Below are 230686 nucleotides of genomic sequence, written 5' to 3' on the forward strand. Positions count from 1 at the left end.
GTACAATTTTGGATGTTGCCCCTGACGTGGATTTGTACGCCTATCGCGTACTTGGCCCTTATGGTTCTGGACCCACAGCGGTTGTAATCGCGGGTATTGAAAAAGCGGTTGCTGATGGAGCCGATATAATTAACCTCTCGCTGGGCTCTGATGTCAACCAAAGCTATTCCGCAAGCTCAATTGCGATAGACAACGCCATAAAATCGGGCGTGAATGTTGTTGTTGCCGCCGGTAACGCTGGACCGGATGTAGCAACATTGGGCGAACCTGCTGGATCTCAACTCGCGCTTACTGTAGGCGCTTCTACTACCCCAGTGAATACCCCATTCTTTGATATTGGCGATGTAAAAAAAATTCCAGGGACCTTAGCAACTTACTCCCCAGAATTAGTTGATAATATTGCTGGTAATAAGATCGTTTACGCTGGTCTTGGAGGTACTTCCGATTACACAAATTTGGATGTCAAAGATAAGGTAGTCCTTGTCGATCGTGGTGTGCTGAGTTTCGGAGAGAAATCTTTAAATGCCAAAGCAGCTGGAGCCAAGCTTGTCCTAATTGCCAATAATGCTGCTGGTGAAATCAGTCCCACCCTTGGTGCGCCTGGGAATTACATTCCTACCTACGGAATTACTCAAGCGGATGGCAAGAAGATAAAAGCTCAAATGGCTGCTGCTAAAGATATCATCAGTTACTATATAGGGCTTGAAGTCAATCAGTTAGCAAACTTCAGCTCTATGGGTCCGGGGATGCCGGATTATCTAATCAAACCTGATGTTGTAGCTCCTGGAGTAAATATCAACTCCACAATTCCTAGCTGGAGTGGGGATTACGAACATGCTTATGGCTTAAAAAGTGGCACCAGCATGGCAACCCCACATGTTGTAGGGGCTGTAGCTTTGCTACTGAGTGAAAACTCTGATCTTAAGCCAAATGATATTAAAGCGTTGCTGATGAACAATGCGGATCCTATCTCTAACCGTGATGGAGCTGCTTACTCTTTGTATCAACAAGGTGCCGGATTAATTAATTTGGAGAAATCAGCAAAAGCTGAATCTATCGCTAAAGTTGGGGAGAGCTTAATTAGCGGCCTTCCTGGGACTGTAGAAATCCCTTATTACACAGGTTCCTTGTCCTTTGGCCTGCTCCCAAAAGGAGCTAGCGTAACGAAATCAGTTTATGTGGAAGACTTTAATGAGAATGGATCAACCTATACTCTATCCACCAAATGGCTTACAGAAGCGCCTGGTGACATTAGTATTAATATTGCACCAAACAGCGTTACCTCAGGTGTAGATCAATATGCACAATTTACACTAAAGGTATCTGACACAGCAAAAGAGGGTGCATATGAAGGGATCCTGTTCCTAACCTCTGATATAGAAACTCTTCGTCTTCCCTTTAATGCACTTGTCGGCGATAAATTCAATTTAGAGCCTGTTAATCAGCTTTCTTTTGAAAGTCCACAGATTTCTCCTAATGGGGATGGACGCTCAGACGACACCACCTTTACCTTCTCTGTCAATGAAGAGCTGGATGGCATAAGTTTCGTAACCTCTTCAATAGATGCTCCTGCGACAGTTCTAGGTGAAGTTTATTCTATCGATGAAAAGGTCTATCGTGGCGTGTACGAGATTACAAATTGGGATGGAACGTTAACAGATCTGGAGACCTCCGCCAAGTCCACTTTACCAGATGGTCACTACTACATCACTCCTGTGCTTCCCAACGGACAACTGCTCGAGAAACAAAAGATCGAGTTCACAATTGATACCGAGAAGCCATTAGTTTCCGGCATCACACTTGAGGAGTATGAACGTGAGGCGCCAACCGATCCTGGTGCAGCACAAATTAGTGGTTTCATTGATGATGACCTAATGGCCTATTATATTTCGAATACACAACCTATTGGAAACTGGTTTACCGTGTACGCCGAAGGTAAACATTATGATGGGAATACTTATAAATTTGGCGGTGTGATTGCAAATAACGGTGCTTTTTCCATTGACGTTCCTGTTAACGAGGGGCTTAATGAGTACAAAATCTATGTGGTCGATAAAGTAGGTAATGGCGCAGACGACGATGATTATGCTCAGCGACTGCTTTATAGCACAGGGGATGGTATTTTCAATGTAAATCCGTCTCTATCTGCAGCCACCATTGATGTGGGACAACCGGTAACCGTTGATCTAGGGTATTCCGTGACTGACGAGGTTTATGGCGTCTATGGTGCTTCATTCGCTGTCATCTACGATGATTCTCTTGAAACACCAGCGATCCAGCCAAGCGTACAACTGGCAACGTATCAAGAGGAGAATTTCTCTGGTGTTCCACTTAAAGAATTCACAGAAACCTATGATCTAGGAGACGGCCGCAAACTGACACAGTATAGCGTCAATCTGTCAGGCGGTGCTTATCACGGCTCCGGTTCTCTAGGCAAAATAACCTTCAAACCATCTACAGTGGGAAAATACGACTTTGAGCTGTACGATGTACAGGTCTGGAATGATGCTACAACATCAACAATCCCATCTGGTTTGAGAACGGTAAGCGTAACTGTTAAGACACCTGAAACACCGACGCCAACACCAACACCAACAGAGTCACCAACAGAGTCACCAACAGAGTCACCAACAGCGACACCATCAACATCACCAACACCAACACCAACACCAACACCAACACCAACACCAACATCTGATTCGTATGTACCTACAGCAACCAGTGCTCCCACTCCTGGAATCGCATTGAAATCTGGGAAGCTAGTAGAGACTGCAGATCCAGCAGGTGGCAAGCCTTCTGCGGTGTTCAACATCTTAGACACTGCACTTGCAAATTCGATCCAGAATGCAAAAGATAAAACTTCTGTACTTGATCTTAGCGATGTAAGCTTCAATAAATATAGCCAAGTTGTTATTTCTCTTACCCCGGCCCAAGCCGAGCAGTTAAAGAAATCGGAGAATGCACTCCGCCTAAACGGTAGTGGGTTCAATGTACTTATTCCAGCGGCGACTCTTCCGGATTTTATCAACAGCAACGGCTTGACCCTTACGATTAGCCTGACAGATGCGGGCAACACAGCAGTTTTAGCAGGTAGCTCAGCAGCAATAAATATCGGTTCTTCCATTCTCACTATCAAAAATGGTTGGACAACCGGAAAGCCGATCATCCTTCAGCTTAATCTAAAAGCCGCCAGTCTACATGATGCTCGAAAGACTGCCGCTTATGTAGAATCAAAAGATCGTAAATGGTCCTACCTGCAACCTGGTTCTATCTCTAAAGATGGTATTCTACAGTTTAACGTTACTGGTGATGGTTCTTACAGCGCAGCATCCAGAAATATAAGCTTTAAGGATATTGGCACACACTGGGCTCAAACCGATATCGAGGTCCTTGCTGCCCATGGTATCATTGCTGGCAAAGGAGCCGATGGCAGCTTTAAGCCTGCCGACACCTTAAATCAGGCAGAGCTTCTAACGCTCTTCGACCGTCTACTTGGAAAAGGTGACACTTGGAATACTCGCATCAAAGAAAGCGGATCTCGTGATGTGCTGACCCGCGAGGAAGCAGCTCTTATCATTGCTAAGGCCCTTGGTGCAGATCTTACAGTAGCCAAAACACCTTTAAGCTTTAAGGATGCCGACAGCATCGCTGCGGAAGCACGCAACGCTGTAGCCTATGCTGTAACCAAAGGTTATCTCAAAGGTGTTACTGCAGATAACTTCAATCCACAAGGTACTCTGACTCGTGCACAAGCAGCAACGATTCTGAGCCGTGTGCTCGAAGATTTACGTTCTTCGAGCAACCTCTAGTTTCGCTTTAAAAAAAGCCTCAGCAGCCAAATGGCTGCTGGGGCTTTTTCGACTTTAGGTTACATTTGCGTTTCCGAGGCACCTCTCGGACTCAGATGACCTTAAACGCTGGATTATGCGATATTCGCTATGTTAACGGACCCCATAGTCGCTATTGGCATGAAAAACACCAATTATGAGCGCTTTTTTGGGGGATAGCTGCACTCGTGTCCGAAACTTCGCTTCAAATCCAATATATTGGCAAATAGCGTCTGCTGAGTCCGATAGCATCAGAGAATGATTATACTCGGCACCTCTCGGACTCAGATGACCCTAAACGCCGAATTATGCGATATTTGGTATGTTAACGGACCCCATAGTCGCTATTGGCATGAAAAACACCAATTATGAGCACTTTTTTGGGTATAGCTGCACTGGAGTCCGAAACTTCGCTTCAAAGCCAATATATTGGCAAATAGCGTCAACTGAGTCCGAAAGCATCGAAGAATGATTATACTCGGCACCTCTCGGACTCAGATGACCCTAAACGCCGGATTATGCGATATTTGGCATGCTAACGGACCTCATAGTCGCTATTGGTATGAAAAACACCAATTATAAGCGCTTTTTTGGGGAATAGCTGCACTGGAGTCCCAATCTTCGCTTCAAAGCCAATATATTGGCAAATAGCGTCTGCTGAGTCCGATAGCATCGGAGAATGATTATACTCGGCACCTCTCGGACTCAGTTGACCCTAAACGCTGGATTATGCGATATTTGGCATGCTAACGGACCCCATAGTCGCTAATGGTATGAAAAACACCAATTATGAGCGCTTTTTTTGGGGGATAGCTGCACTCGTGTCCGAAACTTCGCTTCAAATCCAATATATTGGCAAATAGCGTCTGCTGAGTCCGATAGCATCGGAGAATGATTATACTCGGCACCTCTCGGACTCAGATGACCCTAAACGCCGGGTTATGCGATATTTGGTATGTTAACGGACCTCATAGTCGCTATTGGCATGAAAAACACCAATTATGCGCACTTTTTTGGGGGATAGCTGCACTCATGTCCGAAACTTCGCTTCAAAGCCAATAAATTAGCAAATAGCGTCAACTGAGTCCGAAATCCCAAGCAGACGGTTCAAAGCAGTTAATGTGTTTGAAAATCCGGAGACCAGCGGTGATTTCAGGGTTACGGGTTACGGGTTACGGGTTACGGGTTACGGGTTACGGGTTACGGGTTACGGGTTACGGGTTACGGGTTACGGGTTACGGGTTACGGGTTACGGGTTACGGGTTACGGGTTACGGGTTACGGGTTACGGGTTACGGGTTACGGGTTACGGGTTTTACGGGTTTTACGGGTTTTACGGGTTTTACGGGTTTTACGGGGGGGTTCCAGCCCGTAGAGTTTACTGGCTCTAACACATTCTTTAAACCTTATGAGATGGGCTAGCTTGCCCTACTAACAGTCGACATGCGCAAACTACCTTAATCAAAAACGCAGAGCAGCGATCCCCCAGTAACGGGAGGATCGCTGCTCTGCTGTATTATTTATTTACTCAATTAATGAAGTTAGAAATATCAGTCCCCGCGGAACGCACGCTTCACACGATCAAAGAAGGATTGCTCATGCTCATGTGTGTTTTCTCCATTCAGAGAGGCGAACTGTCGCAACAAATCTTTTTGCTCATCATTCAGCTTGCTAGGTGTCACTACAATGACTCTAACATGCTGGTCACCTTGGCCAGATCCACGTAGACGTGGAACACCTTTGCCTTTGAGGCGGAAGAAAGTACCGGTCTGTGTTCCCGCAGGAATCTTCAGCTTCACTTTTTCCGTTAAGGTAGGGATCTCAATCTCATCGCCAAGTGCTGCCTGTGCAAACGTAAGCGGAACCTCGCACATAATATCATCGTTCTCACGCACGAAGAAATCATGCGATTTGACACGGATGACAATATACAAGTCTCCAGCAGGACCACCGCGTAAGCCGCCCTCGCCTTCGCCAGTCATGCGCAGCTGCGCGCCGTCATCGACACCGGCAGGGATGCGTACATGAATCTTGCGCTGCTTCTTAACTTTACCCTGTCCGCTACAAGTCGTACATTTTTCCTTAATAATCTTACCTGTACCACTGCAATGCGAACATGGACGACGATTACGCATCTGTCCAAGTGGTGTATTCTGTACGAATTCCTGTTGCCCGCTACCATGACAAGTGGAACAAGTCTCTGGTTTAGTACCCGGTTTAGCCCCGGAGCCGTAGCAGGTATCGCAAGTTTCCGTACGTGGAATAGTAATATCGGTTTCTTTACCGAATACCGCTTCCTTGAATTCAATGGTCATCGTATACTGCAAATCCCCGCCACGCTGTGGTGCGTTAGGATCACGACGTCCGCCGCCGCCAAAGAACATATCAAAGATATCGCCTAGTCCTCCGAAGTCGCCACCACCGCCGCCTCCGAAGCCGCCCATACCTTGGTTAGGATCAATATGGCCATATTGGTCATATCTAGCTCGTTGTTGTCCGTCGCTAAGAACATCGTAAGCTTCTTTTACTTCTTTAAACTTAGCTTCAGCATCATCTGCTTTATTCACGTCTGGGTGATATTGGCGCGCCAATTTCCGGTACGCTTTCTTCACCTCGTCGTCTGAAGCATCTCTACTGAGGCCAAGCACTTCATAATAATCGCGTTTATCTGCCACTGCTTTCACCTCCGTACGTTACATACTCAAATTCCTAATTACCTGTCAAAGAAACCATTATACGATAAAACCCCAGGATCTGACCATCCAGTTCCAGCAGATGTTTATTCTTACAATATCAGAAGGCGCATTCGCCAAGAGTGTGCAAACTGATATTACAAAAGGAAAGTCAAAACACGGGATGACCCGGTTTTGACCTTCCCTTCTTAACTATATAAGAATTTATCAGTTACGCCCTATACACTTATCGTTTAAGGTTACCCTTGATTCTTATCTTCGTCAACAACCTCATAATCAGCGTCAACTACATTGTCTTTTTTAGGAGCGCCTTCAGCAGCTCCAGCGCCACCTTCAGCACCTTGCTCTGCTTGAGCAGCTTGTTCGTACAGCTTCACGGACAACTGTTGTACAATCTCAGTCAATGCTTCTGTAGCTGCATTGATTTCTTCAAGATTGTCAGTTTCAAGTGCTGCTTTCACTTTATCTTTAGCTTCGTTAGCTTTTTCAACTTCGGAAGCATCAGCTTTATCACCAAGATCTTTGATCACTTTCTCAGTTGAATACACGAGTTGGTCAGCGGTGTTCTTCGCTTCTACCAATTCTTTACGCTTACGGTCTTCCTCAGCGTGAAGCTCGGCATCCTTCATCATTTGTTCTACTTCTGCGTCGCTCAGACCGCTGGAAGAAGTGATAGTGATCTTTTGGCTCTTGTTAGTGCCTTTATCAGTTGCAGACACATTCACGATACCGTTGGCATCAATATCGAAAGAAACTTCGATTTGTGGTACGCCACGTGGTGCTGGTGGAATCTCGTTCAGCATGAAGCGTCCCAATGTTTTGTTGCCATTTGCCATTTGACGCTCACCTTGTAGCACGTGAATCTCTACGCTAGGTTGGTTGTCAGCAAAGGTCGAGAATACTTGAGATTTACTTGTAGGAATCGTAGTGTTACGCTCGATCATCTTCGTGAACACGCCACCTGCAGTTTCGATACCAAGGGAAAGCGGAGTTACGTCGAGCAATACAACGTCCTTAACATCACCAGTCAATACACCCGCTTGAACAGCAGCACCAAGAGCTACAACTTCATCCGGATTCACACCTTTGTGTGGATCTTTACCTGTAAGCTTCTTAATTGCATCTTGTACAGCAGGGATGCGCGTAGAACCACCAACCAGAACGATTCTGGTAAGGTCTGCAGGCGTCATGCCAGCATCAGACAACGCTTGACGAGTTGGTCCCAAAGTACGTTCTACCAGACCAGCAGTAAGCTCATCAAACTTCGCACGAGTCAAGTTGATCTCCAAATGCTGAGGTACTCCATCAACTACAGTGATGAACGGAAGAGAAATAGTAGTTGTCAGTACGCCCGACAATTCTTTCTTCGCTTTTTCAGCTGCATCTTTCAAACGTTGTACAGCAGATTTATCTTTGCTCAGATCAATGCCTTGCTCTTTTTTGAATTCGGATACTAGGTAATCCATAACCACTTGGTCAAAGTCATCGCCACCAAGCTTGTTGTCTCCGCTTGTAGCTTTTACTTCGAAGAAGCCGTCGCCCAGTTCAAGGATGGATACGTCGAAGGTACCGCCACCAAGGTCATATACTAGAATAGTTTGATCTTCGGATTTCTCCAAGCCATATGCCAAGGCTGCAGCTGTTGGCTCGTTCACAATACGCAGAACTTCCAGACCAGCAATTTTACCTGCATCTTTAGTAGCTTGACGTTGGCTGTCATTGAAATAAGCAGGAACTGTGATAACAGCTTGAGTAACCGTTTGGCCAAGATATGCTTCTGCATCGGATTTCAGCTTTTGAAGAATCATTGCTGAAATTTCTTGTGGAGAATAGTCTTTACCATCGATGCTTTCTTTATGGTTAGTACCCATGTGACGTTTAACAGAGCTGATCGTACGATCAGGGTTAGTAATCGCTTGGCGTTTAGCTGTTTCTCCGACGATACGCTCGCCGTCTTTCTTAAAACCTACCACCGAAGGGGTTGTACGTGCGCCCTCTGGGTTTGGAATTACAACGGCTTCGCCGCCTTCCATTACGGCAACGCAAGAGTTCGTGGTTCCTAAGTCAATACCGATAACTTTACTCACAATAATTTGCCTCCTCTAAAGGTATATGGAGCATATGCTCATTTAAATTATAAAAATATCAAAAAAATTCGATTGGTACCGATAATGGACAGATACTGCCCGTCCTATATAGACAGATTACATGCTGACTTTGACCATAGCAGGACGAAGGACTTTATCTTTCAGAAGGTATCCCTTTTGGACCTCTTCCGTTACGATACCCTCTTCGTACTCCTCGCTCTCCACCTGCATAATAGCCTGATGGTATTCAGGATTAAAAGGCTGTCCTACTGTTTCCATAGCCGTAAGTCCCTCGGACTTCAATACCCCATCTAGCTGACGGAAAATCATATTAACACCCTTCACGAAAGCTTCGGATTCAGGGCTGCTAGGAGTAGTGACTAACGCACGCTCAAAATTGTCCAGTACTGGAAGTAATTCAGTCACGAGCTTGGAGGTGGCATATTGAGCCAACTCTTCTTTCTCCTTCTGAGTACGACGACGGAAGTTATCGAAATCAGCCTGCGCACGCAGCGCGCGTCCTTGATATTCATCAGCTAGATCCTGCAGACGTTTTACCTCCGTACCTGTGTCTGAAGCACCTTCACTAACTTCTTCTGTAAATGAGTCGGTTTCTGAAGCTACATCAGCCTCAGGTTCCTCATTTATCAAATCATCTTTGAATTCATTAGCATCTTGAACTTGTTCCTTTTTCAAGTTGTCTTCACCTCCTTAAAATCATTCACGTAATCAATGTTGACTCTGTTCACTTATACCAGTGTGCTAGCATCGCTGTCAAATCTCGGGATAAAATGCCCAAGATCCCCATCACTCTTGCATATTCCATTCGTGTCGGACCAAGGATCCCAATGCTTCCTAGGGCCTGCCCATCAAGAGAATAAGTGGCGGTGATCAGACTGCAGTTAGCGAACGCTTCATGATTGTTCTCCGTCCCTATTCGGACCTGAATACCTGTGCCGCCTGTTGTAGGGGCCAGCATTTTGAGCAATGTAGGCGTCTCTTCTAGCAGATCAAGAATGCTTTTCACCTTGTCAACATCCTTGAACTCAGGCTGTGTAAGCATATTCGTGGCTCCACTAAGATAGATACGCTGCTCTTGATCACTTTCCAGCGCAATGTCCAGCACTTGCATTAATTCTTCATAATGTGAGATGTGACGCTGCATTTCCTCGCCAAGCTCGGAATACAGCCGAGTCTTCAGCTTATAGAGTGGTACATTGACCAGCTTACTATTCAGTAGGTTAACCACTTTCTCCATCTCGGAAACGGAAATCTCCGGTGGAATGTTCACCGTACGGTTCTCAACTTGCCCCGTACTTGTAACGATAATCGCTACAGCGGTTTTATCATCTAGTGGTAACAACTGAAAATGACGCAATGATGTATGAAAAACCTCCGGTCCCAGAAGGATGGAAGTGTAATTCGTCATATTGGAAAGAATCATCGCCGCATGTTGGATTACCTGCTCCATCGCATTCAGCTTCTCGGCAAAAAAAGCGCGGATCGTGCCCATCTCTGCCGTTTCGGCGGAATTCCACGGTACCAAATGATCCACATAATATCGGTATCCTTTATGGGAAGGTATTCTCCCCGCCGATGTATGAGGCTGCTCGAGATAACCCAAATCCTCTAGGTCAGCCATTTCATTTCGAATAGTTGCAGGGCTGTACCCTACATCACCCCGTTTAGAAATGCTGCGAGATCCTACTGGTTCTGCTGATGAAATATAATCATCTACAATTGCATTTAGTATCATTCTCTGGCGATCAGTTAACATGTTATCCCCTCCTATCGGCTGTTGGCTCCGATTCGTTAGCACTCGACTCAGATGAGTGCTAACCACTAATACAAAAATACCAAACTGACATTGACATTGTCAAGTCAGTTCAGCATCTTAAGTACTGCTATTTCATCGCAGGCATGCTGCTTTTTACAATTCACGCAATCTGTCCATACCTTTTCGGGAAAAATCTCTTTCTCGACGACTTCGAATCCGTTTCTAAGAAAGAAATCTACGGCGTAGGTCAGTGCCATGACCTTAGGGATTTTCTGGTTTCTGGCTTCCTCAACCAACTTCTCTAAAATCATAGAGCCCACACCTTTACCCTTACCCTCGTCATTCAGTCCAATCGAGCGAATCTCTACAAGATCATTTCCGAGCCTGAAGAGCGAACCACAGCCAACGAATCTGCCACCAATTTCTGCAACAACGAATTGATCGATCTGGCGTGTCAGCGCCTGCCTGGAACGAGGCAACATGATACCGCGCTGTGCGTATTCTTCTATCATCAGATACAACGGTTCAACATCTTCTACCACTGCATTTCTGCAAGTCACCTGTGCGTCTCCTGCTGGAGACGAATGGCGGATCATTTCCGTCTTGGCAAGCACTTTAATTCACCCCTCTGTTGATAATATGAATAAATATACAACAGAGTGAATTACAATTCAAGGGGTATTTTAAAATTAAACTTCTGTCAGTGCGCCTACAAATTCTGCGAAAACATCGTTCCCAAAAAGGATCCCTTGCTTGCTGAGACGGTAAGTGCCCTCTTCGTGCTCAAGCAGACCTGCATGCAGCATCTTATGCAAGGATTTCGCGAATACATCCTCTATTGAACGCCCAAATTGCGCTTGAAAAGCCTCATTAGAGACGCCTTCATGCATACGCAAGCCAACCATCATAAAGTCCTCCATCGCTTCTGCTTCAGTGATTGGGAATGCATCCAATCGAGGCAGACCTTTACGTGTAGCTTCAATATAAGGATTTACGCCTTTAACATTAATATGCCGCTGGCGCCCCACATATCCATGTGCACCTGCTCCGAGACCATAATAATCTTCATTACGCCAGTAAGTGATATTGTGACGACTCTCCATACCTGGTTTTGCGAAGTTACTAATTTCGTATTGGTTATAGCCCGCTTCCTTCATAGATGACATCAACAAAAGGTACATTTGCAGTTCGTCTTCTTCATTAGGAAGTGGAAGTTTGTTCTTATTAAATAGGGTGTGAAAAAGTGTGTTCTCCTCCACCTTCAAGCTGTAAATAGAATAGTGAGGTAAATCTAGCTCGAGCGCCTTGCGAATACTTTCGCCCAGCATCTCTACAGTTTGGTTCGGTAAACCAAACATAAGGTCAACCGACAGGTTGTTAAGTCCGACTGCACGAGCATTCTCCAAGCTACGGTATACATCGTCAACATTATGAATCCGGCCAATGCCCGTAAGGAGTTCGTTCTGAAACGCCTGAACGCCAAAGCTTACCCGATTCACGCCGCCTTCTTTCATAACCGTCAACTTGTCTAGATCCGTTGTTCCTGGATTTGCTTCCATAGAGAACTCGATATCTTTATCCCAGTTCGGGAAATGTGTTCGAACAGATTTTAGAAAATAAGCCATTTCATCAGGCTTCAGTACTGTTGGGGTACCACCACCGACAAAGATCGTTTTGATGACACCCGGTGGGGTGTTCTTGACAGTTTGCTCCATCTCTCTATCCAAGGCTTCAAGATAATCCATAACCGGCTGATCCTTGAGAACGTAGGAATTGAAATCACAATAAAAGCACTTATTGGTACAAAAAGGAATATGAATGTATACGGCCTCAGGGGGACGGCCATTAGTATTCGTGGTCATTAGCTGTCTCCTTTATATAAAAATATCGTTTGACTAGTGTAATCTAAAAAACAAGAAAAGGGAAGCCTGACGGCTTCCCTCCAAGGGTGATCATTTATAAATGATCTCTATTTTAAAATACAAGAAAGTATAAGTTTTACGTAATCCTATATATTTTGTATTTCTCGCAAAAACGGATACCGTCCCTATAAGGACGGCAAAGCCCTTTCCTCTTAATAAATCCGCATTTCCACAAGTTCTGCACGTTCTCCACCGTTAGTTTCATGAATCACGATTCGAACAGCGTCCGTAAGGACAGACTTCTCTAAGCGATGTACGTTCTTCCGGCGATGGTTGTCTTTGACACGGAACATGACTTGCCACGCACCATCAATGAGCAACTCTACATCGTAAGCCTTTACCAGTTCAGGAATCACTAGAAATGGCGTTTCATGGTGATGTAAGTTGATAAGATCCTCATTAACATCATCGTTAAAGGTAACATGAATTTCAGAGACTGAAGCAGCATCCGGGAGACGCGCCTCTACCCACTCCGTTCTACCAGCAGTCATCGGTTCAGAAACCCAGCTATGTGGTCCTGCAAAAGGTCGAACATACCCATCGGTGACTTTGGATGCAGCATATGCGGAAGTTTCTACTGCAAAGCAGAAATGCCTGCGTACAAGTTGTTTCATGCTCCACTCCATCACCGGCTGATCTGGCTGATGATCCTCCAGCGCTGAATCAACTACAGGTTTAACACCTCGCTCAAATGTAATGACACCTGTAATTGGGGTTTCCGAAATATGCAATTGAAGATGCTCATTAGCTCGAATAATAGCAAAGATATTACATGCACCAATTGAACTCCACTGCTCCTCTTGTACCGGAATATCAATCCATTGCTGTTCTCCAGCTTGTAATGTTATAGCATCAACCTGGCTGCACTCCGCTGGTACGTAATTTTCCGCACGCCCAGTCGTCCATAGTTCCACGTTCAGCTCTGACTGAATACTTGCTGACACAAGCAGCTTCAACCCACTGATATTTCCTTCAACCGGAAACAATATACCTACATCATGAGAAAGCTCATATGATTCAACTGGACGATCCAGCAGTATACCATTCATTGTACTGGACGCATGAATTTCGCTTTTTCTCGCGAGGTCTAGTGGATCTTCGCTACGCAATCCAATAATCGAAGCATCTTGCTTTAACATCAGCTGTTGCAATTCATGCATATGCTGCTCGCGAATTTCACGAGGGGTCACACCTTTGATGACGGATAATGCTGCACCTGTACCAGCCGCTTCACCCATGATCGCACAGGTTGCCATGACGCGCGTTGTTCCAAAAGCCACATGAGATGCGCTGATATTCCGACCCGCGAAGAGTAGGTTTCGCACATTCTTCGAATAGAGCGAACTAAATGGAATATGATAGATCCCGTCCGCATGCAGATGCTTCGAGCCACTCTCTTGAGCGTACATCCCTTGCGGTGGATGCAGATCAATCGACCAACCTCCAAATCCTATCCGATCTTCAAATTCACGCTGCGCGAGAATATCATTTTGCGTTAGAATCGTGTCGCCAACAAACCGTCTGTATTCACGTTTACCTGGAATCGAGCCAACCCACTCAAGCGTCATATTTTCAGCATCAAAATGGCCTGAGTTTTTGATATAATCCCAAATCCCATAAATAACAGAGGATAGCTCGTCGCGAATAAGTTCATTCTCATGCACCGTATCAAGCTCACCGCCCCACTCAATCCACCAGTAGTGACAGCCTGAATCCCCACTCCGAATGACCCGGCGGATCGGGATCGACGTTGTTGTAATATCCTTCGCGAACGATGGTGCAACATAACGTACCGGTTTTCCAGTATCCTGTGTATAGAACAATAATGTACTGCCTAATGTAATGTTATCAGGCACTTCTGGTGCCCATTCCTCATTAAATTCATGGCGGGCCTCACGTCCTAATCGAAAATCCGCTCCTGCTAGGAAGCCAACTAAACCATCACCCGTACAATCGATGAATGCACCGCTCACAAAAGTGATTAACCGCTCAGATCCCATCATCCAGCCGGTCACACTGCGAATCGTACGATTCTCTGCCTCACCTTCCGCTTCCAATTCGCGCACATCGGTATTTAGGAACAAGCTGATATTCGATTCTGCCTTCACGGCTTCGAGTAAGGTTAGATCCCATAAGTATGGATTCCCCTCCGGGTTCCGGTATTGATTCTCGATGAATAACTCACCCATAATGCCTGTCTCACGCGCATATCGATTTACACCATGTCCTGTTGCACCACATACCCATACCCGAACCTCTGAACTCGAGTTACCACCAAGTACAGGACGATTCTGCACTAGTGCTACCTTTAACCCAAGGCGCGCTGCTGCGATCGCCGCGTTCATCCCTGCAAGTCCACCCCCGACCACTGTCACATCGGATTTAATCGTTTCTGTTCTCATGTTAGTATCCCTCCTATAGTTAGCCTTTCACAGCCGAACTCGATATCCCTTGAATAATATATTTCTGACCCACGAAGAAGATAATGATCATTGGAATAATCGCAGCCGATGAAGCAGCCATCATCCCGTTGTAGTCCACATTGTTCTCAAGAATAAAATTCTGCAATCCAAGCGGAATGGTATATAGTTTAGGGCTTTGCAAGAATACAAGCGCATTCTCATAATCATTCCATTGCCAGGAGAAATCGAGAATAGCAAACGTTGCTATTGCCGGCTTCGCTAATGGCAGAATTAAGCGGAAAAATATCTTATAATGCCCCGCTCCATCCAAAAAAGCAGATTCCGTAATTTCCTTAGGAATGCTCATGAAGAACTGCCGAAGCATAAACACGCCAAAGATCGAAAACATAGCTGGTAGGATTAGAGCCCAATGCGTATTGTAAATCCCAACCCAGTTAAACATTATAAATTTTGGAACAAAAAGCACCTGAGGTGGAACCATCATCATGGATAGATATACGACAAATAATCCATCTCGCCCTTTGAACGAAGTACGTGAAAATCCGTAAGCGGCAAGGGCAGATAGAAACACTGCCCCTACAGTTCCAATAACCGAAATCTTAAGTGAATTTAAATAATACGAAACAAAATCATAGTTTCCTGTCCACACCCGAATATGATTGCTCCAGTTGAGAGATGCGGGCAGCCAATTCTTAAACACCTCGGTAGGTGTCTGAAAAGATGTGCTAAGCATCCATAAGAAAGGCACAATCATAAATAGTCCTAGAACAAACATGATGATCGTTACTGGCATTTTGACCATCATGTTTCCTGCTTTATCATTCATACCGCCTGCTCCTTTAATTTATGGTTTCGGGGCCCCCCGCAAAGCTTCACTTTGTGGGATTATTTAGTAATGAACCCAACGCTTTTGGCCGATCCACTGAATGACTGTAATGAAGAGAATGACGGCGAACAAGAACCATGAAATGGCTGAAGCGTATCCCATATCGTAATAACTGAATGCTGTTTTATAAACAAATAGTGATAATACCGTCGTACTTCCGCTAGGTCCTCCAGCCGTAATGGCTTGAATAATGGAGAACGATTTCATCGTCATAATTAATCCGGTAATCATTAATAAGAACGTTGTTGGACTAACAAGAGGCCATACAATTTTCCATGTTGTTTTGAATGTGCTTGCACCATCGATCCGAGCAGCTTCCAGCTGTTCTGTCGAAATTTCCTGTAATGCAGCTAAATATATGATCATATTGTAGCCAAGCATCAGCCAGATCTGTACGATATCAATGGCATACATCGCGGTTTCCGTATCCGCAAACCATCCTGGCGGCGATGTAATGCCAATCCAGCGAAGCATTTCATTGATGGGTCCCTGTGAAGGCTGAAATAGTAGCATCCAGACAAATGCAACGGCTACTCCACTGGAGATATACGGTAGGAAGAACATTCCACGTAATAAGCCTTTAAGATACACACTGCGGTTTAGAAATAGCGCTACAATAAAAGCGAGCACCATCGATACTGGAACCGATATCAGGAATATCACCGTATATTTGATCGAGGCATAGAAATTATCGTCATGGAACAACCGTTTGAGATTATCCAGCCCTGTAAATTGCCAATTCGGATTTGAAAATTGATAATTCGTAAACATGAGGACAAAGGAATAGATTGCAGGAATAATAAAGAATAAGAGAATACCAATCATATTCGGAAGAATAAAGGTCATGCCGATCCAGCCTTGTCTGTCCATCCAGCTTCTCCGCTTCACGGTATCGCCGCCTTTCGTATGCTGAAAAATGGGTACACGAAAGAGAAGAACGAAGACATCTTCCTCCTCCTCTTTTGTGCTAACGATTTCTTTATTTCATTAACTCTTGCGAACGGGTTTGCATATTTTTCATCGTGGTATCAATATCTTGCTTATTTAAGAAGTATTTTTCATACTCTTCTTTACGTGCATCAATGGCTTGCTGAGGTACATTTAGCTGGAAGGATGGGAATTTGCCGAATACAATTTTATTCATTGAATCTGTATCATATTTGTCTTCTACACCTTTCAAGAGAAGACTCATCGCTTCTTTACTGTCTACACTCTTAGAGGCTGGAATACGACCACCACTTGCCATTGGCAGCATACCTCCATCCGCATACCATTTTGCGAACTCCCAAGCTGCATCCAGGTTTTTAGACTTCGCATTAAGAGCAAGTACGTCACCTACACCGCCAGAATATTTATAATCCTTTTGATCTTTATTCACTTTTGGAATAGCGGCGAACGCGATTTTGAAATCATGCGGATAGTCCTTCAAGTTGTTCGCATTTCTGAAAATAAACTCACCTGCTGCCAGCATTCCCGCTTTGCCTTGCAGGAACATGGTGTCAACCGGCATTTTACTGGTCAGTTGTTCCCCATATTCCGGTGTGGATTTATCCACAAACATCATGTTATGCAATATTTCCAGCTGCTGTTTCCAGAGATCATTCCCAAAGTTCGAAGTACCATCCGCCTGCTTCACACCCATCCCAGCAAGTGTACCGTCCATCGTTGATGTGAAGGAGGAATCTGCCTGCAATAGTCCGTACACATCAGACTTCGTTAACTTCTTCGCATACTCCTCCAGATCCGACCAAGTCCAGTCCACCGCAGGAATTGGTAATCCTGCTGCATCCAGCATATCTTTGTTCAACCATACAAACGCCATATTTTTCTTCGTTGGAATCCCATAGTACTTATCATTGATCTTCCACATTGCTGCGTCCTCACCGATCTGGCTGTCGATATCATAATCTGTTTTCGTACTAAGATCCAAAGCAACGCCTGCATCCATACGTTTCTGTAAATGAGCAAGATCGTAGTTCATGAAAAGGTCTATGTTTTGATTGGTCATCAAGGCAGTATCCAGCTTTAAGTTTCCTGCATCGTCATTTACATTACGGATATACTCGACTTGAACGTCTGGATGATCTTTATTCCAGTTATCAATTACAGCTTGAGGCCCGGCTTCTGCAGGAACTGCCCCCCACATCGTAAGCTTTATTTTCTCCTTTGCTGTTTGTCCATTTGCACTGCCCTGCGCATCTTTATTTCCACTACTTCCATTACTTCCACTACTACCACAACCAGCCAGCATCGTACCTGCTAATAAGACAGAAAGCACTGCAGGATACCACTTTTTCTTCATCGATATCTTCCCCCTTGGAAGGATTATGTGTTGTGCTCTACGTCTATAACTTTATCATCAGAGCGGATTCTGGGGGATGAACTACATTTGGGAACTTATAGAACGTTTTTTGGTTCTTTACGGAATTCATTTGGCGTGACACCACACCACTTTTTGAAAATTTTTATAAAATAATTATCGTTCTCAAAGCCCACCTGCTGCCCAATCTCGCTAATTGTCAGCTTCGTCTCTGCAAGCAGCATTTTCCCAGCCTGAATACGCCGCTCTTGAATATAATTCGTCAACGTTTTCCCTGTTTTTTTCTTAAATAAGTCACTGATATAGCTGGCATCCATTCGTATCAGCTCTGACATGGATTTGAGCGAGATGTCCTCAGAATAATGTTCTTCAATATAAGCTATAATTTTGTTCATCTCTACATGATCTGTCGGTCCTGTTTGCTGCTTCTCAGGAAACCATTTATCGGCCTTCTTCATCTTCACCATTCGCTCCAGCTCGGCATGAACCTTACCCATCGTCTGTTTCAAGCCTTGGAGATCTAAAGACAGCTTCAGAATGTAGTCCGAAGCCCCAAATACGAGCGCTTGCCGAGCGTATTCAAATTCACTCAATGCGGTCAACATAACAAATCGACAGTCGAAGCCTTCCTCTCGCGCAACTTGAAGGAGCTTCACCCCATCCATCACTGGCATATTAATATCCGTCACTACCACATCAGGGCGAAGCTCACGAATCATTTGCAAGCCCACTTCTCCATTCTCCGCTTCACCTATAATTTCAAACGGAATTCCAGCCTTTAAGAATAGCTTCCGTATACTTTTAACCGCAGGTTGTTCATCATCCACAATTAACGTTCTCCACATGTGAGCTTACCTCCATCATAAGGTTTTGAAATAAGAAGTGGAAAATGGATAATCACTTCAGTTCCTGTGTCCGAAGATACAATGTCCATACCTGTCCGTTGATTCTTGAACAACAGCTCCAAGCTTTCCCTAATATTCTGAACACCAATTCCTTTTCGTTTCCGTGTGGCCTTGTTCAGCTGTGCTCTTTCTATCCCCATGCCGTTATCTCTAACCTGCAGGTACAACTGCTGACCAGTCACCTTAGCGGAGATATCAATTCTCCCTTGTTTCACAGACTGACCGAAGCCGTGAATCAAGCTATTTTCAATTAAGGGCTGAAGACAGAATTTAGGGATTAATGCGTATTGTAACTCCTCGTTGATATCATATTGAATTTCAATCCCATGTCCGAAACGTTGCCGCTGAATCTCCATGTAAGATTCAATGAGTACGATCTCATCCTTTAACAGGATCAAATCCACTTCAGTATTTAATGTCGTCTCCAATATTTTTCCTAGTGCAACACAAATTCCATAAATTTCATCATCATCTTTATCTAAGGCGATGCTCTTTATCGTATTCAATGTATTAAGTAGAAAATGCGGGTTCATCTGCGAGAGCAACACCTGAAATCGAACAAATTGCTTCTGTTTTTCTTCAAGCTGAAGACGCTGCAATAGCTCATTTAAATCATGGATCATGATATTGAAACTCTGAGTGAGTGCAAGTATCTCTCCGCGCCCATGTTCGGGTAACTTCATTTTAAGATTCGTTTTAGCGGTCATCTCCATCTTCTTCTGTAGCTTCTTAAGCGGCACTGTAATCGTCGATGATATAAAATAGGTTAATAGAACAAATAGCAGTAGTATGACTCCAAATCCAGCAAAAAATCGTCGTTTCTGTTTGTCCACCTCAAGAAATAGCTGTGCTAGCTGTACCTTTTTAACGACATAGCCATTCAACTCTTCGATGTAGCTGTATGTGTATAGGCTTTTCTCCTTCGGGTCGATGATGGATGCAGCACGCTCTGTCCGCCGCTGGTTGGCGCTCTTCACAATACTCTGCGCAATATCAGGAGAAAAGGTCTCATCCTTATCCGGATTAAGCATCACTCTCCCTAAAGCATCGAGCAGAAAAAAAGACCCTTCCTGTTTACTCCCTAACGTTGATTTAGTAAACCACTCTTCATAATCGATACTTAATCTTGCATAGGCATAAATGTTCAAACCATTATCACGCATAACCTCATAGAGACTAAGCATTTTCTTACTTGTTGTACTTTCCCGGACCACATTGTTCTTGTCATTCGGATTCCATATATATCGATTCGCTCCTTCTCGCTTCAATGCTTGAACCCAATCCTCCGATTGGATTTCGTCGTAGCTCAAGGTTTCCTTCGGCATATAGGAAGTGTATGCGTTTCCATGAAGGTCGATTAAAGTATAATATACCGTCGCTCCACTCATGAAGAATGTATTTTCTATCGCTCCAAACTTGTTTTCAACAAGCTTTTTTCTTGTGATTTCATCAGATTGCTCGGGATTCTTCATTATCGATAAAATCGTCGTATCTTGTTCGAGTAATAATCCTGTTTTCATAACGAGACTCATGAGATCAACAAAACCATTCTTAATCCCAATAAGCTGTTCTATGTTCTTCGTTTCCGCATTATCCTGCAGCATTTGTTCTGTCTCTTTGAAGTTATATAGAACGAGTATCGCAATGGGTGTTAATACCAACAGCAAGAAAGCAAACAAAATCCGATTCTTAAAGGTACTTGGCGTAAGTTTCAAATATAATCGCTTCACAGAAGGACTCCCCTTACATTGTATGTGCTTACAATCCTTCCCCTATTGTAATCTTCTCCTGATAAAAAAAATAGAGCCGGGATATTCTCCCGGCCCTACCTGAATTCTACTCGTCGATCTTCAATACTGCCATAAATGCTTCTTGTGGTACTTCGACACTGCCCACTTGCTTCATGCGTTTCTTACCTTCTTTTTGTTTCTCAAGCAGCTTCCGCTTACGCGAAATATCACCGCCGTAACATTTAGCAAGTACGTTTTTGCGCATCGCCTTAACGGTTTCACGCGCAACTACCTTCGTACCCACAGAGGCTTGAATCGGCACTTCGAACATTTGACGAGGGATAATCCCACGTAGTTTCTCACAAATGATACGTCCGCGGTTGTAAGCACGATCACGGTGAACGATAAAGGACAAGGCATCAACCTGCTCATTGTTAAGCAAGATATCCATCTTGACCAGATTCGAACGACGGTACCCGCAAATTTCATAGTCGTAGGATGCGTAACCTTTTGTACCTGATTTCAACTGATCAAAGAAATCATAAACGATTTCAGACAGTGGAATCTCGTAAGTAATCGTTACACGATTAGTATCAAGATACTCCATATTTACGAACTCGCCACGTTTGTTCTGGCACAGCTCCATTACGGTACCTACAAAGTCGTTAGGCACTATGATCGCTGCTTTAACATATGGCTCTTCAATGTAGTCAATCGTTCCGATTTCCGGATAATGTGACGGGTTGTCGATTTGAATCATTTCGCCGTTGGTCAGCATAATTCGGTAAATAACACTCGGTGCAGTTGTAATCAGTGGCAAATTGAACTCACGTTCAATCCGTTCCTGGATAATTTCCATATGCAGGAGACCAAGGAATCCGCAACGGAAGCCAAATCCAAGTGCGCTTGAGCTTTCCGGCTCAAAGCTTAGCGAAGCATCGTTAAGCTGAAGCTTCTCAAGTGCCTCACGAAGATCGTTATAATCGGAGGTTTCAATCGGATACAAACCACAGTATACCATCGGGTTAATCTTACGATAACCTGGAAGCGGCTCAGCAGTAGGATTCTTTGCGTCAGTAACCGTATCACCGACACGAGTATCCCCAACATGCTTGATCCCAGCTACGATAAAGCCAACATCACCAATATTCAGTTCATCTACAATGGTCATACGTGGCATAAATGCGCCAACTTCAATAACCTCGAAGGTCTTCTCGGTTGCCATCATCTTAATCTTCGATCCCGCACGGATCTTACCGTCCATTACGCGCACATAGACGATAACGCCTTTGTAAGGATCGTAATGAGAGTCAAAAATCAACGCTTTAAGCGGATCTTCTGAATTACCGGATGGCGCAGGAACCTGCTTCACCACCTGCTCCAGAATTTCCTTGATCCCGATACCGGCTTTGGCAGATGCCATAACCGCTTCACTGGTATCCAGTCCGATAACATCCTCAATCTCCTGCTTTACCCGGTCAGGGTCAGCGTTTGGCAAATCAATTTTGTTGAGTACAGGAAGGATTTCAAGGTTATTATCCAATGCTAAATACACATTGGCCAGTGTCTGCGCTTCAATCCCTTGAGCCGCATCCACGACCAGCAATGCGCCTTCACATGCTGCAAGACTACGGGAGACTTCATAAGTGAAATCGACGTGTCCCGGTGTATCAATCAAGTTGAGATAATACTCTACACCATCGTCTGCACGATAGGTTAAACGCACGGCTTGCAACTTTATTGTGATACCACGTTCGCGCTCCAGATCCATCTGATCGAGCACCTGTTCCTGCATTTCACGCGTGGTTAGTGCCCCCGTGTATTCCAAAATGCGGTCAGCTAGTGTCGATTTGCCATGGTCTATATGTGCAATAATCGAGAAATTGCGAATTTGTTGTTGTCTTTTCTGAACGTCAGTCATTCCTTACCCCCACAGACAGCCTGATATTAATCCACTTATTATAACAGTACAAGCTTACTCCATCAATCCCGCCCTTACGTAAAACAGAAGAAACAGTTATTCACGTACCCGTGAAATAACTGTTTCTCCTAAAATCATTGTGATTCTTCCGCCGAATCGAACAATGAGACTACCCAGCGTATGCCCTTCTGAGAAGCTTGCTGCAGAAGACCCGCCGTTTTATCCGCTATCACATCGACTGTCGGCTTTTGTTCCTCGGGAATCAGAATCTGCTCCGGAGTTTTCGTATTATACCCGTCTACCACCTGCTGAGGAAGATCTGTAGCTGGCGCAGGATTGCTATTCTGAGGCAAAGGAGAAACAGGTGTGTATGCACCTGTGATAGGGTCGATCACCATCGGAACATACACATAAGTCTGCCCACCTTGTGTAACCCCATTCTTTATCGGCTGTGATTGCATGCCCGTCACTTGACTGGTTGGCGTAGTCGATAGGTCGGTCCAGCCTGGCAGCAGCTTAGAGACGGTTGCCCCTCCGCTGCCACTGAACTGCATACCTAACAGTATACCGACCCCTGCCCAAATACCGACCATAACCAGTTTTTTACCGAAACGAGACATGTAAGCCACTCCTTTTTAAATACTTGGTAATAAATCTGTTACTCTAATTGAATGTCTACAGGTTAGGAAGCTCCGTTCGACTTTTGGGGTGCCGTAGCATTGGTTTGTCCCTTGCTCTCTTGGGTTGTAGGATTCGTCGCCTTGCCAGCTGCGTTTACCTTCTCCGAGTCATGACTGCTCCAGTACACATCCGCAATAGCATCTGCTAAAATATCAGCCGTACGCTTTAATTCTTCCGCTGTATTATCAATACCGCCCACTTCAATCAAAACACTATTAGGTGAGAGGGTTTGGTTGTACTCCCCGTTGTTTCCTTTACCCGCAGCTTTTCCCCATATCCCGCGAGATATTCCTGGGTAACTCTTTTCAATCGTTTGATGAATCTTGTTCGCAAACTCTTCATTCTTCTTCCAATCTTTATTCGCATGTCCAATAATAAAATACACCTGAGCGTAACTTTTCCCATCAATCACTGCAGTTGTTTTGCCATGACGCTGCGAGTCGCGATGAATGTCGATCAGTTCACTCATTTCTTGATTTGTGCTCATCGCAGATTTAACCAACATTCGAGAGTATTTGTAGGAAAAATTCCAGTTATAGTCGGCAATTTTAGTTAGAAAATCTTCTTTGGCATGAACTGTACCAATCCCGCGTTGTTCCAATCTTTTCGTAATATATGATCCTACCAGCATTACATTCTTAGAAGAAACCGCAGAGCTTGGATTTTCGTTCGCTACTCCTAGTAGAGGGTTATACGCCTCCCGAGGATGTGAATGATAGATAAGGATACGTTTAACCGAGGTGTCCTTGGTATTATCTGTCTCGCTTTGCGGATCACTCTTATCCGTACCTCCCGCAGCTCCTGATGGCTCAGGAGACGGAGCTATCGTCGCTTCAGGCTGCTGTTCTGGGGTATCTTCGGGCTTGTCTACTTCGTTTGGAACAGATGGTTCAGCCTCTTCCCCTCCACCTCCAGCCAGTTCATCCGTTCCCGGATGATAATCAACAGGTGCTCCTGTAGAGCCGCCCGAGCCTTTTCGCAAAAGAAATGGATCATCCGCTGCCAAGCCTGGCACTTCACGAGACACTAGACTCTTCGGATCACTTGGATTCACACTGGTCAGCAATTGAAATACAAAAGAAGTTACTTTTTCACCTGAAAAAGCAGAAGGCTCTTTCCCTTGCGGTAAATGAGGTACCTCCATCCCTAACAGTTCCATGAAAAATCCACTCGATAGGGAGGCCGCAAGCCCCTTCATAGATGGAATGGGTGAAGAGTTCAACTTCTGTCCGGCCAATCCACCAGCTCCAAGCAGCATAAAAAATACTAGAGAACCTCCGGCCAACAGCAGCATCGTTCTTCCCAGCGATAAAGCATCCAGCACTCTTCCACGTAAGCGGCCGATGTTCCAAAGCTGAAACCATTTTTTATTCATTATATTTATGTCCTCCTCCAGCCCTCTGTAATCTCTTATACTCCAAATCTATGAGCGAAAGAGAAATAGTAGAACCGTAAATGAGAGAATAGACATAGAGTCCGGCGAGATACTGTACATCAGCATCCCGCCGGACTTGTGCTAGCAATGATTCAATTAGTGGGTATAAGCGCCGACATTCTCAGGATCGACCGCATCATGCAGGGCTGCATTCAGACCACTGGCTACGATATTGGCGATGCCTTCAATAAATTCATCGATTTCCTTAGGTGTAACGATCAAATCATGTCCAAGTGGCTCAAGCACTTCCTTCACTAGTGACAATCGTTCCTGCTCGGAAATATCGTCTAGCATCCCCATAATTTCCTTAGTATGACCAGCCCCTTGCCCAAAGTGATTCTTCATCATCTCCAGTACATTATTTACAATAGTCGAAGCATAGCAAACTGTAGGAACACCGATAGCAATACAAGGAACACCTAGAATTTCCTGCGTCAATCCGCGCCGTTTATTACCAATCCCCGAACCGGGGTGGATGCCGATGTCGGCAATTTGAATTGTCGTATTGATCCGTTCCAGTGAACGGGATGCCAGCGCATCAATGGCAATGATGAGATCTGGCTTTGTACGATCCACGATCCCCTGCACAACCTCACTCGACTCGATACCGGTCAATCCTAATACGCCGGGAGCAATAGCACTCACCTTGCGATAGCCTGGAGAGACTTGATCCGGCACGAGCTCATAAAACTGCCGAGTAATGAGCGCATTCTCCACAACCAGCGGACCCAGTGAATCTGGAGTCACATTCCAGTTACCTAATCCAACGATCAGCACAGATGCATCCTTACCAATCCCAATCCTAGTCAGGAAGTCCTCGAATTCGCGAGCAAAGACTTCAGCTACTTTTTGCTGCAAGCCAGTATCTCCATTGCGCAATGCTGGTACCTCAAGCGTGACATAATTTCCAATCGCGCGACCTATCGCCTGTGATCCGGCAGCGTTAGCCACACCAAGCCGGGTAACTTTTATCCCATCAGACTCTTCCACTTCTTCGTTTACACCAGGGATTGGCGTCTTTTGTGGCCCTTGAGCCATTTCCTTTGCCTCTAATGCCAAGTCCGTGCGTACCGAATATAGCTGCAGATCAGGTTCCATTGTTCCAGCCTCCTAAAAGTTTTGTTAGTATCGCTCCATTGAATTACTTCGGACAAAACTCACATCGGAAGCGATACTTAGTTTTGTAAGCAGACACTTCCTTGAGTTACTTCTAACAAAAACTCAAATTGCAAGCTTCTGCCTATGCTCTTTTGTCGATAGTGTGCGAGAGAAAGCCCTTGTTTATGCAGGTTAAAATGGTTTAATTTGAAAGCTTTAAGTATTGCTTTTTACTACCGGTCATGCTAAACTATTTTAAGTTGTGAATCATTTGATAATGATTTCGAATGTCTTACAGGAGGTGAATGCAATGCCAAATATTAAATCCGCGGTTAAACGCGTAAACACGAACGAAAAACGCCGTGCACTGAACGCTTCCCAAAAATCCGCGCTTCGTACAGCTGTGAAAACTGCTGATGTAGCACTGACAGGTACGGAAGTTGAAACTGCTCAAGCTGCTTTCCAAGCTGCTTCCAAAAAGCTGGACAAGGCCGTATCTAAAGGTCTGGTTCATAAAAATGCGGCTGCCCGCAAAAAATCCCGCTTGGCGAAGAAATTGAACGCTCTTAAGGCTCAAGCCTAGGACGACATTCATAATGAGCAATTGAAGAACCTGACCGCTATGTTTCATACGGTTGGGTTTTTTTGTGTCTACTATTTTATAAATATAGTTAGTTGAATGAAAGAAAACCACCTTAGAAAGGCGGTTTTTTTGAACGATCAGCTTTTCTCTTTTTTCTCTTTTTTCATTTCATAATAGTGACCATCCCATAAAAAAATCATAGTTTGGTCGTCTTTAATAATAAAAATACTACCGGCATTTGTCCAATTATTTATAGATACCGTTTTAACCGATTCTGATTCAATTCCAATGTCACTTAATTCATTTCTGTATTCGTTAAAAAAATCATCCTGTGTTAGGCTCTCTTCCTTATATTCAGGGTTCATAATTTCATCTTTATTAAAGGATGCTTTTTCTTTCGAATAAGTTACTTTCATTCCAATTAGGTTTTCATCCTCAGCTGCCGAGATAGGTGTAGAACCAACTATACTTTGTACACTCCAATCACCAAAATAGGAAGGTGAATCTGAAGAAGTATTCGCAGGCGACCCAGAAGTAGAACCTGACGGTGAATTCGTATCAGTTTTACCACAAGAACTAATCAATAGAACGACCAAAAGCAGTGCCAAATAGTAAAATATATTTTTCATATTTGGATCATCTCCATATACTTTTTCCACTGCTTAGTTCAAGTACCTAGCCGCAACATAAACAGCTCCAGACCAAGCACTTTATCTATGGCTCCTGTCTTCATCTTATAATCCAGATCAGCCAGCGCACTTAAAATTTGCCGCAGACGTTCACTTGAGAACTTGTGGGCCTGCTCCCCTGCAAGCTTAACAGCATAAGGATGAAGTCCGATCTGCGAAGCAATCTGACCTTGCGAATAACTATGTGCTGATAAATCCTTCACCTGCAAAATAATCCGGAACTGCCGCGCAACCAGCGCAGCAATCTTAATGGGTTCTTCTCGCTGCTTCAACAGCTCATACAGTGTATCAAGCGCCTTATCCAGACGCAGATTAGCGATATCCTCTACAAGTGTGAACACATTTTGTTCTGTTCCGCGATGCACCAGACTCTCTACTGCTTCTGCGTTCACGGTTCCGCCCTTACCAGCGAACAAACAAAGCTTGTCCATTTCCGCAGATAAGCCCTGCAAACCTGTCCCTGCATTGGTTATAAGAATCTCCGCTGTGCCAGGTGCCATCGCACAACCTCGCTCACGAATCCCTTTCTCCACCCAGCGCAGCAGTTCTTCTGCCCCTAGCGGGTTGAAGGCTAACACCGTGCCCGCCGATTTAACAGTCTTCACAATTTTCTTACGCTCGTCCAGCTTGTCATTATTCACCATAAAGACGATCACACTGAAATCTACAGGATGCTGCAAATAATCACTTAAAATATCTATACGATGCTCAAGTTTGGCATTTTCTTTTCCCGCTGTAAATAACGATGCGTCCCGCACCAGCAATAATTTACGTTCTACCATAAAGGGTACAGTCTCAGCTTCTTCTACCACAGCCTGCACCGGCGTCTCAGAGAGATCAAAGGGAATTACCGCGAAATCACGATCCTCTTTGGCAATCAGCTGGTCTTCCAGCAATGCCGCGAATTCATTCATTCGAAATTTTTCACTGCCGTACAAAAGGTACAGCGGTGAGATTTTCCCTTGTTTGATTTCTTTTATCGCCGTTTTGGCATCCATTCCGCCACTTCCTTTTCCATTCATCTAGCCCAATTTGCCCAGAGTCCTATTGTAGCAAAAAAAACGACATAAATGCACATGCAAAAACGGAGAAACTCTGGCAGCCATGGCCAAAGCTCCTCCGTTTAAGCGGCGCATCTATATAAACGCCGGAATGAGAAGCCCTAGAAACTTCCCATCCGACGGTCATACCGATGTTCTGCAAATCCTATACTCTCTAGTTCCTGTCCGGTTGCTATAGTATATTCTGAAACTTCGAAAAATGTTCCAGCCTCAATTTAATTTGTTGACGTTGAAGATGGAGTCTTCGATGGTGTCGCCCCAGGTGATGTAGACGGCGTTGAAGAAGCTGCCGCTGTTTCCTGTACAGTGTACACCTTAGTAGTATTCACACCATCTTTTTCTGTCACATAAGTGAACTGCGAGCTATCCGCTGACCATTCTCCAGAAACCCAATTCCCTTCTAATGGATAAGAAGTCACTGCCGACCTAGCTTCCACTGAGCCTTCAGCAGAATTCTTATAAATAACAAGCTGCAGCCCAGCAAACTCAACCGCATAATGCCCATCAGGCGAAGTCCAGGTCTGCACATTAGAATCATTGGAATCACTAGAAATGTTAAAGCCCATAACCTCTCTCCTAAAATCATTCGCACTATCTAATGATTCCTCCGTAGGTGGCGATGGATCAGCTGCGATCCCTTTATCAGTAGAAGCAGGTTGATCCTTCTTATCAACTTTGGACTGACTATTACTGCCAGCACTTGTATCCGGAGTTTGAAATTTCGTTACAGTATCCGGCTTAGGTGTCATAATCCTCTCAGTAGGATTGGGCTTCACATTATTAGTTGGTTCTGGTATCGACCGTCCTTCAGATCCAGCATTATTTTCTGTTGGATCTGTCGGCATCGACGCAGGGTCTACCGGCCCCATCGCTCTATCTAATGCAGCGTTATCCTCACTCACATCAGGTGCAACTGGTAGAGACCCCGAATCCGTTCCGCTATTAGCAGGCGCAGCCTCATATGAATTATCAGAAGTAGGAGCTTGCGATTCAGCTGTCATACCTCCAGCATTATTACTGGTCGCTTTACTACTATCCTGCATCATTTGTTCTACCTCTGCCCCAGGCATTTTATCCGGCATATTAAAAATAGCGATCCCTAATATTACGGCAGCTGCGATAGCTCCAATGCCTGTCCGTGTTGCTATAGAGGTTCCCTTGGAAGGTTTACCGCGGGAGCTTTCACGTGAAAATGGAACTACAACTGGCTCTTCGGTTCTCACAGCGCTTTGTTCACGACTGCTTCGATCCAATTCTGCAAGCTGAGGTAAAATAGAGTCAACCAGACTAAACGGGGGTTTCACGTCTGGCAACTGCTCCAATTCATTGGAGAGAAGTGTCAGCCGCTCAAAGACTTCCGCGCAGGAAGGACAATCATCGATATGACGGAACATTTCCACAATCTCATCTTGGCTCAAATCTTTGTCTAAATAGCGGTGCATCCATTCCATCACCTCCGCGCATTTCATCCCGATACACCACCTTTCTGGTACTCCTGAAGTCTATTCTGCAGCTGCTGTCTGGCCCTAAACAGGTAAGATTTCACTGTATTCAAAGGCAAATCCAGGCAGTCTGCAATCTCGTTGTAAGAAAAATCTTGTAAATAGCGTAAGACGATGACTGTCCTATGATGCTCGGGTAATTGATCAATCGCTTCACGTATATCCTCAGCTAAATAAGAGGATAGAACCTCACGTTCCACATTGTGTTTATCCTGAAACACCATTTCATGCTCATCAATAGAAACTGTAGGTTTAGTTCTTCTGAATTTATCAATGCAAATATTGGTAACGATTCGCTGAACCCACGTTTTGAACTGGGCCTTTTCCTCATATGAACCGATTTTAGTATAAACCCGGATCAAGGCCTCCTGAGATGCATCCAGCGCATCTTGTTCATTATGCAAAATGTAGAAGGCGGTCTTATATACATGCCCTTCAATTTCTCGCAATAGGGTGATTAGAGCGTCGCGATCGCCCGCTTGAGCGGCTCTGATGAGTCCCTGCTCCACCACGAAGGTTCCCCCTCTCTATGCAATCTTACTGACGCGCAAGACTGCGAATTTGTTGCAACCCTGTAATTAATATTTTTAGAATACCAAACTTTTCTTAGAACGTCATGTTAAGCCATTTTTTATAAAGCGCTATCGCACATTTCATATCATTTCACAGCCAATAATTCTTACTAAGCATACAGGGGAAACTTCAATCATTCAAATACTCTTTTGGATAACTTTATAACAAAAATGACACAAGTATAAACGCCTTCAACATCCCAATAAGGACGGCAAGCGTTTATACAAGAAATATCTCCTATTTCCAAAAGAAACGGCTTACTCTCCTGTCGGAAAAGAAGCCGTCAGTAAACAAGAAATAACATTAAAATCGAGCACATAACTCTATTTATATAACACAATCTTGCAGAGCATGAACACTGCGTAGTTGTCCCTAGTTTCATCATCCACAACATACGCCTCTCCATTCTCAAAAATATGAGGGTTATTGTAATTCCGCTCTAATCTATAGATCTGGCCTTCCGTCACCTTACAACCATGGAATGCCGACGCAATTTCTACGTATTCGGCATCCTCTTCATCAGCTGCAAGATACAGCTTTTTATCATGATAAGCAGGCATATACTCACTCCCGGTCCGATAATAAACCATTCCAATTCGTTGACGTCAGTCAAACATCACAACTCTTCTACTTTATAGTTTATTGCCTTTGTCCTCATTCTATACTTTATGAAAACATATAATGTAAGAAAATGTGGTTGTCAGGAAAATAAGTATACAAAAAGGCTGTACGGCTGACATGCGTCAGCTATACAACCTTCAATAAATCTATTCATTCGAAATTAAGAAGCATACCTAATTAATACCTTTTACCTCTTTAAATTTTGCCACATACTGAGCCGCAAGATCGGTAATCTGATCGTATCGGCCTTCCTTAGCTGGTGCAGTCAAATTGCCCCCGATACCTACTGCTATACAGCCGTTGGCAATCCACTTCTCCATATTATTCAGATCCACGCCACCTGTTGGCATAATGTTCACATGCGGCATAGGACCTTTAACCGCTTTCACATAATCCGGACCAAACGCACTGCCAGGGAACAGCTTAAGCACATCCACACCAAACTTCAACGCTTCCTTCATTTCATTTAATGTCATGCAGCCAGGCATGTACGGAATACCATAAAGATTACACATCTTAGCTGTCTCTGCTTCAAAAGAGGGGCTAACCACAAATTCCGAGCCTGCAAGAATGGCTATTCTCGCCGTTAATGGATCAAGTACAGTACCTGCACCAATCACTGCGCGATCTCCGTACTCCGCAACCAATCGTTTAATCGCCACATCCGCATCCGGAGTCGTGAAGGTTACCTCAATATTATTCAGACCGCCTTCGATACAAGCAACGGACATTTTAAAAGCTTCCTCAGCACTATCAGCACGAATAACGGCTACAACTCCAACGGACGCCACATTCTGCAATACTTTCATTTTCTTCATCAGTAGACTCCCTTTCTCTTGGTACGATCATAGATGAATATGAAACACTAATTTAGATAAACTTTTTTATTAAATTTACTAATATAAACGATATAATCTATAATCAGATAGTAATAACAATACGGTTAACAGTCAATACATTTTTCTGGATATAGAGATATTACTTCATCTATAATATCAATAAACCCTTTTATAGTAAGGATTTATTTCTTATTTGTTTTCTTTTGTCCAAAACACCATTCGGATTAAAAATCATTCTTTTATTGTACAAAACCGATTTATGTGATAATTTCAAGTTACACATCATTATACTGGGATAAATTCATTACCCTAGGAGGAACTCAAATGAGTAAACAGCTGGATGCCGTCACTTTCGGGGAGCCGATGGCGATGTTTTATGCGAATGAAACGGGTCCCCTGCATGAAGTATTTTCGTTCAACAAAGCGTTGGCAGGTGCAGAGAGCAATGTAGCTACAGGCTTATCACGCTTAAATCATCCTACAGGTTATGTTACGAAGCTTGGCGAAGATAACTTTGGTCATTTCATTGCTCAAGCAATGAAGAAAGAGAACATTGATACCGACAACATTACTTTTACTAAAGAACATTCAACAGGTATGTTAATCAAATCAAAGGTTATTACTGGCGATCCTAAAGTCGAATACTTCCGCAAAAATTCCGCGGCCTCCAAGCTTAGTCTGGTTGATTTTGACGAGGCATACTTTAATGCTGCAGGACATTTGCATGTAACAAGCATCTCCTCCGCCTTATCCAAGACCTGTCATGAATTCTCTATTCACGCTATGGAATTTATGAAGAGACAAGGAAAGACGGTCTCCCTCGATCCAAACCTGCGCCCTAGCTTATGGCCGGATACGGAAACGATGGTGAACACGATCAATGATCTGGCTACACGCTGTGATTGGTTCCTTCCAGGACTCGGTGAAGGCAAGATTCTTACAGGTCTAAGTACGCCCGCAGAGATTGCGGACTATTATCTGGCGCGTGGCGTCAGCTTAGTCGTCATCAAGCTCGGTCCTGAAGGCGCTTACTATAAATCCGCTGAAGGAGAAGGTTATGTAGACGGATTTAAGGTAGAACAGGTCGTTGATACCGTAGGTGCAGGAGATGGTTTTGCCGTTGGTGTTATCAGTGCGATGCTGGAAAAGCTTCCGATTGCCGAGGCCGTCAAACGTGGCAATGCGATCGGTGCGTTAGCCGTCATGTCGCCTGGCGATATGGATGGACTTCCGACCCGTGAAGAGCTGACGAAGTTTATGCAGCAGGAGGTTTAAAAGGAACGAACAGCGCTGCGTTTCGGAGCACGAGTTGGCCACTTCAGTAGTGTATCTAGTGTAATTAGAGTAATCATCATCTCCTGAGGCATTCGGACCTAGGTGACGTTATTTGCAAATTTTCAGCCTTTACAGCGTAGTTACGGACTCCAGTGAAGTTATTCCTCATTAATAGGTCCATATTTTGTGTTTCTCATGCCAATAGCGACTATGGAGTCCGTTCGCATTCAAAATGTGGGATTTTGCTGCGCATAAGGTCAACTGTGTCCGTTAGCGGCCTCCTATGCCAAAATTCCACCTAAATCAAATAAACAAAAAGGGGATTTCCGATCAGCCATATCAAGCTGATCAGACTATCCCTTTTTTGTACGTATCTATAGCCTGTACTTATTTATAAGACTTCACGGACTGTCCTTGTTGCAAGGTCGGTGGAAAACGATAAGTGATAGGAACAGAAGCGCCTTTATCCTCGATAGAAGAGAGTATAATCTTAGCGGCTTGCATGCCCATTTCGTAAGCAGGCTGACGAATCGTCGTAATGACCGGATTATAAATTTGCGCAAACTCCGCATCATCTATCCCGATGACCGACAATTGTTCCGGAATAGCGATAGCATTTCGATTCGCATATTTCAGGATCTCTGCTAGCGTGATATCATTCGTAGCCAATAACGCTGTCGGAGGATCCGGCAACGCTAAAAGGTGCTTCAGTCCTGTAGCTAATTCTTCTTTTGGCACACTACAGATATACTCCTCACGCAGCGTTAGGCCCGCTTCTTCCATTGCTTTTTTATAACCACTGATCCGCTCTTTACGAGGGGTAATAGCATGTTCCCCTAGCGGCAGGGTGACCAGAGCAATTCGCTCATGTCCTTGCTGTGTCAGCTGTCCCACACCTATCTTGGCCGCCATTTCATTGTCGAGCAGCAAGCTCTGCGTGGTGATTCCATCTACCAGACGATCCATAAACACTAACGGAAAATCCGCCTCAATCAGTCGGCTGTAAGCAGATGGATTGTTCCCCGTTGGAAAAATAATCAAACCGTCCACCTGGCGGGCAACTAAAGTTTCGACGTACTTGCTTTCTTTTTCTGCATTCTCATCGGCATTACATATGATTACTTGAATCCCGTGTTGCTGCAGCTCGTTCTCGATTGCCCGAATACACTGGATAGACAGCGAATAATCGATATTAGCAACGATGATTCCGACCATATGCGTCCGATTCTGCTTCAGACTGCGCGCAAGTCCATTCGGTTGATAATTGAGCTCCTCAATCACAGCCTCAATCCGATTCTTCGTCGCTTCACTCATATATTTAAAACGTTTGTTCAAAAATTGGGAGACCGTACTCTTCGACACTCCCGCTTTTTGAGCCACATCATCAATCGTTAACTTCTTCATCACTTCGGCTCCACTCTTCTCAAAAGAAAATTACTTTATCAAAAAGTATAGCTTTTATTGGGTGAATTATCTACTAGTCAGCAGTTTCACCGTAGAAGTCTTTCGTAAGAAGCTCTATCTGCTGCTCTTCTGATAAAAGTGCCCATTCTTCATCCAGCCATCCAAATCCAATCTTCCCAATAATATCCGCTTTGCGTAGTTCTTTGCCCACTTTATAATTCATGATTAATGTTCTTTCTTTAATCTCTTTAAACCCGATTGCTGCAGCAGGCGTTTGAATGCTCATGGTTTCCAGATCATAAAGCACTGTTTTCTCTTGGAATTTTAAATCCCCTATATATTCTAAGTAACTAAGAACGAGTTGGTCATGCTCCTTATCCAAAGCGATTATCGACTTATAATTTAGTAGTGTATCATCAAAAGAAGTAAGTTCCTTCGGCACCACAGTTTTTCCTACCATTGCTTTTTTAACATTCAATGTCGACATTTTAGCATACTCATATTTGTCTGCACCAAGAGTCCGCTTGTAGGTATATAACAGGACATAATCTCCCGCTCCAAAAACCCCACTCAAATATTGATAAGTACTTGCCCCTCCCGCATAAAGAGGAAAAGTATATATCCTAGTAGCCGAAGAAGCTGACAGCTCCGCTTGATCTTTTGAACTTAAGTAAAGTGTAAAAGGTTCTGTAGGATGTGTGTACCTTGGCTTCTTGTAGTCAACCATCGGGGGGGGGCGGCGACCAAAGGATTCCCGCAGTTGTCTCAACGGCATATGCTTTAGTCTTATCTCTGCTCATCGGCAAAGGCATGTAGTATTTCTTACCGCTAATCTCAAACTCTACTGGGCTTGTCGGAGGCTCTAACGCTTTGTCATTAGTAGCAGGAGTAGAAGAAGGCAGTATCCCTGCGGCTTGTGACTGCACCGATGAAGATTGGATTGTACCTTGGCTCTTCCATACGCCCATAGGCAAGTTTAGTGCACCTATCAACAAAATCATAGCCACACTGGTCAGTAGCACACTTTTGTTTATTCGATAACGTTTGTGGCTTTTATTTTTTAGCACCGCAGCCTGTTCGATCTGCAACATCAGCTCAGGTGTAAAGCCCTCCTCAATGAAAGGTCTTTTGCCTGCTTGCGCATACCAATCAGTCTGTCCGATCATCACTGGATTACTATTATCAGCTTTGCCTTTCATTCTCTCTCCTCCTTCTGAATGGCTTGCTTAACCTTCTCCCTCGCGCGCGAGCCGAGATTTCACAGTCCCCTGAGCTATATTCAGTAAATCAGACATTTCGGCAATCGATAGTCCATGCTGAATATCCAGTACAAGCACCTCTCTGTTCTTATCTGGTAGGGTCATAATAATTTCCCAGATTCGGTTCGCATACTGATTGCCAAGTGCTTCTCTTTCTGCAGACAGAGCAGTTACCGTGGCAGGTTGATCTCCAAAGGGTATAAATTTGCGCCAAAAGCTATTTTTGCTCCAGCTGAAGGCTGTATTTCTAGTAATCGTGAGTAGCCAGGTTTTCATCGACGATTGTCCCCGGTACTTCCCCACATTTTTATATGCCTTCAAAAACACTTCTTGGCTGATATCATTCGCTTGCTCACGGCTTCTAGTTAAGAAAAAGCATAATTCCACACATCTGATCCATACTCCTCCATCATTTCCCGCAAGGTCATTTCGGACGCATATGCTTCTGCATATGGCATATCTTCGCTTAGCATGTTTCGTCTCACCCCTTGCCTAATAAGACTTTCCAAACTTGAAAAAGTTCCCTTTAAAATAAATAATTAGGTTGTTATTTTATTAACAGCATAATCTGTATATCTGTCTATTAAAAAGCACCATCGATGAACGTTTAAACGTCATCGGTGGTGCTCGCGTGTCGGATTGGGCAGAGCTAAATATTAGCTCTAGCTGTCGTTGTAAGTTTATCGCCCGTAATCGGAGTGTAATGGTCCACTCATCTACGCGGACTCGGATATATTTGTAAAAAGCATTCTATTGTATTTCGTGCAATAGAACTTGATTTTTCAACTCCATAAAGAGATTCTGTTGCACTTCATGCAATAGATACTATTAAAATTCAGAGAAACAGCCACTTTTCCTCATTTTGAGTGTACAAAGTACAATAGAATGAAGAACCAGCTACTTTGGCGTGCGTTCTATTGTACAAAGTGCAATAAGAGTAGGGTAGAGTGTTCTGTAGGAGTTTGTGCTACAGGAGGAACTTGGTATGTTGTTTTGTACTTGGTGCAATGAAAGGAGCTTGGGCGTTCTGTTGCATTTTGTACAATAAGAGGTGCAATACACGTCCCCTTCTATCCATCCTATTTTCTAATCTACTCACCCTTCCCTAATCTTCCTTCCCCAACTTATATCGTACTCCAATCCCCTCCGCCCGCACCCGCATCTGTATCTCCCCCTGCTGATCCGTTCGGAATATAGATGCATGGTAATCTTGCAATCGCTCCAACACTTCAGCTTTCGGGTGACCATACAGATTGTTAACACCCGCTGAAATCACCGCTGCTGCAGGCTGCCAGAATTCTAACCAAGCTTCTCCAGTAGATGTTTTGCTCCCATGGTGAGCTACCTTCAGCACATCAATAGCAGGTCCTGCGCTGATGCCCTTTTGCTTAGCCTGCTCTACAATCTCCTCCTCGGCTTCCAAATCCATATCTCCGGTGAATAGAAAGCTCCTACCATTCATCTCTAAGCGAAAAGCTACCGAATCGTGGTTCTGCTCTTCCAGTAGAGGAATGCCATTCTGATAAGGAGTACCCGACGCTTCTCCATCTTTTCCCTCCGGCCACAAAAAGGACAGCTCTGTCGCATCATCCGGGGATAGGGTCATTCCTTGATGCACAGCGTACAGCTGAACATCCCTCTCTAGTGCAGTCCTCATCATCCCCATATAAAACTCGCGATCAACTAACGTTCCATTAAAAAGCAACGCCGAAACCGGAATCTCTTCCAACACGGCTTGGAGTCCTCCGGCATGATCCTGATCTCCGTGTGTCAAAATAATCGCATCCAAACGGTGGATACCACGTTTTTTCAGCAGGGGCATCAGCACTTTAGCGCCAACCTCGAACGGACTTCGACGAACGCGCCATTCTTCTTTTTGACCAAAGTTTAAGGTTCCACCACCGTCCACTAAAATATGTGCTCCGCTCGGTGTAGTGATGAGAATGCTGTCGCCTTGTCCGATATCCAGATAACTAATTGTGCCTCTACCTGCTTGACCATCCGACTGATAACCCCTATACAGCAACATCCCCAGTCCAACCACCAATAGTAGAACAATCGCTCCGCTCCAGCGTCCAACCATAGAAGCACCAACAGCAAACTGTGCATTCCCCACTCTCCCAAACCTACCGTGACTGTTCACAGATAAACCTATCTCCGCTAATGGCCTCGTCTCATCCTCCATATATTGCGGTGCAGAACGAGCTTCCTTTCTTAGCTTGGCAACATACAGCAGACCATACAACAAAACATAATAACCCCCGATCCACAGCAGTGAAGGCGAGCTCCAAATCAGTACTCCACCAGTAAATTCATTGATCCATTCCACAGCGTAAAAAGTAAAGTTATTCAACAGCTCCGTAACATGTGCCAGTATTTTTGTAGCATCTTCCCACAGTCGTCCAAGCAGTAGCGCAAGCGTCCCTAGCGGCAATACTACAAAGGTAATAAAAGGTACAAAGACCAAATTGGCAACAAAGGACAGTAGCGAAAACTGATTAAAATAATAAATCGTGAGCGGGAAAGAAACTAATTGGGCCACTAACGTCACAGAGACCGCACCTTTAAGCCAGCGTGGCAGTACGCTCAAGAGAGGATTCATAAGCGGAACGTAAACCATCAAGCCCAGGGTCACCAGAAAAGACAGCTGGAAGCTGACACTGAGCAGCATATAAGGATTCCAGATCAACATAAACAGTGCCGATGCCGCCAAAATATTCAGTCCATCCTTCAACATTCCAACTCGTGCAGCGAGCAAGGCAATCATACTCATCAGCCCCGCACGCACAATGGACGGACCCGCACCAGATAAGAGGACATATACCGGAACGAGTATGAAGGTGAGCGTTAACGCAGTCTCTTTTGTCAGGCGTAAGCGTCTGAACAGAAATAAAAGAACTCCTACATACACCGCTACATGCATACCAGAGATGGCGAGAATATGCGTCAACCCGAGCTGAGAAAACTGCTTAAAGGTAGCCGGATCGAGATCATCCTGCATCCCAATGATTAAGCCCTTCATATACCCAGAGTGGCGTCCTTGAAAAAGATGGTCCAGCTCCGCCCCAAGGGCCGTCCGCGCGCTGTCATTTAAGCGAAAAATCGTTAACGGATTCCAAGAATCTGGCACGGTTGCCCTCACATTTTCCGCTCCCTGTCCCTTCAAAAGCCAATAAATCTTCTTCGTATGTAAATAAGCACGATAATCGAAGCCACCAAAATTACGCGCTACTGCCGGCTCTTCCAACACACCGTTAAGTAGCACCTCATCCCCTCTTCGCCACTCCGCAGCTACAGCAATTTCTTGCTCGGCCAGAAGTTTGATCTGCACCGCGATTAATTCTCCTTGCATCTTGCTGTCCTGTCCATCCATAGGATCAGCTGCTTTCTCATCACCCTCTGTAAGCAGCTTCATATGTGAGAGCTTCATTATAAAATTAACCCGATCCCCATCCCGTTCCACCACGGAAACGATCGTACCTCTTGCTTCCACCGAACTCTCATTTAGTTCTGCATTCGTACTACCCAACACTTCAGGAATTCCACGAATGTTGCGAGCTTCGTTCCACTCCCAATATCCAGCCGCTAAAGAAATGGACAAACATAACACCGCTATGTATTTCCAGCTCATTGTTCCCCACACCCTCAGACTCACCAGTAAAAGTATTAATCCAGTCCACGCTAACAGCAGCCCGTTCCCTGAGCATAAGCAAGCCGCTGCGCTTCCAGCCACCCAGCATGTTGTAAAGCTTAGCAAAGGTCTCTCCTTCACGTCCCCATCCCCCCTTTTCTCGATACTGGATACAAAAAAGAACCTCTACATACGCCACAAGAGCGCACGAGAGGTTCTTCCTCAAGTCATCTTATTCAATTAGAGTTGTACATTACAGATCAGCTATTCCGACACTTTTATCATCGTTTCACTTGGCGGCTCATAATTCTCCAATTGGCGAAATACGATGCCTTTTGCAGCCATCATCGCTTCTACTTTTTCCATATCCTTGCGGTAAGGGCGGTAATACACGATCTCCACAATACCACTGTTCGCCAGCATATTAGCGCATGTCCAGCAAGGCTCGTCCGTCACATAGACGGTACTGCCTTCCCGATCGATCCGGTCTGTAAATAGCAAAAGATTCTGTTCCGCATGAATCGTGCGAATACAGCGCTGTTTCTTCACCATAGTCTCTACGCCATCCACGATCTCCATCTCATACTGCTCCGAAAGCATACAGCCTGCCTCCGAGCAATCAGGTACGCCCATTGGCGCCCCGTTGTACGCTGTTCCTAGCAACTTCTTGCCTTGTACCAGTACAGCACCCACATGTCGGCGATTACAGCGTGAACGAGTTGAGACCATGCAGGCAATGTCCATGAAGTAAGTATCCCAGTCTTTACGATAAGCAGCAGTCATAATCAATCTCCATATCCTTCTAAATAGTTGTTAACTATTGTAGCACATCCCCACAAGTTTTCACTAGGACAACGGTTGTAGTACATTCAACAGCACTTTCAATCCCATTTTATCTTCAAAATACTACTATCGGCTTTAACTTTTCCAGCATTTTGGGTCCGATCCCCTTGACCTTCCCCAAATCAGATAGGCTACGAAAAGCCCCTTCACGGTTGCGATAATCGATTATAGCCTGAGCCTTCTTCTCTCCGATGCCTGGAAGATCCATCAGCTCCTTAGCACCCGCTGTATTCACATTTATTTTACCTTCCTGTGAAGCAGCTGGCGTGGAAACTTCAAGTGCCCCCGCAGCATTCTCCCCAGCAACCGTCGTCCCCTGTTCATCTACTGGAGTTGGGACAGCATGATCTACTTGTGTATCCACCTTAACCTTCTCAGCAACATCAGGCTTATCACTAGCATCAGTCTTCCCAATAGCTTCAGCTCCCACTGTAACTTTCCCAGCACTTTGCTTATCTACCTTCGTCTGCCGGCCTCCCACGTTGCCCTCTGTGGTCGAAGCTTCATCTGACTCAGCGACTCCAATCGCCTGTTCCATGCTTGCATTCATGATCTCCCATCCGGCAATGCCAGAATCCCCCTTACTCCCAGCGGCCCATAACAGCCCACTACCCAGTAAAGCTACAGCCACTCCGAGCACTATACTCCCTTTATTCAAAATGCGCTCCTCCTCACGAAAATTCGTCTTATACTTTTTTGTGAATCTTCATACATTCCTTTAATTGGAATCCCCTTTAATAATTCATACAAAACCTGTCATTTGTCCAAGGCTATCCTGCATACATATAACGAAGAGAATTCATGTCAGTTAGTAAAAAGCAACGCTAGAAAGGAGGAACCACAGGTGAAAGTAGGATTTATCGGAACAGGCAGCATGGGCAGCCTGCTGATCGACGCCTTTCTTTCTTCCGGAGCGCTAGAACCGTGTGATGTGCTTGCTAGCAACCGCAGCCTGAACAAGCTGCTGGAGCTTGAGAAGCGTCACCCCGGCATTTCCATTTGCGGAAGCAATAAGGAGACAGCGTTAGGAAGTGATATCGTTTTTTTATGCGTAAAGCCACTTGAATTTAAAACATTAACAGATGAGATCGGCTCATGTCTCCGGAGTGAGCAAATCGTCGTATCTATTACAAGTCCAGTTCAATTGCATCATCTGGAATCCGCTTTGCCGTCCAAAATTGCCAAGATCATCCCAAGTATTACGCACTGCGTCAAGAGCGGGACTTCACTGTGCATATTTGGCAGCAGGCTTAATAAAGAAGACAGGCTTGTACTGCTACAGCTGTTGTCTTTCATAGGTGTTCCTTTGGAAATTCAAGAAGCACATACCCGAATCGCTTCTGATTTCTCCAGCTGTGGGCCTGCGTTCTTAAGCTACTTCATTGAGCGCTGGATTGAAGCAGCAGTAGAGGCCACTGGAATTGAAGAGACGTTAATCAGCCGACTTGCTGGTGAAATGCTGCTTGGAACAGGCAAACTGCTGACAGAAGGAGAGTTCACCCCCCAAGAGCTTCAAGATCGGGTTGCTGTTCGCGGCGGCATTACCGCAGAAGCGTTAAACCACTTGCGTACCAGTCTAGAAGGTGTATTTGAACGCCTCATCACGACTACGCATGATAAATATGATGAGGATGTTATTAAGCTTGATGAGCTATTCGGACATGACACCGTTAATCAAGATCCTAAAGAGCGTTAGAACAACAAAGCCCGCAGCACGGATTTCTCCGATGCTGCGGGCAGAATTGCGTTCTTCGCTTAACCCACTACAATATTTACAAGCTTGCCAGAAACCGCAATAATCTTGCGTACGGTTTTACCTTCTACAGCTGCACTCACATTAGGGAGTGACAGCGCGTGAGCTTGCATTTCTTCCTGACCCATATCCAGCGGAATCAATGCGCGTTGTACGATTTTACCATTCACCTGAATAACGATTTCAACCTCAGCATCAACTGTCCATGCTTCATCATAAGTTGGCCAAGCCACGTAGCTGATGCTTCCTTCATGACCGAGCAGTTGCCACAGCTCTTCAGCAATATGCGGCGCCAGTGGCGACAACATTTGTACAAAGTGTTCCGCAGCTTCCTGGGACAACGTTTCTTGCTTGTAGGCATCGTTAATGAAAATCATCAACTGGCTAATCGCCGTATTGAAACGCAGATGCTCGAAATCCTCAGTGACTTTCTTAATCGTTTTGTGCCAAGTACGTTTGAACTCATCCGTGCCGCCATCTGCTGTGATTTTGGAATTGAGCTTACCTTCCTCATTCACGAACAGGCGCCATACGCGGGACAAGAACCGATGAACCCCTTCAACACCTTTTTCATTCCAAGGCTTGGTTGCTTCCAGAGGACCCATAAACATTTCATAGACACGCAGTGTATCCGCACCGAAAGCTTCAACAATCTCATCAGGGTTGATAACATTTCCGCGTGATTTACTCATTTTTTCATTGTTATTTCCAAGAATCATACCTTGGTTAACCAGCTTATGGAAAGGCTCTTTCGTTTCCACTACGCCGATATCATAAAGCACTTTGTGCCAGAAACGAGCATAGAGCAAGTGAAGTACGGCATGCTCGGCTCCGCCAATGTACAGATCCACTGGAAGCCATGCTTTTTGCTTCTCAGGGGAGCATAGCTCTTGATCATTTTTCGGATCAATATAACGCAGGTAATACCAGCAGCTACCCGCCCATTGCGGCATGGTGTTCGTCTCACGACGAGCCTTCATACCAGTTTCAGGATCGATCGTTTCTACCCACTCTGTTACATTCGCAAGTGGAGACTCCCCAGTACCTGAAGGTTTAATCGCATCCACATCAGGCAGCACCAATGGCAGCTGATCAACCGGAACGGTCTTCATTGTACCGTCTTCCAAATGCAGAATTGGAATCGGCTCTCCCCAGTAGCGTTGACGGCTGAACAGCCAATCACGCAGACGATAGGTTACTTTACCTTTACCTACGCCCTTCTCTTCCAGCCAAGCAATCATCTTCGCAATCGCTTCTTCATTCTTAAGTCCATTCAAGAAATCAGAATTGACATGCGGTCCGTCTCCGGAATACGCCTCTTCTTCAACGTTGCCACCTTGCACGACTTCCACGATATTCAGGCCGAATTGTTTAGCAAATTCCCAGTCGCGTGTATCGTGACCTGGAACCGCCATGATCGCACCCGTTCCATATCCAGCAAGTACATAATCTGCAATCCAGATCGGTGCCTTAGCGCCATTCACAGGATTGATTGCATATGCACCCGTGAATACACCACTCTTCTCTTTAGCCAAATCTGTACGTTCAAGATCGCTCTTATGGGAAGCTTTCACACGATATTCTGAAATCGCTGTACGTTGTGCTTCTGTTGTAATGGCATCAACCAGTTCATGCTCTGGTGCCAATACGCAGTAGCTTGCTCCGAACAATGTATCTGGACGTGTTGTAAACACGGTCAGGCTAGCGTCGTGACCTTCAATTTCAAAGTTCACTTCTGCACCTGTGGATTTGCCGATCCAGTTACGCTGCATATCCTTGATGCTCTCAGACCAATCCAGCTCTTCCAGATCTTCAAGCAGACGCTCAGCGTATTCCGTAATTCTCAGAATCCACTGACGCATCGGTTTGCGGACAACCGGATGTCCTCCACGCTCACTTTTACCATCAATAACTTCTTCGTTGGCAAGTACTGTCCCCAGTGCCTCACACCAGTTAACAGGTACTTCTGCTACATAAGCCAAGCCTTTGTTGTACAACTGGATGAAAATCCACTGCGTCCATTTGTAATAATCCGGATCTGTAGTGCTGATCTCACGATCCCAGTCGTAGGAGAAACCCAGCGATTTGATCTGACGACGGAAGTTATCGATGTTCTTATCTGTAAAATCACGTGGATGCTGACCCGTATCCATCGCATATTGCTCTGCAGGAAGTCCAAAAGCATCCCAGCCCATTGGGTGCAGCACGTTAAAACCACGCATCCGTTTGTAGCGGGATACGATATCCGTTGCTGTGTAGCCTTCTGGATGACCTACGTGCAGTCCTGCACCTGAAGGGTACGGGAACATATCGAGTGCATAGAAATTTGGTTTGGTTGGATCTTCACCTGTCTTGAAACTTTTGTTCTCATCCCAGAACTTTTGCCACTTGGGCTCAATAGCCTGCGCCCGGTAACCGCCGGCAGGTATACTGTTTGTTTGATTGTCGCTCATTGTCTGCTCCTCCTTGGAGTATTACTACTTAGATTTCTTAACCAAGCATAAACGCCATCGGCATCCTTATAAGGACGGTAAGCGTTTATGCGAGAAATATAAGACATGAAGTATTTCGGGAAACCTATACCCTCTTATATTTACAAAAAAACCTCCCATCCCTAGCGTATTATCGCTAGGGACGAGAGGTTATAATTCCCGTGGTACCACCCTAGTTAGCGGCTGAATATACTTTATTCTGCCACTCACTTTGCACCCTTTAGCGGGGGTGAGGCGACGGCGGTTCACCTAGGACATCCATTATATCTAGTGGACTATCCTGAAACTTGCGCCGTTACTCCGAGGTGAGTTCACTCCGTTCCGTTAACCGGCTCGCACCTTAGTGCCGGCTCTCTGCAATAACGGTATAGAATTAATACTCCTCATCATCGATCAACTATATATACTGATTGTTCATCAGTAATATTCCCCAACATTATATACAAAACTGCTGACTATAGTCAATGTTTTACCCTATTTATACGGGCTTTCGTTTGATTAAATACGTCATAAAGTGTTGAATAACGACTTTTGCAGCCGCAAAGAACGGTACAGCAAGAATAAGTCCGATCATTCCCGCCAATTCGCCGCCAACCAGAAGCGCAAAAATAATGAGCAACGGATGCAAATGCAGCTTCTTTCCCACCACCTGAGGTGAAATAATGTTACTTTCCACGATTTGGCACACTGTGTTAACCACTGCAACCAGCAGCACTAAACGAAAAGAAACGGTCGAAGCCATCACAATGGCTGGTGCAGCCCCCAAAAAGGGACCCATATACGGAACAATATTGAACACTGCCACCACACTGGCAAACAGTAAAGCATACGGCATTCCGATGATGGCATAACCGATATAAGCAAGCACACCTATAATAATGCAGACGAGAAACTGTCCACGAATGTAGTTGCCGAGTGCATCATCGATATCTTTTAACAAAGTCACAATAGACTTACGCCGTGCGCGGGGCAGACAAGAGACCACCGTCCGTTCAAACACGTCAAAATCCTTCAGAATATAGAACACTAGAAACGGCACGATAAAAGCATTGAACAGCACGTTAATCGTTGTCCCTATATTATCGAGAAAGTTAGAAATCCCTTCTGCGAGGCGACTTTCCAATTGAAAAAACCAATTGTTCATCCCCATCTCGACCCCTGGCGGTATCAGTCTAGAATTCATATGTCGCATCAGCCCTTGGGCTTGCAGCGTCATCTCTGGCAAATGTTCATTCAGCTCTTCAAGCTGCTCGATAAACATCGGGATAAGGTTAATTGCGATCACTGCAATGGCCGTTAAAAACACTGCATATATAAGTAGAACAGCTACACTACGCGGCATCTTCCGCCCGGCCAGCATACTAACGACGGGATTCAGCACGTAGGAAATAATCATAGCTGCCAGAAATGGAGCGAGGATTGCCTTCAAAAATACAAATATCCCCTGCAGCATCGGACGAAGCAACCAAACAAAATATAAAATGATCAGAGAGAGCAGCACTCCGATCATCCAGCGGAACCACTTTCTTTGGGACCATTGCTCCATGAGTGTACCCTCCTGCGACTGTAGCCTGGACTAGCTTCGTAAATAAGTATATGTATGGCCGCAGCAAAATAACCATCAAGCACACAAAATAACCCCACAAAGTGAAGCCTTTGCTTCGATGCTTTGCGGGGAACCCAAAAAAAGCGTCAATAACCCTGCAGCTGATTTCAGCTGAAAGGAGATTGACGCTTTAAGTGCATAGATCATTCTTGCTTACAAAGCAAGATTCATAGTTAAGACGACGCATGAATTTGCGGGAAATCCTGAGTCATATCATCACCGGAGAACAGATCGTCCAGCGAGCTGAGTGTACCGTCTTCTTCAACCTGATACACCGACATTTTCTCGCCGTTTACCGTCAATTCAATGAAACAGCCCCAGCAATAGAACTGGTGGGAACCAATCTTTCCGATATCTTTAGAGTTACAATTTGGACACTTCATATAATACATTCCACCTATCCGTTAACAATATTAATGGCTTTTTGTAGCCGTTCTTCGCTCATCGCAGGAACCATTAAAGCATTCTCACCAATGGACATCTCATCAGAACAAGGCAGCCATTTTCGGCCTTCGATCAAATCAGTCACAAGCCCGTCACTGATTTCCAGCGCTCCTATTGTGTTTCCCAACTTTTGGTCAAAATAAACATCCGATATTCGTCCAAGTATAGTTCCCGTTGTAGTTAGTACTTTCAAATCCTTAAGTTTGTTCTTTCCTAATAGAAAAGTACAAGGTATATGATCGGCATCTGTCTTATCAATCGACTCTTTACTACGAATCATGACAGCATCCTCGCCGTAGGCCACAATATCTTTCCATGCCACAAATTTCACATGGCCACCAAAAAAAGATTTGCTTTCCAGTTCAATACCCGTAATATTCCAGTTTGAATCGAGTAGGATATCGACAATCTTGCCGATTTCATTCCCCTCTTCAACTTCAAATACAGCCAAGCCGATCAGATCTTGTAGTCTCATGGCTGCCTCGGTCCCCTCACTTTGAGTGTACTTACGAGTTCTCAGAAAGCCAAAAGCCCGAATCGCCTCGATACAGATCGAAACCTAGAGTAACTAGTCTCATTTACGTAGGCGATTCAAAATGGTTTCAACTTTTCGAGCAACGTACTCGATTTCTTCAGTAGTATTACCCAAACCGATACTAAATCGAATCGCGGACTCTAAAATATTTTGGGGAAGTCCCATTGCTTTCAGAACATGAGATATTTCCAGTGATCCTGACGTGCAAGCCGAACCACTCGCTGCCGCAATCCCCTCCATATCCAGGTTCATCAGCATAACATCTGTCCCAGCCCCTGGGAAGCTCAAATTCAGAATACTAGATAAAAAATGCTCGGGATTACCGTTAAGCGAATAACTCTCTCGTCCAATCAGAGTATCCAGCTCCTCGAGTAGTCTATTGCGCAGGAGCTTCATATTCTGTTGACGTTCTAAAAGACCCTTAACGGCTATCTCAACGGCTTTGGCAAATCCAGCAGCTCCGGCCAGATTCTCTGTTCCGGCACGTCTGCCACGCTCCTGAAGGCCGCCATGAAGTCTTGGATGCAGCGGCGCTCCGCTTCGGACGTATAGCCCCCCGATCCCTTGAGGCCCATTGATTTTATGAGCGGTAAAGCTCATGTAATCTACTGGAAGCTCCCGTAATGTAATTGGAAGGGCACCAAGAGCTTGTACAGCATCTACATGGAACAGAATTCCCCGTTCTCTTGCGAGCTGACCAATCTCCTGAATGGGCTGAACAGTGCCTACCTCATTGTTGGCATACATTACGCTGATAAGCACCGTGTCTTCCTGCAACGCAGCCTCTACGTCTGTGACGGATACCCTGCCCTTCGAATCCACAGGAAGATAGGTTACTTTGAAACCTTCCTTCTCTAGCTCTTCGCAGGTATGTAACACTGCATGATGCTCGATCTGGGTGGTAATAATATGTTTTCCTTTATGGGAAACTGCAGCTGCTGCTCCATAGAGCGCTAAATTGTCACTTTCTGTGCCGCCTCCAGTGAACACCCACTCTTCAGATGAACAGCCCAAAAAGGCGGCGATGGAATCGCGCGCCCCATTCAATATTCTTTTAGCTGAACGCCCGAACTGATGTACACTCGATGCATTTCCGTATTGTTCTGTCATTATATTCAGCATGACCTTAGCCACCTCGGGATGAACCGGGGTTGATGCGGCGTGGTCCAAATAGATGGATTTCATATTTATTTCTCCGCTTCTACAGTATAGGAAACTAGTTCTTCTAAAAATATAAGAAGGTATAAGTTTCATGTTATACATTATTCTTATATTTCTCGCTTAAACGCTAACCGTCCTTATAAGGACGCCGAAGACGTTTATACTTGCAACTATTAAATTATACCGCGCGAGAAGTGAGTTTTCCACAAGTGAAAGAACACAATATTGTAATCATTTCCCTATGAATGCTAGGATTATAATAGCCAGTTCTCTTCAGAGGTTACCTCAATGCCATTTTTTCTAAGTAAAGCTGTAGTAACGCCATTTCCCGCTATTTTCTTTCCTTTAAATTCCCCATTATAAATCATGCCGCTGCCGCAAGAAGGACTGTTTTCTTTAAGCACTACCATCGTAGCTGAGACCTCTTGAGCTTTTGCAAGCGTGATATAAGCACCCTTTAAATACATATCTGTAACATCTGTACCTGAACGATCCACCACTTTAGCCGTCCCTGCCAGCACATCCTCGCCATTCCCACCAATGATTTCGGCTGGCTCTCTAGGCGTAGAAAATCCTCCCAGTAATTCTGGACACACAGCAATCGCTTGATTCTCATTCAAAAGCTTCTGAATTTTCTCATCCAAACAATCCGTACCATTATATCTCACTTTCATGCCAGCTAGACAAGAGCTTACCAGAATCACCAATGCGCACCTCTTTCTTCATTCATTCCGCTTCGTTTATAATAAGAAATATTTCGAGCATAACATGACTAATTTAAGCTGTAAACTGAGCGAACTACTAATCTACTGACTGGGGAGTGTAAATAATGTGCGGACGTTATACAATAACCGTCACCATGGAAGAGCTGATGGTCAGATATTTTGCGAATGATTCAACCATTGTCCACTATGCCCCAAAATATAACGCTGCGCCCATGCAGCAAATTCCGGCAGTCATTAATACAGGCTCCAGCAATAAGCTTGGTGAACTGCGTTGGGGTCTGGTCCCATCATGGGCCAAGGATGACAAAATCGGCAGTAAAATGATCAATGCCCGGGCAGAATCGCTGCTGGAGAAGCCTTCGTTCAAACGATTAGTAAGCTCACGCCGATGCATTATCCCTTCCGATGGATTCTATGAATGGAAGATGCAAGGCAGCAGCAAACAACCCATGCGGATCGTGATGCGCGATGGGGGGATTTTCTCCATGGCCGGATTATATGATATTTGGATGGACCCTGAGGGGAATAAATTAAGTACCTGCACGATTATAACGACTACTCCGAACGAGCTTATGGCTGAAATCCATAATCGCATGCCGGTTATTTTGAAGCCTGAGGATGAGGCAGAGTGGCTGAGCCGCGGCAATCAGGACACTACCTCTCTAATAAAGCTCCTGAAGCCGTATGATCAACAACAAATGAGAGCTTATCCAGTTTCCACGGCTGTGGGAAATGTTCGGAATGATACGAAGGAATTAATTAAAGAGATATAGATCAGATGATAGGTATAAATCTAATCTTTTTATTGACGCTAATTCTGACCTCGTTGTTAATCCATGAAAAAAATCCTTAACCCTGCGGGTTAGCCGCAGAGTTAAGACCATCGACGCTCAATCTTAGACCGACGTCTCAGCAATTGCTGAGACATCTGTAGAAATCTGTCCGCATACAGCCCGGAGGAAAGATTGTTTCGGATATGCCATTCGCCATTCATCCTAATTCTGTCCCGCAGTGCTGGATCATGCATTAATGATAAAGCAGCATTCACAGCTTCATCCAGCTGCCCTCTCGTGTATATTTTTCCAGTATGATTATTAATGACTAATCTCCGAATGCCATCTGAATCCGTAGTAAGTACAGGACAACGACACAACATCGCCTCAGCTACCGCGTACCCAAATCCTTCAAGAATAGAGGTGGAGCAGAGCAGACCTCCCGAATCACCAATAATGCTCATATAATCTGCCATCTGCTCATGAGGAACATTAGAATGCGAAATCAAACGTGAAGCAATCCCAGTCTCGGCTACAAATTGTTCGAAGCTCTTTTTTTGCTCCGGCTCAAATAACGTATCATCCTGAAAAATCCATAAATAAAGCTCGGGATGGATCGCCAGCAGCCTTTGTCCGATTTGTAGAAATTCTCTCCAGTTCTTATTTGTTTGAATTCGTCCTACCCAGCCTAGGATGGGAAAGCTTTTTGCGGGATAATTGGTATAGCCAAACTGATCGCAATCGATCGGATTGTCAAAGCAATATTGAGGAATGGAGGGGAATCCACCTTTAAAAAGGGTCTGCAAATGGGTGGTTTCTGGATAGAGCAGTGCATCGGTTAGCTTGTGAATCCGCTCATTAAAATTATTAACGACTTGCTCCGCTTCATCTAATGTCCCTAATCCCTGCACCTCAAAAACAAGCGGCCCCTTGTAACCAAACCCTCTGAACCTCTCTGCTAAATAAATATCAGTACACACTACAATCAAATCAAAGGCTTCCCGACTGAGCAATTCCCTGATCTCGTCATCATTATTTGTAATATACGTTTGGATGTTACGGATATTTTGCTGCCCTTTTCCAGGGTGCGTGTACAACAAGTGGCACTCAACACCGCGATCATGTAGCGCTTGGCAGCGCACTCGGTTCAGGGTTTGCATGCCTCCGCTCGGGTTGTAAAAGGTGAACAAAATCTTCATTACGATCACTCATTCGCATATTATTTTAGGAAAAATAGATCTTCAACAAATCATACAAATCTGCGCTTCGAAACAGCTCATTATAGTAGTGAGTTTTGGTCGATGGGACATGTCTGTGCCGAAATCCAATCAAGCTATGATCATCCGTATAATAATTGGAGATCGTGTCCCCACCGGTAGTAATCAAAGCCTCCAGCATGTATTCAATATCGAGTGCTCCTATGAAGATCTTGGGACCTAAAACTATCGTGTAAGGAGTGGACAAGTGCTCTAGCGCTCCACAAATCGCGTGCGACTCCACAACTCCTGGCATCCTAACGAACTCCGTTGCTGGATGAGGGATTGAACCCAGTAGAGCAGAGGGGTGACCCGTTAGTGATAAATCCAGCACCCGACACTCATAATTACTATACGTTTGTTCATACAGATTCTCTATCCTCGCAATTTCATCCGCACAAGCATTCACTACTGGAAATAAAACGGTAATCATAGGACGAATCCCTCTACGGAATCGCGCCTGATGGCGGGTCAAATGATACGTATATCTCCATCTACGATGATTTTCAGTGGAATGTAGCTGTGCAGATACACTAAAAGTAGAATCCACACGATATTTAACCAGCTCCACGGGGATAAAGCGAATATCACAATGTTCAGCCATTCTAAGCCAGTAATCATAATCCTCCACCGGTTCCATTCCATACGCTCCAACAAGCTTCGCAACCTGCGATTTGTACATGAAAGAAACGCCAATAAGCGAGTAATCCAGCAAGCTCTCTTTGGGCTGTGACTGATAATTTCGCTGAGTAGCTAGTTGATGTTCGTTATGAAGTAGGGTTCCCTCGTTATCTATACTTTGAAAAGAACTGTACACGATCCCTAGCTCCTGCGGCCCCTTCACTAGAGCACCTCGAAGAATTTCGAGAAAACGGGGTTCATAAACATTATCGCTGGAGACCCAACTCAAATACTGAATACTGGGATCGCTAAACAAAAGATCAAAGCCCGTATTCAGCGCATGTGCGATACCCCTGTTCTGTACATAAGAGATAATTGTAACCCTCGGATCCTCGGCAATGATAGATCTCACAAGCGGTTCCATTTCTGGCGCACCATCAATCACAATGACCAGTCGAAATTCGGTGAAGGTTTGGCGCAGCACAGACTCCAGAGCTTGCCGGAGAAATTCCGGCTTTTGGGTATACAAAGGCATAACTACCCCTACATCCGCCATGATTTTTACCTCTCTCTACATTGGAGTATACGATTAGTATATTTAAATTCCACCTTTGTGCCTGTGTGAATGCCTCTTAGAGGATTTATTGCGCCTAAAAAAGAAGCAACCACCCTGTTTTTATCGGTGATTGCTTCTTGATTTTCTGATACCCATTGTTAGATCGCAATATTTCCGCAATATATCTGATTCCCTTGTCCAAACACAATGAACCTCAATTCATAATATATAGCAAACTAATAGAAGAGGTGAAGCTCATGGCAAGTACAACAGGTATCATTACGAACACAGGAACTACTCCAGCATCCAACGTGGTCATTAACATCGACAATGACAACCTTAGTTTTTCATCTAACGTAGTCTATCACGTTTACGTATGGAATACCTTTGTTAGTAAGGCTTTAGTCTACTCCAGCTCATTGAATATTAATGCTAACACCAGCCAGATTCTCAGTTTTACTATCGCAGGCAATTCAGCATATGAAGTCCAATTTCTCGTAACTGGAAATGCACCCGCAGACACGATTATTACGGTATTCGGAACGGATTCGTCAGGCAACGTCATCCCTCATCAAAGAGTGCTGCAATCCGAACTTACTTTCATAGCCCAGCTGAATCCGTAAGTACCAAAAACTCTATTGCGAAAGGAGTTTTGCATGGTTAATATTCAAATTTCGCCGAGCACAAGCGCTCAATTCGAGCCAACGATCGCGGTAAATTGGCTTAATCCTTCGGTGATGGTTGCCGTTGCTGTAGACCTTCGGTCAGGCCCTCCCAATATAGGTTTATACAAATCTATTGACGCAGGTGCCACTTGGACAACAACATTATTACCGCTACCTACAGGATTTGCAGGCATCGAAGCACCACATATTGATTATATTTTTCCAACCACGTTCGTAGTATTGGCTCATGCCTTCGATTCAGATGGTCTCAGCGGGTCGATTGTTTCCTATACCTCTGTCGACAACGCCTCTTCATTCGGACCGCCAGTCATCGTGAATCAAGGGTTTGGACAGTTTGTGAATGATGACCAGGTGGTCGTTGTCACCGACAAGGCTGGATCAAGTCCCTATTTTGGAAATGTATATACTGGTTATACGCATGATTACAACACCCAATTCATACCAGGAAATACGATATTCTTCAATCGTTCCCTAGATAGCGGTGATACCTATTTCAGTCCCGCCCTGCTGTCTTCGGTCGAAGAATTTGAAGAATTCCCCGGTATAGCAATCACATTAAATGGGATTGTTGTCGTGGGATGGATCAATCAGCCTCCCGGTAATACTGATCTTAAAATTCGCACATCCCCAGACGGTGGAGTCACTTTTACGCCTGAAACCATGGTCGACACCGTTGTAGTCCCACCAGATCCATTGCCGGGATATTCATTTAGATGTCTGACATATCCTTCACTCGCAGCGGATATTTCTAATGCACCGACAACGCAAGGTAATGTCTATGCTGTATGGCAAGATTTCCGAGAAGGTTATGCCGATATTTTTCTTGCTACTTCCACTGATTTCGGTGTGGATTGGGGCACACCAATATCCATTACGGGTAGTCCAGCGGGCTCCCAAAACTTTTTCCCAGCCATCACCGTGTCCCCTGCGGATGGCGCAATATTCGTTACCTATTACACTAATCGAGTCAATCCCCTCAACCTTGATGTTTATCTAGCTACATCTAGAGATGGCGGTATGACGTTTACAAACACCCGTATAACGACAACTTCCTTTGACGTCACCGGCATTACCCTTATTGGGGACTACATTGGCAATGCCATCGTCCCCCAAACAGGCCGTCTAGTGAGCGTATGGACGGACACGCGGACCGGTACAGAGAACATTTGGTTTGGTGATAATCAATAAGCTATTAATAAACTTCTGATGATTCATAAAAAGGATGCCGAGCGAATATGCGGCATCCTTTTTTTTGCGTAGCGAGACTAACCTGACCATTCTCTCGGTAATCGAGAAGCCAACCTTCATGGATTACTCTGATGTTCTTAAACTAAGTGTTTTGCAGGAAATGTAATTTTTCATGATTTCAATTTCATAAAAAAAAGCTCCCAATAGGGAGCCTAAACGTTAAAACAACAAATTTTGGGGATTTATTCCACGTACAATAACTATATGTAAAACATCTATCTAACTACATCTACAAGGATGTATCAGAAGTTAGTTAAAGCCGCATAGGGATTAGGAATATCACTTTTTATACCGAGTTGTATCTACACTAAAAAACACTCATCTACAAGGCGATCTGTGGGCAAAGTGTGGGTACTTAAAAAGGAGAATCCCTATGAATTTTAGTGAAATTACTATTGGCATACGCGTTCGTATCATAACCGGTTTCCACACCGGCAGGATTGGCATTGTACTAGCGAAAAGAACACAAACTGTCTTACTCGATATTGGAGAACCTTTACTTATCAGTGAACCACCTGAACATCTAGAGCCTGCACCTGAAGATCCACTACCACCAGGCTGGGAAGAAGTCGAGATATAAAAGCAAAAAAAGCCCTGCTACCGTAATGGCAAGCAGGGCTTTTTTTGTGTTAATAAAACTTTAACCATACTACTAAGCATGCTATAGTGTTGACCATATACTCCCAATGAGGTGAAATGTTATGACTAATCACATCGATGTAAATACGACACTAAGTCAATACTTCCCGCTTCCGGCACATCTTTATTGTAAAGACACTTCTTGCATTGTAGCTATGGCTCTTGAAGAAGAACGTGGACAAAATTGAGATTAACTCCTAACTGTCCTTGGTGAAGGGAAAGTATCCGATCTTTTTACAACTCCATAACAACTATCCTCCTATTCTATAATAACTTGGTGTTAAGGTGTATAAAGATTCATCATCTTAGATCCCAATGGAGGTAAATCTGATTGAACAAGAAAAAGCGGTCCGCTACATTAGTTGTTATCCTGTTTTCAGCTGGTGTGCTTGCAGCCAGTGCGCTGCTCGTCCCCAGCCTGATGAATTCCGTAGTTTTCGCCAAGAACAGTTCGTCAATTCAGGGCAGTAATCGGCTGGCTTTGAGTGAAAGCACGATACCCGTGCTGAAGGTGGAGGCGCCGGCGCCGGTATCCACCATACAACAAGACCTGTATCAACAGATGACAGCGGCGCAAATCCAGCAAATCTATGACTTTATAGACAAGGCAGAAGATCCCCATATTTCAGGTCGGGAACAAACCGAATCCGAAATCAACCGCAGACAAGTATTGGAGGATCAGTATGCGTATGACGGCCTCCGCCCCAAGCAGCAGCTGCCGTTAAAGGCCGGACAAGCAGATTTGTATCTAGATTTAGAAACCAATACATACACCTACCCGGAGAGGAGTATGACTGATGAGGAACTGTTACAGCTGATTGACTGGTACTACCGGCTGAATTACTTCGTGTCCAAACGAAATCCGACTGTGCCTCAGCTTCAGCCTCAGAAAATCAGCCAGGCTGAAGCTGAGGCACTGGCCTCTGACAGTGTGCGCAAGCTGTTCGCTGCCGATGTGTCCAAGCTAAAAACATCGAGAATGCTGATTGAGCTGGGACTAAACAAACGTCCAACCTGGACAGTTCATTTTGCTCCTTACAAGAAGCTTACCCTGCTTGGATCAGGCGAGGTATTCTGGGAATATGATGTGTTGATTAATGCAACAACCGGTGCCGTAGAGGATACGACAGCCATTAATTGGGCACTGAAGAGAACTCCCATCGACGACGACGCAGCCGGCACCATCCAGAAGGATGCCAGTTGGATTCATAAAGCCGTGCAGGTCATCACGGACAAGCAGGGAGAAACAAGAACCATTGTCAAAGCTTATCTAACCGATACCGAGTTTAACAACAAACGCGGGATGGTGGATGTTAAACTGTTGCTGGAAGATGGAAGTAGCTATACCGCGGAGTTCCGCTATCCCGATCAGACCCTTCGCTGCCTAATCTATGAAGCTTCTGACAAAGCCAATTAAGCGGAAACGTTACAGAAATAAAGCAGGTCGGGGCACCGCCGCCGTCCACCCGGCCTCACCGTCATGCAGGTTATTCACCATTAGAAATAAAAAAACTACGCCAGCCCAATTAACGAATAAATATGTTTTTCAAACCGGCTTAAATATGGGACAAATACACCAACTGTTGCAAAATTCACATCTGAGATGCCAATGGTTTATGCAAGAATGATTCAAAAAAAGTATAAGTTAAAAACTATGGGTTGGTCTCGTGAAGATCAACTTTTTTTATTATCCTTAAAGGGAATGGTTACAAGTTCCTGTCCTCTGACAAGGATTAACCTTGTCACATTGTACGAAGACACAAGTTACATAAACGACGCTCCGTTGCCTCTATATTACTCAAGGCTGAGGTAATCCGTAAACCACAAAAGCCCTACCGACCATATAGGTTAGTAGGGCTTTTTCATAATCTCAAACGTTTGGGAATTTACTTTGTGATATTAACTGTCTTACTTGCCGCGGTGGGTAAACTGTGGACATCTAGTCCCAAAGAACCTTCCTAATCCCTTTGAAATCACGGAATTTCTGATTCCTGTTAGATATAGAACATATAGTTGTCTGCCAAGCTCTCTTCTTTATAATTAATCAAGTCATGAAGCGTTGTGGAATCCAGTACGTCGGCAATGCTATCGCGAATACGCAGCCATAAATCGCGTTTTGCCGCGTCATCCTCTTCAGTGAAATCCACAGGAGAAATGGGTCCCTCTAGCACACGAATGATGTCACCCGCTGTAATAGCGCTGGCCTCACGTGATAAAATATATCCACCGTATGCACCACGAATACTTTTTACAAGTCCTGCGTTACGCAGAGGAGCGATTAGCTGCTCCAGATAGTGTTCAGAAAGTCCATTTTTCTCAGCGATACTCTTAAGTGAGGTCGGTCCTTCACCAAATTTCAGTGCAAGCTCCATCATAATTGTTAGTCCGTAACGTCCTTTGGTTGATATTTTCAAAGGGGCACCTCTTTCAGTTTAGTTTCTAGTTATTGTATACTATTGATTTGGTAAGTCATGCGTTTGTCATATCAAGGTATTCCGATGATTACTCTTAGTTTATGTTATCATATTCGAAGTCACAAATGAAATGGAAAACGAAACATTTTGCAAGAATGTTCACCCCTGGTGGACATTTTTCTATTCTCAGCCTCTTATTTTAGGGTTTACAGTAGACAGGTATGTTATAATACATTTTGAGCCGGGTGTTCCATGAATGACCGGTATTTTTGGTACAGAAATGGTGATTACGATGACAAAAGCAAAACAAGACACCCGTGTCGTCGTCGGCATGTCCGGAGGGGTCGATTCCTCCGTCACGGCGCTTCTGCTCAAGCAGCAGGGCTATGACGTCATCGGCATCTTCATGAAAAACTGGGACGATACCGACGAGTTCGGAGTATGTACGGCCGAAAGCGATGCAGAGGATGTTCGCCGCGTATGCGAGCAGATTGATATTCCTTACTATACCGTTAATTTCGAGAAGGAATACTTTGATAAAGTATTTTCTTATTTCCTCGATGAATATAAGGCCGGCCGGACGCCAAATCCTGACGTCATGTGCAACCGCGAGATTAAGTTTGGAGAATTTTTGAACAAAGCCCTTCAGCTTGGTGCCGATTATGTTGCTACTGGACATTACGCACGTGTTATAGAAGAAGATGGTGTGTACAAGCTGCTACGCGGTGTAGACAACAACAAAGACCAAACCTATTTCTTGAACGCGCTGGGACAGTATCAACTCTCTAAAGCAATGTTCCCGATTGGTCATCTTCCGAAGCCGGAAGTACGGAGAATTGCCGAGGAAGCTGGTCTCTATACTGCCAAGAAAAAAGACAGCACAGGCGTCTGCTTCATCGGCGAGCGTAACTTCCGTGAATTCCTCAGCCAATATCTCCCTGCACAATCGGGTGATATGGTAGATATAGCAACTGGGGAAATCAAGGGCCGCCACGATGGACTTATGTACTATACATTGGGTCAACGCCAAGGCCTTGGTATCGGTGGGTCCGGTAACGGCGAACCTTGGTTTGTGGCTGAGAAAGACCTTAGCCGTAACATTCTTTATGTTGTACAAGGAGACAAGCACCACAGCCTGTACTCCACTAGTCTGATTGCCTCCGGCGTGAACTGGATTAACGGACAAGAGCTAGGCTCTGAGCCGCTAAAATGCACCGCCAAATTCCGCTATCGCCAGCCAGATCAAGGCGTGACTCTTACTGCGCGGGAAGATGGAACAATAAATGTAGCCTTTGATGTTCCACAAAAAGCAATCACTCCTGGTCAAGCCGTTGTCTTCTATCTCGGCGAGCAATGTCTCGGTGGCGGCACGATCGAATATGCCGAGAAGGTTGTTCCTTCAGCGCAAGTTTAAGTGTATTCTATACATCCGCATCAGCCCTAACATACGAAGTCCTAAGAAATAGCTGTATTTGATACAGCTATTTCTTGTTTTCAAATCCCCTTTTCGATTTAGTTGTATTATGTACAATTAAAAACATCCAATATCCCTTTTTAGCCTATATAACTGGAAAATAGATGTATGAAATGCAGTTATATTACCTTTGCAGCTCTAAAATGAGGTTTTAGTTGTACAAAGTACAATTAGCCGGCTTCAAAGCGGAGAAATAGCCAAGAGAGCTACTCAAAAGGAAAGATAAAAAATGAAAGATAAAAAATGAAACAAGAAACGAAACACCAAACACAATACACACAAAAAAACAGCAGCTCAGGAATCTCTCCCTAAACTGCTGTTCTGTATCCTACCATTTGCTTTAAACTAACTCCCGCTATTCCTACTTACTGAGCTACTGCAGCTTTATCCGCAGATACTGCGATGTCGTTATAGTAGAGACCAGTGCCATCACCAATCGCATAATTCAGGACACGGTTGTTAACCGGAACTACTACTGCACGATAAAGTGTTGGGAATACTGGAATTTCGTTTACCATGAGCTGTTGCCACTCTTTATAGATCTCTTTACGTTTTTCTACATCAAATGCAGCCTCGGAAACACCTTCGGCGAGCAAGCGATCATTCTCTGCACTTGCATAACGAGGGAAGTTATAGATTGCATCTTTACCGTATAGACCTGTTGGGTCGACGTCAATCCCTACACCCCAAGCACCTTGATACACATCAACGGTAGGATCATCCTCACCATTTTGACCAATGCGATCATAGAAGGTATTAAACTCTACCATTTCCAAAGTTACATTCAGACCAATGGCTTTCCATGATTGTACATAATATTGAGCCAGCGGCTCAGCAATGTCTCCACCAGTCATCGAAATGAAATTAATCTTCAGCTCGCTGCCATCTGGATTCGTTCTAAATTCACCATTAAGCTTATAACCTGCATCATCCAAAATTTTCTTGGCTGCTTCTTGATCGTAAGCTACGCCCGGATTAGTAGCATCATGGAATTCCGGATGGGACGGTGGAATTAAAGTTGTTGCATTCCAGCGAAGACCATTATAGAATTTCTTACCCACTGTATCGTTGTCTACAGCAGCCCACATAGCTTTACGCAGGTTTACATCCGCCATTTTAGCTTTAGGATCGGTGGCAACAACTTTTTTCTCTGCATCCCATTTCCCCAGCTTAAATCCAATATACGTATAAGCACGGTCAATCGCACCCAGGAATTCAACGTTTGACATCTTTGCATTATCCGGGAATTGATCAACAGGGAAGGAATCCACTAAGTCAACTCCACCAGATTTCAATTCTTGCACAATCGTTGTAGGGTTGATAACCTTCAGAATTACCTTATCCAGTTTAGGAGCTCCACGCCAGTAATCGTCATTTTTAACGAATACTACAGATTCACCAGGAACGATGCTTTCCACTTTGAAAGCTCCAAAGCCAATCGGCTTTTGACGTAATTCAGGAGAAGAGGAAATTTTAGCAACATCCATACCACCAAAGATATGTTTGGCTAACGGATAAATCCATACCCCACCTGTTAACAGAGAAGGTGTAGATTTCAGGTAAGTAATTTGCAGTTTCTTATCACCCAGTACTTTAATTCCAGAAATGGTCTTGGCCTTACCAGAGTGGTACTCATCCATACCTTCAATATTAGTAAAGTCAGAACCGTAACGCGGTCCATCGTATTTCGGATTACCAATAACCTCATGCGCGAACAGCCAATCTTCTGCTGTCACTGGCTTTCCATCCTGCCAGTTCACATTGTCGCGTATTGTAAAGGTAAAGGTACGTCCATCCTCCGAGACTTCATACGTTGCTGCACCATCATTTGTATATACATAGTCTTTATCCCATGTTAACAAGCCTTCATCAAACCAATTCAACACTTGTGCATCCGGATCTCCAGAATAGAAGTTCCAGTTCAAAGTACCTTCAAATGGACTGTCAGAAACGAGTCCAAAAGTAATCGAGCCTCCATCAATAGCTTCACCTTGATTGGTCTTAATGTTACTGAAATCTTTAATGTTATAAAGTCCGTCTTCTGCTTCAGGCGCTGCCGTCGCTTCTGCGGTTTCCGCAGGGGCACTGGCACTTGGTGCAGCTGTTGACTCAGCCGCTCCGTTGTTGTTCTTGGAGCCGCAGGCTGCAAGGACAAACAACATTACAAACATTAATGAAACTAGTAGTGCCTTAGAACGGATGGGTTTTCTCATTTAATCATTTCCTCCCTTATTATCCTTTTCTTTGTCTTGCGTCGGTCGCACGCTTGAGCGCTTGACCCACATTATTTATACTCAACATCAATACCAGGATCAGCAGTGATGCGGGTAACCAGATCCACCATCTGAACTCAAGCGTTTGCGGATTTCTCGCATAGCTTACTAGAGTACCTAGACTGGGTGTACTTTCTGGAAAACCAAAACCTAGAAAGGATAGGCCTGATTCCAATCCAATATTAGCTGCCAAATTCAAGGTCATCGTTACGATAATGATTGAGCTTAGGTTCGGCAGCACTTGCGAGAACATAATTTTAAGATTGGAGGAGCCTAGGGTCTTAGATGCCTGAACGTAATCCAGTTCCTTCTCTTGCAACGTCTTGGAACGAATTAACCTGGCAATCCCCATCCAAAGAAATGCAGTCATGATAAAGGAGAAGGTCAACGTATTGTATTTAGGCACTGCGCTTACGAATGCTATAACAATCATTAGAAAGGGTAGGATCATGAAAAAATCTACAACACGCATCGAAATATTATCTACCGTTCCCCCAAAGTATCCAGAGAACAAACCTACTAGAATACCGATGATTCCCGTAAAAAAAGTAACCATAATGGCAATAGACATGGAATTTCGTGTGCCTATAATTAATTGACCGAATACATCCCGCCCTCCATAATCGGTCCCCAGCCAGTGTAGAGCCGAAGGCTTCTCATACAGTGCGAACAAATCAACCGTAACAATTTCTTTTTGATCTAAAAATAAGGAAATCCCATAAACGGCGGCAATAATCGTAAATAGGAAAATCAGTGAGACCAAAGCCAGTTTATCCCGCACGATCTCACGCCACACAATTCTGAAGCCTGATGGACTTTTATCTGTTTCCTGCAGCAGAGCTAGCTCTGCGCTTGTCTTTGCCATTTTATTCACCCCAAAGTGTTCATCTTCTTATTTAATCCGGATACGCGGATCTACGATACTTAAGATAATGTCTGATAACAACGCACCGACGATGGCAGCAATCCCATATAGAAGAACGAGCGCCGTTACTACGCTGAAATCCCGAATTGTTATCGAACTGAGGAACAACATCCCCATACCCGGATAGCTAAAGATACTTTCAACGAACACCGTTCCGCCGATCAGTCCAGTAATCTCATACCCGAAAAATGCAGCAATTGGCAGTAAGGAATTTCTCAATATATGTCGATTATAGACGCGCGACTCTGAAGCGCCTTTGGCTCTTGCCGTGAGGATAAAGTCCTTTTGTTTCGTATCAATAATCTCATTACGCAGGTATTGTACTGTCCCCACCGTTGCAATCAGCGCCATAGATAACGCGGGCAGAAGCAGATGGTAGAATTTACTCCAGAAGTGGCTTAGCGTACCCGGAACTTCTCCAGGACTGACACTACCGCTAGTAGGAAACCAATGAAGATGAAACCCGAAGACCCATACCATTAAGAGGGCGAAAATAAACAATGGTGCGGCAAAACCAATATACGTATACCCAGTAATGAGGCGATCCAGCCATGAGTCATTATAACGACCGCTAGTAATACCTAGTGGAATCGCAATAAGGTATGTAAGAATCAGTGTGACAATCGCCAGCCATAGGGTATTCATGAGGCGTTGACCGATAAGCTCTGAAACAGGCATTTTGAAACGGAAGGATTGACCAAAATCCCCTTGTATCGCTTTAGTGATCCAATCCCAGTACTGGATGTACCATGGATCATTTAAGCCTAGCTTTTCTCTCATCGCATCGATGGCTGCAGGATCAATATTTGGATCAAGCATCCCTGATAACGCATCTCCCGGCATCGCCTTCGCCATTAGAAAAACAAGAATACTTAATAGAAATATTTGAGGAATCATAATAAGAATTCTACGAACAATAATCTTCCACATATTCTCAACCTTTCTCAGGCAAGGCTACCAGATGAGTCTCGGAAATGGATTTCAATGGATAAGGCATGCCTTGTTCATCAAAATAATTCCGGTGCGCTTGTTCATATTCCAAACTTACTGATTTTCTAAACTCCGTCTGCTTCTCCCTTTGCTTCGGATCAATATCAGGAATAGCCGCAATAAGCCTTTTAGTATAAATATGGCGAGGATTGTCAAAAATATCTTTAGCAGTTCCTTGCTCCACATGACGCCCTTTATACATAATCCCAATATGATCACACATATGTCTGATAATGCCGAGATCATGACTGATAAATAGAAACGTAAGATTCAGTTCTTTTTGAATATCCTGCATAAAATTGAGCACCTGTGCCTGTACGGAGACATCCAGCGCAGAGACAGGTTCATCCGCAATAATCAACTTCGGTTTGAGCGCAATAGCTCTTGCAATACCGATCCGCTGCCGCTGACCGCCTGAGAATTCATGCGGATATTTAAGAATATTTTCAGGGCTTAATCCAACCTGCAAAAGCAATTCTTGGACGCGACGTTTTTCTTCCCCTGGAGACATTTTTTCGAAATTACGCAAAGGTTCAGCAATAATATCTAGCACACGTTTCTTAGGATTTAAGGAAGAGTACGGATCCTGAAAGATCATCTGGATGTCTTTGCGGATATTTTTTTGCTTACGCGCACCCTTTAAAGCCAAATCCTGCCCTTCAAAAATCACGCTGCCGCTAGTAATTGAATTGAGTCCGATAATTGCACGGCCTGTAGTCGTCTTCCCTGATCCGGATTCACCTACCAGTCCGTAGGTTTGCCCTGCTTCAATAGTAAAACTAACATTATCCACAGCCTTGACCTCGCCAACTTCTTTTCGGAAGATGCCTCCATGGATCGGAAAATGAACCTTTAAATCTTTAACCTCAAGAAGTCCCATTGTGGCTTGCCTCCTCGCTAGTATCAGGGAAATGAAAGTTATTATGGCAGGTGCAGCGAACAAAATGCCCAGGGGCTACTTCATGTAGCTGCGGATTTTCTTCATGCTCCCATTCCGGAATCCAAGGTGTTCGGGCCGAGAAACGACATCCTTTGCGCGGAAGATTCTGTAGTGGTGGGACAATCCCCTGAATCACGTGAAGTCTAGACTTCTCTTCTTTAACGGTGGGTATGGAGTTCAACAAGGATCTTGTATACGGATGCTTCGGATTAGACGTTAACGTAAAAATATCTGCAATTTCTACGATTTGTCCGGCGTACATTACCGCAACCCGGTCAGCCATTTCACTCACAACCCCTAGATCATGGGTAATTAAGATAATGCCTGCTTCCATATCGTTTTTTAATCTTTTTATGAGTTCAAGAATTTGTAATTGGATGGTTACATCTAGTGCCGTAGTCGGCTCATCGGCGATCAAAAGCTTAGGGCCATTGGCAATCGCTATAGCAATCACAACCCTCTGCCTCATTCCACCAGATAATTCGTGGGGGTACTGCTGATATGTATGTTCGGGACGGGAGATTCCAACCTTGGTCAAAAGATCAATGACCTTCTCTTTTCTTTGCTTCTTCGAAAGCTTGGAATCATGTAGGATAAGTACTTCTTCAATCTGTGAACCGATAATCATGAGCGGATTTAAAGCGGATAAAGGATCTTGAAAAATCATAGACATTTCTTGACCGCGCAGCTTGTTGAGTGCAGCAGGAGACATAGTAACGATGTCTTGACCCTTATATTTGATTTGTCCGTCTATTTTGGCTCTGGTATGCAATCCCATGATCGAAAAGGCGAGCGCACTTTTTCCTGAGCCGGACTCTCCAACAATAGCAAGAATCTCATTTTTGCGAACGGATAGGGTAACATCGTCTACTGCAGCATAATAGTCATCTACGATCCTGAACGATGTCGACAAATTTTTGATTTCTAGTAATTCTTCGCTCAAATTAATCCCCCTAACAGCAATAATTTCAAAATTCGCATAATGAAATATTATGTAAATTTTGATATAAACAACATTCTTTTCATGAAACATATCAAAACATAGACTGTTATAATTATTAACACCATTAAGAATAGTACAAGTACTTCCATCGGAATTAAAACTTGTTTCTCCGTAACTTTGTAGTTCATTTTAATTAACTTATGGTAAATTATCAATCTTTTCCTATAAAAAAATTTCATTCATGTGATTAAAAGTAACGCAGACAACAAAAAAACGGCTCTAGGCCGCCTTTTTTTGAAATAAATAATTTTTCATGTTATATTAAATTTATTTGCTTATCAGCATTAAAATGGAAGGAATTACAGTCTCTGGGACCCTATTGTTCTCGTCGAAGTCGTTGGTTGTGGCGGATCTTAATTTCATTTCCTTGCTCGGTCGCTTGATAAAAGACACGCTGAGAAATCTCCTTAGGCAGATACTCCTGTTTCACATAATGCCCCGGAAAATTGTGAGGATATTGATACCCTTCATGTCCTAATGCAGTAGCCCCTTTATAATGGGTGTCTCGCAAATGCAGTGGTACCTCTGCGGATTTGATCTCATCCATACTTGCCATTGCATTCGAAATAGCTGTAACCACAGCATTAGACTTCGGACTCTCCACCGCAAAAAGAATAGCTTGTGCAATGTTTAGCTTCGCTTCTGGCCAACCATTATTTCTATAGGCTTCAAGTGCACTTACCGCTTGGACCATAGCCTGTGGATTAGCTAAGCCAATATCCTCACTGCTGGCTGCAATTAGACGACGAATAAAAGTCATCGGGTCCATCCCAAGCTTCTCTACCGCATATAGAAACCAGAACAACGCGGCGTCACTAGAACCACGAATGCTTTTGTGAAAAGCAGATAGTACATCATACTGCGTTGATTCGTCTGCTTTCACAATGGGGCGGCGTATCGACTCTTCTGCCACCTCCAGCGTGATATGCACACTCCCGTCTACCTCCGGAGCAGTGGTTAACGCAGCTAGTTCCAACGCATTTAAAGCCCTTCTGATATCTCCATTAGCCATAGTAGCGATATGCAATAAGGCCTCTTCATCAACCTGAAGCTCCATGAATCCAAGCCCTCTATCCTTGTCCGCTAAAGCCCTGCGCATCGCGATCAAACTGTGTTCACTCGTTAGCGCCTCCAGCTGAAACAAGGTAGAACGGCTCATAAGTGCTCCGTTAACGTAATGGAATGGATTCTCCGTAGTCGCGCCAATAAACGTAATGGTTCCTTTTTCTACTGCTGGCAATAGCGCGTCCTGACGTGAACTGTTAAACCGATGTACCTCATCCAGAAAAAGAATTGTCTTGGAACCGTACAGTGTTTTATTATTTTGAGCGCGTTCAATGACCTCCCGCACATCCTTCACGGAAGCCTCCACCGCATTCAGGCGTACGAATTCACCTTGCGTGTGATGGGAAATGATATGAGCCAATGTTGTTTTACCACATCCAGGAGGTCCATAGAGCAAAATTGAAGAGACCTGGTCTGCCTCAATCGCTCTCCGCAACAGCTTTCCCCGGCCTATGATATGTTCTTGACCAATATATTCATCCAGATTCTCCGGTCTCATTCGGTCCGCAAGCAGCCGTCCGCCCCCGTTGTCCTCTCCCATAGAAAATAAATCCATAACTCCACTTCCTTGCTATATTCTTATAAAAGCCAATGTATATCTCCCTTTATCATACCATAGACTTATTTTTCTCAAAAAATAAAAAGAGCATGATCTCGTCTTAGAAAGGCGGGAGCCATGCTCTTTTTTCAAAATATAAGAAAGTATAGGTTTCACGCTATACTTTATTCTTATTATTTCTCGCATAACGCTTACCGTCCTTATAGGGACGCCAAAGGCGTTTATGCTTGAATTGTACGCTAGCAATTTATTGCCAGCCGCATTTTTGATATGATTTTTCGAATGCTTTCTTCCGACAGATGATACTTCTTCTGAAGCTCTGCTACGGAATCGCCTTTTCGATGACAACTGAAAATTTCCTCATTGCGGTTTGCTATCTCTTTCCTCGAACCGCTGTTCTCGCCCCATCTAACCCGCTCTTCCGTTTTCTTCGGGATGTAGAGCAGTTCACCTTGGATGTATCCCTGAAGCTCTTTGAGCAAGCCAGGGGGGAGCACATCCTTCCCATTTACATAACTCAACTTGCATTTCCTCCTTCAACAGGTGTGTTCCTATGCGTCCGTCAACTACTGATAAAGTAATTTCCACGTCACCTGCCTCCTTTCTTCTCCTCATATTTGGAAAAATCCGTAATTTCATTATATAAAAACCTCTTGGTAGCGTCTACATTCTAATTCACATTTCGTTATTTAATGGATAATCGGTTCATGGTTTGAAATAAGGAGGCCTTACGGCCTCCTCGCTTTAAGCGGGTTTCCGTCTTAGACGGAAACCACCTCGTATACTGAAATCATCTCAATCAGCCTCCTTCCAGAAGTGTTCTTGCCCGGCCGGACACTTATTATTAAGCCATACCCGTAGGGGAGTTACAAGTTCAAAAACAGTTATAACTGTTCTCCACCAGTCTTAGTTCCCCTCAGCATCGCTTTCAGCCGTCATTTGCACGTAGGAAGGTATTTCCCCATTATGGAGTAACCACAGCTCGTGAAGCGCTCGTGTACAGCCTACATACATCAGCTTCGCATCCCATGCTGTCGCTCCGTAATGGTCTTGATCGGCATCTGCTAAGATGACCGCATCAAATTCCAAACCTTTAGATAAATACACAGGTAGTACCGATAATCCACCCTGATATTGCGTCATACTACCGTCGATCAGATGAATATCCTCAAAATGCTGGGCGAGTTCAGCATACAGCTCTGTGGCTTCACGCAGACTACGTGTTAGCACAGCCACCGTACGATATTCCCTTCCTGACAGAGACTTCAGTGCCGATTGTATAGTGCTCAAACGAGCATTTCCTTCAGCTACCTGCTCTCCGAACCCTTCCTCGTAGGCAATCATCCGAACAGGGTCACCACTACGAAAGACAGGAACGGCTAGCAACGAGCTTTCTACTCCCGATGATAGAATTCCATTAGCGAAGTCTATAATTTCCATGGTTGAACGATAGCTGCGTGTCAGCGCATGATAAGCCGTGTTCTCAGGGGCAAATAAGGTCTGCATCTCTTCCCATGCGTGTACGCCTTTGTAAGCGTGTATACCCTGCGACAGATCACCTAGAATGGTAAAGGAATGTCCACGCACGTATAAATCCAGCACAGCAATTTGGAAAGGGGAGAAATCCTGGGCTTCATCGATCACCACATGGTCAAAACGAGTGCCACCTTCGTTCCCATTCAAAAGATAATAAATATACAACAGAGGTGGTAGATCCTCTTCTCGTATGATCCCTTTTTTCAGCTCTTTTGCCGTTTCCTTCAGCACAGCTGCCGGAATATTCTCTGGTGGATCCACCGGCCAATCTTCAGGGACTTTAGCAGCACGGAAGATTTGCTTGTAGATCGTCAGCGGATCATACTTAGGCCATTTTGCACTGTATGCTTTTTCTCGCGCAGCACCTTTTTTCTTGCGATCCTTCATAGCTGCAGCTGACGGACTCTTCTTCAGCTCCATCTCAATCCAGCGATGTATCCGTGCCATTACACGTTCCTTACGCTTCGCTGGCGGATAAGGCGCGTACTCCTCATTATGCCAACGTAAGATCATCGATCGGCGCAGCACAGCGCCTTCCCACGGGATAAAATCACCCTCAGGTACCGAGCTGCTTTCCAATAGCTTGATGCTGGATTCTATTATTCCCATCAACACCGTAGAACCCTTGAAGCGTCCAGGTGTCTCTTCTGTAATCACAGGCATGCCGCCCGGAGTTTCGAACCAACGGTTCATCGTCTCCGTAGCATCTTGCTCTGGAAGCTCCAGACCTAGTACATTTGCAGCCCAATCCGGGAAGGTGCTCTGGGCAATATTTCCTACACCGAGTTCAGGCAGTACATCCGAAATATAATCCAGAAACATCCGGTTCGGTGCAAAAATAATCATTTTTTCTGCAGAGACCTGATCCTTGTATTGATACAACAGAAAGGCTAACCGGTGCAGTGCAACTGTAGTTTTACCACTTCCCGCCACGCCCTGAATGATCAATGCTGTATTTTTGGCGGCACGGATAATCTTGTCCTGCTCCTCCTGAATAGTCGATACGATATCACGGAGACGATTATCTTTGTTCTCCCCCAAGCGATAGACGAGAAACTCGTCTGACACCGCTGGTGCGTCACTCTCCCGATTGTACGTATCTGCCACCCGCTCCAGAATTTGTTTCCGGATCACTACGTTGCGTTTGAGGTATACCAGCCCCTCTATCAGCCCCTCTGGAGCTTCATAGGAGGCAGGCTCCGTACCACCGGTAAACGAATAAAACAGGCTTGCTACCGGTGCGCGCCAGTCAATGACTAGCGGACGGTCGCTTACCTGCTCGCGATCTACGCCGATTTTGCCTATATAGAGTGCCTTCCGCTGCTTCTCATCATTGCCCTGAAAATCAAGCCGTCCGAAATAAGGCTCCTGCCGAAGCTTGGCAAGATCTTTGCGCTTCTGTTCACGGTTCGCTTCTAACACCTGTTCCGTATAATCGTGTCCCGTGTACACCGGAGTCCGGTTAAGCTTCTCCAGTAAGGTATCAATCTCAGTAAGCGCTTGATTCAGCCTGTCTTCTTCCTCTTGATAGGCACTTTGAAAGTTGTCTTCCAATTTCAGTTACCTCCTAAAAGTTTATCGAGCTTAAATTTTCATTCTCCTCATTCCCTCTTCTCACACAAAAAGGATACTCATTGTAGCACAATCAGCACATAAATACCAAATCTTTCAAGCTAACACATTACTATAGCACAGCTTGCAAAATAAAGTTAGCTACAAATAAGCCCGCAATCCCATATAGCGCAGGGGGTACTTCCTTGCCCTTACCCACCGCAAGTTTCACGATCGGATACGTAATAAATCCAAAAGCCATACCATCTACGATGCTATAAGTAAATGGAATCATAACCATGATAAGAAAAGAAGGGAAGAGCTCTGTCAGATCGCCCAAGTCCATTTCACGCACATTCTGCACCATAAGCCCGCCGATTACAATCAAGATCGGAGCGATAGCACTATCTGGAATGTAGGAGAGCAGAGGGAGGAACAAGAATGTCGCCCCGAACAGAAGCCCTGCCACGAGCGAGGTCAGTCCCGAACGTCCACCTGCAGCAATGCCTGCATTAGATTCTGCAGCGGCTACTACAGGACTGCTTCCGAAGAGACCTGCAGCGATATTGGCAATAGAGAGCGCTCGTAAGCTACTCTTGAAGCGCTCAGGGCGTCCCGCCATCATCGTCTGTGAGGCGACTAATCCGATATTTTCAAATACAACGATTAAGAGCAGTAAGAACACAGCAATCCAGAACACAAGGCTCACTATGCCGCTCCAGTCCATTCCCAGAAATAAGCTTCCATAACCCGTAAATACATGACCTGATGCCTGCTTCTCTGGTGCGTGAGCCGCTCCCAGCAAGTAGGCTAGTCCTGTACCAACCAGCATACTTATAAGCAAGCCACCGTTGGTTCCCCGGATAAACAGCACTAAAGCGAGTAACAAGGTTACACAGGAAGTGATAACTGCTGGATCACTAAAATGTCCTATAGCAACAAAAGTAGTCTGATGTGCTATCACAATCCCGCTTTTTTGCAGGCCTATAAAGGTCAGAAACAGCCCTATCCCGACGGTTATGGCATGTTGCAGGTTTTGAGGAATCGCTTCACTAAGAATGCGATATAGCGAGGTGAAGGCTACGATAGCGAATAACACACCCGTTATAACGACGACAGTAAGCGCCTCTCTCCAACCCAAATTCATGGAATGAACGAGTGTGTATGTGAAAAAAGCGTTGATCCCCATCCCCGGCACCACGATGATCGGCGTCTTCCCGCCGAAGGCCATTAGCAGACAGCCTGTAATGGCAGTCAGTAGCGTAGCCACCATAGCCGGTCTAAGCGGCATACCCGCGTCATGAAGAATGGTCGCGTTGACCATCACAATGTATACCGAAGCAAAATACGAGAGTATCCCTGCAGCCCATTCCCGTTTCCAGTCATTCTCAGGTGCTAGCCCTACGCTATTTCGCCAAAAATTCGATTTCATGTATAAAAACCTCCACTGATATTAAGTTCCGCAGGCAGATATTTAACCGGATTATAAGGCTTATAATCAGCGGCTCATCCCGGTTTAGCTATTATGCCTATTTGTGGCCTACATCTTGCAGACCCGCCTGTTAACCACAACAAAAGGGCGTACGCAACTGGATTTCAGCTGGTCGCCCTTTTGGTCCATTTTACTACTAATATCGCTATAATTGAAACAGCTTCAGCTCAGCGATTCATTTACACGCTGACGCCTCCAGCCTCAAGCAAATCACGCACGGCAACACTGACCATGATCAGGCCTGCTACCGGCGGAACGAAGGCGTTACTAGCTGGTGGTTGTTTCGCTTTACGTCGATCCGGCGCATTCTCCGGAACGATCTTATCTGTAACATCCTGACGTGGCTTCATTGGCGGCTCTGTAGAGAAAACCACCTTCACGCCTTTCTTAATCCCTTCCTTACGCAGCTTCTGACGAATGACACGAGCAATAGGGTCATAAGTTGTCTTGGAAATGTCCGCTACCTGGAATCGTGTAGGATCCATTTTGTTGGCAGCGCCCATACTTGAGATCATTGGAATTCCACGGGACAGACATTCTTTGATTATGTGAACCTTATAAATAATCGTATCCGACGCATCAAGTACATAATCAGGTTTTAATTTGAACAATTCCTCATAGGTTTCTTCCGTATAGAACATATTGAGCGCAATCGCTTCGCATTCCGGATTGATCAGCTTCACACGGTCTACCATCAGTTCAGCCTTCTTCTGCCCAACCGTAGTTGTGAGTGCATGAATCTGGCGGTTTACATTGGTGATGTCTACAGTATCCTTATCTATCAGAATAAGTCTGCCGATGCCGGTACGCGCCAAAGCCTCAACTGCTATACCGCCAACACCGCCGATGCCAAGCACCGCTACCGTGCTGTTCTTCATAATTTCCAGACCTTCCGGTCCGATCGCCAGTTCCGTGCGTGAGAACTGATGTAGCATGAGGTACACCCTCCTTCAAAAGCTTTGGCGAAGCAGAAATCTGCCTCGCCCGCTTTGTTATAGTTTATTCTTTTTCTTTCTTCGGTTTAAGAGCCAGCTTAATGTGCAGCTGCTCCAATTGTGAACCGTCTACTGGTGAAGGTGCATCCATGAGCAGGTCTGTTGCACTTGCTGTTTTCGGGAATGCGATAGTTTCACGCAGATTTGTACGACCGGACAGCAACATTATTAGACGGTCTAAACCGAAAGCAATACCGCCGTGTGGAGGTGTACCATATTCGAACGCATCCATCAGGTAGCCGAACTTCTCGTAAGCAACCTCTTTCGTAAATCCAAGGGCTTCAAACATTTTCTCCTGTACTTCGCGTTTGTAAATCCGCATGGAGCCCCCGCCTACTTCATAACCGTTCAGAACGATGTCATAAGCTTGTGCACGGATCGCACCTGGATCTGTGTCAAATAGATGCAGATCCTCTTCACGTGGACGAGTGAACGGATGGTGTTCTGCTACATAACGTTTCTGATCTTCGTCATAGCCAAGGAGTGGGAAGTCTGTAACCCAAGCGAACTTGAACACATTATCGTCGATTAAACCGAGCTGACGTCCAATTTTAACACGAAGGGCGCCTAGAACGTCTGCTACAACCTTTTTATTATCAGCGGAGAAGAGGAGAAGGTCGCCTTCTTCAGCGCCTGTACGCTCCTTCACAGCCGCAATTTCTTCTTCAGAGAAGAATTTCACAATCGGCCCTTTGAATTCACCGTCTTTCACTTGAATCCATGCCAAGCCTTTCGCGCCATAACGAGCGGCATAAGGTCCGAGATCATCGATTTCTTTACGAGTCCAAGTGCCACAGCCTTTAGCATTTAGACATTTCACTTCGCCGCCTTTTTCGATTACAGAAGCGAATACCTTAACACCGCTAGTAGCAACAATATCGTTCATTTCTACAAGCTCTAATCCAAAACGTAGATCAGGTTTGTCAGAACCGTATTTGCCCATAGCATCAGCATAAGTCAACCGTTGGAACGGAAGCTCGATATCTGCTCCTACAGTTTCCTTGAACAGACGTTGCATCAGCTTCTCCATCATACCAAGCAGTTCATCTTGTGACAGGAATGAAGTCTCGATGTCGACTTGAGTGAATTCAGGCTGACGGTCAGCACGCAAATCTTCATCGCGGAAACAACGAGCAATTTGGTAATAGCGCTCAACGCCGCCCACCATCAACAATTGCTTATAGATTTGTGGAGATTGTGGCAATGCGAAGAATTCGCCTTCATGCACACGGCTTGGTACCAGATAATCACGCGCGCCTTCCGGTGAGCTCTTAGTTAGGATCGGTGTTTCTACGTCGATGAATCCTTCACTGTCAAGGAAATCGCGGAAGATCTTAGAAGCTTTCGAACGAAGCAGCAAGGTTCTTTGCATCTCTGGACGACGAAGATCCAAATAGCGATATTTGAGACGCAGAGACTCGTCTACTTCCACACCATCTTCAATGAAGAACGGAGGTGTCTTAGCTGCGTTCAGCACTTCAATATCCGTAATTTGCACTTCAATTTCACCTGTTGGCAGGTTGCGGTTAATGGTTTCCTCATCACGTTTAACGACTTTACCTTTAACAGCCAGGACGTATTCACTACGAACCTTATCAGCAATTTGCAAGGCTTCGCCAGAGTAGTCTGGGTTAAATACAACTTGCACAATACCGCTTCTGTCACGCAGATCAATAAATAGTACGCCCCCAAGGTCGCGGCGAGTCTGCACCCATCCGTTCAAGGTTACTGTCTGTCCAATATGTTCTGGTGTTAACTGTCCACACTGATGACTTCTTTGCATAATTTATCATTCCCCTTCATGGTTAAAAATACATTTTTAATCTTTCTCTATACAGTCACCATAAGACGTGAGTCAGATGGTCTAAACTAGTGCCTGACCCAGCTCTTCCAGCTTCACGGTGCGCTGCTCCCCAGTATTCATCGACTTCACGGTAATTACACCATTCTTCAACTCATCTTCACCAAGAATCGCAGTATAACGTGCCGACATACGGTCTGCCGATTTCATCTGTGCCTTCATCTTCCGGCCTAGGTAGTCGCGTTCTGCTGAGAAGCCTTGGCTACGCAGAATATATAGCTGCTTAGAGATTTCGATATCAGCTTCTTCACCGAGAGCTACGAAGTACACATCCAGCGGTTTCGCTGTCTCCAGCTCTACCTTCTGATCCTCCAAAATGAGGAGAATTCGTTCCAGCCCAATCCCAAAACCAATACCCGGTTGATCCGGTCCACCAATTTCTTCAACCAAGCCGTTGTACCGGCCTCCGCCGCCCACGGTATCAATCGAACCAATACCTGCTGCTTTATATTCAAACGCTGTATGCGTGTAATAATCTAGTCCTCTTACAAGGCGAGGGTTAATGGTGAATTCCACACCCATGATATCAAGATGCATCTTCACCTTCTCAAAATGAGTCGTGCACTCTTCATCCAGACTATCCAAAATGGAAGGCGCATCTGTAAATTTATCTTGATCTACCTTACAATCCAGCACGCGAAGCGGATTACGCTCAATACGACGCTGACAGTCACTGCAAAGGGTATCCTTCATTGGTCTTAAGAAACCCAATAGTTTCTCCCGGTAAGCTGTACGGCTAGGTGCGTTACCAACAGAATTGATCTCCACTCTTACATCCTTAAGGCCAAGATCCTTATAGAATTGATAGCCTAAGGAGACTACTTCCGCATCAATAGCCGGATCCACAGCTCCAAAAGCCTCAATACCAAATTGATGGAATTGACGATATCTACCTGCCTGTGGACGCTCATAACGGAACATAGGTCCGATATAATACAGCTTACTTACATCAGGTTCACCATATAGCTTGTTCTGAACATAAGCTCTAACGACACCAGCCGTTCCTTCTGGACGCAGCGCCAGATCACGATCGCCTTTATCCTTGAACGTGTACATCTCGCCTTCTACAATATCCGTCGTTTCGCCTACTCCACGCTCGAATAACCCCGTGTGCTCGAACATCGGTGTACGGATTTCACGGTAATTGAAACGACGGCATAAATCTCTAGCCTTCCCCTCAATATACTGCCATTTCTCCACAGCTCCCGGAAGCACATCCTGCGTTCCTGTTGGTTTCTCGAATCTTTCTTTAGCCACAGTCTATCCCTCCTAAAAAATACCCCTCTAAATCTGCTCTCTTCATCACTTCATCATGCTAAACAAAACAAAAAATCCCCCGCCCTGTTTATAAAAAACAGGGACGAGGGATTATCATAACCAATAATACACCCGTGGTACCACCCACATTCCGGATCAGAACCATTCTGAATCCGCTCAAAGCGGTTAACGCCCGCCTACGCATAACGGCTACTAATCGCGGCAATATGCATTGCCCACTTTCGCCGTACGTTCTCGGGGAGGTCATTCATTCGCTCATCAACAGAATCCTTGCAGCCAAGCCGAATCGATAAATCATCCATTCTAATGGATGTCATCTGAATCTACAGGGGATTCCTCTCTGGGGTTGTGGGTCCTCGAATTACTTGTTCCCGTCATCAAAACCATATGTTAAAATCGTATATTTTTAAATTCTACTGAACTACTGCGCTAAAGTCAAGGCAGGAAATGCGAAGCTGAATAAAAAATTCGACAACTTTCAACTTCTTCCCTTTCATTTTAACCGTTACAAAAAAAATGACCTGCAGCCAAATGCTGCAGGTCCATCATCATATATTATTAAAAAGGGGGTCATGCCTTTATTATAAACACGCTATATTAAGGAAACATGTATGTAATATTACGATTATATTACATTCATGAAAGCGGTTTATTTTAATAGATTGTTGTTAATCGAATTGCTCTACAAATGCCCCTTTGCCCCGAAGGGTTTCCACAACCTCATTATAGTTCTCTTCTGCGACGCTTAGGTCCATCACATAACGAAGCTCACTTAAATCACCATCTTCGAGCTCTCCATCTGCTACATCCGCACTAATCTGATCTTCATCCACGCTATAATGGGTCTCAGGTTCATCCCGCGTTTCGGAAGCAGCAACACCAGGGGCCAGCATAGCTCCAGCAGCCGGAGTGCTACCCGTTCCAAGCGTCCCTACTGTGCCTGCCGCTAACGTTGTATTACTAAATGGCGCTATTGGGAACAAAATTCTACGATCTTCCCCAATAGGGTCTGTGAGTGGCCATACCTCCAAGCCATCCACCTTGTAACTAATCAATGCTATTTTAGCACCTTCTGCTTCATTTTCCGTTCTAAAATATGCTTGGATTTTTCTGGTCATTACCATTACCTCCTTAGATTATAAGACTCAGTGTTATAAAATTACTATTTCAGGACCTTCAAAATTTCACGAACGAAGGCAGGCTCATCTTTTGGAGTGCGCGAAGTAATGTAATTACGATCAACTACCACTTCTTCATCTTTAAACTCCGCACCGGCGTTCACAACATCATCTTTCAGCGGAGGATAACAGGTGATGGTACGTCCTTTAAGCAAGTCTGCACTGATCAGAATTTGGGGTCCGTGGCAAATAGAAGCGATAGGCTTACCAGCATCGTTTGCTTCTTTCACAAACTTTAAAATATCTGCATTTTGCCGTAAATTTTCTGGGGAAGAGCCCCCTGGAATAACAATCGCGTCATAATCACCAGCTTGAACGTCGGCTATAGCTTTATCGGCTGCGTAGGAGACCTCCTTCTTTTTGCCCAGTAAGGTCTCACCCTTCTTTAAACCAATAATGTCAGCTTGATGTCCTGCCTTTATAACTTCATCGTAAGGAACCTTCATCTCAGTATCTTCAAAATCATTAGCTAGTAAAAATGCAACATTACTCATGTAATAAGTTCTCCTCTCTGCTTGTGCATATGAATAGGTACTTATTGATCTTTCTTGTCGTCTATTACCCTTATCACAATGATTTCTAACCTCTAATCAGAAAATATTCCCCGTTAACCGCATCAAAAAGCCGCCTCTCCCACCCCTTTCAGGTACGCGGTAAGAGATTACGGCTTCTTCCTTTGATCACTTGAGATTCAATTTCTTCTGTCTTTCTCGCTAATGCATAGGCTTCTACAGGACTCCCAGTCGCTATTGCCGGGATACTTCTCCATACCCATGCCTTCTGTGATTGTCTCATTGCCTAAGCTCCTTGCATCGTGCGGGATAACTGTCTACCTTTAGTTTATCCAGCTCCAAGGGGCTCTATCCGCGCAAGATTCTCACTCACTGCTCATCCACAATAAAAAAGATGTCGAAAGTTAGCTCCGATAGAAGCAATTTTCGACATCTTTTTTTCATTAACTGCGACTATCTAAAATGAGAGTAACCGGGCCCCAATTGGTCAGCGACACATCCATCATCGCTCCAAATACACCCGTCTCCACCTGAAGGCCTCCAGCTCTAAGCTCTTGGTTAAAGTAATCATAAAGTCGCTCGGCCTCCGCAGGAGCTGCTGCTCCCATGAAATTCGGCCGTCTCCCCTTACGACAATCCCCGTATAAAGTAAACTGGGATACTGAAAGAATCGCTCCCTCGGTCTCCGTGACACTGTAGTTCATTTTACCAGCATCATCTTCAAAAATACGCAGTCCTGCTATTTTATCCGCCAAATATTTGGCATCCTTTTCTGTATCCTCATGCGTAACGCCAACTAACAGCATCAAGCCTTTGCCAATCTCACCGGTCACTGTCTCATCCACGGTTACTTTGGCGTCCTTACAACGCTGTACTACAACTCTCATCGTACTACTCCGCTCCTTGCCTTATTGCATGATCCGATTCACTGTATATACATCCTTGACTCGTTTCACTTTATCTACAACGGATTGCAGATGCTCCGTGTTACGGATGAGAATGGTCATGTGAATCATTGCCATTTTATTCTTGTCAGAACGCCCAGTGACTGCAGAAATGTTCGTTTTACTCTCGGAAACCGCCTGCAGCACTTCATTGAGTAGTCCATTACGATCATGACCTGTAATCTCAATATCCACACTGTAGTTTGCTTCCATCGTACCTTCCCATTCCACTTCAATCACCCTTGCTGCTTCTTCTCCGTCGCCTTCACCCGGAATATTAGGACAATCCTGGCGATGTACAGATACACCCCGGCCCCGTGTAACATACCCTACAATGTCGTCACCTGGCACCGGATTACAACATCGTGCAAAACGGACAAGTAAATTTTCAATTCCCTTTACACTAACACCATTGGTCGGTTGATTACGTTTTTCGCCGGAAGACTTGATCTCCTTCATCTCTGAAGTCAGCTCTAAATGATTAGCAGCTTCTTCCTGCTCTTTACGCAGCTTCTCCGTCAGACGGGAAGCAATCTGCGAAGCGGTAATCCCTCCAAATCCAACGGCAGATAACATATCCTCTACATCGTTAAAAGCAAATTTCTTCGCCGCTTCTAATAGTTTGTCATCAGAAATCCACTCAGAAACCTCGACATTCAGACGCTTCAGCTCACGTTCAATCGCTTCGCGACCTTTTTCGACATTTTCCTCACGTTTTTCTTTTTTGAACCATTGCTTAATTTTGCTTCGCGCATGTGAGGATTGAGCAATCTTGAGCCAGTCGCGGCTTGGTCCGTACGAATGCTTCGATGTCAGTATCTCTACAATATCGCCCGTCTTCAGCTTGTGATCCAGCGGTACGATCCGCCCGTTCACCTTAGAACCAATCGTGCGATTACCCACTTCCGTATGAATACGGAAAGCGAAATCAAGCGGCACAGAACCCGCAGGAAGCTCAATAACCTCGCCTTTAGGCGTAAACACGAACACGAGATCCGAGAAAAAATCCATTTTGAGTGATTTTACGAACTCTTCGGCATCCTTGGCCTCATGCTGCAGCTCCAATATTTCGCGAAAAAAAGGCATCCGATTCTCCGGATTCACATTATTGCTGGTTCCTTCTTTGTATGCCCAGTGTGCTGCTATCCCGAATTCAGCCGTGCGATGCATTTCCCAAGTACGAATTTGCACTTCGGTTGGCTCTCCGCCAGGACCTACCACTGTAGTATGCAAAGATTGATACATATTAGCTTTGGGCATAGCTATATAATCTTTGAATCGACCTGGCATTGGCTTCCAAAGGGTATGAATAATTCCGAGGGTTGCATAACAATCCTTGATATTATCCACAATGATACGGATGGCCAGCAGGTCATAGATCTCATTAAACTGTTTGTTTTTCGTACTCATTTTGTTATAGACACTGTAGATATGCTTCGGACGACCGGAAAGGTCACCTTCAATGCCCATTTCATCCAGCTTGGCACGAATACGGCCAATTACGCTGTCGATAAATTGCTCACGTTCTGCCCGCTTCTTATGCACCAGATTAGCAATGCGATAATACTGCTGCGGATTCAAGTAACGAAGCGCAATATCCTCCATCTCCCACTTAATCGCGGAAATCCCCAGACGATCAGCCACAGGACAGAAAATCTCCAACGTTTCGTAAGAAATACGACGCTGGCTTTCTTCAGATTGATACTTTAACGTACGCATATTATGCAGCCGATCCGCTAGTTTAATAACAATGACCCGGATATCCTGCGCCATCGCAATAAACATCTTACGGTAATTTTCGTTCTGCTGCTCTTCCTTTGAGCGAAAACGGATGCGTTCCAGCTTAGTTAAGCCATCGACAAGCATCGCACAGGTATCGCCAAATTTCGCGCGGATTTGTTCCAATGAGACCGTCGTATCTTCCACAACATCATGCAAAAGCGCCGCAACAATAGATATAACATCCATTTGCATATTGACGACAATATCTGCCACCGCCAGCGGATGCAGAATGTATGGCTCCCCCGACTTGCGGATCTGCCCGTGATGAGCCTGATCGGCAAATTCATAAGCTTCCCGGATGCGGAGAAGATCTTTATCTTTTATATAGGCGCCAGCCTTATCAATTAATCGCTCTATGCCCATTCTCGTCGTATCCGTTTCCTTTCTATAATAAAATGAACCCGCAATCATTCTAAAATCTGCAGGTTCCAATCATTTCGCAAGCAACTTACGCTCTTGTTCAAAGTTGTCTATAATTATGACGCTTACGAAGGATTACGTCAACACTTGCCGTCTCATGGTATTCAAGAAGTAAAAGTTATGAAAATCGGACAAATTTATAACACTTGTGAAAATGTTGTTGTAAAAAAGCCCAGTTCTATTTAATCTAGTAAAGGCGGATTTTCGCTGGACAACATCATATCCATTAAGAAAGAGGAGTGAACTCCATTGCAACGCGAGATTCAAGTTAATGAAAAACTTCCTTGGGGCCCCGGTTTTCTATTAAGCCTACAGCATTTGTTCGCCATGTTTGGCAGTACAGTGCTGGTGCCTAACTTGTTCGGGGTTGACCCTGGCATGATTTTGCTGATGAACGGTATCGGCACACTGCTATACATTTGGATTTGCCGTGGTAAAATACCTGCCTACCTTGGCTCCAGCTTTGCATTTATCGCACCCGTATTATCAGTGCTTGCCGATCATAAAGATGATCATATGAAAGGGTACTCGCTTGCTTTGGGCGCTTTCATCATCACTGGTGTTATCTTTGTGCTCGTTGCTTTGATCATCCGTTATGCAGGAACAAAATGGATCGATGTTGTCTTCCCTCCAGCAGTAATGGGAGCTATCGTAGCAACGATCGGACTTGAACTTGTGCCTGTTGCCGCGCGGATGGCAGGACTTATTGCTCCTGAAGGTGTTGCAGTTGCAGACTGGACGCCAGATGGCAAAGCAATCACGCTTTCTATGGTGACACTGGGCGTAACTGTCATTGGAGCTGTACTCTTCCGCGGTTTCCCAAAAATCATTCACATCCTCATCGGTATCGTAACTGGTTATGGTTTAGCTTATATTATGAAAATGGTGGATACGGCTGCAATATCTAATGCGAATTTTTTAGCGCACCCTACCATTGTTACTCCATCCTTCGATTGGAATGTAATCCTGACTATCATCCCAGTATCGCTAGTAGTAATCGTTGAACATATTGGACACTTACTTGTAACCAGCAATATTGTTGGCAGAGATCTGGCTAAAGACCCTGGACTTGACCGCTCCCTGATGGGTAACGGGATATCTACAATTATCTCCGGTTTTATCGGTTCTACTCCAAATACAACCTACGGTGAAAATATCGGGGTTATGGCATTAACTAAAGTTTATTCTGTATATGTGATCGGTGGCGCAGCAGTGATTGCAATTCTGCTATCGTTCTCCGGAACTTTCTCCTCCGTTATCGCTAACATCCCAACACCTGTAATGGGTGGTGTATCACTACTGTTGTTCGGTGTAATTGCCGCATCCGGTCTACGAATCTTCGTTGAGCAAAAAGTTGATTTTTCCAAAGCTACTAACATGATTATGGCTACGTTGGTGCTTGTTGTAGGAATTAGTGGTACAACCCTTACTATGGGTAGCGTAAAACTCAGTGGTATGGCTCTAGCTACGATTGTTGGTATCGTTCTAGCCCTATTCTTCAAACTCATTGAAGTTCTTGGACTGTCTAATGAAGGTGGAGAAAGCGATAAAGCTGCTCACTAATTTATTTATGAATTAATAATTCAAAAAGACTGCTCCAGATCCATTTTATGGATTGAGCAGTCTTTTTTTATATTTCTTTTAACCAAAAAATACAAAACAGCAACCCTCTGCTAGTAATGACAGCGAATTGCTGTTTGCACTTTTCAACATCATTCGATACATAAATCCCCATTTATTTCCCGGGAAAAGACAAGTTTATCGTATTAATCTTCGTAATCAACTAATGTAATAACTTCAATTCCAGAAAGCTTATTACGTCCAGCAAGCTCAACCAATTCAATCAGAAAAGCTGCGCCTACCACTTTACCGCCAAGCTGCTCCACAAGGCTAACCGAAGTAGCTATAGTACCTCCTGTTGCTAACAAATCATCAGCAATCAATACATTTTGTCCAGGCTTAATGGCATCCGTGTGAACAGCAAGTGTGTCTTTACCATATTCAAGATCATATCCAACCTCAATAGTCTCATATGGCAGTTTTCCACTCTTACGAATCGGCACAAAACCTACGCCCAATGCATAAGCAAGAGGTGCGCCAACTACAAAACCACGTGCTTCCGGTCCAGCGATTACGTCGATTTCTAAATGGGATACAAGAGCTTTCAGGGCATCAATCGCCTGACGATATGCATCACCGTCTTTTAGCAAAGTAGTGATATCTTTAAAACTAATACCTTCTTTTGGGAAATCAGGAATCACGCGAATACTATCTTTAAAATCCAAATTTTTCATCTCCTAAAAGTTTTGTTTAGCATAAGCTACTTTGAGTTCGGTTCGACAAAACTCACTTCGTAAGCGTCTGCTTTGTTTTGTTAGCATATGCTACTTTGTGTTCGGTTCGGGCAAAACTTACTTCGTAATTATGATACGCCTAAACGGCGTGATAACATCCAATCCTGTAGCTCAGATAAGCTACCTTCCATGAAGTACTGCTCCATTTCTGCTATCTGCCCAAGTCTAACAAAATGAGTTGATGCTGTCAGGCTTTTAGCTGTAGGCTGCGTAATAAAGGTTACACTTCCCTGACTTCTTTCTATAAACTCAAGCTCCTCAAACACATCTAACATATTATTGAGCATTCGAATACTTAATGAGGATTGTCGACTTAGCCGCAGCAGCACTTCATGTTCAGGCGTTGCAACAGCAGTGATCGAAGCCAGCAGTTTATAAAGTATTTTAAAATGATCCCGTGTCGGAATGATGAGTCGTTCTCGCCCGTCCTTTATAGAATGCAATAGTGCGATATTATCAGCATTAGGAAAAGCCTTTAGTAACGCGTCTAGTTGTTCAGGAGTCTCAGGCATATCCAGTAGACATAAAAGTGAGACATGCCCTGATGCTTGAATTGAGTCATCCTTATTAGCGGCACTGATACCAACTTCTTTATCATATACCCAAAAGGACATTCCTATCAGTTCAGTCTGTGGGGACATACGACCGCTCTGAAACACTGCTGCGGCACGATATGGGCCATCACCGCTGTAAGGAAGCAGCAGCTCTCTAATATGCGCAGCTTGCCGCACAGCGTCAGCAGCGCCACGAAGATCAAATAACTGAGCATCCTGAACAGATAAATCCTGTAGCATCAGCTGTGGTTTCCTAGAGCCATTCCACTCGTTGATCGACAGTTCAGCCAGCACATTGATCGGGGTGCCCACAGGGAGCAGCTTAGCCAAATCCCCTTTACCAAAAGCTAAGGCTTCGATTGTGCTCTTCCCCTGTTGCAATACGATCTTCAAGTGTTTTCCTTCTTGCCCCATCGTGCGCGTCTCTTTCACCGTAGCCCCACGAATAATAAACTTTGGTAATGGATTTGACATCCCGAAAGGTGCAAGCCTTTCCAATTCAAGCGCGGTCTGAAGGGACAAATCGGAAATCGACACTTCTGCATCAGCAGAAGTAACAGGAATGAAATGCTCCGGTGTCAACACAGTAGCAGCGTATTCATTTAATGCCGCAGCGAAGGCTTCTAAGCCGTCCTGATGCAGGCTCATTCCCGCAGCTGCCGGATGACCACCGAAATGATCCATCAAGTTAGAACAAGAGGATAACGCCGCATATATATCAAGTCCAGGAATAGAGCGGGCAGAGCCCTTGCACATGCCGGTCTCCGGATGAATATCCAGAATAATTACAGGTCGATAGTAACGCTCCAGCAGTTTGGAAGCCACTATACCTACCACACCCACGTTCCAGCCTTCTCCAGCAAGGACAATGATATCTGGTATCTCTCCACCCTGAGTCATCTGCTCCAGTTTTGCAGTGGCCTCCACTACAATTCTTTCTACGACCAATTGGCGTTCTTTATTTAGCAGATCAAGCTCCCCAGCCAGTTGCTCCGCCTCATCAGCATGCTCGGTTGTAAGCAAGGCGACCGCCCGTCCAGCATGATCCAGACGACCACTCGCATTAATACGAGGAGCCATTCCAAAAGCGATATTAACCGCACTCACAGTACTCATGGTTACCCCGCTGACACCGAGTAAAGCACGGATACCTGGGAATCGAGAATTTCGCATACTGACCAAACCGTTTCGAACAATCTCGCGATTCTCACCCAGCAGCGGCATTAAATCCGCTACAGTACCGATAGCAGCTATTTCTGCCCATTCTTCGGGAGTTTGCTCTCCTAGCATAGCCTGGGCGAGCTTATAAGCTACACCTACACCTGCCAATCCTTTGAACGGGTAGGGACAGTCGGGCAGCTTCGGATTAATCAACGTATAAGCCTCAGGGAGAAGCTCTGGTGGCTCATGGTGATCCGTAACAATCACATCGATCCCAAGTTCATTAGCGTAAGCAATCTGATGATAGGCGCTAATGCCAGTATCTACAGTAATGATTAAGGATACACCCTGCTGTAAAGCCCAATCCAAAGCATGATTATGCAGCCCGTAGCCCTCATTAGAACGGTGCGGGATATAAATATCAAAGGAAGCGCCCAAGTAACGCAGTAAATGAATCATTAACGCTGTACTGGACACACCATCGGCGTCGTAATCGCCGTAAATAAGGATATGTTCTTCTTCTTTTAAAGCCTTTCTAATTCTGGGAACCGCTTCAGACATTCCTTTTAAAAGGAACGGATCATGCGGAGCTTCCACACCGCCATCCATGAACGACAGAGCCTCATGTGGCGTATTCATTCCTCTAGTCACTAATAGTGAGGATAAGAGCGGAGAAATAGAAAGGCTCCGGGCCATATCCCTTACAATGTCGGGATCGGCTGCCGGAGATTGCCATCTTGTTTTTGAATAAAGCAATAGCGCTCACCTTTCTCTCACCTTGCGAACTACTGAAGCAGCGTCGGAATATCATTATCCACCAATTCATAATTACTTTTGTATGGATAACCGGGATCATAAGGAACTACGTCCATATGTACCTCACCAACATGAACAAACCTGTGCTGTAGCAACTTTCTTGCGCATTCTGAAATATCCTGTGCTTCCATCACCGTAATACGCGGATTTACACTGATCTTCACTTGCAGATTCACATAATTCCCTTGCTCGAGCGCCTTCAAATGTTCTACACGAATAACGCCGTGAACACGTTGTACGGTTTCAATAAAATTAGCTGCCTCCTCAGAAGGTAGCTCCTGCGCATTCTTAACACTAACAGTATTAACAATGAGTAAATAGCCTTTACGAAGAATTAAGCATCCTGTTAAAAGTGCGGCAATAGGGTCCATATAGAGTAGAGGATGCCAATAGGTACCCCCCATTGATAATGAAATCCCAACTAATACTGTGATAGAAGTATACAAACTGAAACGATGACTATTGGCATAAGCAGCATGACTGCCATCACCTATTTTTTTAAAGTACCGATATTGATATTGAAATACAGCTTCTTTAAATACAATAGATAGCAAGACAGTTACAAGTGCAAGTTCTCCGCGAGTGGATGACTGTCCCTCAGTTAAGTCACGGATTGCAGAAAAGGCGATCTGCAGCCCCCCCATAAGGATTAATACCGAAAAAAGTATAGCTAAAAGTGGTTCCTTATTTCCCCGGCGGTTTTCTATCCGTTGCTTACTCTTTCTGTTCTCTTCAGAGCGCCACGGAAGAATATCCGCCAATTTGGCTGCCGCATCTGCTCCAGAATATAAAGCATCGCCCATTAATGCCTTGCTACCTGAAATATAGCCAAAACTCCCCTTAGCTACTGCCAAAGTAACATCGCTGATGATCCCTGTCCAAGCAACCGTCTTGCTTTGCGGTGATCGTTCTTTATTCATACGAGGCCCCCCTTACCACTAGCAAGTAATCTCATGATGATACAATATACATGACATACTACCCCAAAGATTTCGAAAGCCGCGTCGCATTTGACGCGGCTTTCTTAAATTATAAAGTTGATGTTTTTTTCATTCAAGTGTAGCCATGTTATTTCTCTTGAGACATTAACCTTTAGCTGGGCCGCTCTTTACCTTAGGCTTCTCACGCTTCTTAAGCAATAGCCAGATCGGACTTGCAATAAAGATAGAGGAGTACGCTCCGAATAGCAATCCGATAACCATCGCAAGCGAGAACATCTTGATGGACTCGCCTCCAAGAATTAACAGGCAGAACGCCGCAATAAATACGGTAAATGCTGTATACAGAGAACGCATAAGAGTTTGAGCCACACTCTTATTCACAAGCTCTTTTAAATCTTCATAGGTTTTTTGTTTACCAAAACGTAAATTCTCACGGATACGGTCAAAGATAACGATCGTATCATTGATGGAATAACCGATAATCGTAAGCACCGCGATAATAAACGTCAAATCCACTTCCAAACGGAAGATGGAGAAGATGGCAACGACCATAAAGGCATCATGGATCAATGAAACGATAGCTGCCAATGCAAACCGCCATTCAAAACGAATACTTACATAAATGATAATCCCTAGACAAGAAATGAGAACCGCATAGATCGCATTGCGTGCAAGTTCTTTAGACATTTCAGTATCTACGGTGTTAATCTCAAACGACGCCTTATCGTCCAGTTTCAAGATTTCAGACTTTAGTGCTTCATCTTGTTGTTCATCAAGCACTTGATCATAACGAACGTTGACCCGTTCACTTCCTAACGTAATGCTTGGCTCACTTGAAATCCCAGTTTTTTCAATAGCAGAATTAACCTCTTCCAATGTCAAATTCTTAGACAAAGAGATATCAACATTAGATCCCGCTTTGAAATCAACGCTGTAATTCAATCCAAATGTTGCTAGGAAAATCAAACCCGCTACTGTAAGCGCGATGGAAAAAACATAGAAAAATTTACTTAAATGTATGAAATCAAGCTCTTTCTTAAAGCGCACGAATATCACTCTCCTTAACACCGAAGCTCTTCGGTTTGTTCAGCTTACCGGCCTTAACAAGCTGGCTAAGCAACCAGTGGGAGAAATAAAGATTCGTAGCGATACTCAGAACGATTTCCACGATCAGCACCAATGCGAAGCCTTTGACTGCACCTGTACCGAAGGCGAACATGACACCTGCCACAATAACAGTTGTGACATTGGAGTCCATTACTGTCCGGAAAGAGGATTTATTACCTGCTTTAACGGAGGAAAGTACACTTTTACCACTGCGCATTTCTTCCCTTATCCGTTCATTCGTAATGATATTGGCATCGACTGCCATCCCTATACCCAGAATAAATGCGGCTATACCAGGCAACGTCAATGTGAAGTCTGCAAATACAAAGACCACAATTAGCAGCCATGTATGCAAGATCAGTGCAAAACTAGCCAAGAGACCTGGCAAACGATACATACCGATCATGAAAATAAGGATAATTAAAGAACCCAGTAGACCTGCTTTGATCGTTTGATCAAGCGATTGTTTACCAAGCGTAGCACCCACACTTTGGGAGTATTTCTCAGTAAGTTTCAGTGGCAACGCACCAAGATTAATGGTGTCAGCCAGCTCACGTGCTTCCTTAACTGTGTACTGACCGGAAATAGACGCACTACCGTCGGTAAGTACTGCTTGTACCGTAGGGTCAGATAGTTTGTTCTCATCCAAATAAATTGCGAGATTCTTACCTAATAGGCGCTTAGTAATCTCCGCAAATTTATCCTTGTCCTTGATCTTAATACTGATGATTGGCTGATTCAGGTTATCCCGTCCAACCTCTGCCGCACCTTCAACAAAATCACTACCTACTAGTTCGATCTTGCTGTAAGTACCTTCAGCGTCACCTTCAGCAGCACTACGGAAAGTCAGAACTGCAGGCTCCTTCATCTTCTTGCGAACCTCGGCCTCATCAGTAACGCCCGCAATTTTCAGACGAATACGGTCAGTACCTTCAGTTGTAACCTCTGGTTCACTGGTTCCCAGCGCATTGGCCCGTTTTTCCAAACTTTCTGCTGTTTTCAACAGTGAAGCTCGGGACAACGCTGCTCCCGCTTCCATAGGCTCAGCATGGTACAAAATCTCAAATCCGCCTTTTAGGTCAAGACCAAGTCTAACCTTGTCCAGCAGTCCAGGAGTAGTAAATGCCATGACGCCTGTCAAAACGAGCACGGTAATAATAAAGCCCATTAGTCTCTTCATGCTCTAGCTAGTTCCCCTTTCATTAACTCAATATTCCTATTATAGCTACACGTGAAATGACCGTCAATTCACAGCATAGACATAGCTATACTCACACAAAGAAACGGCCGTCCCTGCTCATATCAGCAAGACATCCGTTTATATAGGAGCTGTGAAGTTATTATTCTCTTACTTTACTGCTTTATAAGGCTTTTCGCAAAAAAAGAAGAGAGATGTTTATTGTTCAGTTCAACCCCCGATAGGCTGCAAGAGTCAAATAAGTCATGTAACTATTGGCTTTTAAGGAATAAATATCATTTACCAGCTTATGCAAGGGAGGCATTCCATCCTTATCATAATTACGACTGATACAATCCCAAATATCCTTGCTGGTTACATACTCATAGCCGAGGAGCCGGAATTCTTCAGCTTTGCTGCGGCACATGGCTTCGATTTCTTCACTATGTTGATCATGATTCCACTGTTCCGATTCCACGTGATGACACCTCCAAAGATCGCTCGTGTTCGTATGCTTACCATAGGTATTCGACCCAAGTTCTCTGCTTTCCTCCTTCCGTCACAAAAAGTTACAACTACTAAAACAAGGCATGCCGGGATAGGGGTATAGCATATCCATAAGAATAGACAAGTTGGCCAGCGTTTCATTTCATTTGGGGAAGAAGGCGTGACCTTTGAGGAAACAGAGCTTTATACAAGGAACTTTAATCTTGCTTGCCGCCGGCATCATTAATCGAATGCTTGGATTTATACCCCGAATTGCTTTGCCACGCATCATTGGAGCAGAAGGCGTGGGTCTATATCAGCTCGCGTATCCATTCTTTATCGTGCTGGTTACGGTTATTACAGGCGGACTTCCCCTAGCTATTGCTAAAATGGTGGCGGAGGCAGAGGGAGAGAACCGTCCTGAGAAATCGCGGCAAATTTTACGGACTGGCCTTACTCTTAGTGTCGGACTAGGAATCTTCTTTACCATTGTTGCGCTGGTCAGTGCTTCATGGGTCTCCAATGTGCTCTTAACAGACCACAGAGTGTATTATACTTTTATTGCCATGATCCCAATGATTGGAATTGTTGCTGTATCTGCGGTATACCGCGGTTATTTTCAAGGTAGGCAGAACATGATTCCTTCCGCACTTTCTTCCGTTTTCGAGTCTATCGTGCGAATATTTTTTATGCTGTGGTTCTCTTGGCTGCTGCTCCCCAAAGGTATCGCTTTAGCAGCTGCAGGAGCAATGCTAGGTGTAACTGTGGGAGAGATTGGCGGAATGTTAGCCATTCTGTGGCAATATTATGTCATCACGAAAAAAGATAAAAAAACAACCCCCATTCAAGAGCAGCACAAGGTTGATCAGAAGACTATTCCTTCTGATCCAGATGCTGTAAAATCAACTTCCCCCATACTGCGGCGTTTACTAGGTGTGTCTATTCCTGTTACGGCAAGCCGGCTGGTGGGCTCCTTTTCCTATCTACTGGAATCTATAATTACCGTTCGCAGTCTTGCATTAGCTGGAATCGCAACAGCCGCCGCGACTGCGCAGTATGGGTCTCTACAGGGAATGGTTATTCCCTTACTGTTGCTTCCCGGAGCGTTAACCTCCTCCCTTGCTGTGTCACTGGTCCCATCCTTATCTGAGGCTGCCGCGAGAAAGGACTTGCCTACCATTCACAAACGAATGCACCAAGCACTTCGACTCGCTCTTGTAACAGGCGCTCCCTTTGCTGTTCTTATGTATGTCCTAGCAGTCCCACTATGCAACTTGTTATACGGAAATCCGGACACCGCTCCTATGCTAAAACTAATGGCCCCTTTCGCTTTGTTCATCTACGTTCAAGCACCCTTACAAGCTGCGCTTCAAGCTATGGACAGACCGGGCAGGGCACTCATCAATACTCTTGTTGGGGCAGTAATCAAAATCATTCTGATTGTTATATTAGCTTCACAGCCTGAATACGGAATCTACGGCGCAATCATTGCCATTATTGTGAACAGCGTTCTTGTTACTCTACTGCACGGGTACAGTGTGGTCAGTCTAATTTCATTATCCTTACGAATAACCGATACCATTAAAACCTTATGTGCAATGATCATTATGGGAGCAGGCGTGCATTATGTATACATCTCCATTCCCATTGCAGATGCACAATGGATTCAATTTTTATTTGCCTCTGCGATAGGAATGGCCCTGTATTTCGGTATCAGCCTATTAGCTGGTCTTATCTCACTTCGTGATTTGGATCGACTGCCGTTCATAAAGCGCTGGCTCTAGAATGCTTATCTGTTATCCAAACTGTCAACATAAACTCTGCCTTTATGGTCTATGGAGCAAAGAAATACATCCCGAAAATCTGATACTCCCTTTTGGCGGATCTGGGTTCTTAGCCAGAACCTTGTTTTTCCTATCATCTCTAGATTATGATCCTGGACCTTACCATCCATAATCAGTGGAATAGGAAGTCCTTCATATCTGATTTTGTTCTTTGGCAGCTTAACCTTCTGGCTGCTTTCATCTGCATCTGCATCCGCATCGGTCTTATTATTCTCAGCAACTGAACTACTATTGCCTGTTTGATTGGAAGATGAAAGTCCTTTGTCTTTCTCAAAAACGGTAAGCTGACCACTGGGCTCTAGAATTGCAAATTCCACATCAGCAGGACTAGCGATGTTCTGACCACGCAATTGCTGCAGCAGATCATCAATATTGTACCTTTGTTTACGCATCTCTCCTCGGTGCAACTTGCCGCCAGAAATAAGTATGCTCGGTTTACCGTCCATTAAAAGTCGAATTTTTCTACTCTTAAGGCTAAGCTGAGCAACCAGAACTTGAATAATAACCAATGTGGCCATCGGAACCACACCTTCGTAAATCGGGCGATTAATATCCTCGATCACAAAAACACCAATCTCAGCAATCATTATTGAGATCGTTAAATCAAATACAGATAACTTACCGATTTCCCTCTTCCCCATGATACGCATGCACAGGAATATGAAGAAATACATCAGCACGGTCAAGAAAATATGGGTAGTGATATGCTGGGACATATAGCTTCGCTCCCCTCCACTCTCACCCGCAGACTTGTTTTCTCGGGCGGATTAATGTAACCCTATTCTGACCGCTCAGCACAGGGAACATTCGGAAGCTCACATATTAATTAATGGTAAAAAGGCTGCAATGCCCATTCTTGTACTATTGGGGCAAGCCTCCCCATACAATGAATAATAACTTATGTAGATTATTTTTCTAAAAAAACTTTAGGAGGTTGTACCATGTATTTAATCCGGCGCCTGTTCTCATGGAGAATAGCCAATCCTGTGTTATCTGGCCTATGTCGATCATTCCTTTGGATGCTGCTTGGCGCGTTTGTCCTCTCTCTTTTATTATGGGGTAGCGGTCTGAAAGAGCAGGATCTCTCAATGTATACTTATATAGTACACGGCATAGCCGCAGCATTCGGAGGACTGACCGCCGGTCGCAGAGCCACGAACAAAGGGTGGTATCAAGGAAGCCTTACAGGAATCTTTTACGGAATTATCGTTCTGTTAATTGGATTTCTGGCACTGGATAGCTCACCTTCTGGTGTTGACCTTCTTTGGGTTCTAGCTGCTGCAGCAATTGGTGCACTTGGGGGAATGTTTGGGGTTAATTTACAGAAAAGCTAAAATTATTATTGCATTAAATTCGAAACAATCCTTGGAAATATGTTAAACTGTGATCATCTGACTTCATAAAGAGAATCAAGGAGGCTTCGAATGCTTTGTTTTACCAATCAATGAATCATATTGTTTTGTACACAGTTGCATTAGTAGTAATATTAGTATGGATTGGCGCTCGTCGTAATCCAATCATGGCATTAGTTGAAATTGGGAAAGAGATGCTACGATCCTATAAGTTTTTGCTACTGATAGTAGGAATGTTTGGTGTACTGGTCTTGAATAAATATGAACTACAAATTGAAGAAAAAATGCATCTTGCCTCAGACTATACATCATTTGTCTTTGGACTAGAGGGGCATTTTGTCCAAGCTGTTCAGGATATATTCTATAGTCCATGGCTAACGCCTATCATAGTTTTCTTCTACATTTTCATGCTTCAATCTGTACTAGCAGCTTCTCTAGGTGTTTATCTGTTAGATAAGAACCGAGTGATGCTGTACGCAACCTGCTATGCTATAATCATTAACTATGCTGTAGCTATTCCATTCTACCTATACTTCCCTGTAAATGAGGTATGGTCCTATGTACCTGCAGGCGTTAGATTTACTATGCTGGATGTATTTCCGAAGTTTGAGCAAGAGTACCGTCCTCTATCCGGTCTCAATAACTGCTTCCCAAGTCTACATACGTCCATTTCCGTTACGATGGCATTACTGGCATTCCGTTCAGGAAACCGCCGGTGGATGGTCATTACGAGTATTTCCGCAGTCGTAATCGTCTTTGGTATATTCTATCTGGGTATTCATTGGCTTACAGATATGATAGGCGGCACTCTGCTAGCAGTTCTAGCTTCAACCGTTGGTGTACAGCTCGCCAAATTAACCTTACGGGGACGTGAAGAATCACTCAGTGTTCGCAGCCGAATAACGGATATGCGTTAAACCAATAGATCACGATGAAAGATGAACGTCAAAAAAGCGGTGTCCCTCTCTTAACGAGAAGACACCGCTTTTTATGTACTTATTCATCAGAAAACTATACTTTCTCCTCCACGTCCGTGGCAACGGAGTGACTAATGGAACCGCGATCAAAGGTCAGTTTAGTTACATCATTGACCCGTAGAACCACGATATCATCGGAAATCTCCATGATCGTACCGTGAAGACCACCAATAGTAACGATTTTATCGCCTTTTTTCAGAGACTTCAACATTGCATTACGTGTTTTGGTCTTCTTCTGTTGCGGACGAATCAGCAAGAAGTAGAATACTACAAACATAAGTACGAATGGACCTACAAGACCCAGTATACTACCTCCGCCTGTTGTTGCTGCATATTGAAACATATTTCTCCCCCCTTTCAAAGCACATTAAAACATGGACCTCAACGAAGCTTTAGAAGCCTTTAAGATTATCATATAATCCGTATTTAGCAAAAAACTCATCGCGAAAATCAAGCAGCCGATCTTCCTTGATGGCTTCGCGCACTTTACGCATCAAATCCAACAGGAAGTGCAAGTTATGGTATGTCGTCAATCTAAGTCCGAAGGTTTCATCGGCTTTGATTAGATGGCGCAAATAAGCGCGGGAATAATTCCGGCATGTATAGCAGTTGCACTCCGGATCAAGCGGCCCAAAATCGCGGGCATACTTTGCGTTGCGTACAACGAGTCTTCCCTGACTGGTCATCGTTGTTCCATTACGAGCAATACGGGTAGGCAGAACACAGTCGAACATGTCCACTCCCCGGATTGATCCTTCCAACAGCGCATCCGGTGAACCAACGCCCATCAAATAGCGAGGTTTGCCTTGTGGCAGCAGGGGAACTGTATAATCCAGCACTTCATACATTAGCTGCTTGGACTCTCCGACGCTGAGCCCTCCAATAGCATACCCCGGGAAATCCATGGAAGTCAAATCTGCCGCGCTCTGACGGCGAAGATCCTCGTACATACCACCTTGAACGATAGCGAATAGCCCTTGATCATTCGGACGAGCATGACTTTTCAGGCAACGTTCCGCCCAGCGTGTTGTACGCTCCAATGATTTTTTCACGTAGTCATATTCCGCTGGGAATGGAGGACATTCATCGAATGCCATCATAATATCAGAGCCAAGTGCGTTCTGAACTTCCATGGCTACTTCAGGAGACAAAAACTTCTTGTCCCCATTTAGATGGGAACGGAAATGAACGCCTTCTTCGGTAATCTTGCGCATGTCACTAAGCGAGAATACTTGAAACCCGCCGCTATCCGTCAGAATGGGACGGTCCCAGTTCATGAACTTGTGCAGTCCGCCTGCTTCACGAACAATATCATGGCCCGGTCTCAAGAACAGATGGTACGTATTGCTCAAAATAATATGAGCATCCATCTCTTTCAGTTCTTCAGGACTCATTGTCTTGACTGTAGCTTGTGTGCCGACTGGCATAAATGCAGGTGTCTCAATCACACCATGTGGAGTATGGACTCTTCCAAGTCTTGCTCCGGATTGTTTGCACGTTTTGATGTGCTCATAAGTAATTGCTGCCATAAGTTAACCCATCCTCTTACCTTAGTAAATAAACATTGCATCTCCAAAACTAAAAAACCGGTACTTCTGCTCTATCGCTTCTTCATAAGCAGCTAGAATATGTTCTCGACCTGCCAAAGCACTAACCAACATCACCAAAGTAGACTTCGGCAAATGAAAATTAGTAATTAACGCATTGACTACACTAAACTTATAGCCCGGATAGATGAAAATATCCGTCCAACCACTGCATTCCACAAGTGGACCGCCTTCACATTGTCTTCCGACGGTTTCAAGTGTCCGACAAGAAGTAGTGCCTACTGCAATAATGCGGCCACCTTGTTCCTTGGTAGCATTAATAGTGTCTGCTGTTTCTTGGGACATTACAAAAAACTCTGAATGCATAACATGCTCTTCAACCTTCTCAACAGACATCGGACGGAACGTACCGAGACCTACATGAAGTGTGATATAAGCGATATTTACACCCTTGGCTTCAATCTGTTCCAACAGTTCTTTGGTAAAATGAAGCCCTGCTGTTGGAGCAGCAGCCGATCCTTCGTGCTTAGCATAAACGGTCTGATATCGTTCCCGATCATCCAGTGTTTCCTTAATATAAGGAGGCAGTGGCATTGTTCCCAGCCTGTCCAAAATCTCTTGGAAAATACCCTGATAAATGAAGCGAAGCGTTCGGCCGCCCATATCAGCCTCGTCCTCGATAACAGCACGAAGCTCATCGCTAAAAATGATGACCGCTCCTGTCTTAAGCTTCTTGCCTGGCTTTACAAGAGCTTCCCATCGATCGTCTCCCAGATTCTTAAGAAGAAGCACTTCAGCTTTAGCCCCCGTATCTTCTTTAACCCCAAACAATCTGGCAGGAATGACTCTCGTATCATTCAGAACGAGCGTATCTCCCGGTCGAAAATAATTAATAATATCGGTAAAATGCCGGTGAGCCAGCTCCCCATCCTCCTTATTTACTAAGAGCAGTCTAGAAGAGCTACGGTCAGAGAGTGGTGTCTGGGCAATTAATTCTTCTGGCAAATGAAAATCATATGCGTCTACATTCATGGTCTGTCTTCATTCCTTAACTATAGTAACGTTCTGATAATAGTGTTGCAATATCTGCTGGTAATCATACCCGCTGTCAGCCATGCCTTTCACGCCCCATTGCGACATGCCTAGACCATGACCGTATCCTTGGCCAATGAACAGAAAGCCCGAACTGTTAGTAATCGCTCTAGCTGAGGAATCTCCGCCCATCACTACAGTTCCACTACCATTCACATTAACCTTACCTGATGCAGAGAGTACACCAGCGCTCTGTGAGCTTCCAATCGTGCTGGTAGCACCGTCAGCGCCTAATACAGTATAACTTCCGGCTGGTACAATATCAAACAATGTACTTGGCAATCCATTGAACGCCGAACGGAACATATCAGGATATTTCACATCCAGTGCCTGGCCATTTGCTTTCACCTGAATCGCTCTTCCAGAAGGACCGCGCTGAGTAACCTGCAAATTAAGGATGCTGGAAGGGAGTGTGCTGGTTGTTTTACCCTGCAAGCTTTTTAGAAGGTCGGCAGAAGTATATGGCCCTTTGATCCAGCTATAGCTGCCGGACTCATATACTTTATCTAGAACAACAGCATTCTCGCCTGGATTCAGCTTACCTACCGCACTAACACTACTCTCAACAGCAGGAAGGGGGCGTACATTGACATCTTTAGTGGTAGCTGTCGCTATGTCCAGTCCCGCTGCAGTTTTATTTCCTGTCAATTTAATGTTATCCTCACGTGCATATCCAGAGGTACCATTAGCGAGCAGTAAATAATACCACTTCTTAGCGGTTGCGCTAGCTGCGACATCCTCTTTGCTGGGAACGCTGGCAAATGCATCTCCACCATTGCCCCATACTTCCGATGGATCAGCTGTTATACCACCACTGTTCGAGGAGAACACAGCTTCCACTACTTTACCACCACTCATCAATACTTCACCGGCAGTAGTATCCACTGCCTTAATAATGCTTGGAGCCTCTGAACCGATTCCGTTATATACCTGACTCAATGTAGAATCTACTACATTCGCTACTTCGAAACGGTTGCCTTGCGCCATCGCATAACTTCGGGCGGCGACTGCCTGAGCCTTTAGGGCTTCATCCGGCCAGCTGGAGGAAACCTCTCCTCCAACCACTGCATACAAATATTGTTCCAGTGGCACTACATTGATAACAGCTAAGGAACCTCTCAAATTACTGAGCTCCATATTTCCACGGTAGGTACGCTTGGATCTTTCTTCGAGCTGAATCCCAGCCTCACTGCCAACTGCTAGAAATTTAGCATCATTTCCGGAAACCATATAATGATTAACCTGTATCTCGCTGCTAAAGTCCAGCCCAGCATCCAGGCGCATGATTAACCCAGGTGAAGTCGTAGCGGATCCAACTAGCTGTGGCATTACTGCAGACACTGCGGTCTGAACAGCAGCCAAATCTTTATCGTTCGCAGCTTCGCCTACCCATACCTCAAACTGAGCACTGCCATCACTTCCTGTGAGAAACACCTTCCAGGCATCAAAACCAGCAGCTGTAATACTGCTCAGAGCAGTATCAGCTTCTTGTTCCGAAGAATAGCGACCCGCCGATAGATGCTTATCCCCCTTCACCGCAGGGGTTTGATCAGCAGGAATACCGAGTCCTGCCTTTACTACACGGGCAAGCCCATCCTTGGCAGCAGCTTCACTGGCATAAACACCTGTATATAACTGATACACATTGTTTCCATTCCTAGCAATCATAAAAATCTGAGGCTTATCAGAGGTAGACTGAAGCTTTTTAGCCGCATCAGCAGCTGTTTTCCAGCTTGAAGTCTCCATTACCTTTACTCTGTATCCATCCACACTAACACGAATTCTGCTCTGGGCAGGCACTGATAACAAAGGTGTGCTCCCTGGTTGGTCTGACATCAAGGTGAAGCTTTGTGTCGATTGCATGGTTACTACTGGCACGGTGGATTTATATTTACTACCAATATCGGCATAAAGGGCAACTCGTATCGTACTATTAGAATCGGCATGACTGGCACCCGCAGGGATCAAGAGACTTCCCACAGCAATCGCAGCTGCTAGCAATCCTTTGCTTAGTGGAGCTATTCCTCTCCATTTCATCTTCGTATGCTTCATCCAGCATCCTCCTTTTTGAATGTAGTTACTGACTCAGTGCTGCTCCGGAGGGAGCGGAAGGCCTAAGTGATGATAAGCGGCCGGGGTTACAATTCTTCCACGAGGGCTCCGCTGCAAGAATCCTATCTGCAGCAGGTAGGGCTCATAAACATCCTCAATCGTCTGACTTTCCTCACCAATTGTAGCAGCAATCGTATCCAGTCCTACTGGACCGCCACGAAAGCTTGAAATCATCGCTCTTAACATCTTGTGATCGATGCTGTCCAGCCCACGTGGGTCCACTTGCAGCATCTTCAGGGCTTCCCCAGAAATCTCAGGGGTTATAATCCCATCACCGCGCACTTGAGCAAAATCACGGACTCGCTTCAATAGTCTGTTCGCAATCCGCGGCGTCCCCCGAGAACGAAGGGCGATCTCTTCCGCTGCATCTCCGACAATCTCAATCCCTAAAAGATCTGCATTTCGCGCAACAATGAAGCTTAGCTCATCTATGGTATAGTACTCCAAGCGGCTGACCACTCCGAAACGATCACGTAGTGGCGCTGACAGCAGGCCAGCACGGGTGGTAGCACCTATAAGTGTGAACGGCGGCAGATCCAATCGTACCGAACGGGCACTCGGCCCTTTGCCGATCATGATGTCCAGCGCGAAGTCCTCCATCGCCGGATACATTACCTCTTCCACCGTCCGGTGCAAGCGGTGAATTTCATCGATGAACAGCACGTCGCCTTCCTGCAGGTTCGTCAGCAAGGCGGCTAAATCTCCCGGCCGCTCTATCGCAGGACCGGACGTTGTTCGTAAATTCACACCCAGCTCATTGGCGATAATGTTTGCGAGTGTTGTTTTACCGAGACCTGGAGGCCCGTAGAGCAGTACATGATCCAGCGCTTCACTTCTCATTTTGGCCGCTTCGATATATATTTTCAGGTTTTCTTTTACCTGATTCTGTCCGATATATTCTCCTAGATAACGAGGGCGTAAACTTAATTCTACGGCTTGCTCGTCCATCATCAAATTAGCGGATATAATCCGGTCATCCATTCCTATCGCTCCCTTTCTTCAGGATGTGTTCGGCTTTACTTAGCAACATATAATAGCCCAAGTGCTTTCTTCATCAACACATCTACAGTCCCTGTCTCTGCGCCCTCTTTTTTCATAGCGAGCCACACACGGTCCAATTCACTTTCGGTATAACCTAATCCCTTAAGAGCGTCCCTAGCCTCTTGCCAAGCTAACCCATCCGTTGCTTCTTCCATTGGAACTGCAAATAATCCCGTTTGCATCGATGCCATACTGAGTCCGTCCAGCTTGTCCTTCAAATCTAGGATCATCCGCTGCGCCGTCTTCTTACCAATGCCCGGCAGTTTTGTTAGGAAGGTTATATTCTCTTGGTAAATTGCCGAGATCAACTGATCTGGAGTTCCACCTGTCAGTATTCCGAGTGCAACCTTCGGACCGATCCCAGACACCTCAATCAACTTGCGGAACAATTTTTGCTCCTCCCGAGTCGGGAATCCGAACAGAAGCGTCGCATCCTCACGTGTTTGATAATGGATGTAGATCGTTACAGGCCCTTCTACTTTAGCAAAAGCATAAGGGTTCGGGCAGAACACCCGATATCCTACGCCCTGCACATCAAGCACCACATATTCCGACTCTAAATGAACGACGGGTCCTCTTAAGAAATCTATCATTTTCGCAATACCTCATTTAATTTAGAATTAAGACTGCTCGAATGGGCATGACAAACCGCTACCGCGAGTGCATCCGCTACATCATCCGGTTTAGGAATCGCCGATAATTTCAGCAACAGCTTCACCATTTCCTGTACCTGCCGCTTCTCTGCCTTACCATAACCAACAACTGCCTGCTTCACCATCATAGGTGTATATTCCGAGACGGGTAGGCCACGCTGTACAGCAGCTAATATCGTCACTCCGCGGGCCTGTGCTACTGGCAATGCTGTTGTTACATTACGTGCGAAGAACAACTTCTCTATCGCTACAGCATCGGGCTTATATTTATCAATGAGCTGACCCACACCTTCATAGACATGCAGCAAACGTTCTTCCTCAGGTGTGTGAGCCTCAGTCTGGATACAACCATATTGGACTGGGGTCAACTTATGACCTTCCTTATCCACAAAGCCAAAACCGACAATCGCCAGCCCTGGATCAATTCCCAAAATGCGCAAGCACGATCTCTCCTCTATAACAGGCAGTTTATTCCACCGTTTTCATCCATTACTCCGCTATGAAGCGAACATATGTATTCCTTCAAACCATTATAGCAAAAATACCCCTTCCGGGAGAAAAAAAGTTTACCCTCTGATGCGAAATGACAACTTTAGGCCTACAATGAGCACCTCAAACTTTCTTATATTTGCAAAAAAAAGCTGCCCCATAGCCATTAACAATGACTTTAGGACAGCGCATATGCTTTTAGATGTTATTGCTTATTCTTCATGACATGTTCGGCAGCCTCGCGCGCATAGTCACTGAAAGTGGACAACACGCTGTTGTACTCTTCAATATCCTGCACACGAATCCCTTCATGGAGCTCTTTCCAAATACTTTCCGGCAGAGAGGATTTCAAGGAACCCATATCCATTTGAAAAAAGGTCTTCAGAACCTTTTCCTGCACCGGAGGCCCTTTAAATAATTTCAAATTCCCAAATGCATCGACACCGATATAGGCTTCTTTTTTCGTTAGGGTTGATAGATCATTCACTTTTTGTTCCAGCCACAAATCTCCCTCGCTGCTGATCCAACCGCTCCATGCAGGGTGCTCGTTAATTATTTTTTTTAGCTGAAGCGGGTTCTTTATGCCCGGCAATGTCTGAATTTCTTCCCCAGATACATACGATATTTTTAAATGAACGGTTCTGCTGAGTCCGCTTTGAGTGATCGTCTGCAACAGTTGTTCGTTATTTAAAGCACCCTTCTTCTCTTTCTCCTCACCGTTGTCCACGCCTACTTTAAATACAGCTGCGGCCAACTCGCTTTCGGCACTATCCGTCCAACTAGAATCCGTCAGCAGTCCACTGATTTCCTCAGGCACCTGCATACTGCGCCAAGCCAGTACAGTAAGAGCTAAACAAGCGGCCCCTACCCAAAGCGCCTTTTTCCAACGTCTCCATCGCTGCCAAAGTTGTTTTTTTATGCGCGACACGTTAATCCCTTCATTCTGGTTTTTCCCTATTGTGACCTGAGAAGGGATCATTTATGCGCTTTTTTGTGAATAATCGATATTTCATCCTAATTGCAAGGTTGACCTTGCAGTATAATTCAAGCGTTAGGAATAACCGGCAGCTTCACATGGCTTGGATATTCACTATTATGGTAAACGGTTTGCAGTACTGTAATTGCCTCTGTATCTTCATATGGGTTACCACCCGTATTCGTATTAGGGAACGCAACGAATTTACTGGATGAGGTAATCGAGAACCGAACTCGGTGTCCTACCGCAAATCTGTGGGCAATATTCGGCATGAAAATATCGTATTCCTCCACTTGACCTGGCGTGAGCAGTTCTGGTGCATCAAACCCATGACGATATTTAGCTCTAACAATATAGTTAGATAACCGGATAGAGTCTCCTTGTTCATTCACATCGCTAAGCGTAACTACCCAATCCGTATCCTTACCAGTGCTAGCGGCGTAAATGACAGCAGACAATTCGCCAGCTATAGTCAATTCTTCCGTCAACACCTCACTTGTGTACACAAGAATATCATTCCGCAGCTCGTACTTCCGCAAATTTTCAGGCTCCCGCTCACCGCTATCATTCATAGGATCATTAGGGTTATAGACGTAAGTATCTTCTGGAGAATGTTCCTCTGCCGCTGCGAGCAGCTTCCCATCTCCTTGTCCTGAATTAGCCCGCCCCCCACTGGAAAGGTAAAACGGCGTAGTTATAGCTTCAACTGGTGTCCAATCCTCCGACGTTCTCCATTGATTCTCACCAACGACATAATAAGAGGCTCTAGGCTCCTCATCTATTCCATTCGGAATGCCTTTAAGGAAACGGTCGAACCAGCGCAGTACGGAAACATCATAATCATAGACTACTGCATCATTGCCGAAGCTTACACCCTCATAGTCTCTGGCTCGGTTTGGCCCATGCTCCCATGCGCCCAGACGGATTTTACGGTTCGGCACATCATGTTCAGTCAACATTCTCCAAGTCTCCGATACACCAGGGCTGTCGCCGTCATACCAGCCTGAGATTACATACATAGGGACCTGCACCTGATCTCCGCGCTCCGTAAAGGTACAGTTTCTCCAAAAATCATCATACTCCGGATGCTGGCTCCACAGATCCCATGGTCCTGATGCTTTGCCGATCATTTGCTGAGGAATCTCCTTAATCGGTCTCGCATCAACGGCCGCTTCTGGGTTTACCGTAATCCCGCCAAAAATATCAAAATCCGTCCGGGTACCCACAGATTGTGCAAGCGTCCAAGACAAGAGTGGCCAAGAACAAAGCGTTCCCCCCTTACGCGCCGTATCTACAAATGGTGAGCCCACATTCACTTCATCTACAACAGCCTTCAAATTGGGGTGCCCACTGGTCGCCGCCGAGACAACCACGAAGCCCAGATAGGACGCGCCCCACATTCCAACATTGCCATCCGACCATTCCTGCGCGATTATCCAATCGATCGTATCATAGCCATCATCCCGTTCATTATAAAAAGGGATCAATTCCCCTTCCGAATCCGCCCGACCTCTAACGTCCTGTGACACCACTGCATAACCTTTATTAGCCCATCTCATAAAAATCTCTTTTTTCCCGTTACGGTCATAGCAGGTTCTCACAAGAATCGTCGGCAGCTTGGTTCCCGGCTGAATACCCTCAGGAAGAAACACATCTGTAGCCAGTCTCACACCATCGCGCATTGGAATCAGATCCGTACCCAAATCATTCACACCATACTCTGGCTTGGACAAAAGGGGATCATCATAAACAACCAGAGGCGTCAGCTTTTCATACCCAGCTTTAACAATCAGCTCGATGCCATACCGATTCGGGGTAAGAAAGGCAATAATCTCCCCATCCAAGGTCACAATATCCAGTGCCGTCTCTTTGCGCAGTGCCCATACTTGAGAGGTTTGTTCGCGGCCATCAATCACCGCCTGATACTGAATATGCTTTTGATAAAGATCACCGTTACTCAGAACTACCTCATCATTGGCCCATTCTGCTTTAGCGTAAGCGTCCATGTGTTCATGGATTTTTTGAAATGGAAGTACGGTCTTGAGCTGGCTATCCAGCACATTATCCTGCATTTGTGTTCGTCTGCGTGGATCAACCTTAGCGAGCATGATTTGTTGTTCCGTAAAATGTATTTTTCCTGAATAAATGCCAGAACAGTAGAAGTTAAATGTAGTAGTGTTCAAATATGTTGTCATCTATTTATCCCCTATCCCCAAATTTCTTCAAATACGCGCAGCCAGTTGCCACCCATGATCTTTGCAATGTCCTCATCCGTATAACCGCGAGCCACTAGACCTCTAGTAAAGTTGATAAAATAACTATATTTTTCAAGCCCAGCAACGGTTTCAGTAGAAGGACCGTCTCCTTTGGCGAATCCTAGCTTAGGTGCAATATGTTCTTTAAAATAAACCAATGACCAGAGCACATCGCTCATCGGCCAATCCGTTCCAATCCCAACATGATCCACGCCTACAAGCCGAATCACATATTCGATATGATCCAGCACATGATCAATGGTCGTATGGTTAGGATCTTCATGAACAAACCACGGCATAGCAAAAATACCGATGACTCCACCCGTCTTCGCTATCGCGATAATCTCTTCATCACTTTTACAGCGCATATGCGGATAGATCGCCTCTACACCTGTGTGTGAAGCAATGACCGGAGTCTTAGAATACTGGCAAGCATCGAGCGTGGTCTGTTTTCCACAATGTCCCGTATCTACAATGATCCCCAGCTTATTCAGGCGCTCAATGAATCTTTTGCCATAGTTCGTAATCCCAGCATTCGACTGTTCTGCACAGCCTGCACCGACCTGATTCTGATTGTTATAGGTTAATTGTAAAATTCTTAAGCCAAAATTATGTAACACATCTAATAGGTCTAAGTTTTTGCCTAAACCATCTGTTTCTTGTGCCGTGATAATACCCGCCTTATGGCCATTACGCTTGGCTGTACGAATGTCCTCAGCGGTTAATGCTTTTACTAACCAATCTGCGGAGTCGAACTGAAGCTGAACTTCAGCCATGCTAGTGACCATGCTTTCTAAGGATTCTAAGTGAAGTTCCCTGTTACCCGCGGTAATTCCCGATTTATACCATTCACTTTTATACTCGGGGATCTCACCGCTGGCCGACAGCTTTGTGATCATTTTTGCTGGCATGCTGCTGTATATCATCGGCTCATCTTTATAGGGCTCACACAGCTCTTTTATTTTTTCGGACACAGACTCTGGAATTGCGTTTGGAGATAAGGGGCCTTGAAATAGCAAATCAATATTAATGTTCTGCTCATGCAAATGTACGGCCCGTTCTTCGTCTTGCTCCGTCAACTTGAAATCATACAAACCTTCATATGTGCTCATCGTGTGGTCGCTCCTTAGAATGCAATTTCAATGCCTTTTTGTAATTTAACAGCTTCATTATAAATGAAGTTGGCTGCTGCTAAATCCTCTATCGCAAGTCCTAGTCCTTTAAAAAGAGTGATCTCATCAGCTGTAGCTCTGCCCTCAATACTCCCGCTGATCAATTCACCGATTTCACCGATAATATGGCCTGAATTAATCACGCCTTCGTTCAGCGGAATTAAATAATCCCCGGATTCATTATGCGCGGATTCCAATCGGTCTACATATAACTTAGCTAATCGGACGGTCTCCGAATCCAGCTCACGATCTGCTGGTCTGCAGGCTCCAACCGCATTGATATGTACACCGGACTTCAGCCACTCTCCTTTGAGTACAGGCTCTGTGGATGCTGTTACGGTACAAATGATATCTGCTGGGCTTACTGCCTCTTGAACAGACTCAGCCACAACGATCTCCACACCATATTTACGGCTCATCTCCACTTGGAAATCTTTTGCCTTCGCATGTGTCTTACTCCAAACTCTGACCTCACGAATCGATCGGACCAGTAGCATCGCTTCCAGATGACTTTTGGCTTGCTCGCCCGTACCTAGAATGGCAAGCACCTCTGCATCTTTTCTGGCCAGATAACGAGTGGCTACTGCGCTAACTGCCGCCGTACGGATTGCGGTAATCTTTTGTCCATCTACTACAGCTTTCAGAACACCGGTAGAAGAGTCGAATAGCGTAACAAGCCCTTGATGGGAAGGTAAACCTGAGCCATGATTGCTTGGAAATACACTGATGATTTTGGCACCTGCTACTTCTTCACCCTGCAAATAGCCCGGCATTAAGCCAATCAGATTACCTTGGTGCAGCGGGAGTACTTGTCTTAAGCTCTGTACGGCTTGTCCTGCGGACAAGTCCTTCAAAACGGATTCCATCACTGTGATGCAAGACTCCATTGCTAATAGCTCAGCCACTTCATTTTGATTAATAACTAGCATAAGACAAACCTCCTTTATTTCATTGTGACAACAAATGTGGGATTGCAAAATTATTCTTTATATCATAACTTATACGCTTTAAATATTCATGTATAAAGCTGGAAGTCAGCAATTTGTCTAACCGAGAGCTATTCGCTATACTTAATATAGTTCATATTCTATTTTAAGGAGCTGACGATTGATTATGTCTAGTAAAATAACGTTAGGTAGAACAAATTTGCAGGTACTCCCTCTCGGACTGGGTGCCAATGCTGTTGGTGGGCATAATTTATTTCCCGGCTTAAATGATGAGACGGGTAGAAACATCGTTCGCAACGCTCTTGAACATGGGATCAATTTCATTGATACCGCCTATATTTATGGACCAGGTAGATCCGAGGAATTGATCGGAGAAGTGCTGAGAGAAAGAGGTGGCCGTGATAATGTGGTCATTGCTACTAAGGGCGCTCACAAGATTACGGGCGATAAGGTTACAATCGACAACTCTCCGGCTTTTCTCAGACAGTCTGTGGAAGACAGTTTGAAACGCCTCCAGACCGATTATATCGATCTTTACTATATTCATTTCCCTGATGAAAGCACACCTAAGGATGAAGCTGTTGGCGAGCTTAAGAAGCTGAAGGATGAAGGAAAGATCAAAGCAATTGGTGTCTCCAACTTCTCCATTGAACAGCTGAGAGAAGCCAACAAGGACGGGCATGTGGATGTTCTCCAATCCCATTACAACCTGCTGCACCGTGATGCGGAAAAAGACCTACTCCCTTACACGCAGGAGCATGGCATTTCTTTCGTTCCTTATTTCCCGCTCGCATCCGGCCTTCTTGGCGGGAAATATAAGCAAGGCGATACGTTCAGCGACAATAGAAAGAACAACCCCATGTTCCAAGGAGAGACCTTTGCCAAGAACTTGGAGAAAGTGGACAAGGTTCGTCAAATTGCCGATGCCAAAGGTGTTGATGTCGCTCATGTGGTACTCGCCTGGTATTTGACTGTACCTTCCATCGATGCGCTAATTCCGGGCGCCAAGCGCCCAGAGCAAATCGTCTCGAATCTACAGACTCTGAAGGTTCAGCTGACACCAGAAGAGATCAAAGCGATTGATTCAATCTTTAAGGCTTAATAAAGCCTTATTTGTAAGTAATGTAAAGGGGGTTGTCCTAGAAGTCATGAAATGGCTACTGGGGCAGCCCCCTTTTAGCTTTGTTCAATTCGTTTGATCCCTCAGATTCGTTCGCTTTACCATTCGTTGAGTTCGTTTGACTTGTTAGAACACTTTCATTCAACTGATTCGATTCTTTAACTAACTTTTCACAAACGCAATCGCTCTCGGACTCAGCCGACCTTAAACGCAGCATTATTGCCCATTTCGCATCTTATCGGACTCCATAGCCCCAATTGGTATAAAAAACACCCAATATAGCCCCTTTTCTACGGAATAGCGTCACTGGAGTCCGAAACCCTTCTCAAAAGACTAAAAGCTCACTAATAACGTCATCTGGGTCCGAAAGCCTTAATAAATGATCAAGACTCGATAGCGCAGCTAGCCAACAAACCAAAATACAGGGCAGCGGATTCTTACCGAATATCCTAAATTCTTTGTATTAGTAAATATTGTTTGCTATACTTTCTCTGTGTATCAGTAGACTTAAATTTTTATACAAAGGGGAATTCCTTGATGATTATTCAACCTAAAACACGCGGATTTATATGTACAACAGCCCATCCAGAGGGATGTGCCAAACAAATAGAACAACAAATTGAATATGTAAAAGCACAAAAGAAAATTGAGGGACCTGCGAATGTACTTGTCATCGGTGCTTCTACCGGATACGGACTAGCTTCTAGAATTTCAGCTGCTTTTGGTGCTGGCGCCAATACCATTGGTGTGTTCTTCGATAAAGCTGCGGAAGGTCAGCGCACAGCTTCTGCAGGGTGGTACAACTCCGCTGCCTTCGAACAACAAGCAGCAGAGCTTGGACTCAAATCACACAGCATAGTTGGCGATGCCTTCTCTGATGCTATTAAAGAGAAGACCATTGAACTGATTAAAGCTGAATATGGCACAATCGATTTAGTTATTTATAGTGTCGCTTCACCTCGTCGTACCCATCCGGTAACAGGAGAAACCTTCTCCTCCGTTATTAAACCAGTGGGTACAGCTTATTCGAATAAAACCTTGAACTTCCATACAGGTGAAGTATCCATGACCACTATTGAGCCTGCTACAGAAGAAGAGGTACGTCAGACGATCGCCGTTATGGGTGGCGAAGACTGGAGAATGTGGATCGATCAGCTTCAAGCAGCTGATGTCCTTGCAGATGGTGCCACTACCGTTGCTTACTCCTACATCGGGCCTGAGATCACTCACCCTATCTATCGGGACGGAACGATTGGCCAAGCCAAGCACGATCTGGAACAAACTGCGATCCAAATGAATGACCTTCTTTCAGCAAAAGGTGGACGTGCCTTTGTATCCGTTAATAAGGCGCTCGTAACTCAGTCCAGCTCAGCGATTCCTGTAGTGCCCCTTTATATCTCTGCACTTTATGAAGTAATGAAGGAAAAAGGCCTGCACGAGAACTGCATTGAACAAATGTATCGCTTGTTCTCTGAGCACCTATACGGTGAAGGCAAGGCTACTACTAACGGAAGCTGCTTGATCCGCATTGACGACTGGGAAATGCGTGAGGATGTCCAGACAGAGGTTATGAAACGTTGGGACGAGCTGACAACCGATAATGCAAGTGAACTAGCTGATCTGGAAGGCTACCGCCAAGATTTCTTCAATCTGTTTGGCTTTAGAACAGATGGCGTAGACTACGAAGCAGATATTGATCCTAATGTCGACATTCCGAATATGTACTAAAATGATTCTGAACACTTCCATATATTAATTATGGATGTATAAAAAAGAGGTTGTCTGCAAAGTAGTGAATTCTACTGATGTGGCAGCCTCTTTTTTTGTGCTTTGCTTACAGCCTACCCATACGTCGTAGGGCATATTGGCTTAGCCTCCCACTTTGTGATATGGTTTGATAGAATACTGCAAGTTCTACTTACATTCGAAGGAGTGAATCACTCATGGTTAAGAAAATTAGTGTAGCGAATGGTGTACTTGACGTGTCCCAAATTTCGCTTGGCTGTATGCGGATTGCGGATTTGTCTGCAAAAGAGGCTGATACACATGTACATAGTGCGTTGGAGCTCGGAATAGACTTCTTTGATCATGCCGACATTTACGCAGCTGGCAAAGCCGAAGAAGTATTCGCAGGGGTACTCGAGAACAATCCTGGTATGCGTGATAAAATGATGATCCAGACCAAATGCGGAATCCGCAACGGTTATTTTGATTTCTCCAAAGAGCATATCCTACAATCCGTGGAGGGTAGCCTCAAACGCTTGAAGACCGATTATATCGATGTCCTCCTGCTTCACCGTCCTGACACGCTGTTCGAGCCGGAAGAAGTGGCTGAGGCTTTTGACATTCTGGAGAGCAAGGGATTGGTCAAACATTTTGGTGTCAGCAATCAGAACCCGTTACAAATCGAGCTACTGAAGAAAAATGTAAAGCAACCTCTGCTGTTCAACCAGCTGCAATTGAGCATTATGTTCACTGGTATGATTGATACCGGCTTCAATGTGAATATGACTAACTCCGGTTCGGTAGTTCATGATGGCGGGATTTTGGAGTATAGCCGTCTACATGACATGACCATTCAGCCATGGTCACCTTTCCAATATGGGTTCTTTGAAGGTGTATTCTTGGACAACGACAAGTTCCCTGAATTGAATGAGGTCATTAACCGCTTGGCAGCTGAAAAAGAGGTTACCAATACTGCTATTGCCATTGCCTGGATTCTCAGACACCCGGCAAATATGCAGCCTGTTGTAGGTACAACCAATACGCAGCGATTGCGGGATATTGCCAAAGCATCCGATATTACACTCACCAGACCAGAATGGTATGAAATTTACCGTGCTGCCGGTAATATCCTTCCATAAATATCAAAAGCCACGAAGTACGCTAATATCGTACCTTGTGGCTTTTCTTTATGACTATGATTGAACCCGAATAGCTCTAATTAAAAAAGAAACGGCATAAATGCCGTTTCTTTTAAGGATGGACTCTCAGGGGCTCGAACCCTGGACAAATAGATTAAGAGTCTACTGCTCTACCAACTGAGCTAAGAGTCCACAATATAATGATTTACCTTATTGAACTTGAAAAGCAAAAGCTCTTAGCTTAACGCATAAGAGCTTCGCTTGCTAATTGATACCGGCGAGAGGACTCGAACCTCCACGGTTTCCCTCTCGATTTTGAGTCGAGCGCGTCTGCCATTCCGCCACGCCGGCAAAGTATGAAGTTAAAAGATGGCGCGCCCTGAGAGATTCGAACTCCCGGCCTTTTGATTCGTAGTCAAACGCTCTATCCAGCTGAGCTAAGGGCGCAAAATTTATATGGAGCGGACGACGGGAATCGAACCCGCGACCCTCGCCTTGGCAAGGCGATGCTCTACCGCTGAGCCACGTCCGCACACGGTATGTATTGATGTCCGACTCACTAAAGAAGTGAGCCATGAAGGACTCGAACCTTCGACACCCTGATTAAAAGTCAGGTGCTCTACCAACTGAGCTAATGGCTCATGAAGCAAGAAAAATGGCGGAACCGACGAGATTCGAACTCGCGATCTCCTGCGTGACAGGCAGGCATGTTAGGCCAACTACACCACGGTTCCAAAAGATATAATTGCTTGATGAAAATTGGTTGCGGGGGCAGGATTTGAACCTGCGGCCTTCGGGTTATGAGCCCGACGAGCTACCGGGCTGCTCCACCCCGCGTCATTAAAAATATTTAGCTATCAGTTACAATAAGAAAGCTTCATGGTGGAGGCTGAGGGGATCGAACCCCCGACCCTCTGCTTGTAAGGCAGATGCTCTCCCAGCTGAGCTAAGCCTCCATGTAAAGAAGCAACTCAATTATCATAACATAATTTAATCTGTAATGCAACATTTTATTTTAGAAGAACAATTACGTTCTAAAAATAATGGTGACCCGTATGGGATTCGAACCCATGTTACCTCCGTGAAAGGGAGGTGTCTTAACCCCTTGACCAACGGGCCTTATTAAAAACAAAATGTTTTGACAACAAAAAAGATTATATCATGTATTTTAAAGTATAGCAATACCTAAATTAATATAATTTCATTCCTCTCCTACGTAGACATTAAATTGATATCAAGCTTACGTGCAATCATCTCCACGACTTCAAGTGTAGTCAGGTTATTCGTGTCTAAATGGTCTTTGAATACGTCCTTATTCAGCCCTGTGATGCATCTGTCGATCTGTTGAACGGCCCATGAGCCATTCCCTTCACCTCTACCACCCAATCTCTTGAGTAGCGTCTCTCGTGAGGCACACAAAGTAAAATGATGAACCTCTAATCCTTCATCTATTAGATTACCAGTAATGTCCATCCAATAATCTGGGTTGACTATGGTCATAGGTACGTTAATCGTCCCACTATATTCGTTAGCTATGTATTTTAACATGGAGTGGTTAATTTCACGCCAAAGATAATGATCCTGAAAGTCACTTTTTGTCATCACATCAGGAATGTTTGCTCTTATGTAATACCCTACATTCTCTGGATCGTATATAAAAGAATCAGGAAGTCTACGATGTAATTCATATGCAGTTTCTGTCTTCCCCGCACCAAAAGCTCCATTGATCCATATAATCAAGATCCTTATCCCCCATAAATAATCTATTAGTGACTCTATTAAACCACATTATCATAAAAGCCTTACAAGCAAATTCTCTGTACAAGGCACAACAAAAAGACCACTGTCGATTACTCAACAGTGGTCTTGCGTGCTTGGCAACGTCCTACTCTCCCAGGACCCTTCGGTCCAAGTACCATCGGCGCTGGAGGGCTTAACGGTCGTGTTCGGGATGGGTACGCGTGGAACCCCTCCGCTATCGCCACCAAACGGGCATTTGCGGTACAAATGCATTATTCAGGTCTCAGCATCGCCAAATGCTGAAAACAAATTCATCATCATATAGCCACTAGGACCATATGGTTTAGAACTTGATTCCTGAAAACTGAATCCGAATTGAATTTGCGTTTTAAGTATAGGATAAGCCCTCGACCGATTAGTATTGGTCAGCTCCATGCATTACTGCACTTCCACCTCCAACCTATCTACCTCGTCGTCTTCAAGGGGTCTTACTAATTGGGAAATCTCATCTTGAGGGGGGCTTCACGCTTAGATGCTTTCAGCGCTTATCCCGTCCGTACGTAGCTACCCAGCCATGCTTCTGGCGAAACAACTGGTGCACCAGCGGTACGTCCATCCCGGTCCTCTCGTACTAAGGACAGCTCCTCTCAAATTTCCTGCGCCCACGACAGATAGGGACCGAACTGTCTCACGACGTTCTGAACCCAGCTCGCGTACCGCTTTAATGGGCGAACAGCCCAACCCTTGGGACCTACTTCAGCCCCAGGATGCGATGAGCCGACATCGAGGTGCCAAACCTCCCCGTCGATGTGGACTCTTGGGGGAGATAAGCCTGTTATCCCCAGGGTAGCTTTTATCCGTTGAGCGATGGCCCTTCCATGCGGTACCACCGGATCACTAAGTCCGACTTTCGTCCCTGCTCGACTTGTAGGTCTCGCAGTCAAGCTCCCTTATGCCTTTGCACTCTTCGAATGATTTCCAACCATTCTGAGGGAACCTTGGAACGCCTCCGTTACTCTTTAGGAGGCGACCGCCCCAGTCAAACTGCCCGCCTGACACGGTCCCCGTACCCGATAAGGGTACTAGGTTAGAACCTAGATACGATCAGGGTGGTATCCCAACGGCGCCTCCACCGAAGCTTGCGCTCCGATTTCTACGGCTCCCACCTATCCTGTACAGATCGTACCCAAATTCAATATCAAGCTGCAGTAAAGCTCCATGGGGTCTTTCCGTCTTGTCGCGGGTAACCTGCATCTTCACAGGTATTAAAATTTCACCGGATCTCTCGTTGAGACAGCGCCCAAGTCGTTACGCCATTCGTGCGGGTCAGAATTTACCTGACAAGGAATTTCGCTACCTTAGGACCGTTATAGTTACGGCCGCCGTTTACTGGGGCTTCGGTTCATAGCTTCGGATTGCTCCTAACCACTCCCCTTAACCTTCCAGCACCGGGCAGGCGTCAGCCCGTATACTTCGCCTTGCGGCTTCGCACAGACCTGTGTTTTTGCTAAACAGTCGCTTGGGCCTTTTCACTGCGGCCCCCTCGTGCTATTCACACTACCGGGGCACCCCTTCTCCCGAAGTTACGGGGTCATTTTGCCGAGTTCCTTAACGAGAGTTCTTCCGCGCGCCTTAGAATTCTCTTCTCGCCTACCTGTGTCGGTTTGCGGTACGGGCACCTTCTCCTGGCTAGAGGCTTTTCTTGGCAGTGTGAGATCATGACCTTCGCTACTACAATTTTCGCTCCCCATCACAGCCCAGCCTTAATGATGTGCGGATTTGCCTACACATCAGCCTCACTGCTTAGACGGACATATCCATCAGTCCGCGTCACTACCCTCCTGCGTCACCCCATCGCTCATAGCGGATTACGGTGGTACAGTAATTTCAAACTGTTGTCCTTCGACTACGCCTTTCGGCCTCGCCTTAGGTCCCGACTTACCCTGAGCGGACGAGCCTTCCTCAGGAAACCTTGGGCTTTCGGCGGATCAGATTCTCACTGATCTTTTCGTTACTCATACCGGCATTCTCACTTGTATGCTGTCCAGCGCTCCTTACGGTACACCTTCAACCCACATACAACGCTCCCCTACCCCAGATACATACGTATCTAGCCATAGCTTCGGTGGTGTGTTTAGCCCCGTTACATTTTCGGCGCAGAGTCACTCGACCAGTGAGCTATTACGCACTCTTTCAATGGTGGCTGCTTCTAAGCCAACATCCTGGTTGTCTGTGCAACTCCACATCCTTTCCCACTTAACACACACTTGGGGACCTTAGCTGATGGTCTGGGCTGTTTCCCTTTTGACAATGGATCTTAGCACTCACTGTCTGACTCCCGGCAATAAGTATATGGCATTCGGAGTTTGACTGAGCTTGGTAATCCTTGCGGACCCCGCACCCAATCAGTGCTCTACCTCCACTACTCTTATACCGAGGCTAGCCCTAAAGCTATTTCGGGGAGAACCAGCTATCTCCGAGTTCGATTGGAATTTCTCCGCTACCCCCACCTCATCCCCGCACTTTTCAACGTACGTGGGTTCGGGCCTCCAGTGCGTGTTACCGCACCTTCACCCTGGACAGGGGTAGATCACACGGTTTCGGGTCTACGTCCACATACTCATTCGCCCTATTCAGACTCGCTTTCGCTGCGGCTCCACCTTCTCGGCTTAACCTTGCATGTTAAACGTAACTCGCCGGTTCATTCTACAAAAGGCACGCCATCACCCATAGATAGGGCTCTGACTTTTTGTAAGCACACGGTTTCAGGTTCTATTTCACTCCCCTTCCGGGGTGCTTTTCACCTTTCCCTCACGGTACTGTTTCACTATCGGTCGCCAGGTAGTATTTAGCCTTAGCAGATGGTCCTGCTGGATTCATACGGGGTTTCACGTGCCCCGCACTACTCGGGATCCGTCTCGGAGAGAACACAGTTTAGGCTACAGGGCTTTTACCTCTATCGCGGGCCTTTCCAGACCTCTTCGCCTACCATATTCCTTTGTAACTCCATGTGAGACGTCCCACAACCCCTAAGAGCAAGCTCTTAGGTTTAGGCTGTTCCGCGTTCGCTCGCCGCTACTGACGGAATCACTATTGTTTTCTCTTCCTCAGGGTACTTAGATGTTTCAGTTCCCCTGGTCTGCCTCTACATTTCCTATGTATTCAGAAATGAGTAACTGCGAATTACCACAGCTGGGTTTCCCCATTCGGACACCCCCGGATCAAAGCTTGCTTACAGCTCCCCGAGGCAGTTTCGTTGTTCGCCACGTCCTTCGTCGGCTCCTGGCGCCTAGGCATCCTCCGTGTGCTCTTATTAGCTTAACCTTTGCTCCGATGTTTCGCTTGTTCGCACAATCGATAATCTTCGCTTCCAGCTAATAACTAACGTACTTGTTTACACAAGTTATAGCTAAAAGATGTTCTAAAACGCAAATTCGTTTCGGTATCCAGTTTTCAAGGATCAAGTCTTACTGAGAGCTTAAACTCTCAAAACTGAGCAACGAGTGAGTAACAGGCCTAAACCTGAGATTTGGAAGTTTAACTTCCGATTTGAATGTCTCCATTGCAGGAAACGATTCTCCATAGAAAGGAGGTGATCCAGCCGCACCTTCCGATACGGCTACCTTGTTACGACTTCACCCCAATCATCTACCCCACCTTCGGCGGCTGGCTCCCTTGCGGGTTACCCCACCGACTTCGGGTGTTGTAAACTCTCGTGGTGTGACGGGCGGTGTGTACAAGACCCGGGAACGTATTCACCGCGGCATGCTGATCCGCGATTACTAGCAATTCCGACTTCATGCAGGCGAGTTGCAGCCTGCAATCCGAACTGAGACCGGCTTTGATGGGATTGGCTTCACCTCGCGGCTTCGCTTCCCGTTGTACCGGCCATTGTAGTACGTGTGTAGCCCAGGTCATAAGGGGCATGATGATTTGACGTCATCCCCACCTTCCTCCGGTTTGTCACCGGCAGTCACTCTAGAGTGCCCAACATGACTTGCTGGCAACTAAAGTTAAGGGTTGCGCTCGTTGCGGGACTTAACCCAACATCTCACGACACGAGCTGACGACAACCATGCACCACCTGTCTCCTCTGTCCCGAAGGCCGCTGCTATCTCTAGCAGATTCAGAGGGATGTCAAGACCTGGTAAGGTTCTTCGCGTTGCTTCGAATTAAACCACATACTCCACTGCTTGTGCGGGTCCCCGTCAATTCCTTTGAGTTTCAGTCTTGCGACCGTACTCCCCAGGCGGAGTGCTTACTGTGTTAACTTCGGCACCAAGGGTATCGAAACCCCTAACACCTAGCACTCATCGTTTACGGCGTGGACTACCAGGGTATCTAATCCTGTTTGCTCCCCACGCTTTCGCGCCTCAGCGTCAGTTACAGCCCAGAAAGTCGCCTTCGCCACTGGTGTTCCTCCACATATCTACGCATTTCACCGCTACACGTGGAATTCCACTTTCCTCTTCTGTACTCAAGTCACCCAGTTTCCAGTGCGACCTTAGGTTGAGCCCAAGGTTTAAACACCAGACTTAAATGACCGCCTGCGCGCGCTTTACGCCCAATAATTCCGGACAACGCTTGCCCCCTACGTATTACCGCGGCTGCTGGCACGTAGTTAGCCGGGGCTTTCTTCTCAGGTACCGTCACTCCGATAGCAGTTACTCTACCGGACGTTCTTCCCTGGCAACAGAGCTTTACGATCCGAAAACCTTCATCACTCACGCGGCGTTGCTCCGTCAGACTTTCGTCCATTGCGGAAGATTCCCTACTGCTGCCTCCCGTAGGAGTCTGGGCCGTGTCTCAGTCCCAGTGTGGCCGTTCACCCTCTCAGGTCGGCTACGCATCGTCGCCTTGGTGGGCCGTTACCCCACCAACTAGCTAATGCGCCGCAGGCCCATCCCTCAGTGACAGATTGCTCCGTCTTTCATTCTTCCTTCAGGAGAAAAAAGAAATTATCCGGTATTAGCTACCGTTTCCGGTAGTTATCCCAGTCTAAGGGGCAGGTTGCCTACGTGTTACTCACCCGTCCGCCGCTAAGTACTTTTGAAAGCAAGCTTTCAAAAGTACTCCGCTCGACTTGCATGTATTAGGCACGCCGCCAGCGTTCGTCCTGAGCCAGGATCAAACTCTCCAATTAGTATTGAAAAGAGCGATATGCTCATTTTGAAACATCTGACGAGAAAATTAATTCTCTATTTTGGATTTCACTTTCGTGATTTCCTACTCACTCGTTGTTCAGTTTTCAAAGATCAAGTTCTCGTTGGCGCCGTTTAATGTCTCAGCAGCAACTCTTATAATATATCATGTATTCCGATGAATTGCAACACTTTTTTTTCAAAGTCTTTTGTAATTTCATTCAGATTTACATTCACCAACCGAAAGTTTATATCTCCTCTTTGCGACTGGATTTATAATGTAACATATAACCCACTCTAAAAACAACCCCTGAATTAAAAAAAAATCAAAAATAATTACTTCCGTCTCAGTCCTACATCTCGTTCACATCTTCTCATAAAAAAACGTGCAGGTTCTAATATTCAGAACCTACACGTTAAAGAGAGATCGGATGTTAATTCGGAATAGTATTAATTAGAAATCCACGGATTTCTACGTTTCTTAGAGCTCACTGTACGACCACCTGCATTTGAACGTTGAGACTTCACAACTGTTTTGTTTTTCTTATTGCTGTTTTGACTCGAGGTCTTTGCTTTTGATGCCGTTTCCTTCGTTGCAGTTCCTTTACTTTTGATAGAAGCACCAGAGGTAGCTTCCTCACTCACTGTTCTAGCAACTTCAGGAGCGTCCTGTACAAACGCTTCAGGATCTTGAATTTCCGGAACCCGATTATGTTGCGAATAATTACCTATACCTGGATACTGCGGATTAGACGGAATACTCGACATTATAGGCCCGCCAAAGGCTCCAAGAGGAGAAGCTGGAACGATTCCCTGATTAGGTGTTCCTGCTCCATAAGCAGAGAATGCATTCGGGTTTCCGTATGCTGGATAGGTATTATATACAGGCATTTCATATGAATAGGGTTGAATATGCATTCCCCCACACCCACAAGTAGTTGGCCAAGGAAGATTTGATGACATCCCATACATCGGATTCATTCCTGAAACATTAGCCTCCATATTGTTAGGTGCAGCGTTTGGATTCCATTGTTCCGGGCTCACATTAGGCGCAGCGTTTGGATTCCATTGTTCTGGGCTCACATTAGGTGCAGCATTTGGATTCCATTGTTCTGGGCTCATGTTAGGCCAAGCATTCGAATTCCATTGTTCTGGACTCACATTAGGTGCAGCATTTGGATTCCATTGTTCCGGACTCACATTAGGCGCAGCGTTTGGATTCCATTGTTCTGGGCTCATATTAGGCCAAGCGTTCGGATTCCATTGTTCCGGGCTCACATTAGGCGCAGCGTTTGGATTCCATTGTTCTGGGCTCATGTTAGGCCAAGCATTCGAATTCCATTGTTCTGGACTCACATTAGGCGCAGCGTTTGGATTCCATTGTTCTGGGCTCATGTTAGGCCAAGCATTCGAATTCCATTGTTCTGGACTCACATTAGGTGCAGCATTTGGATTCCATTGTTCTGGGCTCACGTTAGGTGAATACATATTTTCTGAAAAGTAGTATGGGGACATGCATTCAGGTCCATATGAGGCTGGCTGAGCATAACTTGGTGCCCAATTCATGTTCATATTAGGGTTATTTTGATAAGAATCATAGAGATAAGGATTTCCTCCTAGACCTGGATATCCCATATTGTCACAAGAATCTGCCATTTCCTTTTTGCTAGCCACTGGCTTCATCTCAGCTTTTGGTGCCTCATGATGTGCTACGGGCTCTTGATTTGGAACTGTAATCTGAACAAATAAGCTCTGCATTTCAATTTCTTGCACAGGAGCAACTTCCATCTGCATATTCGGCGCAGGATTAGGTGCAGCATTTTGAGTATTAATAGGGGCGATGTTCATTGATGGGTGTGGTGCGGAATTGTATAAAGGCGAGATATTTGACGATGGTTTTGGTGCAGGTTTAGTTTCCGCTTTAGCCTCTGGTTTATTTTCTGCTTTAGCTTCTGGTTTGTTTTCTGCTTTTGCTTCCGGTTTAGTTTCTGGTTTGACTTCTGGTTTAGTTTCCGGTTTTGGTGCAGGAACTACCTCAGCTACTGGCTGTTGTTTTGGACCCGTATATTCCTTCCCGCCAACTTGTGTTTTCTCAGAAGCATTAGAAGGCATGTAGCCTGGCTGTACAGGTGAAGAATTTGATGGCTTTTTAGGAATGTTTACTACTTCACCTAACATCAATACATTTGGATTCTTTAGCTGGGGATTTGCTTCAACCATATCCTTCAATGGGATTCCCCACGCCTTAGATAATTTCCATAAGGTATCTCCTTGTTTGACTGTATGCTTGTAGTAAACTTCACTGTTGTCCGGTACGGATACAGGAGCCGTAGGTATTTTTACTTTTTCACCAAGTGCCAGCACATTCGGATTACTGATCTGTGGATTAGCTTCAATAATTTTTTGTAACGGCACTCCGTACTTTTGCGATAATGCATACAGACTATCGCCTTGTTTGACAATGTGTATTTTCACGTAGCATTAACCTCCTAAAAGTTTTGTGGAGTATTGCTTTCTTACAGCTACACTGCAAAACTGGCTTTGAAAGCAAACACCCTTTGGATGGAACATTGCTCTCTTACAAAGTTATATGCGGTACAGCCGCCTCCTTCGTTACTACATCTTATGCAGCCCATGGGCGAATGACATCCCTGAAATAAAAAAAATCCTTTCAAGATCCATGAAAAGATTAACCGCAGACTCACGGATATCTTCTTCATGTATCATGAAAGGATTTACTGATGCCTATTTAACACTCCTTACACAAAAAGCAAGTAAAAGAGTGCATTATTTAATTAACTGTTATTCCCAAACCTTATAGCCATCTTTGTCCACTACATTACGGAACTCTTCAAGCAATTTCAAAGTGATTGGACCCGCTTGTCCTTCACCAATGATTCGGCCGTCAATTTCACGTGCAGCAATAACTTCTGCTGCAGTTCCCGTGAAGAATACCTCGTCCGCTATGTAAACATCATGCATAGTGAACGGTTCTTCTTTCAGCTTAATACCCAATTTCTCACACAGCTCAATGATCGCCAGACGTGTGATTCCTTCAAGTGCTCCCAAATAGCAAGGAGGAGTGAAGACCACACCATTTTTGATGATGAAAATATTATCGCCAGATCCCTCAGTTACATAACCTTGAGCATTCATCATAATCGCTTCATCGGCTTCTGCCAGATTGGATTGAATTTTCACTAGGATATTGTTGAGATAGTTAAGCGATTTAATCTTCGGATTCAGTGCATCCGGAATATTACGACGTTGGGATACAGAAACAGCACGAAGCCCATTAATGTACGCTTGCTCTGGGTAAATAGCCAATTGTTCAACGATAATGATTACGCTGGCTTTAGGACAACGACGTGGATCAAGACCCAAGTTACCAGGACCACGGGATACGATCAGTCGAATATAACCGTTACGCATGTCGTTAAGGCGAATTGTTTCAGCCATAGCTTCCAGCATCTCGTCATAAGTGAGCGGAATGTCCAGCATGATCGACTTCGCCGAATCATATAGTCTGTCCAAATGCTCTTTGCATTTAAAAATATTCCCATTGTAGATACGAATACCTTCAAATATGCCGTCTCCATACAAAAAACCGTGATCAAAAACGGATACCTTTGCATTTTCCTTAGTTACGTGTTGTCCATCCAGATAGATCCATTGTTCAGCCATGAATTTACTGCACCTCCGCTTTCTCTTCCTCATAGGTGTATGTGGGATACGAGCCCAGAATCCGAACCTGACAGCCTAAAGCGCTAATCTCTTCGATAGCTCCTGGCAGCAGGACTGATTCTATCGGTTCCAGCACATCAATATAAAAATAATAAGTACCCAACTTCTTTTTCGTTGGTCGTGATTCAATACGCGATAAATTTAGCTTCCGCCAAGAAAAGGCAGCGAGGACCTGATGCAAAGCACCTGGAAAATCCTCCGGCAGCGTTACTAGGACACTCGTCTTTACACCATTGCTGCTCCGTGGAAGATCTACCTTCTGCGGGCCGACAAGGACAAATCGCGTGTAGTTGTTGTTGTGATCTGTAACTTTCCGATCTACAATCTCCAGCCCATGTGTGGCTGCGCCAAGTGCAGTACCAATCGCAGCCCAGCCCTTGCCAGGATTGTTCTTAACGATTTCAACAGCTTCAGAGGTACTTCCGACCGACTCCAGTTCAGCCCAAGGTGCATGCTTACGAACAAATTGCATACATTGTGCCATTGCAACAGGATGCGAAAGGATTTTTTTCATTTTAGTGAAATCCTTATTGCCGTTCGTATCTCTAAATTCCAGCGGGTGAGCGATGAGATTCTGTATCGATGGAAAGATCCATTCAGCCTGCATAGGTAGATCGACTTCATTGATGAGCCAATCAATATGAAGACTAACTGAGCCTTCAATAGTATTCTCAATCGGGATTACGCTGTAATCAGTGATGCCACCAGCCGTAGAGAGAAAGACATCGGAAATTAACTTGTGATGCACAATTTTTACAGGCTCGCCGTTAAACAAATGCAGCAGCGCTTCGTGAGATACGGAGCCCTGCGGCAATACCGCTATTGATTTCATGACCGTACTTCTCCTTTTATCATATCCAAAAATGATACGTTTTGCATCTCGTTTCTTTGAAGCAACTCTGATGTAACACCTGAAGTACAAGGCATCAGCCAGCAAGTCTGAGCAGAGATGCCGTGTTCTTGCATCGTATTCTTCAGGAAAGCCTCAAGCTCATGCTTACGAGTCTCCTGGCGATCAACTAAACACAGTAGGGTAGGACCGGCACCGCTAAGTGCGATTCCTAAAGCACCATGGCTAGGCGCTTCCGCGAGCAGCTTCTCCATGCCTGGAATAAGTGCTGCACGATAGGGCTGATGCAGACGATCCTGCATCGCTCTACTGATCAGGTCAAGCCGACCTGACGCAAACGAGGCTGTCATTAAAGAAGTTCTGCTGATGTTGTACACAGCATCACTAACTGAGATTTCTGTTGGAAGCACTCCCCGTGCTTTTGTGGTTTCCAGCTCGAATTCAGGAATAACCACAAGAACCTCAAGATCTTGTGGTGGTTCAAGGCGAACGTAATCCGCATGAGCACCGTCCCACACTGCGGTAATGATGCCACCAAATAAGGAAGCTCCTACATTGTCAGGATGCTTCTCAAGCTGGGTAGCCATATCAAACAGCTTGGCATCATCGAGCGGAGAGCCGATCATCGTATTAGCTGCGACCATGCCCCCAATGATGGCCGAAGCACTGCTGCCCAGTCCACGCGTAAGCGGAATCTCAGAGTACATCGAGATAGATATTTCAGGCACCGCAACGCCTGCCTCTGCAAATACCATTTGAGCGACCTGATAGAGTAAATTACTCTTATCCCGAGCCACTCCCTTCATCTCGTCACCATATAGATGAAAAACTGTCTCCTCTGCTTCCTCCATCTCAATCCAGGCATACAGCGGCAAAGCCATGCCAAGAGTATCGAAGCCCGGACCAAGATTGGCAGTACTAGCAGGTACTTTAACCCTTGCTACTCCATAAGTACTCATAACAGGTGCAATCTCCTTACTCATTGATTAAATATAGAAAGTATAGTGCAGCTACAGTTCTAACCTTCCACACGATAATGACTCTTGATCCGGTGGATGACTTTCAGTTCCTTAAAGTGGCGCAGCACTTTGTTCATACTAGCTTTACTGGCGTTATGGGTAACAATAATAATTTCCGCATCAGGATTATTTGGGTTGGCTTGTTGAACTACCGAATCAAGACTCACGTCATACTCGGCAAACACCTGAGTAATCTTGGCCAATACGCCTGCTTTATCGTCAACGTGTAAAAGTAGGAAGTTCTTATAAAAGATATCCTCATCACTCTTAAGCTTCTTCTGCTTATAAGGTACTTTTTGCTTCAATCCATTGACACCCAGCTTGAGGTTCTTAATAATAGCTACCAAGTCAGCTACCACCGAAGTTGCTGTTGGCATTGCACCCGCACCCGCGCCATAGAACATCGTCTCTCCTACTGCTTCACCGTACACATAAACTGCATTGAAGACACCATTTACGGATGCAAGTGGGTGACTTGCTCGAATTAAGGTCGGTTGAACACTGATACTGAATTCCTCATCCTGACGTTCAGCAATGCCTAGCAGTTTGATTTCGTATCCGAGACGCTTTGCAAAAGCAATATCGGCTTTACTCACTTCTGAAATCCCGCTCACACTGACGTCATGTAGCTCCACGTTAGTGCGGAAGCCTAAGGTTCCGAGAATCGCCATTTTGCGGGCAGCATCCAGACCTTCAACATCGGAAGTTGGATCAGCCTCTGCATATCCTAGATCTTGCGCTTCTTTTAACACATCACTATAGGAGGCGCCTTCTTGACTCATCTTGGTTAGTATGTAATTAGTTGTTCCATTCACAATACCTATAATCTTCATGATCTTATCTGAAGAAAAGCCTTCGATAAGCGTCCGAATAATCGGAATACCACCTGCAACACTAGCCTCATAAAAAACATCACATTGCTTCTCTTGCGCCTTAGCCAGAATCTCCGAACCGTGCAGCGCCATCAAATCCTTGTTCGCAGTTACGACGTGCTTACCACGTTCCAAAGCTTCAAGGATATATTCCTTCGTTCCATCGATACCACCCATCACTTCAACAATTACATCAATCTCAGGATCACGAATAACATCCCATGGATCTGTTGTTATTTTGGCAGGGTCGACCTCAATATCACGTGGCTTATTGGAATTATTCACCGCTATGCGCTCAATGAGTATTGGAGAGCCTACTTGACTGCTCAAATCCTCCTGATTTCCTTCCACGATACGAACTACACCTGTACCAACAGTTCCCAGACCCAGCAATCCTACTTTAACCGGCTTCATCAGTATCCTCCTAAAAGTTTTCGTATATAAATTCTCTATCCCTGTCCAACGATTAGGGCGCGCTTCACTCCCGGAATATCCTTCAGGCTATCAAGCATCTCTCCGAGCTCCTCATTCAAATGTGAGATTTCCACGGAGATCACCACATTCGCTCGTCCTTGTAGCGGGATACTCTGGTGAATCGTCAGCACGTTAGCCCCATGCCCCGCCACAGATCCTAGAACCTTGGAGAGCATCCCAGATTCATGTTCCAAATCCATAGAGATCGTAACAATTCGCTCACGTTCGAGCTGATGGATCAGGTGAATGCCATCCTTGTATTTATAAAAAGCACTTCGGCTTAATCCTACCTGTTCTACACCCTCATGTACGGTCTTCGCATCCCCGGCCTCAAGCAATTGTTTGACCTGCATAGTCTTAAGTACAGCATCAGGTAATATGTCCTCACGGACCAAATAATAGCGTTCTTTCACGAACGTCCTCACCTCAAAGACTTTTGTGTTTTCTTAGTGGACATTATATCGGAAAAGACTTATAAAATGCAATAACTTTATATGTATACTCTGAGGTCGGGGAGTTAGTTGGAGCAAAACCCCAGATTCCTGGGGGCAGTAGGCACTCGTATGTACTCTAACTGTATGGAATCGTCGTCCCGCAATAATCACAGATCTTGTCCTGACCAGGAAGTACTCTACTCTTAGCACCGCAACTCGGACAAACGATGGATTTCGGCAGTTGGACAGGTGGCTTAGGCCTATTCTCCGGTAATGACTGCCGCCCAGATGATGGTTGGTTCTCTGATGCCGCGGAGGGCTGTGCCCGGTCAGGATGCACAAGATTGGGCGGTTGTTTATCTAAGAGCTTAACACGTCCTTCATAATAGACAAGATCAGAAGCAAGTAACCCCCATCTCACCAAATACCGTAGGTCTCTACGTACATCATCTTCACTTTGTTTCGTGATATCAGCTAAATTACCAATATGTCTAACATCATCCACTATGATCAGCATGAGATACTTCTTGCACAGAAAATCAAAGTTTTCTGTTGCGAAGGTAGCCCTCCCTGCAAAGCTGTCCGCCGGAATTATAAAGATCAAGTAGAGGACCACCAGAATGATTAATAAAGTGAACCACTTAAAATCCCCTTTGTAGGTCCCCACGGCGAAGAGGACGGCAAGTTCCATAAAAGCTCCCATACATACATGATAGAGCAATTTGTAGTTAAATGATTTCCGCTCATTCTTATAATGAGTGCTTACAAAACGAAGCATCGCAAGTACAAACCCAAGCGGAGCAAACAAATAGGCAATCGCCATGATGATTCGATCAAACACTGTCTGGTCTCGCTTGTTACGGTAGCGAAGGTTATTCTCAGGCGCACGCACCAGTGCTTGTGCCCGTTTGGAATAAATAAGCTTCGGCGGCAATTTTACAAATGGATTGTCTACACGTCCTTCATAATAAACAATATCTGGAGAAAGTACTCCCTGATCTTTTAAATATTCCAAAACCTCGCGGACGTTCTCTTCACTGAATCCGCGAATATCGGATAGGCTGCCGATATGCCTTATGCCGTCCACAAGAACCAATGCGATATAGTCATTGCAAAGATAGGTGAATCCCTCTCTCCATCCTACGGCCCTAACCGACAATTTGATGGCGGGAATCCTAAACAATGCGTAGATAATCACCAGCCTGATCAAGAGTGCGACATAATCGATTTGACCAAGTAGCTTGCTAATTATGAAATAGATCGCCAATTCTACAAAGGCACCCATACACGCATGATAAAACAGGTTAATATTGCTTGCTTTGCGCTGTCTCTTGGAATGTGTAGATAATAACCGAATGGCAGCCAATATAAAGCCAACCGGAGCAAATACATACGCAAACACAATAGTCGTATAATCAAACGCCGTCCGCTCATATTCATGCTTATATATCGGTTTGCCTGTTGTTGGTGGCTGCCTTCGTATATCCAATTTACTCATCTTATATCTCCCCTAGTTAAGTTATATCTACAATGCACAGGGAGAACCTTGGCATTAACTGTACGATATCATCGTGCCACAGTATTCACAGCTCTTTGACTGACTAGGCTGAACCGTGTTCTGTGCTCCGCAGCCCGGACAACGGATGGACTTAGGCAGCAGTGGTGAGGACTGCGGTTGAGAATGAATCTGCTGTCCCGAAGCTTGGGCTTCGAAGCCTGAAGTCCTTCCATGATGTACAAGATTAGGTGCTGCCATGGATGGATCTGGCGTCTGACGCCCCTCGGAAAGTACAATATCAATATCCAATAATCCTTTATTCTTTAGATACTGGACATCTCTCCGTACATCGCTATCGCTTTGACCTATCCGTTCAGATATACTGCCGACATATCGGATATTTTTATTTTGAATCAGCTCTATATAAGAAGTGTTAAGCTTAGAAAGTGTATATTTAGCTTTTGCTGTCACACTCGCAAGAATAAAAGCCGGAATCAAAAATATGACTGCAAGGAAAATCTGGATCGTTAATAATTCGGAAGCTCCAGTGTTTCCACTCATGGTATCCACGAACATTGCAATCGAGAGTTCAACAAATCCTCCGATAAATACATGCATGATCAGATTTAGATTGGTGGGTCTCCGATGATTTTTATAATGAGTTAGCATCAAACGTAACAATGCAAGAACGAGTCCAATGGGTGTGAATAGATATGCTGCTGCAAGAATGACATAATCAAACCCAGTCCGGTCTAATTTAATCAGAGGAACCGCTACACTCCCCGCTGGGGTCGGTGACGGCTCTTGTATGTTCAATCTGTTCATGTAGTTATTTCCTCCTATTTAAGTGCCGCTAATTCATGATTTCGCCGTTCAAGTGTAGCCTCAATACTCTCGGCCATTTCGTTGATTTCAGCTTGCCAGTTCTCATGTGGCTCATTAGTCATGAGCAGAAGCTTCACATGATCATGCAATAGGGAGATCTGCTGATGCATGATATCCTCAGTAGCATATAAAGACGGATCTGATACAGGATCACTGAACTTGAATTGATCTCGTAATTCATTGAGTACCTTCACAAGCTGTTCAGATTCGGAATTCTTCCAGCTACTCGCCAGCACACTAATCTCGTTTAATTCACTCTGGTGCTGCCGAAATGCTTGCAAGGACCTCTTCACTTGCTGCTCTTCAGTCTCGGCATTCCATCCATAAATCCTGATCACAGGTAGTGTGATTCCACCAATCAAAAGAATCAGCAGTTGAACGGCAGCATACCACAGAGGCGACAACTCCAGCAGCCAATCGAAAACAATAGCGGATACAAATACGACAGCCGCATAGATTCCCGTGATGAATGCACCACTGATAAGAACGGGTGAGGTTCGCTGCACACTTCCTGCAGTACGGAGCCAAAAAATACAATAGCCATACACTACGCTCTCAGCCAACAGAACAGCAACAAGCGAAGTCACGAATCGAAACAGCGATTCAGAGAACCCTAACCCTAAAAAGGAGAACACCGTTAGTATTATAGCAGCCACATAAATAATGGTGATGATACGAATATAGCTTTTGCCCTTGTTCATTACGTCCTCCTTCAGCCTGCTTTCGTTCCACACTCGGCACAAAATTTCTGTCCGGGCTTCAGCTCATGCCCACAGCCTCCGCATTTAATAACCAAGCTGTCTCCACAATGAGGACAGAATTTCACCCCTGGCGATACCATTTCTCCACATTTACCACAGGCTTTAGGCATTTCTTTTCCACAAGAGACACAGGAAGATGCACCCTCAGGATTATCTGCCCCACAGGTTGGACAAGCACGATAAGGATTGCCACAGCCAGGACAGAACTTAGCTCCAGCTTTCAGTTCATGTCCACATTCCAAACAATTGATCTTGTTTCCGGACGGTGTGCTTTGCTGAATGCTCTCCAGAGCATGCCCACAGCCACTGCAGAACCTTCCCTCAACAGAATTCATAACCCCACACTTCGAACAGGAGCGCTCTTGGCGTACAACTGTAGTTCCTGAATCAAAACTCATCCCTCGGGTCATACGAGTCACCATATCCATAGCCGGGCCAGCAAATCCCATACCAAGTCCAAGCCCCATCCCGGTATTCATCATGCCCACTCCAAGATTGCCAGGATTGCCTGCTGCTTTTTCCATCGTGTTAAAGCCCCGCTCCTGCTGGTAGTTGAAGCCGATAATATCCATTTCTGCTTTTTTAGCTAAAGCTTCCTTTAATCGAATCGTTGCCGGATCATCATCAGGAATATTAATCGAATCAATATAGAAATTATTCAGCTCAAGACCATTATCCAGAAAAGTCGATGCTAACCGCCCCTGAATATGCTTTGAGATCTCTGCAACATAGGCATTAATCTCCAAGATACTGATTTGCTTATGCACAAGGTAGGATGAGATCAGTTCATTTATATTCGACATAAGCAAGCCGCGAAAATAATTTACGAGCGTATCGTGATCAAACTGAGGAAGCGTTCCAACGAGCTGCAACAAAAATTTACGTGGATTATCCACCTTTACACCAAACTGTCCGAAGGAACGAACAGAAATCATGATTTTGTATTTAGGATCCTGGAGTTGTAAAGGTGCGCTTGTTCCCCATTTAACATTCATCGAATTGGTTTTGTTCACGTACCATACTTCTGCTGTGAATGGTGACTTCCCACCGAAAGGAAGATTAACGATATTAGATAAAATAGGAATATTAGCGGTGCTCAGGGTATGCCGCCCTGCCGTAAAGGAATCAAGCGCTTGTCCGCCCTTGAATAGGATCGCTTCCTGAGATTCATTAACGATTAGCTGTGTCCATGTCCCTAGCTCTTGGTTAGGATATTTCCATGCGAAAATCCCCGGAGGACCGTCGTACTTCACCACTTCTATAATTGCCATCTGCTATTCCCTCTTTCATCATCTATGATATATGAATAACGTATGCGTTCCCGGATGGGAAATTGTGTATTTCGATATTTATTGTATACGATATATATCGTGTTTTGGGTTCTTTTCATGAAAAAAATATACTCGATATGTAAACAAGTATAAACGACTTTGACGTCCTTATAAGGACGGTAAGCGTTTAAGCGAGAAATATAAGACATATAGTATGGTGTGAAACTTATACTTTCTTATATTTAAAAAAAGCGTGACTTGTGTCTTCCTTTACAGGAGAACACAAGTCACGCTTTGTAATCAGCTAAATATTAATAGTAACTACTATTCTCTACGAACTCGAATTCGAACTCACCAATACGGACAATAGTCCCCTCTACAGCTCCACGTTTACGAAGCTCTGCATCTACACCCATATGTCGCAAAGTCCGGGCGAGCTTTAGAATCGCATCATGTGTGCTAAGCTGCATACGTTTCAACATTTTCTCGATACGAGGGCTGTTGACCACATATGTTTCATTATCACGTGTAATGGTGAATGAGTTATCATTTTCCGCTTCTAGCTTATAAACCTTACGTTCAGTTGTTCCTGATACTTCTTCAACTACCGGTGCCACCGGAATACTATCAAGAATATCCGTTGCACGATATAACAGTTCCTGAACACCTTGACGGGTAAGCGAGGAGATTGGCATAATCTCAAGATCCGGACGCAGCTCAGCTACGCGTTCTCGGAAAGCGATGAGATTCTCTTCTGACTCTGGCATATCCATTTTATTCGCGGCCACGATCTGAGGACGATCAATTAGAGCCGCATTATATTGCTTCAGCTCGTCATTAATGAGAACCCAATCCTCGAAGGGATCACGCCCCTCTGAACCAGACATATCCACTACGTGAATAATGATCCGTGTACGTTCAACGTGACGTAGGAATTCATGACCAAGTCCTATGCCTTCACTAGCTCCCTCAATTAATCCTGGCAGATCCGCCATTACAAAGCTTCGTCCATCCCCAACATCTACTACACCTAAGTTCGGTGTAATCGTAGTGAAATGGTATGCACCAATCTTTGGTTGAGCTGCGGATACGACCGACAGTAGCGTAGATTTGCCCACACTCGGGAAGCCTACAAGTCCCACATCAGCCATAACCTTAAGTTCCATAACAATATACCGTTCTTGACCCTCTTCGCCGTTCTCTGCTAGCTCTGGAGCCTTATTAGATGTTGTTGCAAAACGAGCATTCCCACGACCCCCACGACCCCCACGGGCAACAACAACTTGCTGACCATGACGAGTCAAATCGGCGATGACCTCTTGAGTATCATCGTCAATTAACATGGTTCCAGGTGGAATCCGAACGATCATATGATCAGCGTTCGCCCCATGCTGACTTCTGTTACGTCCTTTAATCCCTTTGTCCGCTTTAAAATGGCGCTGATAACGGAAATCCATCAGCGTACGCAAGCCCTCATCTACGCGGAAGATAACGTCGCCACCACGGCCACCGTCACCACCTGCTGGGCCACCATCCGGTACATACTTTTCCCGACGAAACGCAACGATACCATCCCCGCCGTCTCCGGCCTTAACATAAATCTTAGCTTTATCTACGAACATTAATGTTCACCTTCCTCACATTTCAAGCGGCAAACGCAGCTCTACATAAGCCTTGCTGGGCTTAAACTGCTCCGCTTTCATGATTTTCCCTTGTACTATATTATAAATTTGCCCTTTGAGCTGCTCGGGATTGCCATGCTCTCCCTCACCTTCGAAGGAGATAAGAATGTCTCCTCCATCCTGAATAAAGCCAAGACGCAGCTTGCGCGTTTCACCCTGAGGAGCCAGTCCGTTATATTGATAAGCTCGTACGGTCTGCATGATCACTGAAGTCAGCTCATCTCCTGCTTCCCGGTTTAGCTTCTCCTCCAGTTGCAATCCTTCCTCCACTTGAACTTCCAGTTCCAGACTAGTCCGGTAAGTTCGGAAAGATTGGATATAGAAGACCAATGAAGGAATGCCCAGCTTAGCGATACGACTATCAAGCGCTATGCGTTCCTTTATTCTTTCCACACACTCCACGGATTTATCAGGTTTTCCAAGCTGAATATATCCGTAAAGAATCTGCAAATCATTCATCCAATCATGACGATGATGATTCAGTGTCCGAATCGCCGCCTGTTGCAGAGTGTTCTCTTGTATGCGCAGTTCCCGTTCCCAATGACGCTGATTCCAAATCAAACTGAATGCAATCGTTACTGCTACCCAAATTCCAAGCAACAGACACGTCAAAAGGGAGGTATGCCAATACACGAGTCCTAAAGGAAGCATTACGGATAACATGACTGCCCAGATTGCACTTTTCCAGGATTTCATTCTTTCTCCCCGTCCCTCAGTTCGCAAAATTCATGACTTCGTTTAGATTATTGTCCTCACCAATTACCATTTCCTAGTATAACACAGCAATTCCCTGTAGTTCACCAGAGATAACCATGAGATTTTCATATATGTCTAAGGATGTTTATGCTTTCTTAAAACTCTGAAGGTCTACGTTTCTAAAGTGCTCAAAGAGGTATCCACAAATGATTCTGAATATTCTACAAAAAAGCCTCCGGCACTCATGCCGGAGGCTTCTACATGCAAATATGGTTCCGTAAGCTTACGCTTCCAGTGCCGCTGCTACCGGAGCGACATCAACTGGGTATACGCTCACTTTTTTGCGATCGCGGCCCCAACGTTCGAACTTCACTACGCCATCCACCAATGCGAACAACGTATCATCTTTACCGATGCCTACGTTAGTGCCTGGGTGAATTTTTGTTCCGCGTTGACGAACCAAGATGTTACCGCCGGTTACTGCTTGACCGTCAGCACGTTTCACGCCAAGACGTTTGGAATGGGAATCCCGTCCGTTTTTTGTGGAACCTACACCTTTTTTCGATGCGAACAATTGAAGATTCAATTTCAACATGTTGTCAACCTCCTTCTTTAAATATTTACTTGCTCTATTTGAAGATACTTTCCGTATGATTCTGCGATATCATTTAGCATCACGACCATGGATTCAAGCAGCAACTGCACCTTCGCGGAAGTATCGAAATCATCAATGGAACTTAATGTTCCACTTAGAAATCCGTTCTTCATGGACGTATCCATGGAGATTCCGGTCAAAGTCTCAATCGAATTGACGGTTCCAACCGTTACGGCCGAAACTCCGGCACATACGATATCTTCGCCACGCTTAGCATAACCCGCGTGCCCTTTTACCTCAAAGCCAACGATAGTTCCTAGATCCGAAGATCGTGTAATCCGTACGTTAATCATTCACGCACCTTCTTACGCTTGAATCTTCTCGATAGTTACTTTCGTGTACGGTTGACGATGGCCTTGTTTCTTGTGGTAGTTCTTCTTAGGTTTGTATTTGTAAACTACAACCTTAGCGCCTTTACCATGTTTCTCGACTTTAGCTGTTACAGACGCGCCGCTTACGAGCGGAGTTCCTGCAGTCAGACCACCTTCGTTAGAAACAGCCAATACACGGTCAAAAGTTACACTTGCGCCGTCTTCAGCTTCCAACTTCTCAATGAACAAAACATCGCCCTCTTGGACTTTGTATTGTTTACCGCCAGTTTCGATAATTGCATACATTTTACTTGCACCTCCTCATGTCTCAGACTCGCCTAGTCTAGGTGGCAGATTCCCGTGGGAACTACACTTATGTACCCGATCGGAGCGGTTACAGCATGTGCAGGATCGAATGAATCAAACACATACTTGAAGATATTATCATACTTATCGCCCATCGTCAACTCATTCCATCCATTCTCCAACTTTCCCAGTCCCTCCGCAGCACTGACACAGGATAGGTGCGAAGCTGGCTGAATCATGTCTTGCCTTCTTCCGAGTCATCTCGAGGAGACCGAGTCTTGTCCAACCGAGAATATGTGTTTTGGTTCGATCCTTGCAAATTACTTTCTCCAGCCGCTCGGTAACCATTTTCCGGTGTATTTCTTCTTCCATATCAATAAAATCAACAATAATGATTCCGCCCGTATCTCGTAAACGAATCAGACGACCAATCTCCTCTGCTGCAAGCAAATTAGTGTTCGTCACCGTCTCTTCAAGCGATGCTCCTCCAATGTATTGCGCGGTGTTAACGTCAATAACCGTGAGCGCCTCCGTCTCATCCCAGATCATTGTAGCTCCGCCCTCCAGCGTGATCTTGCGACTGAAGCTCTTGTGTAGCTGTTCCTGAACACCATATGCTGTAAAGATGGACTCCGATCCATTATACAAACTTACAGGCTTGTACCCATCAGGTGCCATGTCATCCAGAAATGCCGTGGCTTCTTTAACTGCAGCTAAAGAATCTATAATCAACTGATCACGCTGTGGATTAAATGCATCTCTTATAAAGCGCTGAACAATACTAAGATCACGATGCAATAGAGCCGGAGCTTCTGCGGTTTGTGCCCGACGTGTAATGTTATCCCATTGCGCACGTAAAAAAGAAAGATCACCTTCCACCGCTTCATGCGGCTCATCCTGAGAGACGGTCCGCATAATAAGCCCCTCTTCGTTCATACGTAGGCGTTCACCAATTCCTTTGAGCCGGCTGCGTTCTGCATCACGACTTATTTTTTTGGAAACACCTACATAATCTGCAAAAGGCATGTACACCATCCAGCGACCAGGCAACGTATAATGGGTCGTTACACGTGCACCTTTGCCGCCGCTAGGCTCTTTTCTTACTTGTACAACAATATCCTGACCAGGCTGCAAAAGCGTCTCGATAGAGGGCTTCACATCCGGCTGTTTATCCAAATGAGGGTGCAATACATCATCAACATATAAAAAAGCATTCTTCTTCTGTCCAATGTCAACAAAAGCAGCCTGCATACCTGGAAGTACGTTGATCACACGGCCTTTATAATAACTTCCGACCAGCCCTTGCTGCTGATCGCGTTCAGCCGCGTACTCCACAAGCCTTCCGTTCTCCAGAAGAGCCATTCGGGTAATGTGCTGCGTGCAGTGAACGATCATCTGTTTCATGGCTTCACCTCTGGTTTCGTTCATTCATTCATCCCTTTTCACTCTCTGCATAAATACACTACATTCCGAAGTAGGTAGAAATTAAACGCTGTTCCGGCACAACAGCAACAACATTTCCTTCGCCGTTTAAAACATAGATAAAATGATATTGATTACGTTTAAATAGACGCAAGATAGCATCTAAAGGTTTCGCAGATAAGGCAACAATTGGACGAGCCACACTTCCTGTCCGCAAATGATACTCATAGACAGCCTCCCTATTCATCAAAAATGCAACGAATCGGTACGGTAAATTTCGATGATCCGTAAGATTTGAATACAATAGAAAAGCACCGATCATGACCATATTCAGCCTCAAGCCACCACCCACTCCAAGGGGCAGTAGCGAATAAACAATCACAAGAATGCTTGCAGCAATACTCACTCGTCCGCTCCAGAGCAAAGTATAGTAGTAAGGAAGAAATAAACTAACTGTAGCTTGAAGTACTTTGCCTCCGTCAAGTGGCAGAACAGGCACTAGATTAAAGAGCGCAATAATGGCATTGGCATGTATAAAATAAGTTAAAAATTCCTGATTACCATAACCCGCTTGCTGAAGCCCAAGAGCCATAACAATCATGATTCCATTTTGCAGCGGACCGGCAAGTGCAATGCCAATCTCACGACTAGCTGTAAGCCGTCCATGATCTTCAATCACCGCAACTCCGCCAAACGGAAGAAGCTGAACCGACTTGACTGTAACACCAACCAGAAGGGCAGCCACCACATGTCCTATTTCATGAATGAGGACGATCGTAAATAAAGTAATCAGCTCCAGAAATTGTCCTGTGAGTACAGAGAACAACATAATGATTACGAACAATGGATGTAGTGACAGATCGATCCCTAAGATCCTAATCAAACGATACCACTTCTGTAGGATCAATATAAGTCTTGTCTTTCATCACTGCAAAGAACAGCGTTGGAGCTGAGGAGCCCTCTTTCTCCAGCATCCAGCCGAGATCATCTCCACTCTGAATCCAGTCATCAATCGCCAGTTTAGTGCCATTTAAATGTCCGTATTCTGCTGTGATTCCTCCAGAATGTTGGACCGCAATTCGAATGCCCCCGTCCAATTCCTTGGAGATGGAAAGAACACGTCCCATGTCTATACTCTTCACCGTCACATTTGAGGTTGAATCGACTTCAGGCATAATTTCTACACCTTTTAGTGTGGAAGCAAAAGGCTCCACAATGCTTCCAGCTACCGGAGCACTAAGCTCATGACGAGCTGCTGCCTTTTGAGCAGGTTCATCCTTATCACCAAATATCGGAATGAATGCCGGCGCACCATTAAAATTCTCCTCATACCAGACCTGCACTGCTGTGAAATCCATGTCTTTGCTCAAGGCATCACTAATAAAAGCTTGAACTTTATAGGACCATGGCTGGTGAACCGCAAAAACTCCCCACACCGCTCCAAACACAAGCACACTGGCTACAACCCGTCGAATAAAACCGGCAGAAAAGTTAGAACCTCCTCCACCAGGTTCCTCCCATCCCCCACGTCTCTCTTTCCACATTACTTCTGGATCAGGCTCTATAGATGATTGCTCCTCATTCCGCTTAAACCCCGTACCCCACTCTTTGAAGCTCGTACTCTTTTCGGGCATAACGAATAACGGAGACACCTCCGCGGTTTCTATATCCGGGATTTCCTCCAGCAAACTACGAATACGCTCCTTGCGGCGATTCTTGATATCTGATTTGAGATCCATATTTATCCCTCCGGACGGGCTTGTTTTACTTCCATTTTATGAAGCACGGAAGTCTCTTTAGAACAAGCCCACCCAAGGTGGAGCACTTAATTGCCACTAAAAAAATAAATCCCACCCATAGATTTCTCTAGTGGTGGGATCGTTAATGCTTCTATAGTAAGATTGCTTGGTGCAAAATTAAGCCATACCGAAAAATTTCTTAAATTTCTTAAATGCTCCCGGTTTCCGATCAAGCTGCATTAGCGGCACAGCATCACCTAAAATTCGACGTGCAATATTGCGGTAGGCAATAGCTGCTGACGAATCGGGATTCATAACTGTAGGCTCTCCACTATTTGCGGCTTTAATGACCAGTTCATCGTCCGGAACAATTCCGATAAGATCAATATTCAGCACCTGTAAAATATCCTCAATATCAAGCATATCCCCAGACTTTACAAGACCTGGGCGAATACGATTTACCACCAGCTTTGGCGATTCCACATGCGACTGTTCAAGTAGTCCGATAATACGATCTGCATCCCGCACAGCAGCATGCTCTGGTGTGGTAACCACGATCGCTTTATCCGCACCGGCAATCGCATTGCGGAAGCCATGTTCAATCCCTGCTGGACAATCAATCAATATATATTCATATTCCTTCTTCAGTTCGAGAATGATATCTTTTACTTGTTCAGGAGTGACGGACGTTTTATCCTTCGTTTGAGCTGCGGGCAACATATACAACTCATCAAAGCGCTTGTCTTTAACGAGTGCTTGATTTAGGCGACAACGACCCTCCGCTACATCCACAAGATCATAAATAATACGATTCTCAAGCCCCATAACTACATCCAGATTACGCAGTCCAATGTCGGTATCGACGAGACATACTTTTTTACCCTGCAGTGCAAGTGCGGTTCCAATATTGGCTGTTGTGGTTGTTTTGCCAACTCCGCCTTTGCCCGAGGTTACGACTATCGCTTCTCCCATGGAGGCTACACCCCTTTAAACACATTTAAATCCTGGCGTATTTTGACTAAATTATGAATCTTATCGATTTGCATAGCTCCGTCCGTTAAATATGCAAACTCCATACTGCTTTCTCGGGTTTCCCATTCATCGGGAGGCCGACTGATAATATCAGCAATTCGCAGTTGTGTTGGAGACATTAATGAAGCCGCGATAATCGCTTCCTCATTACCATCTACTCCAGCATGCGCCATACCTCTAAGTGATCCTAGAATATAGATATCGCCTGAACAGGTTATGGTCCCTCCTGGGTTCACATCCCCCAGATATAAAAGATTTCCATCATGGTGCAGCACCTGACCGGAACGAAGAATCCCGCTCATTAGAAACAACGCGTCATTATCCTCACTCCCGGGCACTGGAAGCGCCTCAATGGAACGAATCAGTAGGTTTCCCTGTCCCTTCAGAATCTCCAGCACAGCTTCCTTATCTTCCTCAGTTACAAGACGATTGCCCAGCTTAATATCCACATGAACAATCGGTCCAGTCAAAATATTTTGATGGCTGTGCTCCAGCTTATAGCGAAGCTCGCTCAGAAGATCTTCGAAGGGACACTTGTCGTCTAACAGGAATATCAGGCCATCCTTGATGCCCTTAATCCTTACATGCTTGGATTTTACTGTCATTTGCCTGGCCCCCTATCCTCATTCATTCGTGCCGGGCCCCTTAAATTCCTGCTTTATAAAGAAAGAAAATAGAAGCTTCTTTATGCCGCTTCTTCCGTACTCTTCTCTTTCTTGATCAGCTCAAGCTGGCGTCGTAACGGTATGTAGAGGATCAGAGCAATAGCAAAATGAAAGAGCATCGTTGGCAGCATATGATTCAAAATAGCCCAGCTATAAGGCTCCTGATTGAGATTGAATACACTATAAATACCAAATAACACACTATCCTCTAGCAAGCTTCCGAGCAGAATCACAGTCATCATAAGAGGTAGTGGAGCACGCGGAATCTGAAACAGAAGGCCGATTAAATAAGCCGACAGACCCATTGCAAAAGAATGTGCTCCTAGAATTCTGCCATAAAAAACGACATCATGTAATAGTCCGAAAGTTAGGCCCAGTATAAGCGCTGTATGACGATGATGATATACAGCCACGAACAATAGCACAACGAACACTAGATTCGGAATAATTCGCATCTGCCATACATCTGGAATCAGCCAAGGCAGAATGGTTCCCTCCAGAATGAACAAGAGGAACAGTAACAGAACAAGAACAGATCTGCGCATATTCACTATTCAGCACGCTCCTCCGTAAAAACAACAATCAGCTGCTTCCAGTCTTGAAATTCTGCTGAAGGCTTAATCACTGCTGTGGAGGTTAATCCAAATTCACCAACCTCAACGCTTTCAACTGTACCGATGGTCAATCCTCGCGGATACAATCCCCCAATACCAGAAGAAACGATAACATCCTTCGGCGCAATAGGATCACCTGGCGGGATCTTGTTCATCAATAACTTGTTTGTCTTCGGATCATAGCTTTCAATCATACCAAAGGTTTTGCCCTCTTTGTTAATAGCGGTTGCCGCAATTGGCGGCTGAGAATTAGGGTCATTCGTATCCATCATGGTCATCAGCTTCACCGTAGAGGTGAAATTGCTGACTTGACTAATAACACCCACCAAACCATCCACCGAAATCACAGACATATTTGGTCGAACGCCATCTTTAGCACCTAAATCGATTACAATCGTACTATTGCTTGGTTCTGTTGTCTGACTAACCACCTGCGCAATATGGTATTGATATTTATACAATTCCTCCTGAGCTTTCGTGAACTTCAACTGTTCCTTTAACTGCTCATTTTCTACCTGAATGAAATTGTATTGCGCTTTATCACGTGCATATTGGGCGGCTAGAATCTTCAGCTGCTCATTTTCCTTAGAAAGATCTTTCAGATTTCCGATATCTTCAAACAAGCCCGCTACATATCCAGCGGGCTTGTAGAACATTTTTTGCACGAAACCAGTCGTATCTCTAAGGAAATTCTCCGGCCAGGACAAGGAACTCCTTGATGCCAAGCTGAAGCCCATCACCACAATGAACAGCACCAGTGTAATCAACAGAATAAACAGACGTTTATTGCTTAAGAGTTTAAACAGTTTCAACACCCTCTAACAACAGTATTTCTCCCATAACAGGGGTTGACGTACACAAGTGGCAATACATAGGCTTATCTCTTAGAGCGAAGACTGGAACTGCTGCGACTCTTGAACAAATGGATATTATCAAGCGCCTTTCCTGTTCCAATAGCTACACAATCCAAAGGGTTCTCAGCGACAATAACTGGCATTCCAGTTTCACGCGCAAGCAGTTTATCCAAGTTACGAAGCAAGGCGCCTCCACCTGTCAAGACAATCCCGCGATCCATAATATCTGCTGCGAGCTCTGGTGGACATTTTTCCAAGGTTACTTTAACAGCTTCAATAATAGAACTCACTGTATCGGACAATGCTTCACAGATCTCATCAGAAGTAATTGTAAGCGTCTTTGGCAGACCTGTAACGAGATCGCGTCCGCGAATTTCCATAGTCTCAGCTTTCTCAAGTGGCAAGGCAGAACCTACATCCATTTTAAGCTGTTCCGAAGTACGTTCACCAATCATCAGATTGTACTGACGTTTGATGTACTGAATGATGGACTCATCCGCTTCATCACCCGCAACACGTACGGAACGACTAGTAACAATACCGCCGAGTGAAATTACAGCAACTTCAGTAGTACCTCCGCCGATATCAACAACCATACTTCCTGTTGGCTCCCATACCGGTAGATCTGCACCAATCGCTGCAGCAAAAGGTTCCTCGATAATGTAAGCTTCGCGAGCACCAGCTTGTCTAGTAGCATCTTCTACGGCACGTTGCTCTACAGCAGTAATGCCGGATGGTACGCAGACCATTACATTAGGGTGACGTTGGAACATAGAACGTTGTTTCTGTGCTTGACGAATAAAATATTTTATCATCGTAGCCGTTGTGTCAAAATCAGCGATAACGCCATCCTTCATCGGACGGATCGCACGAATATTTCCCGGTGTACGACCGATCATCTTTTTAGCGGATTCACCCACGGCTTCAATCGTCTTAGTGTCAGTGTTAATGGCTACAACGGAAGGCTCTCTTACAACGATCCCCTTACCGCGTACATAGACAAGCGTATTCGCTGTCCCCAAGTCAATTCCTAAATCTTTCGTAAAACTACCCAACATGATAATTCTCCTTTTCCTAAGTAAATCTTCACATTTATATTACATGTGTCCTTTTTCTTTCAAGCTTACAAAGCTGCTATCACCGATAATTAGATGATCTAACACGTCAATCCCGACAATCTCGCCTGCCTGAAGCAGTCTTGAGGTCAAGGAGATATCCTCCGGACTAGGCGTTGGATCACCACTAGGATGATTATGTGCGCATATGATAGAGGCACTACTACATTTTATAGCTGCTCGAAATACTTCACGGGGATGAACAATCGAAGCATTAAGACTGCCCATAGACAACGTTTCTTGTCCAATTACGTGATTCTTCGTATTCAGAAACAGGCAGACAAAATGCTCCTTCTGCAAATAACGCAACTGCTCGGTCAGAATCTCCGCAGCATCCTCAGGACAACGGATAATGACCGGCATGTTAAACCTGGAGTTCGCGAGGCGCCTTCCAAGTTCGATGCCTGCTTTTAGTTGCACGGCCTTGGCAGGGCCGATACCTTTGATTTCGGTCAGTTCTTCGATGCTAAGGTCAACTAGCCCACGTAGGCCGCCAATCTTCCCCAGCATCTGCTGTGCAATATGAATAGCCGATTCCCGGCGTGTTCCCGTACGCAGCAGAATGGCTAACAACTCCGCTTGACTTAATGATTCCGCCCCATAATGCATCATGCGCTCTCTTGGTCGTTCTTCATGGGGGAGGTCCCGCAGCATTACTGATTGCGACTCCATCCCTATCCCTCTTTCCCAAGCTTCCTACCGGTTCAATACAGTTATACCGAACTCGGACAGCATTTCGCCAAGAAGCGACAGCGGCAATCCGACAACATTGAAATAACAGCCTTCAATTCGTTCCACCAAGGTGGAGCCAAGCCCTTGTATCGCATAAGAGCCAGCCTTATCAGCGGGCTCTCCCGTAGCTATATAAGCAACAATTTCATCCTCAGTCATTGCTCTCATCGTTACGGAAGTAACACGGTGCTCCACTATAGTCTTTCCATGCGGAAGTCCAATACAGGCTACACCCGTGTATACCTTATGATTCCGGCCCTGAAGTCTGGTAAGCATCGATTTACTGTCCAGCTCGTCCACCGGTTTGCCTAGCACAGTGTTATCTAGTACAACAATCGTATCACTTCCAACGATTACTGCGTTACGCTCTCCTACTGAGGCTACTACGGCCTCTGCTTTACGCAAAGCCAGACTGCGCACGATTTGCTCCGGCGTAAAGTCCGGTGGTGTGCTTTCATCTGCTTCACTGGTAATGACCTCAAAAGGCAAGCCCAGTAAAGACAAAAGCTCTCGTCGACGCGGTGAACCTGAGGCTAAAATAATGTGTTGTGAGTTGTCCACGTTGTAAACGTCCCTTCTTGATCAGTAACGAGAGTTACAGTCTACGGTACAGCCATACAGCTGTAATAATACCGATGAGACTTAGCATGCACAATTTCAAATGAATAGTGATGTCATAGGTTATGATGTCCAAATCGGCTCGCGGAGACCACTTAAGCACAGTCGATGTTGTTAGAAAAGAAAGAGCCTTTACCGGCTGCAGCAGCTTGGCGATCCAGGCTCCAGCCAGCCAGCCTAGAATTAGAAATAACAGCAGTGTTCCTACATTTTTCTTCTTCATCTCAGTCTTCCCTCGCCATTTTTTGACACCCTAATTATTATACGGTGAAATTGTGATCAATACAAACGTAAAATCCCTTACGGTAATGTTTACCACCATTTGCACTAAAAGTTGCGGAGTGATCCCATCCTCCGTATCCATTAGCACACCAAAACAGCAAGCCCCAACATCCGGAGGCTTGCTGTTCTTAATGTCCACAATCTATCAGTTAGTTCATTGCAGTTAGAAGCTGTTTTTGGCTAGTCAAAAAGCTCAGCATCGATTCCTGCACTTCCCAAAGAAGGCCCTGAGCCTTGTTCTTGTTATATTCACTCCATGCTGATATCCCTTGGCTCATTGATTTCTCTAGCGCTGCGCAAATACTTTTGGCTTCAGGAGATACGCCTTGCTCTAGCACTTTGACAGCTTCATTCCATTGCAGGTGAAGATCACTCACCGCGGAGGTATTTGCTGTCGTACTTGTTTGGCCAGTGCTAAGTAGAGAAGCTGATTGACTGCTTAATTCACTGAGCAGCTGCCCGCTCACAGAGAAATAGTTCTTCACTTCCTCTGCATTACCGGTATAGACAAGCTGTTCTGCCCCGGGAAGTGCCACCTCTCTCACATACAGCTCAATACCCTGATTCTTTAGACCGCTGCTTAGCAGCTTGGCCTGTTCACGGTCGGAAGACATTCCAGCATACACACGATTGCCGTCAGCAGGGTCCATACCCGCTGCCAATCCTGCGGTTAACAGCTCCTGGCGAGCCTCTTCAGCGCCTGCAGGTGTACTGAATACTCCGTACTGCAACAGATAATAGCTTTGCGCAGCTACTTGAACTGGGATGGTGTTCTTCCCTGCATTTTCAGTACCCGTCACTGGTAATCCTGATGTACCTACACCTGCCGGATCTTTAGCTCCACTGGACTTCACTGAAGTAGCCGCCATGTCTGCTGCCCCATTTCCAGAGCTACTGTCCATATTTCCTCCGTAAAAGAAAGAAAGTGCAGCATAACCAAGCAGTACCCCTGTGCCGATGGCTCCCGTAACAGAAAGAGCTAATTTCCACCAATACGAAGGACGCCGAGTATGATAAGAGCCTCCGTAACTGCCAGAGGATGCATTCTCTAATTTATCTCTGCTATCCGAAACCATATCTGAAAGCAGATACGATTGCTGTGTATATCTAAAATCCTTATCCTGTTCGTCCCATTCTTCCTGACGCGGATCTACAGTACCCGAGTAATAGTCATAGGAATCTTCCGGTGGTGCCTCACGTGATGAACGAAAATCAGGCTCATAAAGCCATGTTTGCTGTGCTGGACCCACCTCTTGCCGTTGTCCCTCAGCATACTCTTCTGCTGTGCCCAGTCCGCCATTTGACCAGCGCTCCACCACTTTAGGCTTTGGTTTAGGCTCGTCCTTGTTCACGTCAAATCGGAATGTCATTCTTCCGTTATTCAACAGTTACACCTCACCTCATCTAATCTATAAGTAAATATATGATAGACAATAGAGAGATATGCTATTTTTGAGCTATAGGAATTATGAAAGATTATGCAGATTCAGTTTACATTACATGTACCTTTTATATACTATATAAAAAGAGCTAAAAGTGTGCACTATACTAGGGAAACTAGGAATGGTACTTTAGTTCACTACTGATTAGGAGGGCTTTTTCTGAAACAAAAAATTCAAGCAGCTATTGTGGGCTACGGTAATTTAGGTAAAGGTGTACGTAAAGCTATTGACCAAAGTGAAGATATCGAGCTAGTTGCGATCTTTACGCGCAGAGAACCAGGACAACTCGAAGCCGGAGAAGCCGGTGTAAAGTTCGAGCACATCTCTGCCGTCGAACAATATAAGGGAAAAGTTGATGTTATGATTCTATGCGGAGGATCGGCTACCGATCTGCCAGAACAAACGCCAGCTATTGCCCGGATGTTTAATACCGTGGACAGCTTTGATACGCATGCCAAAATCCCTGAGTTCTACGAGACCGTTGATGCCGCAGCTAAACAGGGTGGAACACTCAGCGTAATTTCTACTGGCTGGGATCCAGGCTTATTCTCAATGAATCGCCTGCTCGCTGAAGCCATCCTTCCACAAGGTAAAGAGTATACCTTCTGGGGTAAAGGCGTTAGCCAAGGCCACTCCGATGCGATCCGCAGAGTGGATGGCGTTAAAGCTGGTGTACAATATACCGTTCCAGTACAAGAGGTTATTGATGCCATTCGCGCTGGTGAAACACCAGAGCTTACCACTCGCCAGAAGCACCTCAGAGAGTGTTTTGTAGTGGCTGAGGCAGGGGCAGATCAAGAACGCATTCGCGAAGAAATCGTGAATATGCCGAACTATTTTGCAGATTATGACACTACGGTTACTTTCATCACTGAAGAAGAATTGGCAGCTCAACATAGTGGTATTCCGCACGGTGGGTTTGTTATTCGCAGTGGTGTAACAGGGGAAGGCACGAAGCAGATTGTTGAATTCGGCCTGAAGCTGGAGAGCAATCCAGAATTTACGGCTAGTGTGCTCGTGGCTTATGCAAGAGCTGCTCAGCGTATGAGTCAAGAAGGTCAAAGCGGAGCGCGTACAGTATTCGATATTCCACTTGGAATGTTGTCTCCGAAATCTCCAGAAGAATTGCGCCGCAACCTGCTGTAAAAACATGCAAGAATGAAAAAAACCGCGTAGGACCCTAAAACGTCCTCGCGGTTTTTTTATATACTGCAGGCAGAGCCTTCTCAGGCGTACCTTTTATACAAGACTAAGAATCTTATTCTTCACATAATTCACTTCGTAATCCTTCAACAAAGTGCGATGGGCCCGATCAGCAATAATCGTTGCCATCTCGGGATTCTTTAACAGCGTTATTACACTAGCAACAACATCAACCGAGGTATTAGCAAGCAAAATATTACGGTTATGCTCACAGTTCAATCGCTCGCATACTGTAGAACTAGTAATCACCGGGGTTTTGAGTGCCCATGATTCCAGAATGTTTCTGGAGACTTCACAACCTTCAAGGATAGGTACTAGAACCGCTTTTGCACGACGTATATAATCAGCAGACGATTTCAAAGGTCCAGTGATAATGACCGATACATCATCTTTCACAAGCATCAACACTTCCGTATGAACCTCCTGACTGGTGATGTAACACTTAATATCAGGCACTTGTTCTTTAATCAAAGGGTAGCTTTTCTTAAAGAAGTTTTGAGCAGCCTTAATCCCCTGTCTGGTGTTCATATTCCAGTGCAGAACCATTGAATTTTCTTTTGCAACAGGCTCAGTAAAAGCGTCGTATTCATTCATTTTTATGAAATGAGGAACAACATGAACTTTACGAGCATCCGCAAAGGATAGAGATTTGAATGAAAGGGCATCCCATTCCGAGGTTGCCAAGAGTACACCCGTTTTATTCATTAGTCTCCGCTTATTCCGCCGAACCCAAGCCTCATTTAGTTTATAATAAGGATTACTGCTGCTCGGCTTCCCCATTTCTTTTCCAACAGCAAGCTCGCTCTCAAAACGATACGTATCTGTAATAACACTGGCCTCAGGAAGCAGATTACGAACCATACCAATGCAATTTCCCAGCAAGCTATGCGATATAAACACATGTCTGTAATTATTCGATCTACAAAGTTCCACGATGGTACTCTTCATGTCTTTATCCGTATGACTTCTATTAGTGAAACTCCGTAATATATGTAAGGGACGCAGCATGGATCTCCATGAGGTAACGCACCCATTAATGTAATGAACCGTTAGTGCAGTTCCATCATCTGTAGACATATCCTTCTGCGTATTGGCATACGTCAGCAAATCAATATCAAATTTCCCAAGCAAAATCTCGAGAATACTCCCTGTTCTCATTTCTCCTTCTAGATCCTTTGCGCTTTGATTCTGGGCTGATAAGAACAGCATTTTTTCTCGCATGACTCTGGCTCCTTGTATTCTTGTATTAATCCTCTCTACTTATCACTGCAACTTTAGATGCAGTTCAATAGTAACTCATTTTATATAAAATTATTGTCGATTTATAGGGAAAACATTAAATTTTTTATATATTTTTATACTTTATTCGAAATCCGTTACGAAAAACCTTTATAAATCGCCATTTTTTTGAAAATTGAACTAAAAAACTCTTTTTCCAGTCATACACGAACATGAATTTTCTTTTCAAAATTTCTATGCTCGTTAGGTATTATGGACTATTCCCTATGCAAACAAAAAAAGTGTCTTCCTTATCTAATGACGAAAGGACGACACTTCTATATTTCGTAGCTTCTAACAACGCAGTTCCGTCCCTTTTTCTTAGCTTGATACAATGCATTATCACAAAGTTTGTAGAGATTGTTCAGAGAATAAAGTTCGCCCGATTCTATCGTGATGACTCCAATGCTAATTGTGTATTGCATCGATACGCCATGAATAATTGATCCTATAACAGCGTCGCGCATTCCTTCAGCAATAAGATCACTATTTTTTTCATCCGCTCTATGCAGGAGCACTGCGAACTCTTCTCCCCCAAATCTTCCGATCAGATCACCATGGCCAAGCTGTTGCTCTATTTTATAGGTCAGATCTCTCAGTACTTGGTCTCCCGTATTATGCCCGTAAGTATCATTTATGCTCTTAAAGTGATCCACATCCAGCAGTAAAAAAGAATAGGGTAGCTTCTTCATCGCTGAAGCAGCTATTAAAGGCCGAGCACGTAGCACAAACGACCTGCGGTTCAAAATACCTGTCAGCTCATCATAAGTTGCCACCCGCTCCATTTCTGCAAAGGAATCCTCTCTATAAAGCAGCATAATTCCAGCGGTTCCTAAAAACATATACAAATAAATCCCGAGATAAAAAAACAAATAAAGGAATTGTGAAAATTGTGTATTGATTCCTAACACGGAATACAGCGGTTCCAAAGCTCTACCCGCCAATGATAAGATAACGATACCATACAGCAGTCCCATTATTATTTGTAGCGAAGTCTCCATGACCTTCAAACATAGAATATAAGCAGGATAAGCTATAATCAGGACTCCAGCCAGACAAGCGACTGGAATAACGAGTGGATCCTCTGACATCAACAAATACATAAGCACCACAGCGATAATGGATACTCCGAATAATATAGAATAATATCTCTCCACCTTGCTCCCGAATACTCTAAGAAGCATTAGAAGCGCCAGGCTTTCGAGCGTGCCTCCAGCCAAAGCAAGAAGTGCTATGATCGATAGACTAAGTGGTGTATCTATAAAATCCTTCAGCAATAAGAGGATCAAGGCTGCTAGTTGCAAATATTTTGCTGTGATAAACAATGAAGAAGTCTGTTCCTGCGCATAACGCAAACGATACACCACGATAAGCAGCACCGTGAACGCTTGCCACAAAAAGAGACACACCAGCAGTGTCTGGAGATCCAGATGCATATGAGTGAAGTTCACCTCCCCAAGTATTCCTGACTCTCAGTATACATATCGGTATCTGATAACTCTATTTCTTCCCTCTTGTTTGGCTTGATATAATGCCTTGTCGCTTAGCTTGTACAATTTATTTATGGAGATCTCCGGATCTGGCATGATCGTAATTACACCTATACTAACTGTGTACCCCTGAGGAATTTTTTGAGTGGAAGCATTCATTATCGCCTCGCGAAGCGCTTCAGCTTTCTGATCACAGCTTTGTTCATCTACCCCACAGAGTATGACTGCGAATTCCTCGCCCCCTAGTCTGCCGAACAAATCGCCATTTCCGAGATTATCTTTAATCGTCGATGCGAAATCTTCCAGAACAATGTCACCGGTATCATGACCATAAGTATCGTTGACCTTTTTAAAATAATCCAAATCCAATAGCAAAAATGAGAAATGCTCCTGCGCTCGAACTGCCTTTTCAAGCTTCATCTCCGCTTCCTGAAGAAACGCCCCGCGATTTAGGATCGCCGTCAAATCATCATAACTGGCTATTCTTTTTAGTTTGACGAAGGAATGTTCATTTGAGAGTAGAATAAAACCGGCAGCCCCCACAATAAATAATAAATACATCCCCAGATAATACAAAGACTGCGTAAGATTTGTTGAGAACACATTCATTTCGGGCTCCCAAATTAGCGCAACAAGCGCCCGCATCAGCATAATCGCTGCAAATATATAAAATAATACACCTAAGATTTTTTGAAGAGGGGTAGCCTTTTTATTCACTGTTAGATGATAAGCCGGATAAACTACAAACAGTATAGACCAGAGTGAGGTACAGGCGATGCGCAAGTTGGAATGATTAAAAAATAATGCGATGATACTAAAACTGATTGCGCTTAATACCGAAAGAATGATGTAATATCGCTTGATTCTTGGCCCCAGTACTCCCATCATCAGCAGTAATGCTGTAATTTCTAGACAGCATCCCCCAAGAATCAGAGCATTGCTAAGCGGAATGGACAACGCATGAGGTAGATAATTCCACAATAAAATCGAACACCAAAAGAGTAGCTGTACCTCCTTTGAGCGGATGAACAAGGTGGAGGCTGTATCTTTAACAGCGGTACTTCGATAATTGGTTATAAGCAGCAATATAAATAAATTTCCGAACATAAACAAATAAATTAGTGTTCTAATTTCAAGCAGGGAGCTCATACGTCACCACCTATGCGAAAATAACCCCACAAATTGAGGCTTTGCTTCGATGCGTACTCAGGTACTTTGTCGGGGCCCAAATATAAGTTAAAAAATCGATCCTCTTCTGACAGCACTATAGCACTTTATAACTATATCAGTATATACGTTAACAATACCAAAAAACACTTCCCCCTAAGCTCCCTTCAGATGAACACAAGGATTATCTGAACGAAATTTGGGGGAAGTGCTATTGAAGAGAGAATATAAATATCCTCGAATTGGCCTCAATTTATACTATTGATGCTTCTTCAAACCGTCTGCCAGTGCGTATCCGACCTTCCAGATATCGCCTGCGCCCATCGTAATCACCAGATCACCTGGAGCAATACGAGGTGTCAAATCAGCAAGCACATCTTCTTTGGTTGGTAGATGTCTCGCGCCCGCATTACTGTTCTTAACGATAAGCTCAACCAGCTTCGCTGAAGTAACACCTTCGATCTGTTTCTCTCCAGCCGGAGAGTATATATCGGTGATGATGACTTCGTCGGCTTCGCTAAAGGCACGGCTGAAAGCATCTAACAAGAAGAACGTACGAGTATAGCGCTGAGGCTGGAATACTGCAATAATTCGTTTTCCTGTAGCCTTGGCAGCACTGATCGTTGCCTGAATCTCTGTAGGATGATGCGCATAATCATCAATGACCAGAATGTCATTGACTTCTCCGAGCACTTGAAAACGGCGCTTCGCACCATGGAATTTCACAATCGCTTCAGCGATTTTCTCGAAAGAAATCCCTGATTTCAAACAAGCGATTACCGCAGCCATTGAATTATAAAGATTGTACTGTCCGGGAACTGAGAGTTCAATCCGTCCAAGCACTTCTCCATTATGATTCATCGTGTAAGATACCTGACGATCTCCCAGAACGATATCAGTGGCAATATAATCCGCCGTGTTCGACTTGATGCCATAAGTAATCACCTTACCTGATACTTCAGGTAAAAGAGAAATCACATTCTCGTCGTCAGCGCATACTATAGCAGTTCCATCTTCGCGCGTTTGGTTCATGAACTGTACGTATGCAGCCTTAAGACGGTTAAAGTCCCCATCGTAATTTTCCAAGTGATCGGCTTCAACATTCGTAACAATCCCAAGCCAAGGGTGGTAATGCAGGAAAGAGCCATCACTCTCATCCGCTTCCGCTACTACAAACTCACCTTGTCCCGCCTTTGCATTCGTACCTACATTCATAATCTCTCCACCGATAATATACGTTGGATCAACGTCGCACTCTTCCATCACAAGTGCAATCATGGAGGAGGTGGTAGTTTTTCCGTGTGCTCCAGCAACGGCTACCCCTTTACGTTCATTCAATAAACGGGCTAACATTTGCGAACGATGCAGAATTGGAATCTTAAGACGCTCAGCTTCCACCCATTCCACATTATCACTAGACAAAGCCGTAGAGTATACGACTAGATCCGCACCTTTTACTTGTTCCGCTGTATGCCCGATATAAATCTTGGCACCTTTGGCAATCAATTTATCCGTTAATTCTTGGGCAGCCACATCGGAGCCCGTAACTGTATATCCCATTTCCAGCATTACCCGGGCAATCGCGCTCATTCCGTAGCCGCCGATCCCTATAAAATGCACACGTTCAGTAGTATCCAACAGTCGTCACCAGCCTTTTTCAGTATCGGGTTGCTGCAAAAGTGTACCGCGTACGTCAGAGATTAAATACAGCGTACCAGATACGACGGCAAGGTCATCCTCCGCTGTAATCGACTTCAGTAGCTGCAGCGCTTTTCCCCAATTATGTTCTACTATGATTGCCAAGTTTTCCTTGGCATATTTCTCCCGCAGACTTTCTGCGATAACTTGCAGATTCTCCGCGTCCATTTTGTTCTGGAAATCCGGTTCGGTCAGGATGAGCGTATCCACTATAGGCAGTATATGCTTAAAGTAGGATTCATGATGCTTATTTGACAGCATTCCCATAAGTAAATTTAATTTACCGTATTGATAGAGCTGAGGCAGACTTTTTGCAAGACTCTCCGCGCCTTCCGGATTATGTGCACCATCCAGTACAATCCTTGGAGACGTACTTACCTCTTCCAGCCTTCCAGCCCAGAATGCGTGGCGCAAACCATCAAGAACATCTTCATCCTCAAGCATAAAGGCCATATATTGACGCAGAACCTCAAGTACCATCATGGCAGCTGCCGCATTGCTAATCTGATGCTCGCCTTTCATTACGATCCCAAGTTCAAGCGAACGAAAGGGACCTTTGAAATGGAAAGTCTGCACACCCTCACGGATTCCATTTGCTTCATAACTAAAATCTTCTCCGGCAAGATAAAGAGTAGAGCGGCAAGCCGCTGCTTTCTCTTTCAGAACCGCCACGACTTCCGGCTGAGTTACGCAGCTAACAACAGGTACCCCCGTCTTGATAATTCCGGCTTTCTCCATGGCTACCTTCTCTAGCGTATCTCCCAAAATATCCATGTGATCATGACCGACATTAGTAATCACTGAAACAATCGGAGTAACGATATTCGTTACATCCAGCCTTCCCCCAAGCCCGGTCTCCCATACGACAACGTCAGGACAAGAGACGCCCGCAAAAAATAGAATGGCCACAGCTGTAGTTACCTCGAACATCGTAGGTGAGCCAAACTCCGTTTCCGAAATTTCTTGGACTAATGGACGAAGTTGGTTAACCAGCTCGACAAGCGTTTCTTCAGAGATGTCCGTATTATTATATTGGAACCTATTCGTGAACTTTGTAATATACGGAGACGTAAAAGTGCCTACTGAATAGCCGCTTTGTATAAGTGCACTAGTCAAAAAAGCACAAGTTGAACCTTTGCCGTTCGTACCCGCCACATGAATAAATTTCAGCCGACGGTGCGGATTTCCCAGCTTGTCCATCAACATCTCGATTCTATCTAAACCTGGCCGGATCCCAAAAGGGATTAGGCTCTTGATCCAATCAACCGCTTCGGTGTATGTCGCAAGAGGGGCGGTGCTTCCGCCCCGATTTAGGTCATCCATGTCTCTTATCCTCTCAGCTCTGCGATGCGGGCAAGTACTTTCTCACGTTTAGCAGAATAATCTGCCTGCTTCGCCCGTTCCTCTTCGATAACTTTAGCCGGAGCTTTGGCTACGAAGCCTTGATTGCTCAGCTTTTTCTCTACGCGTTCTACTTCGCTGTTCAGCGTCTGTACTTCTTTTTCCAGACGAGCGATTTCTTGTTCAATATCGATGAGTCCCGACAATGGCAGAAGCAGTTCTGCTCCTGTTACTACAGCGGACATTACCTTATCCGGCGTTTCCGGATTAAGGCCAGCTTCGAAAGAAGACGTATTACAGAAACGTCCAATGTAGTTGTCGTTACGAGTGATAATACTCAGCGTCTCTTCATTACCCGCTTTGATGATCAATTCAACCTTTTTGCTCATCGGTACATTCACTTCAGCACGAATATTACGAACGGCCCGGATTACATCCATCAGCAGATTCATTTCCGCTACCGCTTGCGGGTTCTCCAGAGCAGCATCATACTCCGGCCACGCAGCCAGGGTAATCGTCTCCCCTTCATGCGGAAGGTGCTGCCAGATTTCTTCCGAAATAAACGGCATAAACGGATGAATCAGGCGCATCGTGCGGTCTAGTACATAGGCAAGTACAGACTGAGTCTTCGCTTTGGCTGCGGCGTCTGATCCGTAAAGTGACAGCTTCGCGAACTCAATATACCAGTCACATAGATCGTCCCAAATGAAGTTGTACAGCTGGCGACCGGTCTCACCGAACTCGTACGAGTCAATTAGACGCGTAATCTCACGAGAAGTTTCGTTCAGACGGTGCAAAATCCAGCGATCAGCAGTACTTAGCTCACCCGAAATGTCAATATTCTCAAAGCTTACGCCTTCCAAGTTCATCAAAGCGAAGCGTGATGCATTCCAGATCTTATTGGCGAAATTACGCGCCTGCTCAACCTTTTCCCAGCGGAAGCGTAGATCCTGTCCAGCTGTACTTCCGGTAGAAATCATGTAACGCATTGCATCTGCGCCATACTTCTCGATAACTTCAAGAGGGTCTACGCCATTTCCGAGTGATTTGGACATTTTTTGACCTTCGGAATCCCGTACCAAACCATGCATCAATACATCTGAGAACGGTTTTTCTCCGGTAAATTCAAGAGCTGAGAAGATCATCCGTGCTACCCAGAAATAAATAATATCGTAGCCTGTTACGAGCACATCGTTCGGATAGTAGCGTTTGAAATCTGCACTGTTCTCATCTGGCCATCCTAGTGTGGCGAAAGGCCACAGATTAGAGCTGAACCAGGTATCCAGTACATCCTCATCCTGTTTCAAGTCGGTTAGACCACTGATCCGGCGCGCTTCTTCCTCGTCATTTGCCACAACCAATTCACCAGTAGACTCGGAATACCATGCTGGAATACGATGTCCCCACCACAGCTGACGGGAAATACACCAATCACGTACGTTCTCGATCCAGTTCAGGTAAGTTCTCTCGAAACGGTCAGGTACAAAGTTAACCCCGTTCCCATCCTTCTGTGCATTGATCGCAGCTTCAGCGAGCGGCTGCATCTTCACGAACCATTGTGTGGACAAGTAGGGTTCAACAACGGCTCCAGAGCGTTCGCTGTGTCCTACTTGATGCACATGATCTTCAATATTGATCAGTACACCTTGCTCCTTCAAGTCAGCAGTGATGGCCTTACGGCATACACTCCGATCTTGACCTTGGTAAGGTCCTGCTTCTTCATTCATCGTACCGCTCTCATCCATTACGTTTATCTGCGGTAAGTTATGACGTTGACCCATCTCGAAGTCATTCGGATCATGAGCTGGTGTAATCTTAACCGCACCACTACCAAACTCTTTGTCTACATAATCATCAGCGATAATCGGAATCTCACGTCCGATAATCGGCAGGATCAACGTTTTGCCGATCAGATCTTTGTAACGATCGTCTTCCGGATGAACAGCAACCGCTGTATCACCCAGCATCGTCTCCGGACGTGTGGTCGCTACTGTAATAAATCCGCTACCGTCTTTGAGCGGATAACGCAGGTGATACAAATGACCATTAACTTCTTTATATTCAACCTCGATATCCGACAATGCTGTACGAGCCGCCGGGTCCCAGTTGATAATGCGTTTGCCACGGTAGATCAAGCCTTTATTATAGAGCTTAACGAATACCTCGCGTACAGCTTTCGACAACCCTTCATCCAGGGTAAACCGTTCACGGGAATAGTCAAGGGAGAGCCCCATCTTAGCCCACTGCTCATGAATGGTGTTCGCATATTTATCTTTCCACTCCCACACCTGCTCCAGGAACTTCTCGCGGCCGAGATCATGTCTTGAGATTCCTTGCTCACGCAGCTTTTGCTCTACTTTTGTCTGCGTTGCGATACCCGCATGGTCCGTACCCGGTAGCCACAACGTGTCGAAGCCCTGCATCCGTTTCGTACGAATCAGAATATCCTGAAGCGTAAAATCAAGCGCATGACCAATGTGCAGCATTCCCGTTACGTTTGGTGGCGGGATTACTATGCTATATGCTTTTGCATCTGGACGCCCGCCTGCACGGAAATACCCACCTTCTGTCCAGTAAGAATACCACTTGGTTTCTGCTGATTTCGGATCATACGTTGTTGGCATTTCGCTCTTAGAGTCATTTGCAGCGGCAGCATCTGCCGCTGTATCTTGCAGGTTCGGCAACTCTGCCGCTGTTAGATTGTTTTGGTCAGCCATTCTCTGATACCTCCACTTAGTTACTTGAAGTTGGTTTCTAAAAAACAAAAAGACCCCTCGTCTCAAAGGACGAAAGGCCATTCTTTCGCGGTACCACCTTTGTTTCGCGCCAATGAAAAATAAACCTACACTTCTCTCACCCTACGGTTCAGAAGCTTAGCGCGACACTCGTACAGATAACGGCTGCTACCGGCCACATCCTAACTTATCTTTCCTATGAAGATAAGCTCAGAGGGGCGACTCCGGGGCGACTTCGGTGGCTGTATCCTACGGAATGTCACAGCACTTGCATTCCGCTCTCTGAAGGGCTGACCGCCTACTCTTCCCGTTCCCAGTCTTTACTTAGATATTGCTTACTTCATAATACATTTTGAGTCCCCCCTAGTCAACCTGGATAGGCTATTACAGCGGGACTTTTAGCGGAATTTCGACTTACACTTTCTTATATATGACAAAGGGACTTTCCCAAAAGTGCGAATGCTACTTATTGAGCAGCTGCTCTTTTTAATTAATTAGGGAAAAACCCCCTGATTATAGCCGATAATTGCTTTAAATGAATAGAATTAGGGAATTTGTCCCTAAAAAAAGAGGTAATTTCTATATTCGTAGGGAAATCAGCTGATTTTCAGGGAGAAATTCCTTAATTATCAGTCTATTGAGCAATTATCTCTGAATTATAGGGAGATTTTCCCTAATTGTTGTCGCAAACCGGTCGCCGAGAATGTGATGGGTAAGGTCGGTTAGGTGGGCGAGCACAATTCAAAGAGGTCAGATTCAAGGGCAAGTAAAAGCTCCTACATCTGACCCCTTTTTTTGATTTTTCAGAGAAAAAGAAGCCGTCTCTCAGTAAAAAATCTACTGTTGGGACAGCCGCTTTATTTAATCATGTGAGTACGCATTGTAATTCCATTACGGAATGTACAGCACTTGCCCTTCTTCTACACTCTGCCCAGACAATCGATTATACATTCCCAGCTCCCGCGCACTTAGCTGATACTTCTCTGCGATTGTATCCAGCGTTTCTTCACGCTGCACGATGCAAAGGCGAACCTTACGGAACAAGTTAGCACCATCTGCTCCCGTGATGAATCTGCTCTTCCACTCCGTATTATTTCCTACCTCTGGAATGATCGCTGCAGCCGATGCATTTCCTTCAGATAGGAGAGCCTCTTGTTCTTTACGAGAACGACTAGAGCTAAGTAATGAAGAGAAGGTGAGATGTTCTTTTGCGGGAACCTCTGCTTCTTTCTTACTTCCTAGCGCAATCTTAAGATCTTGTTTCTCCTCAGCATGTGGCACAGTCTCCTGAGAAACTAAGCCTTCGTTCGTATTATCATTGATCGGCTGCGCATTCTCTTCTTGTGCGTGAAGTTCATTGTTTGCCACCTTTTCAGAAGCAAATACAGCTATATCTTGATCCGCATCAGCATTAGCTGCTGGAACAGCGGTTTCTCTTGAAGCAAAAGTATATTCAGCCTCTTGCTCTTGATCTGCTTCACTAGTCTGGCTAACTTGATTCAGCTGATACGCCTCAGCTTCCTCATTCTGTGACTCAGCTTTAAACCAGTAATCCGCTATTCCAGCTTTGGAATCCTCTGTTTGCGAATCCAGACTATGCGTCCGAGCTTTCGCGCCCTTGTCCTTCTCATGAGCGGATGAGAAATTAACTATAGGGGACGAATGACCAGCTCCACTCGAGACCAGTGGAGCCTCTGATGCGTCTGCATTAGCTTCAGCATGCTCATGTTCTTCCACGGCAACCTCCGATGCATCCTCACCAAAGGTCCATTGTGAATTTTCATAAAGAGCATCAGTTTCGTGTTCTTGGTTCTCTGCAGATGCTTCAATTACTCTGTCATCACTGAGAGGGGAATAGGCAACTGTGTACTCTTCCTGCTGCCAGGTTGGTTGTGGTTGAGGCTCCGCACCACCGATTCCCCGTAGTGATAATACGCCTGTTATATTCACAGTGCGCATCGTGAGCAGATCGATATCAAAATTCTCGATCTCCACCCCAATATCTTCAATCGAGCTGACGCGTGTAAGCGGAACAGTGATTTCAACGGGAATGGCGTGCTCCAGACGCTGTGTTCGGTCATCTTCACTCCGATAGAGTCCGGTAAGCAACAGCTGACCATATAACTCGGCACGATCCTCCCGCTGAATCACCTGGATTTCCGGAAGTAGTTCAACCTCCTCCAGCTCAGCTATTCCCGGAAGCTCTTCCGATAGGTGAATGCGTTCATAAATATCAAACCGCAAGCCGTGGGACTGATCAAACACGGGATATGTCCTCCTTCTTGGCATAATCTAACCCTGAGACAGGCCCAGAGCATAAGCCCAAAATGTTACTCCCAACATGTATATGCTTCAAACAGGAAGGCATGACAACTTTGGTAGTACTAACCGGACGGGATGCTAATTATTTTCATAAATCTAGGGGCTAATCGAACCTATCTGCCAGCCAATAATGCACTACTCCGCATGAACAAATTATTATATGCTGCTCTTGCAAATAGGACATGGATAGATGTTTCTTTCTGAAAAAAGAGAAAATTATATACTCTACGAAAAATAGATAAAAAAGAACCGCAAAACCAGCTTTTGCTGATTCTACGGCTCTTAAGTTTATAACGTAATGATCAAGGTGCTTCAGCCAGCAGCTCCCGCAGCTGCAGCATATCCTCCGGCCACGGATCGCTCACTTCCAGTTGTTCACCGCTCCAAGGGTGGCGGAAAGACAGCATCTCGCCATGGAGCGCATGACGACCGGAAGCGCTGGAAGCCCAGACCGGGCCGCCATATAGCGCATCCCCATACAAGGGATGACCCATATGGCTGAGATGGACGCGAATCTGATGCGTCCGTCCGGTCTCCAGCTGCACATGCACCAGGCTCCCGCCAAGCAGTGCTTCGCATCCGTGGATTCGAGTCACGGCGGACTGTCCGCCGGGTGAGACTCTTCTCCGCGCCGCATGATGACGATCGCGCCCTATCGGCGCGTCGATCACTTTAAGCGTAGGCGGCACTGTGCCTTCGATGATCGCGGCGTAGAGCCGCGAAATGCTTTTTTCACGCATATTCTCGTCTAGGACAAGCTGTGCGAACTCATTCTTCGCGTACATCACCGGGCCTGTTGTATCCTTGTCCAGGCGGTGAATATGCCTTACAGCTACACTATCACCAGAGGCGACATAATGCGCAGCTACAAGGTGATCCAGCGTTACACCTAAGCCACTGCCATCCGGATGAACCGCCATGCCTGCCGGCTTGTGGGCAACCAAGCAAAAATCATCCTCATACAACACTTCAAGCTCTTCCCATACCGGTTCAATGCCGGCTTCACGATCCGGAAAAAGTGCCAATCGCAGTCGATCTCCCTTCCACTGAATGCCCCCCTCGCGGCGCAGACGCAGATGAAGCTTCTCAGGCATACCTACAGTTTCCAGCAGCCACTTGTCAATCGCAGCTTCAGAATCCTCGGCTCCCGTAATGATTTTGCCGGGGGTTACTTCCAGCCACTCTCCACGTCTAGTCCAAGCTCCACCACCGGTTCGTTCTCCGGCTCCAGTACTCAAAGAGCCTTCAGGGCATTATAGTGGCCCTCAATGGTATCATCAATATCCTGCTCACTATGCGCAGCCGATACGAACATGCCTTCAAACTGTGAAGGTGGCACGCTAATGCCTTGGCTCAGCATATGACCAAAATAACGACGGAAAAGATCCGTGTTGCTAGTCTTGGCCGTCTCAAAGTTAGTTACAGGTCCTTCCGTGAAGAACGGGCAGACCATCGAGCCCACGCGGTTAATCGTCAGCGGAACACCAGTCTCGATAGAATTCTTTTTCAATCCAGCTTCCAGACGCGCACCTAATTGCTCCAGACGATCATATACTTCCGGTGTCAGCAGCTTCAGCGTAGTGAGTCCTGCCGCCATCGCTAATGGATTACCACTAAGTGTGCCAGCCTGATAGATCGGTCCCGTAGGAGCGATTTGCTCCATAATCTCTCTTTTGCCGCCATAAGCGCCTACTGGAAGTCCTCCACCGATGACTTTGCCGAAGCAGGTAATATCCGGAGTAATGTTGAACAAGCCTTGAGCACAGCCACGATTGACACGGAATCCTGTCATTACCTCATCAAAAATAAGCAAAGCTCCATGGTCTGAAGTTAACTTGCGAAGTCCTTCTAGGAATCCCGGAAGTGGTGGTACAACACCCATGTTGCCGGCAATCGGCTCAACGATCACTGCGGCAATCTCACTGCCAAAACGTTCAAAAGCAACCTGAGTGGACTCTAAATCATTGTATGGAACTGTAATCGTATTTACTGCCACACCTTCGGGAACACCCGGGCTATCCGGCAAACCTAATGTGGCTACACCGGAACCCGCTTTAATAAGCAGACTATCCGCGTGACCATGGTAGGAGCCTTCGAATTTCAAAATTTTGCTGCGTCCCGTGTAACCACGTGCCAAACGAATTGCACTCATCGTCGCTTCGGTTCCGGAGTTAACCATACGTACGATATCTACTGAGGATACACGTTCGACAACCGTTTTTGCCATTTCAGTTTCAAGCAAAGTAGGTGCGCCAAAGCTTGTCCCTTTTACCGCGGTCTCCTGCAATGCCTTTACAACCTCAGGATGCGCATGACCCATAATCAGCGGTCCCCATGAGCATACATAGTCAATAAAGCTGTTGCCGTCGATATCATAAATACGCGAGCCGATCCCATGATCCACATAAATCGGAGTCAGACCTACGGATTTGAACGCCCGTACCGGGCTATTCACCCCACCGGGAATATATTGTTTTGCTTCATCAAAAGCCTTGCGGGACGCTTCTTCTTTACGCGCCATTGGCTCATTACTCATCTATCTTCACTCCTATTCTGTTCTTGGTCACACAGGTATAGATTAACCACGCAGCCAGCGCGCAGCATCTTTTGCAAAATAAGTAATAATAATATCTGCTCCAGCGCGTTTCATGCCAGTCAGCATTTCCAGCACAACGGCTTGCTCGTCAATCCAGCCTTGCAGCGCTGCTGCTTTTACCATGGAATATTCACCACTCACATTGTAAGCCACAAGAGGCAAATCGAACTGGTCGCGGATCGTACGAATTACGTCCAAGTAAGCCAGAGCCGGCTTCACCATTAACATATCTGCGCCTTCCAGCACATCGGATTCTGCTTCACGGAGCGCTTCGCGCAGATTGGCAGGGTCCATTTGATAGGTTTTGCGATTTCCGAACTGTGGTGCTGAATCCGCAGCTTCGCGGAAAGGGCCATAAAATGCCGAAGCATATTTGACCGAATACGACATAATCGGCACATGTTCAAAGCCATTCTCATCCAGTCCCGCACGAATCGCGTGTACGAATCCATCCATCATATTCGAAGGGGCAATAATATCTGCTCCAGCTTTAGCTTGGGATACAGCCGTACGAGTCAACAGCTCTAGCGAAGCATCGTTAATGACATCACCGTGTACCACACCATTTACCGTATGCGTATGCACCATCCCACAATGTCCGTGATCCGTAAATTCACAAAGGCAGGTATCTGCAACGACCAACAGCTCAGGGTACCACTGCTTGATCAAGCGAGTAGCCTCTTGCACAATTCCATCCTCTGCGAAACCGGAAGAGCCGATAGCATCCTTCGTTTCAGGAATCCCGAATAACAACACAGCCGGAATGCCTAGTGCGGCAATCTCGTCCACTTCTGCTTTTAAAGTATCCAGCGAAAAATGGTACACGCCCGGCATCGAGCTAATCTCATTCTTCACACCTGTTCCATAAGTCACAAATATAGGCTGTACAAAATCCAGCACATTCAGTACGGTCTCCCGCACCATACCGCGAATTCCAGCAGAACCGCGTAGACGACGGTGACGTGTAATTGGAAAGCTCATTGGTTCATCCTCCTGAAAATAAAATATATAGACACAACGGACATTTATAGTTTGCCCGTCTAACTGCCAGTTAGTTAACAATCTGATTTCATTGCAGAATGTGCAATAGAAAAGACTTAGAATGCTTCGAAATCATATTCTAATGCACTCTATACAACTGTTTGACTACTAGATGAGTCATTTTGTGCTTATACCCAGCTTTTGAGTGTAAAGAGTGCAGTAGAATTGAAATAGATTCTTAATTTAAGAGATTCTAATGTACAAACTACAACCAGTCTAAGGTTACTTATATTAATATGGCTATTGCTCACCTATCTCTATGAAACTACTTGAGCCTAGTCTCCGCATTCCAGCGGCAGAGTTCCTGCACCAGACTATTAATAGTTGCTTCTTCAGGTAGCAGTCCCGGGGTAAGCCCCGCTTCCACGGCAGTCTGCTCGGTTAATGGCCCGATGCAGGCTATTTTCACGTTAGCTAGCAATGGGAGTGGATCTTCGATCCCCATTCTTTTTAGAATGTGGATGAAATTGCGCACCGTTGAAGAACTAGTAAAAGTCACCGCGTGAACGCGCCCCTCCTCCAGCAGCTTCAACAGCTCGTCGTCATCCTCACCCGTCACAACCGTCTCATAGGTATCGACGTCTGTGACTTGAAGGCCAAGCTCTCTCAGCTTGTCCGGCAGCCAGTCGCGCCCCAGATCGCCGCGCGGCAACAGCACGTTCTGCCCCGGTAGCAGCTGGGGACCGAACGTCTCAATCAGACCTTCCGCCTGAAACTTCGCCGGAAGCTCCTCAGCAATCACCCCGCGCTGCGCCAGCGCGGCTGCTGTGCCTGGCCCCACCGCTGCAATTCTTGCGCGGTGAAGCCCCCGAATGTCCGCCCCCTGCTCCGCCAAGTGGCGCCAAAAAAACTCCACGCCGTTCGGGCTAGTGAAGAATACCCAGTCGTACGATTCCAGCGCGCCAAACGCCGCTGCAATCTTCTCCTTCTTCTCTGCGCCTTCAGGCATGACCGTCTCGATCACCGGGAACTCGTAGGGTTCCCCGCCGAGTTCCTCAATCATATCCACGAGCTCGCTCGCTTGGCTGCGAGCCCGTGTTACCACGATGCGTGTGCCGAACAACGGCATCGCCTCGGCCCACTTCAGCTGCTCACGCTGAAGCACCACGTCGCCAACGACGATGACCGCCGGCGGCTGAAAATCTGCCGCCTTCACCTTCGCCTCAATATCGGCGAGGGTTCCCGTCAGCGTCTCCTGATCTGCGCGAGTACCCCAGCGCACCAGCGCCACCGGTGTTTCTGGCGGACGCCCATGCTTGATCAGCTGGGCGCTGATATATCCTATTTTAGCTACGCCCATCAGGAACACTAACGTCCCCGTAGCATTCGTTACTTTATCCCAATGAATGGAATGATCCAGTTTATCTGGACTCTCATGTCCGGTGATAATCGACAGGGAAGAAGCATGATCGCGGTGCGTGACAGGAATACCCGCATAGGCAGGTACGCTGATCGCCGACGTGATGCCCGGTACGATTTCGTAATAGATCCCATTTTTGCGCAGCAGCTCCGCTTCTTCACCTACGCGGCCAAAAATCGTAGGGTCCCCACCCTTAAGCCGCACCACTGTTTTCCCTTGTAAAGCCAGATCAACTAACAATTGATTAATCTCTTCCTGCTTCATCGTGTGGCGATCCGGCAGCTTGCCAACATAAATCTTCTCGCCGCCGGGCTTCATGCATTTCAGCAATCTAGGACTTGCCAGCCGATCGTACACCAGCACGTCGCTTTTTCGAATACATTCGAGGCCTTTTACAGTAATCAGCTTTGCGTCCCCGGGACCTGCACCTACCAAATAAACCTTCCCCGTCAATCCCCTCATCCCCTAACGTCTGACAGTATCTTCTCCGCTCCTCTTGCGATCAGCTTCTTAGCGACTTCTTCGCCGAGCTGTACCGGGTCTACCCCAGTGCAAGTTTCTTTCAAAATCGTTGAACCGTCAGGTGTTCCCACCATTCCGGTTAAGGAGATTATTTTGTGCTCCGCGGTAGTGGCTTCCGCGGCTGCGTCAAGTACCGCATAAGCGCCAATTGGCACTTGGCAGCCACCGTTCAGCGCGCCAAGGAATGTGCGCTCCGCCGCCACCGTCAACGCTGTATCGGCGTCGTTGTATAACGCCAGCAGCTTCCGCAGGTCGGCGTCATCTGCGCGGCACTCGATGCCGAGTGCGCCCTGCCCTACAGCGGGCAGGCAAACTTCCGGCGGCAGGTACGCGCTCACGCGATCCTGCCAGCCCATGCGCGACAGCCCCGCTGCTGCAAGCAGGATCGCGTCGTATTCGCCGCTCTCCAGCTTGCCCAGCCGCGAGTCAATGTTGCCGCGCACGGGCTCAATGACCAGATCAGGCCGCAGCGCAGCTAGCTGGCTGGAGCGGCGTAGGCTGCTTGTGCCTACGCGTGCGCCCTGAGGCAGCTCGTCCAGCGAGACGCCTCCGTTAGAAATCAGCGCGTCACGCGGATCGACGCGCTTCGGCACAGCACCGTTGATCAGTCCTTCCGGTAGCTCGGAGGGCATATCCTTCATGCTGTGCACCGCCATGTCGATTTCTTCGTCCAGCATCGCTTGCTCGATTTCCTTCACGAACAACCCTTTACCGCCTACCTTGGACAAGGTGACGTCAAGGATACGGTCCCCTTTGGTAACAATCTTTTTCACCTCAAAAGTGAATCCAAAACCATGCTCCTCGCTCAGTCGCTCCAAATCCGCAATCACATGCCCTGTTTGCGTCAACGCAAGCGCACTCTGTCTACTCCCCACAATAATCTTACGCATTGTCCATTCCTCCTGATTACGTCTGCCTCTTACTCTTCACCGAAGACCGTATATAGTAATCCAAACTAACCAAAAGCTACTCCGCACTATTAAAAGGGCATTTTTGCCCTTCTTTCGACCAATCCCGCCACTTCAGCCCAATTCAACGGTACTTTTACCGCTTATTCGACCATTTCAGCCACTTTAAGCGTACTCATATCATTAATCTAACCTAATTTTGTAATCTTCACAGTGTCCACACGCACTTTTACTCTACCCGATGACTAGCAATCCAAGCATCCATATCCTCCGGGCTCCATGCAATAAAGCTACCGTTTTTCATCTCATTCAACACATCGAGCGCCCCAAGCTTCCGCAAAAGCCTTCCACGAACTTCAGCAGAAGATTCTGTTTCCTTAATCCGGGTTCGCATGGTATGTACAAAATCCAAATATGGCTCATACGCCGCATCCAGCGCATCTTCAAGCACACTTTTAATCTTCGCAGCCGCAAGCGGACCAGCACCCGAAGTAGATACAGCTACCGTCAAACGCCCCCTACGTACAACTCCGGGCGTGATAAAATTCCCCGCTTCCGCATGGCTAGCCACATTCACATGAATACCAAGTTGCCTAGATTCCTGTGCAACCTCTTCATTAACCGTTCTATCGTTAGTGGCTGCATATACGAGAAAGGCCCCACGGAGATCTCCGGGAGCATAAGGGCGGTCATGCCAGGTCATGAGACCCTTTTTCACTAGTGAGGCAAGCATATCTGTCAAAGAGGGACTAATCATCTTAACCACCGCTCCAGCTTCCAGTAGTCCACTCACCTTCCGTTCAGCCACGACACCACCGCCAATAACCACAACCTGTTGCCCTTCACAATTCAGCATTATGGGCAAATACCGAGTCATGCTCTTCACTCCCCGCTCCAACCGTGAAAACCAGATAAAGAATTCAACAAAAAATTCAAGATAATAAAAGCATATCCTAAAATCGCCCAGCGAGCCATACTTACTCCACTTTTCCGCCCGGATTTCTTAAAGATAATATAAAATATGTAAATTCCAAGGCCAATAAGTGTCGTTAGTACTTTTAAATCCTTCAATAATAGTGTCCGTCCCTCAGAAACAATAGATAAGCTAGCCACCACCAGAGAGATTGCCAGCAAAGGAGTCCCCACCAGAATAGCGGTGTAAGAATATTTATCTGTAGTCTCTAAGTTTGGTAAACGGCGAATTCGGTCACTCCATTGCTTGCTTTTGAGTCTGGTGTGCAGGAATAAGTACAATATTGCAAATACCGTCCCAAGCGTCAGTGCAGCAAAACTCAAATTGGCCAAAATCACATGCATCGTCAACCAGCCATACACCGAGCTCCAAGTCTCAAGCGTATGTCCCCCCGCCGTCAGCCACACCCGATTTAGGAGAAAAACACAGAATCCAGCCACACTAAGCAGCAGAATCGTAAACTCGCCTCCACGTGTGAAAGCCACCGCAAGCGAAGTCAGCACAATACTAAATGCAAACCAGAACAAGAAATCATAAGGTGTGAAAATGGGCAGTCCCTTCTCCTGAGAGAAACGAATCCCCAGTCCTGCAGCTTGCAAAAGACCCACAACAACAAGAAGCCCCGTGCCTAACCGCTTCCCACTCGGGTTGCGATAAAGGCAATCCGAGAAAACAAACAGCAGGCTCAGGGCATATAGCAGCAGAGCGGCATCATATATTCCGTTCAGCAGTTGCATATCACTCACCTACCCAACAGGCCTGCCGGAGCAAGCACCGTCTTAGGCACAGAAAAATCGCCGCTACCGGCAGTACGTTCTGTGGAACTAGACTGCTTAACCGGGGCGGAATCTCCGCCATCTGAATTGGATTCGAGCTGTTCCTGTAGCGCAAAGATTTTGGAGAAATAATCAAGGGCTTCATTCCCCTGCTTGCCACCGGACATCTCTTTAATTACATTGATTGGATCGTGCATCATCTGGTTCACAATGCTTTTGGTCAAACGACGGATCACCTTGCGCTGATGCTCGTCCAGCTCAGGCAGCTTATTGAACAGACTCTCCATCGTTTCCTCATGAATCGCATTCGACTTATCCTGAAGCGCCCGGATCACGGGTCTCACGCCTAGCGTCTTAAGCCACAGCTGGAACTCATCCATTTCCTCACCGATCATCACTTCAATCTTCGCAGCTTCACTCCGGCGCATTTCCAGGTTACTCTCCACAATGCCCTCCAGATCGTCAATATCATACAAAAAAACATCTGGCACATTAGCCGCTGCAGGATCAATATCACGGGGTACGGCTATATCAATCATAAAAAGCGGCCGCGAAGGGCGACGCTTCATAGCATTCGCTACCTGATCTGCCGAAAGTACATAGCCGTCAGCTCCCGTTGAGCTGATCACGATATCTACCTCATTAAGAGTTTTTAGCGCATCTTCAATCGTGCTCGGCTTACCCGAGAACTTCTCTGCCAGTTCAATCGCACGCGACAGCGTACGGTTAGCGACAATCACTTCAGCCGCACCACTACTATATAGATGCTTTACAGTGAGCTCGCTCATTTTGCCGGCGCCGAGAATCAGTACTCTTTTACCAGTGAACATGCCAAAAATCCGCTTGCCCAGTTCCACTGCCGCATAACTAACAGATACTGCGCTTTCGCCGATTGACGTTTCACTATGTGCTCTTTTGCCGAGTGTCACCGCTTGTTTAAATAACCGATTGAACCAAGTTCCAGTTACACCCTCAGCCTGAGCCGTGAGAAAAGAACTTCGTACCTGTCCCAGGATCTGCGTCTCGCCAATCACCATGGAATCCAGGCCGCAGGTCACGCGGAACAAATGCGCAATCGCCTGCTCGTCTTCATATATATACATATGCTGTGCAAATTGCTCGTTTTTCACTCCAAACCACTGCTCCATAAAGCCGCGGAGGAAATAACCTCCCATATGAAGGCGGTCCATGACCACATAAATTTCCGTACGGTTGCAGGTGGCTACTACGACCCCTTCCAGCACACCCTTCGTCTTCATCAGTTGATGAAGCGCTGCCGGAAGATCACTCTCCGCAAAAGCAAACTGTTCCCTAACCTCCACGGGAGCCGTACGATAATTCAGGCCAACGACGACGATGTGCATCGATAGTTCACCATCCTAGTCTCTATTCATTACTGTAATAAAGTTATATTAACGAATATTTTACATAATATTCACTTTCACAACATCTCAAAACACTGTGTTAAGTATATCACACGAAAATACGACTTTTTACAGATTTTTTGAACGCTTTATGAAATCCAGATAATAATTATTATAAATAAAAAACCGCAGGTTCGCTACGGTTAGGATGGGTTATTTTGTGATTAATTATTAGTTGGTGGGAGTGAGAAGGGAATTTAATAGCTACTAATTCATAAATTAAAGAAATTTATTTTATAGTTTATAAACATCGTTAAAATCACAAATATTTCTAGTATCTAAAATCAACTTACCTTTTAATAAATCCATATTATATTTTATATGTTCATGAGCAACCATAATAACAATTATCTCTATCTCATTTATAAAATCCTCGAAATTCATGAATTGATGTTCTACCATTCTTGTTTTTACAAAAGGATCAAACACTTTAACTCCAAAAGCTAAATGTTCATCCATTTTTTCTAAAAGTTGTAAGGTAGGACTTTCTCTTATATCATCAACATTTTCTTTATAGGTTAATCCATATAATCCCACTTTTGATGTATCTTTAATACTATTTGCTCTCATAATATCCCTAACTCTTCCTAATACATGTGTTGGCATTGCATCATTTGTCTTTCTTGCCATTAGTATCATATTAGTTAAATCTGGATAGTCCCCAACTAAAAACCATGGGTCTACAGAAATACAATGACCACCAACCCCCGGGCCAGGTTGTAGAATATTAACTCTTGGATGTTTATTCGCAATTTTAATGATCTCATACACATCCATATTGTCCGTACGACAAATTTTTGCTAATTCATTTGCAAACGCAATATTAATATCTCGATATGTATTTTCCACCACTTTTGACATTTCTGCAGATCTAATATCGGTAACTACAATTTCACTCTTGCAGAAACTTGAATATAGATCTTTAACTTTCTCTCCTATTTCCAGATCATCTACACCAATAGTTCTAGAGTTATATTCAAGTTCATGAATCATATTTCCTGGTATTATTCTTTCCGGTGCATGAACTAAATGTACATCTTCTCCTATTAAAAACCCTCTCATCTCTATCTCAGGCCGTATATATTTATCGATAGAACCAGGTGAAACTGTTGATTCAATGATAATTATTGAACCTTTTGCACAAATATCTAAAACACTATTAACTGCTGAGATAACATATTTAGGATCAAGTTTTTTACTCTCTTTAATATACGGTGTTGGTACTGCAATTATATAAATATTAGATTTATGATATTTCGTTGTAAATTCAATCCCACTAAACAGAGCTTCTCTAAAAAGTAATTCTAGCCCTTTTTCTTCGAAACTAAGAATTCCATCTTTTAAGGAATTCACTAATTTCGCATTGTAGTCAGTGGCAATTACTCTTACACCGCTCTTTGCAAACATCAAAGCTGTTGGTAAACCTATATACCCTAGACCAATGACAGAAATTTCTCTCATAATCATCCACTCCTTAAAAGTTATTTATTTCCATATAAAATTCTCCTCAATTTCACAGAACCATATTTTTTTTCTGACCACCAAATAGCATTCATCTGATGGAAATTTATAGTTTTATAATCTAATAATCTTTTGTTTTTAATTTGTTTATGTAGTAAGAATGCTGCTTTACTATAATTATTCACATCAAAGTAGTTCCATGAACTCCAACCGGTTATAAACGCTATGCGTACTAATAATATATAAACAAACCTTCTAGTCCGCTGTTTAAAACTTTTGTATTTTATTTTTGGTTTTGAGTTAACGAAACTAGGTTTTTTAAAATCAATTCCAAGAGGAATAAATAACTTATTAAATAAAAATTTTTCATAAATAAAAGAATTACGGCGAAATTCTGTTCTCAAACTGTAGAAAAGATCAACAAACTCATTATCCCATAAAGGCATTCTCCACTCCATCCCGTTGATCTCATACAATCGGTTGGAATTAACAACCCACCTAATAGGTCTACTATTTGTAAACCAAGCTTCATATAAACTCGTAAATGATTCGAAATCTTTCAACTCTTCATTCATATCCACAAGGAATTTCTTTATCTTCTTTTTTATATCATTAACTTTAAATTCTGGTATTTTGACAAATTTATAATGTTCATTAAAAATATAATTTACTAACCAATCCATTTCATATTGAAGACCATTTTCATCCTCTTTAGCCAATACAAAACTTCCAGCTGGTAAATCACCACAAAACCCTGTAACAACAACTGAATTTTGAGGGATTTTGTCCATCTCTATGAGTTTCTTAATAGCAGGATAATCCTGAAAGTGAGGAATAGTACAATAATTATGAGAATACTCCCCATAACTAATGCAATCTTTATCCAGAAGTTGATCCCATACTTTTTCATCATATTCGATATAATGCCACTCAAATCCCAAGATCTCTGCTACCGATTTAGATGTCTCAACCTCATAACTACCTATTTGACCGTAGGTATAACAAATTACCTTTTCATATCCCTTTTTCTTTAACATGGCGGCTATGTATCGTGAGTCATAGCCGCCACTCAAGGGCAATATTACCGTTTTACCCTCTAAAGATTCTATTAATCTATCAAACAGATTACTGCTTATATTACTAATTTTCTCGATAACGTCTTCAAATTTATAATCCACATATTTATGAGTATGCTTATAATAATATTCGAGGTGTATATTATTCAAATTAACTCTTAATATTTGTCCAGCTGCTAATTGAAGTATCATATTAAACACAGTGTCATTATTTTGTGAATAACCACATGATATTATTTCACACAACACTGTTTCGTCAGCATCATCTGTACTGATATTATATTTTTCTTTAAGGGTTTCTACAGAGTCACTTATAGATTTACCATCAGAAGTAAAAAAAATAGGGAATGAGCGCACTCGATCTACAACTGCAAAAGTTTCATTCCCCCTGTAAAGAACTATAGAGAAAAATCCATTCACACGTTTTACTATATCGAGCAAAGTTTCATAATCCTCAATTTCTGCGCAGAAATCATTCAAGTCGTTGTCTTTATAAAAAATGCCTTCGTAAAAAAAATAGCCTTTTGTTATCGTATTATTTTTATCAAACCACTTAAACCCTTTATTGTTATCAATAATCATATTTAAGCCTCCTCACTATAAAAGCATAATTCTAAAGAAATAAGATATTACAAATAATAAAGTAAAAAAGGCTATGCTTTTATATAAATATACCCAAACCTTAATTCCCGTCAAATTAGCTATATAAATAGAAAATATATACCAAAGAAAAAAACCAACAATTCCAAATAGAAGTATTGTGCTTTTATAGTCTGTAAATATTGTTGCCCCGATACTTATAGCAATTAATCTTGTAAATAACATAATTACATTCATTATTAAATTCTGTTTTTGCTTTTTCAATACAATAAGTACATTTGATAAAGGTGATGCTACGAATACCATTAAAAACCAGGGAACTAAATATCTCGCAATATTCCCTGCTTCAACCCACTCATTTCCAAATACAATGCCGAAAATCTTATCACCGGCACTTAAAATAATTAACATAGGTATAAAAGCTATTATAAAAGAATTAGTTAGTAATTTTTTCGTTAGTGAATGCAAACTTTCATTGTTATTGTAAAGAATTGCAGCTTTTCTAAAGTAAACTTGAGCTACTGCACTCCCTATAATTGTAAGTGGAAGTAGCAAAACTCTTTGGGACATTGAATACCAACCTGTTACAGAATCATTAAAATAATAAGAAAATGCGAAAATAGGGAATTGAACCGATATTGTATTCAATAAAATTGCAGGCATTTGGTATAAAGGAAAATCAGAAAACTCTTTAGTTGTTTTAATTATTTCTGGCTTTATTTTAGGTATTCTATATATTCTCATAAGAACAATTGTAGAGATTAGTTGTCCTAAAATCAGTCCATAGATCAATCCGTAGCCTGTTATCCCTGCTAATCCTAAGATTATATTCAAGCAAGTTGCTGACAAAGTGTTAATTATCGGTACCCACATCATAACTCTATAATCCATTTTTCGGTTAGCCAAATTGCTGAAGGTACTATTAGAACCTCCTAGTAATATTGAAAGCAGTAATAAAGTTATGAGTAGAATATTACTACCTGAGCTAAATAAATGAATACCAGTTTCGTTTAATACGAGCATAAAGAAATACATTAATATTGCAAAAAGGCTTGTATAGAACAATGAGATAATAACTAATTTGTTTGCCTTCTCTTCACTTTTAGAGACTATAATTGCGCTATCTAATTTAAGTGTACAAACAGCAAGTAAAATACTACTTATTGACTGAAAAAAAACGCTAACACCAAAATCTTCTGGGTTAAATAAGCGACTTAGTAGTGGAGAAAAAGAAATATTAATTAGTTGACTAATTAAAGTTCCTGTTGCAAGCTTGGTGACATTTGAATATAAAATTCTCTTGAGATTTAATTTACCAAACAAATTACTTACAACTCCTAGTAGAAATCAGACATTTTTTTCACTAATAAATCGCATCAGAAACATCACAATAAATAGTATGAGAGTAGTATAAAAGTATTGAGAAAAAAAAGTTTGAAAACCACCTCGAAAAGCCATTCCAAAATTCAATACAAAGAAAATATTCCAATATCTTAAAAATTTGATATTTTTCATTGCATTAATAATCACTCCACAAAAAATCGCAATAAACAAGGCATAAATCCATGTTCCTGATTTGCCAAGCATCATAATTCCCTCACCAAACGCACTTGGAAGTAGTATATAAAAGTTTCTTCCTCCATACTCAATTCCAGTAATGGCTGTCGAGAAGATGTACGACAACACTGGGAAATTATTATCTGGGTAAAAAGGGACCATGTTAAAGAGCCATCTTTCTATCATTTTAAGAAAATTCAATCGTCCAGCAAACAATTCAGTAATGTATAAATAACTTTGGGAAATAGATTCTTGTCGCAAAAAATCATTCAAAGTTTCACTAAAACTAAATTTCGCTACATCAATCCCTTGACGATAATAGAATAAAAAATTCATTACTGGTATTAAAAAGGTTAGTGTTACTAGTATTAGTATAAATAATGTTCTTTTTTTAATAATATTCTCAGTATAAAAATAAATTAGGATTATACTAAGCCACAATAACATCTCAGTTCGTCCAACATAACCAGTTTGTACAAAAGAAATATAAGGGTATAGCATTATAAATAATATAAAAAGAAAAGGCTTTTTCCGAAGAGAATAAAGAAATATAAAATAAAAAGGAAGCATTATAATTGAAAGTGAATTCAAAAAACTATATATAGGATCATTTCTTTGCTCTAATCGAACTATAAAAGTATCATTAGCAAAGTGATATCCATTGAATTGAAAGATATCAAACAATCTAAACTCAGGATAAAGCAATTTTGCAAAATGAGTTAGTAAAGCTAAAATACCTAAAACAAAGAACAATCTCTTAAAGTTAGTAAATATTTCATCATAATTTTTTTTTGCAACAAATAAATTAGACCTTATTATAATTGATAAAGGAACTACTAAAAAAACCATAAAAATCAAGAATGAAATTAAATATTCTGTGTTATCAGCGAAATTCGTAAAAATTCCAACACCAGAAAAAAAAGTACACATTGTTATTGCAATAATAATTAATAATTTTTCAATAAATTTATTCAAAAACAAATAACTCACGAGAATTAAAAAACAATCAAATATAATAATTATTGATAAGTTGTCATAATTCACCATTAAATGACTCATCTAATTTCCTTTCTCTGATTTTACTTGCAACTATACTCATTTGTTTTTCCCAAGTAAAATTATCTTCAGCAAATTTTCTTAATGTCTCTTCAATGGGTAGTTCAGCAATTCTCTCTAAAAAATTCATAACAGTATTCATATTTAAAGCTTCCTCATTATGCGGTATTTTTAAAGCATAAGTGAAATCTTCTGGGATCTGTTTTTCATTGTACGCATATACGAAGGGAATCCCTCTAGCACAATATTCTTTAGTCTTTAAGGTAGACCCTTGTAAAACCCCTATTCTATGCATTCCTAATGAGGAAATTCCTAAATCAGCTTTATCAAATAGATTATCAAGTTCCTTACCACTACGCATTCCGCAAAAGCACACATTTCCCTCTAATGATAACTTCGAACTAAGTAACTTTAAATTCTCAATTTCTCTTCCCTCTCCTACAATATAAAATTTAATGTTTCTCATATTAGATCGTTGATCACTCTGATAATAATTAGCTAATCCATGAAGCACTCTATCATATCCATGCCATACATCAACATTCGCAACTCCTAATAATACTAAATTATCAGCATCAGTAGTTCTCTCTATTGATTTTGTTACTATAGGAATATCTTCAATTGTTACACCATTTTCGATCTCTATAACATCTATTCCCCATATTTTTTTATAAGACATGAAAGTGACTATATATGAGACAAATTTTTTAATTTTTCTACTTAACAACTTATGTATAAGTCCTCCGATTATTTGGAAAATTAATCGTTTGATTTTTCTATTTTTAAAAAGCTGTTTGCAATACATAATATATTCTTTTCCAATAGGATATGTTGGCATTTCTAAATATACGTCAATCCCTTTCCTTTTAAATAAATTCAAGGTTTTATAGAACGCTGGGTCTACAAAACCAGGGGTCCTAATATATACAACATCATACACATTATGGGATAGAAGTATTTTTAAGGATTTATAAATACTTGAACGATACCATAATCCCGAAATATTATATTCTTTTAATACAGCTTCTGCGGTATTAATAAATATTAATTTATCTTCCTTTCTATAAGCTAATTCTATTTCAAATCCTTGTTTCTCCATTGCTTTAAACTGCCATAATACTTTTTTTCGAATTCCAATAGAAGATGTATCGAACAAATCAAAGTATACTAAATATAAGATTTTCACACTCCACCTCTATTTTCATCATGTTGTCCTTTCGTTTCGCAATACATTAATAACTCTATAAGGTATTAGCCCCACTATTATTGGTTTAAGTACATAAATCAAACCTAATGGTAATAATCCAAGTTGTTTAAATCCTTTATATTTCACCTTAGCCTCATCAATGCGAAATTTGTATTTCCGCCTTTTATAAGCACTAGAATCTTCTCTGTACCTATATAGAGTTTCATTCAAGTTAAAACCCTTCATTCCTAAGCTATATAGTCGCATAAATAAATCGTAGTCTTCGCATCGTAATGTTTCTTTCGAAACTCTATATCCATCTACTTTCATTAAAGCGTTTTTTCGGATCATTATGCTCGGATGAATAAATGGAGAGTTAAATAGGAAACTCTTATCTATTGGTTTTTCGATCATTTTTCTATGTCCCCAGTCACCACTATCATCAAATAAAACCGCACTACATCCTACTAACGCATATTCATTATTATTATCTAGAAAATCAACTTGATTTTGAAACCTTTTTTCCGTTGAGATGTCATCAGCATCCATTCTAGCAATGTATTCCCCTTTTGCTATTTGAAGACAACTATTTAATGTCGCTGCTAAGCCTTTATTTATATCGTTTTTCAAAAGAATAATTCTATTATCTTTGCGACAAACAAATTGTAAGAACTCAAACGATTCATTATTAGAACCATCATCACATATAATAAATTCAAAATCCGAATATGTTTGATTTAAAATAGAATTAATAGCCTGTAACAACATCTCTTTATTGCTTGGATTATAAACTCCCATCACAACCGATATTTTTGGCAATTAAAGCACCTCCCCATTTTTTCTATCAAACTAAATCACTACTAAAGAGCATCGTTCAAAACATATTATAAATATCTTTCATTTCTTCCATAACATTTTCAAGTATATATGGACTGGAAAATTCCAAACTCATTTGACCCATTTCAAGCTTCATATTCTTCAAATTATAAATTTTTTCTATAAATTTGCTTAAATCTTGAGTTTTATTTAAATCGAATAAAAAACCGTTTTGAAAATCCTTCACCAATTCAAGGTGACCTCGATTAACAGATGCCACAATTGGCAGAGCACAGCACATACTCTCAATAATATTCAGTCCTAATCCTTCGCGAATACTAGATGCTACAGCAATGTCGCACATTGGATATATATCACTTAAGTCCTTTCTATATCCTAAGAATTTAACATTATCCTGCAAACCCAGTTTCTCAACTAAAATTTTGTACTCTTGAGTAGATGATCCTTCACCAACTAATAATAGCTTTATCTCAGGAATGCTGGCCTTCAGATTCATAATTTCTTCTATTAGGATTCTTTGGTTCTTATTCTTATTTAACTCCGCTGCGTATATTAATAAAAAATCTTCAACATCAAACTCATACCTAGCTCTTAATTCTTGTTTTCTTTCAATAGTGATTGGTCGATAAATTGATTGATTCACCCCAACTCCATGCACGTGCTTTATATTTTCAGCTTTAAATTTATATTTCAAAGCGGAATTGAAATCTTCAGTATTTATTGTTATTAAACAATCCGTATATCTTGACAAATATTTTTCCACAGGTAAATAAATAAACCAATTCAAAAAATTGGCACCCTTGTAAAAATGAAATCCATGTGCGGTATAAATTATATTTGTTCCATTCTTACGAGCAGCTTTAGCAGCTAAACGAGTGACAACACCTCCGACAGGTGTGTGGCAATGTATAATATTGTATTTATTTTCATTAATAATTTTTCTTAGATTAAAAAAAGCTTTCAAGTTACCACTTTTAAATGGTGACCGTTCAAAAGGCACATTAAATTGCTTATCTACTAATTCGAGTTTTTCGCATCCATTAGTTGCCACATGAACTTCCCATCCCTGTTCTCTAAACCACTGTAGATAAGGTAGATGAAATGCTTTAATATGAGAAATAACAGTTGCACAAAATAAAACCTTTTTTGACACTTTACGCTCATCCTTACTTTATCAATTTCAAAAAACCGTAATTAATAATAATGTCTTTCTATTAATAGGCCTATACTTACCAAAGTTTAAAAAGTCACTTCATAATTTCATCTTACATTTCCAAGGTACCATTGTTTGCAATCTCTAAATCCATCTACAAAGCCAAATTCAATATAATCCCCAATCAATTCTTTACTATAAGAAGCATCATATTTCGTTTCTTTTATTAAAGCCTTAGCTTTGTACGATAGATTGCGTTTGAAGAACTTGTCAATCAATAATAGAACAAAAAAAGACACTTTATAGGGAATACGAATGATATAAAGTTTAGTATTTATTTCATTTGAAACTTGTCGTATCAAATTAACAAAAGAAACCTCTAATGAATCCGAAATAATAAATCGTTCCCCCAAAGTCTTATCAGTGAGAATAGTTGAAACAATTCCATTAACTGCATCCTTTACATAAGTGAACGATTTTACATTTTTACCAAACCCAAGTATAGGGAATATTCTCTTTTTTATAATTTTTATTAACCCTCCAAAATTCCCTCTATCGTATTTCCCAAACAACGTCCCTAATTGCACTATACTAACAGGAAATCCAAAGTCACTGAAATATCCCAGAGCAATTTCTTCAGCTGCAAGTTTCGATTTTCCATATATACTGGCTGGAATACGCTTGGATGATTCACTTACAATTGAACTATCTTCATATGTAGCCACTGTACTTATTAAAATAAACCTGGAAATATTATTTGCCATACTTAATTTCATAAGATTATCAGTTTGTGTTACATTAATTTGAATAAAATCTTCTTCAGAAGAATTATATGAATGGACTTGAGCTGCACAGTTAATAACAATGTCAACATTACTTAATGCCTGGTTGATTACATCTTCTGAAGAAAGATCGCCATGAATAATGACGACTCGTTCATCAGAAGATGACAAAAAACCTTTATTTCTAACTAAGCATCTAATTTCTTTGCAATCAAAATCCAACAATCTATCTAATAAATGATTACCAACGCATCCAGTAGCACCAGTAATAAATATCACCTTACCTGTTAATTCCATCCGGTTTCACCCACTTACACCTCTTGCTCTAATAACAGAAGAGATAGTTATTAATAAAATTTTAAAATCAAAACGTAAGGATCGATGTTTTAAATAATACTCATCAAAATCAGCTTTCTGATAATCACTGATCTCATCTCGTCCATTTACTTGTGCCCATCCTGTAAGACCAGGCACTAATGAGTGAATTCCCCTTTTTGTTCGATCAGTAATCAAACCTTCTTGATTATATAAGGCAGGTCTTGGACCTACAAAACTCATATGACCCAACAAAATATTCATTAGTTGTGGTATCTCATCAAGACTTGATTTTCTAAGCCACTTACCAGTAGCAGTTATGTAACCTTTCGACTCAATTAAATGTGTAGGTAGATTTGGTGTATTTATAGCCATTGTTCTGAATTTAAATATAGTAAATATACAATTGTTTTTCCCGATTCGTTGTTGTGTAAAAAAAACTGATCCAGGAGAATCCAACCTTATTAAAATAGGTATAAATATAAAAAAGGGAGAAAACAAAATTAATAAGAAGGTCGCTAAAAAAATATCAAAAACACGTTTCATAATAATCACCCGACTAATTATTTTTTCCCGCTTATTTAATAGTCCATCTACAATACTCATTCCTTGAATCTGTGAAAAATTCTCCTTACTGCTTTCTTAGTTAGCCATTCCCTCGGCAATTTCCTTACCCAAATTAAGCTGTGCCTCAAATTCACTTCTATACTGACTAATGATTGCCGTACTATAACCATTGCTGTTCAGTTTTTGTTCAGTGTCAGCAACTATACTATTGAAGCTAGCTCTAAACGCTGATAGTTGTTGTACACCTTTAGCCTTAATGCTTTTCTTACTGGCCTCATCTTTTGCTCCGAGATACTCTAACGCAATGCTCATTAAAGTCGATTGGCTTTGACCTTTAAGCGCAATAAGCTTGGCTTCCGTTTCACTAGTAATGGTTTCATAAGAAACTTTACCAGTTCCCGCTGAACCACCATTAACTGCACCAGTTGAATCCGTTGGTGCTGGTGTCGCTACTGGAGATGGGTCCTTGCCATTGTTACCAGTCGAACTATTAGTGCCACCTTGCTCTTGATACGCCTTAGAAGCAGCAGTAACGGTCTTCGTCTTCTGATCCCAGCTAATGTTATGACCTACAGATTCCGATAAGAAACGTAGAGGTACATATAAAGAGCCATTCAGAATGAAGCTGGACTGGCCCGTAGGTAATGCCTTGGTTGCACCATTAAATACATAACTCGCCTTAACTTGATTGAGTACAAGATTCTTAGATACTGCTGAAGCACTATTCCCGTTTGTTGCGTTCATTAAATACTCTTTAATCACAACTTGTTCTGAGCTGTTAGGCTCTGCTACGGTAACTTTAACGTTTTTAGCATCCCAGCTCACGCTCTTCTGCAATGCATATGACATAAAGCGTAATGGAACATAAGTTGTATTGTTGTACATGAATACATATTGACCTGCAGGGGTCCCAATACTCACTCCATCAAAAATCATATTCACGTTCATGCTCTGCACTTTAATCGTAGGATTTGCAGCCTTAGTTGTTGTACTTGGGACCGCCGCTGCTGATACGGAAATAGGAGCGGATGCCGTTAAGGGTGCTAACCCTATTGAAGCTATTAATGATAGAGCTATGACTGGTAGCGTTGCTTTAGACATACTTATTCACTTCCCTTTTCTTTCGCTTTTAATTGCTCTTCTTCTTTAAGAATTTGATCACGTGTCTTCCCTTGACTCACACCATACTTCTTAGCAACCTGTGACAGTTCATTGTATTGTTCTTCGGATACTTTACCGAGGATGATACTGCGTGCTTCCTGCTTCTCGTCAAGCGTTAGGCCACCCTTGGCTAACTCTTTTAACCGATTAATATCAGATACACTTAGTTGACCGAGCACAATAGCAGCTACGTCTGCTTTATCCTTCATCGTTACATTATCTTGAATTTCTTTAGCTTTATCTGTTGAGATCTGTGCCGTATAGCCATCTGAAGAGCTATCTTTCGAATCTGTTGATGGGGCTTTCGTAGGTTGACTAGTAGTAGAAGCTGTTGTATCTTTTCCAGTTTCCTCAGTACCTTTGCTAGCCATATCATCTGTTGGTGGAGTAGTAGGTGCTACAGATGCTACAGGTTCGACATTATCATCCACAACTGTATCTCCTGGTGTGATTCCTTGATCTTGACCACCACTAACTTGATCCTCAGACTCCAGATCAAAGCCATCTGCCATTGAATTCATCAGCTTATCCACAGCATAATTAGCAGCGAACAGACCACCTACACCCAAAACTACAATGATTGACAGCGTCCATAAAAGGATCTTTTTCCATCGTTTGTTGAACATTTAAGTATCCCCTTTATGAATAAATTAGCTGATAGCAACTTGGGCAACGGGCTGCATGGGTACAATCTGATTGATCACTTCACGTATAACTTCAGGTTCTTCAGCTAGGACACGATCCAATCGTTTAAACTCCAGTTCTAGCTGATTCAGACTTATCACATTAGGTCTACCGATAAATATTCTTCCGTGATCTGTAGAGCCTAAATTCTCTTCATCTGTTAACAGTTCTTCATATAACTTCTCGCCCTCACGAATACCGGAGAACTGAATATCAATATCCCTATAAGGTTCATAACCAGAGAGCGTAATCAAATCTTCCGCTAACGTTAGAATCTTTACGGGTTCTCCCATATCCAGAATGAACACTTCGCCACCTTTTGCAAAAGAACCCGACTGGATTACAAGCTGAACAGCTTCTGGAATCGTCATAAAATAACGGACCATTTCTGGATGAGTAACAGTGACTGGTCCACCAGCAGCAATCTGCTCTTTAAAGGCCGGGATTACACTTCCACGACTACCAAGCACGTTCCCAAAACGCACGGCTGAGAACTTCGTGCTACTTGTGGTATGCAGACTTTGCACATACATTTCAGCAATACGCTTAGTTGCGCCCATCACACTCGTTGGGTTAACCGCTTTATCCGAGGAGATCATTACAAATCTCTCCGCACCATATTTATCTGCACAATCCGCAACATTCCTTGTTCCGAAAACATTATTCTTAATGGCTTCGGAAGGGTTCCGCTCCATTAATGGGACGTGTTTATGTGCTGCCGCATGAAAGACAACATGTGGCTTATGGCTGCTGAATACATCCATCATCCGACTGCGGTCCTGAACATCCGCGATTACGGTAACAATATTCAGATCAGGAAACTTCTTACGAAGCTCCATTTCAATCATATAAATGCTGTTCTCCCCGTGTCCAAGTAGCATTAGCTTATCGGGACCAAATGGGGCAATCTGCCGACAGAGCTCTGAACCAATAGATCCACCAGCCCCCGTAACTAACACAGTCTTGTGGTGTACATAACCTAGAATACTGTTCAAATCTGCTATAATCGGCTCACGGCCTAGTAAATCTTCAACGCTAACATCTCGCAGTTTCTTCACTGATATTTTTCCCGCGATCAGATCGTTAAGCGCCGGTATAATCTTTAACTTGGCCCCTGTCTTCTTCGCAAGATTAATAATTTCAGAGATTTCAGTACGTGAAACGGAGGGCATAGCGATAATAATCTCATGAATTTCCCGTTCTTTCACAATAGCGGGAATCGCGTAACGATTGCCCAACACTGGTACACCCAATATAGACAAATGATATTTATTGATACTATCATCAATGAAACCTACTAGCTTGGTATGAGCAAAAGAAGGTCCCATCATTTCCCTGGCAATTAATATTCCGCAATCGCCTGCACCTACAATAAGTGTATGGGTCTTAGTGTCTTTGTAATTAATTCGGTCATTATGGAGTACTCTCCACAAAAACCGAACCCCACCTACTAATAAAAGAATAGTCTCCATCGACCTAACTTCTATTGCAAGGGGAACTCTATCTGGCAAAATCAGATACGCCAAGGCAAACGAAAACAAAGACCCTACTACAATCGCTTTAGAAACCGATATAATCTCACCGATGCTGGCATATTGCCACATTCTTCGATAGAGGCCGAAATATATCAAACTTCCCCCGAATGCAAATGTTGCAATCAAACCAAATTGCAGCATCTGTGCACCGTATTCCTGAAGAGCGTGGTTAGGGTACCGAAATAAATAGGATGTTACAATGCTGAACCAGATGATTGCAAGGTCAATGAAGAATAAGAGAACTACTCTAGATTTCGCTGTCATTTTCAGTGCCTCCAAAAACAACATTATTGTTAAAGAACAAATCAATTTCCATAGTAGTAGTAATAGTAACCTTCGCTGGCTTTACGTTTTACATTATTAAGAACCACGCCAAGCATTTTCGCACCAACACGATCGAGGTTAGCTTTAGCTTTTACAGCAATATCCCGCTTTACCTTGCCATAGCTGACAACCATAATGACACCATCACTCTTGGAAGCCATAATCTGCGCATCTGTAACCGCCAATAACGGTGGAGTATCAATAAGAATGACATCATAACGCTGGCGCAAGTCCTGCAAAAGAGTACTCATCCGATTAGAAGCCATCATTTCTGCTGGATTTGGAGGAATCGGTCCCGAGGTCATAATGGAAAGATTGGAAACACCAGAATCTTGAACAGTATCCTCAAGAACCGCCTGCTGCGACAGTAGTGAAGATAATCCAAAACGGTTACTAAGCGAAAAAGTCTTATGTGCTGTCGGTTTCCGCAAATCCGCGTCAATCAACAATACTTTCTTATCTGCCTGTGCATAAGCCGCAGCTAAATTAGCAGAAACTGTTGATTTACCTTCTTCCGGTCCGGACGAAGTTACCATAATTACTTGAATAGTCTCATCTACAGAAGAAAAATCAATATTCGTGCGTAGCGCACGAAACGCTTCAGATACAGGGGAGCGAGGGTTCGTAACGGTAATCAGATGTCTTTGTTTATTTGGCAGCTGTGACATGTTCAAGTTCGCCCGCCTTTCTGGATGTTTGCGGCTGTGCCTGTGTTGCGCCTTGTTTGCTCTCTTCTGAACCCAATCTTGTAATCATAGCTATCGTTGGTAAACCAAGATATTTCTCAATATCGGCTTCAGTCTTCAGCGTATCGTCCATGTATTCCAGCAAGAAAGCAATCCCTAAACCAATCATCAAGGAAACGATGAAAGCTATAGCCATATTCATTAAGACATTCGGTTCTACCGGTCTTGGATCGACAAGTGGATTTACTTTGGCTTCATTTAGAATCGATACGTTCTCCACGTTAAATAGGTTAGGAATCTCATCCTTGAATACTAGTGAAATGGCATTCACGATTTCAGCGGCTCGCTGATACGAGTTATCTCGAACGACAAGTGTCATCACCTGCGTATTATTGACGGAGCTCACATTAACCTTCTTCAACAGCTCTTCTGCAGTAATATTGAACTGCGGATAATCTCTCGTAACAATATCAAGGATGGCCGGAGTCTTAATAATTTCCTTATACGTATTAATCAATTGAATATTAGTATTAATCTGGTTCAAATCAAGCTGCGCTGCTGCCGATTGAGTCGGAGTCTGGTTAACAATAATCTTAGTGGATGCTTCATACACCGGATTCTTTATATACAGACTGTACACACCAGCAACACCGCACACCAAAACAACTATGCTAACAATCAGCCATAGTCTCTTCCTGACGATCTGAAAATAATCGCGAAGATCCAATTCTTGTGATGACAAGTGTAATTACCTCCAAGCTATTTCTGAAATATTTCGTTACTATATTACAGCACTTCCCTATTGGCAAAAAATTGCCTCCTCTCACCTACATGAGAGGAGGCTGTATACTATACTTTTTAATTTACTTACTTGAAGTTAATAGTACGGTAGATAATTACTGCTGCTTCAGCACGAGTTGCCGTATCGTTCGGGTTGAACTTACCAGCATTTCCGATAACCAAGTTATGATCTGCTGCAAATGCTACGCCATCTCTCAAAGATGCGCTAATCTTAGCAGCATCGGAGAATTGGCTAATTGCCGTTGCATTCGTTGTTGCAGCAGGATTGATAGATTTCACTGCGCGGGAGATCATCGTTGCCATCTCTGCACGTGTGATGGTTGCATTAGGATCGAACTTAGCTGCACTGCGTCCAGTAATGATTCCTTTTTCTGCTGCAACTGCTACATATGGTGCATACCAAGCCGTTGAACTTACATCGCTAAAGCTTTGTACAGCTGAATTGTTCTCCAGATTAAGCGCACGAATCAGCATTTTAGCGAACTCTGCACGAGTTACATTGCTCTTCGGTGCGAATTTGCCTTCGCCTACACCTTCAATCGCGCCTTTTGCAGCTACGACTTGAATTTGTTTGCCAGCCCAAGCTTGTACACTAGCAATATCTGTAAAGTTTACTTTATTCTCAAGCACTGCATAGGATGAGAAAGTATCACGTGGTTCTACGATGAACTCTCCGTCAAGCACACCACCTTGGAATTGCAGGCTGCCATATACAAGCTTCGCAACGGACAGTAATTCTTTATCAAGACCATCAGTATTCTTAAGCGGAAGTTTAATGGTAATTGGTTGTTTGAATGTACTTGTTGCTACACCGTTCACGCTAAGTGCAAATTCATACACATCCGAAGCCAATTTCAGTTTGGTAACGGAAGTTACAACTTCTGGTTTAGCAGTTGTTACTGTCAATGCGATTGCTGTGCTGAACTGACTCACAGGGATCGTTACAGTTACACCATTGAAAGTAACTGCGATATTCGCAATCCCTTTAGCTTTGGCAGCTTCAATAATCGCTTGGGAAAGTGGAACTTCAACTGTAGTAGCGTTTACTGTTCCAAGATTCAGGGTCAAAGTGAGACCAGCTTTACCAGGATTCGCTGCAATTAGCTTATCCAATTCTTTAATTACATCGGCGTCAACCAATTTCACTGTTGCTTTACCGTCAACAATACTTACGAGCTTGGATACGTCGTAGATCCCTGGAGTTGGAGCAGGAGTTACAGGAGTTGTAACATTTCCATTCCCACCATTACCATTACCATTACCATTACCATTACCGTTGCCATTATCGCCCAATCCATAAGCTTTAACGTAAGCAAGTGCAAGTGATTTTGCCGCAGGCTTCGCGGATTTAATCGTATTATTCAAGTTCTTCAATGTTTGCTTCACATCACCAGCAGTAACTCCAAGATTTTGCAACGCTTGGCTTACTGTAAGAGCTCCTGCTCCTGTAGTATGACTCAATACTTTTGCAATAGCTTCATCCAACAAAGTATCGTAACCAGATTCAGATGTGAGAATTTCCAACAACTCTGCAGTTGTCTTGCTGCTAACCAGTGTACGAAGTTCTGTTTCTACACTGATTAAGAATTCAGAAACACTATCTACAGTAAGACCAGACACACCCGCTTTAGTTGCAATTTTGCTCAGCAGGGCAATGTTTTTGTCGTCGTTACGGATAATTTGAATTCCAGAGAAATCGTTTCCATAGACATCATATACTACACTAGTAACGCTTTGGAACAATTTAAGTGATGTCTTTGTTTCTACTTCATCCAATGAAAGCTTGTTCAAGACTGGAGCAAAAATTTCTACGAATTCTGCCTCACTGAGTGCTGCAACCTCAGTCTTCAAATTGTAGAGATAGACTGCATCTGTTGCGGATAATTGTTTGTAAACAGCAATAACCTTATCCTTAACTGCTGTACTACTACTAACTGTAGCAGCAGATGCTGTACCCACCGCTCCAAGGCTACCCAACGGAAGACCCGCTACGGATGCTGCTACCATACTTGCTGCCAATGTTGATACTACTAGTTTCTTTTTCAAAGTCACTAAATATCCACCTCTTTATATGTATTTAAATTCTTTTGTTACTATAGTCCTAGAATATTTCACCTTATGTCTACACTATTACGTATATCAACGATTCACCCAATAAAACCCATTCTACCACTATTAGGTAGATTAGTCAGCCCTTTCGGGAAAAAATGCCAAACAATTTGTGTCGATTCCTCCTTTTTTGTACGTGATTACCATGATTAACCTCACCATTTACCACAATTTGCTGAGAATTCTCGCGCATATAGTCTCGCATCTCAGGACCTAATTCTTTCTCTAAAACCACATAAGCAGCGTTTAACCCAAATGGACGATGAACACTGTCATGTGCATCCGAGGCCAACACATGTACTGCATTTCTACGACATAACTCCAGGGATAGCTTCTGAAGTTTATTCCCGAAGACGCCTGCAAGACTTTGTGCGGTTACCTGACCGAGTGATCCCAGCTCTATCAATCTTTCTAACTTAGAAGGATCGGCAGCTACTTCAGCATTACGCTCCGGATGGGCGATAACCGGAACGAACCCTTGAATGATCAACTCGTGACAGATTTCTTCCATGTTGCGTGGGACTCGTGAAGAAGGCATTTCTAGTAAAATATACCGCGAGTCTGCAAGACTTAGCAGTTGCCCCCGCTCCAGATCATCCAGTAAATCTCCGTACACTCTGATTTCCTGACCTGGAAGAACAAGCAGTGGATTCCCATGCTGACGAAGTTTTTCATTCATCAAGTCCACTGCTTCTCTTATACTGGAGGCGTTATTCATATATTGACCGTTGGCGTGATGTGGTGTGGCAATGACGGATGTAATTCCGTCCCTATAGGCGTCTTGCGCCATGGCGAGAGCGGATTCCCAATCAGTAGCTCCGTCATCCATAAAGGGTAAGATGTGGCAATGGATATCTTTCATATGTTATCTATCGGTCCCTTCGCATAGAAAATTTAGTTTTAGCGACAAAAAAAATACAACCATTCCCATAAGGAGTGGTTGCTTGATTGTAAATGAGTTCTTGTTTTATGCTTCCGTAGGTGCCTCTTGCTGAGATTCATTTGCATCTATTTCAGCGTCCTCAGAATCTGGCGTTTCATTCTTCGAGGAGAAAACATACCCGTCGATTAATCCCCAAAGTTCTTCTTTACCAAGGCCAATCTCTGAAGAGAATGGAATGAAGTTATCCCCTGGCAGCACGCCAAGCTCCTGCTTCATGATCTTGATATGCTTTTGCCAGCGAGTCTTCGGAATCTTATCCGCCTTCGTCGCTACCACACACATAGGAAGATCATAATGCTTCAACCAGTCGAACATCATCTTATCATTGCTGGTAGGAGGATGACGTAGATCCACGATGAGCAGAACAAGCTTCAACGTATCGCGCTCAGAGAGATATTTTTCCACCATCTTCCCCCATGTCGCACGTTGCGTCTTCGACACTTTAGCATATCCGTAACCTGGAAAGTCAACAAAATACATGCTGTCTTCATTGATACGGTAATAGTTCATATGCTGGGTCTTACCTGGAGTGGAGCTTGTCCGAGCCAGATTCTTGCGGTTAATCATTCGATTAATGAGGGATGACTTCCCTACATTGGAGCGCCCTGCCAGAGCAACCTCTGGCAAAGCATCATCAGGGTATTGATCAGGGCCAACGGCACTGATTATAAATTCGGCAATATTAACTTTCATAGGACTTCCTTTCTAATGCACACTACTCGGTGGCTCACTGCTAATTTCATTATGATGCTCAACTAACGCATGATGCAAGACCTGATCCATGTTAGATACTGGGATGAACTCCACATCATTGCGTACGCTCTCTGGAATTTCTTTCAGATCACGTTCATTGTCTTTGGGAAGAAGGATCTTTTTATATCCAGCACGGTGTGCAGCTAAAGATTTCTCTTTCAGTCCACCGATCGGCAATACACGTCCACGTAGGGTGATCTCACCGGTCATGGCCACATCCTTCGAAACATAACGTTTCGTAAGTGCGGAGATCAAAGCAGTAGCAATCGTAATCCCTGCAGATGGACCATCCTTCGGAATCGCACCTTCAGGAATGTGGATATGAATATCAATCTTCTCATAAAAATCGGGCTGGAGCCCCAACTCCTCCGCCTTCGAACGTGTATAACTGAAAGCGGCCTGCGCCGACTCCTTCATTACATCGCCCAGTTGTCCAGTAAGTGTCAGCTTGCCCGTTCCCTGCACGACAGTCACTTCGATCAGCAGCGTATCGCCACCAACCTCAGTCCAAGCCAGCCCAGTTACTGTGCCAATCTGATCTTCAAGCTCCGCCATACCGTAACGGTATTTCGATGCACCTAGGTAATCCTTGATGTCATCTGGCAGAATGACTACACTTTCTTTTTCCTTGGACACAATCTGTTTCGCGGCTTTGCGGCATAACGCTGCAATCTGCTGCTCCAAATTACGCACACCGGATTCACGAGTATATTCACGCACGATACGCAATAAACTGTCGTCTTCGATGATCAGTTGATCTTCTGCAAGACCGTGGTTCTTCTTCTGCTTCGGCAAAAGATAACGGCTACCGATCTGCAATTTCTCCAGTTCCGTATAACCCGGAATGAACAGCATTTCCATCCGATCAAGTAGCGGACGCGGAATGTTATGCACAACATTCGCTGTTGTAACAAACATAACGTTCGACAAGTCAAACGGCAGCTCTACAAAATGGTCACTGAACGTATTGTTCTGTTCTGGGTCCAGTACCTCAAGCAATGCGGAGGATGGATCGCCACGGAAATCTGCAGCCATTTTATCAATTTCATCTAGCAAGATAACTGGATTAATCGTTCCTGCCGTCTTCATCCCTTGAATGATTCGGCCTGGCATCGCACCCACATAAGTCCGGCGATGACCACGGATCTCAGCCTCATCACGCACACCGCCAAGCGAAATGCGCACGAACTTACGATTGAGTGAACGGGCGATGGAACGAGCCAGTGAGGTTTTGCCCACACCTGGAGGCCCTACAAGACATAGGATCGGACCTTTTAGCTTCTTCACCAGTTGCTGAACGGCTAAATATTCCAATACCCGCTCCTTTGGTTTTTCCAAACCGTAGTGGTCCTCATCGAGTACTTGTTCTGCCTTCTTAATGTCGAGGTCATCTTCTGTCTGTTCATTCCAAGGAAGACCCAGCAGCCAATCCACATAATTGCGAATTACGCCACCTTCCGCTGAGCTCACTGGCATTTTTTCCAGACGATCGATTTCCTTCTCCATCTTCTCTTTCACGCGTTCCGGCAAATTCTTCTCTTCCATGAGATTCCGCAGCTCTTCCGCTTCTCCCACCCGGCCTTCCTTCTCGCCGAGTTCTTTCTGGATCGCTTTCATTTGCTCGCGCAAATAATATTCCTTCTGCGTCTTCTCCATCTGCTTCTTCACACGTTGATTGATCTTGCGTTCAAGCTCCAGCACTTCACGCTCATTATTAAGAATATCAAGAAGCTTCTCTAGCCGTTTACTGACATCAATCGTCTCTAGAATTTCTTGCTTATCCTTAATCTTTAGCGATAAATGACTCGTAATAACATCCGCAAGACGACCAGGCTCCTCAATATCGGATACAGCAGCCAGTGTCTCCGGTGTCACTTTTTTGGATAACGTTATATAGTGTTCGAACTGATTAAGTACTGTACGCATCAGCGCGTCACACTCTTGATCGCCATCTTCCTCTTCTGGTAGCTCGCGCGCCATAACCTCATAATACTCATCATTATCGATATAATTAATAATTTCGGCTCGTTCTACACCCTCAACCAGTACACGAATCGTACCGTTTGGCAGCTTCAGCATTTGCCGCACATTCGCGACAGTACCGACCCGAAAAATATCGTCCTGACCAGGCTCTTCAATATTCACTTCCGACTGTGAACACAGAAGAATTAAATTATCTTCAACCATAGCTTTTTCTAGTGCCCGAACTGACTTCTCACGGCCCACATCCAAGTGAAGAACCATGCTTGGGTACACAAGAAGACCTCTTAGCGGTAATAAAGGAAAACGACGACCTTTTGTTTTATTTGTCATCATCGCTTTCGCACCTCCCATGGCTCTCAATTAATCTCATATGCATTCATTCTAACAAAAGCAGCCCCAAAACACCAACAAAGTACTTGCAATTTAAGAATAAACAACCTTATTATCCTTAAAAAACGGCAACGTTTCTCAAAGAAATGGAAAGTGTGAAATCTATACTTTAAAAAAGGAAGCAGCAGACACGCCTGCGGCTCCCTTTATTTTACAGTGGCATGTCTCGATTTACTCCTCCAAACCATAACACACCTTAGCTTACATTCTAGGTAATAATTTAAGCTCAACCCTTAGCAGACTCTCCAGCTGCATCGGCCTTCAGAAGTGAAGGTGCTGCTGAGAAAAGCTCGCCTGCTACTGCAGGAAGCCTTACGTCTGCTGTATCGGCACCAAACAGATGACGGAATACTTCTTCCACCGTTTCCATAGGAATGACGCGTAGTGGGGCGAGGTCAGCGAATAGGGACTGCCAGTTTTCTTTTGGAATAAGCACCGTAGTAGCTCCCGCTTGAAAAGCAGCCTCCACCTTCGCAATTACACCACCAACAGGCTTCACTCGCCCATGTATGCCTATCTCGCCAGTGATCGCTACGGTATTATCCACGGGAAGTCCACGAATGGCGGAGACAATAGCAACTGCCATCGCAACACCTGCTGATGGTCCGTCAATGGGTGTTCCGCCTGGGAAGTTCACATGCAGATCATAACGGTCTGGCTCCAGATTCATGGTACGCAGTACGGTCAATACGTTCTCAACGGAGCCTTTAGCCATACTCTTTCTCCGAATCGTGCGAGAACCTCCACCGATCTCTTCCTCATCTACTACTCCGGTTACGTTCAGTCTACCTTGACCGTTCTGTGCAGGCGCTGCGGATACTTCAATCTCGAGCAAGGTGCCCATTCCCGGTCCATACACTGCAAGTCCATTAACCAATCCAATCTGCGGCGCCGAAGGAATCTTGCGTTCTGTTCGAAGTGGAAGCTGGCTACTGCCTGCTACCCATTCTACATCAGCAGCACTTAGCGTATCTCTCTGCTCCGTTAACGCTAATCCAGCAGCGAGCTGAATCATATTGACTGCCTCCCGGCCATTTGTTGCATATTGCTGCACAACAGTGACTGCTTCGGGGCTTGGCTTCAGTCCGATCTTCTGTATCGCGTCACGCGCGATGACCGCAATCTCATCCGGCAATAGCGGACGGAAATAAATCTCCATGCAGCGCGAACGCAGCGCGGGAGAAATCTCATCCGGGGAACGTGTAGTCGCGCCAACTAACCGGAAATCAGCGGGTAAGCCATTTTGAAAAATATCATGAATATAAGCCGGAGTATTATTGTCCTCCGAATTATAATATGCGCTCTCTAGTAGAACCTTCCGGTCCTCCAGCACCTTTAGCAGCTTGTTCATCTGAATGGGGTGAAGCTCACCGATCTCATCCAAAAAAAGAATCCCGCCATGCGCCTTCGTCACCGCTCCCGGTTTCGGCTGCGGCACACCTGCCACGCCCATGGCTCCGGCGCCCTGATAGATAGGATCATGCACCGATCCGATTAACGGGTCGGCAATACCACGCTCATCAAAACGAGCGGTCGTGGCGTCGATCTCTGTGAACTTGGCGTCACTTTTAAAAGGAGAAAGGACATTTTTTTTCGCCTCTTCCATGACAACGCGTGCCGCTGCAGTCTTGCCGACTCCTGGCGGACCATAAATAATCACATGCTGCGGATTAGCACTACATAGTGCGGCCTTCAGGGCACGTAGCCCATCTTTTTGTCCGACAATATCTCCAATAGAAGCCGGCCTAGTTTTCTCCGACAATGGTTTGGTTAGTGAAATCATACGCATCTTCCGTAGTTTATCCAGTTCCTTACGCGACTCTCGGTCTACCGCCGTCTTGTTTGTCTTCTGACCCCGCAGCAGATTCCAAAAGTATACGCCGATAACCAGCGCGAAAAAGAGCTGCACGATCATCACAACTATACTTAATTCCATAGGTCATCCTCCTGTTTCGTTCAGTCTACCTTTCCACCTTTGGCTACTATTAGGTAGTATAGCCGTTTCGGTAATTAGTAAACGCACAATTGAGGATTTGTTGAATTGTTGGTGTAGGACAAGCAGTAGGAAGTTATTATTGGGGGGTTGAAAGTTCTAGGGAGTGCTAGATGCACCTCAGATTCTTCCCCCAGTGGGAACACAAGAGCAAGAACAGTAGTGAACCTTGCAGCTAAGTTCAGTAAGTCCCTAGTTCCGTCGACTGTGTCGCTCGGGGGCTCGGGGCGTTGACTCATCTATAGAAGAAACTTAAGTTAGTTCTCAAAGCTGATAATTAAGGGAATTCTTACTAATTATCAGTTGTTTATAGCCTTTAAGCAGATAATTAGGGAATTCCTCCCTGATTATCCGGTGTTCATGACCTCCAAGCTAACAATTGGGGAAAACCTCCCTGATTATTCGCTGATTAGGCTATAAACAGGGGAAATCGCCTATTTTTTAGGGAGGTTTTCCGTAAAAAGCTCGATTTGGAGCGATTTTAAGATTATTTCAGGGAGGTTTTCCCTAATTACTTTTTATTGATCCAGACCTCGCTACACACTACGCACCTTATTGCCTACTCTCTCCATACCACGATACTTATCACGCAATTAACCACATTCCTTATCACATCCCTATAACACGTTCCAAACCAAGCATATTACCAAGCTTCTATCTCACTCCTACCGCGCTCCATACCAAACTCCTTATCACAATCTTTATCACTCTTTATCACTCTTTATCACCCCTTACTTCGCACCTTACCGCGCCTTACATCCCTCCATTCGTGCCTCCAACATCCCATACGTATATTTCGCCTAAATTAACATCCAATTAACCCTCAAACTTATCAGCTCAATCCCAGTAATAAAGGACATCTCGTGCCAGCCTATACTCAACATTTTTAACACCAATCCCTCTTCTCACAGGCTTCAACCAGCCCTTTTCACACAATTTTATCAGCATTAAACGTACCGTTTTAGGGTCGAGCGTAAAATAATCTGCTACATCTTTAGGACGGACTGTCCCCGCTTGGCGAACCACTAATCGCATAATTTCCTTCTCAGCAAGTAGCAGTTGACCCCGTGGTGCATCAACAATTAAGTAACGGCTTAGCACCACACGCAGCAGTGTAATACATAACTCAGGACGCTGTTCCACATCATCGTAGGCAAATGAAATTACTTGGTAACCCATTCCGTACAGAAACGTCTCACGATTTAGCTCATTACAATATTTCAGTCTATCCATGTCTCTTACGTGTGTAGCATACCCTTTGATCTCGAACAAGAGCTTAATAGGCCCCGGCAAAAAAGCATAATCCGCGAAATAAGATCGCCCGCGCCAATCCAGCACCTCATACTCCGGATGTAGATCATTGAAATCCCCACGAAGCGGCCACCATACATTCTGCAAAAACATTTCTTCGGCATGACGATGCCCTCTCTCCAATCTCCCTCGTCGTTCTCCGGTCCTGCTCGCCAGATGCTGCTCAATAAATGCTTCATGGGCTTGTTCATAATTCATTGGCCACTCCCCCTCAATCATTAATTCCACGCAAAAAGAACGCCCCGTTCCCACCACCGGATGTACCGGAGTGTAACAGGGCGTTCTTCGCCACTTATTATTAACGAATCATAAATTCGTAAAAGACCAAATTACTTCGATTGCACCGGAGGTGCAAGGTTAGCATGAGCGCGACCTGGGATTTCTCCTGTTTCCTCATACGCTACAACAATCGCATCAATTTCTTTCTTCAGTTCGTTCACTAGTTCCGCTTCAGGCACCTTACGAATCATCTGGCCGTAACGGAACAACAAACCTTCCCCACGGGCGCCAGCAATACCGATATCTGCTTCACGCGCCTCACCAGGACCATTAACAGCACAGCCGAGAACGGAAACTTTAATAGGCACCTTAAGCTTCGAAATGTACTCTTCCACCTCATTAGCGATAGAGAAGAGATCAATATCGAGTCGTCCGCAAGTGGGACAGGAAATGAGTGTAGCCGCATTAGAGATCAGACCAAAGGTCTTCAGCAGCTCGCGTGCCACCTTAACTTCTTCCACTGGATCTGCGCTAAGCGAGATACGAAGGGTGCTGCCGATGCCCATAGAGAGCAGTGCACCGATACCCGCGGAGCTCTTTACTGTACCGGCAAACAACGTGCCGGATTCTGTAATCCCAAGGTGCAGCGGATAAGGAATAACTTCCGCAGCCTGACGGTAAGCTTCGATGGCCATTGGCACATCGGATGCTTTTAAGGAAACGATAATGTCGTGGAAATCCAGCTCTTCCAGAATCCCAATATGGTACAATGCACTTTCTACCATAGCTTCCGGAGTCGGGTATCCGTATTTCTCCAAAAGATGATTCTCCAAAGAACCGGCGTTTACACCAATCCGAATCGGAATTCCTTTTTCTTTACACGCTTTAACTACTGCTTCTACCTTCTCCCGACGACCGATATTGCCCGGATTAATCCGTACTTTATCGATGCCGTTCTCAATAGCCATCAGCGCGAGCTTATAGTTAAAATGAATATCCGCTACGAGTGGGATATGAATCTGCTTCTTGATCTCCTTAATCGCGGCGGCTGCCTCTTCATTGTTGACAGTAACGCGTACCAGTTGGCAGCCTGCTTCCTCAAGCCGTAAAATTTCAGCTACAGTAGCCTCCACGTCAGCTGTTTTGGTTGTACACATGCTTTGAATCGCAACCTCGTTGTTTCCCCCAATAATGAGCCCGCCAACATTGACAGGACGGGTTTGGTGTCTCAAGAACATGATTTTTCTCCCCCATAACGCCAAAGCTCCACCCCTTCGCAACCGCTAGTGAAGCGGGATAAGCGGAAGAAAGGTGGAGACAGTGACATGTATTGTTAAGGTAAGCGACTTACGCGCTTTCCTCTTTCTTCTTGTCTTTCTTTAGGTTCAATTCAGGCAAAGCCTTCTCTTGAACAACCTGCTCCGTGATCACACAATCTTTAATATCATCGCGTGAAGGAACTTCATACATCACATCAAGCATGATGCTCTCAATAATCGCGCGCAGTCCACGGGCTCCCGTATTGCGTTTGATCGCTTCCTTGGCAATCGCTTCGAGTGCCAACGGTTCGAACTTCAACGCTACGTTATCCATTTCCAGCAGCTTGATGTATTGTTTCGTGAGTGCATTCTTAGGCTCAGAAAGGATACGTACCAGCGTATTCTCATCAAGCGGCTCCAAAGTCGAGATGACTGGCAGACGGCCTACAAATTCAGGAATTAATCCGAATTTGAGCAAGTCTTCAGGCAATACCATCGACAAATATTCGCCAGGCTTGAGATCCTTTTGTCCTTCAACCGCTGCGTTGAAGCCAATGACTTTTTTACCGATACGGCGTTTAATCATTTGCTCCAGACCATCAAAGGCACCGCCCACGATGAACAAGATGTTCGTCGTATCAATTTGAATAAACTCTTGATGAGGATGCTTACGTCCACCTTGTGGAGGTACAGAAGCAACCGTTCCTTCCAGAATCTTCAGAAGCGCCTGCTGCACACCTTCACCGGATACGTCACGAGTAATGGACGGATTCTCGGATTTACGTGCCACTTTATCAATCTCATCAATATAGATAATGCCGCGTTCGGCTTTCTCCACATCATAATCTGCCGCTTGAATCAGCTTAAGCAGAATGTTCTCAACATCCTCGCCGACATAACCAGCTTCCGTTAGGGAAGTAGCATCTGCAATCGCAAAAGGAACGTTGATAATCTTCGCCATCGTCTGTGCGAGCAAAGTTTTACCCGAACCTGTTGGACCGAGCAAAAGAATATTACTCTTCGTCAGTTCAACATCTTCGATTTTGCTTTGGCTGTTCACACGTTTATAGTGATTGTAAACCGCAACAGACAGCGATTTTTTCGCTTGCTCTTGACCGATTACATATTGATCCAAAATATCGCGGATTTCCTTTGGTTTCGGAATATCCTTCAGATCAAGCTCTTCCTCATGACCGAGCTCTTCTTCCACGATTTCCGTGCAAAGCTCGATACATTCGTCACATATATAAACGCCCGGTCCTGCTACAAGCTTACGAACCTGCTCTTGTGATTTGCCGCAAAAAGAACATTTCAATTGCCCTTTTTCATCATTAAATTTAAACATCTAACCACCCCTTTAAGATTTCATCGGTGAAGAAAGAACCTGGTCAATAAGCCCATATTCCTTGGCTTCTTCCGCGCTCATGAAGTTATCGCGGTCTGTGTCCCGTTCGATTTTTTCAAGGGGCTGACCTGTGCGATCTACATAAATTTGATTCAACTTCTGTTTCGTCTTAAGGATCCAGTCCGTATGAATCCAAATGTCAGACGCTTGACCTTGAACACCGCCGAGCGGTTGATGAATCATAACTTCGCTGTTGGTCAGCGCATATCTTTTACCCTTAGCCCCAGCTGTTAGAAGGAGCGATCCCATGCTTGCCGCCATTCCTACACAAATGGTTGAAACATCCGGTTTGATATATTGCATCGTATCGTATATACCCATGCCGGCTGTTACTGAACCACCGGGTGAGTTGAGGTACAAGTGAATGTCCTTCTCGGGATCATCTGCTGCAAGAAACAGCAATTGAGCAATAACCAGATTGGCGACATCATCGTCAATCGCACTGCTTAAGAAGATAATGCGATCCTTGAGCAATCTGGAATAGATATCGTATGAACGTTCCCCACGACTTGTTGATTCCACAACCATTGGTACCAGACTCATGCCACCAACCTCTTTTCTCTATACAGATTAGTCTTATCGTTTCAAAAATATTTTAACACGTTCACGGCGCGATGTCATTTTTTCACTACAGCTGACCTGTCCACTCCTTGTGAATAGTGACATTACTACGCCAATACCACTAATACCATACGCTCATTCGATACCTATGTAATCACATATATCTGTGGCCGAGGATAAAAATAAGGCACGTAACGAAACTTACGTGCCTTATCATATCTGTATGGAGGCCGACTAACTTGGCCGTTCTAGGTAGTTTAAAAAATCTTACTCAGCTTTAGTGTCTTCAGCAGCTGGTGCTTCTTCTACTGCTTCAACTTCTACACTATTGCTAACAAGGAAATCAATGGTTTTGCGCAAAGAAAGTTCTTCGCTCAAGCTGCCCAGTGAACCGTTAGCTGCCAAGATGCTGCGAATTTCTTCAGGAGTACGTTTGTAAGCTTCAGCCATAGTAGCCAACTCTTCGTTAACTTCTTCTTCGGAAACTTCAATCTTCTCTTCTTTAGCAATAACTTCCAATACCAAGTTGTTGCGAACGCGTTTTTCAGCATCGCCTTTCATTTGGTTCTGCAAGTCTTCACGTGTTTGGCCGGAGAAGCTAAGGAACATATCCATGTTCATACCTTGTTGACGAAGACGAGTGTCGAAGTCACGAACCATGTTCTCAACTTCGCTGTTGATCATTGCTTCTGGGATCTCAACTTCAGCGTTTTCTGCTGCTTTATCAACAACTGCGTTCTCACGAACACCTTTCAGTTCATCCTGTTTACGGGATTCAAGCTGAGCTTTCAGATCTGCTTTGTACTCTTCCAAAGTTTCGAATTCACTTACATCTTTAGCGAACTCATCATCGAGTGCAGGAAGTTGCTTGCGTTTGATTTCGTGCAGCTTCACTTTGAATACTGCTTTCTTACCCGCAAGGTTCTCTGCATGATATTCATCTGGGAAAGTAACTTCGATATCTTTGAAATCTCCAGTGCCCATTCCCACTACTTGCTCTTCAAATCCAGGAATGAAGGAATTGCTACCAAGCTCAAGAGAATGACGCTCAGCTTTTCCGCCTTCGAACGGTACGTCATCAACGTATCCGTCAAAATCGATCACAGCGATGTCGCCGTTAGCTGCTGCTTCTTCTTCAACTACTACGAGTTCAGCATGACGCTCTTGCAGACGAGCAAGCTCAGCGCTCAGCTCTTCTTCAGTCACTTCAGCTTTTTGTACTGGAACTTCCAGACCTTTGTAATCGCCAAGCTTCACTTCAGGTTTAACCGTGATCTTCGCTTTGAAGATAAAGGATTGACCTTTAGCAAATTGCTCAATATCAACTTCAGGACGGTCTACAGGGAAGATGTCAGTTTGTTCAACTGCTTCACCGTAAGCTTCAGGAAGAAGAATGTCGATTGCATCTTGGTACAAGCTTTCTACACCAAAACGGGATTCAAAGATCGGGCGTGGTACTTTACCTTTACGGAAGCCTGGTACGTTAGCTTTCTTAACGACTTTGTTAAAAGCTTTATCAAGTGCTGCTGCAACGCGTTCTGCGTCAACTTCTACTTCAAGAACTCCAAGGTTCTTCTCTATTTTTTCCCATGTTGCTTTCATATTATACTTTTCCCTCCAAAATATAGGTTCACAAGTTTACTTCAAAAAATGATACAATCCACGCACAGAATAACCATTATATTATATACAACATTACTTTATTTATCAAGTAGAGAAGTCTTTACAAAACCCTTGATCGCACGATAAGCCCCCTCAAATTGAAAGCGCATGCCGTCGGTAATGCCGTACATTCCACGAGTCTCTTCCTCTTGCCGTGTACCGTTTAAGCTCTCAGATACGAACTGGTGTAACGCCCCTGCCCATATATCGAGTAGCGCGTCTTCTCCATCCAGTAATTTCCGATACTCTTCCGATCCATAAATCGACATAACGAACTGGCCCCAGAGCTCCTGTGCAAAATAATACAGCGTAGGCTCGTGTACCTCTGCTTGCTCGGCTACCCGCTCCAGCACCTGACTCACCTGCGGTGGAAAATCCTCTGTCTGCAGCGGCACACTTTCAATCTCTACCCATGCTGTTTCATGTCCACGAATCAGCTTGACCGTTCCCTGCATCCCACGCCGCCGAAGGGTCTGCAGCGTCCGAAATTGCAGCAGTGGGTGAATATTATCCCCCTGCAGCCAAGCTGTCAGCGCCTCATCGACTCCGCCACCTTCCAGATAAGAAAGCTGCTCTAATGCTAGGATTGTCGCCTCTGACAGTGGCTCATTCATTACCCGCTGCAGCAGCTTTTGAGGATACCCCGCATCCTCAGTCATTTTTGATTTGGCCAAGAGACGGGCCATATCTTCTTCCCTCAAATCTTCGTCTTCGGGGTGAACGGCTCCCTCCGCATCTCCATTCTGGGAGGCATAAGGGAAAGCCGTTTCGAGCCATTCCAGCAGAGAACGCCATTCCTCGTAATTTCGCTCTTCCTGTCCTTGACACTGCAGCAAAAAGCGAAGCAGCTCCATCGCTTCCCCGTATCGTTCACTCTCCAGCATCACCGTAAGCTGGATTTGATAATAGTCCAGTGTCTTGGGAAACAGGACGATATTCTCTTTTGTGGCGGGGGAATCTGAATCTTTAATGAGGGCACCTCCTTATAGCTAATTATGTGAATTGAATTCTAAAACGTCATAAATGTTATTAAGACCTTAAGCTTCATCCGAAACTTAATAATTGTAGATTATAGCATACCCCGTACTCTTTTTAAAAAACAGCTTGAAAAACATCAACATACATGATATGATAATCCCTGCTTGCTTTTCAGCCAGCAATCATGTCCCGGTAGCTCAGCTGGATAGAGCATGCGCCTTCTAAGCGCACGGTCAGGGGTTCGAATCCCTTCCGGGACGTCAATTAGAAACAGCCTTCCTTCGGGGAGGCTGTTTCTGCGTTCAGGGGATGCGAAGCACAGAGGTTCGTCGGAGTATAGGCATCGAAAGCATACGCTTCGCAGTCAGCCCTTTAGGGCTGTATACCGCTCTGGACTCGTTAACAGCCTTCCTTCGGGGAGGCTGTTAACGAGTCCAGAGGTAAAAAAACGGCTCAACAGACGAAATTAAAGTATCAATCATTGGACAGGTAGTTGAATTATTTGTGGCTGGACCCGACAGCTGGTGATGCTTCTCGGCGCATCTTAGGGTAGTGTTTCGGATGGTCTACGATCAGTGCATTAGGCTTGTTGAGTAACTAAGGTCGGCCGAGTACAGTTGGCGTTCCTCAGAGCATCCTTGGGTGCTGTATCAACTGTGGTACGCTCGATACACTAGATTGGTTGAGGGAACTAGGGGCTCGACGGTAGCGGACTATGAGCAACTGGGTATCGGATTCGTGGCGGCTTACATTGGACGAGGACCTTTCAGTTTTTGCAGCTACATAGGATGAACAGATCGAATGGTTATTTCCTGCCGAGACTATAGTTTTAGGGAAATCCTCCCTGATATTTACCTATAATCTCAAAAAAACAAACTTTTTAGGGAATTCCTCCCTAAATATTACCTAATAACCGCTAATCATGAGTAATCAAGCATATTTCAGGGAGGTTTTCCCTAATTATGCTTCTAAAGAGCCTAAAACGCTGAATTTTCGGGAGATATTCCCTAATTACGAATAAACACTTCAATCCATTACTAATCCATCGACAACCCATCAATAACCCTACAAACTATTAAAGGCCTACAGGTTTCCCCCGCAGACCCCAATTCATTACTTCCGGCGATTGCTAAGCCACAGCGGAAATCGAAATACAAAATTGATAAACAAAACTACAAATACGAGTACGGCTGCCGACTTATCAGCAATTTGACGTGCATCTTCTACAATCGCCTCGGATTGTACATACCAAAGGTGTACGGCTAGGGTTTCACCCGGCGAGAACAGATTGAAATCCCACATTTCGCCTGAGGTACTGAGACCAGCGGTAAGGATGATAACCGCAGATTCCCCGAAGGCGCGTCCAGCAACGAGACATATCCCAGTAACAATGGCAGACATTGCAACGGGTAGAACTACCGTCCGGATCACGTGGAATTTAGTCATCCCAAGCGCATAACCAGCCTCGCGTATATCCCCAGGAACGGCACGTACCGCTTCCTCTGTTACTCGCGCAAGCATAGGTAGATTCAGCAACGCCAAACTGACGCCCCCGCCAATAATCGTCAGACCGATATCGAAATACTCCGCAAAAATCGCAAGTCCGAGCATACCGAACACAATCGAAGGAACCGATGACAGTGATTCTACGCAAATACGTAGTGCCCCTGTAAATTTATTATCTGGCGCATACTCAGCCATATAGATTCCCGCACCCAAACCAATTGGAACGGAAATAATCAGCGAGATGAACAAAATGTAAAAGGAGTTAAACAGCACCGGGCCAATCCCACCACCTGCGTCAATCTCTTCAGGCTGTTTAATCAAGAAATCGGGCCGAAGTGCCGGTAGACCTTTACTAAGAATCGTGAAGAGCAGCCAGAAGATCAGCAGCATGACTAAAGCCCCAAGGGTATAAAACCCTATGGTGGCAATTTTATTGTTTCTTTGAGCACGCGCTGTATGCTTAGTACTTGCGAATCCGTTCACGCTGCATCCCTCCTTTTTCTACCCAGCACGCGGATGATCAGAATTAATACAAATGATATTACTAGCAAGAGAAATGCCATCATATGTAGCGCATAGTTCCAAGTAGAGTCAAACTCTACGTTGGAGATTTGCATAACGATGTTACTAGTCAGCACCGATGCTGGCGTAAATAACGTTTTCGCCAATTGCGGTGTATTACCGATAACCATAACTACAGCCATCGTCTCACCCACAGCACGAGTCATACCTAGAATAACCGCAGAGATAATTCCCCGGCTAGCCGCAGGCAGTACTACACGCATGATTACCTGTAAACGGGTAGATCCAAGAGCATATGCAGCATCCCGATATTTGCGCGGCACAGAAACAATGGCATCATCACTGATTCGGCAAATCGTTGGCAGCACCATTAATGCGAGCACAAGTGCAGCAGCTAACAAGCCATCGCCTAAGCTCTCCCCACTAATTCTGCGCAAGAAAGGAAGTAAAACCGTTAAACCTATATATCCGTAAACAATTGAAGGAATACCTACCAATAAATCTAGCACTGGACGGATAAAAGTCTTCATCCATTTTGGAGCAATCTCTGCACAAAGCACTGCCATCCCTACCGAGATAGGAACTGCGATCAGCAGCGTTAATGCAGTTAGTGAAAGTGTATTTACAATGAAGGCAGCCGCTCCAAAAGAATCCTCTTCCGGCGTCCAGTTAAAGGAAAAGAAAAAGTCCGCAGGCGAGAGATGGCCGAACAGAAGCATAGCCGTTTTGCCGATAAATAGAATTACAAGTCCAAGCACGAAGCAAAGCGCAAGAATGCTGAATAAAAAATAAAACTTAAACAATTTGTTGCTAAATAAATGTCTACCATGACGTTTAGAGTTAGCGCTAACCTGCGTTACACTCTCTTTTCCCCTAGTTGCCAAGCCGTGGACTGGTGCCCCCATACTTTCCCTCCTGTAAGCGGCCACCCCCGCATCAAGATCGGAGCTGGCCGCTGTTACCGTTCAATATGATCTTTAGATGTTATTAGCCATTCATTGCTGCGATCGGAATAAATTTAAGCTTTTTCAGGGAACCTTGTTGGAACTTCTTGCTTTGTACGTATTCGATAAATTCTTTTGTAGCGCCAGTAGGTTGGCCTTTAGTCATGTAGTAGCCATAAGCCCAGATCTTATAAGATCCATTGATTACATTGTCTGTAGTAGCTGCTACACCGTTGTGTTTAACAGCTTTTACGTCGCCACTTACATATACAAGGTCGATATAACCGATAGAGTTAGGAGTTGTTCCTACGGCAGTCTTCATGTCACCGGATGAACCTGTTTCTTTGTAGTTCTTAGCTTTTTTAACGATATCTCCGCCATCCAAAGCTTTAGCTTGATAGTTAACGCGTGTACCGGAACCGAAAGAGCGAGTGATAACCACGATGTCAGCATCTGCACCGCCTACTTCTTTCCAGTTCGTGATTTTACCTGCGAAAATACCTTTAAGCTGTTCTGTTGTAAGGTTATCTACACCAACATTTTTGTTAACGATTGTAGCAAAAGGAATAACAGCTACTTTGTTTGCTACTTGACCGTCAAAAGCTTTGAAGCCTGGTACGTCGATGCTAGCATCCCAGTCGCAAGCGCCGATATCGGCGATGCCTTTTTTAACAGCTTGAGGTCCAGTTACAGAACCTTTACCTGATGCTGCGATTTTTACTTTAGGGTGCAGCTTTTGGAATTCTTTTGCCGCTTGAAGCGTCAATGGAAGAAGTGCGGTTGAACCGTTAACTGTGATTTTACCTTTTAGTGAATCGGCTGCTGCTGCAACCCCTGCGAAAGATGCGGTTACCGCAATTACAGCCGTTAGAGCCGTTACTGTTAGCTTTTTGAAAATCTTCATTTGTATTATTTCTCCTCTCGGCTCTACGCCGTTAAAATATGATTAGGGATATTTATTATTTCGACAGTTGCAATGCTTTACCGCCTTGAACCACCCATACACCGCCGTCACTTACGATAGCAAGCTTACTTCCATCATTCGAAACAGCTACTTCAGATACATCTTCAGTGGAGCGGAACAGCTCAGTCTTAGCTCCATTGTTATCAATGGAATAGACTACTGTGCTTCCATCTGCCGCTGAACCTGCTACAACCAGGCCGTTCTTAACGCCAGTAGACCAAGTTACTTCAACATCAAGTGCAATGTTGCTGCTTTTTCCGTCTGCTTTTACAACCTTCAATGTGTTAGCTGCATTCCCCTCAGCATCTGCACTCAGGTATACAACGCTACCATCCGCTGAAATTTCAGGGTACAGCTTGTTATCTGGTGTAGTTGTCAGCGCAGCTGGTTTAGCATCCTTTGTAGCCAGGTCAAGCTTGTAAAGCTGCTCTCCAGCTGAGCTGAAGTCTACAGTAAGAGAATCTTCTGTGCTGTCCGCATCGTTTTTAGCAACACCCGTCAAGTTAACGATATAAACGGCGCTCTTTTCATCAGCAGAAATGCGCAGTTCGGATTTATTTTCTACTTTGTCTGCCAACACGGTTTTAACTTCACCAGTGTCTACAGCGATTTTTGCGATTTTCTCTTGCTTGTCACCTTGGATGAAGTAAATACTTTTACCATCGTTAGACCAAACCAGATCTGTTTTTACACTATTGTCCGTACCCAGTTTCTTAGTAGCTCCGCTAGACAGGTTAATCAGGTTCAACAAACCAGTCTCATCATTGAAAGCTCCCCACTGCCCATCCGGCGATACTGCAAAATCTACTGCACTGTCATTTGATGAAAATACTTCGTAGTTACCTGGCTCTGTGCTGAACTTGATTAGTTGAGCAGATTCAGCATCACTTTTATTCGCAATCAGACTTCCAGCTGCTGTCCAGTGCAAAGTATCAAACAATCCTTCAGGACGAGCAAAGCTTAGAATCGTGCTAGCATCAGCATCCAGTTCTCCACCTAATGCATAAACTAACTTAGTAAGCTCCACATAGGTTTTACCGTTATAAAATACTGGAGCAACTGTGAACGTCTCGGAATTACCATCTACTTGATAGCTCTTCGAGCCTGTTTTGAGTTGGACATTATGTAATCCTTTGCTGTCATTAAGTTCAAACCCGCCAGCTCCAAGTACTAACTTAGCTCCAATTTCACCAGCTACCTGATTCAGCGAGTACAGCTTGTAACCACTGCTATTAATGGTGTTAAACACAATCGGCGTACCATTTACATTCCAAGTAGCTGTACCTTCTTTAACTGCTGTTTTTGCAGCGGTTTGATTGGTAGCCACAGATTTTACATTACTGCCGATGCTAGCTGCAGATACACTCCCAACGCCTACTGTTGCAAGAAGTGCTGAAGCCAACGTTGCGCTAATCCATTTACTGTTTTTCAATTAGATTCACCCTTTTCGTATAGGTAACTGCTAATGTCATTTTCGTCTACAATTGTCAACTCTGTTGCAGAGGAATGTTATGGAAATATTAACTATAATTATTTTTTTGAAAAAGTAGGTATATTAGCGTACTAGACTGCTAAATTCAGATAAACCAAATGGACTAGACACGAAAAAGCCTCATGGGGGATTGCTCTGCGATGTGCAGTAGCCTTTACTCCATGAGGCTTTTTGTAAATGTGATCTACACTAACTCTTCATTTAAATGTTTTTCCAACGTTCTCCGTACAGCTCCTGGGCCTTTCAGCATCTCATAGAAGTAACCTTCAATCTTGCTACCCAGACCGATTTCATATAAAGGTACTCCAAAAATCTTCTCATTTTCTAGAATTCTATGCACATTAGAGGTCGAATCCCCTAAAGTCACTCCCTGCAGATGCGATTGAAGCGACTCCATTAACGGATCGGGACTTAGCTCAAATGAATTCCCTTCGTCATCCACTCCGATCAAATAGCGGCACCAAGCAGCAATTGCTAATGGAATCGCCGTTAATTCAGCTGGATTTAGATCCTCGCGTTGTACATACGACTTGATCGTTTCCCCATAACGAATGCCTACCTTCTGGGACGTATCTGTTGCAATTCGCTGCGGGGTGTCCGGAATAAATGGATTCGTGAGTCGCTCTTGCAGCACTTCATCCAAGAACTGCTGAGGACGTAGAATGATAGGATCTACAACTACAGGCAATCCTTCCTTGTATCCAATCCGCTCGACTAATGTTCGTAGTGTCTGATCCTGCATCTCATCCGAAATCTGCGTGTACCCTAGTAGACAGCCAGTAACCGCTAATGCAGTATGCAAGGGGTTTAGACAGGTGGTAACTTTCATCGTTTCTACCCTGTTCACGGTCTCACGATCTGTAAATATAATGCCGACTTCTTCTAATAAAGGTCGCCCATTCGTAAACTTATCCTCAATGACCAGATATTCACTAACTTCTGCGTTAACAAAAGGTGCGGTATAAGCGTTTCTCGAGGTAATAAGTATATCCATGCCCCCAATCCCTTGCTCCTGTAAAGCATTACGTACTACCTCGGATGGACGTGGTGTGATTTTATCGATCATCGACAAGGGGAATGTTATGCGACTCTCGTCTTCGAGGTACGCAACAAAACCTTCCTCCACAACCCCTTTCGTAGCCCACGCCTTGGCGATTGTAATCACGCTATTTTTCAGCATATCCCCATTGTGCGAACAGTTATCCATACTAACAAAAGTCATCGGATACTGACCTTTAAGATATCGACGGTAAACAAGAGAAGTGATAACACTCATACTGTGGGAAGGCTGCTCTGGCCCTTGCTCCATATCATTCTTCACGATATCAAGGTACATTCCATTAGGACCCGTCAAGGTATAACCTTTCTCTGTAATGGTGAAGCTGGCCATTTGCAGGCTCGGGTTTTCAAAAATTTCAACTAAACGGCAGTAATCTTCCGCTCGGTTCTTGTTTGCCAGAATAGCTTCGGTAATACTGCTAATGACCTTTTTCGTAAACTCGCCACTCGCATTCATTAGCACGAGAAGTGTTAAATGATCATGCGGTTTATAAATCTTGTCAATCAGCTCGTAGTCAGAGGAGGTGGCGGCGATAATACCAGTATCTACTTTTCCAAGCTCCAACAGCTTCTGGTGAGCATTCGCAACAAATCCTCGAAAAATATTACCCGCTCCAAAATGAACCCATTCCGGCCTAACGCGCGTATTCTCCGCCACCTGCTCATAATCAAACTGAGGAAGCTCCACGTCAGCGTCCTTCCACGCCTCTGCACATGATTGAATACTCTCTCTTGTCAGAAGCAGCATTCACTTCACCCCTATCGTATTATCGAGACTGTCCCATACACCAAGTAAATACATGATCCCCATTGCTCTATCGTACAGTCCGTATCCAGGGCGGCAATTCTTCTCTTCACCCCACAAATGACGACCATGATCTGGACGCACATACCCCGTATATCCATTCTCATGATACGCTTTAACAACCTCTGCCACATCCACACTGCCATCCCGTCCACGATGAGACACCTCAATAAAATCACCGTTCTCAAAGACCTTAACATTTCGAATGTGAGCAAAATGAATACGATTACAGAATTCCCGAATCATAGCCGGCAGATCGTTCTTCGGATTCGTACCGAGCGACCCAGTGCAGAAGGTTAATCCATTATAAGGACTATCTACTGCGTCAAGTAGACGACGAATCGTATCGCGGCTGCGGACAATGCGGGGCAAGCCAAAGATCGGCCAAGCAGGATCATCGGGATGAATAGCCATTTTGATATCGACTTCTTCACAGACAGGAATAATGCGCTTCAGAAAATAGACCAAGTTCTCGAAAAGCTTCTCTTCCGTTACGTCTGCATAAGCGGCAAATAGCTCATCGAGCTTCGCAAGACGCTCCGGCTCCCAGCCAGGCATCGTGAATTCGCCGGCCCCCTCGAGAATACGATTCACCATGTCGCGCGGGTTCTCATTAATGGCCGCATTTTCATAAAAAAGAGCATTCGAGCCATCTGGCAATTCCTTGTACAGCTCCGTCCGAGTCCAGTCAAAGATCGGCATGAAATTGTAACAGATCACTTTAGTACCGACCTTGGCTAGCTTCCGTATGGTGTCTATGTAAATATCGATATATTTATCACGCGTCGGGAGTCCAATCTTGATATCATCATGGACGTTCACACTCTCTACTACGGCAGTGCTAAACCCTTTGCTCGTAATTTGATCCGCAACCTTTTGAATGTCATCCATTTCCCACACTTCGCCCGCTACCTTATGATGTAGTGACCAGACAATGCCCATTACCCCCGGAATTTGCCGGATATGATCAAGCGTAATGTTGTCATTGCCTTCCCCATACCATCTCCATGTCATGTTCATCTAGATAAAACCTCCTATAATTTCATATGTCGAGATCTTGTATACAAGATAATATACTCAAATATTAGATTTAAATAATACCTTTTGTCAATGACATGAAATCATTAATTATTAATCTTGTATACAAGATTAAAAGATTATATAATGAAATCACTATCTTATATCAGGATCCCGTTTCAGATATCCGCATTACAAAATCAATGGCAATGGAGACGTAACCTCATGTCCACCAAAAATGATATTTTGAACCTATTAAAGCACGAAATTCTTAACCTAACGCTAAAGCCTGGAACCATTCTAAGTGAGACCGTGTTATCCGAACGGTTTCAGATATCCAGAACACCTTTGCGCGATGTACTAAAGCAGCTATCCCTCGAGTCCTATATTGATGTGTATCCGAAGAAAGGGAATCTTGTTTCATACATTGATTTGGAATCTGTCGAGCAAATGATCTATTTAAGAAGTGTTTTGGAAAAAGACATTATCAAAGGTCTATGCGGCAGCCTTACTCTTAAAGGAATTATAGAACTTAAGAAGAACCTAGACGAGCAAAAAAATGCCATACATCAAGAACATGCCATTGAGCACTTTTTTGCTTTGGATGACGCCTATCATAAGACGCTATTCACCTTAGCAGGACATGAATTTTTGTGGGAGCAAATTAAGTTCTCCCATGTGCATTATGAAAGATATCGACGCTTGCATACCCTAAAGCAAGAAAAGCTGGAGAAAATTTTGAGCGAGCATCACATGATCCTGGATTGTATGACAAACCATGAACCAGACAAAGTAGATGAGCTAGTCCAGCATCATTTGCGTGAAGACATGAGCTCCTTATACCTATTGGAGAATTTTGCAGATTATATTAAAGCGTAATACGCGAAGAGGCTGTCCTACAGTAGAAAGATTTGTCCAACTTGGCATATCTATGTGTCTTCGGTCTCGTTATTTTTGTTGAAACTTCCCCCTCTAAAACAGCGGAGAGGACGGACTGATTGTGGAAAAGCGATAGCGTTCGCCTTGGTCTCCGGATTTTTACCACGTAGGGAAAATAAATTAAATCTGGAGACCACAGCGATTGGAACAACGGTCCGTTCGCGGAGCGTCCATATAAAAAGCAATAGTTGCTCCTACGTAAACACAAAAAGACCGCCTCAAGCAGCCATTTTTATGGCTTTTGGGACGGTCTCTTTTTTTTCATAACGCTCATTAAGGCATATTCGGATAAATCATTACCTTAATGCTGGTATCTTTCTCTTTACGTGCTACTTCAAGAGCTGCTTGAGTATCTGTAAGCGCAAAGCGATGCGATACTATTTTCTCAATATCTAATGAAGAATGCTGCAACGCTTGGATCGCAGCCGGATAGGTATTCGCATAACGAAAAACACCATAAGCATCAATCTCACCATCGATAAATTGTCCCATATCCATCGGAATAACACTATCAGCTGGTAAACCGACAAATACAATTCTCCCACCACGGCGAACCAACTTAATGGTATCCGCCATCGCTCTTGCGTTACCCGATGATTCCACGACGAGCGTAACTCCAGATCCGTTCGTTAACTCGTTGATGCGCTCTTGAACATTCTCTTTTACTGGATCTAATGCTGCAGTGAAGCCCATCTCCATTGCAAGTTGACGCCGAAAAGGTACGACATCCGTACCATAAATTTCAGAAACGCCAAATAGCTTTGCTGCTTGTCCTGCAAGCAGTCCGATCGGACCAAGACCCGTTATTAGCACTCGATCAAACGGTTGAACCTTACCACGCATCATCGCATGAAAGCCAACCGACAATGGCTCCAGCATTGCGCCTTCCTCATAACTCATGGAATCCGGAAGTTTAAATAGATAATCACTTGGCATGACAATGTATTCTGCCCAAGCCCCATTTACTGGGGGTGTTGCAAGAAAGACCACATCTGGGCACAAATTATAACGTCCAGATTTACAATAGTCGCATTGTCCACAGGTTATTCCTGGCTCAACCGCTACTCGGTCACCTACAGTAATATTTGCTACCTTCTTGCCAACCTCAACGACTTCACCAGCCAGCTCATGGCCTAATATGATCGGTTCCTTTACTACATAACGACCGATTCTTCCATGCTCATAGTAATGAACATCTGACCCGCAAATTCCTATACAATACACCTTAATTAGCGCTTCATTTTCCTTAGGAACAGGAATATCTATTTGCTTCACAGAAATCGATAATTGCTCATCCATTATTGCAGCATTCATCTTGCCTGTTAACATGTACACGCACCTCATTTATCGTAGTAGTTGAAAGGACAATCGATCATTCAAACCGAAACCAACCGAAATCGAACTGACTTCCAGGCAAGAAGATAAACGTTACCTTCTGCTCCCCTGTCACTTTCTCCAACTCAAATACTCGCTCTACATATCCATCTGAGTGTGTAAATTCGATCAGTTGATTGTTAGATGCTTCACCCTCTTCGAAGCGAAGATGAATGGTGTTCTTATCGATCGGAGTTCTCCCACAAATGACAAGCTTTGAAGTACCTTCCGTCGTAAAATCCATCTGCTCGAACACGAGAGATACGTTATTCCCGATTCCTTCAACACCCTGTTCCGCGATGGTGAACGTATCACCATAAATGCGATCACAATCCACAGCCCTATTCTGCTCGAACGCTCGGTTCTTTTTCACAAATGAGAAGCCTTTAATGTGCACCTTCTTCTGTAATACAAAACAAATAGAGCTGATACCCGTGAGTCTCTTGGATAATAGATAGGTTGCCTCCTGATAAACATTCCATTGCGATTCCTTCTGATAAATAACGTCTGCCAAAAGCTCACTACGCTCTTCGTCCGGCATGCCTTCCCAAATCTGGAGCTCGTAGGCTTCGCTAGACAATGCGAATAGGGGAATCGTTATCAAATCCGAGCCGTAAGTTCCAAAGTCAATCTCGCGATAAGCAACCTGTGTCTCACCATCTCGACTCGTAGCTACGCCTCGTTCATTTCCATTTCCGACTTCGCCTTTAACCTCGTCATATAGACCGCCAGATATAAATCCATACGGATCCTTGTAAGCCGTCCCAAGACCGCTCGCCGTAAATTCCAACTGTGAAATCAGCTTTGTCTTTTCTGTACCGTTCTTACTCATACAGCGAACGCGGAAACGCCCATCTCCTAACGCCGTGATCTTGGCTTCTTGTCCCAGTTGTTCGATCCGCGCTAGATTGGACTCAATCCCTGCATCATTTACAATACTCCACTCCACTTCAGTATAGGAAGTGTCTTTAGGGTAAAGGTTAGCGTGTACAATCATTTCTCTTCTATTTTCATTAAACTGTTGTCCAGAATGACTTATAATTTCTATCTTTCGTAAAGGAATTTCTTCTACATTTCCCATTACACATGGCAACTCTAGATTTCTAGTGTTAGCTGAAATACCTATTCCACGATCTGCCACAGGGAGCGCTTGAAGCTGTAACTTACTACCTACTACACCTTTCGAGGTAACCTCAACTGTTATCGTACCTGCTTCTAAACTCGCAGCAACAATCGCCATAAGCTTGCCGCTGAACAAGCGTCTACTCATTCCTTTGTATGGATCATAGTCCGTGCTGTCTCCATTATCTAAACCGATCAAACGGCCTGCTCCGTTCACCTGAATCTGAACGCGATTATTTGCATTCTCAACGGCATTACCGCGCTCATCCTCCATCGTAATTTCGATGAAGATTAAATCTGTGCCGTTCGCAAGGAGTGTATCCTTATCAGCCTTTAAGCAGATTCGAGTCGCATCACCGAACGATTTCCTAATGTCTACTGCAATGATTTGGCCAGCCTCATCATAAGCAATTGCCTTGAGCTCGCCTGGTTCATAAGGAAGCTTCCACCAGCCCACTAACTGCATTCCATGCTCATGATCGATATCATAGGTCCCTACAGTCTCACCGTTAAACTGCAATTCTATCTTGGGAGCATTCGAGCAGACTCGAACATCGATCATTTGACCGGGATTAAAATCCCAATAGGGAAGAATATGCACCATCGGATGCTTCTTGTAATTCGTCCAAGCCGATTGATAGATATAATATGAATCCTTTTTAAAGGTCGCGGTATCTATCTGACCGAAGTACGAATTCTTCGTGTGATACGGTGTAGGTTCACCAATATAGTCAAAGCCAGTCCATATAAATTGACCTAATGAGAACGGCGCATCTCGTTCCGCGATAATACAGGCTTCTGCTGACTTCGCTCCCCAGCTTGTAGAGCTATTACCTAGCGCAGAGCACTGCTCATCGTCATCAGCCAGGATGGATTGCTCGAATGGGAAATGATATATTCCCCTGCTCTGCACAATAGAGGCGGTTTCACTACCATAGATAATCCAGTCAGGATGTTCCGCGTGATGCTGATGATAATATTTTTCCGCATAATTGTAGCCTGCCACCTTTACTATATCCGCACATTTCTTAGCATTCTCCCATGGCATATAGTTCGAACCAATGGTCACTTTCCCGTTGCCTCTTGGATCGTATTGAATCACCCCTTCCATCAGCATGCTCGTTATTTCTTGCCCACGTTCATCTGCATGCGTGTCATAAATTTCATTGCCAATACTCCACATCAACAAGCTTGGATGATTACGATCTCTCTTGACCCAGCTCCTCACATCTCTTAACGCCCAATCCTTGAAAAATCTCGCGTAATCATATGGGGTCTTCGACCGCTCCCACATATCAAAGGCTTCCGAAACCACAAGCAGCCCCATTTCGTCCGCCAAATCCATAAGCTCTGCAGCAGGCATATTATGAGCGGTACGTATTGCATTCACGCCCATGTCCTTTAAGATCTCAAATCTTCTACGTAATGCTGCTGTATGAAATGCCGATCCCAATGCACCAAGGTCATGATGCTCACAAACTCCGTTAAGCTTGATCTTTAAACCGTTTAGAAGCATTCCCTCTTGGGGATCCAGTACAATCGTTCGAAAGCTTATACACTGTGTTAATTCTTCTATTGTTGTCCACACTTCATCAGAACCCTGATCATCAGGTATCTTATGTTGCAATTCCGTTTTTAGCTGATATAAATGGGGCTCATCCGTGCTCCATAATAAAGGATTCTCAACAGTCAGCACCTGACTAACACGTGAGGCAGTTTGCGTTTGATCTCCGGCCGAGATCTTCTCAACACAGGTCTTTATCACTCGATCCTTATGAAGAATGGTTTGAGAAAGCCGCATATCTCCTGTAATGCTCACATCGGTGTCGATCTCCACTCGCCAAACGTTATTCTTTTGTACTGTATGAATGTAAATTCCATCTGTCACGATGTGATTGAAGTCTCTTGTCTTGAGCCATACATTCCGATAGATACCCGCTCCTGAATACCATCTACTATTCGGACTCTGGTGTACGACCTTCACAAGAATTTCATTCGCCCCATCTATGAGCATATCTGTAATCTCGTATTCAAAGGAAGAATAGCCGTATTTCCACTCTCCAACCCATTGATTATTCACATAAATCATAGAGTCCATATAAACACCATCAAAACACAGCAATAGCTGCTCATCGTTCTTCGTATTTTTAAAATACTTTCGATACCAGCCAATACTATTCTCATATAAGTCTAATGTGTTATAAATCAACCAATCATGTGGGAGATCAACCGGATGGAAATCTAAGGACTCAACATTCGTCACTTCTAAAGTACTCTTGGCGAATTCCCAGCCCTCATTAAATAATCTTCTCTGATTCAAGGTGTATCTTCCTTTCTTCGCATAGGATTATGAAACAAAGGGAGGGAGTAATAGAAGGAGTGGCCCTGCTGGACACACTCCTCCTACTACTAATATTTAGTATATTTTGCGTTGATGCTGGTCTGGGATACCGCTTTTTCGGTAGAAATACGTATTAATAATATCTCTCCACTCGCGGGCATGTAGTACCTGTTCATGCAGACGGTCTACCACCTGCCCATACCTGCTGTCGTCCATTTTCCCCTCAAGGGATTCCCACTTCTCTTTCAGCCCTGCTGCGCGATCCACGCCATCAAAATGCGTATCATAAATATGCTGGATGACCGTTTTACCAGATTTAAGAGTATACGTATACGGTACATGATGAAAGAACAGTAATAGCTCATCTGGACAAGTAGCTACCGATTCATACAAATCTACATTCGCTCCTTGATACTGAGCAACATATCCCGTCCCCGTCTTCATTGTCCGGTCTACGCCAATGCCTTGTAGGTCTGCAAAATGATACGTTCCCCATTTCGAATATTCATATCCATCCACATTTGGACCGTAATGATGATCCGGATTGACCATCCAGCCTACGCCAAGCGGCGAAGTATAAGATTCATAGATATTCCAAGAGGTTAACAAGATCTCACGAATCGTATCTATTAACTGCTCATCCTCTGCACTGAACGTGAGCATTGTCCATTCCTTCGCGATTTGCTCTGCACTTAATTCCGGATTCCAAGCGAGACGACTGTAACCATATAGATTGGCCTGCGCTAATAAATGCCCCGTCCAGTTCTGATCATTTCCAATATTTGAAACAGCAGCGAAGCCGCTATAGTTATAACCGTACATGGATCCATCGACGACACGTTTCACCGATGACTCCGAATTCGTTGCGTACGTATTAAAATCAAGAACTTCCTTCCATTGAGGGACGAGGTAGCAGACATGACGCTGTTGGCCTGTATATTCCTGCGTAATTTGAAACTCAATCATCATATTCGTATGCTCCATGGCACCGAACAGCGGAGATACGCCTTCCCGTACTTGAAAATCCATCGGTCCATTCTTCACCTGTAAAATAACATTCTTCATGAACTGGCCATCCAGCGGTTTAAAGTGATCATATGCTGCTCGTGCACGATCGGTGGAGCGATCCCGCCAATCCTGCTTGCAATTGTAGACAAAGCAGCGCCAGATGACGATTCCCCCGAAAGGCAATAAAGCTTCAGCCAGCATGTTCGAACCCTCTGCATGATCACGATCATAAGTGAACGGGCCAGGACGATTCTCTGAATCAGCTTTTACGAGGAAACCGCCGAAATCTGGAATCCATTTATAAATTTCTACCGCCTTTGCCTTCCACCATTGGCGTACATCAGGATCTAACGGATCGGCTGTATTCAATCCACCGATTTCGATCGGGCTAGCATAGTTAATACTTAGGAATAGCTTCACCCCGTAGTTCCGGAAGATATCAGCAATCCTCGCGATGTCAGGAAGATAGCGCTCCGTAATAAACATCGTTTCAAACCGATGCACATTGACATTGTTTATAGCAATCGCATTGATCCCTATCGAAGCGAGCATTCTCGCATAATCTTGCACTCGATCAAAATCCTTAGTGATTTCGTTGTCTGAGTAGAATATGGACTTCCCTGCGTAACCACGTTCGATGCTTCCATCGATGTTATCCCATTGATTCATCATGCGGAGAAGATTTACAGGATTGTCCACCACATCCAACGCTTCAATAGATTGACCCATTCCAAGCAAGCGTAGGAATCCAAATACGCCGTATAGTAATCCCACGGGTGTGGAAGCACCAATTACAATACAGTCCTTCTCCGTGTTTGTTCGGATGGCATATCCTTCTGATCCAATTGCTGTCCTTGTAGCCTCGCTAAAGGTATGCGTAATCAACGGATGATTACTATCAAACATACCGATCACAATACAGGCCTGCATATCTTTATCCTGAGATTCAGTAATAGTAGCATCTATATCAAGCATTCCTTGTATGCCACGTGTTAATTCTTGCACAGCACTTTTGATCACTGGATGATCCTGTTCGGGGATCAAAATGTTATTGCACCAAGAAGCATAGCACTCTCTTACTGCACTCGATTGAATATATGGATATTCGAGCCAAGCTTTATACCCTGCGTTATGTAATTCTGTCTGTTGATCTGCCATAATTCGGTGTCCTCCATTCGTGAGTAAGACTTTTTAATCTAGATGTTGCTAGCTGTGCAATGGTTCTCTTATACTTTTGTAAACGATAAGTTATCCGCATCCCTACTAATAGGAGGAACATGAATGTGACGTACCGTGAGCAGCAGGACTTACAACCGTTCCATCTCTATTTTGTATATAAAAGAACAAGTACAAATACAGACGACTATCAAGGTACTTTCCATGCTCATCAGGGTGTTGAAATTCTTATTGTTCATGAAGGTAAAGGCACGCTGATTATTGATCAAAATAGCTATGAAATAAAGCCAGGGATGATTTGCATTTTCCAGCCGTATCAGCTGCATCATATTCAAATTGAAATCAACGAGGCGGTTCCGTTCGTGCGTTCGATCGTGCATTATGAGCCCAGTATATTTAAAGCTTATTTTGAAAAGTGGCCCATCCTACAAAGCTTTTTTAATCATATTCACAGCGGCAATTTAGCCTCACCTCGATGGTATGAACAGCAGGACCTGCAATCACTGATAGCTCTTCTGAAGGATCTAGATAAAGCGCTTCCAACTTTGCACAAAAATGATTTCCTGGAAGAGGTCTCCTTGTTTCTCATCACGTTCCTACGTGCTTTGAAGCCGCTTTGGGATACACAGCAAAAGCCGACCTCCAGGGAACAATCGCTTCGTAAACCACACCAGGCAGAACGTATTATGGAATGGCTGCAGTTGCATTACAAGGAACCTTTGCGGCTCGATCAAATGAGCAAGGATCTACATCTTTCACCCCATCATTTATCCCACTTGTTTAAGGAGTGTACAGGCAGCAGTATTTCCGATTATTTAACGGTCAAAAGAATGCAGGAAGCCGTTCAGCTTCTGACTTCAAGCAAATACACAGTCGCACACATCGCCGAGGAAGTGGGGATCACAAATTGCTCTCATTTTTGCAAATTATTCAAAACCCATTTCGGCACAACGCCTAATCAATTTCGGAAGCAATGGCATTTGCATCATTGAGTTGTCGAACATCCCAGTTGCATTCCTTGTTAACATCATATCAAGTTGGTTCGTGAGCAAGTATTCGCATCTTGTGCAAAAATGCCGCTACTTTGCGATTTACAACAGATTTCAAGCAGGTAGTAAGCATCGAAAATTGAGCACTTTACATTTACTGGATTCCGGAGCACAATAATGAGTGAGCACTCACTCATTATTGTTGTGGAGAGCACTCAGCAATACCATTTTGTATCTCAGACTATTCAGAATCGAGGAGATGAATATGGGTTCGGAAGCTCCAGTCATTTCAGTGAGCCATGTTGGTAAAGCCTTTGGAGACAAACAGGTGCTCGAGGATATTTCGCTTCAAGTAGAGCGTGCGGAAACCTTCGGCATACTAGGGCCCTCTGGCTCCGGAAAAACAACACTCGTAAAGCTGCTTACTGGTATCGATGAGGTGACCTCAGGTGAGGTAAAGGTGCTTGGTGTCACTATGCCTAAGTTATCCATGCTGCAGCAAATTGGATACATGGCTCAATCTGATGCCCTATATACGGAACTCAGCGCAAAAGAAAATCTGGAGTTCTTCGCAGCACTATATGGACTAAAAGGTGCGGAGCGCAGCAAACGCATCAAAGCTGTTATGGAACTAGTAGATCTTCAGGAGCATCTGCGCAAAAGAGTAGATCAATACTCTGGCGGAATGAAACGCCGCCTATCCCTGGCGATTGCGCTGCTCCATGAGCCTCCGCTACTTCTTCTTGATGAACCAACAGTTGGTATCGATCCCGTACTCCGACTATCCATCTGGAAAGAACTGAAAGCTCTTAATCAGAAAGGTACCACGATTGTACTAACTACACATGTCATGGATGAAGCTGAGAAATGTGATCGACTTGGAATGATCCGTGATGGCAAGCTGCTTGCAGCCGACACACCGGCTGGACTGCTTAAATCCACTGGCTCAGCTTCTATTGAAGAAGCCTTTCTATATTATGGAGGTGTCCGTTCATGAGAATCCGAGCGATCACCTTACGAATTTTGCGACAATTTATTCATGATAAAAGAACGATGGCATTAATGTTCATCGCACCGCTCATCGTTCTAAGTTTAATGAGCTTGGTATTCAACGGGGATACCTATGAGCCAAAAATCGGAGTATCCGGTGTGCCACTAAATATCTCAGCAGCGTTAAAAGAAGAAAACGCTACAATTAAAGAGTATGCCAGTGAAGAGCTAGGAAAAAGTGCTCTAGTAGAAGGAAAGATTGACGCATTGATCACTTTGGACGGAAACGCTGGAGAATCACTAGGTGTGCCCCAAGTGTTGTTAGAGGGTAGTAACCCTACAGCCAACAAGGCGGTAATTATGACGCTTCAAAAGCTTTCTCAGAAGCTCCTTCCAAGTACAGAGGGACAGCTGCAATTACAGCCCCAGATCAGCTACTTATACGGTTCTGAGAATATGAAGACGATTGACCGCTTCGGTCCGATTATGATTGGCGTATTTGTGTTCTTTTTCGTATTCCTGATTGCCGGTGTTTCTTTCCTGCGAGAGCGGACTACAGGCACCCTTGAACGTCTTCTTTCTACTCCTTTAAAAAGATGGGAGATTGTACTCGGGTATGTATGTGGTTTCGGTATTTTCACCGTCTTCCAAGCGCTGTTGATCTCGTGGTTTTCCATTCAGATTCTCGGCATTATGATGACAGGAAGCTTTGGTTATGTAATGTTGATCACCTTACTCCTGTCGATGACTGCGCTGACGCTGGGGACGCTTTTGTCGGCTTTTGCAGCCAACGAGCTACAGATGATTCAGTTCATCCCGCTTATTATCGTGCCACAAGTTTTCCTCAGCGGACTGTTCCCACTCGACACCCTACCGCTATGGCTACAGCGTATCGGCTACGCAACCCCAATTTATTATGGATCAGAAGCGCTTATGAACATCATGATCCGTGGCAAAGGATGGAATTCCATCGCTCTGGATGTCTATGTGCTGATCGGATTCTCACTATTATTCATGGTGCTGAATGTATTGGCACTGCGCAAACACCGGAAAATGTAGCCTAACTAAGAACTTTCATCGGTTGAACGGAATGAACCAAGTCTGGAGGATATTTGTAATGAAGGAACACGATTCTGCGGAACAAAATATAGAAGAGCAGTGGATTGAAGAGCTGCTGGCCATAAGTGAAGAAGATAAACTAACACCGAAGCAGATTTCCATTTTGCATGCAGCGATTGAGGTATTTTCCGAAAAAGGATATGCTGCAGCTGCGACTAGTGAAATTGCTCAAAAGGCAGGCGTAGCAGAGGGAACGATATTCCGATATTACAAGACCAAAAAAGATTTACTGCTGTCCATCATAGGCCCCACCATGAGTCGTATGCTTGCTCCTTTTGTAATGCGGAATTTCAACGGGGTACTCAATGTTCCCTATGACAGCTTCGAAGAATTCCTACGGATGTTTATCATCAATCGTCTGGAGTTCGCCCGCAAGAATTTTAAAATCCTAAAGATTCTGATACAGGAAATCCCTTTCCAACCAGTGCTCAGAGAACAATTCGCAGAAAATATTCTAAGCAAGGTGCTGGAGCGCGTCATCGAAATTGTGGAGCACTTCAAAGCAAAAGGCGAAGTCATTGAATTACCTACACCCGCTATTCTACGCTTCACTATTTCATCTGTTGTAGGGTATGTGCTAAATCGCCTGCTGCTCCAGCCGGAGAAGGACTGGAATGACGAGGAAGGGATTAACCTGACGATCCATTTTATTATGCACGGGATCGGTGGAGTAGCAGCCCCTATTTGATGCGCACGCCCGTTCTGTTATCATAAGGACTATATAATAATCGGACTTTTCGAAGAACAAGTTACGAGGAAGGAATTATGTTATGGGCTTTAGTGTGACAGAACGGGTAATTAAGCTGCTGTGCGGCAAATCTGTTTTTGAAAAAGGATTGGCTTATTACCAGTCTGGAAGCGTCGATATAATAGATATTGAAGAACGTAATGAATCCATCCCAGATCTGCCCCGATCTCGTTATGAAGCGCTCGTTCAAGGGGGCATTGGCTACGAAGTCATGGTTGTCGTCGATATCGATGGTGATGTTACGGCAGAATGCACTTGTCCTGCTTACTCGTATGGAGGGCCTTTCTGCAAACATATCGCAGCCGTACTGATCAGCATTGATGCCCTTGAAACTGCTGGTGAACCGCCAGATCATACTGGAACTTCTAGCCTATCTACTATTGAAGATACTGGAGTCTTAACCCCACGTAATGTTACGGATTCTACGCGAGACATGGGAGGAAGGTTCAGAGACCAGCATCTGGTGAGCAGCCTGCTAGGTATGTTCAGCAACCATAAGCCGCGTCCGAGCGGTACTGGGGCATTTGTGGATAATAGAATTCCGTTAAACGTAGAGTTTATCTGCAAGCCATTCATTTACAGCTATAGCACTACCATGCTGGGAATAGAAATGAAAATCGGCTCGAAACGACTATATGTCGTTCATAAAATAAGAGGTTTTCTGGAACGTGTACACCGTGGAGAAACCTTCGAATTCTCGAAGCATTTCGTCTATGACCCTGCCATTCACAGCTTTCGGAAGGAAGATAACATCGTTCTTCAGAAGCTTATTGAAATTGTCTTAAATGAAAAAATGTATCGCGATAACGTCACTCACCATTCTCCATATGGTGGCAACCTGGGGGGAGATCGCCTGCTGGCTATCCCTCCTTTTTTCTGGGAGACGCTCCAGCCCGCACTTTCAGAGGTTTCGTCGGTATATCTGCAACAAGAAGAGGTGCTGTACGAAGGCATTCATATGTCTAATGAAGCACCACCTCTTAGCTTTGCGTTCGAGCAAGCCGAAGGCGAAGGATACCATCTGGATATTCAAGGACTTGAGCAGATCTCAGTTCTGGAAGACTACGGACTCGTGCTGTCTGAAGGCAAGCTGTTGAAGCTAACTGTTCAGGAATGCATGCGCCTATCTGAGATGAAAAAAATGCTGGATTCCTCCCGTCGAGATGGTATCGATATCGCACCTGAACAAATGGAGCCTTTTATGGACAAGGTTATCCCTGGTCTGAAAAAACTGGGAAACGTGCATATCGCCGAATCTATTGCTGATCGAATTGTGCAACATAAGCTTATAGCGAGACTCTATCTGGACCGTGTGAGAGATCGACTGCTCGCCGGGCTAGAGTTTCAATATGGTGACATTATCATCAATCCTTTAGACGAAAAAGCCCATGTTCGCGGTACGGACTTGATTCTTATACGCGACGGTGAAGGAGAGGCCCGAATTCTGGAGCTGATGGAGCATGAATCCTTCGCCAAAACCGAAGGCGGGTATATTATGACGGATGAGGAAGGTGAGTACGATTTTTTATACCACACGATTCCGTTGCTTGAGCCACTACTAACGGTTTACGCGACCACCGCTGTCAAAGAAAGATTGTTCACGGGAACCACACCACCCAAGGTAAGTATTAGTTGGAACGAAAAGACCGACTGGCTTGATTTTAAATTCGACATGGGTGGTATTCCCGAATCTGAGATTGTGATGGTCTTAAAATCACTTCAGGATAAACGTAAATACTACCGCTTGCCCGAAGGGGCGCTGCTACCACTGGAAAGCGAGGAGCTCCAAGAAATCATCACCTTTATGAACGAGATGGGTATTCGAGAAGGTGAGATTAAAGGTGCGCAATTCTCTTTACCAGTCGTTCGTGGGTTACATTTAACCTCTGCTGATTCTCAAAGTGACTCAGTCAAGCTGAGCAGGTCCTTTAAAAGGTTACTTGCGAATATGCACAATCCTGAGAACCTTGATTTTCCTATACCAGAGAGTTTAGCTCCTGTACTCCGGGATTATCAGCAGTATGGATTCCAGTGGCTGAAGACGCTCGCCCATTACCGCTTCGGGGGTATTTTAGCGGATGATATGGGTCTTGGCAAAACACTTCAGAGTATCGCTTTTCTGCTCTCCGAGCTTCCGGATATTCGTCAGAGTGGTCTGCCCGCTCTTATTGTCGCTCCTGCCTCTCTCACCTACAATTGGCATAATGAGCTTAAAAAGTTCACGCCTGAAATCAAGGCCGTTATTGCAGATGGAAGCTTAACGGAACGCGGTCGGATTTTAAAAAATGCAGCGAAGGCGGATGTAATTATTACCTCTTACCCGCTGCTTCGAAGAGATGTTCAGTTGTATGCTAAGATGTCTTTTCATACCCTGATTCTCGATGAAGCGCAAACCATAAAGAACCATACGACGCAGACCGCTCAAGCAGTTATGGCTCTTCAAGCTCGGCATCGTTTTGCACTTACTGGGACTCCAGTGGAGAATGCGCTGGAAGATCTTTGGTCCATCTTCGGTACGGTGTTCCCCGGGCTGTTTCCAGGTAAAAAAGCTTTCCACGATTTACCGAGGGAAACTGTTGCTAAACGGGCACGTCCCTTTTTGCTGCGGCGCTTAAAGAGTGATGTATTAAAAGAATTGCCTGAGAAAATCGAATCACTCCAAGCCTGTGAGCTGTTCCCTGAGCAGAAGAAGTTATATGTCGCTTATCTCGCCCGCTTGAAAAAAGAGGCGCTAAAGCATCTGACCCAGGATAGTTTCGGCAATAATAATCGGATAAAAATCCTTGCTGGACTCACCCGTCTACGCCAGCTATGCTGTCACCCGGCTCTATTTGTGGATGGGTATGAAGGAAGCTCCGCCAAGTTCGAGCAGCTGTTTGAAATCATTGAGGAATGCCGTAGCTCGGGTAAACGAATGCTAGTATTCTCCCAGTTCACAGAAATGCTTGGCCTGATTGGGCGTGAACTCGGATATCAAGGTATTCCATATTTTTATCTAGATGGTCAAACGCCTGTGTCCCAGCGGGTAGATTTATGTAATCAGTTTAATGAAGGAGAGCGAGATATTTTCCTGATCTCCTTAAAAGCTGGCGGAACCGGACTCAACTTAACAGGGGCTGACACTGTAATCCTATACGATCTATGGTGGAACCCAGCCGTCGAACAGCAAGCTGCAGATCGGGCTCACCGAATCGGGCAGAAAAAAGTAGTGCAAGTTATCCGACTTGTTACCCAAGGCACTGTAGAGGACAAGATGTATGAGCTGCAACAGAAGAAAAGGAACTTAATTGATGAGGTAATCCAGCCAGGTCAGGAAGGATTATCTACGCTCACAGAACAAGACATCCGAGAAATTCTGATGATCTAAATAAAGGGATATCCTCTAGCCATACGGCTTTTGGGATATCCCTATTTCAGATTCGTCAGGTTAAGCGATTGTAACTCCTCCGCTAGCATAGCCAGCAATGGTTGTCGCAATGTCAACTCCGGCCGTTACCGTTGAAGTGAAGACCAACAGTAACCGTTCTCCAATGGTTACTGGAATGCTCAAGCCTGTAGTAATACCACTGCTAATTGTGCCAAGTGAAAGAACACCTGTAAATGGAGGACTTAATGTGACTACAGCACCTGGGACTGCAGTAAACGTATTGTTAGGGGTAGAAGAACTGTATAATTGAGCAGTGATTGTTACTGTAGAGCCTAATAAACTAAGCGCAGCTGTTGTACTGAAATAGGCTGCCATAGAAGTGATCGTTCCGGCGCGAGGAGCTGAGAATGCAAAGTTCAATAAGGTTCCAGCTGCTCCTGTAAGATCTATAGTGCCACCTGTAATAGCAATATTGGTTGCGTTGCTTCCGAAGCCAACTGCGCTTGAAGTATTCAAAAGACCTCCCAATACTGTGGTCATAACAGCTGGCAGACCAGAAGCGTATGGAATAATCGCACCCGAACCAGTAGCTCCGGTGGCTCCGGTTACGCCAGCACTTCCTGTTGCTCCAGTTACACCTGCGCTTCCTGTCGCTCCTGTTACACCTGCGCTTCCCGTTGCTCCGGTAACCCCTGCGCTTCCTGTCGCTCCTGTTGCACCTGCACTTCCCGTTGCTCCTGTTGCACCTGCACTTCCCGTTGCTCCTATTGCTCCTGCGCTTCCTGTTGCTCCTGTTGCTCCTGTTGCTCCTGTTACACCTGCGCTTCCTGTCGCTCCTGTTACACCTGTTGCACCTGCGCTTCCTGTCGCTCCTGTTACACCTGTTGCACCTGCGCTTCCTGTCGCTCCTGTTACACCTGTTGCACCTGCGCTTCCTGTCGCTCCTGTTGCACCTGCACTTCCCGTCGCTCCAGTCACGCCGGCACTTCCTGTCGCTCCGGCACTTCCTGTCGCTCCGGTAACTCCAGCGCTTCCTGCTGCTCCGGTCGCACCTGTACTTCCTGTCGCTCCGGTATCTCCGGTGGCTCCAGTGGCTCCAGTGGCTCCAGTGGCTCCTGAATAACCTATATTTTCACCATACAATTCAGAGTAGACAAGCCGATGAGCAGTCACTAATTGACCTGTGCTGCTTTTTCCCCAAACTGAGACTGGAATTGGATCGTCTATCAAAGTTGGTGTTGTGAATGAAAATTCGAATGAATCAAAATTTGCATAATAATCATTTGTTAGTACTTCATTAGGTCCCACAGTATGAAGTTCACTAACATATAGTGTTCTTGTACCGTTCATATAATATCCTTCGATTTGAATCAACGACGCAGTGACATCACTCTGATTAACAAGTTTAATAGTAACAAGCTGAGTGGGTCTTTCACCGCTTACCAGATTGTTCTCTATAGGTCCAGTAGATAAATAACTCAAGTTATCAACTCCTTTTATTTTTAAATAGATTGCCTGCACAAAATTCTAAATAGTAGCGTTACTATAATCATTCCTCCGATCTACTCTAAATTCGCTAACAATGAGCCTATTATATTTTTCAGTTGGAAATTTTCGGCTCTTAATAGTAATATTCTTTTCTCTTTTTAATGTGTGGACATCTATCAAAAGCTACTATTATACATATTGAGTGCTATTGGAAAAATCTATAAATCTATCATCATTCAACTAGACTGAAAATCTTGGAAGCATTATTCCGTCCTGCTTACAACATGTCCCGTTAACAAAACAGAGGATAGCTCAGGAAGCCTTACTTACGGCTACTGAGTATCCCCTCTTTGTACCATTAACTCAGAGATAAATTTACGTCAATTCATGAACAGACCAAACTATACCCGAAGTATTAGCACCGCCCAGATTCAAAGGAACCGTCAAGCCATTAGAAACATAGAACAAGCCAATAACATCACCTGCTGTTAGTGCAAATTCTCCAACCAGCGTTACAGTCCCACTTCCCAAAATAGCTCTCAAATCTAGAATAAGCGCAACATTCACATCCAACACAGGGAATAATCCACTTACCAGATTTGTTGAAGTAGGAGAAGTTCTCTGAACTACGAAAGCTGGATTAGTCCCACTACCAAGACTAATTGAGATTGAGGCAGTTGTGGAATAGTTAATGGTCGCTTCAATAGAATATCTACCCGTTGTCGGAACTGTGTAATTTCCCGTAACAGGGTTAAAGGAAGGATCAGAATAGAAAGGAGAGGCCACAGACCATCCAGTCAGTTGGGACGAAGTAGAAACTGACAAAGCTGATAGGAACGCAGAGAATCCCTCAGCTTGAATATTCGGCCCTGTTGCTCCAGTCACACCAGTTATTCCTGTTACACCAGTTGCTCCTGTTGCTCCTGTTACTCCTGTTGCTCCAGTTACTCCAGTTGCCCCAGTCAATCCAGCTGCCCCTGTTGCTCCAGTCACTCCGTCGGCTCCCGTTGCTCCAGTTACACCTGCTGCTCCCGTTGCGCCTGTCACTCCGGCTGCTCCCGTTGCACCTGTCACTCCGTCCGCTCCCGTTGCACCTGTCACTCCGGCTGCTCCCGTTGCTCCCGTTGCTCCAGTCACTCCGTCCGCTCCCGTTGCTCCAGTCGCTCCTGTTGCTCCCGTTGCCCCAGTCAATCCAGCTGCCCCTGTTGCTCCAGTCACTCCATCGGCTCCCGTTGCTCCAGTCACTCCAGTTGCCCCTGTTGCTCCAGTCACTCCGTCGGCTCCTGTTGCTCCAGTTACACCTGCCGCTCCGGTTGCCCCTGTCGCACCTGCCTCTCCTGTTGCTCCAGTTACACCTGCCGCTCCCGTCGTTCCAGTCACTCCATCGGCTCCCGTTGCACCTGTCACTCCGTCGGCTCCCGTTGCTCCAGTCACTCCGGCTGCTCCCGTTGCTCCTGTCACTCCAGCGGCTCCCGTCGCTCCTGTCACTCCGGCTACTCCGGTTGCACCAGTCACACCGTCGGCTCCCGTCGCTCCAGTCACTCCAGCGGCTCCCGTTGCTCCTGTAACTCCGGCCGCTCCCGTTGCACCAGTCGCTCCATCTGCCCCTGTTGCTCCAGTCACTCCGGCTGCTCCGGTTGATCCAGTCACTCCGGCTACTCCGGTTGCACCAGTCGCCCCGTCTGCTCCCGTTGCTCCTGTCACTCCGTCCGCTCCCGTTGCTCCAGTCACTCCAGCGGCTCCCGTCGCTCCGGTCACTCCGGCTGCTCCGGTTGCACCAGTCACTCCGTCTGCTCCCGTCGCTCCAGTCACTCCGGCTACTCCGGTTGCACCAGTCGCCCCGTCTGCTCCCGTTGCTCCTGTCACTCCAGCCGCTCCCGTTACACCAGTCGCTCCATCTGCTCCCGTTGCACCAGTCGCCCCGTCTGCTCCCGTTGCTCCTGTCGCTCCATCGGCTCCCGTTGCTCCTGTCGCTCCATCTGCTCCCGTTGCTCCTGTCACTCCGGCCGCTCCCGTTGCACCAGTCGCTCCATCCGCACCCGTTGCCCCAGTCGCTCCATCTGCTCCGGTTGCACCAGTCGCTCCATCTGCTCCCGTTGCTCCTGTCACTCCGTCTGCTCCCGTTGCACCAGTCGCTCCATCTGCTCCCGTTGCTCCTGTCACTCCGTCTGCTCCCGTTGCACCAGTCGCTCCATCTGCTCCCGTTGCACCAGTCGCTCCATCTGCTCCGGTTGCCCCTGTCGCTCCATCTGCTCCGGTTGCCCCTGTCGCTCCATCTGCTCCGGTTGCCCCTGTTGCTCCATCTGCCCCTGTTGCCCCTGTCGCTCCATCTGCTCCCGTTGCCCCAGTCACTCCATCTGCTCCCGTTGCTCCTGTCGCTCCATCTGCTCCAGTCACCCCAGTCGCTCCTCCGGCTGCTCCTGTTGCCCCAGTTACCCCATCTGCTCCGGCTGCCCCTGTTGCACCAGTTGCACCTGCTACTCCCGTTGCCCCAGTCGCTCCATCTGCTCCATCCGCACCTGCCACTCCCGTTGCCCCTGTTACTCCATCTGCTCCGGCTGCTCCTGTTGCCCCAGTTACCCCTACCGTTGCTCCGAGTAATTCAGAATGGACTAGTCGGTGAGCAGCCACAATTTGACCCATACTATTTTTTCCCCAGACTGAAATTTGAATAGGATCATCTACCAGGCTTAAAGTTGTAAAAATAAATTCAAACGCATCAAAATCCGCATAATAATCTGTTGTTATAACTTGCTCAGGCATAACATTAACAAGCTGACTAACATACATAGTTCTTGTCCCATCCATATAATATCCTTGGACGAGAACCGTAGAAGTAATAACGTCGCTTCGGTTATCGATTTTGATCGTAACATGCTGAGTTGGTCGTATACCTCCCACCATGGTATTATCTATCGGCCCGGTAGATAAATAGCTCAATTTTCAACACTCCTTTAGATTATTGCTGTATGTTTTTCCCACGCTACTATACGATGAGAATCTACCAATTGCCCCGAAGCCTGCTTTCCCCAGACCGAGATCCCTATCTGTGCTTCAACTTCTTCTGATGTCGCAAACTCAAATTCAAATGCATCTAAATCAGCAAAATAGTCTCTAGTTAGAACTTGGTTAGGTGCGAGACTTACCATTTCATTCACATACATCGTTCTTAATCCATTTAGATAAAAGCCTTGAATGACGAGATTATATGGATTAAGAGAATCACGATTAACTACTTTTACTGTTACGATTTGTGTCTGTCTAATCCCCATAATTGGACCATTATCCATAGGTCCGGTTGAAAATAATGCCATCTTTATTCGCTCCTCCCTTCCACTGCAAATTAAAAAATTACAAACTATAACACTAGTAACATGGTTCATAATTAATAGCTCTATATAGTAATATTCTGTATTTAAAGTTAATGTGTGGACATTTATGCAAAGGAATTACCACTCAAAAAAAGACAACCTTCTATTGTTTGAATTTATGATCTACTAATCGGACAATCTAAAACTCAAGCATTTTGTAGATTTTTCTGAGTAAGCCCCTATTGCTTTTTTCGAAATATTAGTTATACTGATAAAAATTATTCAAGCATCGATGAACGGGAGAGTAGTTAACGTGTTCTAGTCCTCAGCGAGCCGGGTAAGTGTAAGCCGGTACAGATCACCTAATGAAGCGCACCCGTGAGATGGACTTCTAAACCCAAGTAGGAAGTCCCGGCTGAAGACCGTTATCCTGTAAGGTGGCTAAACGTCTGTTTAGCAACGAGAGTGGTACCGCGAGCGCTAAAGCCCTCGTCTCTTTTGAGACGAGGGCTTTTTTGTATTTTCAAAGGAGGGTATAGCATGTTAAGTCAAATCATCAAAAAAAGCATTGAACAAAGTGTAAAAAAAGTATTCCACACCTTAGAAGTTGCCTACCCGAACGATGTTGCTATTCTGATCGAACAGCCAGCTAATCTAGAGCATGGTGATTATTCCTGCAACATTGCCATGCAGCTAGCTAAAACCCTGCGCAAATCCCCCCTCGTCATAGCAGAGTTAGTAAAAGCAGAAATTAAATTACAAGAGAGTTACACCGGTCTTTTACAAAAAGTCGAAGTAGCTGCTCCTGGATTTATTAATTTGTATATGGATTGGCAGGCATGGGCTAAACATTCCTTCGATCTGCCAGACAGCACGGGGGAAAAGGTCATCATCGAGCACACTTCAATCAATCCAAACAAAGCTGCTCATGTAGGTCACCTGAGAAATGCTTGCATCGGCGATGCGCTGGTCAGAATTATGAAAAGAACCGGACATAACGTAGAGGTCCATAACTATGTTGATGATCTGGGCAACCAGCTCGCAGATACAGTCGTGGGTTTATTAAATGTACCTTTGGAAGGCAATCATCAACGGTTCGGGGATTACTGCTGGGATCTTTATGCCAAAGTGAACAAAGAATATGCACAGAATCCAGAGATGACGCACAAACGCACGGATATGCTGCATGCCCTTGAACAGGGTGACGGCAATGAGGCGTGGCTGGGTAACCTTGTCGCTGAACGTATTGTGAGAGAGCATGTAGCGGAAATGAAGCGTTTCAGTATTCACTATGACCTGCTGGTATGGGAGAGCAATATTTTAAAAGAGGGATTCTGGGTAGCCGCATCTGAGCTATTGAAGCAAACGGCAGTTTTTGTACAGGAGACTGAAGGTAAGCTTGCGGGCTGCTGGGTGCTAAAGCAAGGGACAGAGGTTAGCAGTGGAGCGGATTCAGAGGATCATCAGATGGATAAGGTGCTTGTGCGTTCGAATGGGATTTTGACGTACACTGCCAAAGACATTGCCTATCATCTCTGGAAATTCGGTCTACTATCCAAAGATTTCACCTACAGTGAATTCTCGTCCGGTTTATGGACCACAGGATTAACCGGAACCCAGGCCCCCTATGGACATGCGGACCGTGTCATTAACGTGATTGATTATAGACAGGAATATCCGCAACAAATGGTTAAGCAAGCTTTAGGCGCATTAGGTTATAACAATCAGGCTGAGAAGCTCCATCATGTAAGTTATGGCGTTGTTTCTCTTAGTCCGGCCTCTGCTGCTGAGCTGGGGATAGATGTTTCAGAAGGGAAATCTTCTTATGCCATGTCCGGGCGCCAAGGAATCGGCGTTAAGGTGAGCGATTTAGTAAAGCTTATGGAACAGAACATAGAACATTCGCGCTCCGATAAAGAGGGTCTTTCCAGCCATATCATTGCAGCTGCTGCTATTCGTTATTATCTGCTGCGGTTTAACCTGGGAACGGAAATCGTGTTTGATTTCAAACAGGCTACCGAAATATCTGGTAATACCGGGGTTTATCTGATGTACACCTATGCGCGTGCTAGCAGTGTGTTGAGCAAATCTACAATTCCATTCATTACAGATGCCTCACAGCTTCAATTCCCAATCGAAATGGAAAAAGCAGAGCTTGCGCTGCTGAGACAGCTTAGCCTCTGGCAGGAGACATTGTATTCTGCCAGCATAGAATTAACGCCGAATATACTCTGCACGTATGCGCATACCTTAGCCACACTCTTCAATAACTTCTATTCTATATGTCCGATTTTAAAAGGTGAGGAAGCTACCATCGCGTTCCGCCTCTGGCTCACTTCGAGATTTAAGGACACTTTAGGTGATGTGCTAAATGTGCTTGGGTTACCGACTCCGAGCCGTATGTAGAAGATATAGAAAAAAGGGCAATCTCCACGTTTATGGCGGAGATTGCCCTTCTATTATTATCTTACTTATAAATGTGTATCACATTTCCAGCTTCTACGCAGAGACGATCAAAGTCTTCACGTTTGATACGGATACCGCCACTACGGTAGCGATTAAGCGTACCTTCGGCTTGCACTTCCGTACCGTTAACAGTAATCCGACTGTTATCAGAGCCCGTAAGGTGATAAATAAAGTCTACCTTAGTGCCTGCATATTCAAAGCTAAAGCGCATTCCGTCCAGCGACTCCGGCAGAATTGGGTCGATAATTAAATCTCCGCCTTCCGTACGGATCCCTAGTGCATTCGAGATCAACTGGTTCATATAGATCCCAGGACCGCTAGAATAGATTCTCCAGCCACCTTTGACCGCTACGTCACCATTACGCAGCTTATCAAAATTCTCCTGCGCCTCATAACGGGTGTTAAATTTACCATCCGAGCTACTGAAATAAGAGTTAGCTTGACGTAGTTCAGCGTTTGGCACCACGTCACGGATTCCGATCGGATTGATCGCCGCTAGGCCATTCCAAACCTGATCGGTTTTCCCTAGCTTAGCCATAGCTTCTACATAACGGATATGTGCATGTACATATTGAAGTCCAATTTCCCGACCAAAGTTAGAAGCTTGCTCCGCACGTTTGAAATGGGTGCTAACGCCACCAACATATTGAGCTGGACGGTTCATTAGACGAACGCCATCTGGACAGAACAGTTTATCCTGGATCACTTCATAGTGCGCTTCGGCCTGTTCTGGTGTCAGCAGCTCACTGATCATACTGCGCGTCATTGGCAGCAGACGGTATTGGATCCCTGTTTCCGTATCACTTGGATGTACCATAAGCTTCACTTGCTCTGGGTCCTCCATATACAAGAAGCCGGGAATTACCTCAGATTGGAGCATATGTGTATTGAAATCCTCACGAATTCCCTCTACCATCGCTTTCAGCTCTTCCGAACCTGCTGGATCAACTTTATGAAGCACTTCTGAGAACTGATTCAATGTCTGATAGGTAAGCGCCACTGTCCAACTGCTAACCATGTACTGCTTCAGCTGTGGATTTGCAGGCTGTAGTGTATCATCCCAGTCTCCATCACCGTAAGAAGACAAATGCGTGTCATGCAGGAAGTGATTCTTAATGTAAGCAACTTCCTTCCGTGCATGATCCAGCAGTGTCGCTTTTTCTTCAGTAAAATCAAAGCTATGCTTACGAGTATACGGCACAGTTGCTTGCAAAATACTGTAGTCTTGCGTTACCGCCAAATAATCTCCAAGCACTTTGAGGGGCCATACAATAATATCTCCGTGGCTCTCTTCTTGCTGAATCTTCGTATATTTATCAAACATGAACCACTGTGGCCAGTTACCATCATCTTCATATTGATGAGCATACAGAGTCAGCAATATTTCACGAACCTGTTCGTATTTTTGCGTAGCCATGAAGTATTCCACCGGTCCCTGACACACGTCACGGGTTCCCCAAGCAGCGCCGCCATATTGTTCCAATCCGTGAGGGACAGAATAATGGACGAGCATATTATGCGTATACCACCAAGCTAGAGCATTAACCTTAAACAACTCACCTTCTGACCCATCACCTAACGTCAAGCGGAAGCCATTCATAACCCCACTATAGAACTCGCGGTATGCGGAAATCTCCTCTTCAGCTGTACGGCTGCTCGATTGAATCTCCTTACCATCCAGAAGACCTTGAATGTTCAATGTCCACTCACTGCTCTCCGACAATTCCAGAATAGCTAGCGGTGCATCAGATTGCTCAGCATGAGAGACAAGTCTACCTTCATTTTGAAGAGTGAAATCCGCTCCCTGTACCTTAAATTTATACTGCAGATCAGGATATTCTCCTGCACTTAGTGCGCTTCTATCAGCAGAGAAGGTTACAGTTCCCTCTTCTTGCTTGAATTGATATGGAAGCTCGTATTCGTTAACGTTCATAGTGATTTGATTAGTAACTAAATAGCGATAAGCTTTTCCACTTTCCGTACGCACATTCAGGAATATCTCCGGAGAATCTGCAGTAGTGTAGTTCGTAATAATGAAGCATTCACCATCTGTTCTGTAATACCAACGGGAATAGTTGAAACCAACTTCGAACAGAGAAGGCATGGTCAGGAGGCGATATTCGCCATTCCACTGCACATAGATTCTTTGTCCCGAAGCTTTTGGAATGTTTAGTGCATTTCTGGCATTGGTCATGAGCTTGTTGAAATTGGTATTGCCAATAACGACTTGAGAGTTAAATATTCCGTACATATAGGAAGTCGTAGTGATAACCTTATCGTTAAGTCGGGCGTTATCTCCACTCATTAGAATATGACCGTGTGGTCTCTCTACTCTGAGTTCCTTTTCTTTCAATACAACATGCTCATAATTTTCTGTGAAGAAAGATAGTAGTAAGTCTCCCTCTTTCTCCTCTTGATAACGAACCGGGAACAAGGCATCGATCTCTTCGCTCGTCAGAGAATTTGCAGCTAACGGTGCTCCCAGCTCTTTGGTCAAGAAAGAACGCTCGATCGGTGCTTCAGCTTCTAATGGTAACTCTTTTACAGCTTCCCAAGCCGCAGCAACGTCCTTCGTGAATTCTAACGAGGTAATCGCTTCTGGATGATCTTGCTTGAACAATCCATAAAATACAAACTGGGCTTCACCACTCAGCTTCACCCGCTCCGATTGCAGCGCAGTATAAGCGAATTCATATTGATAGATTTCATTGCTTAATTGTTCACGACTCAGACTTTCCGGCTGATTGGTCTCTTTATAAGACAATCCGAAGAATTGAAAACCATCTGTTGAAAAGCTTGCTGCCTTAGTGATCGCACCTTGCTGCAAATATGGGAATTTACCACCTTGCGGCTGATTCTGTCTGGAGCATACGACATATCCCTTCGACTGATCCTCGAATACGGCATGATCAATATATTGTGACAGGTAGGCTTCATTACTGCGAACTGCACCGATATCGGCAATACCCACATCTTGCCCGTACACGAGATCCACATCTGCATTTTGCCCTGTAAGTTTCACATCCCAGAACCAAGCGCCTTGAGCTGTCGGAGTAAAAATAACCTGATACTCGATATTTTCCGCTGTACCTTCCCAAACCAAGCGGTTTCCAGCCTTACGTACAGTGCTTGAGGAATGAATGCCCAGCAAAGGAACAGCTTGAATGCTTCCATTACTATGAATGCGTAAATATAGGTTGGATAAGGAGCCATCCACGATATTAGGTAGCAATTGATTGATCATTGTCCGTTCATGGAGAACTTGGAACAAGTCCCCACTGTTTGTAAAAGTGAATGATAAGTCTCCAGCGTTTAAATGGATGTTAGAATTCATATTAGTAGTCATATTCTTGCACTCCTCTATTACGACAGCCTGTGTCGTATATATTCTAGTTAAGCTAATGTTAAGCGAAAATCGCGTTCTTTAACCTCTTGGCTATTTGGACCTACGAACAATTTGAATTGTCCCGGATCACTGCTAAAGCTTAAATCGCTATGATAGTAACGAAGCTGTTCTTCCGTAAGCGTAAAGCTCACTTCCTGGCTTTCTCCCGGGGAGAGGCTGATCTTAGCAAAGTCTTTCAGTTCCTTCATTGGTCTAACAACTTCTCCTGAAATGTCTCGGATATAGAGCTGCACTACCTCTTCACCTTGTACATTACCTGTATTAGTCACCGTAACAGTTACTTTAATAGGCTGATCCTTCGTCATTATTTCACCGGAAAGGATCGGTTCACTGTAGCCAAATGTCGTATAGCTAAGACCAAAGCCAAATGGCAGGAACGGCTCATTAGGAATGTCCAGATATTGTGAGACATAACGCTTGTCAGCACCCGGTACATGAAGAGGACGTCCAGTATTAAAATGATTGTAATAGACCGGAATTTGTCCTACAGATACAGGGAAAGACATCGTCAATCTTCCGGACGGATTCTCATCTCCATACAGTAGACTGGTAATCGCGGCACCGCCCTCGCTTCCTGGGAACCAGGCTTCCAGAATGGCGTCCGCGTTCTCGATCACACCACTAAGATCCAGTGGGCGTCCGTTAAACAACACCACTACAACAGGCTTACCCAGCGTCTTCATACGTTGCAAAAGCTCACGCTGCGCTTCCGGCAAGCGGATATCTGAACGACTTCCAGCTTCTCCGCTCATATCCGAATGTTCTCCAAGCGCCAGCACAATTACATCGG

At 44.6% G+C, this 230686-nt stretch carries 185 protein-coding genes, 10 tRNA genes, 3 rRNA genes and 3 other annotated features (2 of these 201 cut by a window edge); of the genes, 28 read left to right on the top strand and 170 right to left on the bottom strand.

Features of this window, described 5'->3' with window-relative positions; translation table 11 throughout:
• Positions 1 to 3809 carry the 3' portion of a S8 family serine peptidase gene (locus QNH28_RS22855; protein ID WP_283908675.1) on the top strand. Its footprint begins 769 nt before the window's first position, so only the last 3809 of its 4578 coding nucleotides appear in the window; its start codon lies beyond the left edge, outside the window; its stop codon occupies positions 3807 to 3809.
• Between the two features lie 1139 nt (positions 3810 to 4948).
• Positions 4949 to 5248, top strand: a complete 300-nt coding sequence (locus QNH28_RS22860; protein ID WP_283908676.1) for a hypothetical protein — start codon at positions 4949 to 4951, stop codon at positions 5246 to 5248.
• Positions 5249 to 5376: 128 nt separating this feature from the next.
• Here QNH28_RS22860 and dnaJ read toward each other — a convergent pair whose 3' ends face one another.
• The 16 genes from dnaJ to gpr form a co-directional block, all read right to left on the bottom strand.
• Complete coding sequence (dnaJ, locus tag QNH28_RS22865; RefSeq protein ID WP_283908677.1) at positions 5377 to 6501, bottom strand: molecular chaperone DnaJ; 1125 nt, start codon at positions 6499 to 6501, stop codon at positions 5377 to 5379.
• Between the two features lie 257 nt (positions 6502 to 6758).
• Entirely contained in the window at positions 6759 to 8606 is a 1848-nt protein-coding gene (dnaK, locus tag QNH28_RS22870) for a molecular chaperone DnaK (protein WP_283908678.1), read from the bottom strand.
• 117 nt (positions 8607 to 8723) lie between these two features.
• The gene (grpE, locus tag QNH28_RS22875) at positions 8724 to 9302 is read right to left on the bottom strand and encodes a nucleotide exchange factor GrpE (RefSeq protein ID WP_283908679.1); all 579 of its coding nucleotides are present in this window, start codon (positions 9300 to 9302) and stop codon (positions 8724 to 8726) included.
• Positions 9303 to 9351: 49 nt separating this feature from the next.
• Positions 9352 to 10383, bottom strand: a complete 1032-nt coding sequence (hrcA, locus tag QNH28_RS22880) for a heat-inducible transcriptional repressor HrcA (protein WP_042191003.1) — start codon at positions 10381 to 10383, stop codon at positions 9352 to 9354.
• A gap of 104 nt (positions 10384 to 10487) precedes the next feature.
• Positions 10488 to 10979 carry an N-acetyltransferase gene (locus QNH28_RS22885; protein ID WP_283912242.1) on the bottom strand — a complete coding sequence of 164 codons (492 nt, stop codon included), beginning with the start codon at positions 10977 to 10979 and terminating at the stop codon, positions 10488 to 10490.
• 93 nt (positions 10980 to 11072) lie between these two features.
• The gene (gene hemW / locus QNH28_RS22890) at positions 11073 to 12245 is read right to left on the bottom strand and encodes a radical SAM family heme chaperone HemW (protein WP_283908680.1); all 1173 of its coding nucleotides are present in this window, start codon (positions 12243 to 12245) and stop codon (positions 11073 to 11075) included.
• Between the two features lie 212 nt (positions 12246 to 12457).
• A complete protein-coding gene (locus tag QNH28_RS22895; protein ID WP_283908681.1) occupies positions 12458 to 14707 on the bottom strand; it encodes an FAD-dependent oxidoreductase in 2250 nt (749 codons plus the stop codon).
• A 19-nt stretch (positions 14708 to 14726) separates the two neighbouring features.
• Positions 14727 to 15554: a carbohydrate ABC transporter permease gene (locus QNH28_RS22900; RefSeq protein WP_283908682.1), complete on the bottom strand. Its 828-nt coding sequence runs from the start codon at positions 15552 to 15554 to the stop codon at positions 14727 to 14729.
• 63 nt (positions 15555 to 15617) lie between these two features.
• Positions 15618 to 16502 (bottom strand): carbohydrate ABC transporter permease, encoded by an 885-nt coding sequence (locus QNH28_RS22905; RefSeq protein WP_283908683.1) that lies wholly within the window; start codon positions 16500 to 16502, stop codon positions 15618 to 15620.
• Between the two features lie 91 nt (positions 16503 to 16593).
• Positions 16594 to 17916 carry an ABC transporter substrate-binding protein gene (locus QNH28_RS22910; protein ID WP_283908684.1) on the bottom strand — a complete coding sequence of 441 codons (1323 nt, stop codon included), beginning with the start codon at positions 17914 to 17916 and terminating at the stop codon, positions 16594 to 16596.
• 95 nt (positions 17917 to 18011) lie between these two features.
• Positions 18012 to 18779 (bottom strand): response regulator transcription factor, encoded by a 768-nt coding sequence (locus QNH28_RS22915; protein ID WP_076299684.1) that lies wholly within the window; start codon positions 18777 to 18779, stop codon positions 18012 to 18014.
• On the bottom strand, positions 18764 to 20569 hold the full coding sequence (locus QNH28_RS22920; protein WP_283908685.1) for a cache domain-containing sensor histidine kinase: 1806 nt from the start codon (positions 20567 to 20569) through the stop codon (positions 18764 to 18766). Before QNH28_RS22920 ends, QNH28_RS22915 begins: the two co-directional genes overlap by 16 nt.
• A gap of 106 nt (positions 20570 to 20675) precedes the next feature.
• Positions 20676 to 22490 (bottom strand): translation elongation factor 4, encoded by a 1815-nt coding sequence (gene lepA, locus QNH28_RS22925; RefSeq protein WP_283908686.1) that lies wholly within the window; start codon positions 22488 to 22490, stop codon positions 20676 to 20678.
• A 134-nt stretch (positions 22491 to 22624) separates the two neighbouring features.
• Positions 22625 to 23110: a hypothetical protein gene (locus QNH28_RS22930; protein WP_283908687.1), complete on the bottom strand. Its 486-nt coding sequence runs from the start codon at positions 23108 to 23110 to the stop codon at positions 22625 to 22627.
• 62 nt (positions 23111 to 23172) lie between these two features.
• Entirely contained in the window at positions 23173 to 24546 is a 1374-nt protein-coding gene (locus QNH28_RS22935) for a stage II sporulation protein P (RefSeq protein WP_283908688.1), read from the bottom strand.
• 156 nt (positions 24547 to 24702) lie between these two features.
• Positions 24703 to 25704 (bottom strand): GPR endopeptidase, encoded by a 1002-nt coding sequence (gene gpr, locus QNH28_RS22940; protein WP_283908689.1) that lies wholly within the window; start codon positions 25702 to 25704, stop codon positions 24703 to 24705.
• A 310-nt stretch (positions 25705 to 26014) separates the two neighbouring features.
• Between gpr and rpsT the strand changes: the two genes are divergently transcribed.
• The gene (gene rpsT, locus QNH28_RS22945; protein WP_283908690.1) at positions 26015 to 26287 is read left to right on the top strand and encodes a 30S ribosomal protein S20; all 273 of its coding nucleotides are present in this window, start codon (positions 26015 to 26017) and stop codon (positions 26285 to 26287) included.
• 137 nt (positions 26288 to 26424) lie between these two features.
• On the opposite strand, the gene QNH28_RS22950 is transcribed toward rpsT, so the two are convergent.
• The 6 genes from QNH28_RS22950 to QNH28_RS22975 all read right to left on the bottom strand — a co-directional run bounded on the left by QNH28_RS22950 (position 26425) and on the right by QNH28_RS22975 (position 31551).
• The gene (locus QNH28_RS22950; protein ID WP_283908691.1) at positions 26425 to 26946 is read right to left on the bottom strand and encodes a hypothetical protein; all 522 of its coding nucleotides are present in this window, start codon (positions 26944 to 26946) and stop codon (positions 26425 to 26427) included.
• A gap of 8 nt (positions 26947 to 26954) precedes the next feature.
• Complete coding sequence (gene holA / locus QNH28_RS22955) at positions 26955 to 27974, bottom strand: DNA polymerase III subunit delta (protein ID WP_283908692.1); 1020 nt, start codon at positions 27972 to 27974, stop codon at positions 26955 to 26957.
• A 278-nt stretch (positions 27975 to 28252) separates the two neighbouring features.
• Positions 28253 to 29506, bottom strand: coding sequence for a zf-HC2 domain-containing protein (locus tag QNH28_RS22960; protein WP_283908693.1), 1254 nt, complete (start codon positions 29504 to 29506; stop codon positions 28253 to 28255).
• Positions 29503 to 30051, bottom strand: a complete 549-nt coding sequence (locus QNH28_RS22965) for an RNA polymerase sigma factor (protein WP_036677530.1) — start codon at positions 30049 to 30051, stop codon at positions 29503 to 29505. The genes QNH28_RS22960 and QNH28_RS22965 overlap by 4 nt, the downstream gene beginning before the upstream one ends.
• A gap of 384 nt (positions 30052 to 30435) precedes the next feature.
• Entirely contained in the window at positions 30436 to 30672 is a 237-nt protein-coding gene (locus QNH28_RS22970) for a hypothetical protein (protein ID WP_042191032.1), read from the bottom strand.
• Between the two features lie 234 nt (positions 30673 to 30906).
• Positions 30907 to 31551: a bifunctional 2-keto-4-hydroxyglutarate aldolase/2-keto-3-deoxy-6-phosphogluconate aldolase gene (locus QNH28_RS22975; protein ID WP_283908694.1), complete on the bottom strand. Its 645-nt coding sequence runs from the start codon at positions 31549 to 31551 to the stop codon at positions 30907 to 30909.
• Positions 31552 to 31896: 345 nt separating this feature from the next.
• Here QNH28_RS22975 and QNH28_RS22980 point away from each other — a divergent pair, with 345 nt between their 5' ends.
• A complete protein-coding gene (locus QNH28_RS22980) occupies positions 31897 to 32847 on the top strand; it encodes a sugar kinase (protein ID WP_283908695.1) in 951 nt (316 codons plus the stop codon).
• A gap of 387 nt (positions 32848 to 33234) precedes the next feature.
• Here the strand turns inward: QNH28_RS22980 and QNH28_RS22985 are convergent, their stop codons facing one another.
• The 7 genes from QNH28_RS22985 to QNH28_RS23015 all read right to left on the bottom strand — a co-directional run bounded on the left by QNH28_RS22985 (position 33235) and on the right by QNH28_RS23015 (position 40642).
• On the bottom strand, positions 33235 to 34251 hold the full coding sequence (locus QNH28_RS22985) for a LacI family DNA-binding transcriptional regulator (RefSeq protein ID WP_283908696.1): 1017 nt from the start codon (positions 34249 to 34251) through the stop codon (positions 33235 to 33237).
• 73 nt (positions 34252 to 34324) lie between these two features.
• A complete protein-coding gene (locus QNH28_RS22990) occupies positions 34325 to 34825 on the bottom strand; it encodes a hypothetical protein (protein WP_283908697.1) in 501 nt (166 codons plus the stop codon).
• A gap of 145 nt (positions 34826 to 34970) precedes the next feature.
• A complete protein-coding gene (locus QNH28_RS22995) occupies positions 34971 to 35450 on the bottom strand; it encodes a hypothetical protein (protein WP_283908698.1) in 480 nt (159 codons plus the stop codon).
• Positions 35451 to 35477: 27 nt separating this feature from the next.
• Positions 35478 to 35897 carry an RNA polymerase sigma factor gene (locus QNH28_RS23000; protein ID WP_283908699.1) on the bottom strand — a complete coding sequence of 140 codons (420 nt, stop codon included), beginning with the start codon at positions 35895 to 35897 and terminating at the stop codon, positions 35478 to 35480.
• Positions 35898 to 36615: 718 nt separating this feature from the next.
• Complete coding sequence (locus tag QNH28_RS23005; protein ID WP_283908700.1) at positions 36616 to 39282, bottom strand: ComEC/Rec2 family competence protein; 2667 nt, start codon at positions 39280 to 39282, stop codon at positions 36616 to 36618.
• Positions 39283 to 39405: 123 nt separating this feature from the next.
• Positions 39406 to 39924 (bottom strand): deoxycytidylate deaminase, encoded by a 519-nt coding sequence (locus QNH28_RS23010; protein WP_283908701.1) that lies wholly within the window; start codon positions 39922 to 39924, stop codon positions 39406 to 39408.
• Positions 39925 to 40039: 115 nt separating this feature from the next.
• The gene (locus tag QNH28_RS23015; RefSeq protein WP_283908702.1) at positions 40040 to 40642 is read right to left on the bottom strand and encodes a ComEA family DNA-binding protein; all 603 of its coding nucleotides are present in this window, start codon (positions 40640 to 40642) and stop codon (positions 40040 to 40042) included.
• Positions 40643 to 40828: 186 nt separating this feature from the next.
• On the opposite strand from QNH28_RS23015, the gene comER reads away from it, so the two are divergent.
• On the top strand, positions 40829 to 41680 hold the full coding sequence (gene comER / locus QNH28_RS23020; protein WP_283908703.1) for a late competence protein ComER: 852 nt from the start codon (positions 40829 to 40831) through the stop codon (positions 41678 to 41680).
• A gap of 59 nt (positions 41681 to 41739) precedes the next feature.
• Here comER and leuS read toward each other — a convergent pair whose 3' ends face one another.
• The 6 genes from leuS to QNH28_RS23050 form a co-directional block, all read right to left on the bottom strand.
• On the bottom strand, positions 41740 to 44190 hold the full coding sequence (gene leuS / locus QNH28_RS23025; RefSeq protein WP_283908704.1) for a leucine--tRNA ligase: 2451 nt from the start codon (positions 44188 to 44190) through the stop codon (positions 41740 to 41742).
• A gap of 517 nt (positions 44191 to 44707) precedes the next feature.
• A complete protein-coding gene (locus QNH28_RS23030) occupies positions 44708 to 45775 on the bottom strand; it encodes an AI-2E family transporter (RefSeq protein ID WP_283908705.1) in 1068 nt (355 codons plus the stop codon).
• Positions 45776 to 46008: 233 nt separating this feature from the next.
• On the bottom strand, positions 46009 to 46218 hold the full coding sequence (locus QNH28_RS23035) for a hypothetical protein (RefSeq protein WP_036677557.1): 210 nt from the start codon (positions 46216 to 46218) through the stop codon (positions 46009 to 46011).
• A gap of 14 nt (positions 46219 to 46232) precedes the next feature.
• Positions 46233 to 46754 carry a PRC-barrel domain-containing protein gene (locus QNH28_RS23040; RefSeq protein ID WP_042191050.1) on the bottom strand — a complete coding sequence of 174 codons (522 nt, stop codon included), beginning with the start codon at positions 46752 to 46754 and terminating at the stop codon, positions 46233 to 46235.
• A 99-nt stretch (positions 46755 to 46853) separates the two neighbouring features.
• Positions 46854 to 47999 carry a cysteine desulfurase family protein gene (locus QNH28_RS23045; RefSeq protein ID WP_283908706.1) on the bottom strand — a complete coding sequence of 382 codons (1146 nt, stop codon included), beginning with the start codon at positions 47997 to 47999 and terminating at the stop codon, positions 46854 to 46856.
• A 230-nt stretch (positions 48000 to 48229) separates the two neighbouring features.
• Positions 48230 to 48679 (bottom strand): 2-thiouracil desulfurase family protein, encoded by a 450-nt coding sequence (locus QNH28_RS23050; protein ID WP_283908707.1) that lies wholly within the window; start codon positions 48677 to 48679, stop codon positions 48230 to 48232.
• Positions 48680 to 48804: 125 nt separating this feature from the next.
• On the opposite strand from QNH28_RS23050, the gene QNH28_RS23055 reads away from it, so the two are divergent.
• Positions 48805 to 49473: an SOS response-associated peptidase gene (locus QNH28_RS23055; protein ID WP_283908708.1), complete on the top strand. Its 669-nt coding sequence runs from the start codon at positions 48805 to 48807 to the stop codon at positions 49471 to 49473.
• Between the two features lie 101 nt (positions 49474 to 49574).
• Here the strand turns inward: QNH28_RS23055 and QNH28_RS23060 are convergent, their stop codons facing one another.
• Both QNH28_RS23060 and QNH28_RS23065 read right to left on the bottom strand, forming a co-directional pair.
• Positions 49575 to 50672, bottom strand: a complete 1098-nt coding sequence (locus QNH28_RS23060) for a glycosyltransferase family 4 protein (RefSeq protein ID WP_283908709.1) — start codon at positions 50670 to 50672, stop codon at positions 49575 to 49577.
• A 25-nt stretch (positions 50673 to 50697) separates the two neighbouring features.
• Positions 50698 to 51906: a glycosyltransferase family 2 protein gene (locus tag QNH28_RS23065; protein ID WP_283908710.1), complete on the bottom strand. Its 1209-nt coding sequence runs from the start codon at positions 51904 to 51906 to the stop codon at positions 50698 to 50700.
• Positions 51907 to 52163: 257 nt separating this feature from the next.
• Between QNH28_RS23065 and QNH28_RS23070 the strand changes: the two genes are divergently transcribed.
• From QNH28_RS23070 to QNH28_RS23090, 5 genes are all read left to right on the top strand, one after another.
• A complete protein-coding gene (locus QNH28_RS23070) occupies positions 52164 to 52529 on the top strand; it encodes a hypothetical protein (RefSeq protein WP_283908711.1) in 366 nt (121 codons plus the stop codon).
• Positions 52530 to 52562: 33 nt separating this feature from the next.
• The gene (locus QNH28_RS23075) at positions 52563 to 53780 is read left to right on the top strand and encodes a sialidase family protein (RefSeq protein WP_283908712.1); all 1218 of its coding nucleotides are present in this window, start codon (positions 52563 to 52565) and stop codon (positions 53778 to 53780) included.
• 433 nt (positions 53781 to 54213) lie between these two features.
• On the top strand, positions 54214 to 54420 hold the full coding sequence (locus QNH28_RS23080; RefSeq protein ID WP_283908713.1) for a hypothetical protein: 207 nt from the start codon (positions 54214 to 54216) through the stop codon (positions 54418 to 54420).
• A gap of 121 nt (positions 54421 to 54541) precedes the next feature.
• Positions 54542 to 54667, top strand: a complete 126-nt coding sequence (locus QNH28_RS23085) for a hypothetical protein (RefSeq protein ID WP_283908714.1) — start codon at positions 54542 to 54544, stop codon at positions 54665 to 54667.
• 233 nt (positions 54668 to 54900) lie between these two features.
• Entirely contained in the window at positions 54901 to 55896 is a 996-nt protein-coding gene (locus QNH28_RS23090) for a hypothetical protein (protein WP_283908715.1), read from the top strand.
• A 577-nt stretch (positions 55897 to 56473) separates the two neighbouring features.
• On the opposite strand, the gene cymR is transcribed toward QNH28_RS23090, so the two are convergent.
• On the bottom strand, positions 56474 to 56893 hold the full coding sequence (gene cymR / locus QNH28_RS23095; RefSeq protein WP_042191066.1) for a cysteine metabolism transcriptional regulator CymR: 420 nt from the start codon (positions 56891 to 56893) through the stop codon (positions 56474 to 56476).
• Between the two features lie 292 nt (positions 56894 to 57185).
• Between cymR and mnmA the strand changes: the two genes are divergently transcribed.
• Positions 57186 to 58307, top strand: a complete 1122-nt coding sequence (gene mnmA / locus QNH28_RS23100; protein WP_283912243.1) for a tRNA 2-thiouridine(34) synthase MnmA — start codon at positions 57186 to 57188, stop codon at positions 58305 to 58307.
• 425 nt (positions 58308 to 58732) lie between these two features.
• On the opposite strand, the gene QNH28_RS23105 is transcribed toward mnmA, so the two are convergent.
• From QNH28_RS23105 to QNH28_RS23190, 18 genes are all read right to left on the bottom strand, one after another.
• Positions 58733 to 60580, bottom strand: a complete 1848-nt coding sequence (locus tag QNH28_RS23105; protein ID WP_283908716.1) for an oligopeptide ABC transporter substrate-binding protein — start codon at positions 60578 to 60580, stop codon at positions 58733 to 58735.
• A 19-nt stretch (positions 60581 to 60599) separates the two neighbouring features.
• Positions 60600 to 61505: an ABC transporter permease gene (locus QNH28_RS23110; RefSeq protein ID WP_283908717.1), complete on the bottom strand. Its 906-nt coding sequence runs from the start codon at positions 61503 to 61505 to the stop codon at positions 60600 to 60602.
• Positions 61506 to 61532: 27 nt separating this feature from the next.
• Complete coding sequence (opp4B, locus tag QNH28_RS23115) at positions 61533 to 62495, bottom strand: oligopeptide ABC transporter permease (RefSeq protein WP_283908718.1); 963 nt, start codon at positions 62493 to 62495, stop codon at positions 61533 to 61535.
• Between the two features lie 4 nt (positions 62496 to 62499).
• The gene (locus tag QNH28_RS23120; RefSeq protein ID WP_283908719.1) at positions 62500 to 63435 is read right to left on the bottom strand and encodes an ABC transporter ATP-binding protein; all 936 of its coding nucleotides are present in this window, start codon (positions 63433 to 63435) and stop codon (positions 62500 to 62502) included.
• The gene (locus tag QNH28_RS23125) at positions 63422 to 64438 is read right to left on the bottom strand and encodes an ABC transporter ATP-binding protein (RefSeq protein ID WP_283908720.1); all 1017 of its coding nucleotides are present in this window, start codon (positions 64436 to 64438) and stop codon (positions 63422 to 63424) included. Before QNH28_RS23125 ends, QNH28_RS23120 begins: the two co-directional genes overlap by 14 nt.
• Positions 64439 to 64814: 376 nt before the next feature.
• Positions 64815 to 66119: a replication-associated recombination protein A gene (locus tag QNH28_RS23130; RefSeq protein WP_283908721.1), complete on the bottom strand. Its 1305-nt coding sequence runs from the start codon at positions 66117 to 66119 to the stop codon at positions 64815 to 64817.
• A gap of 242 nt (positions 66120 to 66361) precedes the next feature.
• A complete protein-coding gene (locus QNH28_RS23135) occupies positions 66362 to 66643 on the bottom strand; it encodes a CD3324 family protein (protein WP_042191081.1) in 282 nt (93 codons plus the stop codon).
• Between the two features lie 385 nt (positions 66644 to 67028).
• The gene (locus QNH28_RS23140; protein WP_283908722.1) at positions 67029 to 69212 is read right to left on the bottom strand and encodes a HelD family protein; all 2184 of its coding nucleotides are present in this window, start codon (positions 69210 to 69212) and stop codon (positions 67029 to 67031) included.
• Positions 69213 to 69342: 130 nt separating this feature from the next.
• Positions 69343 to 70641, bottom strand: a complete 1299-nt coding sequence (locus QNH28_RS23145) for an NCS2 family permease (RefSeq protein WP_283908723.1) — start codon at positions 70639 to 70641, stop codon at positions 69343 to 69345.
• A 239-nt stretch (positions 70642 to 70880) separates the two neighbouring features.
• Complete coding sequence (locus tag QNH28_RS23150; RefSeq protein ID WP_042191088.1) at positions 70881 to 71636, bottom strand: tRNA threonylcarbamoyladenosine dehydratase; 756 nt, start codon at positions 71634 to 71636, stop codon at positions 70881 to 70883.
• 64 nt (positions 71637 to 71700) lie between these two features.
• Positions 71701 to 73479, bottom strand: a complete 1779-nt coding sequence (aspS, locus tag QNH28_RS23155; RefSeq protein ID WP_149647655.1) for an aspartate--tRNA ligase — start codon at positions 73477 to 73479, stop codon at positions 71701 to 71703.
• A gap of 81 nt (positions 73480 to 73560) precedes the next feature.
• Positions 73561 to 74814, bottom strand: a complete 1254-nt coding sequence (gene hisS / locus QNH28_RS23160; RefSeq protein ID WP_283908724.1) for a histidine--tRNA ligase — start codon at positions 74812 to 74814, stop codon at positions 73561 to 73563.
• A 197-nt stretch (positions 74815 to 75011) separates the two neighbouring features.
• Positions 75012 to 75152 carry a hypothetical protein gene (locus QNH28_RS23165; protein WP_283908725.1) on the bottom strand — a complete coding sequence of 47 codons (141 nt, stop codon included), beginning with the start codon at positions 75150 to 75152 and terminating at the stop codon, positions 75012 to 75014.
• Positions 75153 to 75503: 351 nt separating this feature from the next.
• Positions 75504 to 75953 (bottom strand): hypothetical protein, encoded by a 450-nt coding sequence (locus QNH28_RS23170; RefSeq protein WP_283908726.1) that lies wholly within the window; start codon positions 75951 to 75953, stop codon positions 75504 to 75506.
• Between the two features lie 44 nt (positions 75954 to 75997).
• A complete protein-coding gene (locus tag QNH28_RS23175) occupies positions 75998 to 76507 on the bottom strand; it encodes a type 1 glutamine amidotransferase domain-containing protein (protein WP_283908727.1) in 510 nt (169 codons plus the stop codon).
• A 148-nt stretch (positions 76508 to 76655) separates the two neighbouring features.
• Positions 76656 to 76808, bottom strand: a complete 153-nt coding sequence (locus QNH28_RS23180; protein ID WP_283908728.1) for a hypothetical protein — start codon at positions 76806 to 76808, stop codon at positions 76656 to 76658.
• A gap of 160 nt (positions 76809 to 76968) precedes the next feature.
• Entirely contained in the window at positions 76969 to 77412 is a 444-nt protein-coding gene (gene dtd, locus QNH28_RS23185) for a D-aminoacyl-tRNA deacylase (protein ID WP_094873663.1), read from the bottom strand.
• Between the two features lie 21 nt (positions 77413 to 77433).
• Positions 77434 to 79614: a RelA/SpoT family protein gene (locus QNH28_RS23190; protein WP_149647662.1), complete on the bottom strand. Its 2181-nt coding sequence runs from the start codon at positions 79612 to 79614 to the stop codon at positions 77434 to 77436.
• A gap of 306 nt (positions 79615 to 79920) precedes the next feature.
• Here QNH28_RS23190 and uraA point away from each other — a divergent pair, with 306 nt between their 5' ends.
• A complete protein-coding gene (uraA, locus tag QNH28_RS23195) occupies positions 79921 to 81234 on the top strand; it encodes a uracil permease (protein ID WP_042191101.1) in 1314 nt (437 codons plus the stop codon).
• A 203-nt stretch (positions 81235 to 81437) separates the two neighbouring features.
• Here the strand turns inward: uraA and QNH28_RS23200 are convergent, their stop codons facing one another.
• The 6 genes from QNH28_RS23200 to QNH28_RS23225 all read right to left on the bottom strand — a co-directional run bounded on the left by QNH28_RS23200 (position 81438) and on the right by QNH28_RS23225 (position 88259).
• Positions 81438 to 81956 (bottom strand): adenine phosphoribosyltransferase, encoded by a 519-nt coding sequence (locus QNH28_RS23200; protein ID WP_283908729.1) that lies wholly within the window; start codon positions 81954 to 81956, stop codon positions 81438 to 81440.
• A gap of 137 nt (positions 81957 to 82093) precedes the next feature.
• Positions 82094 to 84496 (bottom strand): single-stranded-DNA-specific exonuclease RecJ, encoded by a 2403-nt coding sequence (gene recJ / locus QNH28_RS23205; RefSeq protein WP_283908730.1) that lies wholly within the window; start codon positions 84494 to 84496, stop codon positions 82094 to 82096.
• A gap of 29 nt (positions 84497 to 84525) precedes the next feature.
• Positions 84526 to 85476, bottom strand: a complete 951-nt coding sequence (locus QNH28_RS23210; RefSeq protein ID WP_283908731.1) for a cation diffusion facilitator family transporter — start codon at positions 85474 to 85476, stop codon at positions 84526 to 84528.
• Between the two features lie 165 nt (positions 85477 to 85641).
• A complete protein-coding gene (secF, locus tag QNH28_RS23215; RefSeq protein WP_283908732.1) occupies positions 85642 to 86544 on the bottom strand; it encodes a protein translocase subunit SecF in 903 nt (300 codons plus the stop codon).
• Complete coding sequence (gene secD / locus QNH28_RS23220; RefSeq protein ID WP_283908733.1) at positions 86534 to 87784, bottom strand: protein translocase subunit SecD; 1251 nt, start codon at positions 87782 to 87784, stop codon at positions 86534 to 86536. Before secD ends, secF begins: the two co-directional genes overlap by 11 nt.
• Positions 87785 to 88007: 223 nt before the next feature.
• On the bottom strand, positions 88008 to 88259 hold the full coding sequence (locus QNH28_RS23225) for a post-transcriptional regulator (protein WP_042191115.1): 252 nt from the start codon (positions 88257 to 88259) through the stop codon (positions 88008 to 88010).
• Positions 88260 to 88455: 196 nt separating this feature from the next.
• On the opposite strand from QNH28_RS23225, the gene spoVB reads away from it, so the two are divergent.
• A complete protein-coding gene (spoVB, locus tag QNH28_RS23230; RefSeq protein ID WP_283908734.1) occupies positions 88456 to 90051 on the top strand; it encodes a stage V sporulation protein B in 1596 nt (531 codons plus the stop codon).
• 5 nt (positions 90052 to 90056) lie between these two features.
• Here spoVB and QNH28_RS23235 read toward each other — a convergent pair whose 3' ends face one another.
• Complete coding sequence (locus tag QNH28_RS23235) at positions 90057 to 90827, bottom strand: YetF domain-containing protein (protein ID WP_283908735.1); 771 nt, start codon at positions 90825 to 90827, stop codon at positions 90057 to 90059.
• A gap of 225 nt (positions 90828 to 91052) precedes the next feature.
• On the opposite strand from QNH28_RS23235, the gene QNH28_RS23240 reads away from it, so the two are divergent.
• Together QNH28_RS23240 and QNH28_RS23245 are read left to right on the top strand one after the other, a co-directional pair.
• The gene (locus QNH28_RS23240; RefSeq protein ID WP_042191121.1) at positions 91053 to 91445 is read left to right on the top strand and encodes a TIGR04086 family membrane protein; all 393 of its coding nucleotides are present in this window, start codon (positions 91053 to 91055) and stop codon (positions 91443 to 91445) included.
• Positions 91446 to 91555: 110 nt separating this feature from the next.
• Positions 91556 to 92380 (top strand): phosphatase PAP2 family protein, encoded by an 825-nt coding sequence (locus QNH28_RS23245; RefSeq protein ID WP_283908736.1) that lies wholly within the window; start codon positions 91556 to 91558, stop codon positions 92378 to 92380.
• A 94-nt stretch (positions 92381 to 92474) separates the two neighbouring features.
• On the opposite strand, the gene yajC is transcribed toward QNH28_RS23245, so the two are convergent.
• From yajC to QNH28_RS23300, 11 genes are all read right to left on the bottom strand, one after another.
• On the bottom strand, positions 92475 to 92783 hold the full coding sequence (gene yajC / locus QNH28_RS23250; protein ID WP_076299704.1) for a preprotein translocase subunit YajC: 309 nt from the start codon (positions 92781 to 92783) through the stop codon (positions 92475 to 92477).
• Positions 92784 to 92832: 49 nt separating this feature from the next.
• A complete protein-coding gene (tgt, locus tag QNH28_RS23255) occupies positions 92833 to 93969 on the bottom strand; it encodes a tRNA guanosine(34) transglycosylase Tgt (RefSeq protein WP_042130504.1) in 1137 nt (378 codons plus the stop codon).
• Positions 93970 to 93990: 21 nt separating this feature from the next.
• Complete coding sequence (gene queA, locus QNH28_RS23260; protein WP_283908737.1) at positions 93991 to 95019, bottom strand: tRNA preQ1(34) S-adenosylmethionine ribosyltransferase-isomerase QueA; 1029 nt, start codon at positions 95017 to 95019, stop codon at positions 93991 to 93993.
• Positions 95020 to 95028: 9 nt separating this feature from the next.
• A complete protein-coding gene (locus QNH28_RS23265) occupies positions 95029 to 97131 on the bottom strand; it encodes a SpoIID/LytB domain-containing protein (protein WP_283908738.1) in 2103 nt (700 codons plus the stop codon).
• A gap of 33 nt (positions 97132 to 97164) precedes the next feature.
• Positions 97165 to 98172, bottom strand: a complete 1008-nt coding sequence (gene ruvB / locus QNH28_RS23270; protein WP_283908739.1) for a Holliday junction branch migration DNA helicase RuvB — start codon at positions 98170 to 98172, stop codon at positions 97165 to 97167.
• Between the two features lie 35 nt (positions 98173 to 98207).
• Positions 98208 to 98825 carry a Holliday junction branch migration protein RuvA gene (gene ruvA, locus QNH28_RS23275; protein WP_283908740.1) on the bottom strand — a complete coding sequence of 206 codons (618 nt, stop codon included), beginning with the start codon at positions 98823 to 98825 and terminating at the stop codon, positions 98208 to 98210.
• Positions 98822 to 99325, bottom strand: a complete 504-nt coding sequence (gene ruvC, locus QNH28_RS23280) for a crossover junction endodeoxyribonuclease RuvC (RefSeq protein WP_283908741.1) — start codon at positions 99323 to 99325, stop codon at positions 98822 to 98824. Before ruvC ends, ruvA begins: the two co-directional genes overlap by 4 nt.
• 254 nt (positions 99326 to 99579) lie before the next feature.
• Complete coding sequence (locus tag QNH28_RS23285; protein WP_283908742.1) at positions 99580 to 100302, bottom strand: BofC C-terminal domain-containing protein; 723 nt, start codon at positions 100300 to 100302, stop codon at positions 99580 to 99582.
• Positions 100303 to 100418: 116 nt separating this feature from the next.
• Positions 100419 to 102545, bottom strand: coding sequence for a CocE/NonD family hydrolase (locus QNH28_RS23290; RefSeq protein WP_283908743.1), 2127 nt, complete (start codon positions 102543 to 102545; stop codon positions 100419 to 100421).
• Positions 102546 to 102556: 11 nt separating this feature from the next.
• On the bottom strand, positions 102557 to 103717 hold the full coding sequence (locus QNH28_RS23295; protein ID WP_283908744.1) for a dipeptidase: 1161 nt from the start codon (positions 103715 to 103717) through the stop codon (positions 102557 to 102559).
• A gap of 14 nt (positions 103718 to 103731) precedes the next feature.
• On the bottom strand, positions 103732 to 104706 hold the full coding sequence (locus QNH28_RS23300) for an ornithine cyclodeaminase family protein (protein WP_283908745.1): 975 nt from the start codon (positions 104704 to 104706) through the stop codon (positions 103732 to 103734).
• A 184-nt stretch (positions 104707 to 104890) separates the two neighbouring features.
• Between QNH28_RS23300 and QNH28_RS23305 the strand changes: the two genes are divergently transcribed.
• The 3 genes from QNH28_RS23305 to QNH28_RS23315 all read left to right on the top strand — a co-directional run bounded on the left by QNH28_RS23305 (position 104891) and on the right by QNH28_RS23315 (position 108708).
• Positions 104891 to 105826, top strand: coding sequence for an aldo/keto reductase (locus QNH28_RS23305; protein WP_283908746.1), 936 nt, complete (start codon positions 104891 to 104893; stop codon positions 105824 to 105826).
• 555 nt (positions 105827 to 106381) lie between these two features.
• Complete coding sequence (fabV, locus tag QNH28_RS23310; protein ID WP_283908747.1) at positions 106382 to 107572, top strand: enoyl-ACP reductase FabV; 1191 nt, start codon at positions 106382 to 106384, stop codon at positions 107570 to 107572.
• A gap of 215 nt (positions 107573 to 107787) precedes the next feature.
• Positions 107788 to 108708 (top strand): aldo/keto reductase, encoded by a 921-nt coding sequence (locus tag QNH28_RS23315; protein WP_283908748.1) that lies wholly within the window; start codon positions 107788 to 107790, stop codon positions 108706 to 108708.
• A 119-nt stretch (positions 108709 to 108827) separates the two neighbouring features.
• On the opposite strand, the gene QNH28_RS23320 is transcribed toward QNH28_RS23315, so the two are convergent.
• The 42 genes from QNH28_RS23320 to QNH28_RS23525 form a co-directional block, all read right to left on the bottom strand.
• Positions 108828 to 108900 (bottom strand) — tRNA-Lys (locus QNH28_RS23320).
• A gap of 80 nt (positions 108901 to 108980) precedes the next feature.
• Positions 108981 to 109059: transfer RNA gene (locus QNH28_RS23325), tRNA-Leu, on the bottom strand.
• A gap of 19 nt (positions 109060 to 109078) precedes the next feature.
• A tRNA-Arg gene (locus QNH28_RS23330) sits at positions 109079 to 109155 on the bottom strand.
• Between the two features lie 10 nt (positions 109156 to 109165).
• A tRNA-Gly gene (locus tag QNH28_RS23335) sits at positions 109166 to 109240 on the bottom strand.
• A gap of 36 nt (positions 109241 to 109276) precedes the next feature.
• A tRNA-Lys gene (locus tag QNH28_RS23340) sits at positions 109277 to 109349 on the bottom strand.
• A 15-nt stretch (positions 109350 to 109364) separates the two neighbouring features.
• A tRNA-Asp gene (locus QNH28_RS23345) sits at positions 109365 to 109442 on the bottom strand.
• Between the two features lie 26 nt (positions 109443 to 109468).
• Positions 109469 to 109545, bottom strand: a tRNA-Met gene (locus QNH28_RS23350).
• A 43-nt stretch (positions 109546 to 109588) separates the two neighbouring features.
• A tRNA-Val gene (locus QNH28_RS23355) sits at positions 109589 to 109664 on the bottom strand.
• An 88-nt stretch (positions 109665 to 109752) separates the two neighbouring features.
• A tRNA-Glu gene (locus QNH28_RS23360) sits at positions 109753 to 109827 on the bottom strand.
• A 93-nt stretch (positions 109828 to 109920) separates the two neighbouring features.
• Complete coding sequence (locus QNH28_RS23365) at positions 109921 to 110448, bottom strand: AAA family ATPase (protein ID WP_283908749.1); 528 nt, start codon at positions 110446 to 110448, stop codon at positions 109921 to 109923.
• 132 nt (positions 110449 to 110580) lie between these two features.
• A 5S ribosomal RNA gene (gene rrf, locus QNH28_RS23370) occupies positions 110581 to 110697 on the bottom strand.
• Between the two features lie 146 nt (positions 110698 to 110843).
• Positions 110844 to 113772, bottom strand: a 23S ribosomal RNA gene (locus tag QNH28_RS23375).
• Positions 113773 to 114033: 261 nt separating this feature from the next.
• Positions 114034 to 115591, bottom strand: a 16S ribosomal RNA gene (locus tag QNH28_RS23380).
• Together the 16S, 23S and 5S rRNA genes form the textbook arrangement of a ribosomal RNA operon.
• A 448-nt stretch (positions 115592 to 116039) precedes the next feature.
• Entirely contained in the window at positions 116040 to 118064 is a 2025-nt protein-coding gene (locus tag QNH28_RS23385; RefSeq protein WP_283908750.1) for a LysM peptidoglycan-binding domain-containing protein, read from the bottom strand.
• Positions 118065 to 118391: 327 nt separating this feature from the next.
• A complete protein-coding gene (gene ilvE, locus QNH28_RS23390) occupies positions 118392 to 119273 on the bottom strand; it encodes a branched-chain-amino-acid transaminase (protein WP_042191145.1) in 882 nt (293 codons plus the stop codon).
• Positions 119274 to 119277: 4 nt separating this feature from the next.
• The gene (pheA, locus tag QNH28_RS23395; protein WP_283908751.1) at positions 119278 to 120165 is read right to left on the bottom strand and encodes a prephenate dehydratase; all 888 of its coding nucleotides are present in this window, start codon (positions 120163 to 120165) and stop codon (positions 119278 to 119280) included.
• Positions 120162 to 121142 carry a homoserine kinase gene (thrB, locus tag QNH28_RS23400; protein ID WP_481858403.1) on the bottom strand — a complete coding sequence of 327 codons (981 nt, stop codon included), beginning with the start codon at positions 121140 to 121142 and terminating at the stop codon, positions 120162 to 120164. Before thrB ends, pheA begins: the two co-directional genes overlap by 4 nt.
• A 59-nt stretch (positions 121143 to 121201) precedes the next feature.
• Positions 121202 to 122488 (bottom strand): homoserine dehydrogenase, encoded by a 1287-nt coding sequence (locus tag QNH28_RS23405; protein WP_283908753.1) that lies wholly within the window; start codon positions 122486 to 122488, stop codon positions 121202 to 121204.
• Between the two features lie 35 nt (positions 122489 to 122523).
• Positions 122524 to 122961: an ACT domain-containing protein gene (locus QNH28_RS23410; RefSeq protein ID WP_060621882.1), complete on the bottom strand. Its 438-nt coding sequence runs from the start codon at positions 122959 to 122961 to the stop codon at positions 122524 to 122526.
• A gap of 157 nt (positions 122962 to 123118) precedes the next feature.
• Positions 123119 to 124480 carry a hypothetical protein gene (locus tag QNH28_RS23415; RefSeq protein WP_283908754.1) on the bottom strand — a complete coding sequence of 454 codons (1362 nt, stop codon included), beginning with the start codon at positions 124478 to 124480 and terminating at the stop codon, positions 123119 to 123121.
• Positions 124481 to 124534: 54 nt separating this feature from the next.
• Positions 124535 to 125305, bottom strand: a complete 771-nt coding sequence (locus tag QNH28_RS23420) for a hypothetical protein (RefSeq protein ID WP_283908755.1) — start codon at positions 125303 to 125305, stop codon at positions 124535 to 124537.
• Positions 125306 to 125319: 14 nt separating this feature from the next.
• Positions 125320 to 126066, bottom strand: a complete 747-nt coding sequence (locus QNH28_RS23425) for a hypothetical protein (protein ID WP_283908756.1) — start codon at positions 126064 to 126066, stop codon at positions 125320 to 125322.
• Positions 126067 to 126077: 11 nt separating this feature from the next.
• Positions 126078 to 127397 (bottom strand): SPFH domain-containing protein, encoded by a 1320-nt coding sequence (locus QNH28_RS23430; protein ID WP_283908757.1) that lies wholly within the window; start codon positions 127395 to 127397, stop codon positions 126078 to 126080.
• Positions 127398 to 127708: 311 nt separating this feature from the next.
• Positions 127709 to 129019 carry a GTPase ObgE gene (gene obgE / locus QNH28_RS23435; protein ID WP_283908758.1) on the bottom strand — a complete coding sequence of 437 codons (1311 nt, stop codon included), beginning with the start codon at positions 129017 to 129019 and terminating at the stop codon, positions 127709 to 127711.
• Positions 129020 to 129034: 15 nt separating this feature from the next.
• Positions 129035 to 129775 (bottom strand): Spo0B domain-containing protein, encoded by a 741-nt coding sequence (locus QNH28_RS23440; protein ID WP_283908759.1) that lies wholly within the window; start codon positions 129773 to 129775, stop codon positions 129035 to 129037.
• A 283-nt stretch (positions 129776 to 130058) separates the two neighbouring features.
• A complete protein-coding gene (gene rpmA / locus QNH28_RS23445) occupies positions 130059 to 130370 on the bottom strand; it encodes a 50S ribosomal protein L27 (RefSeq protein WP_042130564.1) in 312 nt (103 codons plus the stop codon).
• A 17-nt stretch (positions 130371 to 130387) separates the two neighbouring features.
• Positions 130388 to 130723, bottom strand: coding sequence for a ribosomal-processing cysteine protease Prp (locus QNH28_RS23450; RefSeq protein ID WP_042130565.1), 336 nt, complete (start codon positions 130721 to 130723; stop codon positions 130388 to 130390).
• A gap of 12 nt (positions 130724 to 130735) precedes the next feature.
• Positions 130736 to 131047, bottom strand: coding sequence for a 50S ribosomal protein L21 (gene rplU / locus QNH28_RS23455; protein ID WP_042130566.1), 312 nt, complete (start codon positions 131045 to 131047; stop codon positions 130736 to 130738).
• Positions 131048 to 131061: 14 nt separating this feature from the next.
• Positions 131062 to 131147 (bottom strand) — a sequence feature (ribosomal protein L21 leader region).
• Positions 131080 to 131229, bottom strand: coding sequence for a hypothetical protein (locus tag QNH28_RS23460; RefSeq protein ID WP_283908760.1), 150 nt, complete (start codon positions 131227 to 131229; stop codon positions 131080 to 131082). It overlaps the preceding feature by 68 nt.
• Positions 131210 to 132451: an Rne/Rng family ribonuclease gene (locus tag QNH28_RS23465; protein ID WP_283912244.1), complete on the bottom strand. Its 1242-nt coding sequence runs from the start codon at positions 132449 to 132451 to the stop codon at positions 131210 to 131212. Before QNH28_RS23465 ends, QNH28_RS23460 begins: the two co-directional genes overlap by 20 nt.
• A gap of 58 nt (positions 132452 to 132509) precedes the next feature.
• Entirely contained in the window at positions 132510 to 133352 is an 843-nt protein-coding gene (locus QNH28_RS23470; RefSeq protein WP_283908761.1) for a M50 family metallopeptidase, read from the bottom strand.
• Positions 133345 to 134208, bottom strand: a complete 864-nt coding sequence (locus QNH28_RS23475; protein WP_283908762.1) for a peptidoglycan DD-metalloendopeptidase family protein — start codon at positions 134206 to 134208, stop codon at positions 133345 to 133347. The genes QNH28_RS23470 and QNH28_RS23475 overlap by 8 nt, the downstream gene beginning before the upstream one ends.
• Before the next feature lie 177 nt (positions 134209 to 134385).
• On the bottom strand, positions 134386 to 135180 hold the full coding sequence (minD, locus tag QNH28_RS23480; RefSeq protein WP_042130573.1) for a septum site-determining protein MinD: 795 nt from the start codon (positions 135178 to 135180) through the stop codon (positions 134386 to 134388).
• 5 nt (positions 135181 to 135185) lie between these two features.
• On the bottom strand, positions 135186 to 135845 hold the full coding sequence (gene minC / locus QNH28_RS23485) for a septum site-determining protein MinC (protein ID WP_283908763.1): 660 nt from the start codon (positions 135843 to 135845) through the stop codon (positions 135186 to 135188).
• An 80-nt stretch (positions 135846 to 135925) separates the two neighbouring features.
• A complete protein-coding gene (mreD, locus tag QNH28_RS23490; RefSeq protein WP_081383060.1) occupies positions 135926 to 136456 on the bottom strand; it encodes a rod shape-determining protein MreD in 531 nt (176 codons plus the stop codon).
• Positions 136456 to 137334, bottom strand: coding sequence for a rod shape-determining protein MreC (mreC, locus tag QNH28_RS23495; protein WP_042191173.1), 879 nt, complete (start codon positions 137332 to 137334; stop codon positions 136456 to 136458). Before mreC ends, mreD begins: the two co-directional genes overlap by 1 nt.
• Before the next feature lie 62 nt (positions 137335 to 137396).
• Positions 137397 to 138431, bottom strand: a complete 1035-nt coding sequence (locus QNH28_RS23500; RefSeq protein WP_042191174.1) for a rod shape-determining protein — start codon at positions 138429 to 138431, stop codon at positions 137397 to 137399.
• A gap of 39 nt (positions 138432 to 138470) precedes the next feature.
• Positions 138471 to 139160: a RadC family protein gene (radC, locus tag QNH28_RS23505; RefSeq protein WP_042191176.1), complete on the bottom strand. Its 690-nt coding sequence runs from the start codon at positions 139158 to 139160 to the stop codon at positions 138471 to 138473.
• A gap of 24 nt (positions 139161 to 139184) precedes the next feature.
• Positions 139185 to 139781, bottom strand: a complete 597-nt coding sequence (locus tag QNH28_RS23510) for a Maf family protein (protein WP_283908764.1) — start codon at positions 139779 to 139781, stop codon at positions 139185 to 139187.
• A 34-nt stretch (positions 139782 to 139815) separates the two neighbouring features.
• Positions 139816 to 140061 (bottom strand): DUF4321 domain-containing protein, encoded by a 246-nt coding sequence (locus QNH28_RS23515; RefSeq protein WP_060621866.1) that lies wholly within the window; start codon positions 140059 to 140061, stop codon positions 139816 to 139818.
• A 30-nt stretch (positions 140062 to 140091) separates the two neighbouring features.
• On the bottom strand, positions 140092 to 140259 hold the full coding sequence (locus QNH28_RS23520) for a hypothetical protein (RefSeq protein ID WP_283908765.1): 168 nt from the start codon (positions 140257 to 140259) through the stop codon (positions 140092 to 140094).
• Positions 140260 to 140269: 10 nt separating this feature from the next.
• Positions 140270 to 141505 (bottom strand): SPOR domain-containing protein, encoded by a 1236-nt coding sequence (locus QNH28_RS23525; RefSeq protein WP_283908766.1) that lies wholly within the window; start codon positions 141503 to 141505, stop codon positions 140270 to 140272.
• Between the two features lie 216 nt (positions 141506 to 141721).
• Here QNH28_RS23525 and QNH28_RS23530 point away from each other — a divergent pair, with 216 nt between their 5' ends.
• On the top strand, positions 141722 to 142708 hold the full coding sequence (locus QNH28_RS23530; RefSeq protein ID WP_283912245.1) for a diaminopimelate dehydrogenase: 987 nt from the start codon (positions 141722 to 141724) through the stop codon (positions 142706 to 142708).
• Positions 142709 to 142801: 93 nt separating this feature from the next.
• On the opposite strand, the gene QNH28_RS23535 is transcribed toward QNH28_RS23530, so the two are convergent.
• From QNH28_RS23535 to QNH28_RS23730, 40 genes are all read right to left on the bottom strand, one after another.
• A complete protein-coding gene (locus QNH28_RS23535; protein ID WP_283908767.1) occupies positions 142802 to 143986 on the bottom strand; it encodes a glycosyltransferase in 1185 nt (394 codons plus the stop codon).
• 335 nt (positions 143987 to 144321) lie between these two features.
• Positions 144322 to 145479, bottom strand: a complete 1158-nt coding sequence (locus QNH28_RS23540; protein ID WP_283908768.1) for a GGDEF domain-containing protein — start codon at positions 145477 to 145479, stop codon at positions 144322 to 144324.
• Positions 145480 to 145515: 36 nt separating this feature from the next.
• A complete protein-coding gene (locus QNH28_RS23545; protein ID WP_283908769.1) occupies positions 145516 to 146682 on the bottom strand; it encodes a GGDEF domain-containing protein in 1167 nt (388 codons plus the stop codon).
• 276 nt (positions 146683 to 146958) lie between these two features.
• Positions 146959 to 148338 carry a UDP-N-acetylmuramate--L-alanine ligase gene (gene murC / locus QNH28_RS23550; RefSeq protein WP_283908770.1) on the bottom strand — a complete coding sequence of 460 codons (1380 nt, stop codon included), beginning with the start codon at positions 148336 to 148338 and terminating at the stop codon, positions 146959 to 146961.
• Between the two features lie 6 nt (positions 148339 to 148344).
• The gene (locus QNH28_RS23555; protein WP_283908771.1) at positions 148345 to 149721 is read right to left on the bottom strand and encodes a bifunctional folylpolyglutamate synthase/dihydrofolate synthase; all 1377 of its coding nucleotides are present in this window, start codon (positions 149719 to 149721) and stop codon (positions 148345 to 148347) included.
• Positions 149722 to 149726: 5 nt separating this feature from the next.
• Positions 149727 to 152363 (bottom strand): valine--tRNA ligase, encoded by a 2637-nt coding sequence (locus tag QNH28_RS23560; RefSeq protein ID WP_076286506.1) that lies wholly within the window; start codon positions 152361 to 152363, stop codon positions 149727 to 149729.
• A gap of 155 nt (positions 152364 to 152518) precedes the next feature.
• Positions 152519 to 152798, bottom strand: a binding site (T-box leader).
• A gap of 567 nt (positions 152799 to 153365) precedes the next feature.
• Entirely contained in the window at positions 153366 to 154739 is a 1374-nt protein-coding gene (locus QNH28_RS23565; protein ID WP_283908772.1) for a LysM peptidoglycan-binding domain-containing protein, read from the bottom strand.
• Between the two features lie 359 nt (positions 154740 to 155098).
• The gene (locus QNH28_RS23570; protein WP_283908773.1) at positions 155099 to 156034 is read right to left on the bottom strand and encodes an RluA family pseudouridine synthase; all 936 of its coding nucleotides are present in this window, start codon (positions 156032 to 156034) and stop codon (positions 155099 to 155101) included.
• Positions 156031 to 157332 (bottom strand): glutamate-1-semialdehyde 2,1-aminomutase, encoded by a 1302-nt coding sequence (gene hemL, locus QNH28_RS23575; RefSeq protein ID WP_283908774.1) that lies wholly within the window; start codon positions 157330 to 157332, stop codon positions 156031 to 156033. Before hemL ends, QNH28_RS23570 begins: the two co-directional genes overlap by 4 nt.
• A 42-nt stretch (positions 157333 to 157374) precedes the next feature.
• Positions 157375 to 158373, bottom strand: a complete 999-nt coding sequence (gene hemB / locus QNH28_RS23580; protein ID WP_042191201.1) for a porphobilinogen synthase — start codon at positions 158371 to 158373, stop codon at positions 157375 to 157377.
• A 325-nt stretch (positions 158374 to 158698) separates the two neighbouring features.
• Positions 158699 to 160246, bottom strand: coding sequence for a uroporphyrinogen-III C-methyltransferase (gene cobA, locus QNH28_RS23585; protein WP_283908775.1), 1548 nt, complete (start codon positions 160244 to 160246; stop codon positions 158699 to 158701).
• Positions 160247 to 160251: 5 nt separating this feature from the next.
• Positions 160252 to 161205, bottom strand: a complete 954-nt coding sequence (hemC, locus tag QNH28_RS23590) for a hydroxymethylbilane synthase (protein WP_283908776.1) — start codon at positions 161203 to 161205, stop codon at positions 160252 to 160254.
• A gap of 247 nt (positions 161206 to 161452) precedes the next feature.
• Positions 161453 to 162079 (bottom strand): precorrin-2 dehydrogenase/sirohydrochlorin ferrochelatase family protein, encoded by a 627-nt coding sequence (locus tag QNH28_RS23595; RefSeq protein WP_283908777.1) that lies wholly within the window; start codon positions 162077 to 162079, stop codon positions 161453 to 161455.
• 26 nt (positions 162080 to 162105) lie between these two features.
• Positions 162106 to 162933 (bottom strand): cytochrome c biogenesis protein CcsA, encoded by an 828-nt coding sequence (gene ccsA / locus QNH28_RS23600; protein ID WP_076300727.1) that lies wholly within the window; start codon positions 162931 to 162933, stop codon positions 162106 to 162108.
• Positions 162934 to 162938: 5 nt separating this feature from the next.
• Positions 162939 to 164336: a glutamyl-tRNA reductase gene (hemA, locus tag QNH28_RS23605; protein WP_076286482.1), complete on the bottom strand. Its 1398-nt coding sequence runs from the start codon at positions 164334 to 164336 to the stop codon at positions 162939 to 162941.
• Between the two features lie 294 nt (positions 164337 to 164630).
• A complete protein-coding gene (locus tag QNH28_RS23610) occupies positions 164631 to 165857 on the bottom strand; it encodes a nucleotide sugar dehydrogenase (RefSeq protein WP_283908778.1) in 1227 nt (408 codons plus the stop codon).
• A 20-nt stretch (positions 165858 to 165877) separates the two neighbouring features.
• Positions 165878 to 167515: an asparagine synthase-related protein gene (locus tag QNH28_RS23615; protein WP_283908779.1), complete on the bottom strand. Its 1638-nt coding sequence runs from the start codon at positions 167513 to 167515 to the stop codon at positions 165878 to 165880.
• 15 nt (positions 167516 to 167530) lie between these two features.
• Entirely contained in the window at positions 167531 to 168856 is a 1326-nt protein-coding gene (locus tag QNH28_RS23620; protein ID WP_283908780.1) for an oligosaccharide flippase family protein, read from the bottom strand.
• Between the two features lie 24 nt (positions 168857 to 168880).
• Positions 168881 to 170065, bottom strand: coding sequence for an O-antigen polymerase (locus QNH28_RS23625; protein ID WP_283908781.1), 1185 nt, complete (start codon positions 170063 to 170065; stop codon positions 168881 to 168883).
• Between the two features lie 58 nt (positions 170066 to 170123).
• The gene (locus tag QNH28_RS23630) at positions 170124 to 171302 is read right to left on the bottom strand and encodes a glycosyltransferase (protein WP_283908782.1); all 1179 of its coding nucleotides are present in this window, start codon (positions 171300 to 171302) and stop codon (positions 170124 to 170126) included.
• A gap of 48 nt (positions 171303 to 171350) precedes the next feature.
• On the bottom strand, positions 171351 to 172151 hold the full coding sequence (locus QNH28_RS23635) for a glycosyltransferase (RefSeq protein WP_283908783.1): 801 nt from the start codon (positions 172149 to 172151) through the stop codon (positions 171351 to 171353).
• A 55-nt stretch (positions 172152 to 172206) separates the two neighbouring features.
• Complete coding sequence (locus QNH28_RS23640; protein ID WP_283908784.1) at positions 172207 to 173322, bottom strand: glycosyltransferase family 4 protein; 1116 nt, start codon at positions 173320 to 173322, stop codon at positions 172207 to 172209.
• 107 nt (positions 173323 to 173429) lie between these two features.
• Positions 173430 to 174401, bottom strand: a complete 972-nt coding sequence (locus QNH28_RS23645) for an NAD-dependent epimerase/dehydratase family protein (RefSeq protein ID WP_283908785.1) — start codon at positions 174399 to 174401, stop codon at positions 173430 to 173432.
• Positions 174402 to 174407: 6 nt separating this feature from the next.
• Entirely contained in the window at positions 174408 to 175025 is a 618-nt protein-coding gene (locus QNH28_RS23650) for a sugar transferase (protein WP_349655007.1), read from the bottom strand.
• A gap of 36 nt (positions 175026 to 175061) precedes the next feature.
• Positions 175062 to 176087 carry a copper amine oxidase N-terminal domain-containing protein gene (locus QNH28_RS23655; RefSeq protein WP_283908786.1) on the bottom strand — a complete coding sequence of 342 codons (1026 nt, stop codon included), beginning with the start codon at positions 176085 to 176087 and terminating at the stop codon, positions 175062 to 175064.
• A gap of 2 nt (positions 176088 to 176089) precedes the next feature.
• Entirely contained in the window at positions 176090 to 176773 is a 684-nt protein-coding gene (locus QNH28_RS23660) for a hypothetical protein (RefSeq protein WP_283908787.1), read from the bottom strand.
• 24 nt (positions 176774 to 176797) lie between these two features.
• Positions 176798 to 178630, bottom strand: a complete 1833-nt coding sequence (locus QNH28_RS23665) for a polysaccharide biosynthesis protein (protein WP_283908788.1) — start codon at positions 178628 to 178630, stop codon at positions 176798 to 176800.
• 41 nt (positions 178631 to 178671) lie between these two features.
• Entirely contained in the window at positions 178672 to 179358 is a 687-nt protein-coding gene (locus QNH28_RS23670; RefSeq protein WP_060621833.1) for a CpsD/CapB family tyrosine-protein kinase, read from the bottom strand.
• Positions 179339 to 180118, bottom strand: coding sequence for a YveK family protein (locus tag QNH28_RS23675; protein ID WP_149645970.1), 780 nt, complete (start codon positions 180116 to 180118; stop codon positions 179339 to 179341). Before QNH28_RS23675 ends, QNH28_RS23670 begins: the two co-directional genes overlap by 20 nt.
• A 125-nt stretch (positions 180119 to 180243) precedes the next feature.
• Complete coding sequence (locus QNH28_RS23680; RefSeq protein ID WP_283908789.1) at positions 180244 to 182229, bottom strand: S-layer homology domain-containing protein; 1986 nt, start codon at positions 182227 to 182229, stop codon at positions 180244 to 180246.
• 136 nt (positions 182230 to 182365) lie between these two features.
• Complete coding sequence (locus tag QNH28_RS23685) at positions 182366 to 183148, bottom strand: tyrosine-protein phosphatase (RefSeq protein ID WP_349655008.1); 783 nt, start codon at positions 183146 to 183148, stop codon at positions 182366 to 182368.
• Between the two features lie 105 nt (positions 183149 to 183253).
• Entirely contained in the window at positions 183254 to 183922 is a 669-nt protein-coding gene (gene yihA / locus QNH28_RS23690; RefSeq protein WP_283908791.1) for a ribosome biogenesis GTP-binding protein YihA/YsxC, read from the bottom strand.
• A gap of 12 nt (positions 183923 to 183934) precedes the next feature.
• Positions 183935 to 186298, bottom strand: coding sequence for an endopeptidase La (gene lon / locus QNH28_RS23695; RefSeq protein WP_042191259.1), 2364 nt, complete (start codon positions 186296 to 186298; stop codon positions 183935 to 183937).
• A 283-nt stretch (positions 186299 to 186581) separates the two neighbouring features.
• On the bottom strand, positions 186582 to 188291 hold the full coding sequence (lonB, locus tag QNH28_RS23700; protein ID WP_042191261.1) for an ATP-dependent protease LonB: 1710 nt from the start codon (positions 188289 to 188291) through the stop codon (positions 186582 to 186584).
• A gap of 894 nt (positions 188292 to 189185) precedes the next feature.
• Positions 189186 to 189857, bottom strand: coding sequence for a hypothetical protein (locus QNH28_RS23705; RefSeq protein WP_283908792.1), 672 nt, complete (start codon positions 189855 to 189857; stop codon positions 189186 to 189188).
• A 131-nt stretch (positions 189858 to 189988) separates the two neighbouring features.
• Positions 189989 to 191116, bottom strand: coding sequence for a flavodoxin-dependent (E)-4-hydroxy-3-methylbut-2-enyl-diphosphate synthase (ispG, locus tag QNH28_RS23710; protein WP_060621818.1), 1128 nt, complete (start codon positions 191114 to 191116; stop codon positions 189989 to 189991).
• A gap of 109 nt (positions 191117 to 191225) precedes the next feature.
• Positions 191226 to 192482, bottom strand: coding sequence for an ATP-dependent protease ATP-binding subunit ClpX (clpX, locus tag QNH28_RS23715; RefSeq protein WP_042130648.1), 1257 nt, complete (start codon positions 192480 to 192482; stop codon positions 191226 to 191228).
• Between the two features lie 12 nt (positions 192483 to 192494).
• Entirely contained in the window at positions 192495 to 193085 is a 591-nt protein-coding gene (clpP, locus tag QNH28_RS23720; RefSeq protein ID WP_283908793.1) for an ATP-dependent Clp endopeptidase proteolytic subunit ClpP, read from the bottom strand.
• Positions 193086 to 193370: 285 nt separating this feature from the next.
• Entirely contained in the window at positions 193371 to 194705 is a 1335-nt protein-coding gene (gene tig / locus QNH28_RS23725; protein WP_283908794.1) for a trigger factor, read from the bottom strand.
• Between the two features lie 98 nt (positions 194706 to 194803).
• Positions 194804 to 195649: a hypothetical protein gene (locus tag QNH28_RS23730; protein ID WP_283908795.1), complete on the bottom strand. Its 846-nt coding sequence runs from the start codon at positions 195647 to 195649 to the stop codon at positions 194804 to 194806.
• 280 nt (positions 195650 to 195929) lie between these two features.
• Between QNH28_RS23730 and QNH28_RS23735 the strand changes: the two genes are divergently transcribed.
• Positions 195930 to 196003 (top strand) — tRNA-Arg (locus tag QNH28_RS23735).
• An 853-nt stretch (positions 196004 to 196856) separates the two neighbouring features.
• Here the strand turns inward: QNH28_RS23735 and pstA are convergent.
• The 6 genes from pstA to uxuA form a co-directional block, all read right to left on the bottom strand.
• Positions 196857 to 197732: a phosphate ABC transporter permease PstA gene (gene pstA, locus QNH28_RS23740; RefSeq protein ID WP_283908796.1), complete on the bottom strand. Its 876-nt coding sequence runs from the start codon at positions 197730 to 197732 to the stop codon at positions 196857 to 196859.
• Entirely contained in the window at positions 197729 to 198676 is a 948-nt protein-coding gene (gene pstC / locus QNH28_RS23745) for a phosphate ABC transporter permease subunit PstC (RefSeq protein ID WP_283908797.1), read from the bottom strand. Before pstC ends, pstA begins: the two co-directional genes overlap by 4 nt.
• A gap of 82 nt (positions 198677 to 198758) precedes the next feature.
• Entirely contained in the window at positions 198759 to 199619 is an 861-nt protein-coding gene (locus QNH28_RS23750; protein WP_283908798.1) for a phosphate ABC transporter substrate-binding protein, read from the bottom strand.
• A 55-nt stretch (positions 199620 to 199674) separates the two neighbouring features.
• Entirely contained in the window at positions 199675 to 201111 is a 1437-nt protein-coding gene (locus tag QNH28_RS23755; RefSeq protein WP_283908799.1) for a stalk domain-containing protein, read from the bottom strand.
• A gap of 244 nt (positions 201112 to 201355) precedes the next feature.
• Positions 201356 to 202978 (bottom strand): mannitol dehydrogenase family protein, encoded by a 1623-nt coding sequence (locus QNH28_RS23760; protein ID WP_283908800.1) that lies wholly within the window; start codon positions 202976 to 202978, stop codon positions 201356 to 201358.
• Positions 202979 to 204055 carry a mannonate dehydratase gene (gene uxuA / locus QNH28_RS23765; protein ID WP_283908801.1) on the bottom strand — a complete coding sequence of 359 codons (1077 nt, stop codon included), beginning with the start codon at positions 204053 to 204055 and terminating at the stop codon, positions 202979 to 202981.
• A 222-nt stretch (positions 204056 to 204277) separates the two neighbouring features.
• On the opposite strand from uxuA, the gene QNH28_RS23770 reads away from it, so the two are divergent.
• The gene (locus QNH28_RS23770) at positions 204278 to 204931 is read left to right on the top strand and encodes a GntR family transcriptional regulator (protein ID WP_283908802.1); all 654 of its coding nucleotides are present in this window, start codon (positions 204278 to 204280) and stop codon (positions 204929 to 204931) included.
• A gap of 333 nt (positions 204932 to 205264) precedes the next feature.
• On the opposite strand, the gene QNH28_RS23775 is transcribed toward QNH28_RS23770, so the two are convergent.
• The 3 genes from QNH28_RS23775 to QNH28_RS23785 form a co-directional block, all read right to left on the bottom strand.
• Positions 205265 to 206320 (bottom strand): NAD(P)-dependent alcohol dehydrogenase, encoded by a 1056-nt coding sequence (locus QNH28_RS23775; RefSeq protein WP_283908803.1) that lies wholly within the window; start codon positions 206318 to 206320, stop codon positions 205265 to 205267.
• Positions 206321 to 206363: 43 nt separating this feature from the next.
• Positions 206364 to 209807 (bottom strand): glycoside hydrolase family 2 TIM barrel-domain containing protein, encoded by a 3444-nt coding sequence (locus QNH28_RS23780; protein ID WP_283908804.1) that lies wholly within the window; start codon positions 209805 to 209807, stop codon positions 206364 to 206366.
• Positions 209808 to 209903: 96 nt separating this feature from the next.
• Positions 209904 to 211994, bottom strand: a complete 2091-nt coding sequence (locus QNH28_RS23785) for an alpha-glucuronidase family glycosyl hydrolase (RefSeq protein WP_283908805.1) — start codon at positions 211992 to 211994, stop codon at positions 209904 to 209906.
• A 125-nt stretch (positions 211995 to 212119) separates the two neighbouring features.
• Between QNH28_RS23785 and QNH28_RS23790 the strand changes: the two genes are divergently transcribed.
• The 5 genes from QNH28_RS23790 to QNH28_RS23810 all read left to right on the top strand — a co-directional run bounded on the left by QNH28_RS23790 (position 212120) and on the right by QNH28_RS23810 (position 219225).
• Positions 212120 to 213004 (top strand): helix-turn-helix domain-containing protein, encoded by an 885-nt coding sequence (locus tag QNH28_RS23790; protein ID WP_283908806.1) that lies wholly within the window; start codon positions 212120 to 212122, stop codon positions 213002 to 213004.
• Between the two features lie 262 nt (positions 213005 to 213266).
• Complete coding sequence (locus QNH28_RS23795; protein WP_283908807.1) at positions 213267 to 213998, top strand: ABC transporter ATP-binding protein; 732 nt, start codon at positions 213267 to 213269, stop codon at positions 213996 to 213998.
• On the top strand, positions 213995 to 215050 hold the full coding sequence (locus QNH28_RS23800) for an ABC transporter permease (protein ID WP_283908808.1): 1056 nt from the start codon (positions 213995 to 213997) through the stop codon (positions 215048 to 215050). Before QNH28_RS23795 ends, QNH28_RS23800 begins: the two co-directional genes overlap by 4 nt.
• Positions 215051 to 215108: 58 nt before the next feature.
• Positions 215109 to 215798 (top strand): TetR/AcrR family transcriptional regulator, encoded by a 690-nt coding sequence (locus QNH28_RS23805; RefSeq protein ID WP_283908809.1) that lies wholly within the window; start codon positions 215109 to 215111, stop codon positions 215796 to 215798.
• 82 nt (positions 215799 to 215880) lie between these two features.
• The gene (locus QNH28_RS23810; RefSeq protein ID WP_283908810.1) at positions 215881 to 219225 is read left to right on the top strand and encodes a DEAD/DEAH box helicase; all 3345 of its coding nucleotides are present in this window, start codon (positions 215881 to 215883) and stop codon (positions 219223 to 219225) included.
• Positions 219226 to 219285: 60 nt separating this feature from the next.
• On the opposite strand, the gene QNH28_RS23815 is transcribed toward QNH28_RS23810, so the two are convergent.
• The 3 genes from QNH28_RS23815 to QNH28_RS23825 form a co-directional block, all read right to left on the bottom strand.
• Positions 219286 to 220707: an exosporium glycoprotein BclB-related protein gene (locus tag QNH28_RS23815; protein ID WP_283908811.1), complete on the bottom strand. Its 1422-nt coding sequence runs from the start codon at positions 220705 to 220707 to the stop codon at positions 219286 to 219288.
• Between the two features lie 381 nt (positions 220708 to 221088).
• Complete coding sequence (locus QNH28_RS23820) at positions 221089 to 223653, bottom strand: beta strand repeat-containing protein (protein ID WP_283908812.1); 2565 nt, start codon at positions 223651 to 223653, stop codon at positions 221089 to 221091.
• 14 nt (positions 223654 to 223667) lie between these two features.
• Complete coding sequence (locus QNH28_RS23825; RefSeq protein WP_283908813.1) at positions 223668 to 224027, bottom strand: hypothetical protein; 360 nt, start codon at positions 224025 to 224027, stop codon at positions 223668 to 223670.
• A 280-nt stretch (positions 224028 to 224307) separates the two neighbouring features.
• Positions 224308 to 224524: a binding site (T-box leader), on the top strand.
• Between the two features lie 40 nt (positions 224525 to 224564).
• Between QNH28_RS23825 and QNH28_RS23830 the strand changes: the two genes are divergently transcribed.
• Positions 224565 to 226430, top strand: coding sequence for an arginine--tRNA ligase (locus QNH28_RS23830; protein ID WP_283908814.1), 1866 nt, complete (start codon positions 224565 to 224567; stop codon positions 226428 to 226430).
• A 61-nt stretch (positions 226431 to 226491) separates the two neighbouring features.
• Here QNH28_RS23830 and QNH28_RS23835 read toward each other — a convergent pair whose 3' ends face one another.
• Together QNH28_RS23835 and bglX are read right to left on the bottom strand one after the other, a co-directional pair.
• Positions 226492 to 229836: a GH36-type glycosyl hydrolase domain-containing protein gene (locus tag QNH28_RS23835; protein WP_283908815.1), complete on the bottom strand. Its 3345-nt coding sequence runs from the start codon at positions 229834 to 229836 to the stop codon at positions 226492 to 226494.
• A 47-nt stretch (positions 229837 to 229883) separates the two neighbouring features.
• A protein-coding gene (gene bglX, locus QNH28_RS23840; protein WP_283908816.1) for a beta-glucosidase BglX crosses the window boundary here: on the bottom strand, positions 229884 to 230686 show its final stretch. The gene runs 1366 nt beyond the window's last position; only the last 803 of its 2169 coding nucleotides appear in the window; its start codon lies beyond the right edge, outside the window; the stop codon is at positions 229884 to 229886.

Source organism: Paenibacillus sp. G2S3, assembly GCF_030123105.1.
Taxonomy (GTDB): Bacteria; Bacillota; Bacilli; order Paenibacillales; family Paenibacillaceae; genus Paenibacillus_AQ.

Bases quoted from the DNA above. Each gene is read 5' to 3' on its own strand.
- hrcA (WP_042191003.1), bottom strand. From the start codon at position 10,383: ATGTTAACTGATCGCCAGAGAATGATACTAAATGCAATTGTAGATGAT.
- QNH28_RS22885 (WP_283912242.1), bottom strand. From the start codon at position 10,979: ATGATCCGCCATTCGTCTCCAGCAGGAGACGCACAGGTGACTTGCAGA.
- hemW (WP_283908680.1), bottom strand. From the start codon at position 12,245: ATGACCACGAATACTAATGGCCGTCCCCCTGAGGCCGTATACATTCAT.
- QNH28_RS22895 (WP_283908681.1), bottom strand. From the start codon at position 14,707: ATGAGAACAGAAACGATTAAATCCGATGTGACAGTGGTCGGGGGTGGA.
- QNH28_RS22900 (WP_283908682.1), bottom strand. From the start codon at position 15,554: ATGAATGATAAAGCAGGAAACATGATGGTCAAAATGCCAGTAACGATC.
- QNH28_RS22910 (WP_283908684.1), bottom strand. From the start codon at position 17,916: ATGAAGAAAAAGTGGTATCCTGCAGTGCTTTCTGTCTTATTAGCAGGT.
- QNH28_RS22915 (WP_076299684.1), bottom strand. From the start codon at position 18,779: ATGTGGAGAACGTTAATTGTGGATGATGAACAACCTGCGGTTAAAAGT.
- lepA (WP_283908686.1), bottom strand. From the start codon at position 22,490: ATGACTGACGTTCAGAAAAGACAACAACAAATTCGCAATTTCTCGATT.
- QNH28_RS22930 (WP_283908687.1), bottom strand. From the start codon at position 23,110: ATGTCTCGTTTCGGTAAAAAACTGGTTATGGTCGGTATTTGGGCAGGG.
- QNH28_RS22935 (WP_283908688.1), bottom strand. From the start codon at position 24,546: ATGAATAAAAAATGGTTTCAGCTTTGGAACATCGGCCGCTTACGTGGA.
- gpr (WP_283908689.1), bottom strand. From the start codon at position 25,704: ATGGAACCTGATCTGCAGCTATATTCGGTACGCACGGACTTGGCATTA.
- rpsT (WP_283908690.1), top strand. From the start codon at position 26,015: ATGCCAAATATTAAATCCGCGGTTAAACGCGTAAACACGAACGAAAAA.
- holA (WP_283908692.1), bottom strand. From the start codon at position 27,974: ATGGATGCCAAAACGGCGATAAAAGAAATCAAACAAGGGAAAATCTCA.
- QNH28_RS22960 (WP_283908693.1), bottom strand. From the start codon at position 29,506: ATGAAATGCGCGGAGGTGATGGAATGGATGCACCGCTATTTAGACAAA.
- QNH28_RS22970 (WP_042191032.1), bottom strand. From the start codon at position 30,672: ATGCCTGCTTATCATGATAAAAAGCTGTATCTTGCAGCTGATGAAGAG.
- QNH28_RS22975 (WP_283908694.1), bottom strand. From the start codon at position 31,551: ATGAAGAAAATGAAAGTATTGCAGAATGTGGCGTCCGTTGGAGTTGTA.
- QNH28_RS22980 (WP_283908695.1), top strand. From the start codon at position 31,897: ATGAGTAAACAGCTGGATGCCGTCACTTTCGGGGAGCCGATGGCGATG.
- QNH28_RS22985 (WP_283908696.1), bottom strand. From the start codon at position 34,251: ATGAAGAAGTTAACGATTGATGATGTGGCTCAAAAAGCGGGAGTGTCG.
- QNH28_RS22995 (WP_283908698.1), bottom strand. From the start codon at position 35,450: ATGAAAGGCAAAGCTGATAATAGTAATCCAGTGATGATCGGACAGACT.
- QNH28_RS23010 (WP_283908701.1), bottom strand. From the start codon at position 39,924: ATGACTGCTGCTTATCGTAAAGACTGGGATACTTACTTCATGGACATT.
- leuS (WP_283908704.1), bottom strand. From the start codon at position 44,190: ATGAGCGACAATCAAACAAACAGTATACCTGCCGGCGGTTACCGGGCG.
- QNH28_RS23030 (WP_283908705.1), bottom strand. From the start codon at position 45,775: ATGGAGCAATGGTCCCAAAGAAAGTGGTTCCGCTGGATGATCGGAGTG.
- QNH28_RS23035 (WP_036677557.1), bottom strand. From the start codon at position 46,218: ATGAAGTGTCCAAATTGTAACTCTAAAGATATCGGAAAGATTGGTTCC.
- QNH28_RS23040 (WP_042191050.1), bottom strand. From the start codon at position 46,754: ATGAGACTACAAGATCTGATCGGCTTGGCTGTATTTGAAGTTGAAGAG.
- QNH28_RS23045 (WP_283908706.1), bottom strand. From the start codon at position 47,999: ATGAAATCCATCTATTTGGACCACGCCGCATCAACCCCGGTTCATCCC.
- QNH28_RS23055 (WP_283908708.1), top strand. From the start codon at position 48,805: ATGTGCGGACGTTATACAATAACCGTCACCATGGAAGAGCTGATGGTC.
- QNH28_RS23060 (WP_283908709.1), bottom strand. From the start codon at position 50,672: ATGAAGATTTTGTTCACCTTTTACAACCCGAGCGGAGGCATGCAAACC.
- QNH28_RS23065 (WP_283908710.1), bottom strand. From the start codon at position 51,906: ATGGCGGATGTAGGGGTAGTTATGCCTTTGTATACCCAAAAGCCGGAA.
- QNH28_RS23070 (WP_283908711.1), top strand. From the start codon at position 52,164: ATGGCAAGTACAACAGGTATCATTACGAACACAGGAACTACTCCAGCA.
- QNH28_RS23075 (WP_283908712.1), top strand. From the start codon at position 52,563: ATGGTTAATATTCAAATTTCGCCGAGCACAAGCGCTCAATTCGAGCCA.
- QNH28_RS23080 (WP_283908713.1), top strand. From the start codon at position 54,214: ATGAATTTTAGTGAAATTACTATTGGCATACGCGTTCGTATCATAACC.
- QNH28_RS23085 (WP_283908714.1), top strand. From the start codon at position 54,542: ATGACTAATCACATCGATGTAAATACGACACTAAGTCAATACTTCCCG.
- QNH28_RS23090 (WP_283908715.1), top strand. From the start codon at position 54,901: ATGAATTCCGTAGTTTTCGCCAAGAACAGTTCGTCAATTCAGGGCAGT.
- mnmA (WP_283912243.1), top strand. From the start codon at position 57,186: ATGACAAAAGCAAAACAAGACACCCGTGTCGTCGTCGGCATGTCCGGA.
- QNH28_RS23105 (WP_283908716.1), bottom strand. From the start codon at position 60,580: ATGAGAAAACCCATCCGTTCTAAGGCACTACTAGTTTCATTAATGTTT.
- QNH28_RS23110 (WP_283908717.1), bottom strand. From the start codon at position 61,505: ATGGCAAAGACAAGCGCAGAGCTAGCTCTGCTGCAGGAAACAGATAAA.
- opp4B (WP_283908718.1), bottom strand. From the start codon at position 62,495: ATGTGGAAGATTATTGTTCGTAGAATTCTTATTATGATTCCTCAAATA.
- QNH28_RS23120 (WP_283908719.1), bottom strand. From the start codon at position 63,435: ATGGGACTTCTTGAGGTTAAAGATTTAAAGGTTCATTTTCCGATCCAT.
- QNH28_RS23130 (WP_283908721.1), bottom strand. From the start codon at position 66,119: ATGGATTTATTTTCTATGGGAGAGGACAACGGGGGCGGACGGCTGCTT.
- QNH28_RS23145 (WP_283908723.1), bottom strand. From the start codon at position 70,641: ATGAAATCGAATTTTTGGCGAAATAGCGTAGGGCTAGCACCTGAGAAT.
- QNH28_RS23150 (WP_042191088.1), bottom strand. From the start codon at position 71,636: ATGCTACATCAGTTCTCACGCACGGAACTGGCGATCGGACCGGAAGGT.
- aspS (WP_149647655.1), bottom strand. From the start codon at position 73,479: ATGCAAAGAAGTCATCAGTGTGGACAGTTAACACCAGAACATATTGGA.
- QNH28_RS23165 (WP_283908725.1), bottom strand. From the start codon at position 75,152: ATGACATCCATTAGAATGGATGATTTATCGATTCGGCTTGGCTGCAAG.
- QNH28_RS23170 (WP_283908726.1), bottom strand. From the start codon at position 75,953: ATGACCAGAAAAATCCAAGCATATTTTAGAACGGAAAATGAAGCAGAA.
- QNH28_RS23175 (WP_283908727.1), bottom strand. From the start codon at position 76,507: ATGAGTAATGTTGCATTTTTACTAGCTAATGATTTTGAAGATACTGAG.
- QNH28_RS23180 (WP_283908728.1), bottom strand. From the start codon at position 76,808: ATGAGACAATCACAGAAGGCATGGGTATGGAGAAGTATCCCGGCAATA.
- dtd (WP_094873663.1), bottom strand. From the start codon at position 77,412: ATGAGAGTTGTAGTACAGCGTTGTAAGGACGCCAAAGTAACCGTGGAT.
- QNH28_RS23190 (WP_149647662.1), bottom strand. From the start codon at position 79,614: ATGGGCATAGAGCGATTAATTGATAAGGCTGGCGCCTATATAAAAGAT.
- QNH28_RS23210 (WP_283908731.1), bottom strand. From the start codon at position 85,476: ATGAATAAAGAACGATCACCGCAAAGCAAGACGGTTGCTTGGACAGGG.
- secD (WP_283908733.1), bottom strand. From the start codon at position 87,784: ATGAAGAGACTAATGGGCTTTATTATTACCGTGCTCGTTTTGACAGGC.
- QNH28_RS23235 (WP_283908735.1), bottom strand. From the start codon at position 90,827: ATGTCCCAGCATATCACTACCCATATTTTCTTGACCGTGCTGATGTAT.
- QNH28_RS23240 (WP_042191121.1), top strand. From the start codon at position 91,053: ATGTATTTAATCCGGCGCCTGTTCTCATGGAGAATAGCCAATCCTGTG.
- QNH28_RS23245 (WP_283908736.1), top strand. From the start codon at position 91,556: ATGAATCATATTGTTTTGTACACAGTTGCATTAGTAGTAATATTAGTA.
- yajC (WP_076299704.1), bottom strand. From the start codon at position 92,783: ATGTTTCAATATGCAGCAACAACAGGCGGAGGTAGTATACTGGGTCTT.
- tgt (WP_042130504.1), bottom strand. From the start codon at position 93,969: ATGGCAGCAATTACTTATGAGCACATCAAAACGTGCAAACAATCCGGA.
- queA (WP_283908737.1), bottom strand. From the start codon at position 95,019: ATGAATGTAGACGCATATGATTTTCATTTGCCAGAAGAATTAATTGCC.
- QNH28_RS23265 (WP_283908738.1), bottom strand. From the start codon at position 97,131: ATGAAGCATACGAAGATGAAATGGAGAGGAATAGCTCCACTAAGCAAA.
- ruvB (WP_283908739.1), bottom strand. From the start codon at position 98,172: ATGGATGACCGGATTATATCCGCTAATTTGATGATGGACGAGCAAGCC.
- ruvA (WP_283908740.1), bottom strand. From the start codon at position 98,825: ATGATAGATTTCTTAAGAGGACCCGTCGTTCATTTAGAGTCGGAATAT.
- QNH28_RS23290 (WP_283908743.1), bottom strand. From the start codon at position 102,545: ATGACAACATATTTGAACACTACTACATTTAACTTCTACTGTTCTGGC.
- QNH28_RS23295 (WP_283908744.1), bottom strand. From the start codon at position 103,717: ATGAGCACATATGAAGGTTTGTATGATTTCAAGTTGACGGAGCAAGAC.
- QNH28_RS23300 (WP_283908745.1), bottom strand. From the start codon at position 104,706: ATGCTAGTTATTAATCAAAATGAAGTGGCTGAGCTATTAGCAATGGAG.
- QNH28_RS23305 (WP_283908746.1), top strand. From the start codon at position 104,891: ATGTCTAGTAAAATAACGTTAGGTAGAACAAATTTGCAGGTACTCCCT.
- fabV (WP_283908747.1), top strand. From the start codon at position 106,382: ATGATTATTCAACCTAAAACACGCGGATTTATATGTACAACAGCCCAT.
- QNH28_RS23315 (WP_283908748.1), top strand. From the start codon at position 107,788: ATGGTTAAGAAAATTAGTGTAGCGAATGGTGTACTTGACGTGTCCCAA.
- ilvE (WP_042191145.1), bottom strand. From the start codon at position 119,273: ATGGCTGAACAATGGATCTATCTGGATGGACAACACGTAACTAAGGAA.
- pheA (WP_283908751.1), bottom strand. From the start codon at position 120,165: ATGAAATCAATAGCGGTATTGCCGCAGGGCTCCGTATCTCACGAAGCG.
- thrB (WP_481858403.1), bottom strand. From the start codon at position 121,142: ATGAGTACTTATGGAGTAGCAAGGGTTAAAGTACCTGCTAGTACTGCC.
- QNH28_RS23405 (WP_283908753.1), bottom strand. From the start codon at position 122,488: ATGAAGCCGGTTAAAGTAGGATTGCTGGGTCTGGGAACTGTTGGTACA.
- QNH28_RS23415 (WP_283908754.1), bottom strand. From the start codon at position 124,480: ATGAGTAAATTGGATATACGAAGGCAGCCACCAACAACAGGCAAACCG.
- QNH28_RS23420 (WP_283908755.1), bottom strand. From the start codon at position 125,305: ATGAACAGATTGAACATACAAGAGCCGTCACCGACCCCAGCGGGGAGT.
- QNH28_RS23425 (WP_283908756.1), bottom strand. From the start codon at position 126,066: ATGAACAAGGGCAAAAGCTATATTCGTATCATCACCATTATTTATGTG.
- QNH28_RS23430 (WP_283908757.1), bottom strand. From the start codon at position 127,397: ATGGCAATTATAGAAGTGGTGAAGTACGACGGTCCTCCGGGGATTTTC.
- obgE (WP_283908758.1), bottom strand. From the start codon at position 129,019: ATGTTCGTAGATAAAGCTAAGATTTATGTTAAGGCCGGAGACGGCGGG.
- QNH28_RS23440 (WP_283908759.1), bottom strand. From the start codon at position 129,775: ATGAAATCCTGGAAAAGTGCAATCTGGGCAGTCATGTTATCCGTAATG.
- rpmA (WP_042130564.1), bottom strand. From the start codon at position 130,370: ATGTTGAAATTGAATCTTCAATTGTTCGCATCGAAAAAAGGTGTAGGT.
- QNH28_RS23450 (WP_042130565.1), bottom strand. From the start codon at position 130,723: ATGATTAACGTACGGATTACACGATCTTCGGATCTAGGAACTATCGTT.
- rplU (WP_042130566.1), bottom strand. From the start codon at position 131,047: ATGTATGCAATTATCGAAACTGGCGGTAAACAATACAAAGTCCAAGAG.
- QNH28_RS23465 (WP_283912244.1), bottom strand. From the start codon at position 132,451: ATGAAACAGATGATCGTTCACTGCACGCAGCACATTACCCGAATGGCT.
- QNH28_RS23475 (WP_283908762.1), bottom strand. From the start codon at position 134,208: ATGGATCTCAAATCAGATATCAAGAATCGCCGCAAGGAGCGTATTCGT.
- minD (WP_042130573.1), bottom strand. From the start codon at position 135,180: ATGGGAGAAGCGATAGTCGTAACCTCGGGCAAAGGCGGAGTTGGCAAA.
- minC (WP_283908763.1), bottom strand. From the start codon at position 135,845: ATGACAGTAAAATCCAAGCATGTAAGGATTAAGGGCATCAAGGATGGC.
- QNH28_RS23500 (WP_042191174.1), bottom strand. From the start codon at position 138,431: ATGTTGGGTAGTTTTACGAAAGATTTAGGAATTGACTTGGGGACAGCG.
- radC (WP_042191176.1), bottom strand. From the start codon at position 139,160: ATGGAGTCGCAATCAGTAATGCTGCGGGACCTCCCCCATGAAGAACGA.
- QNH28_RS23515 (WP_060621866.1), bottom strand. From the start codon at position 140,061: ATGAAGAAGAAAAATGTAGGAACACTGCTGTTATTTCTAATTCTAGGC.
- QNH28_RS23535 (WP_283908767.1), bottom strand. From the start codon at position 143,986: ATGCGAGAAAAAATGCTGTTCTTATCAGCCCAGAATCAAAGCGCAAAG.
- QNH28_RS23540 (WP_283908768.1), bottom strand. From the start codon at position 145,479: ATGCATCTGGATCTCCAGACACTGCTGGTGTGTCTCTTTTTGTGGCAA.
- QNH28_RS23545 (WP_283908769.1), bottom strand. From the start codon at position 146,682: ATGAGCTCCCTGCTTGAAATTAGAACACTAATTTATTTGTTTATGTTC.
- QNH28_RS23555 (WP_283908771.1), bottom strand. From the start codon at position 149,721: ATGGATGACCTAAATCGGGGCGGAAGCACCGCCCCTCTTGCGACATAC.
- QNH28_RS23560 (WP_076286506.1), bottom strand. From the start codon at position 152,363: ATGCCAACAACGTATGATCCGAAATCAGCAGAAACCAAGTGGTATTCT.
- hemL (WP_283908774.1), bottom strand. From the start codon at position 157,332: ATGAGTAATGAGCCAATGGCGCGTAAAGAAGAAGCGTCCCGCAAGGCT.
- hemB (WP_042191201.1), bottom strand. From the start codon at position 158,373: ATGAGCTTTCCAATTACACGTCACCGTCGTCTACGCGGTTCTGCTGGA.
- hemC (WP_283908776.1), bottom strand. From the start codon at position 161,205: ATGCGTAAGATTATTGTGGGGAGTAGACAGAGTGCGCTTGCGTTGACG.
- QNH28_RS23595 (WP_283908777.1), bottom strand. From the start codon at position 162,079: ATGCTGAATTGTGAAGGGCAACAGGTTGTGGTTATTGGCGGTGGTGTC.
- ccsA (WP_076300727.1), bottom strand. From the start codon at position 162,933: ATGCAACTGCTGAACGGAATATATGATGCCGCTCTGCTGCTATATGCC.
- hemA (WP_076286482.1), bottom strand. From the start codon at position 164,336: ATGCACATCGTCGTCGTTGGCCTGAATTATCGTACGGCTCCCGTGGAG.
- QNH28_RS23610 (WP_283908778.1), bottom strand. From the start codon at position 165,857: ATGAGAGAAATTTCTGTCATTGGTCTAGGGTATATAGGTTTACCAACA.
- QNH28_RS23615 (WP_283908779.1), bottom strand. From the start codon at position 167,515: ATGATTATTGATAACAATAAAGGGTTTAAGTGGTTTGATAAAAATAAT.
- QNH28_RS23645 (WP_283908785.1), bottom strand. From the start codon at position 174,401: ATGGAATTAACAGGTAAGGTGATATTTATTACTGGTGCTACTGGATGC.
- QNH28_RS23650 (WP_349655007.1), bottom strand. From the start codon at position 175,025: ATGAGTATTGTAGATGGACTATTAAATAAGCGGGAAAAAATAATTAGT.
- QNH28_RS23655 (WP_283908786.1), bottom strand. From the start codon at position 176,087: ATGTCTAAAGCAACGCTACCAGTCATAGCTCTATCATTAATAGCTTCA.
- QNH28_RS23660 (WP_283908787.1), bottom strand. From the start codon at position 176,773: ATGTTCAACAAACGATGGAAAAAGATCCTTTTATGGACGCTGTCAATC.
- QNH28_RS23665 (WP_283908788.1), bottom strand. From the start codon at position 178,630: ATGACAGCGAAATCTAGAGTAGTTCTCTTATTCTTCATTGACCTTGCA.
- QNH28_RS23670 (WP_060621833.1), bottom strand. From the start codon at position 179,358: ATGTCACAGCTGCCAAATAAACAAAGACATCTGATTACCGTTACGAAC.
- QNH28_RS23685 (WP_349655008.1), bottom strand. From the start codon at position 183,148: ATGAAAGATATCCATTGCCACATCTTACCCTTTATGGATGACGGAGCT.
- yihA (WP_283908791.1), bottom strand. From the start codon at position 183,922: ATGAAAGTTAATATTGCCGAATTTATAATCAGTGCCGTTGGCCCTGAT.
- lon (WP_042191259.1), bottom strand. From the start codon at position 186,298: ATGATGACAAATAAAACAAAAGGTCGTCGTTTTCCTTTATTACCGCTA.
- lonB (WP_042191261.1), bottom strand. From the start codon at position 188,291: ATGGAATTAAGTATAGTTGTGATGATCGTGCAGCTCTTTTTCGCGCTG.
- QNH28_RS23705 (WP_283908792.1), bottom strand. From the start codon at position 189,857: ATGAATTATGAACAAGCCCATGAAGCATTTATTGAGCAGCATCTGGCG.
- ispG (WP_060621818.1), bottom strand. From the start codon at position 191,116: ATGTTCTTGAGACACCAAACCCGTCCTGTCAATGTTGGCGGGCTCATT.
- clpX (WP_042130648.1), bottom strand. From the start codon at position 192,482: ATGTTTAAATTTAATGATGAAAAAGGGCAATTGAAATGTTCTTTTTGC.
- clpP (WP_283908793.1), bottom strand. From the start codon at position 193,085: ATGAGTCTGGTACCAATGGTTGTGGAATCAACAAGTCGTGGGGAACGT.
- tig (WP_283908794.1), bottom strand. From the start codon at position 194,705: ATGAAAGCAACATGGGAAAAAATAGAGAAGAACCTTGGAGTTCTTGAA.
- QNH28_RS23730 (WP_283908795.1), bottom strand. From the start codon at position 195,649: ATGCTGGAGAGTGAACGATACGGGGAAGCGATGGAGCTGCTTCGCTTT.
- pstC (WP_283908797.1), bottom strand. From the start codon at position 198,676: ATGGGGGCACCAGTCCACGGCTTGGCAACTAGGGGAAAAGAGAGTGTA.
- QNH28_RS23750 (WP_283908798.1), bottom strand. From the start codon at position 199,619: ATGAAGATTTTCAAAAAGCTAACAGTAACGGCTCTAACGGCTGTAATT.
- QNH28_RS23760 (WP_283908800.1), bottom strand. From the start codon at position 202,978: ATGCTGCTTCTGACAAGAGAGAGTATTCAATCATGTGCAGAGGCGTGG.
- uxuA (WP_283908801.1), bottom strand. From the start codon at position 204,055: ATGAACATGACATGGAGATGGTATGGGGAAGGCAATGACAACATTACG.
- QNH28_RS23770 (WP_283908802.1), top strand. From the start codon at position 204,278: ATGTCCACCAAAAATGATATTTTGAACCTATTAAAGCACGAAATTCTT.
- QNH28_RS23775 (WP_283908803.1), bottom strand. From the start codon at position 206,320: ATGTTAACAGGCAAGATGAATGCTGCAATAATGGATGAGCAATTATCG.
- QNH28_RS23785 (WP_283908805.1), bottom strand. From the start codon at position 211,994: ATGGCAGATCAACAGACAGAATTACATAACGCAGGGTATAAAGCTTGG.
- QNH28_RS23795 (WP_283908807.1), top strand. From the start codon at position 213,267: ATGGGTTCGGAAGCTCCAGTCATTTCAGTGAGCCATGTTGGTAAAGCC.
- QNH28_RS23800 (WP_283908808.1), top strand. From the start codon at position 213,995: ATGAGAATCCGAGCGATCACCTTACGAATTTTGCGACAATTTATTCAT.
- QNH28_RS23805 (WP_283908809.1), top strand. From the start codon at position 215,109: ATGAAGGAACACGATTCTGCGGAACAAAATATAGAAGAGCAGTGGATT.
- QNH28_RS23810 (WP_283908810.1), top strand. From the start codon at position 215,881: ATGGGCTTTAGTGTGACAGAACGGGTAATTAAGCTGCTGTGCGGCAAA.
- QNH28_RS23825 (WP_283908813.1), bottom strand. From the start codon at position 224,027: ATGGCATTATTTTCAACCGGACCTATGGATAATGGTCCAATTATGGGG.
- QNH28_RS23830 (WP_283908814.1), top strand. From the start codon at position 224,565: ATGTTAAGTCAAATCATCAAAAAAAGCATTGAACAAAGTGTAAAAAAA.
- QNH28_RS23835 (WP_283908815.1), bottom strand. From the start codon at position 229,836: ATGACTACTAATATGAATTCTAACATCCATTTAAACGCTGGAGACTTA.